Origin of the sequence: Rhizobium sophoriradicis (assembly GCF_025200795.1) — a bacterium.
Classification (GTDB): Bacteria; Pseudomonadota; Alphaproteobacteria; order Rhizobiales; family Rhizobiaceae; genus Rhizobium; species Rhizobium sophoriradicis.
Genome location: NZ_CP104156.1, coordinates 57,672 through 288,357 on the forward strand (window position 1 = coordinate 57,672; position 230,686 = coordinate 288,357).

A 230,686-nucleotide genomic window follows, 5' to 3' on the forward strand; every position below is an offset into this window, starting at 1 on the left:
GACGTAGGGAATGCCTGGCCAGTTCGACCGCGGACGGGACCAAAAAGGTAACGCACTCCTGGTCCCTGCCAGATCGGTGGATGATTTTCACTCGCCGCCCCGATCAATTTTGCTCATGTAACCAATCGGCTCCACGGGCATTTGGTCACCAGCGCCTCGAGACGATCGTGGTGCTGACCAAACCAAAGGAGTGAAATCATGACAGGGAATAAACCACTCGCAATGATCACGGGCGGCTCATCTGGAATAGGCTTCGAGCTTGCCAAACAATTCGCCAAGAATGGATTCGATGTCGCCATTTCAGGCTCAAGCGACAAGGTGAACGAGGCCGCCGATGCGCTACGAAGCCTTGATGCCGAAGCATATCCGTTCAAAGCGGATGCCTCGACGTACGATGGCGTCGAGAGGTTCTGGACCTTTACGCAGGGGCTGGGGCGCCCCTTGGAAGCCGCGGCTCTGAACGTCGGTATCGGTATTGGCGGCGCCTTTGTCGATAACGATCTCGAGGATGAGCTTCGCCTGCTTGCGATCAATGTAACCGGGACCGTCCATATGGCCAAACGCGTCGTCCAACATATGGTCAAGAACGGCCGCGGCAGGATTCTCATCACCTCCTCGGTTTCGGCGACCCTGCCCACGCCATACGAAACCGTTTACGGCCCGTCGAAGGCATTCGGTTACATGTTCGCGGAATCTCTGCGCGAGGAGTTGCGCTCGACCGGGGTCACGGTGACGGCACTCCTTCCGGGCGCCACCAACAGCGACTTCCACGCGAACGCTGGAATGGGCGGTACGAAGCTCGGTGGCCAACAAAAAAACGACAAGACGCTCGTCGCCAAGCAGGGCTTCGAGGCCCTCATGAACGGCATCGACCATATCGTCGGCGGAGATCAGAAAACCAAGCGGCAGGTGTTGGAAAACCGGACGACCCCCGAGCCCGTCAAAGCCGCGCGGCAAGCCGAATTGACCCAACCGCAGTGAAGGAGCACGTCATGTCACATCTGAAAAACAAGGTCGCCATCGTCACAGGGGCTTCCTCGGGCATTGGAGCGGCGACCGCCAGAGGATTGGCGGAAAAAGGTGCGCGCGTCGTCCTTGCCGGCCGCAATGAGGAACGCCTCAGTCAGATCGTCGAAGACATCACCGGTTCGGGAGGTATTGCCAGCTACAAGGTTGCTGATGCCACGGATTTTGAGAGTACCAAGGCCCTCGTCGCGTTCGCCACAACGACGTACGGCCCGGTCGATATAGTGGTCAACAATGCCGGCCTCATGCTCTTTTCCTATTGGAAGGATGCCGCCGTCGGCGATTGGAACAAGATGATCGATACCAACCTGCGTGGCTATCTGCATGCGATCGCCGCGGTGCTGCCGTCGATGTTGGAGCGCCGGTCCGGCCGCATCCTGAATATGAGCTCTATCGCCGGCGTTCATGTCGGCGAGGCGGCAGGGGTTTACGGAGCCACGAAGTTCTTCATACGCGGTATTACCGAAAGCCTCAGGAAGGAGGTGGGCGTGGGTAGCGGGATCCAAGTGTCTATGATCAGCCCTGGCGTGATCGATACCGGCTGGGCCGACAAGGTTCATGACGAGACGGGCAGAAAGATCGCCGGAGAGCTCAACAAGCAGGGTATTCCGCCGTCGTCGGTGGCTGAAGCCGTGGTCTATGCACTAGACCAGCCCCCGGAGATCACGATCAACGACATTTCGTCCATCCAACCCGGCAGGACTGGTAGCCCGCGTTTTCGAGAGCTCAGAACTAGAACCTCCGGGACTGTTAGACCGCCTCGCGGAACCAACCGGTGCCGTCTCTCGTGGCTGTGGACACGAAGATCTTCATTGCATGACGATCTAATCCCGGACGTTTTCGTTTTTCAGCGACCGGCCATCTCCGCCGTCCTTCGCAGGATCCAACATGGATCACTAGGTCAAATTTTTGACTGCTTCCTCGGCCATCACATACCAAATACAGGGCCAGTTAAATAAGGATTGAAGGTGCCGGCCGGCCTGAAGCAAGGTCGGCGCCGGCAAGGGCGATCTTTTTCAGTACAAGTGCGAGTATCCATAACTCATGGTATCAACGCGGGCCGATCTGGCCGACCTTGAAACTTTCGTCGCGATCGCGCGTGCGGGGGGGTTCCGAAAGGCCGCCGCGCTTCGCGGCGTTTCCGGGTCTGCCCTCAGCCACTCGATCAGGGGTTTGGAGGCCCGTCTGGGCGTCCGTCTGTTTCATCGGACAAGCAGGAGCATCAGTCTCACCGCCGCCGGCGAAGTGCTGCTTGCCGAACTGGAGCCCCGTTTCCTCGGCATTCAAGCTGCGATGGATCTCCTAGACAGTTTCAGGAGCGGGCCTACGGGCAGAGTGAGAGTGACCACCCTGCGTGACGCCGCCGAGCTGCTGATCGCTCCTCGACTGCACAGTTTTCGCAAGAGCTACCCAGATGTCGAGGTCGAAGTCAGCGTCGAGGATCGCTTCATCGATATGGTCGCCGAAGGTTTTGACGCGGGCATCCGTTATGGGGGAACGGTTCCCGAGGGGATGATCGCGTCGCGTCTGACATCCGAACTCGAATGGATCGTAGTCGGTTCTCCGGCCTATCTCAACGAACGAGGGCGGCCCGCGCGGCCGGAAGATCTCTTGACGCACGAGTGCATCCGGATCCGAACCGGTACGGATCACCTCTGCAAATGGGAACTTGGCGACGGCGATCGCATGGTTTCTCTCGACGTTCCGGGACTTCTCACGCTCGGAGATTCGGAACTATCTATCCGCATGGCGGAGGAGGGAGGCGGTCTCTTTTATTGCCTGCAGGCCCGGGTCGAGGACAAACTTGCGGCCGGTTCACTCGAAGTCGTGCTGCCGGACTGGACCTCTACCGGGCCGGGTTTTCATGCATACTACGTTTCGCATCGACAGGTGCCGTCCGCTCTCCGGACGTTTCTCGACTACCTTAAGGCGCCGGTTGCGGGCGATTGAAGTGACGGCCAGACGAGACAGCTTCACCAGGCAGGAGAATCGCATATGGATGGTAAGGAGTTGTTTTGTTGAGGCAAATCGACTCAAGAACTCTCCGATAATTTGGAGGTACGGATGAATCGATTTGCCACCTGTTTTAAAGATCTGCCCGACCCTCGGGGCGCAACACACGTCATCCGCTGATGTCGATCCTGTTCATTGCCATTGCCGCGATCGTTTGCGGCGCCGAAAGCTGCGCCGACATGGCCGATCCGGCGTTTCCAAAAAGAAGTGGCTCAAGACGATCGTGCCGCTGCCCTATGGCATCGCCGGCCATGGCACCTTCTCCACCGTTTTCCGCTGCCTCAATCAGGTTGCCTTCGAAGCCGCTTTACCGAAGCCTTTGCAAAGGGCATGGAAGGCGTGGTGGCGGTCGACGGCAAGGCGGTACGAGGCGACGCCGCTGCCCCTCGTCAAGGTCTGGGCTGCCGGTTGCGGCCTGGTCATCGGCCAACAGACCGCGCCGGGCCGCAACGAGGTCCAAGGGGCGCTCGATGCGCTTGCGCTTTTGTCGCTGGAAGGTGCCATCGTCACCGCCGATGCCCTGCATTGCCGCGCCGATACCGCTCATGCCATCCTTTCCGCCGGCGGCGACTATGCCCTGGCGTTGAAGGCCAATCAGCCCGGCCTCCTGGCACAGACGATTGCTCGTCTGGACGACGTCGAGCCACTCGGCGTCCAGACCGCCGCCGAGAATGACCATGACCGCTGCGAAAGACGCCGTGCCTGCATCGTCGCCGTCAATGACATCGACTTCCCCGGCCTGCAGGCCATCGGCTCCGTCGAGGCCACAAGCCGTCATGCCGATGGCCGTCTGACCAGCCATGTCCGCTACTTCCTGCTCTCCACCGTCATGTCGGCTGCCGCCCTGATCGAGGTAACCAGAACTCATTGGCAGATCGAAAACAAACTGCACTGGGTGCTCGACGTCCAGTTCCGCGAGGATGCCGCCAGAAACCGTAAGGATCACGGACCGGCAAACATTGCTCTGTTACGAAAGATTGCCCTCAACCTCATCCGGGCCCATCCAGATAAGGCCTCCATTCGTCGAAAGATCAAGAAGGCAGGGTGGGACGATCAGTTCCTCATCTCTATCATCGCTCATATGCGATAGCCCTGCTTCACCAGGGGAATTTGAGTGCCGGCAGAAAGCGGTCGCTCGCAGCCAGAAAAATAATTGGCAGCAAGATCGCCTGGCATCCTTTAACATGCCGAAAGCGGAAAAAAATACGTGACAGCCTCCGATCCCTCTCTGAGCCGAGGCCATCCATGATGGTAGAGAATCCGCAAGTCTTCGGCTGTCTGACACGACCAGCCGGTACGAATGCGGTACTGCCACGGCTCTCCTCCAGGCGCCCGTTTTTGATCTCTCGATATCTAAATTTGTGCAGACGAGCAGGCAAAGCTATAACGGCAGGATCAACGAATACTGGTAGCTCTCAGACAATCTGGATCGATATCAACCGGGAATGCCTGCATATGTAGGGAGGATTCAAGCACGGCGTGAGGGCGATGCAGACGGACGAGGCGGAGACGTCACGGAAACCCGAGAGCACCTGCATCACCTCGCTCGAGGTTTCCAGGCGGCCTTGTAGGAGACCCGCGGCGTAGTGCCCCGAAAACCCCACCGCGCAAATGCTGATTATGAAAGACAGTACGAAAATGATTACTCTGTAGCCGGAAACGGGACAACAGCCTGTCCATTGTGGTCGATCCTTGTCCATAGGCGGTGAAGAAACTTCATCAATCGGGATCCGCCTCCGAGGGAAGCATCGAATCATCAATGACGACACGAAAGCTGCGCGACCGAGGTTGTCTGTCAACAGATTGTCTGATAAAGCTTGCTAAGGTTCGAACTGTCTCACAAACTTGCGGAGGAATAACTCCGTAACAGAACCGGCGCTGCCGCAGCCGGCACAACTTTCACTGCTGAAATCGATTGCCGCGATGTTCCTTGTTTTCAATGGAAAGCGGTGACCGCATCTCGGCTATGTGAAGGCTTCGAACATGTCGTCGTCCTCGCGACGGCGGGACGCGACGCCTTGATGAACAAACGGGCGTCCTTTTTATGGATGGACGGCTCCATGGCGCCGAGATCACCAGCTTCCCCGATATGCATCTTGAGATGTTGATCTGGGACAGGTAAGTATTGAGATTCAAGAAGCAGAGAAGATGATTGATAAGAAAGCATTGCTCGATAATATGACCTTGGCGGAGCAGGTCTCGCTACTTTCCGGCGATACGTTCTGGTCTTTACCGCCCATCGACCGCCTAGGGATAGGGAGATTGCGCTTGACCGACGGCCCCAACGGCGCCCGCGGGGCGGGGTCTTTTGTCGGAGGTGTGACTGCAGCGGCTTTCCCGGTGGGCATCGCCATCGGAGCGAGTTGGAACCCGGATCTAGCCAAGGAAATCGGCAGTGCCCTAGGTGACGAGGTTCTTTCAAAAGGTGCCCACGTCTCGTTAGCCCCCACCGTTAACATCCAGCGTAGCGTCACAAACGGCCGCAACTTTGAGTGCTTCTCTGAGGATCCGATCCTGACGGCGGAACTTGCAGTCGGCTATATCGAAGGTCTGCAGTCCACGAAAGTCGGTGCCACGATAAAACATTTCGTCGGCAACGAGTCCGAGATTGAACGTACAACCATCTCTTCAGATATCGATGAACGCACGCTGCGCGAAGTCTACCTGATACCCTTTGAGACGGCGGTGAAGCGGGCAAAGGTCTGGGCCGTGATGTCTTCGTATAACAAGCTAAACGGTACTTACACGGCGGAAAGCCATTGGCTGTTGAACGAGGTTCTGCGCGGTGACTGGGGTTTTAACGGCGTGGTGATGTCGGACTGGTTCGGCTCGCGTTCGACCGCACCCACCGTGAATGCCGGGCTGGATCTGGAGATGCCGGGCCCGACTCGCGATCGCGGCTCCAAGCTACTGGCTGCGGTCGAAGGCGGCGAGGTTAGTGTCGAGACGATCCGCGCCTGTGTGCGCAATATCCTGACTTTGATGGAACGCACCGGCGCTATCAACGATCATCGCGAGTTTAAGGAGTACGCCATTGATCAACCGAAACATAGGGCATTGATCAGGCGCGCGGGAGCGGAAAGCGCAGTTCTGCTACAGAATGACGGGATCCTGCCATTGGCTCAGCAAGGTATGGTCGCCATCATTGGACCCAATGCCAAGGTCGCGCAGGTGATGGGAGGCGGCTCGGCGCAGTTGAACCCTCACTATGTCATCAGTCCGTGGCAGGGGCTGGTGGACGCGCTGGGTGAGGAGAATCTGTGCTACGCTCAGGGCTGCAACAATTATCGGTTTCAGCCGCTAATCGAAAACCCCACAACCTTCGAGTTTTTCCAAGGAAGGGAGCTAGCTGGCGAACCGGTGAAGGTCGTCGAGGAACCGTCGAGCCTTGGTGTATGGTTGCCCCCCGTGGCCGAGGGCTTTGTCGATCCCCTTCGCTTTTCGGCTAGAATGCGCACCATCTTCACAGCCTCGGAAGCCGGCGTCTATCGCGTCGGACTAACCTCGGCCGGGCTTGGCCGGGTCTATGTGGACGGCAGACTTGTGGTGGACGCTTGGGCTTCCTGGATACGTGGTACCACATTCTTTGAAGAAGGCTGCGAAGAGGTCGTGGGTGAAATCACGCTCGAAGCCGGCCGTACATACGAGGTCGTCGCCGAGTACGCCCGGCACGACCACGTCAACCTCTATATCGCCGCAATTCGGGTAGGAATAGGCAGATTTTCGGCCGAAGCGGAGATTGCCGAGGCAGCAGCCGTCGCGGCAAAGGCTGATCATGCGGTAGTCTTCGTGGGCAGAACGGGCGACTGGGATACCGAGGGCTCCGATCTTCGCGGTATTGCACTTCCCGGTCTGCAGAACCAGCTTGTTGAGGCGGTAATTGCGGCCAATCCGAACACGATCGTCGTACTACAAACCGGTGGACCGGTGGAAATGCCCTGGCTTTCCGGTGCTCGTGCAGTACTGCAATGCTGGTATCCCGGACAGGAGGCTGGCAACGCGATCGCCGATGTGCTCCTCGGCAAGGCCGAGCCCTCGGGCCGACTGGCACAGACCTTCCCCGTGCGCTGGGCTGACAACCCCACACATACTGAGGATGACGCGGTCTATCCAGGTAAGGACGGCCATGTGCGATATGACGAAGGTGTGTTCGTCGGTTATCGGCACTACGACCGCCACGGCATTAAGCCGCTGTTCCCGTTCGGTCATGGTCTCGGTTATTCAAGCTTTGCGATGTCGGACCTGACGGTAGGGCTACCAGACGCTGCCGGCGCGGTGACAGTGACACTGGAATTGACCAACATCAGCGAGCGGCCAGGTTCGGCAGTGGTGCAAATCTATGTCGGCGATGTTGAAGCATCTATACCCAGACCGGTTAAAGAGCTGAAAGCCTTCTCGAAAATTGCCCTGGAACCCGGTGAGAAACGAAGGTTGCGTTTCATACTTGACGCCCGAACATTTGCCTTCTTCGACACGACCGAGCGGCGTTGGCGGATAGAGGCGGGGGAATTTGCAGTGATGGCTGGGTTCTCGGCCACCGACATCCGTTTGAGTTTAACTGTCACGCAAAAGGGCGCTGTCTTGGCGCTCTGAATGGGCCGCAAATCAATGACCACATTGGGCAGTGGTCGAGTTCCAACGTATGCAGTTTTGGCGGTGAAGCTGGGTGAGTTGAGTGAGAGAATGCCTCAAAACCGGTACTTGGTTAATGGCATGGCGAAACACCGCCTGCGCCTCCAAAAACAGGCAATGTTTTCTGAACGATCGTAAGCGCGATTTTCCCCGCACCTTCTGCAATTGAGTGAGCTTTGGCATGAGGTGTCCACCAAAATAGGTGGACACCAAGGGATGGAAGAAGTGACCTGCCACTGAATTTTCATCCGGCGGCGATTAGATGTGGAGCCTCGGCCGGGGTCTGGTATCCGAGCGATGAGTGCGGCCGGAAATGGTTGTACAACACGACGACAGAACACCCACGGGACCGAGGTTCGCGAGCTTTTGTATCCGTGGCATCCCTGGTCCGGGCAACCCGTTCACGTGCATGAGGCGGTGTCCAAAGGGAAGCATATTTCCGCTGCAGCCTTTCTGGTTCTTCTTCTGGTCGACTTCTTGAGGTCCCATCGTGGATGTTCGACCGATCAATGAGTGGTTGTTGGCGCAGCCTGGCGGTTCCGCACGTCGATCTCGCAAGCCTGCATTCTTTGGCAAGATTGCTGAAGGACGCTGATGCCTCATCGCAATCTTCGGTAATGGGCGCAGCACTTTGGTCGACTCAGCCTATTCAACGCCATGGTGAGGCAGCTAAATGCTGACTTCCAAGAGAACCTTGAGCCTGCCCATCGATGCAAAATAGCTAATAGCGCGGCAATCAGGATGAGACGCTTGCGACAATCTGGATGAGATTCTTAGGTCGCGGTCGGGATCAAATTATCATGCTGATTGCCGCTGACAAGTTCTTCGTCGTTTTCTGATTGCCGCTCCGCGACAGACAGCGTTGATGTCCTGATTGTCGCAAACGAGGCCGGTCGGCCGCGCTGGCGTTTTTCCTCAAGCGCAGTTCTGCGGCGATAGCTTTCGACGTTCATCTCGAAGATCGTGGCATGGTGCACGAGCCGGTCGACTGCTGCGAGTGTCATGGCAGGGTCGGGAAAGACCCGGTTCCACTCTCCGAACGGCTGGTTGGCGGTGATCAGGATCGACCGGTGCTCGTATCGTGCCGAGATCAGCTCGAATAGCACGCTTGTTTCCGCCTGGTCCTTGGTGACGTAGGCGAGGTCATCGAGGATGAGCAAGTCGTACCTGTTGAGTTTGTCGATGGCAGACTCAAGCTGCAGTTCCCTTCGGGCGACCTGAAGCTTCTGCACAAGATCGGTGGTCCGGGTGAACAGGACCCGCCATCCGTTCTCGATCAGCGCAAGGCCGATGGCAGCAGCAAGATGGCTCTTTCCTCCGCCGGGCGGACCGAACATGAGGATGTTAGCTCCCTTGGCAAGCCAGCTGTCGCCGGCGGTGATTGCCATGACCTGCGCCTTCGAGATCATGGGTACAGCGTCAAAGGCGAAGCTGTCTAAGGTCTTTCCGGGCGGCAGGTGCGCTTCGGCGAGATGCCGTTCAATCCTGCGATTGGCACGCTCTGCCAGCTCGTGCTCGGCAATAGCCGACAGGAAGCGAGCTGCCGGCCATCCTTCCCGGTCCGCCTCTTCGGCAAATCGTGGCCACAGCATTTTGATCGTCGGCAGCCGGAGCTCGTTGAGCATGATGCCGAGGCGTGCTTCATCGATAACGTGGGCGTTCTTCATGCCGCTTCTCCCGTCCCGATCAGGGCCTCATAACCGTTGAGCGATGCGAGTTGCACATGAACGGTCGGCAGCTTGGCTGGATCCGGACCGAAGAGCGCTCGCATGGTAGCCAGATTGGGTAAGTCACCAGCATCGAGTATCCTGGCCAATTCTTCGGCAAGTTCGCGTTCGCAACCACGGTCATGCGCGAGCGCCAGGAGTTCGACGGTGATCTTGCAAGCCTGCTTGTCGGGAAGATGCTCGATGAGGGCTTCGAAGGCCTTGCGATATTCCTGACGCGGGAAGAGCTTGTCGCGATAAACGAGGCCGCGGAGCGCCATCGGCTTTTTGCGCAGGGAATGGATGACGTGGTGGTAGTTGACGACCTGGTCGTGTCGGCCGTCGGGATGGCCGCGTCCTCGGCGCAACGTCATCAGATGCGTACCGCCGACAAAGACATCCAGCCGATCGTCGAACAGGCGAACTCTTAACCTGTGGCCGATCAGGCGGGATGGCACGGTGTAGAAGACCTTGCGCAAGGTGAAGCCGCCCGTCCGGGACACCGTAACGACAATCTCTTCGAAGTCCGTGGTCCGGCGCTCGGGCAGCGCCTGCAGATGGGATCGCTCAGCATCAATGCGCTTGCCATGGGCAGCGTTGCGACGGCTGACGATGTCATCGACAAAGGCGCGGTAAGAACTGAGGTCGTCGAATTCCTTGGCCCCCCGCATCAGCAGGGCGTCATGAACAGAGTTCTTGAGATGGCCATGGGAGCTTTCGATAGAGCCGTTCTCATGCGCGACGCCTTTGTTGTTGCGCGTCGGCGTCATTCGATAATGGGAGCAAAGCTGATCGTATCGGTGGGTGAGATCGACCTTGGCATCGGCGTCGAGGTTGCGGAATGCCGCCGACAGGCTGTCGCTTCGATGATAAAGCGGCGTACCTCCCACGGACCACAGGGCATTTTGAAGCCCTTCAGCCAGCGCGACAAAGCTTTCGCCGCCGAGAATGACATGGGCATGTTCGAAGCCCGACCAGACAAGCCGGAGGTGATAGAACAGGTGATCAAGCGGCTGGCCGGCGATGGTCACACCAAGACCGCTGGCGTCGGTAAAATCCGAAAGGCCCAACCGGCCTGGCTCGTGCGTTTGGCGGAAGATGACCCCCTGCGCTTCGCCATGGACAGCACGCCACGACCGAATGCGTCGTTCAAGCGTGCGGCGGATACCTTCAGAGAGTTCTGGATGTCGGCGCAGCATCTCGTTGTAGACAGCGACGGCACGGATACCGGGTGCGGCCTTCAGGAGCGGGACGACTTCGGTCTCGAATATCAGCTCTAAGGGATCAGGGCGGCGGCGTCCGCGCGGCGCTTTGCTCTGAGAAGGCAGTTGTACCTCCTTGTCGAGGCGGTATGCCGTGGCTCGGCTGATCGACGCTTTTGACGCGGCGACCTCTACGGAATGCGTTTGTCGGTACTTCATGAAGAGTCTCATCTGATGATCGGTTAAATGGCGACCCGGCACAAACTGGTTCTCCAATCCAGAAAACCGCAAATGTACCGGACCGACCGCGATCATGAGACGCCGAAAATCTGCGCCACGCCGGGGTATGACTACGATCGGGCTACGCCCTCACTCCGTCACACCCCGGCGCGAGTCTCATCCTGATTGACGCTGAATCTCATCGAGATCGCCGCTACGCATAAAAGAGCCAGCCTGCCCGTCTAACCAATGCGAGCAGAACTCTCGGGACATTGTCACCCAACTTGTAGAGGGCCATCTTCGGCGTCAAGGCGCAGACCTCAACCGCTTCCGAGCAGAGAACTACGTCGGGTGCTGGACATATTTGTGAAGAACCCAACACGGCACAATACTTTTATCATCACGGAATGGGCGCGGCAGTCGGCCAGCAGCCAGGCGCCTGTAAAATCCAAGTGTCGAGCCGACAGGGCCTTGAAGGCATGCCTGAAACCAGGATGAGGGAACATATCGCCGGATTGGGCCGAGTTGAAGAACGTTGTGGGCAAGAATCTGTGCCCTCACCTCATCAGTCCAATTCCGCCGCCGCCGCCGACAGGTGATCTTTGAGCTCATTTGGGGATCGTTAGCGTTCAGCTTCGGTAGGCGGACGTGCATTTTTGCGATGGTGGAAGTTGTCGGCAGGTGGGCAACACGTGAAATATGGTTCTTCACTGAAATCGAGGGCATCAGACACGTCCCGCGCTCGCCGCGACAGAGCGTCCGACGAGACCTCGAACCATCTTCCGCGAACACTTCATAGCACTGCCTGCAACGTGCTTCGTGTAGACTGCAATCTTCAGTACATCGTTAAGCGAGGTCGTGTCTGAACAACACCGTAGGCATGCCGGATCCTCCGTATTCGAGATGGAATAGAGCGCCTCAGGAATGGTCCCATTTCATCCCGAGGAGGAGAAGTGAAATTGCCATAGTGGCGTGGCGGCGTTTGTTCGCGAGGCTCATGCTACGTGAGTGTCGAGAAGATTGCGACGGATTTAAGTTTCGATCGCCGTGGTTTACCGGAATGCACCTTCCGCTATTTCGCCGCCGAGACGTTGGTCGAGTTCCTCGTGCTGGCCGTTGCGGCAACTTGGCGATTCACGCCGCCACCGCGCGCCTATCGCTGCGGCAGCACAGCCGGCTTCGACGCATCTTCATTCAGACAAGGCGATGGCAAAAATCATCGTCACGCCCGCGCGCGCTGGCCCTGTCGAGATTGCGGCCTTCCTGATGAAAGGCGACGTCGATCCGCTGGACGCCAAGAAGTGACCTTCGTCTTGTCGACCCCCCCTGCGGGAATAGAGCCAATCAAGCGTGCGGCGCGCCAGTGGGAGGACGGCACTTGGCGCGAGAACGTGCCGTTGCGGCAAGTGGAACATCCGTGTCGATTCTCGCGTCAGCGATTTTGAGCTTGCTCGGGCTTCCGGCGAGATTGAAATTGGGAATTTGAATGCCTTCACTGCAAACACACCGGATCTTCATTTTACGTGGCGCAACTTTCCTCAAACGAACCCGCACCCGTGCGGTATTTGGCCACATCCTCGCCGAGGCCGGAGCCGGAATAACCGGGTCCGAGCTTCACTCTCATCACATCAAGGGTGCCTGCCACGAGCAAACGCCTTATAATTGGCGCGAAGCCAAACCGCGTCGGTGACAGGGCACTCACAGTAATGGGCAGGGTGCGGCTGTGGGCCGGCAATTGCTTATTTTGACGCGTCGCTTTTGTTGGCATGCGCCTGAATTTGCGTGCATCGCTCGATCAGGTGCTCGAACGGCTCGGAATCGCCGAGCAGCAGGCCGTCGTCGACCATGCGCGCGTAATCCTCGCCGAGCGCACGCAGACCTTCTCCGGATGGCGTCAGAACCAGATTGCCGTTGACGGCTGCGGCGTAGTCGATGGGCGAGCGGTCGGCCGCCTTTTCCGCAAAAAACATGGATTTGTGTTTCGCCACGGCATTGGCGAGTTGCCGATCCGCGGATGCTTTGTCGGCGAAACCAGCATCGTCCAGCCGGACGACATCATGCCAGTGGCGGGCAAAACGATCGCCGCGAAGGCGCTCCTGCAGGCAGAAGACATGGATGGCGGTCGCTTTCTCCCACAACGTCCGCTCCGCGTGCATGACGCGGGGACTCGCTTTCGGAAATTCGACACCATCAACCTGGCCCGACGCGTCACAGTCGACGGATACTGGCCGGCTCGCCGGTCGACCGCGCTCCGAATTCGAGCATGACGCTCGGGGCGACATAGCCGGATCCGCTGCTCACCGCTTCATAGTCGAGGTAGAGCGTATCGTCCTCGAGGCGGATTGCCGCCGGAAGAGATTGAACGCGCAACGCGCCATAACCGGCTCCACCGAGCCCGCCACCCAGACCGGAAGCCGCTTTCGCACCTCGCTGGTCCAGTGTTTCTCCTCGCTGCGGGTTTTCGGCAGTGCTTCGTCATTGTCGCCAACCAAGTCCGGCGCCAGGGCGCGGATATCGTAGGTCAGGTCGACATCCTCGGAGAACCTTTTGATGACACCGTAGGCTTTCGAAAGCGAGGTGCCGCCCTTGAAGACGAGATGCTCACCGAGCTTGGACGAAAAGAGCGTCTGCAGCGTCCAGACGACCCAGACATCCTTTTCGAGGAGATGAATGGGCCGTCCGGTGCGGTCGGCCGCCACCGCCAAGGCTTCGCGTCGGTTATCCTTTGACAAGGTCAGAAACAGATCAGCGATGCGCAGCCTTTCCTACGCTTCTTGCAAGCCAGGTCGGAAACTGCGGAGCCGCCGCCACCAGCTCGCCGAACGCGTCTGGCGGCAGCTTTCGCTTGATCCGCGACAGTGCTTCATCGGCCCTTTCCGGCCCAAGCCATGCAAGTGCGCGGACCGCCACGCCAGCAGGTCGATCGGCCAAGGCCAATTGCCAGCGCGGCACGTGCTTGAGCTCGACCGTCTGCTGTCCAAGGGTCATCGTCCGGCTACGGCCGGATGTCAGGTAGACGGAGCGGACCGGGACCTGGGAGGTCAGGCCCAGGGCATTTGCCGCGGCGGCGCCATCGAGACGATGACCTCACCGCGCTGCTGCGCCACCGCCTCTACGGCCTGTTCGACCGTCGGCGGCCGACTGCCAAAGCGACTTTTGACGGGCCGCATATAGATACCACGGCCCGCCCGGACGAGCTCGCCACGCTCGGCCAGGCGCGACAGAGCCTGATCCAGGGCGGCTCGATTTCCGAGATGCAAAAAACTCTTTGCCGAAAGCGCGGTCCTTCCGGCAGTCGTTCAGCATGTCCCATGATTTGCTATGTCAGCTTTTGCATGGCATTTCTCTTGTCAGAATTATATGCAAGTTTCTGACAGTTTGCAATGAGAGGGGAAGACGGCGAGCCCGGACGGTGCTGACCAATTTTTATCGGTCAGTGACCCGCTGTCTCTTCACAATCACGATTCATCTATCAGGCCGTCAAACACTTCCACCATCGCATCGCTGATGGCCTTGCCTAGCGCGGCTGCAGCGTTTGCAAGCGCCTCGTCGTCCATATCGCGAGCGGCCATCGCAAAAGCAGTTCCCTCGGACGTTACGATTTCCCGCGCCCGCTCAATTGCCCAAAGGCCGAAGTCGCTGCGGCTGCTGATTTCCACGGTTTCCATGTTGTCCCCTGATTTGTTCGAGAGGACGGCTTATACCGATTTGCCGGACAATGCAGTCTGAAAACCGAGCCCGAGGACCGACTTTGATCTGTCTCGTGAGCGCATTCCCTACGGTAGCGTGCTCTATTGCGCCGCACCTTGGCGACTGCGGTGTCACCAGCATTTGTACTGCGGTATAATTTGGAAGCGCTATGTGGGGGTCAATGGTTCAATTTTGCCGCTCCGATAGCACCCATTTGTCATATCACTGAAAAACTTCTGACCTAACGAGGCTTTCCGGGCCTCCGTTCAGGGTGCGGCCGTCGATCAGGAGTGACGAAATCATGTTGGAACGTGTTGGCAGCGGATCGAAAGAGGTCGAAACCCTGGTCGTGGACCTCGACCAGAAAGACGTGACTGGCCGTTCTGCATCGACAAAAACCATCGACGCCGGCGAAATACGCAAGATCGCGCCGAGCGGCAACGGGCAGGCACTCGACATCTCCGCTGCGCGGGGCTTCGTCGGGTTTACCCAGAGCAAAAGCGGCGCCACCGCGATCCTGGTCGATGCAAAGGTGAGCACGCCCGAAACCGACCCGGGCAACGATCTCAAGATCGACCTGGACGGTTTGAAAAAGGTTGCCGCTTCCGAATTCGGCAGCACCGTTCCCAACAACATCACCCACCTGTTCAACCCGACCATCCAGGCGATGGCCAAGCAGTTTTACGGGGGAGACAGCCCCGCGGTGCGCGATCAGTTCAAGGCCGACGTCAAGGCGCTTCTCGGTCCGCTGCTCGACAAGGTAGGCGCCGGAGAGGTCAGTCAGGCTGATCTTGGCGGCCTTCTGGAGCGCCTGACCTCGCGTCTGAGCGCTCCCGGCGGCAAGGAAGTCTGGGGTTACCGCCACGCGGTACAGACCGCGCTCGAAGGGCTCGTCATGGGCGCCAGCCTGGTCTCGAAGCTCCCGGCCAATGCCGAGTGGGACAAGAGCGTCTCGCCGCTACCCTCCAGCAATCTCGCCAGCTATTCGTTCAACGACGTCATGGCGGCAATCATGATCGGCACCGGGCTGGCCGGCAAGGGCATTGCGGCCAACGGCTCAGATCGCGGGCGCTTCTTCGCCGGCAGCGGCGGTGACGCCTGGATCGCCGAGCGTATGTTCGCCACCACGGACAATGGCTGGAGCAAGACCGTCCAAAATCTCGATCTGCCCTATATCGACAGCGACTATCTGACATCGAGCCTCAAGAAGATGGACCTTGTCATGTCGGGCTCGGATGCCATCGAGCCGGTCGTGGAGCGCCCGATCGACGAGAACGACATCCTGGAAAGCAAGGTGCTGCGCGGCTACGCTCCGTCGACCGCCTATGAGCCGACGCTGAAGAAGCTCGACGAACTCAAATACGGCATTCTCGGCGACGCCGTGAAGGACGTGAACCGGAATTTCGTCGCGCCCGACAACATGGACCACCTCGACCAGCTGACGCCGGAACAGAAGGCGACGGTGCTCTACGATCTCATCGAGATCAAACAGCAGTTCAATGGCTATATGAACCAGTATGGCGACAGCGTGCCCGATGGCGAGCGCGTCGGCAAGGACCTCGATGCGCGGATCGAAAAGCTGACGGCCGATCCGGCGACGCAGCAGCATCTCTCGGATATCTTCGCGAGCGGCATGAAGGAATATCTGCAAAGCCCGGAGAATTCCGATCTGCTCACCAACATCGAAGACGCCTATCTGATCGATATCGGCGGCGGCAAGGCGATCGACCGGGCGCTGAGCGCCGGCAAGAGCTTCGAAGATGCCCTGAAGGATTATTATTCCGAACTCAACACGCTCGTCGATCTCCTGCCCCAGGATTATATCGACGCGCATCTCGACGCCGCGAACGTCACCTTCTCGAACATCGTCAAGGAACATTATATCGGCGACGGCCAGGGTGTCGATCTCGAGCCGCTGCTGTCGGGTCCGGATGACACATTTGTGCCCGGCGCAACGAATGACGCCATCAGCCAGTTGGCAAACACCTTCGCCGAGGATTTCATCAGCAAAAACGGCCCGGCAGATGGCGGCGAGACGCTGAAGCAGAACCTGGCGCAGGATATAGCGCGCGACGTCGACGGCGTTCTGCGCATGGTGCGCGGCGGTATGAAGCTCGACGACGCGCTTGCCTCCTTCAAGGATTCGCTCGACCTGCCGCGCCAGACCCGTACACCTGCCGGCATCGATGCCGAAGTGTACAAGGCCGGTCTGATGCACGCCGTGCAGATGCTGACGATGTCGAGCGTGCTGGTGGCGCACGGCCTCGGTGTCGGCGGCAAGTGGACGCCGGCCGATATCGCCGCTGCGGTCGGCTCGGCGACACAGATCGTCGGCATGACGATGGAGGGGCTCGGCAAGAACCTCGACGTTGCCGGCAAACCGTTCAGCGCCTTCGGCAATCAGCCTGGCAGCTGGGGCAAGGGGATCTCGATGAACTTCTCGCCGAAGACGATGGAAGCGGCAGGCAAGATCCTCGGCGCGGCCGGCGGCCTCGCCATGGCCGGCCTCGGCTTCTATTCGGCGTCGCGGTCGATGAAGGCCGGCGACCGCGCCAAGGGCGCGCTCGAAATAATCGGCGGCATTGCCGGTACCGGCAACGCGCTGATCGGTTTCTCCGAGGCGATGCTTTATCTGACCAATGCCATGTCCCGTGCCTTTTCCGGACTCGGAACGGTGGCGCCGGAAGTCGTGACCATCTTCAGCAGCGCCGCCAAAACCGGCCTTGCCGCGGCCGGACTGGTCACCGGCCTCGTTGCCTCGGCCGTCGGGCTGGCGCTTGGTCTGTGGGATATGGCCAATGGCGTGAAGAAGCTCGACAAAATGGAAAAGCAGCTGAACGAGAAGCTTGAACGCTACACCGGCGAGTCCGTGCATCTCGAATTTGGGCCAGACCCGTCATTCATCTGGTAGAGGCAGAGGGGCGGCAACGATGACCGCCACAGCCTGGGAAATACCCTGCGACCCCTCGGTAAAAATGTGATTTTTGATCTCCAGGCGCGAGGCCGCTGCATTTTATGCAACCGCGATGTCCGATCGGGCTTGAATTATCACGCAAAGGTCGATCTTATGCCTAACGTAAGGTAAACGACGTCATCCGCGAAAAGCGGAAAAAGAAAATCAAAGGGAACGCATGTCATCGATCGCACCAGCATCTTCGGATATCGATACGGTTTCATTTCTCCGGCTAAACGCCAATTCCGATCCAAAGTCCGAAAATTCCACGAGCCAGGGCAAAACCACGAGCACCACGGTCAAGAAGGCATCGCCTTTTGCCTCTGACGGGACCACGACGGCAGCCCTGACGATTTTCTCCTCTATATCGGCGCAGACGAGCAGTCCGAAGTTCGTTTCGCTGGCCGCCACGTCGAATGGCACGTCCCGCCCTACCGCGCCGATCCAGCCGGTCATCGATCTCCTGTTCAATTCCGATTTCATGAGCGAGATCAATCAGGGCTTCATGGAAGGGCTGAAGGACAAGGACAAATCCTTCGAGAGCATCGACGTCGTCAAAAACCCTCACAATTACACTGCCGAGCAGAAACTGATCATGTATCTCGATCTGCTTCAGACCAAGGCGACCTTCGGCCAATACAAGGACAGCCTCGGCGACAACCAGCGCGGCATCTACAACGACCAGGAGATCCTGAAGGATCTCGACAAGTCGATCGCCATCCTGGGCTCGGACCCCGACGTCAACTCGCTGATGACGGAGAAGGCGCTGAAGGCCTTCAAGCTGATCTTCTCCGGTTATCGCGTGGCGCCGGCCGATACGAACAAGGACGCTTCCGAGATCATCAACGACACGATAACGCGTGACGAGAAGATGAAGGACCTGCGTACGAAGGTCGAGGATGCCTTTGAGCGCGACATCGTCAATGGCGGCCTGCTGAATGACGGTCTCAAATCCGGCAAGGACGTCACCACCATTCTCAAGGAATATAATGCCGCCCTCGGCTTCTATTCCATGGTGCTTCCCGACGATTTCGTAAAGCAGCGCTCGGCGATTGCCGACAAGACCTATGCCGAATTCTTCGACAAGAACGTGCTGCCGACGATCTCCGATCCGACGACGGCGCTCGATGGCCTGATCCGCATGGGACTGGCCGGCAACAAGACCGAGCGGGAACTGAAGGGGCTCGGCTCCATCCTGCCGGTTGTGGATTTCGACCAGTCGCTCGGGCTCGGCGGGAGCCTGTTCCCCGATCTCAAGATCGACCTCGACGGTTTGAAAAAGGTTGCCGCTTCCGAATTCGGCAGCACCGTTCCCAACAATATCACCCACCTGTTCAACCCGACCATCCAGGCGATGGCCAACCAGTTTTACGGGTCAGACAGCCCCGAGGTGCGCGATCAGTTCAAGGCCGACGTCAAGGCGCTTCTCGGTCCGCTGCTCGACAAGGTAGGCGCCGGAGAAATCGGCATCGGCGATCTCGCCGGCAATCTGGAGCGCCTGACGTCGCGCCTGAGCGCACCCGGCGGCAAGGAGGTCTTGGGCTACCGCCATGCGGTGCAGACCGCGCTGGAAGGGCTCGTCATGGGCGCCAGCCTGGTCTCGAAGTTGCCGGCCAATGCCGAGTGGGACAAGAGCGTCTCGCCGCTGCCCTCCAGCAATCTCGCCAGCTATTCGTTCAACGACGTCATGGCGGCAATCATGATCGGCACCGGGCTGGCCGGCAAGGGCATTGCCGCCAACGGCTCAGACGGCGGGCGCTTCTTCGCCGGCAGCGGGGGCGACGCCTGGATCGCCGAGCGCATGTTCGCCACCAAGGACAATGGCTGGAGCAAGACCATCCAAAGTCTCGATCTGCCCTATATCGACAGCGAATATCTGACATCGAGCCTCAAGGACATGGGACTTTCCATGTCAGGCCTGATGAAGACGCTGATGCCCGGCACGGATGTGATCGATCCAATCATCGTCGACGGCAAGACCGCCGAAGAGGCGATCAAGAGGATCATCGCCCCGAGCCTCGACGCGCTGGCGGAAACCCTGTTCAAGGGCAATGCCGATGCCATGGCGCAATACAAGACCAATTTCACGACGATCTTCACCGCGCTTTGGGCGACGATGCGACCGGGCGGCAGCGTCGAAACGATCAAGGCCGACCTTGCCAAGCTGATCGACAAGACCGCGACGGCGGCGCCGGCAGGGGTCGATCCTGTCAAATACAAGGCGGCGCTCTCTTCCGGCGTGATGTCGGTGCTTACCGCATCCCGCTCCATCTATGCCGGCCTCAACATGACGAGCCCGACCTGGGACAGCATCGGCATCGTGGTTCTGCACGCCCTTGGCGCTCTCGCGCACATGGGCAGTGCGCTCGGCTCGGCGATCAAAGCCTCGAATTTTTCGCTGCTGGATGGGATCAGTTCACTCGTCGGCGTTTCCGACGAGCTGGCGCGGGCGCAGCGCAGCGTGCTCTCCGCCTTTTTCAAGAATACCGGGACGACGGTTGGCGCCGTTGCCGGCGTCGCTTGGCTGCCGGTGGAATATTACCAGTTCCTGCAGGGGCTCACCAGTGGCAAGGGCGATCCGGTCGATCTCATCTTCATGGGTATCGGAACCGCGGCGGACACGGTCGGCGCGATCGAGGGCATCGCAGGCGTTGCCAATATGCTGGTGAATTCCACCTTCCTCGGGCGCACGGGCGCAACGGTAGCGCTCGTCTCCGGCGGCTTCTCGCTCGCCTTCGCGATCGCCGGCGCGGTGTCCTGGGCGGCCTGGGCGGGCTTTGCCATCTACCAGAGCATCAAGCAGGAAAAAGCCTTCCACAAGCAGACCGACATGATGAACGACATGCTTAAGCGCACTGTCAACGACACGGTCGGCATCTACGCCAAAACAGGTCAGCGCGTCGGCGCCAAGGGCGGCGTCGCCCCCGCGCCCCGCGACCCGGAACAGCGCGAGCTGACCCCTGAGAACTGGGACGCGATCATCGCCGATATCGAGAAGCGCCGCGGTACGGCGGTGGGCTGATCCGGGACGCTTTCGCAACACCAAATATCTGGGTACTCACAGGCCCGGTTGGCGTAGAGGCGGTCGGGCCTGTGAATATTTGATAGCAATAAATTTAAGTATGAATTTCATGCGCAATCTGGATATCTGCTGCGCTTTATGGATAAAAACGTTCAATTTTAATATAAAGGTCGAGAAAGTTGTCAAAGCGATTGTAATTTCCGAAAATTAACCATCGGTTAAGTTTAAACAATTGACCGGCCGTTTTTTTATCCATATCAAATCATGCATTCATTTTGATAACTCCTTGATGGAAGTGCTCATATGGCCGTAGATGCAGTGAATTCCGACCTGAACCTGGCGCCTGCAAACCCTGTCTCGGTGGAGCTGACGACTGATAAGACAGATTCCAAGGACACCACCGGCAGCACGACGAAAAAGGTCGATCCGAACAGCGAGAGCGAGATACTCTCCGCTGCCGTGGACGCGTTTCTGCCAGGCATGATTTCCAACACCCTGATGCTGAACAATTCGCTTTTCAATTTCGCCAAGGAGGCGATCGACGAAGGCAGCGACGAGTAGCGTTCCCGTTCATCGTTTGCAGTTGACGTGTACCGAGTTGAGGAATTGCAATGAGCGGAGAAGAACTTACCGGCCGCGCCTTTACGCCGCCCGTTGATGGCGTATCGACAGGCAATGTGCTGAAGACCTCGGAGATCGTGGCGGAGCGGATCGGGCTGCAGCCGGCGGATTTCGCCGGCCTTCGGCCAACCGAACTCACCTCCATTCCCAACATCCAGGGCCGCAAGATCGCGCCTGAGTCCGACGCCGTCCCGCCCTCCTATTCACCGGAAGGCAATACCAGGCCCTCCAGCATTCTCGACCGGCTGTCGGCATTCTTCATGCCGGTGGCCGGGAACGGCCAGCCGGAGACGCCGCTGGTGCGATTTGCCGCGGACAAGGATCACAGCGGCCCGAAGATCGAAGACATCACGACATCGATCGACCGGCTGGAGAAATCACAGCAATTCGCGACCGGCACGACGCTGCTGTCGTCACTCACCCAGTCGGTGATGTCGTCGTCCAAACGGCTGACGCAGGGCCAGTGAATATCATGATCACATCGGCCCTTGCGAGATCACCGATCACTTCGCCCGCGCGCAAAGTCCTTCCGAAGGCCGCCATGCTCGCCCTCTGCCTGTTCCTCGCCGCCTGCAGCCAGGACGTGCTGACGGGACTCGATCAGCGCGATGCGCTGGATGCTCAGGTCCTGCTCGAACGCGCCGGCATCTCCGTCACCATGAGGAGCGAAAAGGGCGGGACCTATGCGATCGCCGCTGAATCAGCCGATCATGCCCGGGCGATCGAGTTGCTGGCGGGCGCCGGTCTGCCGCGTCAGTCGTTCGGAAATGTCGCCGAACTCTTTCCCGGCAACGGCTTCCTTGTGACGCCTTACGAACAAAAAGCCCGGATGAGCTACGCCATCGAGCAGCAGCTTGCCGAAACGCTTTCGGGGCTTGACGGCGTGGCGACGGCGCGCGTCCATGTGGTGCTGCCGGAGGAAAACGGCCGCGGGCTCATCAAGGAAAAGGCGAGGGCGGCGGCCGTGTTGCAATATCGCCCCGGCGCCAATCTCAACGAGATCGACATGAAAAGCCGGTCCGTTCTGGTCAACAGCATCCGTGATCTCTCTTACGAAGATGTCTCGGTGGTGGTCAGCCCCTGGTCGGAGGTCGGCGCGCCGGCGGCCCCGCCGGCAACGGCAGCATCGGCCCCGGCGGCAACCGTGACGCCGGCACCCGCCGCAGCGCCATTCTCGATGGTGCAAAGCGCTCTCTCGGCTTTCAAGGCCCCCAATCTGGCCGTGATCGGCGCAATTATCCTCGCCATCGGGGCATGCCTGCTGCTGCTGTTGCCGCAGCGGAAGGAGCGCTGAGCATGCGCACGCCGCGTTCGGACGGCGAGGCGATCTCGGATGCGGCGAGGATCCGCAGGGCAGCGCTGCTTTCCGCGGATATGCTGACGGCCGCCCGATGGGATGGGACCGCGCCGCTCCTTGCCGATGGGTCTACCCTGTCGCGGCGGCTGCACCGGCGGCTTTTCACGGAGATCGCAGAAGCCCATGGCGACCCCGCCACATTTGCCGACGGCGCCCGCCGCCTGATTTCCATGGACGCGGACGGACTCGCAAAGGCCGCGTTCCGGGCGGGCTTCGCCTATCATCTCGCAGCCTTCTGCCCCGCGGTCGATCGCCCGACCCTTGCGAGGCTCAGGGCCGCCTACGGCGAGGAAGCGGTCGCATTCGCCCTCGGCCACATCAATCTTTCCACGGCAACGCCGCCGCTTGATCTGTTGAGCGAGCAGGCAAGGCATGTCGTCGAGGCCGATGGCTGGTCGATGCTGACGCTTCTGGCAGACGAATATCGGATCTCTGCGGCATGGCGGTGGGCGGGCTGGCGCGACATGGCCGAAAACGGCTCGGCTTCCCTGTTGAAGAGCCCGGCGCTCGTTCTGGCGACGGCCGCCGTCGACGAGGTCGCCTCCACACAGGAAGGCGCCGGACGATGAGCTCGGGATTTGCACGCCACGACCGCATCATTCCGGCGGAAAACTTCGGCCAGATCAGGGAGGCGGCGCAAATTCTGGCGGCTGCCCGCCAGGACGCCGCCCAATCCCAGGCCACACTTGCAGCCGCCAGCGAGCAGGCCGCCCAAAACGGCTATCGCGACGGGTTCGAACAGGGCGTTCGTGATGCCGCCGCACGGCTTGCCGCCTCGCTCGGAAAAGCCGAACAGGAGATTGCCAATCTCGACAGCTGGGTCGAGGCGGTGGTTCTGAAATCGGTCGGATTGATCCTCGGATCGATGGAGGCCGACGAACGCACCAGGCGATTGGTCCGCCACGCCATATCCCAGACCGCAGAGGCCCAGGAGATCGCCCTCCATGTCGCCCCCGAGGATGCCGCCATGATCGCCCAGGCAATTGCGGATATCGATCATCGCATCACTATCGAAACGGATCCGCTGATGTCTGCCGGCGAGATCGTCCTGGAGACATCGGCGGGACGAAGCCAGATCGGCTTGAAAGACCAGCTCGCCACCGTGATCGAGGCCCTCGTCCATGGCTGACGCATTGCTTCGCATGGAGCGGACGCTCGAACAGACGGACGTGCGACGGCAGAGCGGCCGCGTGACGAGTGTTTCGGGCCTGCTGGTGCGGGCGCTCATCCCCTCGGTTCGGATCGGCGAGCTCTGCGAACTGCATGAGCCGGGCAGGGGCCGCATCGGCCTCGCCGATGTCGTCGGTATCGACGGCGAGACGGCACTTCTCTCGCTTCACGGCGAAACCCGCGGCATCTCCCAGCGCACGGAAATCGTCCCGACCGGCCGGGAGCCGGCGATCTCTGTCGGCAACTTCCTGCTCGGCGCGATCGTCGATGCGCACGGCAACGTCCTGCGTCCCTCCGCCAATCCGGCCGGCGAGGACGCGCGTTTCCTGCAGCCGCTCTACGGCCAGCCGGTCAACCCCTTGTCGCGCCGTCCCATCCGCCAGCCGTTCACCTCGGGAATTGCCGCCCTGGACGGATTGCTGACCTGCGGGCAGGGCCAGCGCATCGGTATTTTCGGCGCGCCTGGCGCCGGCAAGTCGACGCTGGTGTCCCAGATCGTCGCCAACAACAAGGCCGATGTGATCGTCTGCGCCCTGGTGGGCGAACGCGGACGCGAGGTCGGCGAATTCGTTGCCGGCAACATGCCGGAAGGCGTCCCCTCGAATGTGACGCTGGTTGTCGCCACATCCGACCGCCCGGCGCTGGAGCGGTTCAAGGCGGTGATGACGGCAACGGCGATCGCCGAATATTTTCGCGAGCAGGGAAAACACGTGCTGCTCGTCATCGACAGCGTCACCCGCATGGCCCGCGCCTTGCGCGAAGTGGGGCTTGCCGCCGGCGAACCGCCGGTGCGGCGCGGCTTTCCGCCTTCCGTATTCGCCGTCCTGCCGCAAATCTTCGAGCGTGCCGGCAACAGCGCAAACGGCATGATGACGGCTTTCTATACGGTGCTCGTCGAAGGCGAAGAGCAAGACGATCCGATTGCCGAAGAAACCAGATCGCTGCTGGACGGCCATATCGTGCTCTCCGACAAGATTGCCAAGGCAGGCAATTTTCCGGCGATCGATGTGCTGGCCAGCCGAAGCCGGACGATGAGCGCAGTGGTGAGCGAGAGCCATCGCCAGGCAGCCGACAGGCTGCGCGCCCTGCTTGCCCTCTATGACGAGGTGGAACTGCTGATCCGCGTCGGCGAATATCGCCAGGGGCGCGACGCAGCCGTCGACGAGGCCGTCGCCAAACACGGGCTCATCCAGCGCTTCCTGTTTGACGGCCAGGGCAAGCCGCAGCCGTTCGGCGCGATCGTCGAAGCGCTCGAGGAGCTTGTCCGATGAATATCGCCGCGCCCGCATGGCCCCGCTCATCGATGGCCGGGAGCTTCTTTTCCCGTTCCGGCACGACGATGCGCGCCGCCTGGCAAATTCCGGTCCGGGAGCAGACGCTTTCCGTTCGCCCGCTGTCCCCCGATATCGCAGCCGCGCGGATTGCCGATCCAGTCGGCATTCTCTGCCGCGTCGGCGAACGGGAGCAGACGCTGATTGCGTCGGCCGGCGCATTGTGGTTGCTGGCCGAAAGGCTTGAACCGCTGCTCCTCTGGGAAAAACTGTCACCGCATGAAAAGGCGGCGGTGGTGGAACATCAGTTCGCCGAGGCCTTCGAGGCAATCGAGAACAAGATCGGCATCGGCCTTTCGCTGCTGGAGATCGGCGCGCAGCCGGAGCCGGATTTTAGCGGCAATTTCGGCTTCGAAATCGGCTGGAGCGGCATGAGCCTGCCCTTGAGCGGCCGTTTCGATGAAACCTTCCTTGCCGGCCTCGTCGGCTGGGCAAGCCGCCTACCGCGCCGCACGCTCAATGCCCTGACGACGGCGGTCAACATCCGGCGCGGTTATGCCGTGCTGTCGGTCGGTCAGATCAAATCCCTGCGATTGGGGGACGGCATCGTCATCGATGGGGGGGCACCGGAGACCGTGGTCGCGATCACGGGTGAACGTTACCTTGCAACCTGCATGCGCTCGGACAAAGGCGCGGTCCTCACCGAGCCGCTCCTGTCGACGCCAACCGGACCAATGAGGCATTTCATGACGAATGACACCGTCGATCAGGAATTGCAGGGCGAGCCGCGTCCGTCGCCTGTCGACAGCATCCCGATCAAGCTGGTCTTCGATGCCGGACGGCTGGAGTTGCCGCTGCGCACACTCGAGACGATCGGCGAGGGCTATGTGTTCAACCTCGACAGGCCATTGTCGGACGCCGTCGATATCATCGCCCAGGGCCGCATTATCGGACGGGGCGAAATCATTTCCGTGGATGGGTTGAGCGCCGTTCGCGTCACGGCGCTGCACGACTGATGGAACAGAGCTTTCCTCTTGCCCAGAGCCTCGCGGCAATGGCGGCGATCTCGATGCTGCCGGTCATTGCCGTGATCGCAACCTCCTTCACCAAGATTTCAGTCGTCCTGCTGATCGTGCGCAATGCGATCGGCATCCAGCAGACGCCGCCGAATCTCCTGGTCTTTGCGATTGCCATCGTGCTCTCGGCCTTCGTGATGAACCCGGTGCTGCAAAACAGCTGGCAATTGCTGCTCGCCCATAGCGGCGATTTCGGCACGGTCAGTGGCATGGCGGACGGCATGATCAAAGTGGCAGCGCCGCTGAAGGATTTCATGCTGAAATTTTCCGACGCCGAGGTGCGCGACTTTTTCGTGCAGGCGTCGCAGAAGATCTGGGCAAACGCGCCGGCAACCCCCATTGCCTCCGACGATATCACCGTGCTGACGCCGAGCTTCCTCGTTTCGGAACTGACGCGGGCCTTTGAAATCGGATTTCTGATCTATCTGCCCTTCCTGATGATCGACTTCGCCGTCTCCGCCATTCTGGTGGCGCTCGGCATGCAGATGATGTCCCCGACCGTGGTGTCGACACCGCTGAAGCTGCTGCTGTTCGTCTCGATCGACGGCTGGCGGCGATTGCTGGAAGGTCTGGTGCTGTCCTATGCGCAGTGAGCATCGCGCCTTGACGAAAGCCCCGGTTCGAGCGCCTGCCGCGCCCACGCGAAAGGCCTGCCGTCATGGGTGAAGACCAGGTCGCAGCCGAAATCGGCATGTCCGTCATGGCGACCTTCGCCTTGGCCGGCCCCATTCTAGGCCTGGCCGCGCTTCTCGGGCTGATCATCGCCATTTTCCAGGCGGCAACGCAAATCCAGGAGCAGACCATCGCGCAGATCGTCAAGATTTTCGTGATCTCCATCACCCTGCTGCTGTTCGGCCGGGTGCTGGCAACGCCGCTGATCGAACATTCCGTTCATATCCTGAACGACTTCCCGACCATGGTTCAGTGAGGCGGGGCGGATGGGGCCGGATCATCTTCCGATCGTCGGCATCGAGGTCGCGGCACCGGCCGCGGCGATGCTCGGCGCCGCCCGCGCGCTCGGGATCCTGCTGATCTTCCCGATCTTCTCGCTGTTCAGCATCGTCGGCATTCTGCGTTTCGGCCTGGCAATCGGCCTTTCGGCGCCCTCCGTCGCCTTCGCCTATTCGGTGCTGGCTCTCGGAGATACGTCCTGGTTCGATCTGGCCGCCCTTTCGATGAAGGAACTTTGCTTCGGGGCGCTTATCGGCATGGGGCTCGGCATTCCCTTTTGGGCGGCCCAGGCGGCGGGTGATATGACCGATGTCTATCGCGGCGCCAATGCCGCCAATCTCTTCGACCAGATCAACGCGCTGGAAACCGCGCCGCTCGGTTCGCTGATGATGTCGATCGCCCTGGTGCTTTTCGTCAGCGCCGGCGGCATCATCGATCTGGTCGCGATTTTCTACAAGTCGTTCGAGTTCTGGCCGCTCTTCAAGCTCATGCCCGCCATGCCCGACGATCCGCTCGACATGATCCTCGGTGTATTCGGCCGGCTGTTCAAAGCGGCCGGATTGCTTGCCGCCCCGTTCATGATCGTCACCTGCGCGCTCGAATTGTCGCTGGCCTTCGTTGGCCGCTCGTCGAAACAATTCCCGCTGAACGATAGCCTGCCGGCCATCAAGAACTTCGCGGTCGTGGTCATTCTCGTCATCTACACGGCCTTTATCTCCAGCTATTTCCACGATCTCTGGATCGACGGATTCAACGAGGTGAAAGCCATGCTGGAGGTGACCCATGGCCAAAAATGACGATACCGAGGAAAAACCCCTGCCGCCGAGCCGGGTGAAGCTCGATCGGCTCCGGCGCGAGGGCCAGGTTCCCCGCTCGAAGGAAATCCCGGTTGCGATCTCCGTCCTTGCCATCGCCGTCTACGTCACCTGGGGCTTGCCTGCTATCCTCGAGGATTTCACCCGCAGTTTCGATAGCGGCCTGCAGTCCGCCGGACGGGCCGACCTCTCCGACGCCGTCACTGTCGGCTTGAGCGAAACCGGCGTGGCGCTGCTCGATCTCATCTGGCTGCCGCTTGCCACGGGTCTTGCCGCGACCATCCTGGTGTCGATCCTCGACGGGCAGGGGTTTCCCGTATCGTTCAAACATATGAGCTTCGATTTCACCCGGCTCAATCCGTTCGAGGGCATCAAGAGGCTTTTTTCGCTCGCGAGCATCGCCGAGTTCGTCAAGGGGCTCGTCAAGTTTGTCCTGCTCGCCACCGCCGGCGGCGGTGCGATCCTCTATTTCCTCAACAGCATCTTCTGGTCGCCTCTTTGCGGAGAAGCATGCACGCTCTCCGCGACAGCCCATCTCCTCGGCTCGATCCTCGTCATTGCCGCCGGCATCATGGTGGCCGCGGCGTTTTTCGATATCCGCATTTCGCGCGCGTTGTTCAGGCACGAACACCGCATGACCAAGACCGAGGCGCGGCGCGAATACAAGGATACCCAGGGCGACCCGAAGCTGAAATCGGCGCGCCGGCAAATCGGCGCGGAAATGCGCAGCAGCCCGCCGCGCAGGCAAGGACCAGGCCGGCAATGAAAAGCGGGAGCCTAAGCCGCCCGCTTGATCTTCGCTTTGCGGTTCCGGTGGTCGGGCGTCTCAGACGCCCGATTGGTTGTCACCTACACGCGTCCAGTTCTTCACATCGTCCAGCGTGATATCGGAGAGGAACGTCACGCTGGCAAGTGAGCTGTCGGTGCGGAAGACGTTGCTGCCGTGGGAGAACGCCCCGCCGTCGATGGTGACGTCGGCGTCGATCTGCTTGCCGCCGTTGGTGCGCACGAGCGTGGTAAAGCCGTCAGCGACGAAATCCTTCAGATAGAACCTCGTGTCGGCATTGATCTGGAAGATCTTGTCGGTCGCGCCCTTGGCGGAGCCACCGACAATAGTGACGTCGCCGGCGCTTTTTACCGTCAGCGCATCCTCGCCGACATTCTGCCAATTGACGTTTTCGAGCGTCGCGCCGCCATAGACGTGGATTCCGTCGGCGCCATTCTCGCCGAGATTGACATTCTTGAGCGTCGCGCCGTTCTTGAGAATGAACAGCGGCGATTGGGTTTCGGACTGGCCGCCATCGCCGAGCTTGGACGAGGCCGTATAGGTCGCGCCCTTGCCGTCGAACACGCCGCCATCCACGACGATCGGCTCGTTGACGACGATGACGCTGCCCTCTTTCGAGAGGTCGGGTTTTTCCGTCGTGGTCTGCAAAGTCGTGGCCTGTTTCTCGTCGGATGGATCCACCTTCTTGGAGTGGGATTGCCAGTTGATGTGCTTGCGCAGCAGATCCTTGGGGTCGGAATCCATGCCGTTTTCCGACGTTTCCCGCGACTTCGGCACATAGGAGGTCAGCGTCGGCGGGTTGCCGGAGAAATCTTCGAAGGGCGAGACCTTGCGGGTTCGGATGGCGGTGAAATCCGTGTCGGCCCTATTGCTGCCGCCAAGGCAATCGGACTCAAGGTCGAAACGGGAGGTTCTGTCGAAGTCTATGGGCCTTTGTCCATCTACGCCACACATTGCATTCATCCCCAGTTGGTCTCGTCTACTTCACTTGCTCTATCAGCCCGGCCTTTGTTTGGAGCCGGCAGCGTTCCGGATTTGCCCGATCTCTCCGATGGTTTCGATCGTTATATCCCTGTCGATCTCCTCCGCCGCCAGCACCGGAATGCGGCAGTTGTGGTGGATCATCAGCGTCTGGGTGAGCAGGCGCCACTCGCCCGGCACGATGATGATGGGATCGTATCCCCGCTCGTTGGCGTCCTCGAGAGCCTGCCTGGCTTTCTCGGCCAGCAGGCGCAGCCTTTCGGCTATCTCGATCTTCTCGGTCGCTCCAGCGGCGTCATAGGAGCGGATGAAGTGGTCCCATTCGGCGGGAAGCACCAGCGCCGGCAGCAATCCGCGCCGGTCGAGAAGCCCGAAGGCGATCTGCTTGACCAGCGCGGCGCGCGCCATTTCGGCCAGGGCATCCGGCGCGTGATCGGTGCCGGCGTGCAGCATCACTTCCAGCAGTCCGCGCGGCTGGGAAAGCGTCACGCCGGAATCCAGCAGGCGTCTGACGACCGCGACCGTCAGCATCAGCGGCACCTGGGTGGCGACGTCGATCGCCAGTTTGCCGAGACGCGGTTCGAGGCTGCCCAGCCATTGTGCCGCGTCGTCGACGCTGAACAGGGCGCCGATATGGCGGCGGACGATGCGCACGATGTCGTCGGCAATCTGTTCGGCCGTCCGTTCGGGACCGCAGCTGACGAGACCGGCGGGCACGTTTTCGACCTGAAGGTGGATCAGATCCTCGGCCATGCGGGGATCGGCGTTGAACGTCGGCACCGTCACGGAGACGCCGACGGCGCGCGCCGCCATGCGGATCCGCCCGTCCAGCATTTCGCCGAGTCGCATCGCCTCAAGCCGCGCCAGCGTTTCCACCGCGACGGTGGCGATGACGGGATCGCCATATTTCGTCCTGTCGAGCGGATAGGAATTGGCGCTTTCCACGGCATTTGCCGATCCGGCCGCGGCTGGGCCGGCGCGCCGGCGATGCACCATGAAGGCAAGGCCCGCCAGACACAGGCCGATCGCGCCGAGCACGCCTGTGGGAAATCCCGGCACGAAGCCCGCGCAGATCGTCAGCGCCGCCGCAATCGCCAATGCACGGGGCTCCCGGAAGAGTTCGCGGCCGATATCGCTGCCGAGACTGCCGTTGCCGTCATCGGACACGCGGGTCACGACGATACCGGCCGAGACTGCCATCAGAATGGACGGAATCTGCGACACCAGACCGTCGCCGATCGACAGCAGCGTATAGAGATGGGCGGCCTCGGCGAAGCTCAGGCCCTTCTGGAAGATACCGATCGCCAGGCCGCCGATGAGATTGACGGCGACGATCACCAATCCTGCGACCGCATCGCCCTTGACGAAGCGCATCGCGCCGTCCATCGCCCCGAAGAACTGGCTCTCCTGTTCGAGGCGCGACCGGCGCTTCTGCGCGGCTTCCGTGGTGATATGGCCGTTACGCAGGTCGCTGTCGATGGCGAGCTGCTTGCCGGGCATGGCGTCGAGCGTGAAACGCGCGCCGACCTCGGCGATGCGCTCGGCGCCCTTCGTCACCACGATGAACTGCACCAGCGCCACGATCAGGAAAATGATCAGCCCGACGACGACATTTCCCGCAACGACGAAATCGCCGAAGGCCATGATGATCTCGCCGGCATCGGCGTCCGCCAGCACGAGCCGGGTCGAGGAAATCGTCAAGGCCAGGCGGAACAGCGTGCCGATCAGAATGACCGCGGGAAAGGTCGAGATTTCAAGCACGCTCTTCAGATAGGTCGTGGTGATCAGCACCACGAAAGCGAAGGAGAGATTGAAAGCGATCAGCACGTCCAGAACGATTGTCGGAAGCGGCAGCACCAGCATCGTCACGACGGAGGCGAAAAACACCGCAAGCAGCATATCGGTGCGTTGCGCAAGCATGGCGATGGCGGATGACCTTACCTTCATGATCCGGCTTCCGACGCCATCGCCTATTCTTGTTCGCTGCTGGAAATTTCGGCGAGCTTCGGCTCGGCACTGCCGGCGGGGGCGAAATTGACCGTATCGTCCTCACTGTCGCGGGAAACGGTCATCTGGTCTTTGCCGATCTCCTTGATCCGCCAGCCGCTCGAAACGACATCGCCTTCCTCGTAGCGGCGGCCGTCGGAGCCGATGATGAATCTGACGGGCGTATAGCCGGCGGCGGCGACGAAGCCGTCGAGACCGGAAGAGAGGGCGGTGAGATCGACGATGGAAACGGAACCGCGCCGGCTCATCGAGGCGATGATGCTGCGCAGCTTGGCCTTGTCGGGCAGGCAGAGAGGGCGCGATCCTTCGCCGATGCGAATCTCGTCGGCGGTGGCGACGATGCTCAGATCTTGGGGAAGCTGAGCCATACGAATGACCTGGCGGATTTCGGCAGCAATTGCCGCCGATGACGGCGCCGGTTCCGGCGCGGCGGAAACCCTGACGAGCGGGGCTTCGTGAGCCGGCGCATCGCTGTTGTAAAGCCCGGCCAGCAAAAGCAACGCCGCCAGCCCGAGAAGGCCGGCAGCCGCAATCCGGCGTGGCGCGAACCGCACGCGCCCGGCGCCGAGACCTTCGAGTTCGCAGGCCGTGCCGTCGAAGGAGATGGTCTGCCTCTTCGTAAGGGTCATCGTCCGATCGCGTGGGATGGAACGACCGTTGATCACGACGTCATCCCGCAGCGCGGTCAACGACACCGTGTCGGAGCCGCGGGAGCGCTGCAAACTGATGGTAAAGGCGGGTTCTGGTTTGGCGCCGAGGATGATCAGGTCGCAATCGGCGCTGCCGCCGACCACCTGCCGCTCCGCCGTCAGCGGCAGATTGGAGCTGCGCCCGGCACGCGTGATGCGCAAGACCGGTCCGCCGCTGCCTGACGCAGCGTTGCCGGCGTTACCTCTGAATGTCGGCGAAGAGGAATCTAGATCCATAACCATCTTGTTCCCGAACCGTCCGTCGAGCGGCTTTTATTGTCTTCGAGAGCGGGGAAGCGAGACGGGCGAACCCGTCTCGCCATTGTTTCAATCAGCCTGGGCCGATCTTCTTGATGGCGTTTGCGACGCCGTTGATCTTGGTGATTTCGGTTGCAACCTTCAGGCTCTGCTCGGTCGCTTCGTTCTGGGCCGACTTGAAGGCGGAAATCGCCGAGCCGATGCCCGCATCAAGTGTCGAAGTACTAGCCATGTCTTGAACTCCTTGCATGGTTTTGGCGGCCAGAGCCTTGCAGAATTCAAGATCGAATTCAATAGCTTATGTTAAAAAGTTATTAATTCGCGATATGTACAACAAATGCGCGAAATGGATATCCGTCCTGTTCCCAGCGGACCGATGATCTGCAACAGTAGATCAGATAATTATTAATAGATTGGATTTCGCAGCCCTGCCTTCATTCGTTCATTAGTTGTCGGGCGATATCCGGATCGTGAGGTAAACTCAGATGTTTGCGCGTTTTGTTTACATGGCCGCTATCGGACTGCTGGCCTCCTTTCCTCCACCGGCCGGCGCCAGCGAGCGGGAGGTGCGCCTGGATGTCGTCTCCCTGCCGCTTGGCGATGTCGTCCAGACGCTGTCCTTCATGTCCGGCATCCCGGTCACGACAGTCGGGACGCTGAGCGGCAAGGTCGAGCACTGGTCCGTCCGGGAAAGCGGAGCCAAGGCCTTTGTCAAGCTTGGCGATGCCAGCAATCTCTTCGTCGCCTATGACGGCAGCCGCATCATCATCGCGCCGAAGCAGGAGGTCTCCACCGTTGTCCTCGATCGCGGCGGCCGCAGCTGGAAGACCGAGCAAAACGCCATTCGCGCGCTGTTCCCGCTGCTGCCGGACGATGCGCTGCGTGAAGATCCCGCCAGCGGCTTGGTGCTGGTGCGCGGGCCCGCCGTCTTCACCAAGGCCGTCGAAGACGTGCTGAGCCGGCAGCAAGCCGACAGCATCAAGGTCATCAAGGGCGGCCAGCTGGAAATCCTGACGACGAACAACGGTGCCTGAGCGGCTGATATGAAGGCGTTGAAATCTCTCAGGCAGTTGCTGCAGATCCGCAGCCTGCGGGCGGACAATCTTTCCCGCAGCCTCTCCGAGGCGCGGGCGGATGCCGAAAGCGCGCGGGAGCGGGAAACGAAAGCCTCCGAAGCGCTCGACATCGCGGCAAGCCGGGCCGCCGGCAATCCTGTCGTCGACGTATTGCGCAAGAGTGGTGTCATCGCCGCCGCCGAGCTTCAGGACGCGCTGATGCGACAATCCGTATTGCGCAGCCATGAAGCCGATGCCGGCCTATCGCTTGCGCAACACAAAGCCGCCCGGCGCGCCGCGCAAGAGCGGGCAGAACACGTCGCCGCCGATTTTTCGCGAGCACAGAAGGCGGTATTGCGCGTCGAATTTTCGCTTGAAGCAGCGGAGAAAATCGACCGGTAGGGAGCTAAGAACCAGCAGATGAACCAACCGGCTTCTGTTCTTCCATCTCTTCATCGACAATCGAGCTGACGAGGGCAACGACCCGGCTGCGCACACGCGGAGAAAGGAGCAAAACGTCGTCTATCAGACGCCGTCCCTCCGCCGTGGAAATGTAGGCAATCTTCTCATCGATCTCTGTTATGATTTGCTGGCCCTGAGTGGTTTCGGGATCTGGAAGACCTTCGAAAAACCTCGAAACAGGGATCTTGAGGCAATTGGCAAGCTCGTAGAGCATCGAAGCGCTGACGCGGTTCTTACCGCTTTCATATTTTTGTACCTGCTGCAAACTGACCCCGATGCCGGCGCCGAGATCCCCTAGGGATACATTCGACTGCATTCGGCGGATACGGATTTGCTGTCCGACATGCCGATCAACTGGATGCACCAACTCGCGCGCTACATTCGACTGTTCGGCTTGCGCAGGCCTCGAAGTCCGGACCTGTGCTGCTGCATAGCGCTTCATGGTGGACACCCCGATGGAGAGTTTCACGCGGTGCGCCCCCGCTGAAAACTCGCTAAACCCACTGATCGGGGAGTTGGAAACCGTACACGACGGTCCTGTGGCCTTTAGTTCCGAGGAACCTGGACATACGCCACAGGCTCCTCGACCGAAGGTCAAGGAGTGTGATGCCGTTACGGCCGGCATCAACCACGTGTAGGGGTTTCCACACCCCAGGGCAGCGCGTACTGCCCTATCGAAAAAGATAGCGGGAATCCGCCCGCTGCGCAACCGAATTCTTTACAAGATTCAATAGCTTCGCTTTACGCTCGGACACTTGCCTCAAAAGCGAGAGGTCACGCTTCGGGCGGTAAAGTGGTCAGAAAACCAAAGGAGGTGCGATCAGCGGAACGCCCATTGCGAGGATTGTCTGCCCACTCTCCCGGAAGAGATGACGATGACACCTGGGAGAGCGCGGACGTCGTGGCGATCGAGGAGACGGACGATACCGTCACCGTACTTCTCTGGCATCTGAAATACTCGCAGGCAGTAATGGGGCGCCGGGCGGACGATCTTTACCTCGTTTGCGGTCAAGCACAGAAGGGGGTGAAGGGGACATGGAGCTTGAAGAACCTCATCAACCACCTGACCGTGAGAGAAACATCACATCTTAAGGGCCGGGCCCGTTTCATTCGAGGCAGCCTGAATGACTTGGCCACGCTTCGAAAGGCTGCCCGACGCAAGTTCATCGAGTACCGGATCGGGATTGTACAGCCGGGTCTTAACGGTGAAAACATACCCGCAGAACATCTTGCGCTTCTGGGAGCGACTGCCACTTCATACTGTCTGTCACCGGGTGTCCCCTAATGACTGTCGCGAACCGCACCGATCCAGCTTAGCTGCCGGCCACCGTCTCCAGCGGCGCTACTTTCCATGACGGCAGGGCCGCCGCGAACTGTCACGGCCTTCTTGGGGCTTTCGATATCGAAATTGACGTTGTAGCGGTTCCACTCTGTAACAGCGGCAGAGCCGCCGACAAAATCAGGGGTAGGAATGCTCGATGTCCTGCCGATTGTTGCGGCGGGTGCATAGCTGCAGTGCAACATAGACGCTGGCTTCATGGCGCTGGCCCGAGTATTGCTATTTTCATCGAAGCGATGCTTCCTCCCGCAACGCTTCGAAGTTTAGACGGCCCACTCCTCCTCCCAAAGGGACGTCTGTGGGAACAGCGGCACTCCTCCTCCCAGGTCGCCGTTCGGTTCTTTTAGGAAAGCCTGCCGCACCTCCTCCCGCGGCAGGCTTTTCTATTTCGGGGCGATGGGCCGTCAGAGCCCGAGATCAAGTTGGGACTGGGGTCGTGCATTGCCGATCGGAGGTCGTCAGCGTTGAAAGCGTGACGCCGAGCAGCCGCACTGGCCGCTTGAATGGATAGACAGTCGCCAATCGACGGGGCATCGTTCGATGGTGTGCTCGAAGATCTTGGCTGGTTCGGCAAACGGTTCACGCCGGACATGCGCGCCGATGTGCTGCTGTTTCGAGCGGGAGACCGGCGGCTGGTTGCCGTGGATCCCAAATGGATCCCGCTTCGGCTAACGTTGCGTTTTTATAAGATCGACAGGACGCGTGTGGCAAGCAACCAAGTTTTCCTATCTCCAGCGCCGGCTGCGGGCGAGGGCCCGGTCGCGTCTTTGAAGGCCATGATGTTCGGCTGCGTCAAGAGCGCGGCCATGGTCTATGACGATCAACCCATCGTCGACCATTTCCGGCGGATCGACGCCGAGAGGATCATGGGCGCGAAATTTCGCTCTGCGCAAGTAAGGCACGAACCGTCGAGACGGCAGTTCCTAATGAGCTCATCGAAAGGTCATATCATGCTGAAATACAAGCTCTACGTACTCGTGGTAAAAGCCGACGGGAATCTCGCGATCCTCGCCGCGCTTGCCATGGTTCTTACCGCGATATGGCGCGGCGTTTTACCCATAGGAAGTTTCTACTGAAAGACTGGAGGTGCAGGATCATTCCTGCACCCTCCTCACATATCACCACGTTCGCAGTACGCGTGTCACCTATCTCTCACGCGCAACAGCGGAAACGACAAGGTCTGTCATTTGAGAGTTACCCGGAGCGCCCCACCAGTCGCAGAGGGACAGGTAGGAGAAGTCGCTCACACTGTCACCGTAGCCGATCACTGGGCGACCTGGATGCTCCGTCCGAAGCTTTTTGAGCAGAAATTGTGAGGCCACCCGTTTTGAGATCGCAGGCGGAACTAGCGCAAGGTTATTGCCGTTGTGGTGTCGAACCCAACCCCGTTTTTCTCGAATGATCGGCACAATCTCTTCAAGGCGTGAGCCGTCTCCGTCAATCTCTTTGAAGACAACATATGTCGCGAGATCAGCTTCCATCACCGACCAGCACCGGATGTGGACGCCAAGTTCCCTCGCCTTGGTCCTGCCCTCATCGAGGAGCTTATCGAAAAAGCCGGCAAGCGGCCGGAGCTCCCTTGCGACGACCTCATGCCATTCGGCGTCAGGCTTGCCGTCCTTTTTGAGGATGACGGCACCGTTCGATACGATTGAGTAGCTTTCAAACGCGATCGTAACGCGCGAAAGAGCCTCAGAGCCGCGCGCCGTAACCGGGATGGCCTCCGTGGAGACGAGCAGCCACTCGACAAAGGCAGCTTGAATCTTCGTCATATAGGAGTTGCTTCCATTAATGGATTTGGACGCCAATACCAGATCGGCTTCCGCAATCTCCGGTATCTTTTTCTTGGTTTGAAACAAGGTGTCGTCGAGGTCCACCAGAGCAATGGGCTTCATATGCGTACTCCAAAATGCGACTGGTTAAATATCTGATCGATTGCCAGATGTGAGCTTTCGCGGATTCTCCATTGGCAATGAATTTTACGATACGGAATTTGTCACATCTCAGTTTCCTTGACCTGCGCGCCGAGCTCGTAAGTAGACATACGTGGAGATTAGGAGACGTGCCGGATCAGCGTGACGGCGCGGTAGGGGGCGATCTTTCTAGGGGAGACGACATACGGGACGCCTTTGTTGTCGATCAGGTACATGAGGGCCGCGAGTTCTGGATCGGTTGGCGACGAGACGTACACCTTTTCCGGCACACGTCGCAGGATGGCTCTGGTCGCCTCCGCAATGCCCGGCTTTACTCGGTTGATGTTCGTTACGGCGTCCTCCCCCATCACCCAGGCGACGGCAGCGGCGGCGGCATCGCGATGCGCCCGGCGGGTCTCGATACTCCAGACGCTCGGGATTTCGGTTGCAATCACAGTGGAGACATCATTCCACATACCATCCACGAATGATCGGGAAATATCGTGTTCCGCGAGATTATCCCACTGGACGCAGGCGTGGAAGTCACCGGGACCGACGAGGGCAGCGTTGAGGATCGAGCGGCTGATAAGCCCGGATACGGTGCATCCTAGCATTCCGGAGGGAATAAGCCAGTCGTCGCCCGATGCGGCGAGCCATGCGCAGCCGCAGGGGTCGGCCAATACAACTAGCCGCGCAGGCCGGTCTGAGTAGTCCTTGAAGCTCTTTTCGAGTTGGTTCGCAATTGCTCCTTTGCCCGTCCAGCTATCTACGAAGACGATGCTCTCGACAGGACGCCTGGCAAGAATGTGGCGCATAGCCTCGTCGTCAACGCCCTTGTCGCGAATGATCGACAACCCGTAGTGTCCGACGTCCCGGCCGAGTAAGGCGATGGCCCTCTTGAGAAGGATGCCGAAGGGCACGCCGGCGCGGACCAAACTGACAAGGGTAATAGGACCCTCGACCGACTGCACGATCGCGAGGGCGAGGCGTGCCGTCTCGGCGCCCATGCGCGGGCCACCAGTGGCCATGGCCTTAGCAAACAGCTCCATGTATTCGCGGGTCGGGGCCATCTCGGCGGAAATCATTTCCGAGTAATGCCGCCGCCCGGATTGGATGGCCTCTTCCCTCGTGGCCGTGTCAGTAGGCTGAATATCCACTCTCTTGAGAAGGAGCGTCACGTCGTATTCGGCGTAGGAGCCTAGTGTGGCAGGGGAGGCGATGCTGTCATAGGTATCCCCCATGGGAGTGATGTCCTTAGGTAACGCGACAGCAGTGTTGTGTCGCTGTGGACTGGCGGAAATGTCCGATCGAGTGAGCCGATTTCGAAGCGGCAGACCGCATGGCCTAAGGCGGCTTCATTCACCTTCTACGTCTGAAAGGACAATGGGATCGCCCAGTGCGGACATCAGGCTGGCACAGACATTTTCCGGGCCTGTCTCCGAGCAGAGTATAATTTTCGAGTACAGCGCTGGATCGACGTTGTAGAGGTAATGTGGAACCGTTCCGCCGTAGTTGTCGGAGAACGAAAGTACTGAACCGATCGCGTGGCCTTTCGACAGGGGAGAACGCGTCACGGATGAATAGAAAACCTCAGCGCCCTCCTTTTCCAAGCGCTCCGCAAGCAGGAAGGGCTGCCACACGTGTTCGCCCGTTCCGAGTACGAGGGTAATCCCGTCATCGGCAGCGTTTGCATTGAGACCCTGCAAGTGATCGACGACGCCGAGACGCGCCCAGTCTCGAGCGACGTCGGGACAGACCTCGGGCCGCTTAGGACGGTCACAGGAAGGGACCTGCGGAGTAGCTGCCGTGAAATCCCCACGCGGAGTCCAACTGTACCGTCCGGAAACGATAGTAGCCTCACTGACTGTTCCCGTGATCTCCGCGCGGGCAGCGCCTTCTGACCAGTCGGTAAGCGTAAGTAGGACTGTGTGCTTCAGCTTCAAACGAATTTTTGCAGGAAGGGCAGCGAAGATGTTGGCAAATGTCTTACCTGTCGAAGCCTCATCGTCAACGAGTACCAAGCCGGTCGCACCATGAACCAAGTCGCGGAGCCTTGCCTCGCATGGTTCGTGCAGGAGGTGCCGCGGGGCATGGCTATGCTCTTCCTCAAATTCGCACAGCAGCGGCAGTTTAAGATCATGGCGAGTGGAGCAGATATATATTGCATCGCCGCGACCAGTGAGTTCGCGGAACCGCCGATGGACACCCGCACCAAGGCCAATGCCCGCTTCGGCTATTCCGATGAACAAAACCGGACCAGGAATATCGGCAGGAATCTGACGTGCAAGGAGGTCGAATGCATTTCCCATGACCGAAGGGCGGATCGGCAGGAATCGACCAAGAACCTTGGAAACAAACAGAAACGAGCGGTTCGGGTTGATTCGCTGCCCGAAGCCGAACATCTCGATGGGGGGTACAAGGCTTCGATCCACGTGAACCGAGATAGTGCCGTCGGCGAGTTGCGCAGAGTATGTTGAAGGATTCACCATTGCCAGCTTTCGAAAGTACGGACGTTTACCGTGGAAAAAATCCGTGCCATATGTTTCCGTGACGCCGCACGCTCATTGGCGTCTCGTTGACGAGCAGGGTAGCACTTACCTCTCGAGGCTCAGAGTGCATCCGCGCCACGATATCGCAGGAGAATTCGCCGGCCCTTGGCGCGAAGGCCAGCACGGCCGAGCGCCTCCCTGGTTTCAGCTTCGTTGGGGCTAAATCCCGATCTGAGGCCTTCCTGCCCCGTCGATGCGGCTCGTGACCCATCTCCGACAAAGCGACTGGGGCGATAGAAATAGAGTTTACGTCAGTTCATCCTCGCTCTCTGCGGTGAATCAGTAGCATGAAGTGAAGCAAGGGACGTGCCACTCGGACATGCAGCACGAATGGGAGCTGAATAGGCACCAGAACTCGAATATTGCATTCCAGGTCTCACGCGGCAGATGTCCAGATTGCCGGGAAATTTCGTATTGCATCCATAACGGCTTTGGGCGACGGATTGCGGGACCTGCCATGGCAAGCGCGTGCGGTCGCGAAACCTCAGATGGCGGCGAAGCGCTGCAGTTAAGAGAGATGCTGGAGCGTATATTCGCCTAAACGCTGCTGACGTGGCGGTTGGGCCTTTGAACGGTGGACGAGATCAGCCGGGAAAAAAGGCGTAGCTTCATTGAAATCGGCAGGGTGTACCCCGCCCACTACCGGGGATCAGAGCAGGCCAGCCTTGGCCCCAACCTGCGATGATAGCAGGTGCCTGGGGCACCTCCAGCACGTCGAGGGTTCTGCATCTTCGTGTCAGCCAATAGCCGACAGTTCGCACCACGTTTGTATTCGCTTTGTCTGCTTTACGACAGACTTAAGTCTTGATGCCTGCACTCAGCCGTCGTTGTTCAGTCCCGGCATTTTCATGGAGCGGATCGAGGGTGAAACGTTCAGGCTGCGAAGTCTATGTCTTGCAGACGAACTCGTAGTGTGAGGCCCTTGAGGGTCTTGAGCCTGCGTGACCTGCCACTGAACTTTCATCCAGCGGCGATTAGAGCCTCGGCGGTTTTGAATACGCCAAGTGGCGCGGTGTGAGCAACCGGCAACGCGGATCGTGTCCCAGCACCTGGTGTAGCTGACGGTAGGGAGTAAAGCCGAGCGCCCGCGCGCTTCTCGTTGCGCTGTAGCGGGTGATCGGCTTTGCGGGCGGCCATCAGTGTTTTCCGCTAGGGTCGGGTTGTTCAAGACCAACCTGACGGAAAGATCACCGATGACCAATGACATGATGAACGTGCGTTCGCTTGTTGAGAAGAGTGCCGATGCAGATTTGTTGCGTGAGATGATTGGCTTTGCCGCCGAGCGGCTGATGGAGTTGGAGGTCGGCTCGGCCACGGGTGCTGACTTCGGTGTGAAGAACCCCATGCGGCTCACTCAACGCAATGGCTACCGTGACCGCGATTGGGAGACGCGGGCTGGCACCGTCGAGCTTCGCATTCCGAAGCTGCGCAAAGGCAGCTACTTTCCGAGCTTCCTTGAACCGCGCCGCATGGCAGAGAAAGCTCTGACGGCCGTTATCCAGGAAGCGTATATCCAGGGAATCTCGACTCGTTCTGTCGACGACCTGTGGTGGATGCGACCTATCTCAAGGTCCGGCGTGGCGGCCGCATCGTCTCAGTCGCCGTCATTATCGCGGTCGGCGTCAATAACGACGGTCGGCGCGAGGTCCTGGGTATGGAAGTTGGCACCTCGGAGGCCGAACCGATCTGGACGGAATTCCTGCGCAGGCTAACGCGCCGCGGTCTACGCGGGGTGAAGTTGGTTGTCTCTGATGCACATGAGGGCATCAAGGCCGCCGTTTCCAAGGTTCTCAATGCCACTTGGCAAAGGTGCCGGGTTCACTTCATGAGGAACGTGCTCGCGCATGCTGGAAAGAGCGGCAGGCGGGTCGTATCCGCCTTCATCGCGACGGCCTTTGCCCAGGAGACCCCGGAGGCAGCAAGCGCACAATGGCGCAGTGTCGCCGATCAAATCAGGCCGAAAGTGCCGAAGCTTGCCACCATCATGGACGACGCTGAAGAGGACGTGCTCGCCTACATGACCTTCCCCAAAGAGCACCGGGCAAAGCTGCACTCGACGAATCCAATTGAGCGTCTCAACGGCGAAATCAAGCGACGCACCGAGGTCGTCGGCATCTTTCCGAACGACGAAGCCATCGTCCGTCTCGTCGGTGCATTGCTGCTCGAACAGAATGATGAATGGGCCGTTCAACGCGCCAGGTATATGACGCTTGAGACCATGGCCCAAATGAGCGATGATCCCCAAATCAGCCTGCCCCGCTGTGATGTCGGGTCAGGAAACGAGCGGGACAGCAGGCTAATACACTGCCCGAATTGCCCCGTGTGGACGGCAAGCGTCAAGCCTTGATGCCAAATTCAAACGGATATGAGTGGGGCTTCGCAGCTGCGGCGAGGTCTCGATAGGGTCCGACAGTAAGCCCGAATGAGTGGGCACAATGGGACTGAAAGTGGGATCACTTGGTGAGCCCGTTGTTCCCGCGCGGAGTTCCCGCCGCTATTCTCGCAAATGTCGGACAGCCGCCGCCCTTTGTCGCATTTGTCGAGATCACGACAATCGGTTTGTCCCGCTCTGCTCTACGCACCCGTCAAGCCACGGAGTGGTGCCTGCTTCGCAGCTTTGAATTTGAGAGCGAGCGGGCTACGGCTCCGTCATTGCTGGGGGTCCGATAGGGAAAGCCTGTTCGAGATGCGTGCTTCTCTATCGTCGCACAGGGCGTTTTCAGCATCTTGGGCCCTCTCACCGGTCTGAACAACTGTTTCAGCTTGATCATTTGAGGTTTTCGCAACCGAACGTGCTTGCCGTGGCTGGTCGGCAAGCCGTCGCTCGAACGATCATGGAATGCGATACTAAGTTTTCCGGAATCTGGATTCCAACTGGAATGCAGGAATACGATCGGTAGTAGCGTTTTTAGCTCGCATTTTACGCTGCATTTTCGAGTGGCACGTCGCTTGCTTCATTTCTCGTGCCGCCGATTCACCGAAACTCAGAAAGAGCCAACGCAAGCTCTATGGTGGTGCGAATTGCCCACTGCTCCCGCGCCCAGACGGCGCGGAACCGGCCTAAAAGCGGCATTAATCTTGGCGAAGGACAATTCAAATCCAAGGGAGAGTAAGATGAGCATCACACGCAGACATGTCATCGTTCAGGGTGGCGTCATTGCAGCAGGCCTGCTCGCCAGCGGCCTACCGGGGACAAAAGCCTTCGCGCAGATACCGTCAATCCCTTGGCGGCGCTCACTGCAGGGCTTGGCCTGGAACGACCCGATCATCGAGACCTATCGCGACGCAGTGCGCCTTCTCAACGCCCTTCCCGCCAGCGACAAATTCAACTGGGTCAACCTCTCGAAAATTCACGGCAGCGGTGACGTCGTCAAATACTGCCCGCATGGCAACTGGTATTTCCTGCCGTGGCACAGGGCCTATACGGCTATGTACGAGCGCATCGTTCGGCACGTGACCAAGAACAACGATTTCGCTATGCCGTTCTGGGACTGGACCGACAATCCGTACCTGCCCGAAGTGTTCACAATGCAAAAGACGCCCGACGGCAAGGACAATCCACTTTATGTTTCGTCGCGCACCTGGCCAATCACGCAGCCGATGCCGGACAATATAGTTGGGCCACAGGTTCTCAACACCATCCTAACGGCGAAGCCATACGAGGTCTTCGGCACCACCCGCCCCGAGGGACAGAACTCACTCGATCCTTCCTGGGTCACCACCAGCAGCGGCACGCAGGGGGCGCTGGAATACACACCGCACAATCAGGTGCACAACAATATCGGTGGCTGGATGCCGGAAATGTCGTCGCCCCGCGATCCGATCTTCTTCATGCATCATTGCAACATCGACCGCATCTGGGCGACCTGGAATTTGCGCAACGCCAACAGCACGGATCGACTCTGGGCCGACATGCCGTTCACCGACAATTTCTACGATGTCGACGGCAACTTCTGGTCCCCGAAGGTCTCTGACCTTTATGTTCCAGAGGAACTCGGATACAATTATGGTTTCCGGACCTACTTCAAGGTCGCGGCGGCGAGCGCCAAAACGCTGGCCCTGAACGATAAACTCACGTCCGTGATCGCGGCGACGGCGACCGATGCTGCAATCGCCGGCGTGACGACCACCTCCACGGACAACAGCAAGGCGGCAACGGAAAACGTGCCGCTTTCGCTGCCGATCAAGATCCCGGCGGGCGCATTGCAGGAGATCGTCCGCCAACCGCCTCTGCCATCCGGCATGGATACAATGGATTTCGGCGCGGCACAGGAGCAGGCGGCCTCCGCTCCTCGTGTGCTGGCATTCCTGCGCGATGTCGAGATCACCAGTGCCAGCACGACCAGCGTTCGGGTGTTTCTCGGCAAGAACGACCTTAAGGCCGATACGCCCGTCACCGATCCCCATTACGTCGGTTCTTTCGCCGTTCTCGGTCATGACGGCGACCATCATCGCAAACCATCCTTCGTCCTCGATCTGACGGACGCGATCCAGCGGGTTTACGGCGGAAGGGGGCAGACGGATGGCGAGGCCATCGACCTGCAGCTCATTCCTGTCGGATCGGGAGCGGGCAAACCCGGCGCCGTAGAGCCCGCAAAGCTAGAAATAGCCATAGTGTCCGCCTAACATCCGGACTGGCTGGGTTGTGGAGACATCGATGCGCTATCATCGTTGGGTGCTTATCGCTATTCGTGCGGCGGCATTATCGATGCTGCGCATCGTCAGCCCGGTTCAAGCTAACGAGAGCGACATGCGGGCAACGACCAGTAAGCCCGCGACGATAACCATATCGAGCAGAGCAGTCCACTCATCGGTTGATACCAGTGCGCGGGTCGTCCTTACTGTCACTGGTTATGAACCGTCGACTTCAGGACCAGTGACGACGGTCGTTTCGCTTGACTGCGGCAGTAACGTTCGCGAAATTGGTAGGTTTGGTATTTTTCCGAACAAGGCGTTTTCGGTATTGGACGCGGCAAAGCCTCAACGATTTGGGTTTCCCTTGCCCGATGACCCGTCTTGCCGTCAGCCACAGACCGTCATTATCCGGCTGGAGCCTCAAACAGGCGGCGGTTCGGGCGCCAGCATCACTATCAGCGACGCTAGCATTGAATAGATTGGCAGTCGGGGCTGATTTGCCGCTAGCTCCAGAACCTTGGCGGCAATGAAAGTCCGCCGGATAAAATAGAGGGTTTTGATAGGTTGTTGTGACAAAGGTCCAACGCGCAGCGCCTATCGTGGTCAACAGTTTACAGTCTTGCCGCTGCATTCGGCGACTGATGGTCGTCTGCAAGCAGGCAAAGGTTTTTGGCCGACCCGAGACTAGGCTCAAGATAAAGTCGCTCTTAAAGGCATTGAACCAACGACGCGTTCCTAGATCAGTAAAGTGACTCTTCAACCACTTCAGATGCTTGCGCGGAGTCTGTCCGAAAGCTGCATTGACTTCGCACGCGGTCCAAAACCGATTCAGACTGCGCGTTCAATTCAAAACTGAAGATTAGACGTGTGCTTTTAATGGCACTGGATTTGCAAGGACACGGGCGGCGTGCGGCCATAGGTATCGCTTCCATTCGTGATAGAGAGGCGCGGAGGTTAGTCTTGAAACGAAGAGATTTTTCGACTGTTGGGCTCACTGCTCTTCTCGCCGGGATCGTATTCCCGGCTTTTCCCAGCACCGGATTCAGTGAGCAGCGAAAGCCGTCCATCCCCGCACTCCCTGATCAGCGGAAACTTTGGAGTTGGATCAAAAGGCTCAACAGTTTCGGCCCCCGATTGACCGGCAGCCCGGCGCAAGCACGGGCAATCGATTATCTTGCTGGTGAGTTGAGAGGGATGGGCCTTGAGGTGAAGCGCGATCAACTCACGATGCGCCGGTGGATGCCACGAACCACCGCGTTCAAACTGTCAAATGGTGAAGTAATTGAGGTAGCGGCGCCGTTCCCGTATTCCGGGCTTACACCTCCCGGCGGTATCTCGGGTAAGATGGTTCTTTTCAACGGTCGGGTTCAGGCGTTTGAGAAAGCCCGCGGCAAAATTGCGGTGGTGACGGTAAAGCGTCGGGATCTGGCGGCATTCCTCGAACTGGTGACCAATCGACGCGGCAGCCTGCCGGAAGGCATAGACTTTCCCAAAGCCGTAACCACGCCGCTTATCACCGGTTTGCTTGGCGTACCGATCGACAAGGCGCGTGAAGCAGGGGTTTTAGCCGTCGTTTGCATTTTCGAAGGCGTCTCGGAAGTGCAGTTGAAGGGGCAGGTGCTGCCATTCACCACACCGTATTGGGGCTTACCTGCAATATGGGTGGCGCAATCTGAAGGAGAGCGGATCAAAGCCGCGAGCAAGCACGGTTTGAGCGGTCGCCTGACCTTGGATGGCACGTTGGAAGACGTTGCGACCGATACGATTTATGCGGTTTTGCCGGGCTGCAACCTGCTTGAGACAATCATCATCAACACCCACACCGATGGACCTAATGCGTGCGAAGAGAACGGCGGTGCTGGGGTACTCGCTCTGGCGCATTATTTCTCCTCGCTACCGAAATCTGCCCGCAACCGGAGCCTCGTCTTCGTACTCGTCACGGGTCATTTCCAGCTTCCCCAGTTCGGCCGCCACGGGAATCAGGCGACGGCGACCTGGCTCGAAATGCATCCAGAATTGTGGGACGGCAAACCCGGCCATGCTAAAGCCGTTGCAGGAGCTACGATTGAGCATCTTGGATGTACCGAGTGGCGAGATGACTTTGCAAAAGGGCACCCCGCGCCCACCGGGAAGCCGGAACTCGATTTGATCTATACCAGTAATAAGTCGATGAGTGACGTGTACATCGCTGCCGCACGCGGGCGCAAAAAGGTACGCGCGCTGATAGTCGCCCCAGCGGCGGCGCAGGTGATGTTGGGCGAAGGACAGCCATTATACGCATCAGGAATTCCGACGATATCAAGCTGTCCGATACCGGACTATCTTTGCCAGGTCTTGCCGGGCGGAGGCTTGGACCGGCTCGACCCTGATTACGCCTTTCAGCAAGTCGAAACCTTTGCCCGCACGGTCGACTTGCTCGACAGGATGCCGCGTGGTGAGATCGGAATCGTTCCGTTTAACCTGTCCACTGTTATCGGTGATCTGCTGTAAACCTGACCAACACTAACGCCAGCGAAAATGGCGGTGTCACGCGGTCGGCACTTTAACTGGCGCCGAGGATCATCTGGCTGTTCACGATAGTGCCGGGTCATAGCCGTCCCATCTGGGCACGCTTCGTCATGCATCAGATGACCGGCCTGCGTTTCCACATCGCGGCCTTCGAGGCTCTCGGCGGCGCTCCGCGGGAGTGCTTTGCGACCGGATGAAGACTGCCGTCATCGGTGAGCGTCAGACAGAAGGCATCGTCTATAACCGTGCCACCACCAGCCTTAGCCCCAACCAAAGCCACGCGGACGGCCGCTGAAACATCCTAGTTGGTGGGATCCCACACCGCAGGCGAATCCATCACCTCCTGTCCTCCGATAGTCTCCAACGAGCTGGGAGAAACTGCTGATCCAGGCTGAATGAAGACTTTGTGTGGCTTTCCCTGGCGACGAGCTTGCTGCCCCCTCTCCCGGCGTAGCTGGCTGACCCAGTGCTTGGCATAGACATTGCAGGGGATGAATGCGGCGGTAACTCGTTGGGGTCGGAAGTCGTCAAACTGCTTTCCTAGGCGTCGGCATTGCCTACCGAGCACCTCGCCAGACGGAAGCACGATCGATCTGGCACGTATGTATGCGTACGGGATCATAACCATAGAGGAGTTGAAACGATGGCGGATATTCTTACATCTCTAAACCCGCTCCGGTGGATTGAAGCGCCATCCACGGAACTGGACAGCCAAGTGACCCAAAGTCTATTCCCGATGTTCCAACGCTTGGCGGCAGCGGGCGCTGAAACCGCTAAAATTCTGCAGGTTGCCTTATTGCGCCGCGTGCAAGTCATGTGCGACACCCACTCTACCCGCCAGGGAAAGCTCTTTACTGAGGCCGAACGTCTTGCCGAGAGTCTACGCGAGGTGCACGGCAATGGGAATTTGGGCCACGCTTGGGCGGAATACCTGCGCGACGCTAGTGAGCGCGCCATATTGTGCATGGATCTTCTCCGACAGCGCGGCGACATCTTCCTCGAACATGAAGCGGCAGGCTGTCCGCCGGTTTTCTTCTGCGACTACGAGACAGTTATGGATGGAAACGATCTGCCCTTGAAATCCAATTACGTGTTACTTCGAATGATCCCGCCCCAAGGTGTTAACGTCGATGACACGAAGCGCCCCTTCATAATCATTTGCCCGCGCGCCGGACATAGTCCCGGCGTCGGTGGCCACAAAGAAGACAGCCAGGTCGGCGTGGCGTTCCGGGAAGGTCACCCGGTTTATTTGGTGTCCTTCCGCCGAGAGCCAGAGGGGGGGCAGTATCTCTCTAATGTCACGTATGCGGAAGCGGCCTTTGTTCGTGAGGTCATGCGCCTGCATCCGCTTGCCCGCCTTCCAGTCGTAGTCGGCAACTGCCAAGCTGGCTGGGCTACCCTTCTGATGGTTGCGACAAATCTCGACTTAGCTGGCCCGATCATCCTCAACGGATCGCCGGTGACACCTACCTCGGGAAATATCGGCGAAAATACCCTCCGCTACATGGCGGGCCTCTTCGGGGGAGCTTGGATAACCATGTTTTTGTCAGATCTGGGCGGAGGCATCTTCGACGGCGCCCATCTCGAGCGGAGATGTCATCGAGTACTGTTGCCATGCTACAGCGCTTCGCGGACGTGCTTGGCCAGCCATCGATCGTCGATGTGATTGAGGATCCGCTGGCAGTGACATAGTTTGTTCGTAGAGTAGCGTCTCGATCTCACCGAATCACATAATTATTGGTTTTCGCTCGTTGGTCACGGAGGCGCTTGAAACAATTCCATCGCAAATCCAGCCAGGACCGCAGATCGGAAAATTGCCATTGGACATCCGTCCTTTACAACGCAACGATGCCGTAATCCGGTTCAGTGATCGGGCCGGCAGAGGGCGGATTGAAACTGTGGAGGAAGGCTCTCGTCATAGGGCTGGCGCTCGCTGCAAATCATCGTGATCGAACGCACTGGCCATACGGTTGATCTCGGCTGACCGCGCACCGACCGCCTTGGCGGTCTCGCGCCACCTTGCGGTGTCGCGACTTCCTTAATGATCGCGCGAGCCTCGGCGAGCGTTAGGGCGTAGAGCCCTGCAGGTTCTTCCAGCAGGTCAAGGGAGCAGGTGCCTTCATCAAGATCAATGTTTGTCGTCAGCGCGCGCGCCTTGACATCCGTAGGCACTGGATTGAGGTCATAGGCAGGGGACAACGACCAGCTGGCTTTATTGAGCCACAGAAAGCCGTGATTTTTCTCCCCAGCTCAGAGCTAGAGCGGGCTGCAGCGAGAAGCGGCCCGGGTCCTCGAGCCAGGCACGATCATACTCAAACACGATTGTTTCGGCACCACGGGCGCGATTGCTCCGGGCCAGATGGGACGTGTGCGGCCGTGAAGGTCGAGATGAACTTCGAAATCAGCCATCGCGTGACGATCCCGGTGATCGCCTTGGGTGAGCGTGCTTGGGCAACTCTGCATTGGCCAGAGACTGGCCGACGCTGTCGTCACCGATGTCGGCGACTTGGCTCAGCCCATCTAGCAGGCCGAGTGCCTGGAGGACGCCTGCATAGATGCCGATGCTGACATTGGTGTCGCCGGCCTCGATCTTTTGAAGCGTTGAGCGTGAGGTGAAGGCACGTTCGGCTACTACCGCCATAGGCAGGCGGCGACGTCGACGTGGATGTCTGCGCCCAGTTTGCGCAACGCGCGCCGCACCCGGAGGGTTGTGAGGTGTCGGAATTTGTCACCTTCGCACTACAGATTGCACTAGATATGTAGCACGAAGGTTACAATTTTTCAAGAGAGATGGTCAGAGAGAAAAGTGGTTAGAATGGGAATTGCGGATAGCGCAAGTACGAGCCAGGCTGGCAGGCGAAGAAAGATGGCGGATCTTGAGGCGCTCAAGATCGATGCCGCCTCCGGACCGGAGGCGCGATCGGAACCACTATCGTCTGCTGATGCGGCTTTTGCCGATTGCCAAGCTGCACCCGGCCGTTAGTCGAACGGGTGCTCCTGGAAGATGCGGTGGTGTCGGTGACCGTGGACACCTCGTCGATCAGGGTCGCAACGTGGCTGGTTTTGAGAAATCGGCGGGCGGACATTGTCGGCCATCAGGACACCAATTGAACTAGGCCATTTGGACTAGAATTTCCACTTATGGCGCGCCAACCGATCGGTTCCTCATGGATCGGGAAGCCGACCTCTACACAGCGGGCTCAATCCTCGAGAATAGTTGCTAATGACCGCTCATCAGACAATCTGATTGAAAGTTCCCCGCGAAGCAGCCATATATTTAGCTCAAATTCATTAGTGCTACGTAGGACATTGATCATGGTAGATGTGGAGCTGCAGGTCGCTCGGCAAAATGCCTCTCTTCGAGTGCAAGTCGAAGAAAGGCTCAGACAGGCTATTGCGACGGGCAAGTTCAAGCCGGGGCAAAGGCTCGTCGAGCGCGAGCTTTGCGAAATGATCGGCGTGGGTCGCACGTCCGTCCGTGAAGCGCTTCGGCAGCTTGAGGCAGAGGGATTGATCACAAGCTTCCCCCACAAGGGTCCAGTTGTCAGTATCATAACCTATGAGGAGGCCGCTCAGCTCTACACCGTCCGCGCGCTGCTCGAGGGGTTTGCTGGTCAGCAGTTCGCCGAAAATGGAACGGCGGAAGATATTGCCACTTTGCAAGATGCCGTTAGAGAATTCGAAGCGTCGGCGGAAAGCGGCGTGGGACACAGGCTCATCGCTGCCAAAAACGCCTTCTATGACTGCTTGATGGATGGCAGCAAAAACGTCTTCGTCAGGCAAATGCTAACATCGCTGCACAACCGGATCAATCTTCTGCGCATGACTTCGATGACACAACCGGGGCGCCTCAAACATAGCATTGCAGAAATCAAAGAGATTGCCGAAGCGATCCAAAATCGCAACGGACCCAGGGCTGCGGCCGCTTGTAAGCACCACATTGATATGGCTGCGAAAGTCGCACTCGAGTACCTGCGCAACAACACCTCAGGCTGATGCCATAAGATTTTCCGAAAATTGACAGATTGTCTGATGCTGGAGGTGGCCGGGTGTAATTAAATCCTTCAGGCACGGTGCTTTTGACAACGCAACAACCTCTCTGGTGTCCATCGGACGATAAGATGGGTGCTGCTTGCACGTCATTTTAAGTGAGGTGATTGAAGAAGCGACGGCAAAATTGGCGTCGTAGCGAGGGCGCGCCGGCCCAAGCATGAATTTTCCGATTGACAGATTGTCTGATAGGTCGTTAACTACTCCTCACTAACGGAGGTAGCTGATTGTGCTTGCCTCACATTCGGGAGCGGGACGTTGTCACCACGAAAAAATCTGCGCGTCGCCTTTATTGGTCTCGGCGCAATGGGCGGGCCGATGGCACAACATCTGTTGTCGGCTCAATTCGAAGTCACTGGCTTTGATCTATCGGCCGAGGCTAGGGAAAGGTTCGCGGCCGTCGGCGGCGTTCCGGCAGAGACGGTAGCGGAAGCATTCAATGGGGCCGATGTTGCGGTTACCATGCTTCCCAACGGCAAGGTTGTTCAAGACGCGCTCTTCAAGGATGGGGCCTGGCAATCCCTGAGTGCTGACGCGCTTGTCATCGACATGAGCTCATCGGCGCCCAATGATACTCGTGAGCTCGCAGAGCGCTTGCATCAGAAGGGCTTGCGGCTGGTCGATGCTCCCGTGTCAGGCGGAGTGAAGCGAGCCGTCGAAGGCTCTCTTACTATCATGGCAGGCGGTGCTTCTGACGATATCGATCAAGCTGATCCCATCCTGTGCGCCATGGGCGGCCAGATTTTTAGGACAGGCCCGATCGGCTCAGGGCACGCCATGAAAGCCATCAACAATTTCGTATCGGGAGCCGGGGTTCTGGCAGCTATCGAAGGCGTTCTTCTTGGCCGAACGTTTGGTCTCGATCCTAGAACGATCGTCGATATTCTCAACTCGTCGTCTGGCAAGAACAACGCAACAGAAGTGAAGATGAAGCAGTTCATCCTCTCGGAGACTTTTGGCTCTGGTTTTGCTTTGGGGCTTATGGCGAAAGACATTAGGATTGCAGCGGACTTGTCGAAGGCGCTCAATCTCCAGCTGCCGACATTGGCCGGTACCGCTGATGCCTGGGATGCTGCTCGGCATGCTTTAGGCCCCGATGTCGACCATACGAAAATTGCGCAGTTCGTGAAAGATCAGGCCTGACCGCGAAAAACTACGCCAAACTGACAGTTGAAAATTGTCTGATAATCTGTCAAATATGATGAAGGGAGCGAAACCCAATGGCCACTTTGGACAGGAAAGATAAGGGGTCTAAGGCCGGCGAGCGAACAGCTCCATCGGAGCAGTTCAAGCGCGGACTTGCTACTCGTCGGCAGGTGATGGGGGACGCTTACGTTGATGCGGCCCTCGGAAAGGCGACCGACTTCACCTGGCCGATGCAGGAACTCGTCACCGAGTATTGTTGGGACAATATCTGGAACCGACCTGGCCTCGACCGTCGCGCTCGATCGATCCTCAACCTTGGAATGATAGCGGTTTTAAACCGACCGCACGAGCTCAGAGGCCACATCCGCGGCGCCATCAACAACGGTGTTACGAAACAGGAGATCCAGGAGATCTTCCTTCAGGTGGCTATCTACGTTGGTGTGCCAGCAGGCATCGACAGTTTCAGGCATGCCCAGGAAGTATTCACCGAAATGGGCATTTGAGAATGTGCTGTCCCGTGAGGGGGCATGTACAACATGCGCGGAGTTCTCAGCGCTTATCAACAAGGGAGGAGCCTAAAATGGCGATAGATCTCAAGAAATTCATAGAATTCGTGCGGGAGGATTTCGAGTTCAAGCGCGAAACTCGTTATCTTAACGGTATATTAAAATGCGATTTCCCTACCCGCAGTGTAGCGCTTCATTTCGAGGACGGTACGTTGCTAAAGGTGGAAGAGGCCGAATACGACGACGACAAGTGCACTATCGTCATACGCGGGACCGGTTCACAGTGGGAGGCGCTGCTTCAGCACAAACCCTTGCCGTTTTATCAGTGCTTGCAGTCATCAAACATCAAGCATGGCCTCTACCTTAGCAGTAACAACGAAACCTTCGCGTATCTGCCTGCTCTCAACCGCATGACCACCCTGATGCGCAATGCCCGTTCTGAAGGAGCAGCAGCATGACCAAGTTTGACCCCATTATCGGCCGTTATCTCTATCTCACCGTAGAAGGTATCGAGTACCGCGTCTATTACGAAGAAGCGGGCCAGGGGATTCCGCTTCTCGTCGGTCATACGGCAGGGTCCGACGGTCGCCAATACCGTCATATGCTTTGCGATTCCGACGTGACGAAAAATTTTCGCGTCATCGCGTTCGATCTGCCGTATCACGGCAAGTCCCTTCCCCCCTACGGCGTTCGCTGGTGGGAGAAGGAATACAACATGACCAAGAAGTTCATGATGGACTTCCAGCTCGAACTCTCAAAAGCGCTCGACCTAGACCGCCCCGTTTATTTGGGCAGCTCCATGGGCGGCCATCTCGCGATCGACCTGGCATCGAACTATCCGGACAACTTCCGCGCCACGATCTCGGTCGAAGGTGCGTTGCGCTCGGCGGCGGAGTACGTCGACGTCGGTATGGCTGGCATCCGCAGGGAGTTCGACAATCCAAACGTCAATCGCACCTCCATCGGTGCGGCGATGATGCTGAATATCTCACCGTACTCGCCAGAAGCGAATGTCCGTGAAATCCAGTGGGAATACAGCTGCGGTGGACCGGGAATCTTCGCGGGTGATCTTTATTACTACTACTACGACCACGATGTGTCGCCAGAAGAAGCCAGCAAAATCGATACGTCGAAATGTATGCTATACTTCCTCACGGGCGAATACGATCCAAACACGTCCCCGGCCGATACCAAGATTGCTGCAGACCTGGTCAAAGGCTCCAAGTTTTGGACAATGGAAAAGCTCGGACATTTTCCCGTTACTGAGGACTATAGCGAGTTCCGGAAGTATCTGTTGCCGATTCTTGAGGAGATCCAACAGTCATCAGCAGCCCGGTCTAAGGTTGCCTGATCCTTTTCTCGGGAGGAGAACTTCAATGAGGTGCATTCTGAATGTCACACTTGGGGCGCTGATCTCGGTTAGCGCCCTGGCGACAACCGCTTACGCGGATGGTGTCGATCAGCTACCGGCTACAGAAAAGAAGATCTATGAAACTGTAGATCCGCAGATTCCATTGGGGGCGAGCGCCTACAAAGACTTCAAGCCCAAAAAGGGTCCTCCGTGGAAGATCGGCTATGCAAGCAGCTACGCTGGCAACACCTGGCGAGCCGCAGCTCTCGATGCGGTCATGAGCGATCTTTTACCGCGATCAAAGGCTGCGGGCCTGGTGTCTGATGTCGTGGTCACCCAGTCGGATCTTAAAGACGCCGTTCAGATCCAGCAGATGCGTCAAATGGTGGACGAAGGCGTCGATGCAATCATCATCTGCTGCTCGAACGTCACGGCTCTTAATCAGACGATCGAATATGCCTACAAAGCCGGTGTGCCGGTGTTCTCATTTTCGGGCTACGTGACGTCGCCATACGCCATCAATGGCGCGGCCAATCACGCGCAGGGCGGTGCCGAGATGGCGACGTGGCTGGCGGAAAAAATAGGAAAGAAGGGCAATATCCTTCTCGTTTCTGGTATTCCCGGTTTCGCTTCTTCGGACAGCTTTGACAAAGCGGCTAAGGAAGCACTTGCTAAGTACCCCGACATAAAGATCGTCGGTGAAGTTGCAGGGAAGTGGACCGACCAGGTGGCCCAGGTCGAAGTTCAGAAGTTTCTTGCGACGAACCCGACGAAGATTGATGGGATCCTCACGCAGGGGGCCCAAGAGAACGGCGTTCTCAACGCAATGCTGCAGTCAGGTCGAGACATGATCCCGATTACTCTCGGGGGGGAAGCTTCCGCCGCGTGCTACTGGCGCAAGAACCCCGAGTTTGTGGACAGGAGTTTCCATATTTGGCCGCCGCGTCGCGAGATGCAACAGATGTGGGAGATCATGCTCCGCACATTGGAGGGACAAGGCCCTAAGGTTCAGTCCTTCCTTCGACCCGTCTTGCCTTACACCATCGATGAAGTCCGCGCGGCGATACCAGAAGATTGCGACTTGAACTCGACAGACTTCGTGGAGCCCAAGGCGGACGGGTGGTTTCCTGCTGCGATTGCTGCAGACTACTTCGAACGCCCGGCTGATCCCTGGAAGCCTGTGTCGAAGTGAAACTGTTCTGCCCGGTGGGTCTTGCCACCGGACAGAAGTTTCTCTTGTGGGAGGACCGCCTCGCGCGGCCGTTGGGATTAGAGGATCTCCGATGCAAAACCAAACTACGATCAAGTTGATCAATGTTGCCAAGTCTTTCGGCGAGACTAAGGCCTTAAAGAAGTGTGATTTTGAAGCCCGGGCCGGAGAAGTGCACGCCATCGTCGGAGAGAATGGAAGTGGCAAAAGCACGATGGCGAAGATCATGTCTGGAGTGTTGCACCCAGATTCCGGGAGCGTTTCGGTCCTTGGAGAAGAGATTTCGACTCCGACTGACGCCAAGCGCATCGGGCTGACAACGATCTTCCAGGAAGTGCTGGTGGCCGACGAGGCCAGTGTATTGGAAAACCTGTATGTCGGGCGCGACGGCATCTTCCGCTCGCAGGGCGGCAGTGGTCGGCGTACCGAGGCTGAGGAGATCCTGAAACGCCTCGTCGGCAAGCCCGTGGATCTCGATCAGAACGTTGGGGCATTGCCTCTGAGCGTCAAGCAATGGATAGTTATTGCGCGAGCGGTCTTGCGCAGGCCGAAGGTCCTCATCCTCGATGAATCGTCTGCGGCATTAGACCTCGATTCCACGATCCGCCTCCACGAGGAAATTGATCGTCTCCGTAGGGAAGGTGCGACCGTGCTGATCGTAACGCATCGGATCGCTGAACTTGTCCGCATCGCCGATCGAGCCACGATCCTTCGCGACGGCGTCACCATTGGTACGCTCGAGAAGCATGAAATAACTGAAGAGAACCTGCTTTCAATGATGACGCCCGCGGACCGAAACGCAAGCGACGCGAAGGCGTACGAATCAAAGCAAGTAGGCGCCGCCGCGCCGGCCGTGGTAGCGGTAAGAGACCTCGTTACTCACAGCGCGGCAGCGCCCTTCGATTTCGATCTACCGAAAGGAGCGATCATCGGTGTTGCAGGACTCGACGGGCAGGGGCAGGACGCTTTCGTACGCGCCGTTGCGGGTATCATCCAGCCTTTTGGTGGTAATGTCCAAGTCTGGTCATCCAGCACCGAGAGAATGAAAAAGGTCGCATCGCTCGAAGACGCTACCAAAGCAGGAATCTCGTATATTTCCGGCGACCGCAAGCGTGAAGGTATCTTCCCTCAGCAGAGCATCTTCGAAAATCTTGCCATCGGCGTCTATCGCAAGAACCTCGGTCCTCTTGGTATAATCAATAAGGCCGGCCTCAAACCCATGTTCAAACGCGAGGTGGATCGGCTCCGGATTAAGATTGGAAGTCCGGCGAACAAGATCACCTCACTGTCGGGCGGAAATCAGCAAAAAGTTTTGATCGGCCGTGCCTTTGCAAACGAACCGTCCGTCATCGTCCTTAACGATCCCGCTCGCGGTGTCGACCTCGGAACGAAGCGCGATCTCTACCGCGAACTGCGCCTGTTCACGGAGAAGGGTGGCAGCGTGATTTATCTATCAAGCGAAATTGAAGAGTTCATCGGCTTTGCGGACCGCGTCGACGTCTTCTTTGCTGGAAGGCTTTTCCGGTCGCTAGCAGGCGAGGACATAGCGGAAGAGCCAATCTTGGCCGCAATGTTTGGAAAATCGCCAAACGCCTCCATCGAGTTCGATCTGGAAAGGACTGCATGATGTCTGGAATCGCATTCCGTCAAATCACCCAGGACCGTTCCCTCTTCGTGCCGGCCGGCCTATTCATTGTCCTTTTGGTCGCCGTTGCCCTACGCGGACACGGGCTATTCACGAACAACGGCCTCGCAGGTGCAATCCTTGTCGCCACGCCCTTGATTCTAACGGCGCTTGCCCTCACCCCCATTGTCATGGCGGGTCGTGGAGCAGTGGACCTTTCAGTTGGCCCCTTGATGGGGTTCATCAACGTTACCCTTATTACCTGGCTTGTGGGTAACGGAATTACCAACCCTATCGCAGTGATAGTATGGGCAGTCGGCCTGGGAGCGGCATTCCAGCTACTCCAGGCGCTGGTTATCATTTATGTGCGTGTCGCTCCGATAATCGTTACGCTGTCGGGTTTTCTTGTCCTCTCCGGGTTGAACCTGATGGTGATGTCCCGACCGGGTGGAGTCGCGCCCGACTGGATGCTTAGCTGGGGGGCGGGGACCGACATCATGTCACCTGTTTTGCTGTTGCTGGTTGCAGCGTATGCATTATGGCTCCTTCTCAGGGGGACTATGTTTTACCGCAACCTTCGCATGACGGGTGCGGATGAGCGCATGGCGTATACGAGCGGCGTTCGAGTGGACGCAGTCCGCATCATCGCCCACGTTGTTGGTGGAGCATTCGCTGGACTTGCCGCCCTCAGCTACACGGCGCTGATCTCCTCTGGTGATCCGACGCAGGGCAGCACCTACACCCTTCAGGCTGTTACGGCCCTGGTTCTCGGAGGTGCGAGCCTCTCCGGTGGTCGTGGTGGAGCACTTGGATCTACGCTTGGCGCGATCAACATGTTCCTCATCTCCTATCTCCTCTCCACCTTCAACTTCGGCACGGTTTCGGGGTTCGTTACCCAGATGGCATTCGGCTTAATCCTCGTCGGATCACTTCTCGTGAACGTCTTTGTCATCAGTCGCCGCGCGGTTGTGTAAGGAGCAAGATAATGGTCGCGACAGTTATGAATTCCGAAATCAAATCGGCTCAGAAGTCTAACCCGCTCAAGGCTCATCGGAGCATCGTCATTGGCTTTGTTCTTCTGGCCTCTCTCTTAGCACTCGGTGCATTGCTGGTCCCCGGCTTCGTATCATCCCAAAACGCGCGTTCAATCCTTCTTCTCGCAGCGTTTCTGGGGCTTGCCTCCATTGGCCAGACCCTGTGCGCTCTGGTCGGTGCGCTCGATCTTTCGATACCATATATTATTGGAGGCGCGAACATCCTCCTTCCCAGCCTTATGGTCGCAGGTATTCCCGCTCCCCTCGCGATGCTGGTTGTCATGCTCCTCGGTGCGCTTGTCGGGGCCGCCAATGGCGCCCTGAGCTTCCGTCTCCAAGGGCAAGCGCTGATCATGTCGCTCGGAGTTGGCTTCGCGGCCGTCGGTGCGGTCCAGATCTACACCTCACTCGGCTCGGCGTTTGGTGGTACAGTGTTTGCTCCGGTACCCGAATGGCTGAGGAACATTTCGGCGTTCAACGGAAAGTTTTTCGGCCTGTCGCTGCCTCCGGTCATCGTGATCTGGGCTATCGTCGCCATCGCGCTTGGATGGTTCATGTACAACACCTGGTTTGGCCGCAGCATTTACGCCGTCGGCGGAAGCCGGACGGCGGCCGCCCGCCTCGGAATCTCCGAATTCAAGGTCTGGACCGTCATCCATAGCGTCAGCGGTGCCATGTCTGCAATCACGGGCATGCTGCTACTAGGGTTTTCCGGTGGTGGCTTCGTCGGCGTGGGCGACCCTTATCTTTTCACCACCGTAGCAGCGGTGGTGATTGGAGGGACGTCGCTTCTTGGTGGGGCGGGCGGCTATGGCGCGACAGTGCTCGGTGTTCTTGTCCTGACTGTACTGACCTCGCTTCTAGTTGGCCTCGGACTGAACTTTCCGGCGCAGCAGGCTGTCGTCGGTCTGCTCATCGTTCCGATGGTCGCGATATACGCACGGTCACCACACATTCGAAATCAGATATGATCAATGCATAGAAAGGAAGATCCATGGCAATCTCCAGCACCCTGCTAGGCCGTTTAAAGGACCAGACTCTCGTTCGCGAGCAGATGCTGGTTGGAGGAAAGTGGTCGAGCGAAGGGGTAAACGGCACACGCATCAACGTGCTAAACCCCTCCACGATGGACGTCCTTGCCTCTTTGCCTAGCGCTGGCCTTGCTGAAGTGCGAGCCTCTATCGATGCTGCAAAGGCTGCACAGAAGAAGTGGGCTAAGGTTTCGGCGAAGGAACGCTCGCTGATCATGCGGAAGTTCTACGAAGAGGTGGTAGCTAACGCTGAAGACCTGGCCGTAATTCTGACATCGGAAATGGGCAAGCCACTGGCGGAAGCGCGTGGCGAGATTGCTTACGGCGCTTCCTACATCGAATGGTTCGGTGAGGAAGCCAAGCGTGTCTATGGTGACACCATTCCAGGTCACCAGGCCGACAAGCGACTGCTTGTCATCAAGCAGCCGGTTGGCGTTGTGGCCGCCATCGCTCCTTGGAACTTTCCGTCGGCGATGGTGTGCCGCAAGATCGCGCCGGCGCTCGCGTCCGGCTGCGCGATCGTATTCAAGCCTGCTGCCGAGACTCCGTTATCGGCGCTTGCATTGGCGATCCTCGCGGAGCGTGCCGGAATACCCGATGGCTTGTTCAGCGTCCTCCCGACGGATAATGCAAGAATGTTTGGCGAGGAGGTCTGCTCCAACCCGGTCGTCAAGAAACTGACCTTCACCGGTTCGACCGAAGTTGGCCGTATCTTGATGGCGCAAGGCGCCCAGAAGATCATGAAGCTGAGCCTGGAACTCGGCGGCAATGCGCCGTTTATCGTTTTCGACGATGCAGATCTCGACCAGGCGGTCGAGGGGGCTATGCTTTCTAAGTTTCGTAACGCGGGTCAAACCTGCGTGTGCGCGAACCGTATTTACGTACAGAGCGGGATCCATGACAGGTTCGTCGAGAAGCTGGCAATGCGCGTGAGTGCCTTGCAGGTTCTTGACGGGTTTGAGAGCGGGGCGACGATCGGCCCGTTGATCAACGATGAAGCGGTAGCAAAGCTCTATGGTCATATCGATGACGCTGTGACCAAGGGTGCGACTGTCGTGGTTGGTGGTGACCGCGATGCTCGCGGAGGCACGTTCGTCCAACCAACGCTTCTCTCGGGTGCCACAAAGGATATGAAGGTTGCGCGTGAGGAAACCTTCGCGCCTCTGGCTCCGGTGTTCAAGTTCGATACTGTCGAGGAAGTCATCGAACTCGCGAACGATACGGAATTCGGCTTGGCAGCCTACTTTTTCGCCAACGACCTCAGGAACGTTTGGAAGGTCACAGAGGCGCTGGAATACGGCATGGTTGGCGTGAACACGGGTCTGATTTCCACCGAATTAGCGCCATTCGGCGGCGTCAAGCAATCCGGCTTCGGCCGAGAGGGCTCAAAGTACGGAATGGATGACTTCTTATCCATGAAATACGTCTGCATGGGCGGGATCGGCGCATAGCGATCGCCCAAGGGTCGCTCGCCGACTGAACTTAAAGGGGGAGAGGTCTGTTGAATAGAGGCAGGACAGCAACATCCTCTCCGCCGGTTGCGAGGTCTCAAAAGGCTGGACTTTTCTAGAGGTTTCGCGGGAGCTGTCCTACGGATCTTCCCTTCCGACCCCTTCTGGGGCCGGCCTTGCAGACGAGATTTCTGCCTGTCTTTTCGATTGTCGATCCTTCCGCCAATGCCCTACAAGGTAAGTCTTTCCCAGATAGCTTGTAGCCTTCGAAGAGGTAACACGACATGAACGAGCTGTTGCTCCGTGGCGTTGTCGTTTCAACGTATCGGAGTCCTGAGCAGGAGCATGATCACCACCCGATCGATGCACGCGTTCGTCCTGAAATCGATCAGGCCGACGATGCTGCACGTGCCAGCGTGGAGGGTCAAGCGAAAGCCATTCGCGTCAACCAGCGACGCGTCAAGGTGTAGTTGTCGGCGGCCGCACCCTCAGTGTCGGTTTGACGTAGCCGCCGATCTTCGCCGGCGCCAGGCCTTTATGGTAGATCCGGATGCGTCCGGGTCATCCAGACGTCAAACGCGTAATGCAGGAAGAGATTCGATAGGATCGGGCTGACCACGCCCCCTTGCGGGGTACCACGCATCCGCTCAATGACTTCTCCGTTCTTTTCCATAGGCGCGGTCAACCATCTTTCGATGTAGAGCAGAGCCCAGTTGCATTTAACGTCTTTTCTGACCGTCTTCAGCAAGAGATCATGCGGAAGATTGTCGAACAGCTTTGATGTCGGATTCCGGATCAATCATCTGCTTGACCACCATCTGCGCGATCCGATCACTGACCGCCGGTTCCAGATCTTGTAGAGATTTCTCGCAAGGTCTTTGTCAAACATCTCCAGGGTCTCACCGTCCACCCGGCTGCACCACGGTTGGCTTTGACCGCTTTGTAAGCTTCGTACACTTGCCGCTTCTCAATCCGAAACGGCTTGTCTGTCGTACCTATCGAAGTCATCCTGTTTCCAGTTGTTCCAAACAATACGACCACCTGATCCGATCCCTTTGCTCCGGCCCCATTACAGGGCCCTCAACGCTCATACGGATCGGTCCGCCCCAGTCTCCTGCATCGGTACTCTCGCCTTACGGTTTCTCCGCTTGGGCTTCTCCCTTGGCATCAGGAGCCTGGTTCCTGCAGTTCCGGGTGAAAGCCTGTGTCCAACTCACGCCCCCTCTACGCCGGTCGCCGCCCGCCCAATCATCAGGCACCCGGCGGACTTGTCCCAGGATGACGAAACAGTCCTGGTTTCGACGACGCTTATATTCATAACGGCGCGTCTTCGGAGGGTTCACTTTCGTTCGTCTTCGGACACGCACCTGCTCGGATCTCGTCCGAACTTTTCATCCGGCGCTCACCACCACGGCTCTTTACCGCAGCAGCTCGGACTGGTTTGAGACCCGCTCCTGAAAGCCGATCCCGGAGGGCCATCCTCCATCATTCACGCAGCTTCACGTTACGGGGTTAGCTCACACTGAACTCCTTCCGTGCCTCTGCAGCACACTTTCGTCGATGAAGATCAGTTTCTCCGGATCGAGGTCCAATTGACCATCGAACCAGGCGCGCCGGCGCTTCAGGACGTCCGGTCGGTCCTGCTCCAGTGCGTGTGCGGTCTTTTTTAAAGGTCCACCCACGGCTTCGAAGCCAAGCGCCAAGTGCGCTGCGGCTGATCTTCACCTGCCGCTCGACGGACAAGCGCTCAACCATCTCATCGAGCGTCACATCCCTACGCTCGTTGATCAACGCGACAACGAATTCCTCGTGTGCATCCACTGCCGAAGGTCGTCTCCAGCCCTGTGGCCGAGCAGTCAGCTCACCCTCTTTCGCTCTTGCAATCCAGCGGATCGCCGTCGAAATCCCAACTCCGAAACGAGCCGCAGCCTGTCGAGCCGACATGCCCGCCGCAGACGCTTTCAAAACCCGTATTCGAAGATCATCGCTCAGGGCCTGTCCCATCATCCACCTCTTCTCTGTGGAGTTGAATCAGCTTCGATGGACGCCGTCACATCACAATCGATTCATCGATCGCAGGACTTGCTCTAGGTCGCTCGTGGCGGGGCGAAACTCGGTTGCTGAAAACGATGATGCTCTTCGAACGGCGCCAAATAAAATTTTGCCGGCTGCATCCTCCTTGTAAGCGCGGACGATCCATTGGACGCCTGACTATCCTTAAAACGTCGTCTTTTTGCATTCGAGACGGGCAGGAAAGGCTTCATTAACCAACGCAACCAATAGGTATTCTCAGCTATGTCACAGACCCACAAGATTGATCTGCCGTTCGAATGAATGAAACGGCAATTGGAAGATTTGAGTAGACAAGTCGATCGTCCACCTCACCTAAAAGGTTTGCCTTTATGCCCAAGTCCATTAGACTCGCTTTATCTTTGATATTTGTTCTGCTCTCTCTTCTCGCGGCGGGCCAGGGCATCGTGAGTATCGTCAAGCTGCTGTCCATTAGGAGCAATATATCCGAAGTTGCCAGCAACTGGCTGCCATCGATCGATGTGATAAATCGGATCAATACGATCACCGGGGACTACCGCATCCTGCAGTTCAGGCTGGTGACAAACTCATCAGATTCGACGAGCCTTGCGCATAATATCACCACCTTCCGCCAGAAGATGGAGGATCTCGCGAATGCCCGTGGTGAATATGAGCCGATGGTGACATCCGGCGAGGAGCGTCAGGCCTATGACGCGTTCTCCGCTTTGTGGACGCAATATCAGGAGGATGGCGAGCGGATTGTTAAACTAATGCAGGCAGGCAAGAAGGATGAAGCATTTGCTCTTCTAACGAGTGACGCCACGACGAAACTGTATAATGATAGCGGAGCGCTCCTTGACCAGGATGTCGCAGTTAACAAGCGTGGTGGAGTCGCGGCCGTCGGAAACACGATGGGCGCCGTTTCATCGACGGTTTTGGTCACCATTCTTGCCATGGCGCTGGCAACTACGACGGGCATTATAGCCCTGCTTTACTGCATCCGGAAGATTACCGATCCGATCTCGCGGTTGACTACCACGATGGGCGTACTGGCAGATGGTAATCTCGACACTGAGGTTCCTTTCGCAATGCGCGCCGACGAAATCGGCAAGATGTCGAGAGCCGTTGAGGTATTCAAGCAAAACAGCATCAAGGCCCGCGATCTGAACGCGCAGGAGGCCGCGTTGCAGGCCAAGAGCGCCGACTTGCAGTCGAGCATTGCCGAGGTGGTGTCAGCCGCCGTAGCCGGTGACTTCACCCATCGCATCACCAAGAAATACGGCGATGCGGCTCTCGACCGTTTTGCAGGAAGCGTCAACGAGCTGGTCACCTCTGTTGACCGGGGCATCGCCGAAACTCGCCGAGTTATCTCAGCGCTTGCCGATGGGGATCTGACGGAAAACATGTGCGGCGAGTTTCAGGGAGCCTTTGGTGAACTGAAGAGTAATGTCAACGCCACCATGGCAGCCCTTCGATCCGTATTAGGCGAGGTTCGCTCCGCCGTCGACACGATCAACGGCGGAGCCGGCGAGATGCGCATCGCCTCAGGCGACCTTTCAAAGCGCACGGAACAGCAAGCCGCGGCCCTGGAGGAGACCTCTTCGGCGCTTGAGGAAATCACGGTGGCGGTAAAAAGCTCGACAGAAAGAGCCACGGAAGCCAGCCATATGGTCGATGAGGCACGCAGAAGCACCGAGCAGTCGAGCGCGGTTGTCAAAGACGCGGTCGCCGCCATGGGCCGCATCGAGCAGGCCTCGGATGAAATCGGCCAGATCATTAACGTCATTGACGAGATCGCCTTCCAGACCAATCTTTTGGCCCTTAACGCCGGCGTCGAGGCGGCGCGTGCGGGTGACGCTGGAAAGGGTTTCGCCGTTGTGGCTCAGGAGGTGCGTGAACTGGCACAGCGCTCCGCCACTGCCGCCAAGGATATCAAGGCGCTGATCAACCGGTCCGGCGACGAGGTCAAAACTGGGGTCAGGCTGGTAACGGCCACAGGCGATGCCCTTGGTCTAATCCGAGGCCACGTGATCAAGGTGAACGAGCACGTTCATACGATCTCGACGGCGGCACGAGAGCAATCGACCGGGCTGGCGGAAGTCAGCACTGCGGTCAACCAGATGGATCAGACGACCCAGCAGAATGCGGCGATGGTGGAAGAATCGACGGCGGCCACCAACCGGTTGGCGGATGAGGCTTCCAATCTGGCGCGGCTTATTGCGCGCTTCAGGCTCGACGGTTCGACTGTTGTACGGCGTGTTGCCCACCAGAACGGTAAGCCGGCCGCCTCGCCAGCGCGTGCCCTCTCCCAGAAGCTTGCCGGCGCCTTCGGCGGACGTACTACAGCCGCTGTCGCGACTAAGGAATGGGAAGAGTTTTAATGAATCATGTCATAATTCACCGCAGGATATTATCGGTTTCCATCTGGCAGCCAGCAGTTCTGCATGAAGACGACGTTGATCCCGGAAATCCGGGGGTTAGCAGAGGCGACGCCGCTGCCCCTAACGCATGTTCTCGGTTCAGGGATCTGCCGGTTCTGTCATTCCGGTGATAGAGCTTGCTGCCGAGATAACCAATCCCATCGGTCTAGCCACAGCGCCATTGTCGTCGTTGAGGTAGCAGATGGTATCATCGGCCCGGTCGTCGATCAGGTCTCTGGCATTCTATCGATCAACGGCGATCGGATCCAACCGGTTCGGACTTAGGCGCGACTTCGACCCAACCTTCAGCTACGGAATCACTCCGCTTGAACAAGGGATGGAATGCTTCCTTAGTTTTGAGCAAAGGTTTGGCACCAATCAGGACGCATCGCAGCTGCCTAGCAGACTTTTGCTTTTTCACCTTCCGCGACTGTCTTCCTTCAAGACGCGGAGTATTAACGAAATTCAACGAGAGTTCGAAGATGTCCAAAGTTATCGCAATCAATTTCGGGCAACAGGCTAAGACAGATACCCACTTAGAAAGCCACGAAGATGCACAGTCGCAGCGCCTGGAGCAAGAGCGGCTGCAAATGATCCAAATCACCAATCACCTTGAAGCACTGTACGCTCGGCTGCTGACCGTCTGTGGCGACAGACCGAAAAATTAAGGGCGCAGCGATGGTATAGCCCGGTGGAGCGCTGCGAACCACAGCGCCATCGCGAAGGGCTATTTCCGGGTCAGCTTTCGGGCGGAGAGGCCTGCGAAGCACACATAGATCGCCTATGCGGCAGAACATCGCTCATATGCACTGTTTTAGATGGCAGTTCGCCGTAACGTCTCTTGTACTCTGCAGCAAAACGGCCGAGGTGTGTGAAGCCCCACTTAAGCGCTATTTCCGAAACGCTGATTTTAGCGCCGTTTTGCAGCAGTTCCTGTCGAGCTGCGCACATACGCAAGTCTCGGAGGTGCATTGTGGGGCTGGTATTACGAAATTGTCGGAAGCCGTGCTGCAAAGTCCGCACGCTGACCTTGGCCGCAGCGGCGATATCGTTAAGGGAAATGGGTTGAGCCATATGCTCTTCCATAAACTCCATTGCCCGTTTCACGTGGCGAGGCGTGGGAGACGGAGACGGACGACGAAGTTCATCGGTATAGCGATGCATACAGCTTTCGATCAAAAGGTACTCTATCGCGTCGAGGAGCGAGCTATAGGCCGACGGGCATTGTCGCAGAGCCCCCCCGGCACTGAGGCCGCGATGGGCAGACAGGGCTAGTTCTCGCATGAGCGTTCCCGCGCTCGATGCAAGATCAAGGGTCGGCTGAATTTGCAGATTTCCGCTGATCGTCCGATCGAGCATGCGAGAAAGCTTGTCACGCAAGGATTGCGTATCGATCGTCAATGACAGTTGAGATCTTATGCCATCTTGTCGGGCATTCAGCGGAGCATTTGCAACATGCGGCGACTCTACCTGTTGCCCAGACCAATGAAAGACTGCATTCCCGGACGCCGGCAGGAAGACCGTTACGACGTCAACTGGGGAATCTATCATGACCGAGAACGCCCCTTCATGATGGGCATCCGCAACGCCAAAACCATCAAGGGAAATTCGACTGCAGCGAGAGTTAAGCGATCTACTGTCGTGTTGAGCAAGGTCAGAGGACGCCAGGGGCGATGATATCAAAGGCAAAAGACGTTCGGGATCGGAGCCCTCGATAAAGTTGTCTTTCACTAAGGTCCCTTCATCGGGCTTGCTGAACAAACTTTCGGTCATCCAATATAAACCTATCTATGAACACCAACTCGCACATGCCGGGACTAGTTTTCCAAACCTTCAAAGCTCGAGACCGGATGGCGTGCGAGCGATTTTGATCGCGTACATGACCGATTCGGACCTTTGTGGAGGCCGGTTGAATCTCTCATTCCCTAGGCTTTCGTCATGGCGGATCATCACCAGCACCGACATCCACGTTCTCCCGCTCGAGATGGCCTCCTAGTTTTTCAGCGCTGCAGTTGGGAAGCCTCTAATGATGCGATGACTGGCTTCCACAAGCCTCGAACAGATTGACAGATTGTCTGATATACGTTAATGCTATTCCTGATCAAAGGCAAGGCAGCATCAGGGAAATCTGCCACGGTTCTAGTGGAGTTCCCGCACGGCAAATCAATCTAAAGATGCCTCCCAAGGCGAGGGGTGACGGGCTGCTTTCGATCGCAGCCCGTCACGGGAAGGGTGGGAGTGCTATGAGTGGGAGAGAACCTACGCCAACCGACCTTGGAGGCCGTTGAGTCGACACGGAGAAAAATGATTGTGCTGTAGGATGGCCCCACGATTTCGCCACACGCTGGTCCTCTTAACCTGCGCATCAGCATACTTCGGTTATGACGTATAAGAGAGGCACGCTCCAGGCTCAACACTCGGAGACGCAAAGACGTCGACGAGTTCTTTTGGCCTACTAAGCGAGGCGGTCGCGGCAAATATCAATGCGTAAGCCGCGCCTCGTCGCATTGAGTTGACTTTGCGCTCTTCTTAGCGGGTACGGACTCCGGGCGTCTGATTGGGCAAAAGAAGAGCTTAAGGACGAAACCTGATGATGGTCAAACAGCTTGTGCTGCCATAGGCGTGCTGTTGTCTGTGCCGCGCGAACGCGAAAAGCGCGATCAAATCGGAACGTGGCGGCGAGAGAAGACTAACAGGAAAGACCACATCAAACTCAACCGGGTGTCGGAATACCGATGCTTACGGCATTGCGTGCATGAGGCCTCAAAATGACGCCGGTCTCGACATGTGTCCGCCGAAAATCGCAAAAAAGGAATTGACAGATTGTCGGACAAAAATTTTACTATATCGCCCGCGCATTGCTTGTTCGCGGGAGACGCAGCGACGGACCGGGAGTTATAAGTGCTAAACTTGGCCAAAAATGCACAAATTGTCGACCTTCTTAATCTGCCGGAAGCGGCGACCGGCGCGTGATACAAGCGTCTCTGACTCACAAGGCGTGTCATACTCCATCGACCGAGGTACTGGTTGAACGTGACAGTGACGCCAACATTTCTCCTGGGGAAAAAGTCTGTGTCTTGATAGGCGCGTCAAATCCTGTTGGTCTTTGTTTGGCGCGCTCATTTATAGAAAAAGGCTATCGGGTCGCCGTAGGCGACGCCAATCCCGCCGACTTCGCCTCCCTGGCTGAAGGCCAGGGAAACAATTTTTTACCGGTCAAAGTCAACCCGAACAGAGACGTTTACGTCAACTCAATGGCTGACCAGGTGTATTTGCGCTGGAGACGGGTCGACGTTCTGGTGAACATAGTTTTCCGCAGAAATGAAACAACCCAAACTGTAACGGGATCGCTATCCAGCGCGAATCTGGGGCTTGATGCCGTATCCAATCTAATCAGAGTTACAGGTGCCTTTAGCTCTCGACTTCAGGGCGCGGAGCTTGCCGTAGTGGACGTCGCATGGTTCGAAGAGACGACCTCGCTGGAAGCAGAAGCCGTCCTTCAAGCGGCGTTGCGCACTACTACCTCCGCAATTGCTAGGCAATATTTCGGTTCCGGGCTGAGGATAAATGCTGTACACGCCAGCGATGTGAACTCTACGTCTTCAAGCGAAAATGACGTGCTTCGAACAGTGATCCACGCCGTGCAATTCCTGGCGAATTCGGAACTGTCCGGAAAGCTGACAGGGAACGTGCTGGAGATCGATCCTCGGTGCAGATAGATCCACTCCCACGTTCTGATCCGGCAAATCTGCAGGTATTAACCTTCCGTTAAGTTTCTCGAAAGACGCAATGGGTAAGAGGTCAAATCCTAACAACACGTAAAAAAGTTTCGATTGTTTTAGTGAAACTCTTATCCATGTTCGTTCAGGCTCAAACATTACTATTCCAAAAGCGAGGCCCCAGCACCGTTTGAGCCCTTTGGAGGTAAGTATGTTCGTCGATCGCCTGTTATCCACCTTTACCATAAGAGCAAAGGTGTTATTGGTACTTGTACCCTTGATCCTGATATTGGCGGCAGTTGGTGGGGTCGGCTTAAAAGCAACTGGCTTGCTTCAGTCTCGTCTTCGGCTTTCAAATGAGGTTCTTCAGACCTTGAGCGGGTTTCGAAGTGTCGCGGAAAGCATGAACCGCTTTTTGGCGCAAAGCTCAACGGAGTACCGAGATGAGGCGCTGACAAGTTTAAACGGGCAGAGCGCAACCATGCAGTCGCTCCAGGAAGCGGCGGCAGGTAGCGGGAGCGAAACTGGTGCGCTCGAAAACAGTGTATCGGCAATGTCCGTTATCTCGGGCAGCATCGGCCGCATGTGGTCTTTGCATAATGACGAGGAATCCGTTCGCAGCGACATTGTTTCCAACTTGTCGAAGATCAAGGAGGTCGGAGGCGCCCTTAAATTGGCTGCGGTTGATGTGCGCTCACAAGTACGCAATCAGGAGAACTCCGGGAAAACCATGCTCCGGGAGGCTACCCGCTCACTCGATACGGCATCAGTTATGCAACACATGGCGGAAGACTTGGTGAGCTTGCCGGACGGAGCGAAGCAGCCTCCGACTGTCGCCCAGCAAGGGCTTGTGATCAAAAAGTCGCTAAAAACAGTTAAGCGGGTAGTCTCGACTGCTGACGAGCAGGCCGTTACTAAAATTGAGAGGACTATCGCCAAGCTAATCGCCAACCCCGAATTTGTCGACCCTTCCACACGGCTTGCCGGCTCTGACCTACAGAGCTTTGCGACGAACCTGCGAGTGGATGCGATCCAGCACATGATTGAAGGAACAAATGCGATCCGGGCGTTGGATAAAGCGTTGACGGATTCCGAAATGCTTGTTGCGACGGCGACAACGATCGGCCAGGACGCCGATTCGATCGAAATCGAAATCAATAACCTGTTCCGTACAGCCAACGCAGAGAATCAGCAGCGCCTCGTTGAGCAACTTACAAAATTGGCGCGTGACACCGTGGCAGTTGGAGGCGTTGCCAGCTCGATATCTGGCTTCGATAAAATGCAGGAAGATCTATTCGCCCAGGTGGATTCTATCCAAGAGAACACAGAGAAGCTGGTCAAGATAGCGGAAGCCCGCCAAGCGCAATATTCTGAGGCGGACAAAACCGGTCAGGAGATCTGGAAAAACCTCGTAACTTTTGCAGCAACTCAGGAAAACGATGCTCGCAATGAAAGCAATCTTGCCCGCTTGCTGTCAACTATCGCCACAGTGTCCGGCGTCTTGGTAGCCTTGGCGGCTGGCGCCGGCCTGATGGCGACACTTCGCGCCCCGATCGAACGGATCGCGAAGCGCATGCAAGAGCTGGCAAAGGGCGATCTTCGATCGCAGATTGTCGGACGTGACCGGAGAGACGAAATAGGTGAAATGGCTCGCGCACTCGAGGTTTTCCGTGAAAATGCTGTCTCGAAGATGGACATCGAGACACGAACGGAAGCCGATAGGAAAACCGTTGAACAGGAGCGGATGGATCGTGAACGCGAACGCGCTCAGATGGAGGAGGAGGTCGCAACTGCCGTCACCATTCTAGGAGAGGCGTTATCTCGATTGGCGCGTGGCGACATCTCTCAAGAAATTGACCGCCAATTCCATCCCAATCTTGAGCCGCTGAGGCGCGATTTCAATCACTCGCTTTCGATCCTGAGAGAGACAGTGTCTCATATCGACGAGAATACCAATCAAATTCAATGGGGAACCAGCGAGCTTTTCAAAGCCTCAGATGATCTGTCGCGGCGAACTGAATTGCAAGCCGCCTCACTGGAGGAGGCTGCGGCCGCCGTCGAACAGGTGACGGTCACGGTCAGAAAATCATCCGAGAATGCCTATGAAACCCAGGCTTTCGTGTCCGTTGTTAAAGAACACGCCGAGGGTGCGGCAACCATTGTGACCGATGCGATCAACGCAATGGGCAGAATAGAAGACGCGTCCCACAAGATCGGCCAAATCATTGGTTTGATCGATACGATTGCGTTCCAGACAAATCTTTTGGCACTAAATGCTGGTGTCGAGGCGGCTCGTGCTGGAGATGCCGGAAAGGGTTTTGCAGTCGTAGCCCAGGAAGTGCGCGAACTTGCCCAGAAATCATCAGCTGCAGCCCGCGAGATTCGCCACCTGATTTCGGAATCCTCTTCGGAGGTGGCGATCGGCTCAGATTACGTGGGGAAAGCAGGTGAGGCGTTACACAACATAACGGCGTCGATCTTGAAGATTTCCGATCGGATTGATCAAATCGTCAATTCGAGCCGCGAGCAAGCGGCGTCCCTCGCCGAGATCAACAATAACGTCAATGTACTTGACCAGGGAACACAACAAAACGCTGCCATGGCCGAGCAGACAAATGCCGCGGCAAAGACTCTCTCGGATCAGACTAACGAACTCAGCGAGCGGCTCGCTTCATTCAAATTGACCGAAGATAAGTCGACGCGTCGGGTTAGGTTAGTGGCGTAAGCTACGCATCGAACGGGACTGCCACGCGTCGGATGGCCACTGTGATAGCGGCGTTCTACTGAAGGGAAATCCGCTTACGGAAGCGAAATCCGGCCTTAGGCTCTTGGTCTCCCTTTCGCCGCCCGTCTGACTGTAAAAAACCCACCTAGAGCCGATCAACCTTCAAGAGATCAACTGCTTTGCAATGCTCAGAGACACGAGAGGTATCAAATCCGTGCGCATACGTGAAATTACAAGAGCCATTATTCTAATCACCGGCTTGGTGATCCCTTCTGTAGCGGCCGCCGGTGGCCTTACGGAATTGCCGCGGGAGGAACGAAAAACCTACGAGTTGCTCGATCCAAAGTTGCCTACAGGTGAATCTGTCTTCCGCACGTTTAAGGCACAGCGAGCACCGCCGTGGAAAATTGGGTACGCATCGACATATGCTGACAATTCTTGGCGTGCGAGTATTCTTGATGAGTTCACAAACAAGATTGTTCCAGCTTTCAAGAAAGCGGGGCTGGTCTCCGAGTTCATCGTCACCCAGTCAAATCTTGAAGACGCTGTCCAGATCAGGCAGATGCGGCAGATGGTAGACGACGGCGTTGATGCAATTATTATCTGCTGTTCGAACCTCACGGCGCTTAATCCTACGATAGAGTATGCGTATTCAAAAGGAGTGCCTGTGTTCTCGTACTCTGGTTACGTAACATCGCCGTTCGCCGTCAACGCAACTGAGAACAACATGCAAGGCGGGTTTGAGGCGGCGAAGTGGCTCGCTGAAGAAATCGAAGGAAGTGGCAATGTGCTTCTCGTTTCGGGGATCTCCGGCTTTGCCTCCTCGGACAGCTTTGACGTCGGCGCAAAGAAGGCTCTGGAGTATTATCCCGAGATAAAGATCGTAGGTCATGTCGACGGGAAGTGGACAGACAAGGTCGCGCAGGCCGAGGTGCAAAAATTCCTTGCAGCGAATCCCGGTCGAATTGATGGTATTATCGTTCAGTCGGGAGCTGAGAATGGTGTTATCAACGCGGTGCGCCAGTCCGGGCGCGACATGATCCCAATCGTTCTAGGGGGCGAAGCTTCGGCAGCCTGTTACTGGCGACGGAACCCCGACTTCGTAAGCAAGAGTTTTCATTTCTGGCCGCCGCGCTCTGAGGCGGGTTTCGTATGGGACGTAATGATGCGAACTCTTGAGGGACAGGGCCCCAAAATTCAGACAATCCTGCGGCCAGCAATTCCCAGTACCATAGAGGATGTAATGGCGGATTTGCCAGCTGATTGCGATCCTAACTCTGAGGATTGGATCGAGCCGAAGAATACAGCTTGGTGGTCTGCCAGCGCTGCTGCTAAATATTTCGATAACCCAGCGGATCCGCTCTCCTGGAAGCCGGCCGATTGAAGATCGCATGCGGGGTCTGTGTGGAATGCGGTGCCTTCATGATCGGCTCTCGTGCAAGGTAGGCTGCGCTAAGGAATGACAGTTCAAATTGGGAAATGCCCGGGTCGCCTCAGGAGACATGAGACAAGCGATCCGGTTCCAACGAACATATTTGCTCCGCGGTAGCATTCTTCCTCCGGCCCTCCTCTCGCCAAACGGGACAACATACTCATTGCGCCTTTCAATCTACGTGCTGCCGCGAAGGTTGTTGCTTCGAATGTGAAAGCAAAGTTCATTTCCGACCGCACTATCCGGCTCAGGCCGACGCGCGGTTCGACGCCTTACTGACATATCTGCATCAATTTGTTGCTCGAATGATTTGGGTGGCGTTCCCGGAATTCCTGATCGGATGGATGATGCATCTGTCTTGGCCCTCGGTAAGGAGCTTCACGATGAATTCGACTTTACAACCGCTTTGGCAACGCTCCTTTTTTCAGAAAAGGCGCAATCGCCGGAGAGACGAAGCGCTGCATCATGATACCTCAGCCGACCGAGGAGCGCTGCTTGAAGCATTGATCGGCGTGTTGCCCCTCCCAATTTTCTTCAAAGATCTGCACGGTCGCTATGTCGGTTGCAACAAGGTTTTCGAAGATCTCCTCGGTCGCTCGCGCGACGAGATCATCGGGAATACAGATTTTGATCTCAGTTCAACGCAACTGGCGGAAATTTATTCTATTGAAGAGAAAGGCCTTCTTGAAAGGGGTGGAGCCCAAGTCTCCGAGCGTAAGATCGCTCTCGCAAACGGCGCCATCCTGGATGTTGTCTGCAACAAGGCAGTTTTCAGAGGTCACGACGACGAGCCCGCGGGTCTGATTGGCGTTATCATCGACATAACCGAACACAAGTTGGCGGAGCAGGAACTCAAAAACGCTCTCGAACTAGCCCAAGGGATCGTCACCGCTATTCCAGACGTTCTGTTTGAGGTCGACGAGGATGGGCGATATCTTCAGGTCTGGACCAGAAATCCCGAACTACTAGCCCAGCAGCGGGAAATGCTACTGGGTAGGACGGTCGACCAAGTTCTTGCGCCTGATCAAGCGGCTATTGCAATGGAGGCGCTTCGAACTGCAAGCAGTGAAGGAGTTGCCTACGGTCGATGCATTAGCGTATCCTTGCCAAACGGCGAGACCCGATGGTTCGAGTTGTCGGTGGCTAGACGACCAAGCGCCGATCCTGACGCCGCCACCACGCTCCTGGCATTTTCGCGTGATGTCACGGAACGAAGGCAGGCGGAAGACGCCATCAACTCCGTGCGGACGCAATTGCTAAGTGTGCTGCAAACCATTCCTGACATGGTTTGGGTAAAGAATGTCGATGGCGTACACCTGTTGTGCAATCATGCATTTGAGCGGCTGACCGGGAAATCGGAGGCGGAGGTCGTTGGAAAAACGGACCTTGAATTGTTCGGGGCTGAGAGAGCTCACATTTCCGGAAAATCTGATGAGGCCACGATCGAAGCCGGTGGCATACTTATCGACGAGAATTGGGTGGTTTCCCCGGAGAACGGTCAGTCCATTCTTCTCGAAACACGTAAACTTGCGGTCCTCGGCGCCGGGGGAGAGGTTACAGGAGTCCTCGGGGTCTCTCGCGATGTCACGGAACTGAACGCCTCGCGGGAAAAAATCAGGCAAATGGCCTTTTACGATCCGGTGACTTCTTTGCCGAACCGCTTGCTGTTTAACGAGCGATTGCAAAAGGTCGTCAGTGACGCGTCGTCTCAACGTCGGCGGACAGGGGTAATGCTGATTGACATCGACCATTTCAAAGTCGTGAACGATACGATGGGTCACCCTGTGGGTGATCAACTACTCTGCCAGGTCGCTACCCGGCTTAAGAAATCTGTCCGCGATCTCGACACGGTTGCGCGTCTCGGCGGCGACGAGTTCGCGATTCTGTTGCCGGAAATCCAGACAACCGACGATCTCGATTGGGTTGCGTGCTCGATCCTCGAGAGATTCAAGGAATCTTTCCTATTGGATGGCAAGGAAGTCTACGTGTCATGCAGTGTAGGCATCGCGATCTCGCCCGACGACAGCACAGATGTCAACGATCTGGTGAAATACGCCGACTCTGCGATGTATCTTGCCAAACGCTCGGGGAGAAACAGTTTTCGCTTTTATTCGAAGGATTTGACTGTGGGCGTGGAGGAGCGCATGCAGTTGGAATCTGAATTGCGCCGCGCTATCGAGCGCGAAGAATTGGAGCTGCACTACCAGCCCAAGGTGCTTCTGGACAGCGGCGTAATGATAGGATCGGAAGCGTTGTTGAGATGGCCTCATCCCGAGATGGGCATGATTCCGCCGGTTCGATTCATTCCGGTCGCTGAGGATACCGGGCTGATCGTTGAACTCGGGCGATGGGTGCTGCGTGAAGCGTGCAAGACGGCGAAGGAGCTGAACGCCGATTGCCACCACCTGCACAAGATTGCAGTCAACCTTTCGGGTAAGCAATTCCAATGCTCACGGTTGGTAAACGAGATCGCTGCAATCCTCGGTGAAACCGGTTGCCGCGCGGAATGGATCGAAATCGAAATCACGGAGAGTCTGCTTCTCGATCGGAAGGGCGAGACCCTGCAGACGCTTCTTAAGCTGCGTCAAATGGGATTTTCGATTGCTATCGATGATTTTGGCACCGGTTACTCGGCGCTCAACTATCTAGCCCGCTTCCCGATCGACACGCTGAAGATCGATCGGTCATTCATAAATAGCTCGGACAAAAGGAACGAAGAATTGGTCAAAGCGATTCTGTCCATTGCACAATGTCTTGGGCAGGACGTGGTGGCGGAAGGTGTTGAGACCGCCGAGCAGGCAGCATTTCTCGCAGCGAACGGATGCGGTTCGGCGCAAGGCTTCTTTTACAGCAAGGCCCTGCCGAAGATGGAATTGATCGCTCTTTGGGTGCGCGCGTCCGCCACCGGCTTCGTTTCAGATCGTTACGCCGCTTCGCGATGATGAGCGCGAATAAGGGAAAATGTCACCTGTCTGATGGACGGTGATGCGGTGCGCGCTGTGAGACAACTCAACTTGAGCCTCGTCAATCTCTGAATGTCTGCGGTTTTTCGCGGAACAGGGGGCAACGCTGGGTCAACGACCATGCGTTGTGCGGCCCCGCGAGCCGCATTCTCGAATGCTCTGCTCCTACTGCGCGGCATTCGGTAGGCCGGGGAAAACGCGGTACACCGGCTCCTAAAGCAAGGCAGTCGCTCTCGATATGGCTTTCTTCAAAAATATTTGACAGATTATCATACAATCTGCCAAAAATGTCGCCAAGCACCTGATGGGAGGAAAATCAGTGTCTCTTAGTATGCATCACCTGGCCAAGCTTCCGTATTTTTATCCGTTCGAATTTGGCGATGGAAAAATCACGGTACTGTCCGACGGGCCGTTAGAGCTAGGAGATCCTCGCCTGAACTTCTTGGGGGTAGAGCCACGCACGGTCAGCCTGATGCTAGAGGACAATTTCCTGCCAACGAACAAAGTTGTACTCGAGCAAAACGTGCCGCTTGTTGAGATAAATGGAAGAACAATTCTATTTGATACCGGGATGGGGTCTTCCAAAGCTTTCGGGCCCACCACAGGTCGACTCCTAGCCAGCCTGAGAGAGGCAGGTCGAGATCCGACGGAGATCGATGCGGTGGTTCTGTCGCACGCCCATATCGATCATATCGGCGGTCTGTGCGATGCCAATGGAAGGTTAAATTTCCCGAACGCCGACATCTTCATCAGTGAGCGAGACTTCACGGACTGGACGGACGGGTCGTCGATCGATTCTTCATTTCAATTTCAAATCGATAACGCTCGGCGAAACCTGCTTCCCCACAAGGATCGGACCTTCTTTTTCAAAGACGGCGAGGAGTTCTTGCCGGGCGTTCACGCGATTTCGGCCCCCGGCCACACGCTCGGTCATCATTGTTTTATGCTGCAGTCGGGAAACGATCGCCTCTGTTTTCTCGGCGACCTTACGCACCATCATATCCTGTTGATGGAGAGGCCGATGATGGAATTCCGATACGACACGGACCCGAAGCTGTCAGCTAGATCCCGCACGCGCGTGCTTGATATGCTGGCGACAGATCGCATTGCGGTAATGTCCTATCACTTCGCATGGCCAGGTGCCGGGCATGTGGTGCGAAACGGAGACGGATTCCGCTATATCCCCTCTCCAATGCAGTTGCTTGCACATCGATAAGGAATTTCAAAGATGCAGATGCGTTCGGTAATCCTCAGGGAGTCGGGTCTGCCGAAGCCCTATTCAAATTCGAAACCTCTTAAGATTGAGCTTGTGGAACTGACGCCGCCTGGCCCCATGGAGGTGTTGGTCAAGATCAAGGCTGCCGGTGTCTGCCACTCTGACCTGTCCGCAATCAATGGGGACAGACCGCGTCCGCTTCCAGTCGCTCTAGGCCATGAGGCATCTGGCGTCGTCGCAGCAATCGGACCGAGTGTCGAGAAGGTTGAGGTTGGTGACCATGTAGTCATGTCATTTCTGCCGGTTTGTGGCCATTGCTCATATTGCGCTGAAGGCCGCGCCAGCCTCTGCGAACCGGGCTACCAGGCCAATGCTGCAGGAACGCTTCTATCCGGCGGCAAGCACATCCGTTTGAGAGGATACGAAATTAACCACCATAGCGGCGTTTCTGCGTTTTCCGAATATGCTGTCGTGTCGGCGAGCTCGGTAGTCAAAGTGACCAAAGATATCGATTTGGCGACAGCTGCTCTCTTCGGCTGTGCCGTTATGACCGGCGTTGGAGCTGTGATGAACACGTGTGGGGTCCGCCCAGGCCGTAGTGTGGCGGTAATCGGGCTCGGCGGCGTAGGCCTTTCGGCGATACTTGGCGCTGTTGCGAGCGGTGCAAGCGATATCGTGGCGATCGACCTAATCCAAGCGAAGCTGGATCTTGCCAAGGAGCTGGGAGCGACGAAGACTTTTTTGGCCACCTCGCCGAATATTGTTGCCCAAGTAAAAGGCGCGACAAGCGGCGGGGTAGACTACGCGATAGAGATGGCTGGATCCAAAAAGGCATTCGAGCTTGCATATGAGATTACCCGGCGCGGAGGGATGACCGCTACGGCCGGACTGGCCAGCGCAAATTCCCGTTTCGAGGTTTCGCCCTTGCCGTTGGTCGGAGAGGAGAGAACGATCAAGGGCAGCTATATGGGTTCCTGCGTGCCATCGCGCGACATACCCCGCTATATCGACCTTTACCTCAAAGGTAAGCTGCCAGTGGACAAATTGCTGTCGAGCACTGGCCCCCTTGATGAGATCAATGAGGTTTTCGACCGTCTTGACAGGGCCGAGATCAATCGACACCTAGTCTTGATGGACTGATGGCGGGGAGAATTCTCTTGAACGAGTGGACAGTGCTCGCCATCCATTACGGCACCGCGCAAAGACCAGTAAGTGACCTGATACTAGAGACGAATGACATTCATGATCGTCCATCACAAATCGACTACTTCGTGTGGCTGATCCGTCTCGAGGACCGATTAATTCTTGTTGACACTGGTTTCGAAGCCGGAGAGGGCGCGGCCAGAGGGCGGACCCTCTTGATCCATCCGGTGGCAGCACTGAGCAGCCTTGGCATCAAATCCAGCGAAATTACTGATGTCGTTGTGACACACCTGCACTACGATCACGCCGGAAACCTCCCGGCCTTTCCTAACGCCACTTTTCACATTCAGGATCGGGAGATGGCGTATGGAACGGGGCGGTGTATGTGCCATGAGCGAATGCGTCGGCCTTTTGCTACAGAAGGTGTCGTCGACGCGGTCCGGCTCGTTTTTCAGTCACGGGTACGGTTCCATGATGGGGATGGGGAAATTGTTCCTGGATGCAGGGTGCATCTGGTTGGCGGTCACTCGAAAGGTTTGCAAGTTGTTACGGTGGCAACAGGCGGCGCTTTGCTGGTTATCGCTTCCGACGCGCTTCATTTCCAGCACTATCTTGAAAATGACGGCGCGTTTCCCCTGTTTGCAGATTACCTAGAGGTCATCGAGGGTTACAACAAGCTCCGCGTCCTTGCCGGAGCAAACGGACTCATCATTCCGGGTCATGACCCTGAGGTGCTACAGAAATTTTCTCCCCTTGCGCCAGACCTCCAGTTCGCTAGAGTTCTCCTGTGACCCACAATAAACCGATTGAAATTTTTTGCTGTTTGCAGACAATCGGGTTGTCCTACGAAACGCTCCGGCAGTATATTGATTCTGTGCGTCACTAGAAATTTCATCGAAGGTTTGTTGTGAATGGGAACGATCGACCTCCAGATTAGACGTCAAAACGCCTCTCTTCGAATCCTTGTTGAGGATAAGCTCCGGCAGGCTATTTCAAGTGGCCGTTTCAAGCCCGGGCAGCGGCTGGTGGAGCGCGAGTTGTGCGAACTTATCGGGGTTGGCCGAACTTCAGTTCGCGAGGCGCTACGCCAGTTAGAAGCTGAAGGGCTTATTACTAGCTATCCGCATCGGGGGCCGGTTGTCAGCACTATCAGCTACGAGGAGGCTAGGCAGCTTTATAGTGTACGCGCGCTGCTTGAAAGCTTTGCCGGCCAGGAGTTCGCCGAGAACGGTTCGAATGAAGAGATCGTTGCTCTCCTCGAGACCGTGGAAGCGTTCGAAGCCGCAGCCAAGAGCGGTTCCGGAACGCGGATCATCGAAGCCAAGACCGCTTTTTACGATTGTTTGATGACCGGCAGCAAGAACGTGTTTGTGAAGCAAATGCTCACGTCGTTGCACAACCGGGTCACATTGTTGCGGATGACATCGATGACCCAGCCAGGGCGGCTGCAGAACAGCGTTTTCGAAATAAGAGAGATTGCGGCCGCTATTGCGTTGCGTGATGGCGACAGGGCAGCCGCGCTTTGCAAGCGCCATATCGAAATCGCGGCTAAGGTGGCGTTGGACTACTTGAGCAAGAACCCCGTCGAAACCTCCGAGTAGTTCCACAAAACGAAGTTCAGGCGACGGCTAAGGTTGACAGATTGTCTGAAAATCTGCTTACCTCTCTTATGGGAGGTGAGACACAGGAAGTGCGGCTTCCCAACAACATCATTTTGTTAGGGAGGACGTATGGGCGCCCATGCCGAGCTGATTAAACGCGTAACCCTGGCGATCGAAGATCCGGAGCTACCGCGACTGACCCCAGGTCTTACAACACGGATCTCGTTGCAAGTTGGACCAGAAAAGTCATCACTTGCTGTGGGAGGCGGGATAGTCGCACTGGACGGCGCGGACGAAAATGCTGACGTCATACTGAGTGCCCCAGAAGGAGCTTGGGAAAAGGTTATGCAGGTGCCGCCGCCGGCAACCTACCATTCGTTCACCGCCTTTCAACTCGCTAACCCTGAGTTCACGTTATCTGGTTCGCCCGTAGCAATCGCTCAAGCGCGTCCCGCTCTGGAGCGACTGTTCGAAATCGTCGTAGCGTCTCCGCCCCTAGTTGCGCCGAAGGTCGATCGAAATATTGAACAGGTCACCGGACGCTATAAGCGGGTAGAGGTCGGCGGCGTAGAACACGATATCTTTTACGAGGAAGCCGGTGCAGGAACTCCTATCCTTTTCCTCCATACGGCTGGCGCAGACGGCCGTCAGTTTCTACCGCAACTCTCCGACACTGGGTTTGCGCGTACGAACCGATTGATCTCAGTTGATCTGCCGTTTCACGGACGTTCGATGCCTCCTTTAACTTGGGACGGCTCGCCCTATCAACTCACAACGGATCTCTACCTGACCTGGTGCACGGCGATACTCGACCAGCTCGTCGGAGACAGAGCTATCGTCGTTGGAGGATCTATGGGCGCGGCGATGTGCATGGTGCTGGCGGCGGAGCGACCGGAACGTCTAATGGGTGTAATTGCGGTCGAGCCGCCGTTGAAGTCAAAGGGCCGTCGCAACCCCTTTCAACACAACGTCAACGTTCATGGGTCGCTTCATAACTCAGCCTATGTCCGCGGAATCATGAGCCCGCTCAGCCCGCAAGAAGAGCGACGCCGCGCCAGTTGGATCTACTCGCAGGGTGCTCCTGGAGTTTATCCCGGCGATCTTTCGTTCTACAGCGACGAGTTCGACGGTGCCGTCGTCGGTCCGAAGATTGATGCCAAGCGAACACCGACCGTTCTTCTCTCCGGGACCTATGACTACTCTGCGACGCCTGCAGACGGAGCAGCGCTAGCGGCCCTCATTCCTGGCAGCCGTCATGTCGTTATGGAGGGGCTTGGGCACTTTCCGATGTGCGAAAATCCTGACTATTTCCGGAGCTTCTTGCAAGACGCTATTCGGTTCGTCGAAGATAACGGCTGATCACAAAGCAACCGCGTTGGCCATTTACCGATCGTGTCCCAGTACGTGGCGTAGGTGACGGTAGGGAGTAAAGCCGAGCGCCCGCGCGCTTCTCGTTGCGCTGTAGCGGGTGATCGGCTTTGCGGGCGGCCATCAGTGTTTTCCGCTAGGGTCGGGTTGTTCAAGACCAACCTGACGGAAAGATCACCGATGACCAATGACATGATGAACGTGCGTTCGCTTGTTGAGAAGAGTGCCGATGCAGATTTGTTGCGTGAGATGATCGGTCTTGCTGCCGAGCGGCTGATGGAGTTGGAGGTCGGCTCGGCCACGGGTGCTGACTTCGGTGTGAAGAACCCGATGCGGCTCACTCAACGCAATGGCTACCGTGACCGCGATTGGGAGACGCGGGCTGGCACCGTCGAGCTTCGCATTCCGAAGCTGCGCAAGGGCAGCTACTTTCCGAGCTTCCTTGAACCGCGCCGCATGGCAGAGAAAGCTCTGACGGCCGTTATCCAGGAAGCGTATATCCAGGGAATCTCGACTCGTTCTGTCGACGACCTGTGGTGGATGGTGAGCGTACGGTGAGCTGTTTTTGCTGATCGGCCAAATCAGGCGATGTTCTGGCATTAGAACCAGCATTAGTGCTGACATTAATACCAGAACGAAGAGGTTTCATGGCTCGCATAGAGATCATGTCCGGTACCGAGCGCAGACGGCGTTGGTCGGACGAGGCGAAGCTGAGGATACTTGCGGAAGCTGATGAGCCCGGTGCTCGCATTGGCGATGTGGCGCGCCGGCACGACATTCATCCGGGCCAGATCCGCTTGTGGCGGCAATCATTCAACTATGCCGATCGGCCGACGGTGTTCCTCCCGGTGGAAATCACGGAGGAGGTTGGCGTAAGCCAGCCGTCTACCGCATCAACAAGGCCGACGATCGTTGAGATCTTGCTTCGAAACGGTCGGAGCTTGAAGGTTGCGGTTGACGTTGAGTTGAAGCTGCTTGGCCCGCTCGTCGCTTGCGTGGAGGCGGTATGATCGGCCCATCGGGGAATGTGAGGGTCTATCTGGCCTGCGGAGTGACCGATATGCGGCGTGGCATTGATGGTCTGTCCGCGCTGGTCGAGACGGTCGTGAGGGAGGCACCGGGCTCGGGCGCAATCTTCGGCTTTCGCGGAAAACGCGCGGACCGGATCAAGCTTCTTTGGTGGGATGGCCAGGGGTTCTGTCTGTTCTACAAGATTTTGGAGCGCGGATACTTTCCCTGGCCGACGGCGAAAGAGGGTGTAGCGCACCTGACGCAGGCGCAGCTTTCGATGCTCGTTGAGGGGATCGATTGGCGACGCCCGGCGTGGACTTCCGCTCCCGGCCGAACGGGATAAAAGCTATATTTTGCAGGGGCATGGGAAGCTTAACGCTGGTGCGTCAGAGGCAAATCGGCTAGTTTCGCGGATATGGAAACAGCGCCGCTGGACAGTCAGGACGAGCTCAATACTTTGCGCGCACTCGTCGCGGAACAGGCGGCAAAACTTGAGAGCCAGGAAGCCGAGGTCATCAAGCGAGACTCCATAATCGGGCTTCTTCGCGCGCAACTGGAGCTTCTCCGACATCGGCAACATGGCGCGTCTTCGGAAAAGATCGACAGGAAGATCGAGCAATTCGAGCTGATGTTGGAGGAGATCGAGGCCTCCCGGGCCGAGGCTGAACAGCGCTCCGGGAAAGCTCCCTGCAATTGCCCGACCTGCGGTGGCACTTCGTTCCTGAAGGCGGCCGACAGAGTGGTCCAGGTGCTGGAGCACGTGCCGGCGTCGGTCAAGATTGTCCGGCATGTCGAGAAGCGCATGATCTGCAGGGAATGCGATACGACAGTGGCTGGCGAGATGCCGACCTTGCCGATCGAGCGCGGCAAACCCGGGCCGGGGCTGCTCGCCCACATCATGATCGCCAAATTCGACGATCACATTCCCCTCTACCGCCTGTCAGAGATGTACGACCGGTTGGGGATAGACATCTCCCGATCCGTAATGGCCGACTGGGTCGGCCGGGTATCTGCATTGCTGACACCACTTGTCCTGTTAATCAGGGCCCATATCGCCGCACTCGACCGAATACATACGGACGATACCCCGGTCGATGTTCTCGACCCCGGGCGGGGCAAGACAAAAACCGGCAGGGTCTGGGTCTACGTCTTTGACGGCAGTGGCTATCAATCCGCCACTCCCGCAGCCATTGCCTATTACTACAGCCCCGACCGCAGGGGCGCACATCCGGCTGATCACCTGGCAAGCTTCAGCGGCGTCATGCATGCCGACGGCTACGGGGGTTACAAGAAGCTCTATGGCAACCAGATCATTGAAGCCGCCTGCATGGCGCATGTGCGCCGCAAGTTCCATGATGTGATAAAGCTCAAGCCGTCTCCGATCGCTGAGGAAGCGCTGTCACGCATCGGCGCTCTCTACGATATCGAGAACCGTATCCGAGGCATGTCGGCTGACGAGCGGCGCACCCTGCGCCAACACCATGCCCGGCCTGTTCTGGACGAACTCAAGGCCTGGATCGAGGCGACACTCTCGACTTTGCCTCAGAAGCAGAGGCTGGCCGAGGCGATGCGATATGCCCTGTCGCGATGGGCAGCCTTGAGCGTCTACATCGACGATGGCCGTGTCGAAATCGACAACAACATCGCTGAACGAGCCATGCGTCCGCTTGGAATTGGAAGGAAGAACTGGCTGTTTGCCGGCTCGGACAAGGGCGGCGAGCGCATCGCCAACATCCTCACCATCATCGAGACGGTCAAACTGCAAGGCCATAATCCAGAGGTCTATCTGACGGATGTCCTGACCCGGATCCAGGATCACCCCGAAGACCGAATTGAAGACCTCCTGCCTTGGAACTGGACGCCGGCAAAAGCTCGATGCGAGGCCGCCTGATGGCGCGCTCGAGGTTCATCTACACACTCAGCCAAGTCGCCGGCATGATCGGCGAAAACCTCGAACTGATCGAAGAAGTGACCGCAAACTCGGACAACATCTCCGAAGGCGAACTGGTTTACGTCGGCGATGGCAGTGAAGACGGCACGAAGGGTCTGACCGAGAATGGCATCGAAGAACTTCAAAGCCTACTCGCCGACATCAGGACGTGGGACGGCGGTATCCGCGAGTTCCTCATCGACACACAGTGCGATCCTGAAATAATCGACCGCATCATGGCCGATGAGATGAAACGCGGCCTATAGATTCCATCTCTCGACACCCGAAAATGCGTTCGCCGGACGCTTACGGTGGATGCGACCTATCTCAAGGTCCGGCGTGGCGGCCGCATCGTCTCAGTCGCCGTCATTATCGCGGTCGGCGTCAATAACGACGGTCGGCGCGAGGTCCTGGGTATGGAAGTTGGCACCTCGGAGGCCGAACCGATCTGGACGGAATTCCTGCGCAGGCTAGAGCGTTTCAGGTTTTCACGGAAGCATATCCGGCATTGGCGAAGTAGTTGCTGCATTCGCTGGGCTCGATGGTTGTGACGAGGTGTCCGATGTGGCGCCAGGTGTCATCGATGGTTCGCTTCTGAGCCAGGCGCATCCAGTGCTTGATTTTGGCGAAAGCCTGTTCGATCGGGTTAAGGTCGGGGGAGTATGGCGGCAGGTACCAGAGCCGAGCACCAGCGTTGCGGATCATCTGACGGATGGCGACCGACTTGTGGGAGCCGAGATTATCCATCACGACGATATCGCCGGGTTTGAGCACCGGTACGAGTTGCTGTTCGACATAAGCACGAAAGCACTCACCGTTGATCGGTCCATCGAAGACACAAGGCGCGGTGAGCCGATCGCAGCGCAACGCGCCGAGGAAAGTCAGGGTGCGCCAATGTCCGTGCGGGGCGAAGCTGCGCAGCCGTTTGCCCTTCGGCCCCCAGCCTCGAAGCGGCGCCATGTTGGTCTTGATCCAGGTTTCATCGATGAAGACCAGCCGGCTTGGATCAAGGCCAGCCTGCCAGGATCGCCAGCGCTGTCGCCGTCGCGCGACGTCAGCGCGCGCCTGCTCAAGGGCGAACAGTGTTTTTTTTGAACCGTAGTCCCTCGCGCCGCAGAAACTGCCATACGGTGTCGTGGGATACCTTCACCCCTCGCGCGGCCAGTTCTTCCTTCAACCTGTTCAGTGACACATGCGGCGTCTGGTTGATCCGCTCGGCGATAAACGCTCGGTACGGCTCAAGAACCCGCTTGCGGTGGCCGCCCATCTTCCCAGGCGCGACAGATCCGCTCGAACGGTAGCGCTGAGACCACTTCACCGCTGAAGACACGGCAATACCGAACCGCACCGCCACCGACCGGCAGCTCTCGCCGGCTTCGATTGCATCAACAACACGCTTGCGAAGATCATTTGAAAGAGGTCGAGTCATCCGATGCTGGCCTCCACTCCAGCCAGCATCTTGAATCACAAAACAGCCAAAAACGGAATCCCTTCCGATTCAACTAAATCCAGATACGCTCTAACGCGCCGCGGTCTACGCGGGGTGAAGTTGGTTGTCTCTGATGCACATGAGGGCATCAAGGCTGCCGTTTCCAAGGTTCTCAATGCCACTTGGCAAAGGTGCCGGGTTCACTTCATGAGGAACGTGCTCGCGCATGCTGGAAAGAGCGGCAGGCGGGTCGTATCCGCCTTCATCGCGACGGCCTTTGCCCAGGAGACCCCGGAGGCAGCAAGCCGCACAATGGCGCAGTGTCGCCGATCAAATCAGGCCGAAAGTGCCGAAGCTTGCCACCATCATGGACGACGCTGAAGAGGACGTGCTCGCCTACATGACCTTCCCGAAAGAGCACCGGGCAAAGCTGCACTCGACGAATCCAATTGAGCGTCTCAACGGCGAAATCAAGCGACGCACCGAGGTCGTCGGCATCTTTCCGAACGACGAAGCCATCGTCCGTCTCGTCGGCGCACTGCTGCTCGAACAGAATGACGAATGGGCCGTTCAACGCGCCAAGTATATGACGCTTGAGACCATGGCCCAAATGAGATGAGCCCCAAATCAGCCTGCCCCGCTGTGGCACGCTGATATCCCCTTCCGACCCATGTCGGGAAAGCACGGCCATCAGCCGCGACCTACACCACCTCCCGGGACACGATCGTATCACCTTGTATTCCGGACTAAACTTATGCCGACAGCGTTGCGATAGAGGGCATTCGGAACCAGCATGCGGCTATTCCGGAAGGTCGGCACTCGCATGACGTCATCTGACCGACATCGTGGGGTTATTCGACAAAAATTGCGAAATGTCCTTGATCCAGTTTCCGCTGTTAGATCTAGTTGTCGCCGGCAGTCCTTCTCCTTCTCTATCATATTTGCTGGAGCGTGCCGCAAGTCCGACAAGAGCTGCGCCTAGGCCAACAGCTCTGTGCTGTCATTGACGGGTTAGGAACACGTCAATGATCAACGAGGCTGGAGCCTTATACCCGGTGTTCCTGCCTCAAATGTAAGGGCATGACGAGTGCCGCCCTTTCCTTCACTTGACCAGGTGGTTTCCGATCGAGGAGCCGCCATCGACCGTCAGAATGCTACCGGTCGCGAACCTCGAACGATCGGACGCAAGAAAAAGCATTGCTTCAGCAATCTCTTCAGCTGTCCCCATCCGATCCATGACGGCACGGGCGTTGAAATCGCTGCGAAGCTTCGCGGGGTCCTTCGCTTCGGCGAAGATTTTCGTGAAGTAAGGAGAGTCGATTGTCCCTGGAGCGACCGCGTTGACACGAATTCCCTCTTTCGCATGATCCATGGCCATCGCGCGCGTCAGCGAAGATATTGCTCCTTTCGATGCTACGTAGGCAGTCCTGTCCGCGATTGCTGAGGTTGCGGTGTAGGAAGTCGTATTGATGATCGAACCTCCGCCGTTCCGTCGCATAACAGGAATGACGTACTTTGAGCAAAGGAAGATCCCTTTGACGTTTACGGACATAATCCGGTCCCAAGTTTCTTCAGGAATGGTCACCACATTCCCCGTCGTTCCGAACCCGGCATTATTGACGAGCACGTCGACCCGGCCCCACTTTGCGGTCGTCTTCTCAACCATGCTTTCCGCGTCCTTGGCGGACGAGACGTCGACGCGAACACCGAAAGCCTTCGAGCCGATCTCGTTCGCCACACGAACCGCGGCGTCTTCATTGACATCAGCAACAACCACATAGGCGCCGTTCTTTGCGAAAAGCTCGGCTGTCGCACGACCAATGCCGCTGCCGCCCCCTGTGACGATACAAACTCTTTGATTCAAATCCATCGACCATCTCCTCATTTTTGGGTGCCTTAGAAGACATTTTAGCAGACAATCTGTCAATTGTGAAAATCCAGTTGACAGATTGTCTGCTGATCTGTTTATCTAGGCTCGATCGAATTTGGCCGTGGGAGGACAATATGGCCGATACCAGCACTGAGGCGCAGTTGGCTTTTAAGGCAGCTATGCGTCGGTTCACATCAACCATCTGCTTGATCACGACCGAACTCAACGGGGTCCGTCATGGCATGGCCGCCACCGCGGTCCAGTCGGTTACCGCGGACCCACCAACTGTTCTTGTCTGCATCAACCAATCGGCTTCGGTGAATCAGCCTTTGAAGATCTCCGGGAAGTTCGCCGTGAACATGCTGCATCTTTCACATGCCGATCTTGTGCCGCTGTTCAGTGGGCAATTGAAGGGTGAAGAGCGCTTTCATTACGGCGAGTGGCTGTCTCTCGACGGCATGCCGGTCCTGTCCGATGCGCAGGCGGCGTTTGTCTGCAAGCTAAAAGATGTCGTTCACGTTGGAACGCATGATGTTGTGCTCGGAGAAGTGCTCGAAGCACGGTTCATCGAGTCAATCGCGCCGCTTCTCTACGAAAACGGTCAACTCGTCAGGTCGTCGTCCATCAGTGGATCGGCCGCATAGTAGGTGGCTTTAACCACCAATCACATCACTCATCGAAAGCCCAAGGGCGGCAAGGAGAAAAGCGTGAGCAATATGGCACCCGCAAGAGAAATTCATGGACGTGAAGTCACAGAGCGCTTTGAGCGCGGACTAAAGACCCGGCGCGAAGTCTTGGGGGGGGGCTATGTTGATGCGTCGGTCAGCAAAGCCACCGACTTCAATTGGCCGATGCAAACCCTCGTCACAGAATACTGCTGGGACGCGATTTGGAATCGGCCGGGCCTGGAGCGCAAGCAGCGCAGCATCCTCAATCTCGGGATGATTTCGGCCCTCAATCGTCCGCATGAGCTGAAACTGCATGTTCGCGGAGCAATCAACAACGGTCTTACCAAAGAGGAAATTCGGGAGGTTTTCCTCCAGGTTTCGATTTACTGCGGTGTTCCTGCGGCCATCGACAGCTTCCGCGTGGCAGCGGAAGTTTTCGACGAGATGGGCATCTAGTTATTCAACGCATTTGAGTGGGCTGAGCATCATCCGTTGCCAGCCCGAGGAGGGACTACAGTGACCGCACAAGACGATTTCCGCGCTGCCGGAAACCCAATGTTCAATGATAACAAGCTCAAGCTCGGCGTATTTGGCACGAATTGCTCGAATGCATGCGCGATTACGCTCGCTGAGACAACGTTCGAACCTACCTTCGACCACAACGTCGAGATTGCAAAGAAGCTTGAGGCAGCCGGTTGGGAATGCATGGTGCCGATTGCACGCTGGCGTGGTTTTGGCGGTCCTTCAAACTTCAATGGCGTGAACATGGATACGTTCACCTGGGCGGCCGCTCTCGCGGCGGTCACCACGAAGCTCCAGTTCTTCTCAACGACTCACATTCCGACGCTAAACCCGATTGTTGCAACCAAGATGGCGACAACAATCGATCACATCTCGAAGGGTCGATACGGCCTCAATCTCGTTACCGGCTGGTTCACTCCCGAAATGGAAATGTTCGGAGTTCCTATGATGGAGCACGACACCCGCTATGAATACGCCACTGAATGGATGGATATCGTCGAGACGCTCTGGAAACGCAATGGCGTTACCTTCGAAGGCGAGTTCCTCAAAGTCAAAGACGCCTTCAGTGAACCCAAACCCTACAACAAGGCGGGTCGCCCGCTCCTGATCTGCGCCGGCGCCTCGGGCAAGGGACTGCATTTCACCGCCAAGTTCTGCGACTTCAACTTCGGCTTCATGCAAGACATGGAATCCGGCGCTGCCTGGGTCAAAAAGGTGAAGGACCTGGCGCGTACTGAATATAACCGTGATCTTGGCACATTCACAGCTTGCCCCGTTATCGTTCGCGAAACGGAGAAGGAAGCAAAGGAATACTACGACTACTACGTCAACCAGAAGGGTGACTGGGAGGCATGCGAGAACATCTGTGAAGTTCTGCAGGTGCAATCTCAAAACCATTCTGCCGAAATGTATCAAAAATTCAAGGAACGCTTCGTCGCTGGCTGGGGTGGATACCCGATCGTCGGCAATCCAGAACAAGTCGCCGACAAGCTCGTGGATCTCAGCAATACAGGCGTCAACGGCGCCTTGCTGACAATGGTCGATTACAACGAGGAACTTCCCTTCTTTAACGACCGTGTCATGCCGCTGCTCAAGCAAGCCGGTCTGCGCAACTGAACCAGTCCTCGGGACGGCGATTGCCGTCCCGACACGAACTCTGCCAGATTCTGGCAGGATTTTCGCGGCTGGCGGCCAAAGGGGCCGGCGGTTGAGCGGAACCACAAGGGGAGGAGGCCCTGAATGCTGAAGAAAATCGTTGCAGCGCTTTTTACGCTGTCGAGCCTTTATCACATGAACGGCGTGGCGAAGGCTGACGGCCTCGATTCGTTGCCGCCGGACCAAAAGGCGCTTTACGAGAATATCGATCCCGCCATTCCGCTCGGGGGGACGGTGTACAAAGATTTTGTTCCAAAACGTCCACCGCCGTGGAAAATTGGTTATGCATCCACATATGCCGGTAATACCTGGCGCGCGAACATCCTGGACGAATTCACCAACGTATTGCTTCCGAGATATAAGGAAGCAGGCCTAGTCTCCGATCTAATCGTCACGCAGTCTGACCTCAAAGACGCTGTCCAAATCCAGCAGATGCGGCAGATGGTTGACGACGGTGTTGATGCGATCGTCATTTGCTGCTCGAACATTACCGCACTTAACAAGACCATAGAGTATGCTCATTCGAAAGGCGTGCCAGTCTTCTCAGTCTCGGGCTATGTCACATCACCCTACGCAATCAATGCCACAGAGAATAACACCGACGGTGGCTACAAGGCTGCTGAATGGCTTGCCAAGGAAATCGGTGAAAAAGGCAACGTCCTGATGGTATCGGGCATCCCCGGTTTCGCATCATCGGACAGCTTCGACATCGGCGCGAAGAACGCGTTCGATAAATTCCCCGGTATCAAAATTGTAGGCACGATAGCTGGCAAATGGACCGACCAGGTCGCCCAGGTTGAGGTTCAGAAGTTTCTTGCCACCAATCTTGCTGAGGTTAATGGCATTCTCGTTCAGTCCGCTTCAGAAAACGGTGTCGTGAACGCAGTACAGCAATCCGGCCGCGACATGATGCCTATCGTGCTCGGGGGTGAGGCTTCGGCAGCCTGCTACTGGCGTAAGAACCCTGATTTCATAAGCAAGAGCTTCCATTTCTGGCCGCCGCGGTCTGATGCCCGCCTTGTGTGGGACGTCATGATGCGAACGCTCGAAGGCCAGGGACCAAAGATCCAGTCGATTCTTCGTCCTGCGCTTCCTTACACCATTGATGACGTGAAGGAAGTGCTGAAGGAAGATTGCGATCCCAATTCCACGGATTGGATCGAGCCGAAGAACAACGGCTGGTGGCCTGCAGACGTCGCTGCAAACTACTTCGAACGTCCTGAAGATCCGTTAGCTTGGCGGCCGAAGAAGTAATGAATGTTCTCCGGAAGGAGACCTCCCAGCCTCCCGCGTCGGTTTCTATAATCGGCGCGGGAGGTATCTGCGATTTGATTGGAAATAGTGTGCTGGACTTTCACAGAATTCAACGTTTGCCGCCTTATGTTTTCGAACAGGTCAACCGTTTGAAAGCAAGCGCGCGAGCGGGCGGCGCCGATATCATTGATCTCGGCATGGGAAACCCCGACCTTCCCACTCCTCAGTCGATCGTCGACAAGCTGTGCGAGGTCGTGCAGGATCCGCGCACCCACCGCTATTCCTCCTCCAAGGGCATTCCGGGGCTGCGCCGTGCCCAGGCCGCCTATTATGCCCGCCGTTTCGGTGTCAAGCTCAACCCGGATACCCAGGTGGTCGCCACCTTGGGCTCCAAGGAAGGCTTCGCCAACATGGCGCAGGCGATCACCGCGCCCGGCGACGTGATCCTCTGCCCGAACCCGACCTATCCGATCCACGCCTTCGGTTTCCTGATGGCGGGCGGCGTGATCCGCTCGATGTCGGTTGAGCCGGATGAGAGCTTTTTCCCGCCGCTGGAGCGGGCGGTCCGGCATTCGATCCCGAAGCCGTTGGCGCTGATCCTCAACTATCCGTCGAACCCGACGGCCCTCGTCGCGACGCTCGATTTCTATAAGGACGTCGTCGCCTTCGCCAAGAAGCATGACATCATCGTGCTTTCCGACCTTGCCTATTCCGAGATCTACTTCGACGGCGCTCCGCCGCCATCGGTTCTCGAAGTGCCGGGTGCAATGGATTTGACCGTCGAATTCACCTCGATGTCGAAGACCTTTTCCATGCCCGGCTGGCGCATGGGCTTTGCCGTCGGCAACGAGCGGCTGATCGCGGCGCTCACCCGCGTCAAGTCCTATCTCGACTACGGCGCCTTCACGCCGATCCAGGTGGCCGCGACCCATGCGCTGAACGGCGACGGTTCCGACATTGCGGAGGTTCGCAACGTCTACAAGCGTCGCCGCGACGTCATGGTCGAAAGCTTCGGGAAGGCCGGCTTCGACGTGCCGCCGCCGGCTGCCACCATGTTCGCCTGGGCAAAGATCCCGGAAAAGTTCCGTCATCTCGGTTCGCTGGAGTTTTCCAAGCTGCTGGTCGAGAAGGCCGACGTCGCCGTTGCACCGGGTATCGGCTTCGGCGAAATGGGCGACGACTACGTCCGTCTGGCGCTCGTCGAGAACGAACACCGCATCCGCCAGGCTGCGCGCAACATCAAACGCTGGCTTAGCGGCGACGAGAAATTTGAAATCAACATAATGAATCAGTGAAAGGATACCCGATGCCAATCTTCGGATCATGCCAATGCAAAGCGGTAACGTACCAGGTTCAGGAAATTGATGGACCCATGTGGAATTGCTTCTGTCAAACATGCCGGAAGTCACACGCCGCTGATCACAATACCGCTGCGAAGGTGAAAAGCGAGCACTTCAAGATCCTTACAGGCCAAGATACGCTTCATAGCTTCGAATCGACGCCTGGAAAGCTGCGGTGGTTTTGTTCGGTATGTGGCTCGCACGTTTATGCGGAGCGGCCGGCCAGCCCGGAGCTCAAAGTCGTTAGAGCCGGCACGTTCGATACCGATCCTGGAAGTGTGCCGATGTCAAACGTATGGGTATCGCATGCGGAACCTTGGCTCGCCCATGATCCATCGAAGGCAAGCTCACCAGAGTTCCCGTAAGTGACCGGGATACTACCTGTCGTAACTGAGGTGGAGCCACGGCGACCGTATATCAAGCGGCAACGCCTCATTCCGTGTCCAGGAGGTTCTAACGCAAACGTGCTGGGTCGGTAAAAGCGGCAGGGATTGCAGACAGTAGGTGCGCTTGCACGGCGAGCCCACCCATTGAGAGAATAAAGTCGTACGAGACAGAAGACTTCTGCGAAGCAATCCAGCCTTCGAGGTTGGGAAATTACGGGTTGTGAGGGCTCAGGACACCGCAGGACTATTTTTGCCCCCACGGGTCCTCAACGACCTCCATTGCGGTGTGAGTGAAAATTGTAAGATTGTCTTATGCGAGAATGTTGGGAGTCCTGTGACATGAAAGTTGTTGTAATAACGGGGAATTTATCGCGCCCCTCGAAAACCCGGGCCGTAGCAGACTTCATGGTGGATCGGGTGCGCGCGTCCGGCAACGAAGCAAGCTGCTGGGACCTTGTCGACCTTCATCCGCACCTTGGGGCAACAGTGTTGCCCTCCAGCGCCGCTGAGATTGTTAAAGCGGCACTCAACGATATTTTGGCTAGTGACGTGCTAGTTGTTGGTAGTCCGGTCTACAAAGCATCTTACACTGGGTTGCTGAAGCATTTATTCGACCTTGTCGACATGAAAGCGCTTAAGGGCCGCTATGTGATCCCTTTTGCAACCGGTAAAGCATCGAGTCACAAGCCGCTCGTCGAAGCCTCGATGGAAGCCTTATTCGACTTTTTCGAAGCGCAAATACATAGCCGTTTCATTTTCGCTCTCGATGAAGATTTTCAGAACGATGCTCTTTCTGAGAACCTGCGCGCGCTTGTCGACAGAGAGCTCGATGCCGCGCGTCGCGCCGTCAGCCCATAATAAGGAGGAGGATTCCATGTCTTTTTCGAGCATAGATGAGGCGATCGAGGCGATCGAAGCGGGCGAGATGGTTATCGTGGTCGACGACGAAAACCGGGAGAATGAAGGCGACCTAGTCGTTGCTGCCGAAAAAATAACAGCTGAGCACATCGCTTTCATGATGAAATATGCGAGAGGCCTTATCTGCGTGCCACTTCCAGCCGAACGTCTCGACAAACTCGAGATCCCCCTGATGGTCACACGTAATTCGGACTCACTGCAGACGGCATTTACCGTTTCCGTCGATTGCAAACACGGCACAACGACAGGGATTTCAGCCGAAGATCGAGCAGCAACCGTCAAGTCGCTCATCGATCCGCAGACGCGGCCGGAAGACCTATCGCGACCGGGTCACATTTTTCCTTTGCGTGCAAATCGTCTCGGTGTCCTGGGCCGTCCTGGCCACACCGAAGCTGCCGTGGATCTTGCACGACTTGCCGGCCTGGCGCCGGCTGGCGTAATCTGCGAGATCGCCAATGACGACGGAACCATGTCTCGACTGCCAGATCTCGAGAAGTTCGCAATCGAACATGGCCTGCACATAGTAACGATCGACGCTTTGATTGAGTACTGCAGGAGTCGTGATACGAGGGTAAAGCGTTACGCGCAGTCCTTTATGCCAACGCGGTTTGGGGATTTCAAGGCAATTGCTTATCGCGATAGTTTGACGGGAACTGAACACTTAGCTTTGACACTTGGCGAGTTGTGCGAGAAGGAAGACGTTCTGGTACGGGTGCATTCTGAATGTCTGACAGGTGAGGCGTTCCGGTCCATGCGATGCGACTGCGGTCAACAGCTCGAAATGGCTCTTCGGGCGGTCCAGTTAGCGGGCGCTGGTTGCGTGATCTACATGCGTGGGCAAGAGGGGCGTGGCATTGGCTTAGGAAACAAAATTGCGGCTTACAGCCTGCAGGATCATGGTCGTGATACTCTTGAGGCAAATCGGGAACTCGGCTTCGCATCTGATTCCCGCGAATATAACGCAGCGGCGGATATCATCCGCGACCTCGGTATCGGCAGCGTTCGGCTTCTGACCAACAATCCTACAAAAATAGAGGCGCTGCGAACGTCAGGCGTCATCGTGTCGTCTCGCCAGAGTCTGATCGCCGCATCTAGCGCGTCCAACATCACTTATTTTAAGACAAAGCGCGATCGGTTTGGCCACCTGTTGGACCAGGACACGTCAGCTGAACACGTCGGCCGGAGCAACGTCTTTTCAGTGTTTGGCGCGCAGGTGTTCTCTGGACCCCTTGGATAACGGAGCCGCCCTCGCCACTTACCTGCCGGTGATTGTAGGGGGCCGCCTTTGACCGGCAGAGTCCTAGAGCTTTTGCGTGGGCCCTGCCAGCACATCATTCGTGCAGGCCTATCGGAGTGATGTGGCCCGCGATTGCATCGAAAGCAGCGTTCGACCATATCTCGTCTTGAGCACGGCTGTTCCGACGGATCGCATTTAATCGCGGTCCGTCTTGTCTTTCGAAAAGTCTCGCAAAACTAATGCTTCATGCGAAGGATCGGCTTAATGACTTTGCCGCTCTCGGAATCAGCCATCGCCTCGTTGATCTGGTCGAGGTCATAGAACTGAACCAGTTTGTCGAACGGGAAAAGTCCCTGCTGCCAATACTCGATCAACTGCGGGACGAACTCGGACGGAACGCTTTGTCCTTCGACAACGCCGATCAATGTGCGGCCGAAAAGGAAGTTCCCGATATCGATCGTGCCTTCAGTGCCGAGAGCGGACGAGCCAACGAGACCGCATGTTCCCGGCGTACCAAGGCAGTCGACTGCCTGACGGAAAACTCGCGGCGAACTCGTGCATTCCAAGCTGAAATCAACGCCTGCGGGGACGATCTTCCTGATCGCGGCAACGCTGTCCAATTTGCGGGCATTTATCGTGTGCGTCGCCCCGAGTTCGCGCGAAAGTTCCAGCCGTTCATCGTTCAAGTCGATCACGATGATGGTCGCGCATCCGGCGATTTTCGCGGCCATCGTAGCCGCCATGCCAACCGCACCAGCACCGAACACTGCTATTGACGAGCCGGGCTTCGGCTTGAGGCAATTCAGTACCGCGCCAGCACCGGTCTGAAGCCCGCACCCGAGCGGTCCGATCAACTCGAGTGGAACATCCTTTGCAACCTTCACGGCGTTTCGTTCGCTGGCGATGGCGTAGGTTGCAAATGACGACTGCTCGAAGAAGCAGCCACTAATCTGTTTCCCGTGAGAATCATGGATCGGGCAGGTGCCATCCGGACGAGTGCCGCGGAAATTGCGACCGAAGAAGTCCTCGCAGTAGAAAGGTGTACCGGAAAGGCACTTTTCGCACTTGCCGCAATAGGCGTAGCTCAAAGCAACGTGATCACCGGGCACAAGATCTTTAACTGCGCTCCCGACGGCCTCGACGACGCCAGAGCCTTCGTGTCCCAACACAACAGGTTGAGGTACGTCATATCCCTGGTCCCTGACCACCAGGTCGGTATGACATACCCCCGATGCGACGATGCGGACCAAAATCTCGTCTGCACGAGGTTCCTCAATCCCTATGCACTCCAAGATCAAGGGCTTCGCCTTTTCGCGCGAGACCGCCGCATATGCCTGCTTCATGTAACTGTTCCTCCAAGGCTCACAACGCAATTCGCGCGAACGTACTCATCGTCAGACAATCAGTCAATAATTACTCTATTAAATTAGATCAGTTCAACCGGAGCAGGGCTGCATTTTTGCAAAGTCACGAGTGAACGCTGATTTGAAGTGATCAAAGGGTTCCGATGCATGTTCGAAAGGGAGCATGCGTCTTGTCCCGCTTTGGGCTGAAAGATCGGCAGACGAAAATTTAGTAGCAACGTGTGAGGCGAGCCGGATGGCGTCGCTTGCCGACGTCGAGCCGGTTCTGAAGGCTATCGACAGCTTCGAGACACCGGTATTGCCAAGTTCAACCGACTACAAACGATGCTACTGCCAGCCAGGCTTAACAGACAGTACCAACCAGGACGTTAGTCTTCTCGATGATCGAGAGGTCCGACGCAATCCGGTATACAGTTGGCGCGGCGGTCGGTGACTCAATAGCGAGCGTATCCTGGATCGTGAGGCGTTCGATGCCCTGCTTTAGTGACCTGATCGTATTCCCGTGGGCCACCACAAGAACCGATTTCCCTCTCAACAAGGGGGGGAACACTTCGCTTATCAAAAAGGGCAGAACCCTCGCGCTTATGTCCCGTATGCTTTCTCCCCCAGGTGGTGGAGTGCTGTACGAGCGGCGCCAAACCTGGACAACATCCTGGCCCCACCGCTCACGTGCCACGTTCTTGTTGATGCCGGTGAGCTGTCCGTAGTCGCGTTCGTTCAACTCGGTTCTCCTGATTGGCTCCAGCAGATCGCCGTTGGTTTCGTTCAAAATCGCTCTGCAAGTGTCGACTGTGCGCAAGAGGGCAGAGCTAAACGCAATATCGAACGAGATGCCGAGGTTCGCGAGCAGTGAGCCGGCTCGCCTGCTCTCAGACCAGCCCTCCTGTGTGAGCGGCACGTCGCTCGTACCCGTGAACTCCCCGCGCGCGTTCCCTTCGCTTTGGCCATGCCGGACAATCACCAGAGTGGACATTCATAACCCTCCCATCGATTTAGCGAACACGAATATTGTCGCACTATCGGACAATCCGTCAAGTGCGACTATGTGCAAGTGAAAACAAAACGATGTCGAAAAAACAAACGTCGAAGTTTATATTTATTGACAGATTGTCTGATAGCTCATACCAATGCACTCCGCCGTATTGAGGAGAGTCCGGCACGGCTTGGGAAGGCAAGGCTCTCGCCTTAACAGACAATGCCGCCCAGAGCGGCCGGAGGAGGAATTTTCATGAAGAGACGTACATTTCTACAAGCGAGCGGGGCAATTGCTGTAGCCGGCACGTTCGGAATGCCGGGGATTCTTCGCGCCGACGACGCGATCAGTCTCCTACCTGACACTTGGCCCTCCGAAGGCGCCAACCCAATTGTCGACGCGGGTAAGTTCAAGAAGTCAGGCCCGTGGAAGATCGGACACAGCCACTACGGCCTCGCTGGTTCAACGCATACCTACCAGACGGCGTTTGAAGCCGAATATGAAATAAAAAAGAACAAGGATCGGATCGCTGATTACCAGTTCCGGAGCGCTGATCTCAATGCCTCCAAACAAGTTGCCGATATCGAGGATCTGATCGCCCAGAAGGTCGATGCGATCATCATCGCACCGCTAACCACCGGTTCCGCCGTCGAGGGCATCAAGAAGGCAAAGGCTGCTGGCATTCCAACCGTAGTCTATCTCGGACGCGTCGACACCGAGGAGTTTACGGTTCAGGTCCAGGGCGACGACTTCTATTTCGGGCGCGTGATGGCTCAGTTCCTCGTCGACAAGCTTGGCAACAAGGGCAAGGTATGGGTTCTGCGTGGCGTCGCCGGGCATCCCATCGATGCAGATCGTTATGCAGGCGCCATGGAAGTCTTCAGCAAGTCTGGACTTCAGATCACGTCGACCCAGCACGGAAGCTGGTCTTATGAGGACTCAAAGAAGATCGCCGAAAGCTTGTATCTCTCCGACCCCGATGTCGCGGGCATCTGGACCGATGGAGCCAACATGTCTCTTGGCGTTTTGGATGCCTTGCAGGAGGCTGGCGCCTCAACGATCCCGCCAATCACGGGCGAAGCACTTAACGGCTGGATGCGTCGTTGGAATGACGAAAAACTTTCCTCGATCGGTCCGATTTGCCCACCCGCTCTGTCTACTGCCGCGCTACGGGCCGCCTTCGCCTTGCTGGATGGGAAGCCGATTCAGCGTAACTGGACGAACCGCCCCAAGCCGATCACCGACGAGACGCTCTCCCAGTTCTATCGCGCAGATCTCACTGATGCGTACTGGGCGCCGACCGAAATGCCGAACGAAAAGCTCCTTGATTATTTCAAGGCTTGATGAACTACGGGCACGATCACTCGTGCCCGTATCCCTGTCGAAGATGGAAATTCCCATGAGCACGCTTGTCGAGATGGTCGGCATCAACAAATCGTTTGGTTTCACGAAAGTCCTTTCGGACGTTCGCTTTTCCCTGGAACGTGGCTCCGTGCACGCTCTGATGGGGGAAAACGGCGCGGGGAAGTCCACCCTGATGCGTATTCTGGCGGGGGTATATCAGCCGGGCGCAGGAAGTGTTCGGCTCCGCGGGGAGGAAGTCAATTTCCGTTCCCCTAAGGAGGCACGGTTGGCGGGAGTGTCGACGGTGTTTCAGGAGTTTACCCTGATCCCCAATCTCACCGTTGCTGAGAACATGTTCCTGGGCCACGAACCTCGTCGCATTGACGGTTCGATCGATAGCGTCGAGGTAGTGAAACGCGCTCGCGCTTTGCTGGCTGACGTATTTCCACAGCTCGACGCAACCGCGATCGTCGAGACACTGACTGTCGCGCAGCAGCAGGCAGTTGAGATCGCGAAGGGACTTACGTCGAACGCGGACGTATTCATCTTCGACGAGCCAACGGCGGCGTTGAACTCGACCGATGTCGCGCATCTTTTCAAGGTTATCCGCGACCTTAAGGCTCAACATAAGGCTGTCGTCTACATCTCTCATCGCATGAATGAAGTCTTCGAACTATGCGACACCATCACCGTCATGAAAGATGGCGCTTGGGTAAGGACTGCAAGAGCGCAGGACTTCAACTTGCAAACGCTGGTAGCGACAATGGTTGGTCGCGAACTTCAGAACTTCTTTCCGCCGCGCTCGCAGGCCACCGGAGCGGCAATGCTGGAGGTTTCGGACTTGCGCCTCGACGACAGCAGCTCGACAGTCACTTTCGTTGTCAGAAAAGGTGAAATCATCGGGCTGGCAGGGCTCGAAGGACAGGGCCAGCGAGAGATAATGCGTGCCATTGTGGGCGTTGAATCGCCAAAGGCCATCGCCGTGTGGCGTGCCGGCCCCGACAACAGCATGCACGTGGTGAATGTAGGGTCAGGGTTCGCTCGCGCGGTCGCATCAGGAATCGGTTTTATCCCTGAGGACAGGAAGCAGGAAGGGCTGTTCCTGCGCCTGCCTATCTACGACAACATCGCGCTGGGAAAACAGCTCAATCGGAATATGGCAAGCGTTGCGTGGCGATCGGTGTCGAAGGTCCGCGAGGTGATCAAGTCGTTACGAGTTGCGGCCGCCGATCCCAATGCGCCCGTAGGTAAACTCTCGGGCGGGAATCAGCAGAAGGTGCTGCTGGGCCGCTGGTTGCTCTCCGGAGTGGACATCCTCGTTATTGAGGAGCCCACGCGCGGCGTCGACGTCGGTGCAAAGGCAGAGATTTACAGATTGCTGCGGGACTTCAGTGATCGTGGCGGTGCGGTCGTGGTTTCGTCGCGCGAGCACGCTGAGCTTATAGGGCTCTGCGACAGCATTTTGGTCGTTCATGACAGGAAGATCGTCGGGCAGATGTCCGCAGAGGGGGCGACCGAGGAAAGAATCCTCGAGACTGCGCTGGGGGCGAGTGCGTCACCGGATCCCCGTGCTGCGGTGCATTGAGGAGGATAACTTATGAATTCATTTGCCAGTCGCCTGAAGCTCCCTTATCGCGCGGGAGCGATCGGGCTTTCCATTGGAACGCTCCTGGTGATGGTTGTCGCCTCGGTAATATTATTGCCGGACTTCATGGATCCGGAGAATTTGTCTAATCTCCTGGCGCAATCGACGGTGCTCGTCATCTCGGCTCTCGGTCAGACGTTCGTCATTCTCACTGGCGGCCTCGACGTGTCGGTTGGGTCCGTCATCAGTCTAACGACGACGATCATGACGCTTGATCTTCCTGAGATAACCCGCGTGCTTATCTGCATCGCGGTGGCGATGGGGTTCGGAGTAGCGAACGGTTACGGTGTCGCGCGCCTCAATGTACATCCAATCATCATGACGCTGACAACAATGGGCATCGGCCAAGGTATCGCGTTGATCATTTTGCCAATCCCAGGTGGGCGCGTTCCGGAGTGGCTTTCCGGCTCGGTAGCCGGATCCATCGGCCCCGTACCTAACTCATTGTTTTGGTTGATCACGGCATCGCTCTTCGCATCCTGGATTCTCTATCGTCGTCCCTTCGGCCTCTACCTCTTCGCTTCCGGCGGCAATGACTTCAACGCACGGATGAACGGTGTTCCCGTCGAGCGCACCATCATCAAAGCGTATGTTCTTTCCGCTCTATTCGCATGCGCTGCGGGGATGTTTCTTGCAGGTCGCCTTGCATCGGGTGATCCTAAGGGCGGCGCTTCATTCGGGATTGAGTCTGTAACGGCTGCAGCATTGGGTGGGGTCCACCTCGCCGGGGGCATCGGAAGCATTGTGGGAACCGTCGTTGGCGCGGCGATCCTCGGGACAGTGAATAATGTGATGAATCTGGCCAACGTCTCTGCATTTCTTCAGTCGGTCGTCAAGGGTGTGTTGCTTCTCGTACTCGTCGTTTCGCAGCGACGCAAAACAATCGGACTTTGAAAGAGATGGACTTCTCGATGACCACATCAGACTCGAAAACTGAAGCACCATCTCGCTCATTGAGGGGTAAGAGCGCCATTTCGTGGATACTCGGGCTACCGCCCGCATACTATGTGCTCGCAATCCTGGTTGCGGTTGCTCCAGCAGTGAGCGCCACGCTCATAAATCCCAACTACTGGTTTGTAATCCTCAAGCAGTCAGCGCCGCTCGGGATCGCGGTGCTCGCCCAGTCGCTTGTCATGCGGGTGCGATCCATCGATCTCTCTGTCAGCGGTATTTTCGCGTTCGCGATTTATTTGGCCAGCTCGGGCCAGCTCAACAACTATCCACCGCTAATGACCGTCCTCATGCCTGTTGTGATTGGGCTAGCTGTGGGGGGTGTAAACGGAATACTCGTAGCATACGTGCGCGCTTCTGCCGTTATCTCCACACTAAGTGTTTCGGCCATTCTGATTGGGATCGTCCAATACATGAGCGCCGGCCGCGCGCCCGGTTCAACGCCAAGCTGGCTTCGAATACTTACGAGCGGCAATATCCACGGCCTTTCCTATTCCGTGGTCCTGTGGATCGTCATCGCCGCCCTGATTTCTATCGCATTTCGCTTTCTCATCGTCGGGCGTTACTTCAGGGCCGTCGGCGACAATCCGAGGGCGGCGGAAACTACAGGAATTCCGTTGGCACGTACGATTTTTGTCTCGCACACGCTCGCGGGCGCCCTGACAGGCATCGCGGCCCTGGTCCAGGTATCCGCGTTGGCGGTCGGCACCATCAAGCCAGGCTTCGACACCTTCATGAATGCGCTCGCCGCCACGATCCTCGGCGGTGTGACGTTCGGCGTCGACCGGGGCGGCGTCGCCGGGCCGTTCGTTGCCGTCGTTGCCTTCAGCTTCCTGTTCGCGATGCTGACCGTCTTCGGCATCCAGGAGCCGGGCAAGCTTATCGTCCAGGGCGTGATCATTGCATTTGCCGCAATCATCTACGGTGCGCGCGCGGGTCGCGTCTAGTCCGTCGGGCCGATCAAGTCATTCCCGTAGCAATTGCGGGAGAACGCAGGAGAATATAATGGTGAAAATCACTGCGGCTGTCGCCGTGAAGCCAAAGAGCCCGCTGGAATTCCGTGAACTCGAACTGGCTGACCCCGAAGGCAACGAGATCCTGGTTCGCACGGTTGCGAGCGGGATCTGCCACACGGACTTGCTGCTTCGCGACGGTATTTTTGGCCCGCCGGCACCGGTGATCCCGGGGCACGAAGGCGTCGGCGTCGTCGAGGCGGTCGGACCAGAAGTTCAGAGCCTCAAAGTGGGTGATCACGTCGCACTGAGCCAGAGCTCATGCGGATTCTGCGCCGACTGCCGCCGTTCTCACCCAATGAACTGCCAAAACTATACCCAGTACAATCTTACGGGGCTTCGTCCGAATGGTAAGAAGGCATTGCTCTGCGATGAAGTTGGCATTGGCAGCAATTTCGTGGGCCAGTCGTCCTTTGCGACGCATATCCTTGCGACTGAAAACAATGCAGCGCTTTTGCCGAAAACAGACCTCGACCTTACCGACGCTGCGCCACTCGGGTGCGGCATGGCAACGGGTGCAGGAACAGTGATAAACGCGATGAAGCCGGAAATAGGGTCGACGATAGCCGTTTTCGGCGCAGGTGCTGTCGGCATGGCCGCCGTGATGGCCGCCAAAGTTCGTCGGTGCAGCAAGATTATCATCATAGATCTGAATCAGCAGAGGCTAGACATGGCCATGGGGCTTGGTGCCACACATGCGATCAACGGCAAAGATCCCGACGTAGTCAACCAGATCCATGCGCTGACGGGCGGCGGTGCCGACTTCGCGATTGACGCAGTTGGCATCATTCCGGTTATTCTGAACTCGATCAAGTGCACCCGTGCCGGCGGGCACGTTGTCTTGCTCGGCCTCGACGCGCTCGGTAACGACATTCCCATCCCCCTCGATCTAATGGTGTTCAATCGCAAGATCCAGGGTGCGATCCTTGGTGATCAGATTCCACAGCTGTTCATTCCGCAGATGATGGATCTTAATCAGGCTGGGCTTTTCCCCTTCCAAAAATTGATCACCAAGTATCCCTTCGAGAAGATCAACGAAGCGATCGCGGACGCCGAAGCCGGGCGAGTGATCAAGCCGGTCGTCGTTTTCAATTAGGAGCCAGCGCAAATGACATCGAAGAAGTCAGAGGAACAGCACCTTGTCGTGGAATTCAAAACCACGTCCCAAAATCGAAATCGCGTAAAAGAACTCCTTCAGGAATTCATTGGACCCGCCCGCGAAGAGTCTGGTTGTCTCTACTACGACCTCTACCAGCGGTCGGACGATCCGAACACTTTCATCATCTTAGACGGCTGGCAGAATGAGGCGGCTGTCGTTGGCCATGGCGAACATCCTAATGTCAAGCGGGTGCTGGAGCCTCTTCTTCCACTGTTGGTGAGTCCACCGTCGATTAATGTAAATACCCGTATCAGCGACTGATCGGGCGCAATGGCCATTTCTACGAGGCGCGCGCCCCGAGCGCGCAGGTTTGAGGGAGACGAAATGGATACGCATCGAGTTGTCGTAGTCGGCGGTGGCTTTGCCGGACTCCAGTTAGCGAAGGACCTCAAGTGTCCCGACACTTCCATAACGATCGTCGACAGGCGCAACCATCACCTCTTTCAACCGCTCCTCTACCAAGTTGCCACGACTGTATTGGCAACCTCGGAGATAGCCTGGCCCATCAGAGCATTGTTCAGAGGACGAAAGGATGTATCGACGCTGCTGGGCGAGGTTGTTGGCGTTGATACCGAGGCACGCGTAGTATCGCTCAAGGATGGGAATGCTATTCCCTATGACACGCTCGTTCTCGCGACAGGTGCAAGGCACGCCTATTTTGGCCGGGACGAGTGGGAGCCGTTTGCGCCCGGGCTAAAGGCACTCGAAGACGCGACGACCATCCGGCGGCGGCTTCTTCTCGCGTTTGAGAAGGCCGAATTGGAGGCTGATCCCGAACGGCGGAAGGCAATGCTCACGTTCAGCATAATCGGAGCAGGCCCGACAGGCGTGGAGATGGCTGGGATTATAGCGCAACTGGCCCAACGAACCCTTGTTGAGGAGTTCCGTAGCATCGACACCAGATCGGCGCGCATCCTTCTCATCGAGGCAGGTCCACGTGTCCTACCCGTGTTCCCGGAGGCACTTTCGAGATATGCCGAGCAGTCGCTAATCAAGATGGGCGTCGAAGTGAGAACAGGCATTCCCGTGACGGCATGCAACGAGAACGGCATCGCGATCGGAGATGAGTTCGTTTCAAGCCGGACCGTCATCTGGGCTGCGGGGGTGCAAGCGTCGAACGCCGCCGCCTGGGTCGGTGCTGAAAAGGACAGGGCGGGTAGGGCGGTCGTGCAGCCAGATCTGACTGTTGGCGGTAAGCCCGAGATTTTTATTATTGGAGATACTGCCTCCGTGAAGGCCGCTGATGGAACACCCGTCCCCGGAGTGGCTCCCGCCGCCAAACAGCAAGGCAAATATGTCGCTTCGGTAATTGAAGCACGACGTCTGGGTATACCCACTCCAAGTGCGTTCAGATATAGGCATCTGGGAAACCTGGCTACCATCGGGCCGAATTCGGCTGTTATCGACTTTGGGAAGATCCGGCTCAAGGGCGGAATTGCATGGTGGATTTGGGGGCTTGCCCATATCTACTTCCTGATAGGTACGAGGAGCAGATTGGCAGTGGGACTAAGCTGGCTATGGATCTTTGTTTCCGGCCATCACTCCGCACGTTTGATCACGCAAAAAGAAACCTTAAAGGATGAGGTTTAGTCGCTAGCGCGAGCACGCCCGAGTCTGCTGGGCCGTGAATGGAGACCATCAAAGGCCAGACATTTGGGAATCGGTTGCGAAGCGATGGTTGGCAGCAGGTAACAATTCTGTCGGAGTTCCATATATAACAATGATTGATCTTCGCACTATCAACTTAGGCGACTTCGACTGCGTCGAATTCACGGCGAGGACTGGCCGCGACAAGTCAATTGCCCTGTCCGCCTGTCGTTAGCGATAGGCGGGCCTCATGCTTGAATACCGTTTCGGGAAGGAAGTGATGATGTGGAGAGTTGAGAGTGTCCCCCTCTAAGATTGACCATTTCTCGCTCAAAGGTACCTGCAGCGAGGAACTCGCGGCAGCGCTTTCGAGGCTTTCCCCGCAATCTGAAGCGCATGTACATGGCGATAAGACGATCGCCTACGATGTACATGCGATTACCAATGGTCCGATTGCAGTTATTGCCGCGCACTACGAGGGCGACCTAACCGTCCAGCACCGGGGACCGGCGGAGGCAAACATCATCATGCTTCCACTACATGGGCGATCGGTCGTTACCGTTGACGGCAGACAAATCCCGTCAGAGGGAACGCGGGGCGTTTTCGTGAACAGTATGTCGGCGAGTACGACCCAATTCATTGGGCCCAGGAAACATTTGGGGCTTAGGATCGCCCATGATGAGCTGACGCGCCGTTTGGGATGTCGGCTCAATACGCCAATAAGAGGCAGCCTCGATTTTTCGCCAGAAATCGACCTATCGGTCGGGTTCGGCTCCCTTTTGGTTCAACTGGTACCAGTGCTGTATGCTGGATTACGAGACGGAACCCTCCTTCAATCACCGATAGCACTTCATCACCTCACTGAAACGACGATGGAGCTTTTGATCGAAGCTGCGCAGCATCGCTACTCATCTGAGTTATGCCGCGTTGCTGAATCACCCTTACCCAAGGCCGTTAAGCGGGCGGTCGACTATATGCGTGCCAATATTACTCGGCCGCTATCTCTTGAGGAAATCGCAACGGCTTGTGGCGTAAGCCGACGCACTCTTCAAAGCGGTTTTCGCAACTTTCGGAATACGACCCCTCTGGCATTCCTGCAGCACCTACGGTTGGAATTAGTGCATCAGGAACTGATGACAGGCGAACCTGGCCTCTCGGTCACGCAGGTCGCTCTGAAATGGGGCTTCGTGCATAGAGGCAGATTTTCTGCGGACTATCGCAAGCGCTATGGGGTACTTCCCTCGGAAACATTGCGTATATCATAAGCAGATTGCGCCGACCGAGCTACGATCAGCCGGCACGCTCGACCGTCCTCAAGGCTTGCAGCAACAGCACTCTCCAGAAAAGCCGACTGCCTCGGCCCAAGATCTGTCTTGCAGATGATCCCCTGAACGCGACGATGTTCCGATCTGCGCAACGCAGTTCAAGACCACTACAGGGGTTAATCTTATAGTAATTATGCCGAGGTCATCTCACACATAGCGGTCAATGTCGCAATGTTCTGGACCGCGTCGCTAATGGAAGCCGGTGTAATTTATAGTCGTCTATGAGGAACATATGTCGAGACTGCCGCTATCTCTACTTTTAATGATTTTGGCAATTATCCCGTTGACGGCGTTCGTAATCATCGGAGTATCAACATCACTGGGATATTACCGAGAATACTCTACCTTCCGCAGCGCACAAACAACGCAGCGACTTGGGCGGGAAGGCGGATTCCTCGCCCAAGCTATAGCGGCGGAAGCGTTTGCAGGCGCCGACGTGCGTCGGGCAAAGCAAGCTGCATCGGACAGGGCTTTTACAGCGGTCTTTTCCGCTTACGACTCTTGGAAAAAGGCATTCGACGATCCGGCCATAGAACGGGCGGTACAGATCATTCGTGAAAGGCGGGACAATATCGATAGCTTCCGCCGGCGCGTCGATGACGGAACGGCTAGCGAGGCGGAGGGAGCTGTTGCTTTGCGCCCAGCTGCCCTTGCGGGCTTGGAGCTCGTCCGTCGCACTGGGGCGACTGTCAATGATTTGGATTTAGCACGCCAAATTACCGGTTTTCACGCGCTCATGCAGATCACGGAAGCTAGTTTGCTGGAGATCAGGCCCGGCCGAGCCTACGTCAAAAATTCAGCCATGTCCGTCGATCTATTTTCGTCCCTCTTACAGTCAAAAAATCTAAAGCAGCTTTATGTGCCTGCGATGCAGGAATTTCTCCCCGCCGATCTCGTCAAATCTTATGACGACTTCGAGGCCAGCGCCGCAGGCAAGTTCATCGCGGGCGTTCGCGATCAGATGTATGCAAACCAGCCGGGCGTTTCCTTCCCCCCCGAGACGTTGGATCGATGGAATGAAATCACCCAACAGCGGGCTGCTTTGTTGACCGCACTCATTATGCGCACCGGCGACGAGTTGGACGAGATGGCATTTCAGCGTTACGCCGATCTTCGCAATGCCTTTATCGGCTACTCCGGCGCCACGCTTCTGATCATGTCTACGGTACTCATTTTGTGCATTTCGGTCGTTCGGAGAATTTCAAGCTCCATTCGGACTCTGACAAGCCGAATGAAGGCACTCGCAGAAGGCGATACGTCGGCGCCGGTGCCCTTGACGATCCGACGCGACGAGATCGGGGACATGGCGCGTTGCCTTGAGTTTTTCCGCGGCGCGGCCATACAGAAAAGTAACCTGGAGACATCCGCGGAAGCTGAGCGCATTCGTTCTGACCAAGAGAAGCTGGATATTCAGGTAAGGGCGGAAAAAGAAGCAGAAGAGCGCCTCATCCGAGCGACGACGGCATTGGCAACCGGGTTGAAGCGGATGGCGGATGGAGACTTGATTTATGAAATTGAGGAGCCGTTAGCGCCACAGTTTGAAAGTTTGCGCAGGGATTTCAACGCTTCCATTCGTCAGCTCCGGGACGTGCTTGTTACCGTCGGCCATTCAGTCGAAACGGTCACGAATGGCAGCTCGGGCGTCTCGGCCGCATCTGAAAATCTTTCAAGACGCACGGAGCAGCAGGCGGCTTCGCTCGAGGAAACTGCAGCGGCGTTGGAGGAGATAACCGTCAACGTTGCATCGACCACGAAGAGGACGGCTGAGGCGCGCGGAGCCGTCCAACAGATGCGAGATCATGCGGAAATGTCCGGTCGGGTTGTACGCGATGCTATCGGCGCCATGAATCGCATTGAAAACTCCTCCAAGCAGATTTCCCAGATCATCAGCGTCATCGACGCGATCGCCTTCCAAACGAACCTCCTGGCGCTGAACGCCGGCGTCGAAGCAGCGCGTGCTGGCGACGCGGGAAAAGGCTTTGCGGTTGTTGCCCAGGAGGTCAGGGAGCTTGCACAGCGCTCAGCGACAGCGGCAAAAGAAATCAAGGATCTCATCGGCAATTCAGCTCTTGCCGTCGACGAAGGCGTAAGGCTCGTGAGTGAAACCGGATCGGGCCTGAGAACGATTGAAGAGCTTGTGCAGGATGTAAATCTTCATATGGACGCAATCGCAACGGCCTCCCAGGAACAATCGTCGGGCCTGCGCGAGATCAACGGCGCGGTTAACCATATGGACCATGCCACTCAAGAAAATGCGAGCATGGTCGCGGAGATGAATACTGCAGGATCGCACCTCGCTCAAGAGAGCCAAAGCCTAGCCGCACTGTTGAAACATTTCCACTTCAAAGACGAGAGCGGGAAGCCACAGAAGGTCACGGGCGAACTTGGGAAGAGCTTCCCGCCCGGTCAGACAATGGTTGACCGCGGAGACTATCCGATGCGCCGTGGTAACCTGGTGCTCGCGCCTTCGAATGATGATTGGCAAGCGTTCTAAATGATATGGGCGGCGTCGCCGACCACATGCAAATACACGTCTCTGATGATTCTGAATGAGAGCGATATCCCGGTGGGGTAGCGGCATGGTACTCCGCCAAATGACTTGTGCGGTCCTAACAAAATGCTGGCTTGACGCATGATTGCTCAGCCACGTGACAAAGCAGGACAGGCACATGAAACACGTACGTCAATCGGAACGCACATCCCGCCCCGAACAGCCTGTGGAAGTGCAGATGGCGACTGATGCTCAAATCGACCAGGGGCGTGGAGCCTTCCGCAACGCGGTCAATGCCAGCCCTCCGCTTGCCACGGGCACGGCCCCGCCATTTTCGGAAGCCTCCGTTGTCCGGCCATCGCACGGTCACGACGCAGATGTCGCAAGTCTGAAGCAACCGTTTGAGAAGGCTTTCCGGGCGAATCCCCGGCATCCTGCGACAAACGTCGACTTGCCATTCAACGCCGAAGAGATGTCCAGTGCCGTCGTACTCGACGCGATCCCGTTACCCGTCTTCTTCAAAAACAGAGATGGGATACACCTTGGTTGCAACAGGGCCTTCGAAAGCTTCTCCGGCCGCTCAAAGGGAGATATTATCGGAAAAACCGTTTTCGATTTGGTGCCCGCACCCATAGCCGAGACGTATGCCGCGTTGGACGAGGCGCTTTTTGCAAATGGCGGTGTTCAGCAATATGAAGCAAAGGCCACCACCGAGAATGGTGGTGTCGTTGATCTTTTACTCAGCAAGACCGCAATCACTGATATCGCTGGTAACAGGATCGGCTTGGTTGGCGCGATGTTGGACATCACAGAGCGAAAACGTGCGGAGCATGATCTCAAAGAGGCTCTTGAATTCGCAGAGGGAATTATTGCCGCCATTCCTGACGTTCTGTTCGAGGTAAATGCCGACGGTCGCTACCTGCAGGTCTGGGCAAGGAATCAGGAGATCCTGGCGCAGCGAAAAGAAGTGCTGCTCGGCAAGCTTGTCCGCGATGTGCTCCCTCCAGATCAGGCCGACATCGCTATGCTGGCTCTTGAAGAAGCCGATGAAACCGGCGCCTCCTACGGTCGTTGTGTCCGTATAGCCCTACCAAACGGCGAATCCCGTTGGTTTGAACTGTCGGTCGCAAGGCGACCAAGCAGCAATCACTCAACCGTCACTTTTCTGGTGTTATCTCGCGATATTACCGAACGAAAGCACGCCGAGGGCACGACTATTGAAGCTCGGGCTCGCCTCCTAAGTGTCCTGCAGACCATTCCGGATATGGTATGGCTGAAAGACGTAACAGGCAAATATCTGTTGTGCAATCATGCCTTCGAAGAATTGGTCGGCAAGGCAGAAGCGGAAATCGTCGGGAAAACGGATTATGACCTGTTTACTCCCGAACTCGCCCAGTTTTTTCGTGACAAGGATGAGGAGGCCATGCAAGCCGGCCGTATTCTCATCAATGAGGAACGGTTTACCGCTCACGAGGACGGTCGATCAACGCTTTTGGAGACTCGTAAGGTTCCGGTATTCACGGGGGGAAAGCTGATGGGGATCCTCGGCGTCGCCCGCGATATCACCGAACTGGACACGTCCCGTAAGAAAATCCATCAGATGGCATTCTACGATTCTCTGACCGGCCTGCCTAACCGGACACTTTTCAATGAACGGCTACGCGAGATGATCGGGGACGCGGCTTCGGCGGGCCAGCGAGCCGGGGTGATGCTGATCGACATGGACCATTTCAAAGCGATCAATGACACTATGGGACATCCCGTCGGTGACGAGTTGCTGCGGCAGGTGGCGACACGCATGAAAAAAGGCGTCCGTGCCAGCGACACCGTGGCGAGACTCGGTGGAGATGAATTTGCAGTCTTGCTGCCCAATGTTCAGGACAATGACGATTTGGCTCAAATTGCCAGCAGAATGCTTGCCGCATTCGGCGAACGCTTCATGCTTTCCGACAGGGAGATCTTTGTATCCTGCAGCATCGGGATATCGGTATTTCCAAATGACGGCGACGCTCCCGACGATTTGGTGAAATATGCGGATTCTGCGATGTATTTGGCGAAGCGCTCGGGGCGTAGCAACTTCCGCTTCTACTCAAAGGATCTCACGATTGGGGCTGAAAAGCGCCTAGCGCTAGAATCAGACCTACGCCTAGCTTTGAAACATGAGCAACTTGAACTCCATTATCAGCCAAAGGTCCTATTGGACAACGGAAAGGTGATCGGTTCAGAAGCACTGCTACGATGGCATCATCCGAAGATGGGAATGATCCCTCCGGGAGAATTCATAGGTGTCGCCGAGGAAACGGGATTGATCATCGATCTTGGACGATGGGTGCTGCATGAGGCGTGTTGCACGGCTGCCGTCATGAATGCAGATGGACTGCCCCCGCACAAGATTGCGATAAATTTGTCTCCTAAGCAGTTTCAATGCCCGCGTTTGTCGCAAACGGTGGCGGACGTATTGCAGGAAACCGGTTGTCGTGCGGAGTGGATCGAGGTTGAAATAACTGAGAGTCTCCTGCTCCATAACTGCGAGGGCGTTTCGACGACACTCTCTCAATTGCATGCGAGCGGAATTTCCATAGCGATCGATGATTTCGGCACCGGCTACTCATCTCTGAGCTATTTGGCTAACTTTCCCATTGATACCCTCAAAATTGACCGGTCATTCATCAATCGATCCGACAAGCGAAGTAGAGAACTGGTCAAGGCAATTCTCTCAATTGCGCGCTGCCTAGGGCAAAATGTAGTCGCTGAGGGCGTGGAGACGGTCGATCAAGAAAAATTCTTGGCTGAAAGCGGCTGCGCTGTGGCACAGGGGTTCTACTATAGCAAGCCCATCCCGAAGTCCGAACTTCTCGCTGCAAACGCAGTGCCCGAGTTCTCTCGCGCTGATTCCCATCTTACGCCGATGCCCGCAGAGGAAGGGGTGGCACTCATGCGCTTGCCTCCCGCATCTGTTGGGACCCGAACCGCGTGAAGCCTACGGCTAACAGCGCGCAGGAACCACGCCACCTGCGGCGCTGTTTATACCGCACTCATCCAACGGAAGCCCAAACTACTCTGGGCGATTGGATAAAACGCGGACCAATAGGAATTACTTAAAACTTCAGGTGCTTTGATGTTCCGAAATATGCAGGCCCTGTACCGAATTGCGCGACGAAACATACGTTGACGTGTTTTCGCTTTCGATTGCCATTGCAAAGACTTGCCCAGTACAATCTACTATTCTGAGTCAATATCGTCAAAAGCATAACCGTGCAAAAGCTCATCCCATTTCCCCATCCGAATAGAAATTCTGCGGATTTGAAAAGTTCAACTGCGAATTCGAATGGCTCCGGACATTTCGACATCATCCAATCGCTGAAATCGGAACTTCACGATTTGGCTAGTGCCGTAAATCAGTTGGAGGCGCTATGTGAGTCATACCGATCCCAAGCTGATACGTGCTCGCAACCTGACTGAACGACTGAGCGTCCGCGCTTGTCATCGTATTCCCTATGACCCTCTCTGGGCGTGGCGGCCAGTGGTTCGTTGAATCTTGCCAAACGTTCCCGGATCCCACCACTTCCCGAACACGGGAGCTTCAATTCGATCAACTCGAAACTTTCGGCCATTTGAACGGGTGGCGGAAAAAAAACGCCAGTGATTGCGCCGTGATTTCGTAATGGTTCTGCCTATTTGCTGAAGGCGGTCGGCCGATTGGAATGCTCCATCAGACCTCAACTTACCGGCAGCAAGGACTGCAGGTTCGATAGCTTCTTTTCGTGGATGAGGATATACGGATCCTCGAACTCTACCCGCATCTTGTCCTGGTTGGCGACGAAGTAGGGGCTGAGGTACGGGTCGAATTGCATGCGCGCGAAGACTACGAGTTTGGTCTCGGCGGTCTTGGCTTCCTCGACGAAATGGCACTCTCGTTGCTAACCTTCTCCATTGCGTCGACGAGGAACGGCCGCGCAAGGTCGATGCCACGCTTCGGGTCCATCGATTCATCCCGGACGCTCCCGCCTTGCGTAATAGACTGGATTTTTCATTTCTGCCTGGGTTTCAAACCTGTCTCGCCGTGGTGTTGCTGCATCCCGTCCTGCCCCGGCTTTTGGTCCTGCCAGGCTCGCGCTGCCCGCAACGGCTTTGCCGTCCTTCACTTCGTTGCGGCCCTGCGGGTGCTGGCCGCACTTGCAGCCTGGCTTTTGGACCGCCGTAGCAGGTCGCGATGGCCGCGACCTCGAACGGAGGTTCAGAGATGAACAGGCAGCAATCCAATCAACGATCCGATATCTACCGCCGCATCACCACCAAGATCATCGCCGATCTCAAACAGGGCGTCCGTCCATGGACCAAGCCATGGACGACGGGAGGCTGGACAGCCGAGGTCAGCCGGCCACTGCGCCACAATGGCCAACCCTACACCGGCATCAATGCTCTGCTCCTCTGGTCTGAAGCCATCGCCCGCGGCTTTGCATCACCAAGGTGGATGACGTTTCGCCAGGCAATCGAGCTCGGCGGCGCCGTCCGCAGGGGCGAAACCGGCACGACCGTCGTCTTCGCCAGCTCTTTCATCCGCGCCGAGACGACGGAGACAGGCGCCGAAATCGAACGCGACATCCCCTTCCTCAAAACCTACACCGTGTTCAACACCGACCAGATCACCGGCCTTGATGGCCTTGCCCATTCCATCGCGCCTGACCAGGATTGGATGAGCCGCATCGGTGCTGCCGGCCGCTTCTTTGCCAATACCGGCGCCCTGATCCGCCATGGAGGATCGGCGGCCTATTATGCTGCTGCCCGTGACTACATCCAGATGCCGTGCTTCGACGCTTTCCGGGACGATGCATCCTATGTCGCCGTTCTCAGTCACGAGATGACGCACTGGACCGCTGCACCGCGAAGGCTCGATCGGGATCTCAGCCGCTATGCGAAAGACAGGAGCGAACGCGCCCGCGAAGAGCTCATTGCCGAACTCGGCAGCTGCTTTCTCTGCGCCGATCTTGGTATCGTCCCCGAGCTCGAACCACGCCCCGACCATGCAAGCTATCTCGATGACTGGCTCAAGGTTCTCGGCAGCGACAAGCGTGCCATCTTTTCAGCGGCAGCTCATGCCCAGCGCGCGGTCGACTATCTGCATGACTTGCAGCCGGACCTCAACGAGGAGGAGGCGGCGTGAGCCGTCTCCTTCTTCGCCACCCGGACGCCGCCCACTGCCGCGACCCGACGGCCGGAAGCTCCTATCCCGCGAACCGGCGTCTAAAATCGTCAGGCATTGACCTCGCGCAGCTAGTGGGGCGTGTTCACCGGCATATTGAAGTGACGCGCGAAGTATTCCGACGGCGTCGTCATGCGGCCCGTGGTGAGAACCAGCGCATCCCCTCGACCGTCGATGCTGAAAATCACGCGACTGTGCAGGCTTACAACCTCCTCCGGCAGATCCTCCCTTAGCATCGCGATGGCGGAAGCCATCGTCCGCCGAGGGCGAACGAGAACGATGTCCCGCGCGAACGAGTCGTCGTGCGTAGCATCGAGAGAAGCGTTGATGACAGCGGGTCGTCGGATGATCTATTTGGAACTAGCAAAAAATATTGCTTTGATAAATTTGCGCTGACAGCTTTGGCCGCGGCCTCAACACGAGCGGGTGCCTGCAGCCGCTGGCGCGCATTGGAAAGATGGAGGCGGACGGTTTGAATGGATAAGTTTCAGTCTCCTATGGATAGCACCGTCACTATCGCCGTCGGATAAAAGCTGCAAACAACGTCTTTCCTGTTTCGTCAGATCCTGCCTGGGATTAGCGATCTCTCCGTCCAAACGCGTTGGACCCGTTCATGAAATCTGTTTTCGCTTGGCGCGTAATGCCGGATAGACACTGGAGAGCCAACCATCGGCGCCCTCACCGGTAGGTCATGTTCCAGCCGAGTTCGCCGGTGCGCAACGCGCTCCATATGCTGAGCGGCGACGGAGATAGGGAACGCACGGGCGGGGGCAGTCGGTCCCGCCTCCCTGACGGCCGCTATGCTGAGGCTCCTGCGGCTGCCCTTGTTCCGCCCTTAGCGTGTCGAGAATTCCCGAAATCCGCCTGACGGCGCCGCTATGCTGATTTCTCCGATACTCTTCATTGTTTGAGTGGAACCCGCCTGCGGGCGGGTTGCCCCCGGATCGCTGCCGGCAACCATACGATCGGGACTGCCAGATGATTCGCATCTCACTCCATTAAAGCCGAAAATCAGTCAGTTTAACCCCGCCTCCTGGCTGGTGCGGAAAGAGCTCAGCTTGCTCAGGAGGTCCTCAGAGATCTCGAATTGCCGCGCCGTCCCGCGGCCCATGGAGTTCTTCCCCATCGTCTCCACCAGCATTCCCCGCTTTACCAAAAGGTCGACCGTCTCCTTCACACCGCTGCGTGTTAGCTCGGTAATCTCAATGATATTAGAGAGTGTTAGCTTCTGGTGGGCCTGAGTCATGGTGTAGAGGATCGTCATCATGCCGATCTGCTTCAGCCTCGCCTGCGGGGTCTCGTCCTCCAGCGGATGGTCGAGGATCTCATGGAGAATAAGTCCCGAGAAGGCAAGGTTGTGCCATTGCGTTTTAATCGCGCTTGTCATGTCATTTAACTATGTTATATACGGCAGTATGAATGCGGGCAGGCGGATTGGGTCTCCCGAAACGCGATACGGCGCCATCGTCTCGAAGGATCCTGTTCATGAAAAGCCTTCTCCTGAATTCACTGCTTACGGTCTGCTTCGTTGCGCCACCCTATCTTATTTTCGGCAGTAAAGCGCGGGCCGAGGATTGGGGATGCCAGGTTATCCTATGCCTTTCCAATCCCGGCGGGCCGACGCAATATGCAGAATGCCGGCCGCCGATCCAGAAGCTGTGGCGGGAGCTTGCCGAGGGCCACTCATTCCCGACCTGAAGCGGCGTCGGTTTTCAGAGTTCGCGGCCGGTCTATGAACCCTATTATTGCGATGCGGGGTACAAGCTCACGACTGATAGCGGTCGCGGCGGTCGGCAAGCAAGCTGCGTGTCGACATCGCCGCAGCCGGTCAGCAACAGCCTCTGCTGGGATGGGAACGACTATGCTTCCCGGGACAATTCGGTCCTGTCGCCACATTGGCAGCGCGTGGACGGGCACCGCCAGTGCATGGGCTATCCGATAACGCGCCCGAATGTGCGATCGCAGCCGCACTATGTCGATGTCACCATCGACGGCGCCGGTAAACAGCGCGTTTGGTACTGACCGATGGGTGCTGCATTCGTCGAAATCGCGCAAACCTGTGCGCCGATGGTTCAGGTCGAGACGCTGGCCGGCATTGTCAGCCTTGAGAGCCGGTTTCAGCCCTTCGCCATCCGCATCAACAGCGCCCCGCCACTCGCCGCTCAACCCGCATCGAAGGCCGAAGCGATCGAGGTTGCCACGTCTCTGATTGCCGATCGCCAGGATATTCAGATCGGCCTTGGCGGTATTGGCATCGAGGCGCTCCAAAAACTGAAGCTATCCGTCGTCGACGCCTTCGATCCCTGCATGAACCTCAAGGCCACGGCTACGCTTCTCGACGGATACTACCGCGCCGCATTACGCGCGGGGGATCCGGCTCAGGCCGAAAGGGTGATGCTCCAGTCCTATTATGGCCGCGATGATCGATCCCTCGGCGCCATGGTCAAATATGACGAGCAGGTACGCCAGGAAGCAAAGCAGTTATTGCCGACGCTTGCCTCGCTCACGATTGGCGAACGCGCTGACCAGGCCGGGTCTGGCGTGCCGACGCAAGATGAGGCGCCGCCGGCGCTTGCGAAACAATCCTCCCAAACCGCTGAGGCCGCATCCTGGGATGTTTTCAGCTCAGGGCGGCGATCCACGGTTCTCGTTTTCCAGAATGATTGATCGGAGCAAAGTGAATGATCTCCAAAGCCAGTCTTCGCCCCCTTGCCGCATCCACGCTCATGGCGGCCGCCATTGTCATCTGCTTGGTCGAGCCAGCTTTCGCCCAGGCCGCCGGCATCGAAACCGTGCTGCAGAACATCGTCGACATGCTGACAGGCAATATCGCCCGTCTGCTGGCGGTCATCGCCGTCATCATCATCTGCATCGCCTGGATTCTTGGCAGAAACGGCTGCTACAGATTCCATCTTCAAAACGTCGACAGGCCCGGTGATGACTCGGAGGCAATTTCCTACTTGCGAGACCTTTTGCCTCTTGGCGAATTCCAGTCGGCGGCAGAGGCGATCAAAGCGGCAAATCTTTGCCTCTGGAAGCGGTATTCTGAGAGCCAGGTGGACTTTCTTCAGCTTGATGATAGCGACGTTGCCGATCTGGTCGCGGACCACCTTTCCGATGGCCGGTCCTGGCTGCGAGCCTCGTTGATCGAGGACCGAGCATTCGCGATGCGCCTCATCCATTTCATCGATCAACTCGCTGACACGGCTTGGCGAGGCTGGCTGAAAAACTCGACGCATTTTTTCTGGGGCTGCATTGAAGGGCGGCTTTTTCCACTTTGGCTGGATGGCAGGGTCCTCCGGTCGAAGGAGACAGATGATGTCTGTGTTGAATTCTCGCCGCCAAGTCTTGTGGAGGCCCTGAGAACTGGCCGGATCGTTCCGAACCTTCTGCTGATGTTCATCGTAACGTCGATCCTGCCTGGCGTGCGTGTCCTGGGTGGAAGTCGGCATACGATCTATTATCCGTTGATGCGCTGGGCATTCTGCGAGGCGTTGAGGAACAACCATCGTGACACACAGCTTCTCAACGCACTGTCAAAGGACGAACGGCCGGGGGTTTGGGGCCATCGCATCATCTCCTCGCCGTGCGAGCCATTTTCGCTGTTGAATGCTTTTAGCCGTGGGGGAATTGAAACGCTTCTCGGGCAGTTCGGCAAGATGAGCATTATCGACGCTTGCGGGCCCCTTTCCAGCTTCACCCAGGCCCCCCTATGGGCGGAGCTTGCGGTAGCCTATTCCTCCGGGAGAGTGGGCAGACAATCCTCGCAATGGGCGTTCCGCTGATCGCACCTCCTTTGGTTTTCTGACCACTTTACCGCCCGAAGCGTGACCTCTCGCTTTTGAGACAAGTGTCCGCGCGTAAAGCGAAGCTATTGAATCTTGTAAAGAATTCGGTTGCGCGGCGGGCGGATTTCAACTAACTTTGGCAGCGAGGCAGTACGCGCTGCCTTGGGGATTAGAACCCCCTGTTAGCGGTTGGTGTCGGCCGATTCGGCACCACACTCCTTGACCTTCGGTCGAGGAGCCTGTGGCGTATGTCCAGGTTCCTCGGAACTAAAGGCCACAGGGCCGTCTAGCACGGTGTTCTAACTCCCCGATCAGTGGGTTGAGCGAGTTATTCCGCGGGGGCGCACCGCGTGAAACTCTCCATCGGGGTGTCCACCATGAAGCGCTATGCAGCAGCACAGGTCCGGACTTCGAGGCCTGCGCAAGCCGAACAGTCGAATGTAGCGCGCGAGTTGGTGCATCCAGTTGATCGGCATGTCGGACAGCAAATCCGTATCCGCCGAATGCAGTCGAATGTATCCCTAGGGGATCTCGGCGCCGGCATCGGGGTCAGTTTGCAGCAGGTACAAAAATATGAAAGCGGTAAGAACCGCGTCAGCGCTTCGATGCTCTACGAGCTTGCCAATTGCCTCAAGATCCCTGTTTCGAGGTTTTTCGAAGGTCTTCCAGATCCCGAAACCACTCAGGGCCAGCAAATCATAACAGAGATCGATGAGAAGATTGCCTACATTTCCACGGCGGAGGGACGGCGTCTGATAGACGACGTTTTGCTCCTTTCTCCGCGTGTGCGCAGCCGGGTCGTTGCCCTCGTCAGCTCGATTGTCGATGAAGAGATGGAAGAACACAAGGACGTTTCCCCATGAAAAGACCAACAAGAGCGCGGCCGCAAATTGGTCAGCGGTTCGTAAAGTTCTCGTCGCGCACTGCAGGTTTATTCCGCATCTAAAAAACGATCTGGCCGACGTTCTTCTCTCGGTCAAGCACAGTGCCAAAACCGGTACTGCGGTGGGCAAGATCGTCAAGGATATCTGCCGCCGTTCTGCCATCGGCAAGCACAGGGAAGGGGAGGCGATCGCGTGCAGGATTGGATAATGCCTCGGTTCCCCCGATCACAATCGGGCGCAAGCGGATATTCTCCAGCCGTCCGCTAGATTCAAAATTGCAGGTCGCGATGACGCTTCTCCACACCTCCGGCGGGCTCCATTCCTGTTCGTCCTTTTCCGTATGGAAGAGGAAGTTGCCAAGGCCGTAGAAAATTGGCGTATTCCGATATATCTCGACCGCTTGAAGGACCGGAGCGCCATGGCTGACAAAGAGGCCTGCGCCCGCGTTCACGCAATCGTGCGCAAATTCTCGCACCCAGGCGGGGACTTGCTGCCAGTTCGGCTCCCAATGGTGATGATGCAAATACACGATGACGAGTGTGTCGCGGCCCGCTTCTTCCGCGATCGCCGAAAGGTGAGCCCAGGCGCTGTGCCGGTCCACGACGATGCGGCGAGCCGTCTCATCTGATCTGCGAAACACGGTTCCATAGAAATCAATTTCGTCTTGGCCATGAAGATCAGGCGGATTCTCCGGCTGGGCATAGTTCGCGCGCTCCAAGGGCGAACTTAGAAGACGCTCTTGAATGGAGCGAAGCAGGTTGAATGTTCCCGTTTCCAGGTCGAATACCCTGGAGACCTTCAGCCTATTGATGCCGGGCCTTGCTATCCTGCCCTCAGTTGCGTCCTCAGCGTACATGAAAGACGGGCCTGGCCCAGCGTCCATGGCAATCAGCGCAACATTTCGGGATCCGAACGTCATTTTCTGTGCCGTGGAAGCGTGATGCTTGTTGTGGCCGATGCCGGCATGCAGGAAATTGTGTGCCGCAACCTCCTCCAGCGTCGAGAGGATCCCCGGCGGTCCAAGATCGAAAGCATGGTTGTTCGCCAGAGCCAGGCTATTGAAACCGAGCTCCTTCAACGCGGCCAAGACATCCGGCGCTGCAGCGCCGAAATAGCTGCCTTTGAGCGGCCATCCACCATGACGACCATAGATAGTCGTCTCGAGATTGGTGAAGGCAACATCGCTTGCTTTGAGGATCTCGGCGATCTCAGCGAGCCGTGGATCGCCGATCGCTCGAAGATCATGACGGATGAGCGACTGGCCGGTGACAGCAATGGAAAAGGGTGCGGACATATGGTTTACCTTCGATCTTTGGGACTGCCGACTGCTCACGCGCTATGGCTTCGGGGGAAATGCGTGTCGTAGAGCCAGTGTCTAGTTCGATGTCTGCGGCGAAACATCGATCTTGAACCATTGCTCGCTCAGCCGCTTCAGGGTTCCGTCGCTCGTGGCGGCCTCGATGGCGCTATCGAATGCCGCAACCAGTTCGCCGTCGTCTTGCCGAAGCCCGACGCCGACACCCGGGCCCCACAGGCCACCGGAGAGCCGCGGGCCGTAGAGCGTTGCAATCCCGCCATCCGTGCTGTCGAGGAAGGCTTTCCAGGTGAAATAGTCGGCAAGGCCGCCATCGATGCGCTCAGCTACGAGATCGAGATGCATGTTGTCCTGGGAATCGTAGCTCCTGATCGTCGCGACCTTTCCGAACAGTTCATTGAGCACCGCTTCCGAATTCGATGATCGCAATACGCCTAGAGTTCTGCCGTTGAGAGCGGCTCGAAGCTCCTCAATCTTTGCCTGCTTTTCAGGGTCGATAGTTGTGAGGTCGAGCTCGGCCGACGTATCCGTGGGCGGAAGATCGAGATCTTTGCGTATGACGAGTTGGTTGAAACCTCCGGCGTAGGGCTTGGAAAAAGCGATCGATTTCTTCCGCTTCTCAGTTATCGCCATCCCCGACATGATGGCATCGAACTTTCCAACGGTGAGCGCCGGTATGATTCCGTCCCAGTCCTGAGGCACGAAAGTGCACTCGAACTTCATCCTCCGGCAAAGATCGCGGCCGACGTCGATGTCAAAGCCGGCGAGCTCCCCTTGGGGGGTGATGGCATTCCAGGGCGGCGAAGCACCTTCAGAGGCGATTGTCAGTGTCTTCCTGTCCATTGCTCCCGCGTTGTTGGCGCAGACGACAAGAGACAGGGCAAGCAGAAGTGTTCGTTTCACGACGATGTTCCTTTCATTGCTGAGTTTGATTGTTGGCGTCCGGGATGTGGGCTGGCGTCAAGTTTCAGCCGAGGCGAGAGGCGGCTTTCCGTTCGCTCTTCGAGGTACAGGTTGCGTCGGCGGTGGACGGTTTGCCGTCGGCGTCCAACGCGTCTCCAGCATCTGGAAACCTTGCGTGATCAAGAGGGTAAGCAGCAGATAGAAAGCCCCCGCGGCAATGAAGACCTCGTATGGGGCGAATGTCTCCGACACCAGCTGTCGGGCGAGCCCGGTCACCTCAAGCAGCGTGATGGTGCTTGCAAGGGAGCTTGCCTTCAGCATTCCAACCACCTCATTTGCATAGGCGGGAAGAGCGATCCTGAGGGTCAAAGGGAACACGATAAGACGGGCAGTGTGGAAACGGGAAAGGCCCAAGGCTTTGGCCGCTTCAATCTGCCCACGCGGGACCGCCTGGATCCCGCCGCGCAGAACTTCTGTCGTATGGGCGGCGCTGTTCAGGGTGAAAGCAATGAAGGCGCACCAGAACGGCTCTCGCATCACGGCCCATAGAAAGCTTTGGCGGACGAGGGGAAGCTGGCCAATCCCATAGTAAATCAGGAAAAGCTGAACCAGAAGTGGCGTGCCGCGGAACGCATAGGTATATGCCAGCACGGGCGCGGAAGCCCACGGATTTGATGATGCCCGTAGGAAGGCGAGCGGGACCGAGACGGCGAAGCCTGCGGCAAGCGATGCGAATGTCAGAACCAGAGTGAGAAGAAGGCCGCGGGGAAGGGTGAGAAACGCTTCAAGCGCGATGGTCATGCTCATTGCCTCAACCTTTCATCGCCGGGAGCGAATAGCGGCGCTCCAATAACCGGAACGAAAGAAGGGACAGGCTTGTGAGGGCGAGGTAGATTGCAGACGCTGCGAGATAGAAGGGGAGTGGAGCGCGCAGTGAGCCTGCGCCTATATAGGCGACGCGCATGACATCCGTCAGCCCGACGACGGAAATCAGCGATGTATCCTTTATCAAGGAGATGCAGAGGTTACAGAATGCCGGCAGAGCGATCGGGATCATCTGGGGAATGATGATCAGAAACCAAATCTGCGAGTTCGAAAGCCCGAGCGCTGCTGCAGCCTCTCGTTGGCCTGGTGCAACCGCGTTGATCGCACCACGGAATATTTCCGCGGCGTACCCACTGAACACGACGGTCAGTGCCGCGACACCGGCCGCAAATGCATTAATCTCGATGTAGCCACCGGCAATCGCGCTCAAAAGGGCGGTTCCGCCGAAATACGTTAGGAGGATGATCAGAAGTTCCGGAACACCCCGGATGATGCCCGTGTAGGCCCGCATGCACGATGAAACCGACTTGCGGGTCGAGTTGCGGAGAACGGCAATAAGCAAACCTAATAGGGTCCCGAAAGCGCAGCTCAAGGCAAACACTAAAAGTGTGTTCTTCAATCCAGATAAAAATTGATCTACAAATGCGTACAATGCAAGTCTCCAATATCTTGCGAGCGCACCGAAATCGGAAAGGTATTATCCCGACATATACTAAGAGCTTGCCGAGATTTAACCGAGGGTAGATTGGATTTATTAGCTTAACCAGCGCTCTAAGTTTGGCGTACGTCAAAAATATACTTTGACTTGCCGCCGTCAATTTATAAGATTCAGGAAGTTTTAATAAGCGCAACTTATGAGGCGCGTCGCTCGACCACGATTGAGATTCCCGGCCATGGAAATCACCGACTCCGGAGTGAAGATCCGCCACCTTCAAATATTGCGGGAGGTTATGCGCGCCGGCTCGGAAAGGCTCGCAGCGCAGATGTTGCGAATAACCCAGCCGGCGGTCAGCCAAAACATCAAGCAGCTAGAGGAGACTGTCGGCTTCGCGCTCTTCCGCCGGGAAAACAACAGGTTGATCCCCACCGTCAAGGCATGGGAATTTCTACGCACAATCGACGCGGCGTTTGCCGGACTTGATCGGATCGGACCGTCAATCGACTTCCTGCGGAACAACGATACGCGAATGATCGGCATCGCGGCGCCAAGCACTTTTTCCTTCGCGACCTTGCCGAAAGTGGTCAAAAGGATTCGGGAGAGAAGCCGCTCTTACGCCGTTCAGGTGAAAACAGGCACGTATGAGCAGATTGCAGATCATGTGTTAAACGGCCGCTCGGATCTTGGCATCTCCCGATTGCCTATTGATGAGCGCATTCTTGATTGGGTGCCGGTCGGCTCGGCCACCAACGTATGTCTTTTTCCGGTCAACCACCGATTTGCGGCACAGCAGCTTGTCACTGCCGAAGATCTTGCCGGTGAGGCGATCATTGATATCGACCCGCAATTTGCCTCTCACCAAATGAGCGTCAATGCCCTTCGATATATGGGAACCGCTCCTGACATCGCCGTGGAATATGACGCCAATGGCCACGACATTGGCTATGTTATGGCAGGGATCGGCGTTTCGATTACGAACGAGATCATCGCGAGAGAATATGCTGACTTCGGCGTCGCGTTCCGCCGATTTCATCCAGGGGCAATATATCACTACGTCGTCGTTTGGCAAAAAGATCGAAAGCTGAGTGATAGCCTAAGATTTGCATTGGAAGAGATAGTCGCGGCTTTGACAGATCGGGCTGCTTGACGATCGCATCGAGGTATGACCCTCGCACCGTAAAACAGATGTTGCGAGTTCATGCTGAACCGCGAGTTGTGCGCGTAAGCTTAGAGCGGGATGATTTTAGGTAGACCCGTGAGAAGGATTCCCTATGACGCAAATCAGATTCATCCTTCTGGCCGGTCAGGAGGCTGAGCTGGATGGCGAGACCTGTTTCGAATAACCGCGAGAAGTTGTAGAAGCGGTGATACAGGAGGGGTGTGGTGCCGGGCGGCGTCCAAGCGCTTCCGCATTGGCATCAGCATCGCGATCGATTGGGTGCGGCGCGTGACGCGACGGACAGCGCAGCCCGGCAGGATGAGTAGCCACAAGCCGCGAACGGCGGTGGCTTACCTAAGCCACCGAGCAGATAGTTGCGCCATATCGTAGAAGAACATCGCGACAATCGGAACTGCGTCGGTTGGCAGAAGCGGACCGGTTGTTTGTGCGATCATTGGTGCCATGTTCTCTTTAAGTGATTCTGCAGTTATCTTAAAATGGCGGATGACACTTCAATTGGACGCAATATCGACTAGAGCAAATCCTGTTCAATCCGGCTCATATCCAGCAGCCCTGAAGTAGTTTGCGCATTCTGTCGGCGTGAAGCGGAGCATCAATGCGCCTAGGACGTCCCATAGAGCATCGATCTTTCGTTCCGCGCCCTCCGTGGTTGACTGCGGCCCCTAAACCGGGACCGCGTGCCGGTGGCGACGGAAGCTATGAGATCACATGCTCAATGCGCTCGAGGTGGTGCTGAGGCACGATCTGAAGGGGTTCCTCGGCCGCTGCGATTTCCTCGACCGTAAGTCCGGTGGCGATGGCCAGGTCCTCAAGGCTGTAGCCCTTCGCAATCCTGGCTTCGCGGCGACGAGCGGCTGCGGAGGTGTTGTCGGCGGTAGCAAATTGATCCATTCCAAACTCCAAATCACGTTGATGTAGCGGCTGAGGGGGATCTGTCCCCGATGGGTTGGCTCCTTCGTGGTGCCGACTCGGTCAGAGGTTAGCCGCAACCTGCCGAGCCGCTTGGTTTCTCTTCGCAGACGACGCTCTTGCGTGGCTTCCGCCGCGATCTTGTTCTGCGTTCGGATGCCGAGCGCTCCTGCATTAGCGCTGTTGTTCTAGTCCTGCTTTCTATGACAATCAATCCATGGGTTTGCTCATAGGCACACGACGAGCCGTACCAACTGCCTGGGAAGAATTGTCCGCTACTGATTAACTGCGGTCGCAGATATGCCTTGCGCGATCTCATCGTCGAAGTGAACCATCTCGCCCGAGGCCATGTGCAGCGCGTCCGCGACATCGCCGAAGCGCGCCTCACCATAACGGAGGCCGGAACTTATTGAATCGGCGCCCGTTCGTAAGGACCGACATTAGGAGGATCTCACCATGGCAACCACATCCAAAGCCCGCAGCCAGGATCGTGCTCGCGTCGCAGGTGGTCAGGATCACGAGGTGAAGTACGAAGCCCGGAAGGAAGGCATTTCCAAGGAAGCGGTGAAGAAGACCGTGAAGAACGTAGGCAACAGTCGCAAGAAGGTCGAAGCCGAACTCGACCGGCACTAATCCGGGTTGGAGAGTTCAACCGTGAGGGTCCGCAGCCATAAAGTCAGCGGCGGAAACAGCCGCTGAAAGTCTGGCTCCGACGGATCATAACGCAGCGGCGGAAGGCGCCTGACTGCAGGAGTTGACGACCCCGCAGGAAGCGTTTCGGAGCAAGGCTATCGAAGCTGCGGGATACAGCGCCGTCGAGCAAAGCCAAAAGTATTGGGACGCCGGAGCGTTTCTTGCAAGGGGCGGAGCCGCATCGCATGAGGAAGGGGCTGGCGAGCGAACCCAACGAGCTCCAAAGTCGCGATACGCGACGGCGTCGGCTGACTTTACCTGCAGAACAGAATTCAGAGGCCCACAGACCGTGGGGCACCGCGTGCGGACGCCGGTCCCGACCGGTCCGTTCAATCGACTTCTAGAAGCTGCCATCCCGTTTTTGGGACCGGCCAGCATCGTCGATCTTCTCGTGCTCACTGCGCTGAATAGGAAGCGCGGTCGGTATTAGCCATTCTCCCGTAACGCCAAAGGCGAGCGGCGGAGCGCCGATCAATCGCCCGAGTCGGGTCTCCAGTGTTTGAAACGATGCTCAGGGAAGCGGTCGACCTGAACCTCGCTTAAATCCTGCGGAGTATTCCATTGCCGACATGCCAGTCGATCAGATCCCGAAACAGGCTTAGCGAGTGCCACGTGCATCGTCGTCCCGATGTGGACTGTAGACTAGCTTCCTGCATAGGGCGATGCGATCCTGAGTTGCGTTCATGTGTCCTCTCCTTGGCGACGGAGAGACCCTAAGCTATGCCGACTAGGCGGCTGCTATGGTGCCGGAAACGTTGGCAAAGTCGGTTAATCGGCATAGTTTGCTGGTCAGTATAAACGTGCTTTTGCCGCGCGCGGCAAAATGCAGTTTGAAGCAGCGTCGCGATCGTCGCCCAAGTCCTGCCGCCGCCTTCCGAGCCGGGTTCATAATGCCGGATTTCCGACGTTTGAAGCAAGGGTCACCTATCCCTTCCATCCACTGGTTGACCAAACCGTCTTGGTAACCGGCAGCCATGAGCACGAAGGCGTTCACTATCTGCTCATTCTGGCACACGGTGGTTCATTTCAAATTCCGGCATGGATGTTTGATCCTGCGGCAAGTTCGATCGAGATCGTAGCTGCGCCGCGCCTTTCGGCAACCAAACTCGTTGAACTGCGCGCCAAGCTTTGTTGCCTGACTATTCCGTTGCGGTCGCTGCGGTCGCCGATTGCACATTCAATACTCCGGGAAAGGCGGCAATACGCAGCGATATGTTTGTCGCGGCACGTTCGGCGCCATGGCGGTCGGCAACTGTATCGGGTTCGGCGGCATGCGGGTCGATCGGGCCGTGGCGCAGGAGGTGCTCGAGCGATTGCAACCTCTGGGAATCGAGGCGGCCTTGCGGGCAATGGAGGCGCACACGCAGCGTCATAGCGACAATCAACAGCAACTCGAGAACTTAATCAAGCAAGCACAATACGAGGCTGCCAGGGCGCCCCGCCAGTATGATGCTGTCGATCCGGGCAATCGGTTGGTCGCCGGCGAACTGGAGCGGCGCTGGAATGAGAAGCTGATCCTATTGCGTGATCTCGAGGTCCAGTTCGAGATGCTCTCGACCGACCGTAACACGCCTGCTTTATCGGCCGACGACCGTACAAGATTGATGATGCTCGGTAGCGATCTATAGTAAGGCATGGGACAGGTCCCGACGCGTCTATCGAGACACGCGAAAAGATCATTCGGCTGCTGATCAAAGAAATCATTGTCGATACCGTTGACGACACATTGGCGCTCGTCATTCATTGGCAGGGTGGCGATCACACCCGGATGACGGGGAAGAAAAACAAGATCGGCCAGACCCGCTGGGCAGTTAAGGCTGATGTTGTCGATCTCGTTCGCAACTTGGCGAGGCAGTTGCCCGATTTGTCGATCGCAGCGATCTTGAATCGATCCGGCAAGCGGACAGGGCATGGCGCCAGCTGGACGCGAAGCCACGTCTGCAGTCTTCGCAACATCCACGGCATCTCCGTCTATCGAGAAGGTGAACGGGCCGAACGCGGTGAGAGAACCCTCGACGAGGCCGCCGACATTCTAAAGGTGAGTCGAGCTACCGCCTACCGGATGGTCAGCAGCGGTGTCCTTCCCGCTCGCCAGTTATGCACCGGAGCGCCGTGGATCATCCAGCTTTCCGACCTTCAACACGAAACCGTGCGCCGCGAAGCCGATGCCAGGCGATCCCGGCGTCCGATATCTCAGGATCCGGTTCAAAATCCTCTTTTATAGACATCATCAGATGAGGAGTATGTCGCGCCCTCGTCACCTTCAGCAAACAGGCTATTTTTTCTTAACGCCTGGGGCTTGATTGCCCGCTCAACATGTGGAGTCCACTTCGACGCGGCCGTCTTTCAGGAAGCGCTCGAAGATATCGCGGCGCGATATGGAATAGCGGAGAGCTCCGCGAGTTTTGATTTTCCGGGTAACGCCCCTTAGCCACGAACAGGCACATGATCCTTGGCGCGATTTGAAGTCCACGTGAATTCCCTTGTCCCCAGCGCAACCGTCGACATTTCTCGCAAATGTCGGGCATCCGCCACTTTTGTCAGGTTTGTCGTGATTGGAACGTTTTGTTCGCCGGTCTCTCCGTCAAATACACATCAACCTGCCCTCAACCCGCCCATTGATAAAAGAAAATGATCTTCTTGGCGCGTCGGAGCAGTTGGCATGGTGTTTGCTGATCCCTGGTTACAAGCGGCAGAAAGCAGTCTGCATTATGCCGGTTCATGAAACGAACGGAACGGAGGCCACCTGACCGTTCGTCATCGGATCCGCGTTCTACCAAGCGGCCATGCATCCGCCGGCGGAAGGGTCAATCCCGATGTCACAGCTTGCAACCAACTCAAAGAGAAGGAAAATGCAATGACCAAGATTTCCGAAAGATCCTTTGAAACGATCGAAAACCCGGGGTCATCGTCGCTCAAGGTGCCAGATCAGTTCGGCGCATCTGTTGAAAAGGGGAACAAGAAGGTGACAGAGGCTTTTTTGAAATTTGCGTCCGGCGCTGAAGCGACACAGAAAATGCTGCCTCCGATCCTCGAAACGACAAGTCTATTCGGCAACGAATTGTGGTGGAAGACGATCGCTGCACTGCAGGCCGACGCCGAGGCCAGCTTCTCACATTTGCAAGCTTTGCTGGGCGCGAATTCGCCGTCGCAGATCCTCGAACAGCAGTCGACCTTTTTCCGCAAGCGCGTTGAGACAAGTTTGCAGCACGCCAAGGAAGTCCGGGTGCTCTCAAGCAGGGCGGTGGAGGAAATCTCAAAGCCGGTCAAGGATGCTTTTGACAAGGTGCTGACGGACCTCAAGGCGACGTAAAAGCGGACTCGCACTTAAATCGCCTGGACTGATCGGGGGCGGCCTACCTTATTCATGGACGGAAAAGATGGTGACGGGGACCATCAGGTCGGGAGAGAGCTGGAAAGTGTGTCCTGCGATCTCGATAGCTCCAGCTAACAAGCTCCTGAAAACGGATCGCGGGCGGCCGGCGTGACATATTGGACGGTTTGAACTGGCGAAGAACCCACCATCTTGGTATCTAACCGCGTAGGCGGCAGGGGGCAGGGGGCAGGGAAGTGGTAATGGATTCACGCAGGGACATAGCCGAGCGGGTCATCGCGCGTTGGAAGGCGCGAGGAATCCGGATCGATGAAGACCCGGGTTTCATGGAACTGGTCGCTCTTTGGACGGCAGGGTCGATTGCGTCCGGTGAAATGCGCCGCCGGTATTCGGCGCTCCAGCGCGAGCGGTCGCTGTCCAGGTCAATGCCACTTGATGTGTATCCCTGCGACGAAGGGGCGGAGGTCGATCATCGATCGATTGCGATTCCAGACGACGAACCAGATGAACGGGGAGGTCTCGGACTGCCGGCGCAAGGGTGACTCTTACAAAGGGCTCATCACGCACCATTTCCTGGCGAGCGCGAACTTCACGAAACAGCGGGTCGACAAGCGCTGCGTCGCGTTGTGCATATTCTCGGGAAGAGTCCGAAAAATCCTTGCCACGAGCCGCAATGGCTGGCGGCTCAGCAAGGTAGAAGGTGAGGAGCGGCCGGCGGTACTGAGTCGACATCTTTATCAACTGTGGGCGTGTCGGCTCAGGGCATCTTCAAGCATGGCAAGGCGGTCGCTGCCCGCTATACAGGGTGCATCGCTAATGCCGAGCTTGTCGGCACATCTTCAACGCTGTGTCCCTCAGTCTCGTGCGCCCAGCGTCCGACAAGTTATTGTCTTCCATGGGAGTCCGGCTTGCGCAAATTGCCCCCGATGAAGGTTGGTCCGCCCGGGTCTTCCGCATGGAAAACGCGCGTTGCCTCAAAAACGCCGGTGCGCCATGCATAGGTCGTATCGTCGATCATCTGCGGCAAGACCTCCTGGTTTGTCGGACGACCGTACCATTTGGTGACGATGCGGGCGACTTTGGCGACGAGCGCGGTACTCATGCGAAGGTTCGAGTGTGCATCGAACATCTCCGGCGCCAAATAGCATCGAGACCTCGTTTGGGCGAAAGGTTATTCCTTTGCTGCAAAGCCTAGCTCAACGCGGCTGACATCTAAGATCGCCCGAAGGACGTCGATGCCGAATTTGAGGCTTTCCACCTCGACATCCAGCGAGATGCCCTCGGTGACTGTGCCTTTTGCGTTAGCGATTACCACCTCCTCCAGGTCTTCGAACCACTGAGGACTGTTCCCTTTGTGAAGCTTCGATAGTTCCGCAATCGCGACACTAAATGCCGATTGGACCGCGATTAGAGCGGCGCCGAGCTTTCGTTCGTCTACACCCGAGATGCAAACAATGGGGCTGTTTTTCTCATCCATGGGCTGTTCCTCTGCTGGCTCGCCACGAAACCCTATTTCAACTAATAGGCGACAGAGTCGTCGATCGCCGACGAATGCAAATAGGCCCGTAGGCTGGAGTCTCGGGTAGTTAGATCAACGAATACGCGATGCTGGGGGTGGACCATGTGGAAATGGTGGATGCGCTTGAGGCCTGTTGAAATCTGGGTCCAGCTTCCGAACGTTCCAACCGGCGGCAATGCCTCTAGGCCGTAAGCGTCGCACCTCCTGGTACGCGATAGCGGGTAATCCTTTGTACGAACTGGCTCGCATGCAAGGTCGCCCGAAGGACACAAGTGCCGAGCCTGGGCTTTCCGGCCATAGTCTTCAGTGAGACGTCTGTTGCTTCCACAACTCAACACATTCCGGCGAGCGGCATAAACCTGCAAACTCATTGTTTTTGATCCGCACGCGTCATACCTGGCCTGCACCCCACCGCCATGGCTTCGGCAAAAGGCCTTTTACTCAAAACGCAGGGACCTAGTTTGGCCCGTTTGTCAGGCAGCATCACAAAAAGATCTGCGGAAGGCTCGTCCCGCTTTGCGCGCTCAGGTGCGCCCGCAGTCGATCTGGCAGCGGATTGTTATTCAGGTACACTTTGCAATGAGGCGGAAGCTGCGACAGAATGTACGGCAGTGCAGTTCGCCCGTCGCCAAGTCCTCTCAGGTTGTTTCCACGAACGCTAAGCTCCTCCAGCCCCCTCGGCAGGTTAGGGGGCAGGTGGGTCAGTTCATTACTGTCGGTGCTGAGCCACTTTAGGGTGGCCGGGAGGTCCTCGGGTAGGCTAGTCAGTTCATTGTGAGGGACTTCGAGCCTCGTGAGCTTTGCAGGAAGGCGCTCGGGCAGGCGAATTATATTATTGAGTTCGGCGCGGAGATCCGTCAATTCGAGGGGGAGATTCTCCGGCAGGTGCGCGATTTCGTTGCGGGTGACATGAAGCTCCCTGAGCTCAGGCGGCAGGTTATCGGGCAAACTGGTCAGCCGGTTGTGGTTGACGTAGAGATACTTTAGTCCGGAAGGAAGCTCGTTCGGCAATCTGGTCAGCCGGTTGCCGTCGACGTAGAGCGTCTCGAGCATGTCCGGAAGAACCTCAGGCAGCGTGGTCAGCTGGTTGTCGCAGGCAGAGAGCTTTCGCAGACCGGGCGGGAGGTTGTTGGGCAGCCTGCCCAACCGGTTGTCATTGGCGTTGAGCCGCTGGAGGCCGGCCGGTAAGGTGGGGGGCAGTGCCGTTAGGGACAGCGATGTTAAGTTCAGGGGGGCACGAAAATTGCGGGTTTCCGTCCAGGCCTCGATCCGTGCCATTGCCTCGTGCCGGTCCTCGTCCTGCTCCTGCTGCCCGTCTTCCGCCCAGGCCAGTAAAATTTCTTTCAGTGCCGCTTCGCCGGACGAGGAGCCAGTCAAGCCTTCAACCCAGTTAAAGGTGTCTTCACCGCCTTGTTCGGAACTATTGCCAACACCCCCCTGCCTTCTGCCGTACATTGCGTCGTTCCTTAGGTCATTGCGTCACTGCTGATGTTACTTCCGTCGCGACCTTTCCTTCCAATACCAAATTCGTATCCCGTTATACTTCGGGGGCATGGCCAGCGTCCTCCCTCGAGCTGGACAGCGCATGATTTTTATCGCGACGTTGAACAATCCCACCATTGACATGCTGCGCAAACTCGGCCTGACAGGCATGGCCAGCGCCTATCAGGAACTCGAAACGCAAATAGAAGCGAGACACCTTCGAGCATGGTGAAAGGCTTCGACTGCTGCTCGAGGCGGCCACGCTCCGCCAGAAGCGCTTCGAGGCGAGAGCCCGCCCTGCAAAGCAGCGCTGTAACGCCCAGATCGAGAACGCTGATTTTTGCGCCGCCCGCGCCCTGATCGCAATTTCGTGACGCCGAGTGATAAAGGTATTTCATCCACCAGTTCCAGCTTGGTGGAGACCTAAACCAGACGCATTTGGAGCCGCTTGCGGCCGATTTCGCGTGGCAACTCCATCTAACTGAGGCGCAAGTTCCCGGAACAAACGCTCACGCGCGATAACCTTTCCTCATTTTCGGGCAATCTCGCAGTGTCACGTTGATTTGGTAGGTCAGCTTACGACGCCGAAGCCGTTACGCTTTTTCTCTACGCCTGCAGGGCCCTGCCGACTTAAAGGCAACGACTTCCGGACAGCCGAGGCCCAGAACCAGTTCACCTTGACATCGTGTCACTCGGGCGTAACAGGCGGCAGCCCGAGTGTCGCAATAAGCTTCATTATCGACGGCGTGGGTGGACCCGGTGTCGGCGGCGGCATGGAGACGATGGACCCGAGCCGCGGAGGTGTTGCCATAACGCCAATCATCGTGCCGATAATGGCGATCCCATCGCCGCTGATTTCGATGGCCTGCGGGCCGGTTCTGCCCGATACTACAAGGCGGATCTTGTCGGGTGTTACCTCGACGCGGCTACCTAAGGCCGCTGCGGCAGGGGAGTCGGGCGCGGCGCCGCCCGAGGTCAGGAGGAAGTGTCTCTTGACGTCGATGCTGTAGATATTCCCGACCTCGACGGTATGATTCTTCTGGGCCTTCAAATAGACCTCCTCACGGCCCTGCTTGTCCTCAAAGCGCAGTTCATTGTAGGCATTAGCGGCGCCGCCATCGGTATGCGTCCGGAAGGTCGACCGCGTTTTGTCGGTCGGCAGGGTTTCAGGCGGCAGATTTGAGCCATTGTATACGACGCCGGTCACCAGGGGCGTGTCGGGATTGCCGTGGATGAAATCAACCACGACCTCATGGCCGATCCGTGGGACGACCAGGTTGCCAAAACCCTTACCAGCGAAGTTCTGGGCCACCCGAATCCAGCAGGAGCTGTTCTCGTTCTTTCCGCCTTCTCGGTCCCAGAAGAACTGAACCTTCACACGGCCGTACTTATCCGTCGCGATCGACTCGCCCTCGGGGCCCACGACGACGGCCGTCTGCGGTCCGTGAATCAACCGCGCCGGTGTGCGGCGCCTCGGTCGGTACTGGGTTGTCGCGGGGATAATCTCTACGTTGCTGTGATAGAGGAACCGCTCGCCCTTCCCCCCCACGGTGTCCGCAGTGAGATCGTCCCCCACCTCACCGATGACAGTGAAGTCCTGTCCGACTGCCAGAAAGCGATCGGTGGGTTTCGGGCGGGAACCGACCTGGCCGTAGTAGAAGGGATTTGCCGCCTTGAATAATGACCCGGTCGTTATCTGGCGCGCAGTGCTTTCGATCCGCGCGCGATAAGCGTTGCAGGCGAGTTCCTCGGCACGGATGGTGGCGTAGAAATCGCCATCGCTTTTTTTTGTATACTGGCCTGGATACTCGAAGACCTCCCGCATTGCCGTGCAGCCGCTGCTTGCCGACGAGGTCTCGCCCGTTCTGACCGCCACGCTCTCCCGCGGTCGGGTGATGGCGCTTCCCGTGAGCTTGCATGGCGGAATGCCGCCTGTCCTCACGGGAGGAACACGCGCGACAGACGTCAGTTCTGCCATCGGCTTCTCATGGTCATAGTCCCTGAGAACGACCTTGTTCGGCTGTAGCGATACGACCTCGTCCCAATGCAGGATGACATCTTCTTGGTAAAGACTTCGGGCAGGCCTGAGATTGTGGTGGGTCTCTACGATCTCAGGCGTGCAGGCCATGTGACTCGCGGCGTTGTCGACCAGCACCAGGTCATGTTGGTCCTCAGCATGTTCAAAATAGTAGTAGATGCCGTCCTGCTCCATGAGGCGGCTGACGAAGGCCAGATCCGTTTCATCGTACTGGACGCAATATGGGCGCTGTGGGAACCGTCGGGCGGTCTGATTCTTGAAATTGCCTTTATGTTCTCGAAAAATCGTGGTGATGATCTCGATGCTCGTCTTGTTCTGAAAGACCCGACTGTTAGAGCGATGCTCGAGCAATGAAATCCACGGCCGCACCTGCGCCACGTAGTTGAGGTGCTCGGTATCGTCGAGGCCGAGATATTGGAAGCGCGTAACAACACCGTTGAAGAAGCGCGTTTGCGAGTCCTTGAGCTTAAGGCCGATTGTCAGGTTTTGACCGGGGATCGTAGCAAAGTTCTGAACTGGATTGCGGCTGGCGAGCTTCACCTCGTAGAGGAAAGGTTCCCCCAGCCGCTCGGTGCCACTGAGCCGCCGGAGAGAGATTTCATTCAACTCGGACGCGGCCGAAGTGACCGCAACAAAACGATTGTGCCTTAAGAGACTCTCGATTCTTGACTCGACCATGGTGGTGTGTGTTCCGCAGATTTGATGAGAAGGCGCGGTTGCGCCCGATGGCGTGAGTAGGATGCTGCCGAAGCCATCGGCGAAGATGCCGAAAAGCGTTTATTTCGTGCATCGAAATCGCCGACCGTTGCTCAGCCAAGATGTCTTGCTGGCCCGCATCGTCAGAGCCAAGCGGGGGAGGGCGGGGTGAAGAAAGCGTGTGGGTCTCTTGGAACTCACCCACGCTAAGTCCCACCCAAATCTCGCCATGCGGCCTTGTAACATCGATGAGTTGGCGGATTCCGGCGGTGCTAGCGACGACGTGTCTCCTGGAAGATTCAACCAGGCCCAGGGCGCAGCGCCCGAGCGGACAACCACGGTGGTCGAGTTTCGCCGCGATCGTCGGCTCGATAGGCCTCTCCGCTGCTGAAGCCTCAAGGGCGTCAAAATGGCGATAACGTTCCAAAGAGGCGTCACGGCGAATTTTGCAAAGGGCCTTGGCGGTCCCATTGCAGTTTGCGTTGAGCTTACTGAAGAGAGTCGAGCTTCCGATGCTTGTCATAACGGGCCTTCCAAGCCGCCGCCCGCCGTGCCGCCGCACTTGGTATCGAGGTTACGTGGGCCATTCACCCGTTCCAGATCGATCTCGCCAAGGAGATCTTCTCCCCGCCCGAAAAGAAGGTCGAGCGGGCCCGCCGCATCATGGATGTCCGTTTCAGGAGAGCGCCATGCGGCAGCCGGTGGGTCCCGGTCAGTCGGGGTAGTTGTCAAGTCATCGGCGTGCTGGCGCGTTTTCCTCTTGCCCATCCAACTGGACCATCCGAGTCTGCCGCAGCGACCCAACTGCACTTCCGGGACCTGCTCCTGACGGAGAACGAGGTTAATCTCCCAGTCAAGTTCATCTCCAAGGTAGTTGCAGATGATCTCCGCTATCGACTTAAGGCCGGGAGCTGCGGGCAGAAGCGATTCGTAATGAGCCAGGCTGAGGGGACCCACAATGAGTCGGAACCGATGGTGCCACACTCTGACCCTCGCACCTGCAATAGCGTTGCTGTTCAGCGTGCCCGTGGCCGGGTCGCGGCCCAGGAGGCAGAGCGATATGCGGGGCAGATCCACCCACTTTGGGACAAATTCACGGATATCAACCGGCGCCTCGACGAAGCTGGCGAGGATGGCAGCGAGCCCCTCGGCGTTGCGGGTGTGTGAGGCGAGACGGCCGGTGAAGTGGAGTTTGGCCAGATCAGGCATAGCATCCCGCGCGCGCAGGGAGGTCATCCCGAAGCCGGCTAGCGCGCCGAGCTGAAGGGCAAATCGATCTTCTTGTGGCCTGTCATAGCTCACGGTCGGTTCGCCCTCCGCCCATGCGCGGAAGAAGAACGAGGCCATTCGATGATGAAAGGTATCAGCAAATCGGATCAGCGTCTCATCCGCGGCGTTGTGCTGCCGGAGAAGGGCGTACTCCGTCAGATGCAATGGGAGGGGACCGTGGGGTCCAAACAAGCCGAAGGCGTAGGTGGAGATTACGGGGTCGTTCTCCTCGTGCGCAGTCACGCCCGCGATCGATCGAGTCGGAAATGCAAGGGAGGGCTGCTGGGCGATCCGCACGCGATCCAGGCTGGGACCGCTCGATTCTCCCAGCCGAGGCCGATCTGAGCAGATTGCATCGATCCGCCGCAGAGCCTGGAAGAAGTCGCAGGCATGCGGTTCGGCCCTGAGCGAGCTTAGGAAGTCGCCGAGTGCCCCCGAAATCAAAGGATCGCCCGGCGGCCGGCCATCGTCGGCCATCGCATTACCTCCCCGCGCTGTAGCGTCGAGACGACCATCTCGGTGAAGCTGTTGATGGATACGTATTTCGCGAAGAACTGGTTGAGCACGGAGGCGAGCGGAAAGATGCCAACGCCTTCGAAGGCCGCTTCGTCCAGGATGATACCAACCTCAATCCCACGTGCTACGGCGGCTTGTCCACCGCTGGACAATCGCCTGACCGCAGGCCTGGACCGAATCTCCCGGATCCCGTCGATCTGCCGTGAGGCGAAGGCATTGACTGGATCGACGTAGAGGCGGAGGAGTTCACGTAGCGCTTCTGCGCCCCGGTGGTCGTTCCTATCGGAATTGCTGATCGAGAGGTAGTTCAGTGAAAGATGGCTAATTAATCGCCAAGTGATATCGCCATTGGCGAAGGAGTGGCGCGGTCGGCTCGGGGGCGATACGCACCGGGTGGCGGTAACTGGAGCGCCGATTTCCAGGGTGAAGTCTGTCTCGTCCCGGCCGATCGGCAGCAGCAGCGCCAGATCCCGGTTCGAGCACAGGCAGTTTACAGACAAATGCCGGAGTTCCGCCGAATAGGGAGCCGCCTGGCGATCAACTAGAGAAACGAACGTTTCGCTGCCGATGTAGCCAGTCCGCGCGCCATTTAGACGCTGGTGCTCCGACATGAGGCGCTGCTCCCGGCGGATCGCGTAGTATCTGGAATGCTGCTCCTCCTGACCGTGCGCGCTGATGCTATAGAACGGGTAGAACCTCACGGGAGCCGCTTCGTTTTTCGCCCCGTCTCCGCTCATCTCGAGGATCGAGTGGACCTCAAAGTCGAGCGGCCTCATCCTGTCAACAATCACATGATGCTCGGTGTTCTTGTCGCTCACGTGGACGAGATCTGCCTGGCGTTCGAAGAGATTAATCGCGGGCGTTGCGAAGAGAACGATATTTTGGGGCCCGAGCTGTCGTTCCAGCCGTGGCTCGACACGTCTGAGTGCGAAGACGATCTCAAGGGTCTCGGCAGTTGACAGGGCTACTGCGTCTGCCAGCCCGCTAACCTCGACGAACAACGTCCGCTCCGCGAGGGCGAAATACTCCTGTAGGAGACGGTACCCGTCGAAAGAGCGTGGCACCTCGGGCAGGAGAGCACAGCTCGGCTCCAAACCGCGTTGCTGCAGCGCATGAACCGGAATCTTTTCCTGCCAAGGGATAGGCCGGCCGACCGGACGGGCTATGATATTGCATGCGTCACCGAGAAGCTGTTCGGCGAGTGCGGCGCCGATGCCACCGGGGCCTGTTAGGTGCAGTGTGAGAGCCTCTAGTCCGAGTTTATTGAACGGCATGCCATTGGTGGTGCGAAGGCGTAGTCGCAAAGCAGCCTTCGCATCTTGCCGGGCCGGAAGATCCAGTGCGGCGATCTGCCCCGGCGTCGAAAAATAATCGGCAGCGCTCACCACAATTGGCCAGAGATGCACATCATGGGCCGTGCGGAACTCGCAATGTGTGACGGCGCCCGGAGCAAGACGGCCCAAAAGCTTGGTTCCCCGCGGCACGAGGTATCCATTTTCAAGTCGTCCGGCATCCTGGTCGGGCTCGAAACGGACGATCGTCATCGAGGGGAGCGGCGGTAGAAAATGCGGATAGACCATCTCCAGGAGGTGCTGGGTGAATTCCGGAAAGCGAGACTGAAGCTTCAATTGCACCCGCGCCGCCATGAAAGCGAAGCCTTCCAGAAGCCGCTCGACGTAGGGGTCGGCGACCTCCGCTGATTCCATCCCGAGCCGGGCGGCGACCTTCGGGAATGCACGGGCGAACTCGGCCCCCATCTCGCGCATATAAGCAAGTTCGTCGTTGTACAGTCGCAGGAGCCGGGGATCCATCAGCTTATCTCTGTACCGAGATGAACGCGGGCGGATTCGAGCTCGGAATCTACCTCCGTACGCATCACCATTCGCACCGGCAATGGCTGCGCCCACAGATCGGCTTCGATCCTAAAGCGAAAAGTGCCGCAACCCTGACCATCGTCCAGGACCGTGACCTTCAGGGTGTCCGGTAAGAGACGCGGCTCAAAGCGCTGAAGGCTCTCGATTATCGCTTCGCGCAATGCGCTCTTATCCATGCCTTCGCGAATTTGTCCGCTGAGAGGCCAGGCACCATAATTAAGTGCACTGGCCGCTACGTGAGGGTACGCTTGTAGATCTACGGTTGCACCCAATTGATTGGTGTTCAACAACCAGGAAACATCGCGTAGAATCACCTCTTCCAGTTGGCGAACAGAGAAGCTGCGCTTGTCCTGCGCTTCACACGAGCTGCGCGGCTCATCGTCCGTAAGCCGGTCCAGGAGGGATGGTTGCACGAGATCCCGCTTAACATCTCTGCCCATGTTACAATCTCCAGGTGCAATGGCGACGAGTCGATCTGTCGTTTTCGCGCGCAGCCCCGAATATTCCCGGGTTGCCGATGGCCCCATCAGCCGACGAGCCTATTGAAGTCGGTGCTGTTCGCGATTTGGTTCCAGATGCCCTCGCCAGCTTTGGTAAGAGCGCCTTTTTCATCCTGCCTGTAATAAATGACCTTGCAGGCGCCGAACCGGAATGTGATCGTCTCCTCGGGGGCCTCTTCCGCATAGGACCACTCGACCTTCTCGACTACCAGCATGTTGAAACTCCAGTGCAAGAACAGGTTCGATTCTGATGTAGCTTGTCCGCTCCCCGTCGCTTTGAAAAGTTTCAGTTCGACGCTATTGAAGTGGGCGCCGCGACCACAGGCAACGTACAGAGAGGGCGATGACGTATCCACCTGCTTCTTGATAGTGAAGACCTCGAATTCGGCCTTGCCCGCGCCCGCCCCGGCGGTATGAGGCCCAATGTTCAGCTTGTTTTCGAGTGAAAAGCTCCATTCGTCCGCTAGGGTGATACCGTCCTTTAGAATGATAGATTCGCCCTTGGGCAAAATGCCGTCCTTGGACGCTTGCGTGAATTTTATAACCGCGTCGAACGCCATGATGGACTTTCCTTTTCTCGTTGATCTGATTGGGCCTGGATTGCATCGGCCAGCCCGGGGCAGCTATTCCGGAGTTTTGGCGCCGAGAACGGAGCACAATCATCTGCGGGTTTTCTCAGTCCTTGCGGGCGGATGGCAGGCGCGAGACAAGTCTCAAAGAGATGGTTAGGCCTTCGAGCTGGTAGTGTGGCCGCATGTAAAATCTCGCAACGTAATATCCGGGATTATCTTCGACCTCTTCCACCTTGACCTCGGCTGAGGAGAGCGGCTGCTGTGCCTTACTCTCTTCGCTCCCAAGCTCGGGCGAGGGGTGGACATAGCCCTGAATCCATTGGTTGAGCCACTCCTCGACCTCGTGGCGCTCCTTGAACGTGCCAATCTTGTCCCGGACCATACACTTCAAATAATGTGCGAAGCGGCAGGTTGCGAAGATGTAGGGTAGCCGGGCACTGAGTTCGGCGTTCGCTGACGCGTCGGGGTCTTCGTATTTGACCGGCTTGTTAATAGTTTGAGCGCCAATAAATACGCCGAGGTCCGTGTTTTTGCGGTGCAACAGCGGTAGAAGACCGTTTTTGGACAGTTCGGCCTCACGGCGGTCGCTGATCGCGATCTCAGTGGGGCATTTTAGGTCGACGCCACCGTCGTCGCTGCGGAAGGTATGTACCGGCAGACCCTCGACCAGGCCGCCGGATTCGACGCCACGAATTCTGGAGAGCCAGCCATAGAGCTTGAACGAGCGCGTGATATTTACGCCCATGGCGTAGGCTGCGTTCGTCCAAAGGTATTTCTCGCTGTCGCCGCCGTCTGTGTCCTCCTCGAAGGCGAATTCATCGACCGGGTTGGTTTTGGCCCCGTAGGGCAGCCGGCCAAGGGTGCGTGGTAAGGTCAGGGCCACGTACCGAGAGTTCTCGCTCTCGCGGAACGCCCGCCAAGGGGCATGTTCGGGCGTGAGGAAGATTTTTGTGATGTCACGCGGGTTCGCAAGCTCACGCCAAGAATCCATCTGCAGCAGATGTGGTGAGACGGCAGATATAAGCGGTGAGTGGCTCGCCGCCGCGATCTGCGCCAGTCCCGAAAGCAACTCTACGTCCGGTGGGGTATGGTCGAAATAGTAGTCGGCAATCAGGCAGCCATAGGGTTCACCGCCGATTTGGCCGTATTCGTCTTCGTAAATTTTTTTGAATAGCGGACTCTGATCCCAGGTGACACCCTTATATTTCCGCAGAGTTCGGGACATCTCCACCTTTGAAACTGGGAGAACGCGAATCTTCAACGTTTCATCGGTTTCGGTGTTGATGGCAAGGTGATGCAAGCCCCGCCAAGCTGATTCCACGCGCTGGAAATTTTCGTGATGGAGGATCTCGTTGAGTTGTGCAGAAAGCTTCTGGTCGATCGAAGCAATCATTGCTTGGATAGTCGTGACGACATCGTCGCTGATCAGCGACGTGTTTTGAAGTGCCTGCTCGGCCAGTGTTCGGACGGCACTCTCCACCAAGTCACGGGAGTGGTCCGAGCGGATCTTGAACTCGAATCGAAGCATGCGGGTGAAATCGCCGAGATCAACGGTGGCGACCTGTACATCTGTGGCATCTGCAGGCATCATGATCAGTTCTCCTCTGTGTCTGGGGATGCCAATGGCGGAGCGGCAACCACTGCATCAGGCTTCTCAGTCTCGATGCCATTGCCGAGGGCGCTTAGCAGTGCCGAATCCGCGAGGAAGTGGGTGAGCAACTCTTCGGCACCGTTCTTCCCGTCCATATAGGCCAGCAGATTGGAGAGCTCCGTTCGCGCCTCGAGCAGCCTGCTAAGGCTGTCGACCTTGCGCGCCACGGCCGCCGGCGAGAAATCTTCGAGCCGCTCGAACGTCAAGTCGACAGCGAGTTGGCCTTCTCCGGTCAATAGGTTCGGCACCCGCATCACCACCCTGGGCCTCAGCGATCTGAGCCGATCATCGAAATTGTCGATATCGATCTCCATCATCTTGCGCTCCGCGACAGGGGCAAGCGGCTCGGCAGCATTGCCGGCGAGGTCGGACATCACGCCGACCACGAAGGGAAGCTGAACCTTCTTCTGAGAGCCATAGGTCTCGACGTCGTATTCGATCTGTACGCGAGGCGGACGAACCCGCGCGATGAACTTTTGACTACTCGCCTTTGTCATGTGTTCCACTCTCCTGATAGGGAAGATTGCGCACGTCACGTGCCCTCGCCGACCGCCAGACCGGCAATCGAACGGTATTGGGCAACCCCTTCTGGCGCCAACTCTTTGATAAGAGCCATGAAGTCCTTCGAGACAAGTCGCTGCGCGCGCTCCAGGAGGGCTGGCAGTGGGCTCGCGGGCTCATTCACCTGGTACCAGTGGCAAATGCGGCCAAGAATTTCGACAACGTCATCGCGGTTGCGGATCACTTCGGGGTAAGAGGCCTTGCTAGAGTCTGGCAATGGAGATGCCGGGGCTGCAGGCTGGGCCCTTTTCCGATGGGCGTCGACCAGATCCTTGGCCTGGGTGAGTAGCACTATCAGAGGGTCGAATCGAACGGCCTCGTCACTCGCGACGTGCTGCCGAACACTCGCGTCTAGATGGGTGGCGGCTGCCAGGCTGGCGTGGAGACCAGTGCTGATCTGCTCGAGCTGCAGTGGGTCGGTGTCGATGAAGGCGTGCTCGATGGTCGAACGATCAATTTCCGTAGATTGGGACCGTAGCGCACCAGCCCAATCGCGGAGCGTAAAAGTCCCGAATTGCCTGGAGGAGGTGAGTGGGACTTGGCGTATTTCTGCCAAGAGCCCGGAGAGATCGCAGAGGCTCGCTAGAGCGTTGAGGCGAACGGTCTGATCTTCGTCATCTTCTGGATCCGGTCGCGGATGTAGCTCTGACCAGTAGAGCTCGACATAGGCCGCGAGCAGCTCAAGCCCCCGACTTAGACCAGAGAAGCCGAACTGACTGAGGGCGGATCGTGTGAGCAAGATGCCGACTCTTAGATCCTTAGTGCGGGCAGAAAGGTCGAGGCCAAGCCGCCACACCTCTGTCCAATCGGGAGCCTCCTCGGTGGCGATGGAGTCGCCTATCTGCTGGTGCGGCTTGCCATGCGACGCTATCTCCAGCTCCAGGAAGCTCAAATCGTAATCGAGAGCATCCCCGCATGCGTTGCCGTCGCTGATCGGTTTTAATAGATGATCTGCATCGAGCATGACCCAAATCCCAGTTTTCCCGACATAAAAGATCGTCGCGCCTCTGTTTCTCAATGTTTAGCAATGAGCAGACGCGATTGCTCATGCACAATCGACATTCGTATATGTCGTGAATGCTTGGGGCGTGAATGCCGCCGCTTCGGATCTTGACGCAGCTATGTGCTGCTCAGGCGCGAGGGACACCCTTGTGAACAACAAGAAGCTCTTCCGGGTCCATCGGGAGGAGAAGCTCACGATGCGCAAGCGCCGTGGCCGGAAACGAGCGAAAGGCAAGCGTTGGTGTTGATCCCGCTGGCTGCCAATGATCGTTGGCGCGGGTTCAGGCTTCTGATGGTCGTGAGGAAAGCCGGACTCTCGTCGCCGATACTTCGCTCTCCGGCCTGCGGTCGCCTGTGGACTGGATCGGGTTATCGAGGAGCGTGGCAAGCCAAGCACTCTGGCCTCGGCTGACTAACCCTGCAGAGTTCGCCCAGATCGGCAACCCGCGACGTGATGCAGTGCTGCGCAGCCGGAATGGTCTCCGCACCTAAACCCGCCGATGCCGCCGCGGATGCGCAACCCACCGCTGGAGCGAACCCCAAACTGGATAAACTTGACGGTACAAGCTCAGCCAGATTGAATTGACATCGTCGGGCAGTCGTTGCAAAGGGCAACCTGCGGAGTACCGTTGCAAACGTGAGCCTGAAGGCCTCCAACTACGAAGTCTTCGCGCGGCCGCCTCCGCGCCAGTTGCTGCATAAGGTGGATGGCGTCCTCGGCGATCGCTCTTGGGGGTGTCGGCGCGCGGACCCTCATCGAACGAGCGGCCAGCCGGCGGGTCCATCGCGCGTGCAGCGACCCGGCGTCAGTGGTAGAACGGCTCGAGCACTTCAACGGCATTATATCTCCTGCGCTCCGCCGGACCGCCGCACGAGGCATATAGGGCGACAATCTGGATGAGATCCGTATTGACCGCATGTAACGATGCTCCCCGAGATTCGCACGTTGCCTCATTCATTTTGCTCCCAGTTGGAGCGAAGGAGTGGGGTGCGGAGATGGCGGGGTTTCGCAGCGGCCGGCCTCCTTCGTGAGCGCCATTGCCGTTTTCGACGGAAGTCGAAGTTTAATAACCATCGTCGCGGTATTTACTTTTGACAATGGGTGTGATGCGGCTTTGCGTGATCTTCTAAAAAGAATCGAGTCCCGCCGCCAATCCCCCGTTCTATCGCGCACCTACCGCATCCCAACGTGACTGTCGACCCTGCTTCCATTAGTCGTGCAGGGCAACCACGCGGTCTCTCGTGCAGATCCCTGCGATTTCGAATTGACGGACACCGACCCCGTTTGACGGTCGTGGAGTGCACGCACTTAGTCACCCTAGCCGCCCGCGCACTGCAACCCCGCTGTAGCGATCCTTCTACCTCTATGCTAAAGAAAGTTTTGGAAAAACTTGCCTCGTCGCCATCGTTCGACGGCGGCCTTGGCGCCAATCTTGCGAGGAGCGGGCTGATGGTCGCAGCGGCATGCGAGCCGACATTCTGCGCTCCCGACCGTCGAAGACGAGGTCGCTCTCGGCGTGTTAGTCAGCCGGAATGCGCCGGCCGTCGTGCCCCTAAATATCGATCTCGAGCCAGGTATTGGCCTCCAGACTGAAGAAAAATTCGGCGCTCTCACATGCTCATGCAATCCCGTGGTGGACAACCAACGCACATGATGGTGCAGTTCCTAGGGAATGTGGTGATGAGTCATGAGCCGTCCTATATCACCTTGAACGCTGCCCTCCTGGCTATCCCTTTCTTCGAGGCACCCACGATTATGGCGGCATCGGCGGCGCTGAGATCGGGATGGGCCGCCTTCAGTGCGTCTGCCCACGCCCCCTTACTCTGCCCCGGCAGCTGCGGTGTCTGCCTAGCGATTTCGTCCAGCCTCGCCTGGTCCTGGGCCGACACCGTCTGGAACGCCGTCCTCACGGCGATATCGCGCCTTACGGCACCCACGACTATGGCGGCATCGGCGGCGCTGAGATCGGGATGGGCCGCCTTCAGCGCGTCCGCCCACGCCCCCTTGCTCTGCCCCGGCAGCTGCGGTGTCGCCGCCTTGATCTCGTCCAGCCTCGCCTGATCCTGGGCCGACACCGTCCGGAACGCCGCCCTCCTGGCGATATCGTCCCTAAAGGTGCCCAGGATGGTGGCGGCATCGGCGGCGCTGAGATCGGGATGGGCCGCCTTCAGCGCATCGGCCCAGGCCGCATTGCTCCCCCCCTGCCGCGGTGTTGCCGCCGCGATTTCGTCCAGCCTCGCCTGGTCCTGGGCCGACACCGTCCGGAACGCCGCCCTTTTAGCAATATCCTGCTTTATGGCACCCACGATTACGGCGGCATCGGCGGCGCTGAGATCGGGATGGGCCGCCTTCAGCGCGTCCGCCCAGGCCGCATTGCTCTGCCCCGGCAGCTGCGGTGTCTGCCTAGCGAGTTCGTCCAGCCTCGCCTGGTCCTGGGCCGACACCGTCCGGAACGCCGCCCTCCTGGCGATTTCGTCCTTTGCGGCGCCCACGATGGTGGCGGCATCGGCGGCGCTGAGATCGGGATGGGCCGCCTTCAGCGCGTCCGCCCAGGCCGCATTGCTCCGCCCCTGCCGCGGTGTCACCGCCGCGATTTCGTCCAGCCTCGCCTGGTCCTGGGCCGACACCGTCCGGAACGCTGCCCTCACGGCGATATCGTCCTTTAAGGCGCCCACGATTGTGGCGGCATCGGCGGCGCTGAGATCGGGATGGGCCGCCTTCAGCGCGTCCGCCCACGCCCCCTTGCTCTGCCTCGACTGTCGCGGTGTTTGCCTGGCGATTTCGTCCAGCCTCGCCTGGTCCTGAGCCGACACCGTCCGGAACGCCGCCCTTTTTACAATATTATGCTTTACGGAACCCACAATTATGGCGGCATCGGAGGCGCTGAGATCGGGATGGGCCGCCTTCAGCGCGTCCGCCCACGCCCCCTTGCTCTGCCCCGGCAGCCGCGGTGTCTGCCTAGCGATTTCGTCCAGCCTCGCCTGATCCTGGGCCGACACCGTCTGAAAAGCCGCCCTCCTGGCGATAACTCGCTTTACGGCGCCCACGATGGCGGCGGCATCGGCGGCGCTGAGATCGGGATGGGCCGCCTTCAGTGCGTCCGCCCACGCCCCCTTGCTCTGCCCCTGTAGCTGCGGTGTCTGCCTGGCGATTTCGTCCAGCCTCGCGTGGTCCTGGGCCGACACCGTCTGGAACGCTGTCCTTTTAGCAATATCCTGCTTTACGGCATTCACGATTATGGCGGCATCGGCGGCGCTGAGATCGGGATGGGCCGCCTTCAGCGCGTCCGCCCACGCCCCCTTGCTCTGCCCCGGCAGCCGCGGTGTCACCGCCGCGATTTCGTCCAGTCTCGCCTGGTCCTGGGCCGACACCGTCTGGAACGCGGCCCTTTTAGCAATATCCTGCTTTACGGCACCCACGATTATGGCGGCATCGGCGGCGCTGAGATCGGGATGGGCCGCCTTCAGCGCGTCCGCCCACGCCCCCTTGCTCTGCCCCGGTAGCTGCGGTGTCTGCCTGGCGATTTCGTCCAGCCTCGCCTGGTCCTGGGCCGACACCGTCCGGAACGCCGTCCTCCTTGCAATATCGTCCTTAAAAGAGCCCACGGTTATGGCGGCATCGGCGGCGCTGAGATCGGGATGGGCCGCCTTCAGCGCGTCCGCCCACGCCCCCTTGCTCTGCCCCGACAGCTGCGGTGTCGCCGCCTTGATCTCGTCAAGCCTCGCCCGGTCCTGGGCCGACACCGTTCGATACGCCGCCCTCCTGGCGATAACCCGCTTTACGACGCCCACGATTACGGCGGCATCGGCGGCGCTGAGATTGGGATGGGCCGCCTTCAGCGCGTCCGCCCACGCCCCCTTGCTCTGCCTCGACTGCCGCGGTGTCTGCCTGGCGATTTCGTCCAGCCTCGCCTGGTCCTGGGCCGACACCGTCCGGAACGCCGCTCGATTGACGAGATCGCCCGTTGAGGCCCCCACGATTATGCCGGCATTCGCGGCGCTGAGATCAGGCGCCAACGCCAGCGGCCTTTGAGCATATAACGTCTGCCTGCGGCTGGGCCTGGGATCTGCGTCCTTCTCAGTAGTCCGCCTCTTGCGCCCGCCACCGGTCGGATCGCTGGGCTCCGCGGGCACCTCGGACATGGCCGAATGCTCCTCTCTTCCACCCGGCACCTCGGTGGGCCCGGCAACCGCTGAGGCTTCTAAATTCCCAAGGCCATGCAGCCCCCCGCGCTGAGGGCCAGTCTCCAGCGGCTGGCCCTCGACGAGGTGAATAGTGCGATCGGCATTATTGTATTCATCTGTTGTCCTCGTGAGGTTGAACGCGGTCTCTGCCGGGACGACCGGAACTCTCGTCAGTTCCGTCATGTCAGCCATCATTTGCGGGGTTTGTTCTTCAGGGCTTTGAAGCTCGGTCGGCGGGCTTGGCTGGTCGACGCTTAGCCTTTCCACGTAACGCAATACCGAATTCTCTTGCCAGATGTCGTCCGAATTGAAGTTGTCGGCCACTTGATCGACACGCGCCACTGAAGACTGCGCTCTTTGATCCGCTGGGTGCCGGCCCTCATCCGGCCGCGAAGAGCCCTGCCCCTTAGTCCGAGGGTCCCTGTCAACCATGCTCACCCCCCTGGGATATGGCCTTCAGGAAACAAGGGGTCAGCTGTCGGGCACCGACTGCTGACGGAAGGTCAGAATTTATCAGGGGCTCAAGCGACTTAACCAGAGTGCAAGGGGCGCGACTGCGACCATCGACCGCTCCAGCTTGCCGAGCCTCGTTCGGACGCCGCTCAATCACCGTGGGTCCCGTTTTTTGCTGTTGTGGCATGGGGCGGCTCTGCGGAATCGAGCTCAGGTGACGGGAGGCCGGCAGATCCCGAAGACATGGCCAGGCCGTTGATAACTGGTAGCGTAAACGCATCATTGCAGCAGAACCTCAAAAACCACGGAGAAGAGCCCGCGATTCAAACTAGCGCAGTCCCGGTATTGGATTGCATGCACAGGTGATATGCTCGCATCCGGTTAGTGAGCGGCTATGGCGCAGCTCCTGCGTGAACCCATAACGACAGCGGCGATCCTTCGAGAGATGCAGCGACGACCCGTTCTCCAGACCGGAGGTCCGTGCTTGATGTGGCGATCGGCACGGATTGCTATCAACGCTGACGGCCGCCGGTGCCGCGCAAGCCGGTTACGACGAAACATCGACATGATCTCTTCTATGGTGGGATTGGCCCAACGATACCAGGGTAGTGGCAACTGTCGCCAATTGCGGCGCCAGTGAGGTCGGCCTTCGTCTTCGAACTCCTTGCTGGCTTCCGCTAAACAACGCGGCCTTATCACAAAAGGCTGGGAGATTTAACGATGATCCCGGCATCCGGACTTCTGCGCATTGCCGGCCGGTAATAGCGCGAAAGACTTGCAGCAATCGCAGCGCCGGCGGCACCCGTGACTAGTATCCGCACTGCCTGGCCCGTAACAATGCGCTGTGACCAGCGGAAGCCGATCTCGTGGAAAGACAAGGCATGCTGCGGGCTGATATGATGAAAGACGCCGGCAATGGTGCGGCGGACCCGGGACTTGAAACCTCCCACCGAGTGGACGGCGACTTGGACGAATTCGCGGCTCGAATGCTTTACGTTCTCATGCGTAGCAAAGCTCTTGCCAATCGCCATGAACGCCTCACCGCCCATCAGGCAGGTTGCGGTTCGATCCCTTTCGCCGTCGCGCGCCCTGCATGTATCGAAAGGCCTTTTCGGCCCCGTCCAGGCGGTAGACCGTCCGGATCCATTCTCGGTCGCTCACCGAGATGAAAACGGTCGATCTCCACCGTGCCATCTTGCATGTGCTCGCGCGCCAACATGAGGCGCAGCGCATATCCCATTCGCTAGCTATTGGGCATCACCAAATGTGGAAATGCCTATCTTCGCCGCATGAATGATCCATGCCGCCAGGGCTGCTATCCCGCACCTGGCGCGAACCGGGACTGCAACCGGTTCGTGGATCGTGTCCAGGAGGTGGTTCTCTAATCGCTAAACTGGTCGTCAAGGTGCTTTAGGGGCGGCGGCGCGTGAAGACGATGTTGGCGGCGGCACTGCCTCAGCGTATTCAGGAACATTTTCGACGAGGCAATGCGCATCACGTGTCACCTTGCCTGTTGCGCTGCTCTTTTGGCCCCGTACTTGCGGCGCCGGGTCTCAAGGCTTCCGGGCGGTCATTTGCGAGATTCATCCCGTACGAGTGACAGGACAGGCGAATTGGCGCGTTGTAGGTCAGTGTGAACATGAACGACCAATAAGGCTCTGAGGGCAACGGGCTACTGAGCGACAGTCTAGATGAGACCCCTTGCTTGTCGCGCTGCAAGGGGGCTCATGACCAATCCTGATGAGCTTCGGCGCTTGCATATCTGAGCTGTCCCGACACGCGATGCCCTTCTACCAGCGCATTGTTGGATATCAGATGTGCATGCAAGGGGGCAGTGAAGCTCTGCTACTTTTACGGAGAAAGCCGTTCTGTCAGGTGGACGCGAGGCGAGTCTTGAATGTCGTGGAATAATAGGGTCGTCTGGTCGGAGGGCTTGTTCCTCCGCCCGCAGCATTTTCAGCAGGCCGATCGTCACGTCGAACAGCTGGTGCGCAGCAGGACGGCGGTTTTGCATGGGTACGGGTGGGGTATCAGCGAGCTGCGGCTCAATCGAGAGCTGCTTGGTCTCGGTAAGATCGCCATCGAAGCGGCTCGCGGCGTCTTGGAGGACGGGATGCCCTTCAGTATTCCTGACGAAGCCAACCAGCCAACTCCCTACGACGTTCCGCCGGATTTTCGAGATTCGCTTATTCACTTGGCGGTACCGTTTTATCAACCCGGCGCTCTTGAAACCGACGCGCAAGCGGGAATTGACGTACCTATCCGCTTCGCAGTCTCCACTGAGGATGTTGTCGACACCAACGCTGGCGAGCGAGGCAGCGCCTCCATCGACGTAGCGAGGCTGGATTTTCGACTGCTGCCGGACGCGGCAGACCGGTCTGGCTACACTTGCATCCCAATCGCCCGTATCATAGAGGTCCGGGCCGACCGACAGATCATTCTGGACGAAACGCACGTGCCGCCAACCCCCGACTGCGCCAGCTCCCGGGTCCTCTCGAACTACATCACTGAGATCACCGGCCTGCTTCACCATCGTGGTGAAGCTCTGGCCACTCGGGTCTCCCAGTCGGGAACGAACCGGGTTGCAGAGCTCGCGGACTTCCTTCTGCTGCAGGCGATCAATCGGTACGAGCCGTACTTCTGCCACCTATCCAAGGCCGCCGTTGTAAATCCGGAATCGCTGTATGTTCTCATGCTCCAGTTGGCGGGTGAACTAGCCACGTTCGCCCGCGTCGATAAACGTGCCCCGACCCTTGGTGTTTACAAGCACGACTCTCTCGCGGAGGCGTTTTTGCCAGTGATGCAGTCGATCCGGGCTTCGCTGGGTGCAGTGATTGAGCAGACTGCGGTCCCCGTACCGCTGCAGCGGCAAAAATACGGTGTCCATGTGGCCGAGGTGGCCGACCGCTCTCTCTTTACGACCTCGAGCTTCGTGCTGGCTGCTCGGGCTGATATTGAGGTCGAGCGCCTCCGGCGCGAGTTCCCGTCTCAGATTAAGATCGGCCCGGCGGAGAAAATCACGGAACTCGTCAATGTCGCACTGCCCGGCATTATCATCAATCCCCTACCGGTCGCGCCGCGTCAGATCCCGTTCCATGTTGGATTCAGCTATTTCGAGATCGATCAAAATAGCCGCTTCTGGAAGGATATGCCCCAATCCGCCGGCTTGGCGCTGCACGTTGCTGGCGACTTCCCAAATCTCGAAATGGCTCTCTGGGCCATCCGAGCCGGACAGAACCCACATTTGAGTTAGCCCACCAATGCCCCTCACGCTACGTGTACACAGCAATAGATGTAGTTTTCCGGAATATCTCGTGCCGGGCGACGCGGCTGGTGGACTGACTACCAGCCGAGCAGGCAACAGCCTGGTTCTGCCGGATGATCAGCAGATGGTCTCGAAATCCCACTGCTCAATCGAGTGCATGGCACGGCGATACGTACTGATCGACCGAGGCCGCGACGACACATGTCAAAATGACGAGGCGATGCCGCTTCCGTCAGAGGCGCCGGTCGCCCGGAAAACCAGCGATGTTATTCAGATCGGCGCCTATATGACCGATGTCGTCGCGGTGTCGCCTTCGATATCCATTGCGGAGAGTGCCGCCGAACCGGAGGGACAACTTGCAGCGACAAGTGAGGAGTTGAGTCTTCTTGGCCCCCTCGAAACGGCCTCGTCGCTCCTGGCGGGCAATTGCACCCGGGGTGAAGAAGCGCTGCTGGACCTGAGGGACGGCGAGTTCCTACCATTGCCGTTCTTAGGCACTCGTTTAGACGCGCTGGCGGGCATGATGAGAAGTCCGTGGGATATCTACGCAGACAGTGTGCCAGATCGGGCCCCCATCTTGACGCAACCCAAGGTGGAGCAATCATCTCGCCAAGAATCATCGAGCGGCGGTCACGGCTTTCCTTGCCGCCTGCGGCTTATCATTGGCAGATGTCCGGAATGCCGGCATCGTAAGCGTGCTGGATCGTGCAGGGAAAATGCTTCTGTATTCCGCCGCGCTGCACAGCATACTCTCCGAGCGAGAGCTGGCGAACAATTATTCAGAAATAAGAGTTCCGACGAAAAAACCCTGAGTCTCGTTCCCGATGTCGGTGAGGCGTTGCGCGCAGTTCTGTGCAATGACTCCAGCGGGTCCCTCCGCGGAGACCCGGCCGTTGAGCAAGCCTTCACCGACCGTGGGACGCATGACGTGTCATTCGCGGCTGTGCAGAAGGCTCTGTCCAGCGTCCGTGCACGCTTGTCCCTAGCAGGGATCGAGAAGGCGATGGGGCGGCCCCGTTCCCTTTTGCACCGCAACCATAAGGCGCGAAACCGGAGTGCGTACGTGCGCGTCTTCAATGACGTCGTATCGAGCATCGAAACCGATTTGCTCCGGAGCTTCGGCGCCGACTTCGCGCGCCCAGTGCGAGAGCGTAGTCGACCCGCCCGCCGATCCCACGATGAGAGCGTCCGCTCCGAAGGGAAGTGGGCGGGTTGATGATGGTGATTGAGGAAACGATGCCAAAATCCCAGCCACTCGTCCTCCTTCACGCCGAGGAGCAGTTGGCTGTCCCTTCGCCGTCATCGCCAGTGGCGGACGAACTTACCTGGGAGATGCTTGCGCTCGACCGACTTAATCCACTGGTCGCGGCCGCGGCGGCGCTGCTGGGTCTCAGCGCTCAGCTCAAGAGCAGTGCTAGCCATATCGACGTTGAAGCACTGCGCCTTAGGGTGCTGCGGGAGATCGATGCTTTTGAGCGTCGGATCACGCCGCTCGGATTGCCCTCGCGAGCGATCAAGGTCTGCAAATACGCCCTCTGCGCGACCATCGATGACATCGTTCTGAACACAGCCTGGGGCAGCAACAGCGTCTGGACGACGCGCAGCTTGGTGGGATCGCTGTTCAGCGATACCTGGGGCGGCGAGCGCTTCTTCGATCTGCTGACGCAATTGAAAAATGAACCGGCCATCAATATAGAACTGCTGGAGCTGCTCTACTACTGCATGAGGTTGGGCTTCGAAGGCCGCTACCGCGTCACTGCGGGAGGAGCCGCAGAGCTCAGTGTGCTGTGCGAAGACGTCTACCGCCTGATCCGAGCAGCCCGTGGTGACTTCGAGCGCGAACTATCCCCGCACTGGCGGAGGAACTCAAATAATCCGAAGCCACGCCGCACAATCGTTCCAATCTGGGCCGTCGTAGCGTTTGGGGCAGGATTACTCCTCTCGATCTATACCGGACTCCTGCATGCATTAAATGCCCGCGCCGACGCTGTCTTCAACGATATCGCGACATTGCCGCCGAACGGCGTTGTCAGATCGGCGAGAATCGCATTGCCACCAAAGGTTGTTATGAGCAGCGACCGACTGCGTAACTTCCTCGAGCCCGAAATCCGCGAAGGGCTTGTCACTGTGTCCGAGGACCCACAGCAGATCGTCGTTATCATTCGCGCCTCCGGGATGTTCGATTCTGCTAGTCCGGAAGTGAAGAAAATGTTCCTGCCGCTTCTTTTACGAATTGGTCGTTCTCTGAACGGTGAGTCGGGATCGGTCCTCCTGACCGGGCACACCGACGCCATTCCGGTGCAATCACTCGCCTTCCCTTCAAACGATTCCCTTTCGCTCGCGCGTGCGAGCGCAGCTGCCGAGATTATCAAATCCATGATGGATGACCCAGGCCGCGTGCGAGAAGAGGGCAGAGGGAGCGGAGAACCGGTCGCTTCGAACCACACGCCCGAGGGCCGCGCGCGGAACCGTCGGATTCAAATCATCATCACAAAGACACAATGAAGACAAGCCATGCAGTCAATCAAGAAAGCGCTTAGGTGGCAATGGCTCCGTGTCGGCGGGGCGGCGATCGTATGTGCCTTAATCTTCACGCTCGGACCGCATATCTCGGTCGGAGGATTTGCGCCGCTTGACAGCCTTCGCAGCCAGATCGCGGCATCGATGCTGATTCCGGTCGGATACACCGTGATCTACTTGATCCAGTCCCAGCTTTACAAGGTTCAGGCCTATTTTGAAGACCTCGTCCAATCACGAGTGTCGGGAGCGCTGGACGCGGGTGGGGCCGAGCAGAAGAAGGGAGACCCAAGGCCTTCCGACCGAAGTGTGGGGCAAGCCAGCACGCTTGCTGAAAGAGAGCTGGAGGCGATTCGTCATCGTTTCCGCGAGACCCTTACCACACTCAAGGGGCGCCGCTACGCAGGAGGTATCAGCAGGCGGTGGCTCTATCAGCGGCCCTGGTATGTGATGATCGGTCCGCCCAACTCGGGGAAGACCACAGCAATAGTCAATTCCGGGCTCAGCTTTCCGATGGCGGCGAGGTCCGGTCTGAGAGCCGCCGGTGGGTTAGCGGGTACGGAAAACTGCGACTGGTGGATCACCGATGACGCGGTGTTCGTCGACACTGCTGGGCGCTACACGATACAGGAGGGTGATGCAGACCGGGACAAAGCGGTTTGGCGTGGCTTGCTTCGTATGCTCAGACGCTCCCGGCCACGGCAGCCGCTGAACGGTGCCTTAGTCACGATCGCAATCAGCGAGCTGAATTCTACATCCGAGGAAGTGCTCGCCGATCGCGCGCGCTGTATCCGTGAGCGGCTCCTCGAAGTGTACAGGGAGCTTCGCCTGCAACTGCCGATTTATGTGCTTTTCACTAAGAGCGATCTGCTGGCGGGATTTGTTGAATTCTTCGACGATCTGGGTCGCGAGGGGCGGGAGGCGGTGTGGGGGTTCACCTTTGCGCAAGAGGCGTCGGAGGACGAAGGCGATCCGATGGCGTTTGCCGCAGCATACGATGCGCTTGTTGGCCGCCTAAACGAAAGGCTGCTTGAACGAATGCAGCACGAAAGCAACCTCCAGCGTCGTGCGCTCATGTTCGGCTTCCCACAGCAGGTCGCTAGCCTCAAGCACCTGACGCAACAGTTCTTGAAGGAAGCCTTTGGCGGGAATTCGTTCCAGGAACCGCTTATGCTCCGCGGCGTCTACTTCTTAAGCGGCACGCAAATTGGCATGCCCTTCGATCGAGTTGCGAACGCCAGATCTCAGACCTTCGAGATCGCTCAGCCGCCCTGTACAGCGCTTCGTGGCCCGGGCCGTAATTATTTCATCAGCCGGCTGCTGCGCGAAGTCGTTTTCGCCGAAGCTGGGCTCGTCGATGCCAATCACCGCTTCGATCGGCGCCAGCGGCGGATCCGGTATGGCGCCTACACGACGATAGCGGCGGTCATTGTTACCGCCAGCGTCTTATGGACGTTCAGCTATATTCGGAATGTTCAGCTGATCGAGAGCGTTCGCCTAATGGCTGGCAGCTATGCCAGAGGGGCTGAAAAGCTGAAGCTCGACCGGGTTGAGAGTGGCGATCTTCGACCCATCCTGCCACTGCTTCAGCGGCTGCGTGATGCCAACGGCGACAGCGCGGGCGGCCGCCTATCAAGTTCGGGTCTCGACCAGAGTAAGAAAATCAAGGTTCAGACGCTCGCGGCGTACCGCCGCGCCGTGAACACCATCCTGCTGCCGCGGCTGATGTTCCGGTTGGAAACCTTATTGGTCGAGCGGCACGACGATGATCAGTTCGTCTACCAGGCGTTAAAGGTTTACCTGATGCTGGGTCAGCAGGGTCCGCTCCAGCGCGCGGTCGTCAAAAACTGGATGGCTGCCGACTGGCGAGTGATGTTTCCGGCCGAAGCCGATGCCGGCCTGCGCAGCGCGCTCGCTGATCACCTGGATGCACTCATGGAAGGGCCGCTGCCCCATAGTGAGCTTAATGGCGAACTGATCGAGAGGAGCCGCGCGAAGCTCCAGACCGTCTCGATGGCGCGCCGCGTCCTCGACATCATCGCGACCAGTCCCGAAGCCTCGCGGGCGCCAACCTGGCGTCTGGCCGACCATGCCGGGCCGCTGGCGCAGGGCGTCCTGGCTCGCAAATCGGGACAGCCGCTCAGCGAGGGGGTTCCTGGCATCTACACGAGGGCGGGGTTTTACGGAACCTTCCTGCGATTGCTGCCGCAAGTGGCTGACGCTGTCGCTGCAGAAGGCTGGGTTCTCGACTCACAGGTAGTCGCGCCGATTGCAGCCGGTGATGTGAGCCAGAAGCTGCGGCGTTCGGCGGCGGATCTCTACGCTCAGGAGTTCGCGTTGCGCTGGGACCAGCTCATTGGCGATATGTCCATCCGCCCGTCTGGGGGTATCGATGACGCGCTGCGCACCTTGAACACGCTGTCCGCGCCGACGTCACCAATGCGCCTGTTCCTTTTCGCGGCGGCGCAGGAGCTAAAGCTCAAGCAACCACCGGCTCCCGAGGACGGCTTGACGAAAGGTGACAGTGTCCCCCAGGGCGAGGTGTTGCCAAGCGAGCTCGAGGCACTGTTCCGGTCTCAACCGGCCGCGGACACGCCTGAAGCTCACGTCCAGCTCTATATGGGCGATCATTTCCGGTGGCTGCACCAGCTGGTCGAAGTGCCGTCGAACAGCCAAGCGGGCGCGCAGGCGCCGATCGACAGTGCTCTCCGGGATCTCGGCGAACTGTATCGCTCCCTCAGCCAGGCGCAGGGGCTGGCGGGTTCGAACATCTTGGAACACAACGGGCAGGCGGGCGTCGCCATCCAACAGATCGAGGCGGGGGCGGCCGATCTGCCCGAACCCATCCGGCAATGGATCCTCGGCCTCAGCCGCCACAGCTCGGACCTAACCGTCAGCGGCATGAGGCGCGGGTTGGCGAGCGGTTGGGCGGGCGGCCCCGGCGATTTGTGCCGACGGGCTACCGAAGGACGGTATCCCTTCGCGAGCGGATCCCGCCGGGATATCCCTTTGAGCGATTTCGCCCGGCTGTTCGGCCGCAAGGCGGAGATCGACACTTTCTTCGCCGAGAACCTTTCCCCATTCGTCGACAAATCCAAAGGTTCGTGGCAGTTTCGGCCAACGAGCGGTGTCGATTTCCCTATCGGCCGCAATACCTTGGCCCAGTTCCAACGGGCAGCCACGATCCGCGACACCATGTTCGATGATGCCGGCCAGGTGTCAGTTGGATTCCTGCTCACCGTCGCCGAGACCGATCCGTTGACAGACCAGGTGGTGGTAGACATCGACGGCCAGCGCCTCGAACATCGACGAGGAACGGCCGCCGCGGCCATGCATTTCCATTGGCCTACGGCCGGCGGCGTCGGCGGCGCTTCCGTCGCTTTCATCGGTTTTCAAGGCGCCACCCTCTCCAGGAGCGGCCATTGGGCGCTGTTTCGCCTCTTAAATGAGGCGGATAAGCAGCCATTGGGAGGAGGGGACCTTATTCAGGTACGACTGGTGTCCGGTCGCCATTGGGCGGTTTTTAACCTCCAGCCTGACAGCGTGATGAGCCCGTTGTCCCGCAATCTGCTGTCAGAATTCCGATGTCCAGATTTCTTATGAACGCCGGGATAGCATCCGACTGGCGCTGGGAAAGCCCTATGGGGTCACGAGACGCCCACGCAGGTCTGCGGCGGGAGAGGTCGGCATGTCGGTTGCCGGCCGGATCGGAGGCGGTCACGGCTGCGACTGGCGGCGATCGTCGCTTGATCTCGGCGCGCCGCTTTCCCGCTCGACTAGACCGCTGGAGAGCGCGGTCACCTCCATCAGGCAGATCTTCGGGAAGTTGGGTGATCAGATCCTGTCCCACCCTATCAACCGACGTACACTGATCTAGAACAGGAAACTGGAGAGATATAATGGCCGGAATGAAGCACAATAGGACAAGAGCGAAGAAATTTCTGCAGTTGATCGACCAGACGAAGAACAGAGCGGATTTGGAGTTCTGCTTTGCGGTCGGCACGGTTGGCGATCTGCGGAAGCCTGCTGTCCTGGTGAGTAAGAAAAAGCTCAATGGATTGGCACAAACTTTGAAAAACATGCCTTTTGAAGATGATGAGGATAGTAGTAAGGAGAACTTTTCGCTTCTGCGGAGAGGCACGGGCAGGATGAACGAAAACGGCGTTATCCTCGTCAAGTTGGCTGATGGTGGAAAGGCCGGGTTCCCGCAGGTCCAAAAGGTGATGAAGAAGTATTTCGTGAACTTCCGCATGAGGTTGCCTGACATGCAGGAAGCAGGAATCTTAACTGAAGAAGACATTCAGCAGTTTGAGATGAACGCCGAGGAGAACTCCCAATTTCTTCCACCCGACGACTCTGAAGAATTCAATCGGCCGATGACGGCGCTCGATAGCGCGGAAGGGAACTCTGCAGGGAGTGTTGAAGAAACTGAAGAGAGAAGCAAGCGTGAAGGCGGGGCTGAGCTCCTGGAGCAGCTTCTCCCGGAAGTGAAGGAGGGCATTGCCGCCGCGGCCGCGACCATTTCCAATCACGCAGTAAGTCTCAGCGCGCAAATTGGCGCGGGACAGACCGCAGAGTTGTCCCATCTGACCACGAAGATCGCGGATTGGCTGCAACGTGTGCTGGCTGCGACGCCTCCGGAAGAGCAGGAGGCAACGCTGCACAACTTCGCCGGCCGACTTCTGTTGATGCTGGCCTATCCTGAGAATCTGCGAAATCTTCAATATGTGGATGACATGCCCGATGGGGCGGGGCAGGGCGAGACAAACGGCGACCGCCGCGAAGAGGTCGTGGTGAATGGGATCGATCTGAACAGAGTTCCAACGGGCGCTCTCGATCAAGACGAGGTAGTAGAGTCCTTGTTCCGTCTGATCAAGGCAAAGGCTCAGGAGCGACAGCTTTCTTATCCGCTAGAGAACGCGAATTCTGAGAGGATTGCGAAGATAGTGTCGTCGCAATGGCCGAAGGAACTAGGCGATGCAGCCCGTAGGCGCGCGGTTGTGGAGCGTCTGATCGCAGCGGTGGTCCCGCGGCTCGGTAACGATGATCAACTTCTGGTCCTTCTTGGCATCGCAGACCAGCCCGAAAGGACCAAATCCATCGAGAACTCGGTCGAAAGTATCATAGCTATATGGCAGGCTCATCTCGACACTGCCTTGACGCTGCGGGATGAGGTAAAGAGCAAGATCAACCAGATGGTCGATGTGGAAGCCCGCGGCGGAACGTGGAGGTATGTCGACGACATCTTCCTGCAGTTCGGAGGAGAGCTTTCAGATCAGCTCTCCGCCATCACCGAACGCAACGGTGAGGCACTGTCGAGCGCGACCGAGCGTGTCCGAACCACAGTCCAGAAGAAGCTCGATTATCTCAACGGCAGCGACATTGTAGCCATGCTTGACAATCCTCCAATCGACATCGGTCCGGGCACTATAGGGCAGACGCTGCGGGAAGGGCTCGCGGCCATCACCGATGGACTGAAGCGCATCGAAACCTCGCGCGCCGCGCCCGCCGCGTAATAATCGCCTGTCTCGATGCCGGCCGACCCACCGGAAGGCCGGGCGAGCAGGCCATCAACGGCCTCATCAGCGACGGAAGGAGTTCCGCCGCTCAGGTGGGTCAGCGAAGCGGTGAAGGAGCGGCGCACCAACAGAGGCTCTTCTTCATCGGCTGCCGCTTCAACGACCAGATGCTGCGCACCTACGCCCGACGGATCATGACGCGATCCAACGCACCACGTTTTGCGGTGCTGGATGCGGCAGCGCCGACCAACAACCAACGCCGTTTCCTTGCAGCAAGCCCGATCACGCTTATCGACGTGCCGACTGGCGAAGCTGCGGCTAGGTTTATCGGCTGAAAACCAGAGTAGAGAAGGAGTGTTGCGGGTACGACGATACACGAGGATTTCGGAGGTCGGTCGTCGGCACCGACGTCGGAGGCGGATTTGCCGTAAACGTTGATCATCACGGCCGCTGTTTGAAAGTGCCGCTCGCCTTGCTATGAATCCACCCATTCCTTTTTGCACGCATTCCATCCACAAAAACGATTTTACTGCTCAAAACGATTGCCCTTAGAAAACGCTGAAGAGCGCTGTGTAGATTATGTGGAGTTCTAAAAAAATGGGTCCTCAGGTGCGGAGACGATGCTGGAAATTCGACCTGGAGCCCTCTGTCAGTTGCCTGGCCTCGATTGTTATCTTACGCTGGTCGTGATCGGGCAGAATCTTCACCGTTGCTTCTCCCGTTTCAGTGCTGATAGGGCTCTCACAAGAAGCACTGTTCCCTGGTCGACTAACCTGTGAGTGCATCTCCCACAATCACTAGAAGCCAGAGCAGGCGCGCTCGCAGCCGCGAGGACTTGGTCTGCGCCTTTTGCAGGGCCACCAAACCTCGTGATGTTTTCTTGCGGCTGTCGGGCCGAAATATGAAGGATTGAGTGATGTGGATAGGTTAGGCAGTTCTGCTGCAAGCGCTTCGGCCCGGGTTTCTGTGCGGCGTCGCAACAATGATCAAGAAGGTTGCGCAGGATCGGTTGTCGGCAATGTCGCCGCGCCGGTCACTAATGGTATCGGCTTCGACCCCGTGAGCTCTAGCTGCACTGTCAAGCGCCACCCTATGAAACTACGAAGGCCGGTGGCCAGGCCAGAGCGACCTACCTTCCGAAACGAACTGGAGAGCAACATGCTGTGTCTAGGGCTCAGTGGCGGTCTAAGCAAAGATTACGAAAATTCGTCCGATCTACCGAGCACCTTTATGCACGATGGGGCTGCGGTTCCCGTTCGCGACGGGCGAGTGATAGCGGCGGTCGAGGAGGAGCGCCTTAACCGGATCAAGCACTCCAACAAGTTACCAACGCGTTCGATTCAATATTGCCTCGCATCTGCAGGTGTTCACCTGAGCGACATCGACCGCATCGCGTATTATGCGACCGAGGCCTATTGCAACGCTGTGCTCGAGCGCGTGCGCCTCTTTCACCCAAGCACCCCAGCATCGGATCCGAGACTGTTGCAACGGGCTCGGGGAAGTCGACACGGGCGCTATATTCCTGTGGGACACCCCGATGTTCCATGTGATCGCCATCGTCACACAGATCTGGCCGCCCCTTGGACGCGTGATGGCACAATGCCATGAGGTTGTCACCCGCGCTCCACCGCCGAGATGAACTCGAAAACGTTGGACCCGGAATTGATTGTTGAGGAATGAACGTCATGAAACGCTATGTAGAAAAAGAGGTGACGGATCAACTCGCTTATAGGCGAAAGATGTTGCAAGATTGGAGAGGAGAGCGCCTCACTGGACACCAGCTAAACCTAGCATCAATAGACCTCAACCTCCTGGTGGCGCTCGAGGCTCTGCTCGAATACCGGAACGTGACGCACGCGGGCCAGCACATCGGGCGGAGTCAACCGGCGATGAGCCGGGCACTGGGAAGGCTGCGCGGCTTGTTCAATGATGATCTCCTGGTGCGGTCTTCAACGGGTTTGATCCCAACGCCGCAAGGCGAACACCTGGCTCAAAGGCTGCCGTCGGCACTGCGTACGATCCGAGAGATGGTGACAAGCCGCAGCCTAATCTCAAAAGAATGGGGGAGGGGGGCAACGCTGGCGATCCCCGATCATCAAGCTTTGGCTGTACTACCGCGCCTCCTGCCGTGGTTACGCGAGCGTGCCCCTCATCTCGACACACTCGCCTGTTTGCCGTTTGATCGTGCCGTGCGGGGGCTTGAGCAAGGTGATATTGATTTGGCCGTTGGGCATATTGACGTGCAACTGCCTGGCTATTTTCGGCGCAGTCTCTATACAGACCGCTTCGCGTGTTTGTTGCGCCACGATCATCCCGCGCTGGCGCAGGAATGGACGATCGACAACTTCGCGACCTTGCGTCACGCTGCCATCAGTACGGACTCCCCCGACCATTTCGGCCCGATCTACGACCACTTGCCCAACCTGCGAGCGGATCGTAGTCCCATACTTTTTTCCAGCGTTCTCACGGCAGCGGTGGTAGCTTCGGCAACGGATTTGGTATTGCTCGTCCCGCGCCGCGTTGCGACCCAAGTTTCCGCGATGCTGCCGCTTAGGGTTGTTGATCCACCCCTCGAGCCGGCACCGTACAAGGTCATGCTCATCTGGCACGAGCGGTGCCATCACGACCCGCAGCATAAATGGCTGCGCAAGGAGGTCGCCGCAGCGTTGGAGACGGGAGCAGACTGACACAAGAAGCGGTGATCGGGATGCTCCCGAAGCATCAAAGAGAGCAAACGGGGATTTTGCGCGGGGAGATGACCAAGGGCTCAGCGCTGCTGCGCCCGAGAGTGCCAGGCATGTTGGACGAATATCGAGACTTGGATGCCTATGTGCTCGCGGGGTCTGCTTGTATCCGGGCTTCTGCTGAGCTGCGGCTCGGCCCTGCAGTGGCGCGGATATCTTCGCGCCGGCTCTCGGATCGACCATTTTGATGGTGATCGTCAAGTGATCAACATTTATGTCAGCAGGCTCGCCGACACGGTCTGGCACTGCCGGACCGTTGGTTGAAAGACACAGCTTGATATCGGGGACCTCTGTGGCTCCGCGTGCAAATGTCGCCTTTGTCTTCTTCCGGTCATAACAGGCATCGCTTGGTCCGGCGATAAAGAGCACGGAAAGCTGAGGGACTTCATTGGCGACCGCAACGACCTTTCGCAGCGCCTGGTCAGGCGTAGGCCGGCTTTCGTTGGCGCAGTATTTACGATTGCAGTAGTTGCACTGGATATTGCAAGCTGGTGCGGCTACGACGTGCATGCGCGCGAAATAGTAGTGCGCTTTTTCTAAATAGCAGGAAAGGTCCGTGATTTTCTCCCAGACAGCCGGCTCGACGTGGTGCGGCTTTGCGGACGAACCGCACAATGACGCGGCGCAAGCAGTGGACTTCGCTGTGGCCAGCAGTTGGTTCATAGTTGTCGTGCTGGTCAGGTTCTTGAGCGAAATCATTGGTGGGGGCATTAAAGGCTCCGTTGCTGCTTAACGTCGCGGTTCAAGAAGCAAGGGCCATGCCAATGAAAATTGCTTAGGTTTTCAAGTGGTTAGCGTTTTTTGTCCGGTTCCCTCCATTTGCGACCCGACATAGGGTTGTCAGGCATTCGACAATAGACCTACACCGGTAAAATGGCGGCTCGCCTCGAGTGCTTGAGTTGAGGAGGGCAGGTCGGGCCGCTCGACCACACCAGGCTTAGAACTTTCTTTCACCCCGATTTGATGCCCGCGGATGGCATAACCAGCCTAACGTGGGGTGACGCCGAGAGGCGAGCCGCCTGGCCCCAGATTTCTCCCTCGCGTCGATCAGCCGCTCCCGCTCGGTCAGACGAGCCCGATTGGGAGCCAGGCAGGATCGTTCGGATCACAGGCTTTGGAGGAGACTTCGCCGAGACAGGCACCGGCAGCCCCGGCGGCCGCAAACGGGGATCCAGTCGACATTGGGCTCTTTCTGGCGAACTCGTCGACCGCATTGTCGCCGAATGGACCGTTAGCTACCTTCCACACAAGCGCAGAGAGGCCCTGGCTGTTCTTGCAGACAAAATCCAACGCACCAATGGTCCTTGATTGCGCGGGAGTTGCTGTCCTACGCACGCTGTTTGAGTTCACAGACGTTCCCTGGGAAGTGGCATTGCGAGACCAAGTCAAGCGCCGACGGCGCGAATGTCCGTTCGCAGATGCATAGAACGCCATTTTCAACTCAAGACCAGACTTGCGACGGGCCATGGACCACGAAAATGGGTCGAATTGCATGATCGCGAAACGATCCGCGACTGTCCTATCGGTATTGCCGCGGGATAGACGGGCGGACGAGGCGGGGCTGCGCAGCTCCTTCTGGCCTGATGCGCAGGACGTTCACGGAGCGTATACGGGCTCCGCCGAGGGATTCATTGAGTTCACGCTTGGTGTCTTCAAGACCGAACCGCGCAACATCCACCAGATCACCAACGTTCTGATTGAGTTTATCAGCCCGACTGAAGCAGCTGTCGAGAGCTACTTCACTGCGCTCCAACGAGGGCCGGACTGCGGCCGGATCATACGTTGCCAGGTTTCTCCTATGTGGTCGATATTGCGACCATTTTCAGAAAAGGGAAGGGGAGTGGAGAATTGCCGACCGCACAGTGGTCTATGATTGGCTCGAGGAGCAGACACAGCAGGCGGCGTCGCCAGAGATTGAGCGGTTCGGTTTCAGGCAGCCGATCGGAACATCGCATTCTAACGACCCGGTCTATACGCTCGGAAGCGGCAAAGAGCATGAAAGCCGAGGCGGAATAGCGGCGCGTTCAGCTGGTGCCGAACTCTTCTTTTCCGGGACGTGGTGCTAACTTGCTGTCATCTGGCTCCTTTAGCGTTAGATCGCATACGCCGGAGCAGGAGAAGCTAATCCATGAAGCAAGCAGACACCCGCCGTCATTACACGCGCTGCAGGCGGGATTGGCCGCGCTCTGGTCGCTGCCTTTGCGAACGGCGACATTGTCGTTGCCGTGGATCTTCCTGGAAGCGGAACGGTGCGGTGCGGCGTTGCCGCGCGGCCCTGTGATCTTCAATGTGGCCTCGCTGGGCGGGTTGCTGGGCGATCCCAGACGCAACGGCTACGCTGCCTGGAAGGGGCCTGATCTTGATCACGAAAAGTTTGGCATGCGAGTTGGCGTCGCGTCGAGTGGGCCTGACGGCCATAAGAGCTCGGCTATGTGCGCACGCCGATGGTCGAGAACTGGAACGCGCCGACGAGACGGATCTCGCCGCTATTCGCCGACGCGTGCCGATGGGGCCCATGGGCGCGTCCCGATGATGTCGACCGGACCGTGCGGTTTCCGGTCAGCTCGCACGTCGATCATTCATCGACATCGTGTCGGACGGTCGCCTTGGGCTTGGCGACGGGTCCGGATACGAGCGATTCGAGTTCAAGCGCTTCGGTGTCGTTATTCATGAGGCGCCTGGGGAGTACCTGGGTGATCTTTTAGGGGCTCAACCAGAAGGTTTTCGAACCCGACGGCCATTATCAGAAGATACCCCCAACGGCGATATCGTTGCGGACCACCCAGAAGCCAGCCCCGCCAATCTGCATCGCGGCAGGATCGGAGTGCAGCATGAGGCGGGCCGTCGCAGAGAGTCGCAGCAATTATTGCAGTCTCTAATCTTCGCCTGCGTCCTCCCGTAATACAAGGGCGTATCAACTCAGCCGGCGGCGCAAAAAGTCCTCACGATGAGGCAAGCTTTTAGCCGCGGTTCAAATTGAGGTGTTCGAAGTACCAAGACGGGTCATCATCGGATGAATCTGTCTCGACACTGGCGTCACTCGAATGCTCCTCGACACCTGCTTCATCGTCGCTAAGATACTCCACGGTTTTAGAGAGATAACTCCAAGGTTTGTCGGCGCGCTGCCATCCACCCTTGCTATTCTTTGTCCACTTGTCGGGATGTTGCGTAGGGTCGAGCACCCAGCGATTTTCACCCACATCAACGAAACCCATCTGCTCTAGACGGGTTCCCATCTCCGGCGTAGCGGGACGTGACATGATCAACGGCTGTTCGCCGTCGAGTTGAAGTTGATGTTCGAGCAGAATATCGCCTGCGTTCTCGACAAGCGGATGAGTAACGCGAAGGTCTACAATCGACGTGATTCTTTTTCGACCGGGAAATAGTTCCCGCCACGGCTCGTTTTCGATGCTAAATCCATCCTCTGTTCTTAAAAGCCCAACGCTTCGTTCTCCCAGATCATAGCTGAAATATCGCGCGCTGGGCGTATCATTGTCGGTGCCGCCGTAGAGTCGAGCGATGGTAGCCGTACGCAGGGCTTTAGAGGACACGAAGGGCGAGTACTCTTGTGGATTGACGGAAATGTGCTTGATTTCATCACCGTAAAATTCCCTTACTTTTCTGGCAAATGTCGATCTGTCGAGCACCTTAATTGGAGGTTCGGAAGAGAGCGAGTATGGTCGCGTTGGCGACGAAGGCGAAAGAGCATGGGGATCTGGCGTTGATCGGGACGGCATGCCCGTAAGCGTTTGTGCCCCGGTCATATTCTCGATCCACCCCGCCATGGCCCGGGTGCGATCATCTTCCTCGGAAATGTTGTAGCGCAGCGATCGTTCTGAGTTATCCATGGCGGTCTCTCCTGAGAGTGAAAGGTGTGATGAAGCGCATTCTTTTCAGTCGCTTCACATGGGAACGGTGCGCTCACATGTCCGGCCTATAAAGCGGATACGTGACTGCTAGACTCGATGAAGCGGGCGGTGCGCGTTGCATGCGCCGCTCCTGATCCCTTTACCTCAGCCCAAGCCTCGAGGATCCGCGAAAGCGTGGCTCCCTTCGCCAGACCATCGTCGAATCGGCTGACAGTCCGTCGGAGGTGTCTGCGCCGCGGCAGGGCTAAGATTAGCTTGAATGTTAGAGGCGTCTCGGAAAATTTACCGCCCCGCGGGCCTGTTCTGTTTTCACCGTTGTTGGTCTCCAATTGCAGATTACGCATATGCTAGTGCAACCGGACTGGTCGCCATCATGCAAAATCGATATTCTAAAATGCTTTGGAAAAGCGGAGCCACGTAGACCCCTTAGGTGGTGAAGGTGACCTGCCACTGCGAATTTCCTCCAGATTTGATTAGAGTCCGGCCCATCAAAGGACGGACGAATGAAGAAGCAGAGATTTACCGAAGAGCAGATAATTGCGGTACTGAAGGAGCAGGAGGCAGGCGCGAAGGCGGCCGACCTCTGCCGTAAGCACGGGATTTCGGAAGCGACGTTTTACAACTGGAAAGCCAAATACGGTGGTATGGAAGTGTCCGAGGCCAAGCGGCTGAAGGCGCTTGAGGACGAGAACGCCAGGCTGAAAAAGCTGCTGGCCGAACAGATGCTGGATGCGGCGGCGCTCCGCGAGCTTCTTGCAAAAAAATGGTAGGGCCTGCCGCCAAGCGTGAAGCCGTCACGCATCTGAAGGCCGTGATGGGTCTTTCGGAGCGGCGGGCCTGCCAGATCATATCCGCCGACCGCAAGACGGTGCGTTATCGGTCCTGCCGACCGCCGGAGGTGGCGCTGCGGGCAAAGCTGCGTGACCTTGCAAACGAGCGTCGGCGTTTCGGCTATCGGCGACTGTTCGTCCTGCTTCGACGGGAAGGAGAGCCGTCCGGCGTCAATAGGATCGAGGTTCCAAATTTGATTTCCGGAGGACCGGCATCGATGTACCCAAGACGGAACCAGCCGCGCGATGACGATTCTCGCGAAGTAAGTGAGTGGATCGAAGGCGTGACCGGAGCTTTCGATACGGACGCCTGGATCCGGGAGTACAATTCACAGAGACGAGATGTGGAACAGGATCTGAGCGACTTGCGCCTCGGTTCGCACGACAGTGACGCCGGCGACCGTGTGCCGCGTCGCAGATCCGTGGGCGGTTCGATGCGAGTGACGCCGCAGTCGTTGGCGCCGGAGAACTCGTTGAGCGGCGCCCGCCACAGCATAGACGTCTCTCGGGCGGGCTCCAGCAGCTTGCGATTCGGCGGCTCGGGGAGCAAGACATCGAGCAATATGGCGGAGGCGGGCGAAGTCGCCGCGGCGCCGCAGGGCAAACGCCGCGGATTTACGTCGCGCATGGCGTCAGGGTTCAAGAAGGCGTTCGGATTGAGCAGCGGCAAGACGTCGTCGCGGAGTTCGGGGCAGCAAGACGTCGATGCCGCAACGGAGACTCACGTGGTCTCAACCAAGGTTCGCGTCGGCGCCAAGCGTGGTCGCCCCGCCGACCGGGACATGCATCCCGATGACGAGACCCGCATCAACCAGTTCGCGGAAGCAGTCCGAAACTACGAAATTCTACCCGACGGTAGCGTCGGCCGAGGGGACGGAAGGGTTCCCGAGGCTACCGTCGAGAACAATTTAGGGATTCTTAGGAGGTTCGCTCGTTGGCTCCGAGCAGAAAACAGAGATTCGATGGCTTCTCGGCTTTTAAACGATCCAGATTCACTAGCCGTTGATATCGCGGATTATTGGGCAAGCGGTGGGGATGGTCAGGACCGTCTTAAGTCAGCACTGTCTCATTTCAGGAGGCTCGCGCCTGAGGGGCAAGAACTCCAAGCCGTTGGACCTGGGCCGCGCCTGATGGGGCGCCAGATACATGATCCTTATCCCGACGACGCCCGCGTCATTGATAGCTTGGCCAAGGAAGAGCTGAGTAAGTTCGGACCGGTCCCGACTTCTCGGAATAATACCAGTCACCAACGAAAGTTTAGCGCTTGGCTCCAAAGGGAGGGCAGGGAGAGCATAGCGAGCCGGCTCAACGGCAGTGATCAGCAGCAATGGTCGTTGAAAAAAGATTACCAAGACTTCACCGAAGACATGGGAAAACACACTATCTCTTTCAAGCGGCTTCGGCAGTACCAGCAAGTCGTTGAGGCGAACGCAGCGTCGGGGTTGTCCCCTGAGCAGGCAAGTGGCCGGGAACCGGCCGGTCTGGACGGCCGTTCGGATCCACGTGCCGAGTTCAGATCAACTTCGCCGCTGCAGCAGGTTGATCCATCGATCGAAGGCCGCAGCGGATTGTCGCTCGACCATATCGAATGGCTGGGCGACCAGCATATCCAGACGGATTATGAGCTGCTAATGCAGGACTTGCAGCGAAACGATCCGGATCTCGCCGCCAGGACGCGGCTTATCGATCCCCTGATAGCCCATTATCATCTGCGCCTGGGCGATGAGAGCACCGCGCTGAGCGCTTTCCAGCGCATCGTTAATGATCAGAATGGAAGAGATACAGCCGACTTCCTGTTCCTTCCAGTGAGCGATGCCAGTGCTTCGGATCCTGATCACCGCGGCACCCATTGGTCGCTGCTACTCGTTGACCGTCGCAACCGCGAGGGGCCGGCTGCCTATCACTATGACTCCTTCCGGGGCCAGAACAACGAGTTTGCAGCAATGCTCGCACAAAGGTTGGGTACCCGTCTGGAGCCCGTCCGCATGACCCAACAGCGCAACGACTATGATTGCGGAGTCTTCGTGGTTGACGGCACGCGGGCGCTCGTTAGACGACTGGCACGAAGAGGCCGGCCAGCCGTGCTGCACCTCGACAACCTCGTCGCCGATCGGGAGCAACTCCAACGACGTCTGAGCACCGCGCCCAACAGTGCTCGAGCGGGGGCTGCGGCGGCTGAACCGGAGTCCTCCACACAGATCGCCGATCCCGCAGAGTTTTGGCATGGAGTGGGTCAACCCGGCCAGCTTCCCGCCGATAGCTGGAATACAGCGACCTTCCGGCAGGATTTGCCGTCAGCTGCCTATTCACCGGTGCAAAGCGTCAATCCGCCAGACGCACCATGGGAGCAAAGCTTGGGGGCATCGATCTTCGGCACCCCACAGTACACGCTGCCTGTGGACGACTTGGGAGGAGCTGTCCCTCCGAGCTGGCAACACCGCAATCAACCGGCACCGGCTGGCCTTCGGCTTGCAATGTCCTGGCTTGAGTTGCTGCCGAGCGCGGACAACCCCCAGACCAGCATCACTATCCATGGTGTGCCCTACACGGCCACTCTGGGGCCATCAGGCATGGAGAACGACATTTACCTTTTCCTGCAATAGGGTGGAGATGGATCGAGCAATAGATGCCAGTGGTTCTTGAAAAAGCACCAAACCGTTGAGAGAGAATCCGTTTTTACGCGGCCACGTGCAGCGCGCCAACCCAGATGAGACGATCCCCAGTGCCGGGGGCGACATCGAATGTGCACGTCGCCAGTCTTCCTTCAAAACGTGACGTTTGGCCAGCATCCCAAGAGGCGACGGCTGTCGCATCTGAGGTGTAGACAGATACGGATGCGGGAAGAGCCTCGGGTGCGAAGGATGCTGGCGCGGTCGCTGAAGTGCTTAGTGCCGTCTATGACGGCCTATCCTTTGCGGGTTCTACTATGGCTTCAGGCCAGGACGAAACCCGCCCATGGCGCCGGATGCATTTCATACAGCGATCATGAGCCAACGTGTGAGTTTGGTACTCGATGCCGACCACGTATCCTGCAACTATCAAACTATGCCTGCTGTCAAGCGAAGTGAAGATTTGACCCCGTAGGCGAAACGAAGAACTGACCCCTTCATTGATTTGCTGTTTCGTTTGTCTCAAGCGCTGTTCCGGCCTTCTGCAGAAGGCCGGAACGGCGCTTTTCGCGAAGCCTGTAGCTATCACCTCGGATGGTGATCACCGTCGAATGGTGCAGCAGGCGGTCCAATATCGCGGTGGCGACGACAGGGTCTCCAAAGACGCTCCCCCACTCTCCGACCGATCGATTGGAGGTAATCAGGATCGATCCCCTTTCATAGCGGCGAGAGACCAGTTGGAAGAACAGGTGGGCGGCGTTAGCTTCGAAGGGCAGATATCCCAGCTCGTCGATGATCAGCAGTTTCGGCCGCGATAGGATTGTCAACTGCTTGTCCAATGAGCCATCGTTATGGGCCTTGGCGAGCATCGCAACCAGAGTGGCCGCCGTGGCGAATTGAACGTTGTAGTTCTGGCGGATTGCTTCTCGGCCAAGACTGACAGCAAGGTGCGTCTTACCGGTGCCCGGAGGTCCGAGGAATAGGACGGTGTCGCCGTGAGCAATCCAGCGGCAGGTTGACAGCTCCCTGATCTGTCCTCGATCCAGCGAGGGCTGTGCCTCGAAGTCGAAGCCATCGAGTTCGCGTACGAAGGGGAACTGCGCCAACTTGCTCGACATCGAGATGCGCCGTTCATCGCGCCGGGCAATCTCTCGTGAGACCAGGAACGCCAGAGCTTCGCGCAACGTCATCTTCGAGCGGGCCGCCTCGTCCAGCAACGTGTCGAGTTGATCGCGGATCGCCGTCAGCTTTAGCCGATCGAGTGTCGCGATGAGTAAATCGTGATCGACGGTCGTCATCACCAGCCACCTCCAACAACGGCCTCGTATTCCGCAAGAGGTCGCAGCAAGGCGGCTGGTGCCAGCTCGACTGGAGCGGTGCGAACCAGTCCTTCGCTACCCGCGAAGCCAACAAAGTGATCCCGGTCGACGATCCGTTGTCGCCGTCCCTGGCAGAGAGGATGATCGGCCACAACCTGGCCAGCGTGACGGATAATTACACGGCCAGCCAATACAACGACTTGGACGCTCTCGCCGATGAGACGCCAGGGTACGGAATAGCTGTTTGTGTCGAGATCGATGGCGCAGTCCGCCTGCACTTTGCGCACGAGGTCGCGTAGTTGTCCAAACGGTGCGCGGCCGGATAGCGGCCGAAGGGCTTCGGCCTCCGCAGCAAAGCGTTCAATTGGTGCTTCACCAGTCGTGCCGTGTTCTCGTCGGTCTGCGATCTCTCGTATCCATCGGTCAAGGTGCGCCTCGAACGAAGCCCAGTTCTCAAACCGGCGACCAGCGATAGCATTCTTCTTGACGTACCCGACCCCGCGCTCGTCCTTCCCCTTTGTTCGCGCCCGGTAGGGAGCGCAAGCGCGTGGCGCGAAGCCCCAGTAACGGGCAAACGCCCAGAGTCGCGCATTGAAGCGAACCTCCCGGCTAACCGCGTCGTGATGTTCGACAAGTGCCTTCGCATTATCCAGCAAAACCTCAACGGGAACGCCGCCAAACCGAAGAAACGCGCCTTCCATCCCCTCGAACCAATCTGTCTGCCCTTCTCTCAATGAGGCACGGATATGAATGCGTCTGGAATAGCTTAGCGTGGCGACAAAGACGTTTACCCGAAGCCGCTCGTCACCGATCCAGACACGCGTCTGCCCGAAGTCGATCTGCAACTGACGACCAGGCGGCGTTTCAAACCGCACTGTCGCACGCTTTTGCGCCTTGAGTTCCCGCCGCCATTCCCGGACTCGAAGCTCTACCGAACGCAAACCGATGATAATTCCATGCTCGCTCGCCAGCTCCTGCCGGATCACATCGGCATTGCCATCATGGCGAAAGAAGCGTTCACGAAGCCAATCATCAAGGCCATCAAAAGCACTCCTCCGAACCGGCTTCTTGAAGGGTACCGCTCCACCCTCACGAAGATATCGACGGACAGTGTTGCGAGCACATCCAAATTCCTTCGATAGACGCTTGGCACCCCAACCAAGCTCGTGCAGCCGCAACATTGCCACCACCTCATCTGCCTCAAGCATATCTTCGCCCTGCATCGTTCCCCACGATGCAGGATGCGCTGAAATCGCACTTGTCATCCATCTCTCCTCGTTGTCACACGAGGGGGCAGTTCTTCATTTCGTTAGGGGGTCAGTTTCTCATTTCGCCTGACACCTGCGGGCGGGTGCCGCGGTGGACCGACTTGTTCATCACGCAACGATCTTCGAAATGAACGTCGAAAGCTGTCGACGACGTTCCACCCATGGGGGTCAAACGCCGGCGCGGCAGGCCAGCCTCATTCGCGACAATCAAAGGCACCGCACGGTTAGTCGCGGAGCGGCAATCAGACCACGATGAAGCTCTTGCCAGCGACAATCAACATGATAACTTCATCCCGACCGCGACATAAGAATCTCATCCAGATTGTCGCGCGCGTCTCATCCTGATCGCCGCCCCATAGGTCGCATAACTATCAGGCGCGCAACGGGTTCTGTCAGCAGCTACACCGCAATGGTTCCGTTGCCTGAGGCGGCGAAATCAGAAAGGCCGGCGGAAAGATTGGTTGGAATCGGAAATTCTGACGGCACCCTTCGCGCTGCATGTTCCACACATCACCCGAAACTGCTTAAATGAAGGCCAATTTTAGCGGGCTCCGCATGGCAAGCGGCAAGCTGGCGAGCCTCTCAAGCCATGTGCCGGCCTGATGGTCGAGTGCAGACGATTGTCGGCAAGCCGTCGCCATATGGTGTTCGGCCATGCCTTGAGGGCATGATTGGATCTGGCTTTAGCATGCTGGGCGGCGGTCGGCAGGCATTAGGATCGAGGTTCCAAATTTGATTTCCGGAGGACCGGCATCGATGTACCCAAGACGGAACCAGCCGCGCGATGACGATTCTCGCGAAGTAAGTGGGTGGATCGAAGGCGTGACCGGAGCTTTCGATACGGACGCCTGGATCGAGGACTACTATTCAGAGAGCCGAGACATGGAACAGGATCCGAGCGACTTACGCCTCGGTTCGCACGATAGTGACGCCGGCGACCGTGTGCCGCGTCGCAGATCCGTGGGCGGTTCGATGCGAGTGACGCCGCAGTCGCTGGCGCCGGAGAGGGGTTCGGGGCAGCAAGACGTCGATGCCGCAACGGAGACTCACGTGGTCTCAACCAAGGTTCGCGTCGGCGCCAAGCGTGGTCGCGCCGCCGACTGGGACATGCATCCCGATGACGAGTCCCGCATCAACCAGTTCGCGGAAGCAGTCCGAAACTACGAAATTCTACCCGACGGTAGCGTCGGCCGAGGGGACGGAAGGGTTCCCGAGGCTACCGTCGAGAACAATTTATGGGTTCTTAGGGGGTTCGCTCGTTGGCTCCGAGCAGAGAACAGAGATTCGATGGCTTCTCGGCTTTTAAACGATCCAGATTCACTAGCCGTTGATATCGCGGATTATTATTTTGCAAGCGGTGGGGATGGTCGGAACCGTCTTAAGTCAGCACTGTCTCATTTCAGGAGGCTCGCGCCTGAGGGGCAAGAACTCCAAGCCGTTGGACCTGGGCCGCGCCTGATGGGGCGCCAGATACATGATCCTTATCCCGACGACGCCCGCGTCATTGATAGCTTGGCCAAGGAAGAGCTGAGTAAGTTCGGACCGGTCTCGACTTCCCGGAATAATACCAGTCACCAACGAAAGTTTAGCGCTTGGCTCAAAAGGGAGGGCAGGGAGAGCATAGTCAGCCGGCTCACCGGCAGTGATGAGCAGCAACAGTCGTTGAAGGAGGATTTTAGGGCCTTTACCAAGGAGGAAGGAAAAAAAGTGGTCGTGAGTTTCGATCGGCTGCGGCAGTATCTAGGCGCCGAGTCCCAGTTGAAACAGCATAATCCTTATCCCGACGACGCCCGCATCATTGATGACCTAGCCAAGGAAGCGCTGAGCAAGCTCGGATCGAACTCGACTTCCAAGAGGAATGTTGTCTGGAATATGGCCAGCAATCAACGAAAGTTTAGCGCTTGGCTCCAAAGGGAGGGCAGGGAGAGCATAGTCAGCCGACTCACCGGTACTGATCAGCAGCAACAGTCGTTGCAAAAAGATTACCAAGACTTCACCGAAGACATGGGAAAACACACTATCTCTTTCAAGCGGCTTCGGCAGTACCAGCAAGTCGTTGAGGCGAACGCAGCGTCGGGGTTGTCCCCTGAGCAGGCAAGTGGCCGGGAACCGGCCGGTCTGGACGGCCGTTCGGATCCACGTGCCGAGTTCAGATCAATTTCGCCGCTGCAGCAGGTTGATCCATCGATCGAAGGCCGCAGCGGATTGTCGCTCGACCATATCGAATGGCTGGGCGACCAGCATATCCAGACGGATTATGAGCTGCTAATGCAGGACTTGCAGCGAAACGATCCGGATCTCGCCGCCAGGACGCGGCTTATCGATCCCCTGATAGCCCATTATCATCTGCGCCTGGGCGATGAGAGCACCGCGCTGAGCGCTTTCCAGCGCATCGTTAATGATCAGAATGGAAGAGATACAGCCGACTTCCTGTTCCTTCCAGTGAGCGATGCCAGTGCTTCGGATCCTGATCACCGCGGCACCCATTGGTCGCTGCTACTCGTTGACCGTCGCAACCGCGAGGGGCCGGCTGCCTATCACTATGACTCCTTCCGGGGCCAGAACAACGAGTTTGCAGCAATGCTCGCACAAAGGTTGGGTACCCGTCTGGAGCCCGTCCGCATGACCCAACAGCGCAACGACTATGATTGCGGAGTCTTCGTGGTTGACGGCACGCGGGCGCTCGTTAGACGACTGGCACGAAGAGGCCGGCCAGCCGTGCTGCACCTCGACAACCTCGTCGCCGATCGGGAGCAACTCCAACGACGTCTGAGCACCGCGCCCAACAGTGCTCGAGCGGGGGCTGCGGCGGCTGGACCGGAGTCCTCCACACAGATCGCCGATCCCGCAGAGTTTTGGCATGGAGTGGCTCAACCCGGCCAGCTTCCCGATAGCTGGAATACAGCGACCTTCCGGCAGGATTTGCCGTCAGCTGCCTATTCACCGGTGCAAAGCGTCAATCCGCCAGACGCACCATGGGAGCAAAGCTTGGGGGCATCGATCTTCGGCACCCCACAGTACACGCTGCCTGTGGACGACTTGGGAGGATTTGTCCCTCCGAGCTGGCAACACGGCAATCAACCGGTACCAGATGACCTTCTGCCTGCAATGTACTTATTTGACTTGCTGCCGAGCGCGGACAAACCCACCAACTTCAGTATCCATGGTGTGCCCTACACGGCCACTCTGGGGCCATCAGGCATGCAGAGCGACATTTACCTTTTCCTGCAATAGGGTGGAGATGGATCGAGCAATAGATGCCAGTGGTTCTTGAAAAAGCACCAAACCGTTGAGAGAGAATCCGTTTTTACGCGGCCACGTGCAGCGCGCCAACCCAGATGAGACGATCCCCAGTGCCGGGGGCGACATCGAATGTGCACGTCGCCAGTCTTCCTTCAAAACGTGACGTTTGGCCAGCATCCCAAGAGGCGACGGCTGTCGCATCTGAGGTGTAGACAGATACGGATGCGGGAAGAGCCTCGGGTGCGAAGGATGCTGGCGCGGTCGCTGAAGTGCTTAGTGCCGTCTATGACGGCCTACCCTTTGCGGGTTCTACTATGGCTTCAGGCCAGGACGAAACCCGCCCATGGCGCCGGATGCATTTCATACAGCGATCATGAGCCAACGTGTGAGTTGGGTGCTCGATGCCGACCCGTATCCTGCAACTAATGCCTGCGGGCGGGTGCCGCGGTGGACCGACTTGTTCATCACGCAACGATCATTCGAAATGAACGTTGAAAGCTATCGACGACGTTCCACCCATGGGGGTCAAACGCCGGCGCGGCAGGCCAGCCTCATTCGCGACAATCAAAGGCACCGCCAGTTTGTCGCGCGCATTGCCTCGCCTGAACTGCTCCCTGAGAATGGGTTATTGCCTCATCTAAATTGCTCCCGCCGAATCAACCTCGGGAGCTGTGATGAGGAAGGTCAGCATGGCGACACGTGCGGAATTGGTGGCAGCGATCAGTTGTCGCTATGTGTTAGGCGGGCGGGCCGAGAAGGCGAGGATGTTAGACGAGTTCGTGGCGCTCACGGGCTTTCATCGCAAGCATGCGATGCGACTGCTGCGAGGAGAACGCAAACCGGCGAAGGGTGGTCCTCGGCCAGGGCGCCGGGTTTACGGCGACGACGTGCGGGCAGCGCTCGTCGTTGTTTGGGAGGCGTCGGATCGAATTTGCGGCAAGCGACTACACCCCCTGTTGCCAACACTAATCGAAGCGATGGAACGTCATGGACACGGCGATATGAATAGCGAGACGCGCCGGCGACTCTTGACGATGAGCCCAGCGACGATTGATCGGGTCCTCAAGGATGGTTCGCGAGCAAACGGTACTGATCACTGCGTTGGCCGAACTGCGCAAGTTGCTGCCGTTCCCGCTGCTGGGCTTCGACACCGATAACGACAGTGTGTTCATGAACGAGAGTGTTCATGAGTATTGCTTGCGCGATAATATCGAACTTACCCGTTGCCGCCCTTACCGAAAGAATGATCAGGCATTTGTCGAGCAGAAGAATGGCGCAATCGTGCGCAAGATCGTTGGATACCGACGCTTCGAGGGGCTGCGAGCCACTCGGGAGCTGGCCAAGCTTTATTCGTCAATGCGGTTGTTCGTGAATTTCTTTCAGCCATCATTCAAGCTGAAAGAAAAGCACCGTGACGGAGCCAAGGTGATCAAGCGCTATCATCGTCCTGCCACACTCTTCCAGCGGCTGCTTGACGACCCACGCACGCCGGAGGATACATGCCTTTGGCTCAAGGCGATGTACCTGACGCTCGAAGACTTTCTTTCTGGCTTACGGATTGCTTGGCGTGGTGGTGAAGTGAAACCGACTGCCCGCTCCAAGCCAGCGGCCAAGCGAGAGCGGCGGAGGCCCGATCCTCTACTCGCCGTCACTGCCGAACTCGAGGAATGGTTCGAGGCGGAGCCTTGGCGAACTTCGCGAGAGTTGCTTGAACGCTTGCAGGTCAAATGCCCCGGCGTGTATCCCGACGGCCTCATTCGGACCGTGCAGCGCCGAATGAAAATCTGGCGCAGTACACAGGCCAATGCGCTGGTGTTCGGGCCATTCGCCGATGCCGCGCGGCAGACGGAAAGTATAGAGGTCGGGCAGTGAGATCATTACCGAACAATACAGGATCGTCATCCGCGCTCTTACCGCCAGGTTGGCCTTCGACAACCGACCCCACCGGAAAACATGATGACCGCCCGCGAAGCCGCCCGCTCGCTACAGCGCTATTGAGAGGCGCGCTCGCGAGCGGCTTCGCTACCTCCGTCACCTGCACCAGGTGCGGGGATACGATCGGAACAACCCGTGAGGCATTCGAAAACATCGAGTGAGGCAACGACATTATTCTCCGGGAACACTCTTGGGTGAGGCAATACGGCGTCTCATCCTGATCGCCGCCCCATAGGTCGCATAACTATCAGGCGTGCAACGGGTTCTGCAAGCAGCTACGCCGCAATGGTTCCGTTGCCTGAGGCGGCGAAATCAGAAAGGCCGGCGGAAAGATTGGTTGGAATCGGAAATTCTGACGGCACCCTTCACGCTGCATGTCCAACACATCACTCGAACTGCTTAAATGAAGGCCAATTTTAGCGGGCTCCGCATGGCAAGCGGCAAGCTGGCGAGCCTCTCAAGCCATGTGCCGGCCTGATGGTCGAGTGCAGACGATTGTCGGCAAGCCGTCGCCATATGGTGTTCGGCCATGCCTTGAGGGCATGATTGGATCTGGCTTTAGCATGCTGGGCGGCGGTCGGCAGGCATTAGGATCGAGGTTCCAAATTTGATTTCCGGAGGACCGGCATCGATGTACCCAAGACGGAACCAGCCGCGCGATGACGATTCTCGCGAAGTAAGTGGGTGGATCGAAGGCGTGACCGGAGCTTTCGATACGGACGCCTGGATCGAGGACTACTATTCAGAGAGCCGAGACCTGGAACAGGATCCGAGCGACTTGCGCGGGCAGCAAGACGTCGATGCCGCAACGGAGACTCACGTGGTCTCAACCAAGGTTCGCAAGCGTGGTCGCCCCGCCGACCGAGACATGCATCCTGATGACGAGACCCGCATCAACCAGTTCGCGGAAGCAGTCCGAAACTACGAAATTCTACCCGACGGTAGCGTCGGCCGAGGGGACGGAAGGGTTCCCGAGGCTACCGTCGAGAACAATTTAGGGATTCTTAGGAGGTTCGCTCGTTGGCTCCGAGCAGAAAACAGAGATTCGATGGCTTCTCGGTTTTTAAACGATCCAGATTCGCTAGCCGGTGATATCGCGGATTACTGGGCAAACGGTGGGGACGATCGTAAGCGTCTTAACTCAGCACTGTCTCATTTCAGGAGGCTCTCGCCTGAGGGGCAAGAACTCCAAGCCGTTGGACCTGGGCCGCGCCTGATGGGGCGCCGAATTCATGTTCCCTATCCCGACGACGCCCTCATTATTGATGCCTTGGCCAACGAAGAGCGGAGTAAGCTCCGACCGGTCTCGACTTCCCGGAAAAATGCCAGTAACCAACGAAAATTTAGCGCTTGGCTCAAAAGGGAGGGCAGGGAGAGCATAGTCAGCCGACTCACGGGTACTGATGAGCAGCAACGGTCGTTGCAGGAGGATTTTAGGAAATTTACCGAGGCCGAGGGAAAAGTGGTCGTGAGTTTAGATCGGCTGCGGCAGTATCTAGGCGCCGAGTCCCAGTTGAAACAGCATAATCCTTATCCCGACGACGCCCTCATGATTGATGGCTGCGCCAACGAAGAGCTGAGCAAGCTCGGATCGGACTCGACTTCCAAGAGGAATGTTGTCCGGATTACGGCCATAAATCAACGGAGGTTTAGTAATTGGCTCCAAAAGAATGGTAGGGGGAGCATAGCCAGTCGCCTGACTGGCAGTGATCAGCAGCAAGGGTCGTTGAAGGACGATTTTAGGGGCTTTACCAAGGCTGAAGGAAGAATAAACGTGGGTTTTGATCGGCTGCGGCAGTATCTAGGCGCCGAGTCCCAGTTGAAGCAGCATGATCCTTATCCCGACGACGCCCTCATTATTGAGGCCTTGGCCAACGAAGAGCAGAGTAAGCTCGGACCGGTCTCGACTTCCCGGAAAAATGCCAGTAACCAACGAAAATTTAGCGATTGGCTCAAAAGGGAGGGCAGGGAGAGCATGGTCAGCCGACTCACCGGTACTGATGAGCAGCAACGGTCGTTGCAGGAGGATTTTAGGGCCTTTACCAAGGAGGAAGGAAAAAAAGTGGTCGTGAGTTTCAATCGGCTGCGGCAGTATCTAGGCGCCGAGTCGCAGTTGAAACAGCATGATCCTTATCCCGATGACGCCCGCATCATTGATGACCTAGCCAAGGAAGCGCTGAGCAAGCTCGGATCGAACTCGACTTCGCAGAGGAAAGTAGTCTTGAATCTGGCCAGCAATCAACGGAGGTTTAGTGATTGGCTCCGAAAGAAGGGTCGGGGGAGCATAGGCAGTCGCTTGACTGGCAGTGATCAGCAGCAACAGTCGTTAAAGGACGATTACAGTAACTTTACCAACGCTGAAGGAAAAAGAATAAGCGTGAGTTTCGATCGGCTGCGGCAGTATCTAGGCGCTGAGTCGCAGTTGAAACAGCATGATCCTTATCCCGACGACGCCCTCATGATTGATAGCTTCGCCAACGAAGAGCTGAGTAAGCTCGGACCGGACTCGACTTCGCAGAGGAGAGTCGTCTGGAGACTGGCCAGCAATCAACGAAAGTTTAGTGATTGGCTGCAAACCAGGGGTAGGGAGAGCATAGCGAGCCGGCTCAACGGCAGTGATCAGCAGCAATGGTCGTTGAAAAAAGATTACCAAGACTTCACCGAAGACATGGGAAAACACACTATCTCTTTCAAGCGGCTTCGGCAGTACCAGCAAGTCGTTGAGGCGAACGCAGCGTCGGGGTTGTCCCCTGAGCAGGCAAGTGGCCGGGAACCGGCCGGTCTGGACGGCCGTTCGGATCCACGTGCCGAGTTCAGATCAACTTCGCCGCTGCAGCAGGTTGATCCATCGATCGAAGGCCGCAGCGGATTGTCGCTCGACCATATCGAATGGCTGGGCGACCAGCATATCCAGACGGATTATGAGCTGCTAATGCAGGACTTGCAGCGAAACGATCCGGATCTCGCCGCCAGGACGCGGCTTATCGATCCCCTGATAGCCCATTATCATCTGCGCCTGGGCGATGAGAGCACCGCGCTGAGCGCTTTCCAGCGCATCGTTAATGATCAGAATGGAAGAGATACAGCCGACTTCCTGTTCCTTCCAGTGAGCGATGCCAGTGCTTCGGATCCTGATCACCGCGGCACCCATTGGTCGCTGCTACTCGTTGACCGTCGCAACCGCGAGGGGCCGGCTGCCTATCACTATGACTCCTTCCGGGGCCAGAACAACGAGTTTGCAGCAATGCTCGCACAAAGGTTGGGTACCCGTCTGGAGCCCGTCCGCATGACCCAACAGCGCAACGACTATGATTGCGGAGTCTTCGTGGTTGACGGCACGCGGGCGCTCGTTAGACGACTGGCACGAAGAGGCCGGCCAGCCGTGCTGCACCTCGACAACCTCGTCGCCGATCGGGAGCAACTCCAACGACGTCTGAGCCCCGCGCCCAACAGTGCTCGAGCGGGGGCTGCGGCGGCTGGACCGGAGTCCTCCACACAGATCGCCGATCCCGCAGAGTTTTGGCATGGAGTGGCTCAACCCGGCCAGCTTCCCGATAGCTGGAATACAGCGACCTTCCGGCAGGATTTGCCGTCAGCTGCCTATTCACCGGTGCAAAGCGTCAATCCGCCAGACGCACCATGGGAGCAAAGCTTGGGGGCATCGATCTTCGGCACCCCACAGTACACGCTGCCTGTGGACGACTTGGGAGGAGCTGTCCCTCCGAGCTGGCAACACCGCAATCAACCGGCACCGGCTGGCCTTCGGCTTGCGATGTCCTGGCTTGAGTTGCTGCCGAGCGCGGACAACCCCCAGACCAGCATCACTATCCATGGTGTGCCCTACACGGCCACTCTGGGGCCATCAGGCATGGAGAACGACATTTACCTTTTCCTGCAATAGGGTGGAGATGGATCGAGCAATAGATGCCAGTGGTTCTTGAAAAAGCACCAAACCGTTGAGAGAGAATCCGTTTTTACGCGGCCACGTGCAGCGCGCCAACCCAGATGAGACGATCCCCAGTGCCGGGGCAACATCGAATGGCGGGCTCCGCATGGCAAGCGGCAAGCTGGCGAGCCTCTGTGTCGGCTTGATGGTCGAGTGCAGACGATTGTCGGCAAGCCGTCGCCATATGGTGTTCGGCCATGCCTTGAGGGCATGATTGGATCTGGCTTTAGCATGCTGGGCGGCGGTCGGCAGGCATTAGGATCGAGGTTCCAAATTTGAATTTCCGGAGGACCGGCATCGATGTACCCAAGACGGAACCAGCCGCGCGATGACGATTCTCGCGAAGTTAGTGGGTGGATCGAAGGCGTGACCGGAGCTTTCGATACGGACGCCTGGATTGAGGATTGCTATCCAGAGAGCCGAGAGATGGAACAGGATCCGACCGACTTGCGCCTCGGTTCGCACGATAGTGACGCCGGCGACCGTGTGCCGCGTCGCAGTTCCGTGGGCGGTTCGATGCGAGTGACGCCGCAGTCGCTGGCGCCGGAGAGGGGTTCGGGGCAGCAAGACGTCGATGCCGCAACGGAGACTCACGTGGTCTCAACCAAGGTTCGCGTCGGCGCCAAGCGTGGTCGCCCCGCCGACCGGGACATGCATCCCGATGACGAGACCCGCATCAACCAGTTCGCGGAAGCAGTCCGAAACTACGAAATTCTACCCGACGGTAGCGTCGGCCGAGGGGACGGAAGGGTTCCCGAGGCTACCGTCGAGAACAATTTAGGGATTCTTAGGAGGTTCGCTCGTTGGCTCCGAGCAGAAAACAGAGATTCGATGGCTTCTCGGTTTTTAAACGATCCAGATTCGCTAGCCGGTGATATCGCGGATTACTGGGCAAACGGTGGGGACGATCGTAAGCGTCTTAACTCAGCACTGTCTCATTTCAGGAGGCTCTCGCCTGAGGGGCAAGAACTCCAAGCCGTTGGACCTGGGCCGCGCCTGATGGGGCGCCGAATTCATGTTCCCTATCCCGACGACGCCCTCATTATTGATGCCTTGGCCAACGAAGAGCGGAGTAAGCTCCGACCGGTCTCGACTTCCAAGAGGAATGTTGTCTGGAATATGGCCAGCAATCAACGGAGGTTTAGCGATTGGCTCCAAAGGGAGGGCAGGGAGAGCATCGCCAGTCGCCTGACTGGCAGTGATCAGCAGCAACAGTCGTTAAAGGACGATTACAGTAACTTTACCAACGCTGAAGGAAAAAAAATAAGCGTGAGTTTCGATCGGCTGCGGCAGTATCTAGGCGCTGAGTCGCAGTTGAAACAGCATGATCCCCATCCCGACGACGCCCTCATTATTGATGCCTTGGCCAACGAAGAGCGGAGTAAGCTCCGACCGGCCGCGACTTCCCGGAAAAATGCCAGTAACCAACGAAAATTTAGCGCTTGGCTCAAAAGGGAGGGCAGGGAGAGCATAGTCAGCCGACTCACGGGTACTGATGAGCAGCAACGGTCGTTGCAGGAGGATTTTAGGGCCTTTACCAAGGAGGAAGGAAAAAAAGTGGTCGTGAGTTTAGATCGGCTGCGGCAGTATCTAGGCGCCGAGTCCCAGTTGAAACAGCATAATCCTTATCCCGACGACGCCCTCATGATTGATAGCTTCACCAAGGAAGAGCTGAGCAAGCTCGGATCGGACTCGAGTTCCAAGCGGAAAAGCGTTTTGAATCTGGCCAGCAATAAACGGAGGTTTAGTGATTGGCTCCGAAAGAAGGGTCGGGGGAGCATAGCCAGTCGCCTGACTGGCAGTGATCAGCAGCAACGGTCGTTAAAGGACGATTTGAGGGCCTTTACCAAGGCTGAAGGAAAAAGAATAAACGTGAGTCTCGATCGGCTGCGGCAGTATCTAGGCGCTGAGTCGCAGTTGAAACAGCATAATCCTTATCCCGACGACGCCCTCATGATTGATAGCTTCGCCAACGAAGAGCTGAGCAAGCTCGGATCGGACTCGACTTCGCAGAGGATAGTCGTCTCGAAGCTGGTCAGCAATCAGCGAAAGTTTGGTGATTGGCTGCAAACCAGGGGTAGGGAGAGCATAGCGAGCCGGCTCAACGGCAGTGATCAGCAGCAATGGTCGTTGAAAAAAGATTACCAAGACTTCACCGAAGACATGGGAAAACACACTATCTCTTTCAAGCGGCTTCGGCAGTACCAGCAAGTCGTTGAGGCGAACGCAGCGTCGGGGTTGTCCCCTGAGCCGGCAAGTGGCCGCGAACCGGCCGGTCTGGACGGCCGTTCGGATTCACGTGCCGAGTTCAGATCAACTTCGCCGCTGCAGCAGGTTGATCCATCGATCGAAGGCCGCAGCGGATTGTCGCTCGACCATATCGAATGGCTGGGCGACCAGCATATCCAGACGGATTATGAGCTGCTAATGCAGGACTTGCAGCGAAACGATCCGGATCTCGCAGCCAGGACGCGGCTTATCGATCCCCTGATAGCCCATTATCATCTGCGCCTGGGCGATGAGAGCACCGCGCTGAGCGCTTTCCAGCGCATCGTTAATGATCAGAATGGAAGAGATACAGCCGACTTCCTGTTCCTTCCAGTGAGCGATGCCAGTGCTTCGGATCCTGATCACCGCGGCACCCATTGGTCGCTGCTACTCGTTGACCGTCGCAACCGCGAGGGGCCGGCTGCCTATCACTATGACTCCTTCCGGGGCCAGAACGACGAGTTTGCAGCAATGCTCGCACAAAGGTTGGGTACCCGTCTGGAGCCCGTCCGCATGACCCAACAGCGGAACGGCTATGATTGCGGAGTCTTCGTGGTTGACGGCACGCGGGCGCTCGTTAGACGTCTGGCGCGAAGAGACCGGCCAGCCGTGCTGCACCTCGACAACCTCGTCGCCGATCGGGAGCAACTCCAACGACGTCTGAGCACCGCGCCCAACAGTGCTCGAGCGGGGGCTGCGGCGGCTGAACCGGAGTCCTCCACACAGATCGCCGATCCCGCAGAGTTTTGGCATGGAGTGGGTCAACCCGGCCAGCTTCCCGATAGCTGGAATACAGCGACCTTCCGGCAGGATTTGCCGTCAGCCGCCTATTCACCGGTGCAAAGCGTCAATCCGCCAGACGCACCATGGGAGCAAAGCTTGGGGGCATCGATCTTCGGCACCCCACAGTACACGCTGCCTGTGGACGACTTGGGAGGAGCTGTCCCTCCGAGCTGGCAACACCGCAATCAACCGGCACAGGCTGGCCTTCGGCTTGCGATGTCCTGGCTTGAGTTGCTGCCGAGCGCGGACAAACCCCAGACCAGCATCACTATCCATGGTGTGCCCTACACGGCCACTCTGGGGCCATCAGGCATGGAGAACGACATTTACCTTTTCCTGCAATAGGGTGGAGATGGATCGAGCAATAGATGCCAGTGGTTCTTGAAAAAGCACCAAACCGTTGAGAGAGAATCCGTTTTTACGCGGCCACGTGCAGCGCGCCAACCCAGATGAGACGATCCCCAGTGCCGGGGCAACATCGAATGTGCACGTCGTCCGTCTTCCTTCAAAACGTGACGTTTGGCCAGCATCCCAAGAGGCGACGGCTGTCGCATCTGAAGTGTAGACAGATACGGATGCGGGAAGAGCCTCGGGTGCGAAGGATGCTGGCGCGGTCGCTGAAGTGCTTAGTGCCGTCGATGACGGCCTATCCTTTGCGGGTTCTACTATGGCTTCAGGCCCGGACGACCCCCCCATGGCGCCGGATGCATTTCATGCGGCGATCATGAGCCAACGTGTGAGTTGGGTACTCGATGCCGACCCCGTATCCTGCAACTAATGCCTGCGGGCGGGTGCCGCGGTGGACCGACTTGTTCATCACGCAACGATCATTCGAAATGAACGTTGAAAGCTATCGACGACGTTCCACCCATGGGGGTCAAACGCCGGCGCGGCAGGCCAGCCTCATTCGCGACAATCAAAGGCACCGCACAGTTTGTCGCGGAGCGGCAATCAGACCACGATGAAGCTCTTGCCAGCGACAATCAACATGATAACTTCATCCCGACCGCGACATAAGAATCTCATCCAGATTGTCGCGCGCGTCTCATCCTGATCGCCGCCCCATAGGTCGCATAACTATCAGGCGCGCAACGGGTTCTGTCAGCAGCTACACCGCAATGGTTCCGTTGCCTGAGGCGGCGAAATCAGAAAGGCCGGCGGAAAGATTGGTTGGAATCGGAAATTCTGACGGCACCCTTCGCGCTGCATGTTCCACACATCACCCGAAACTGCTGGCGAGCCTCTCAAGCCATGTGCCGGCCTGATGGTCGAGTGCAGACGATTGTCGGCAAGCCGTCGCCATATGGTGTTCGGCCATGCCTTGAGGGCATGATTGGATCTGGCTTTAGCATGCTGGGCGGCGGTCGGCGGGCATTAGGATCGAGGTTCCAAATTTGAATTTCCGGAGGACCGGCATCGATGTACCCAAGACGGAACCAGCCGCGCGATGACGATTCTCGCGAAGTAAGTGGGTGGATCGAAGGCGTGACCGGAGCTTTCGATACGGACGCCTGGATCGAGGACTACTATTCAGAGAGCCGAGACATGGAACAGGATCCGAGCGACTTACGCCTCGGTTCGCACGATAGTGACGCCGGCGACCGTGTGCCGCGTCGCAGATCCGTGGGCGGTTCGATGCGAGTGACGCCGCAGTCGCTGGCGCCGGAGAGGGGTTCGGGGCAGCAAGACGTCGATGCCGCAACGGAGACTCACGTGGCCTCAACCAAGGTTCGCGTCGGCGCCAAGCGTGGTCGCCCCGCCGACCGGGACATGCATCCCGATGACGAGACCCGCATCAACCAGTTCGCGGAAGCAGTCCGAGGCTATGAAATTCTACCCGACGGTAGCATCGGCCGAGGGGACGGAAGGGTTCCCGAGGCTACCGTCGAGAACAATTTAGGGATTCTTAGGAGGTTCGCTCGTTGGCTCCGAGCAGCAAACAGAGATTCGATGGCTTCTCGGTTTTTAAACGATCCAGATTCACTAGCCGTTGATATCGCGGATTATTGGGCAAGCGGTGAGGACGATCAGAACCGTCTTAACTCAGCGCTGTCTCATTTCAGGAGGCTCGGACCTGAGGGGCAAGAACTCCAAGCCGTTGGAGCTGGGCCGCGCCTGATGGGCCGCCGAATTCATGATCCCTATCCCGATGACGCCCGCGTCATTGATAGCTTGGCCAAGGAAGAGCTGAGTAAGTTCGGACCGGTCTCGATTTCTCAGAAAAATGCCAGCAATCAACGGAGGTTTAGCGATTGGCTCAAAAGGGAGGGTAGGGGGAGCATAGTCAGCCGACTCACGGGTACTGATCAGCAGCAACGGTCGTTGCAGGAGGATTTTAGGAAATTTACCGAGGCCGAGGGAAAAGTGGTCGTGAGTTTAGATCGGCTGCGGCAGTATCTAGGCGCCGAGTCCCAGTTGAAACAGCATAATCCTTATCCCGACGACGCCCTCATGATTGATGGCTTGGCCAACGAAGAGCTGAGCAAGCTCGGACCGGACTCGACTTCCAAGAGGAAAGTTGTCCAGAATATGGCGATAAATCAACGGAGGTTTAGTGATTGGCTCCAAAAGAATGGTCGGGGGAGCATAAGCAGTCGCCTGACTGGCAGTGATGAGCAGCAACGGTCGTTGAAGGACGATTTTAGGGAATTTACTACTAACGTTGAAGTAAAAATAAGCGTGGGTTTCGATCGGCTGCGACAGTATCTAGGCGCCGAGTCGCAGTTGAAACAGCATGATCCTTATCCCGACGACACCCGCATGATTGATGGCTTCGCCAATGAAGAGCTGAGCAAGCTCGGACCGGACTCGACTTCCAAGAGGAAAGGCGTCTTGAATCTGGCCAGCAATCAACGGAGGTTTAGTAATTGGCTCCGAAAGAATGGTCGGGGGAGCATAAGCAGTCGCCTGACTGGCAGTGATGAGCAGCAACGGTCGTTGAAGGACGATTTTAGGGAATTTACTACTAACGTTGAAGTAAAAATAAACGTGAGTCTCGATCGGCTGCGGCAGTATCTAGGCGCTGAGTCGCAGTTGAAACAGCATCATCCTTATCCCGACGACGCCCTCATGATTGATGCCTTGGCCAACGAAGAGCTGAGCAAGCTCGGATCGGCCTCGACTTCCAAGAGGAGAGTCGTCTGGAGACTGGCCAGCAATCAACGAAAGTTTAGTGATTGGCTGCAAACCAGGGGTAGGGAGAGCATAGCGAGCCGGCTCAACGGCAGTGATCAGCAGCAATGGTCGTTGAAAAAAGATTACCAAGACTTCACCGAAGACATGGGAAAACACACTATCTCTTTCAAGCGGCTTCGGCAGTACCAGCAAGTCGTTGAGGCGAACGCAGCGTCGGGGTTGTCCCCTGAGCCGGCAAGTGGCCGCGAACCGGCCGGTCTGGACGGCCGTTCGGATTCACGTGCCGAGTTCAGATCAACTTCGCCGCTGCAGCAGGTTGATCCATCGATCGAAAGCCGCAGCGGATTGTCGCTCGACCATATCGAATGGCTGGGCGACCAGCATATCCAGACGGATTATGAGCTGCTAATGCAGGACTTGCAGCGAAACGATCCGGATCTCGCAGCCAGGACGCGGCTTATCGATCCCCTGATAGCCCATTATCATCTGCGCCTGGGCGATGAGAGCACCGCGCTGAGCGCTTTCCAGCGCATCGTTAATGATCAGAATGGAAGAGATACAGCCGACTTCCTGTTCCTTCCAGTGAGCGATGCCAGTGCTTCGGATCCTGATCACCGCGGCACCCATTGGTCGCTGCTACTCGTTGACCGTCGCAACCGCGAGGGGCCGGCTGCCTATCACTATGACTCCTTCCGGGGCCAGAACGACGAGTTTGCAGCAATGCTCGCACAAAGGTTGGGTACCCGTCTGGAGCCCGTCCGCATGACCCAACAGCGGAACGGCTATGATTGCGGAGTCTTCGTGGTTGACGGCACGCGGGCGCTCGTTAGACGTCTGGCGCGAAGAGACCGGCCAGCCGTGCTGCACCTCGACAACCTCGTCGCCGATCGGGAGCAACTCCAACGACGTCTGAGCACCGCGACCAACAGTGCTCGAGCGGGGGCTGCGGCGGCTGAACCGGAGTCCTCCACACAGATCGCCGATCCCGCAGAGTTTTGGCATGGAGTGGGTCAACCCGGCCAGCTTCCCGATAGCTGGAATACAGCGACCTTCCGGCAGGATTTGCCGTCAGCTGCCTATTCACCGGTGCAAAGCGTCAATCCGCCAGACGCACCATGGGAGCAAAGCTTGGGGGCATCGATCTTCGGCACCCCACAGTACACGCTGCCTGTGGACGACTTGGGAGGATTTGTCCCTCCGAGCTGGCAACACGGCAATCAACCGGTACCAGATGACCTTCTGCCTGCAATGTACTTGTTTGACTTGCTGCCGAGCGCGGACAAACCCACCAACTTCAGTATCCATGGTGTGCCCTACACGGCCACTCTGGGGCCATCAGGCATGCAGAGCGACATTTACCTTTTCCTGCAATAGGGTGGAGATGGATCGAGCAATAGATGCCAGTCGTTCTTACATTCTAACTTTGCGGTTACAATTGCTGTCAAAGCTGATTAGAGGGGCGACATTGTCAGCCAGTTAGAAACGCGACGCTGGCTCTGATGATCAGCCCCGATCCGACCGGCTGGGCCGGGTTGAAAGGGCGGAGCGGGGGCGGGTGAGGGGCGCCCATCGGCTTTAGCTTTAAGACGATGCGATCGACGCCTCACTCGGCAGCATCGCGCTTTGCCAGCGCAGCTTTATGGCGTTCGATGACGGCCGGATCGTTCGTAAAATCCTTCCGCCGTCCCGGACCGTGAGCACGTCGCACATAGCCGTTCATCTCGCTGTTGGTCATCACCACCGGCTTCGACGGCTGCTCCTGACGCTCCTTGATATAAGACAGAACGTCGCCGAGCCGTTTGTTCTCGGTGATCGCCGCATGCGTCACCCGCTGGTCCTTGTCGAAGGTTTTGTAGGGCAGGGAATGTCCCTTCCATCGTACATCGAGGCGGCCGTCGGCATAGGCATAGGTCTCGACATAGCGGCCGGCCAATCCGCGCGTCACGTCGCTCTCCTCCAGCATGATCCGCTTACGCTCGAACGAAAACGTCAGCTGCGATCCGACATAGCGCTGCTCGCGTTTGCACAGGATCTCTTTCAACCGATCCGGTGCAAGATTTACCGGCCGGTGCAGGTCATCGGATCGGGCAGGGACAATCGCAAACCGCCCATTGTAGTCCACCATGAAGCCCGGCAGAAATGCATTGCCTGCCTCCATGCTGTCGATGCCTGCCAGTCGCAATTCCTTGACCAGACGATCCTGCAGCGTCCGGTTCATCCGCTCGACACGGCCTTTGGCCTGGCTGGAGTTTGCACAGAGAATCTCGATATTTAGCTCCGAGAGTGCCCGAACTGGGTCATGCCCTGACCACCCTTGGCCTCCTTCTTCGTCACCCGGAAGACCGAGTGCTTGTCGGAATAAAAGGCAGAGCGCACGAACCGCAACTGCATCAACCGGCCCGTCGCATCGTCGACAAACACCAGGAGCGAGCACGGATCTCCACGATCCTCGAACCAGCGATGCTCGGACCCGTCGATCTGCACCAGCCCGCCATAGGCTTCGCGCCGCAAGCGCGGCTGATGAAACGTCCGCCGCTGCTTGCGTGACAGCCACAATCCGGCCTGCGTCATCCAGCCGCGCAACGTCTCGCGCGACACACGCAATCCATCGCGCTCGGCAAGCTTCTCGGCCGCCAGCGTCGGACCGAAATCCGCATAACGTTCACGAACCAGCGTCACCGCATAATCGCGAACACCATCGCTGATCCGGTTGTTCGACGGCCGGCCGATCGCCTTGTGCCGGATCGATGCCGCACCGGTCGTTCTGATGCGATCCAACAGCCGCCGCACCTGGCGCTCGCTGAGAGCAAGCACATGCGACGCCGACACCATCGTCATGCGGCCGTCGGCAACCTTCGACAAAACCGCGATCCGCTGCAGATCACGCTCGCTCATCGCTATCAATCCCATCTGCAATCTCCGCCGTCATCAAAACGGGGAGAGTGTGACATTCCAACTTTGCAGAATCAGGACACTTCAACTTTGCGGCTACAACACCTGTCAAAGCCGAATAGGGCTGCGACGCTGTCGGCCAGTTAGAAACGCGACACTGGCACCGATGATCAGCCCCCGATCCGACCGGCTGGGCCGGGTTGAAAGGGCGGAGCGGGGGCGGGTGAAAGAACACCTCTTCGGCTTTAGCTTTCTCAATAGCAATTGTTCAGTCGCCGGCTGATACTCGCTTTTATCTGAATTGAGCGGGTAGGGATCAAAGCTGCACGATGCTTCCGGAAATCAAGCTGCAGGGTGACGTCGATGTCGCCGCGCTGTCACCTCTTCCGCGGCATGCTTCTGTCCGTTGCCTATGCTGACGGTGAGGGTGGCATAGGATTGACCGCGACCGGTGCTATGAACCGCAAATTCGTACATTGGGCCGCTGTGAACTTCCTGTGGCCCGACTTCACAGCTGAAGACCTTTACAGCATGAACAAAGTGCTGAACGAAAGCGACATGCCGCCGCTCTGGGTCGTGCGGGACACGACCCGCCATCTGAAGCTTCTTCGCCGGAAAAAGGATGTGCTGCTGCCAACCAGACGCGGCCGGGAGTTTCTGGTGAACCCGCAAGCCTTCTTCGATCTCGTGGCCACAGACTATCTCTACTCGTATGTCCATGCCACCGAGCGGGAAGCTGAGGTGCAAGCGCGCCTACGCTGGTGGCGCATGTTCCTCAATCTTCTCAATATCAAGGCGAGAGAAGGCTGTACGCCTTTGGACGTCGTGAAGATCCTCTATCCAGACACGGCACCTCTGTCCGCCACCGAAATGACCCTGGAAGCCTGGGAGCTCAAATCCGATCTCCAATATGGCGTCCTGCGGCGCCTGTGCTGGCTGGGCCTGCTTTATGAGGCACGAGAAGGGCACGCTTCTTCAAGACGGAGCATGACTTGGAGCAGGTGCCATTTCTCCGCAGCCATCCCGGATATTGCAAAAGGACCGATACCATGTGCTTTGAATGCAATTCCTCCCCACTCAGCCGTCGCTCCCTGCTGAAATTTGCCGGCATCGGAGGCGTGGCCGTCATGACTGCAGGCTTTGACATGACCATGCCGGCATTCGCCTCGAACGCTCCCGCCCTCCTGCCGGATGAAGCACTGGCAAAACTCCAGGAAGGCAACAAGAAATTCGTCGCCGACACGGAAGCCTGCGCCGCCAATATTTCCAAGCGCCGGCAGGACGTCGCCAAGAGCCAGGCACCTTGGGCGATCGTGCTGACCTGTTCCGACAGCCGTGTCGTGCCGGAACTTGTATTCGGCGGCGTGACGCTCGGCGAACTCTTCGTCGCCCGCAATGCCGGAAACGTGGTCGACACCGATGTGCTCGGCACGATCGAATATGGCGCCGAACATCTGCATGCGCCGCTGATCGTCGTCATGGGCCACAAGCGTTGCGGGGCGGTCTCTGCCGCCTGCGAGGTCGTGTCCAAGGGCACCAAGCTCGATGGCTCAATCGGCAAGATGACCCAGCCGATCCTGCCCGTGGCTTTGGCGGAGACCGATCGCGGCGACAATTTTGTCGACAAGACCGTCCATGCCAATGCCTTCAACGGCGCCGAGCGCATCCTCACCGAAAGTGCGATTGTTTCTCGCCTGGTCGAGGAAGGCAAGGTGAAGATCGTGCCCGCCTATTATGATCTCGATACCGGCGTGGTCGATTTTCTGCACAAGGTCTGACCTACGAGGCGACTTCATGTTGCCGACGGCTATCCGCGGGCGCCTCGTCGCGTTCGCGGAACCATAGTCGCTGATGACCCTTGCCGCCCGCAGCATCACCCGGCGGGTTACGCGGGCCGGAGCTGAGGTCGCGAGCTGGCTGCCTGGGCGACGCTCTTCTGGAAATTTCCGACCATACGCCTGCGCAACTTGGTGAGCTCAATCGACAGGTCCGACAGCTGCGCGATGACATCTATCGGAACCTGGGCAGCTGGGCCGCGCCCTCCTGAGCCAGTACAAGGACATAGGCGTCGCTCGTTTCAAAGAACGCGAGACAATCGGCCTCCGGCAGGATCTCAACAAGATCAAGACGGCGAAACCGCCTGTGGAGCTTGAACGCAAAGGCGCGATCTGGGTTCAGCCAACCCTATTCGCTGAATCGAGTATCGCGCCTGGAGGCATAACGGAAAACTACGGCATCGAAACTGGCCGCATTGATCGAAGATTGGTACGAACCGTGAAATTGACGCATGGTGGCTGGAAAAAACGCCGAGCTATGCATCCGGTTCGAGGATCACGCCCGTTATGGAATGCCTGCGATACAGGGCTCCAAATTCGGTTCAAAATCCTAATCCGCCCACTCAGGATCGGTTGTAAAGGCGATGGTGAGCCGACGACTCGGACCCTCGTTACCAATCGCGAGCCCGATTTCGTCACGGATCTTATCCCATTCCTGCAATTTCCTCGCCGGGAGGTCCTCTGAGACAACGAAATGTAGCTCGATTTGCCGGCCTCGGCCGACCCGGGCCACATAAGCCCGGTGGGATATGAATCCATGTCGTTCGATGATTGTTTTGGCGACCGCGTCAACTTGTTGTTTGAGATCTAATGGCGTAACAAGCAGTATGTCGGCGAGCGCTCGCCGAACCGTGCCCGCCGGAATGGGAATGATCACAATGCAGATTAATGCCAGCGCGACCGGGTCAATAAACGGCGAGATCCATTCGTAAGAAGACCCCTGAATGAAATATCCGATGGCAAACGCGACGAGTAACCCGATCGTTAGCCCGGCGGACATCAGCCAAGCTTTCGTATCCAGGGCAACGAAATCAGATTTGATCTTACGATTAGCTCGATCACCAATAACCCCCATGGTGGCTGTCACACCGAGTGTTACGACGGCGTAGACGATCGCTTGACTAAAGTTGAGCGGACGTCCCCCATGCAAAATGCTGCCGATTGCGTTGACAAGTGCGTAAACAGCCGACCCGGTTATGAGAATGCCGTTGAGAGCCAAGACTATGGGCTCAAGATGCCAGAACCCCATCGTGAAATGCTCGATAAGTTTTCCTTTGCTGGAGGGCGCTTCGGATGACGCGATGAGCTTTGTAACAAGCAGAGCTACGACAGTCATAGCAGCGTCCGTCAATGCGTAGACACCATCGAATATGATTGCGAACGAACCTGAAATGATCCCGAACAAAATGCCGATGCAGGCAAGGAGGATGGTAACGGCAATTGAAACGCAGAGAAGCCCCTGCTCCGTTCTCATGAAATTCATAGGCTCAGCCTTATAACTTACGTTTCTTTATGGTCCTCTGGACGCGGTACAGACCATCCAATTCAGCTACTGAAGCGAGCACATCCACTTTTGGATCAAGGTACCTTTTTAAATTCAAATGCTGACCTCTCCTGTCCAGTGGGCTCGCATGAGCGTCTTTCACATACCTGGCCACAAGACAAAATCGCCTCGCTGTGTTCTGGCAGTGCGGCCTCGACTATCTAAACAAGGGCCAACTTTGCTTTGCAGGTAAAGCGGGGCTGGACATGATGCACGACACGGAAGGACGCATGAACATAGTCCAGCACTTCGCTGACGGTCTCGCCGCCGCGAATGAAGTCGGAGCCACCACAGATAGGGCATGAGCAGGCCACCTGTTACACGTCATCATGGCACGGCCGAGGTTGCAGAGCTTGCGCGGCGATAGGGCTCTCGACGCATCCACGTCATCCGGCAGGTTCGAATTCCGTTGACTCATGGTTGGATCTGATTGGATGAGAGGCGTTCCAAAGAACGCCGAGGTTTTCGCCCTCATGATAGGCTGTGGCTGACACCACGTTCTAGTCTAGCGATGATCGGATCGTCTAGCCCTTTGGCGACTCCTGTAATTACGGCTGGATTGCCAGATGGAAAAGAGCAGGCTTGCGATATACGCCCACTGAAGAAGCAACAAACTAGCCACCATTGCAACGATGACTTCGTGGATGGAATGCCAGACGAAGTAACTCGTTAGTGCCTTCGCCCAGACGACGAGCAGCAGGAGGCCGCAAAAGATTGTGAAACGCAACACCGTTCTCCTGATTTGTTCGCGAGATTGCGCAGCAATGTCGTCTGCGGCAACGAGAGTCTGGCAGTTCTTCAGGCGGCAACCGCCGCGTGGTTGAGAGCCATGATCATGCCAGTGAGCTCACCATCGAACTCTCGTTCTGGCCATTGCAAATGCTGAGATTTTGGCAGCGGCGGCGGGACTGCAGCTTGCGGACCTTCTTCAGCTGCTCCACAATGTCTGACATGATCTCTTTCCTCGAAAATTGATTTCATGATGCCCGCGCCACGTCGGGATAGGTTTCGATAACTTCAATAGCGTCATCGACCATTTTCGTGCCGGTCTCGGCGAGCTTGCCTAGCGTCTCAAAGCCGAACCGGTGGACATCGCGCAGGGTCTTCGACAGAACGACCAACCGTCCAGTCGTCAAAAGCAAGCGGCCGAAGCCCTCATGGCCGATCGTCATGATCGGCGATGCCAACAGGCCTGTGCACTCTTCGATCACAAGCCCCACGCAACTGTAAAAGTTCTGTAGCCTCCACAGCACATACGGATCCGGATCGCCTATGATCGGGATCTTACGGCGCTGCTCCTTGGTGAGGATGAAGTCGGCCAGCAGGTCAGTGTCCGATTTGCCTTCCCACGCCCCATGGGCATCCTGAGCGCGAATGAGCCTTATCAGGCATCTGAGAAAAGGGGTGGCGAGATCCCCATCCTCGTTGACAGCAGGGCCATCCGTACTTCCTGTCAATGTACCCATTTCTTAGTCCTCCTCATCGAAAGGCTTCTTTTCAATGGCGCCTGCTTCGGTTAGCACCTTGCGTAACCAGGGTGGCGGAGTAGTCCTGAGCATCGCCCGAGTTCGCGACAAAACATCTTCGATCAGTTGAGGATCGGATACTTTAATTGGGTGGATTTTGGCCGAAACAACTCGGGCTGCCGATGGCCCACCGATCGCCAGACAGAACAATAAGTGACAACCTTCCAACGCCTTCACCTTCGGGTTAATACGATCGACGTCCTCGTTCCGATGCTTTCCGCTCTGGTCGGAAACGTCTTCGAAGTCCAGGACTTCCACCAGTTTCCAGTCGTCGGGACTCACATCATAGACGACGAAACGTTTTGCCGATCCGAAATGGGCGTCGAGAGATTTCATATCTTGAGTGGCGATTGCGACGCGCAACGCGCCAGCCTTCCGTTTTGGAGCTGACGAGAGAACCCCGTCAGGGACGAGGGAAAGGCGACGAGCGGCGATCATCTAGGCAGTTCTCCTTTGCGGGAGGGATCAAGCGATCCAGGACACGGCGCGCGCTGATTGGCCTGGAAGATGTTGGAAACATCGAAGATCAGGTCGCGCGTTCCCTGATAGAGACTTGTGAGCTTATGCTGGCTGCCGAGTCGGTCGAATATCGGGAAGCCCACCCGCATGAGCGGAATCCCAAGGCGCTCCGCCGCTTGTCGTCCATGCGAATGCGTGACGAGAAGATCAGCGCCGACGGCAAGTTCTTCGAGATCGCCAAGATCACCGACCTGGAGCGATTCGGCCGGCATTTCCGCGAGTATTTTTGAGGTGCCGGTCGTGGTGACCGCTGCCGCGATTTCGGCGCCCATGCCGGTGAAGAAGGTAGCGAATTGGTAGAGCTGGTCCGGCTCCACAGCAATTGCGATCTTCTTGCCTCCGAAATGGAAATGTCCGTCGAGCAGGGCGTCCTGCAGCTGTGCTCGGCGACGGCGGATGTTTGCTGGCACCGGCGCACCAGAAATCTCAGAAAGAAACGAGACGAACCGGTCGGCTCGTTTCAATCCTGTCAGCGACTGGAACAATGCGTAAGGGACTCCCGTCCGGGTCCGCAGTAGCTCTGCGGGGCGGCGCATATGCTCGCCGATCGCGATACATTGCGCCGCCGTGCCAAGCTCTTGTATCTCGTCGACGGGAGTACCGCCATAGGTGGTCGGAACCCAACGATCGCCGGGCACCGTGCCGTCGAGAGAGCCGGAAATGTCCGGCAGGATCACCGGCTTCAGACCGAAGCTTTCGACCGTTTCGCGCAGAAGCTCGATGTCAGCGACTGTCAGATGCCATCCTGGTAGGATCGCAATCTTCTTTTGGTGGCGGCTCTGCTCGCCTGGAGTGGTGATGCGCTCGACCATAGAGATGACGGCCTTCGCCCATCCCTCTTCGATCGCTCCCTCGAAATCCGGGGTATTCGCCAGCACAACCTCCGTACCCGCGAGCTCATCGGCACGATCCCGCTTGATGTTGGCGAGATCGCCTGCGAAATCTTCGCCGCGGGTTTCCACCAGGGCTGTCGTGCAAATTCCGATCAGCTTGGGTTTTGCGCGCCTCTTGAGATTTAGGATCGCCTCTTCCAGATTGCCTGCGCCGCCAAGAATGGTCGCCACTGCGTCCAATGCCGTTGTCTGCAAGGGAATGGCTTCCTTAAAGTGCCGGACTAAAAGTACCAGCGCCAAGCTGGTGCAGCCCTGGCTGCCGTGGAACAGCGGCACGGCACGCTCGACGCCAAGAAAGGCGAGCGCGGCGCCGAGCGGCTGCGACGATTTCAGCGGATTGACCGCAGCTGATTTGGTCTGGGGAAAGACTTGAACCATCGGCTTTCCTCAACGCTTGCAGAAGCTGCCGGCGACCGCGCCGACAAAGTTTTGCAAGACGTACCCAGTCTCGTTCTCGCTCTTGGTATTCGTCAGTTCTTCTTCCACCGCATGCTGGCATTCCCACGGTGCCGGCTCCCGCACCTCCATCCAGATCGGATTGTGAATAGCAAGATCGATCTGGCGAACGAGCTCCACCATGCCGTCATAGCCGGCATAGGGGTGGTGGCGTTCCTGGTTGATATCGAGCCAAGGTGTCTTGGCCTTCAGCGCGATGAATTGCGTGCGCCCGCCAGACAACATGATGTCGGCTTTACCGTCGGCGAGCATGTTATAAAGCTCGCGCGGCGCCATTGACTCGAACAGGTGGTTTTCGTCTTTCAGGAGTTGCTTGATACGTTCCTTGTCTTCAGGCGTGGATTTCTTGACCGAGGTGCCCACGATCTCGATGCCCACCTCCATCAGCGCATGGACAACCGACCAGGACTTGACGCCGCCGGTGTTGAGCAACACGCGCTTGCCTTCAAGCCTTGGTCGATATGCTGCGAGTTTCATCCAGGCAATCGCCTCCTCCTCCGCGATCAATGCCTCGGTGCGCTCGAGGATTTCGGGATCCGCCCCCTGCATCACGAGCAGCTTGGCGATCTGTCTGAGTGCTTCCGAGGTGTCGGTAATTCCGTAAAAGGAGCCTTCGAAGAACGGGATATCCCACAGCTCCTCCATTTTGCGGGCGAGGTTGATGAGTGCTGTCGAGCACACCAACATGGACGCCTTGGCGCGATGCGCAGAAGCAATGTCAAGATATCGGGCGTCTCCTGGAATGCAGGCCCTTACTCTGATCCCCAGCCGGTCAAGAAGCGGCTTTACCAGCCAAAACTCGCCGGATAGGTTGAACTCACCAATGATATTGATGTCGTAGGCGGTCACGTCGTTCGGCTCTACGCTGCCGATCACATGATCGAGCAACGCTTCACCGGCGAGCTTATTGCCAAGGTTCTTGGAGCCGGCAAAGCCCGGTGCGTTGACCGGCACCACCGGAAGGCCGAATTTTTCCGCGGCCCGCTTGCAGACGACCTCGATGTCGTCGCCGATCAATGCTGTCACACAGGTCGAATAGACGAAAATCGCCGGTGGAGCATGGGCCTCCTTGATCTCGCGGATTGCTTTAAAAAGTTTCCGCTCGCCGTGCCCCATCACCACTTCGGTTTCAGTGAGGTCGGTCGTGAAACTGGTGCGCCAGAGCGTTGGACCTGAAGAAGCCGATCCTCGGTTGTCCCAGGAATTGCCCTCACAGCCGAGAGGCCCATGGATCAGGTGCGCGACGTCGGTGATCGGCTGCAGCACGATCTTGGCGCCATCGAAAGCGCATCCGCCGGCTGCCGCCCCGGGGATCAGCGGCTTCGAACAGCCGTTTTTGCGCGCCTTGGAATCCTTGCTGCGGTTCTTCTCGCAGGCAGGCTCGTCGAAGACATCCTGGACTTTAGCATTGAGCAAGGGCATTGCGGTCTCCAAGTTCAGATGAAGGCGGCCGGCCTCACAAGGCCGACCGCCGCCGCTCCTAGCGGGTCAGGTCGTAAGAATAGTCCGTCACACCCGGCTCGCTCGTCTCGCGATCGAGCTTGTCGAAGATCTTGTCGAGGATCGTCGTCAGGACGCGCAGGCCGCCCTGGTAGCCCATGAGCGGGAAACGGTGGTGATGGTGCCGGTCGAATATCGGAAAGGTCAGCCGGATCAATGGGGTGCCGGTGTCGCGCTCGAGATACTTGCCATAGGAATTGCCGATCATAAGATCAACCGGCTCGGTAAAGAGCAGCGAGCGCAACGCCCACAGGTCCTTGCCCGCCCAGACCTGGGCATCCTTGCCGAAGGGCGAGGATGCGAGCAACGCCTTCATCTCGGCTTCCCAGGCCGACGTGCCGTTGGTAGCAAGGCAGTGGGTCGGCTCACCGCCGGTTTCCAAGACGAACCGGGCAACGGCGTAGACGAAGTCAGGATCGCCGTAGATCGCGTATTTCTTCCCGTGCAGCCAGGCTTGGCTATCTGCCATAGCGTCGACGAGACGGCCGCGTTCCAGGCCGATTGCCGGAGGAATTTCCTTGCCGGTAATCTCCGAGACCTTCATCAGGAATTCGTCGGTCGCCTGAACACCCAGCGGATAATGGAACGAAGCCGTAACCTGACCGACCTCCTTGCAATATTCCAGCGTTTTGCGCGTGTTATAGTGCTGCAGCGACAGGGTCGCTTCGGCATTCAACGCCGTTTTCAAGTCCTCGATCTTCGTGCCGCCGTCATACATGCGGTACGTACCGTCAGACGGCGTGTCGAACTGGTCGGAGGCATCCTGGATGAAGATGTAGGATACGCCCATCATGTCGAGCAGGCGCTTCAGTTCGCGGTTGTTGCCGACGCAGAAGCCGTCGAAGCCGGGAATGATGTTGATGGCTTGAGCAACCTCCTTCCGCTCGTTGCCTTTCCAGAAGTTCTCCAGAATGCCCTTGATCATGCCGTCATAGCCATCGACGTGGCTGCCGACGAAGGCAGGCGTGTGGGCGAAAGGAACATCGAAGTCGTGCGGGACCGACCCTTCGTTCTTTGCGTTTTCGATGAAGCCGTGGAGGTCGTCTCCAATGACTTCGGCCATGCAGGTGGTCGAGACGGCGATCATCTTCGGATCGTAGAGCTTGTATGTATTGGCGAGCCCGTCGACCATGTTCTTCAACCCGCCGAACACTGCCGCGTCCTCCGTCATCGAGGACGAGACCGCCGATGAAGGCTCCTTGAAGTGACGCGACAGATGCGAACGGTAATAAGCGACGCAGCCCTGGCTGCCATGGACGAAGGACATCGTTTGCTCAAAGCCTGCGGCTGCGAAGACGGCACCGAGCGGCTGGCAGGCTTTGGCCGGGTTCACGACCAGGGCTTCGCGGCCCAGGTTCTTTTCGCGATACTCCCAGGTCTTCGTGAAGTCGTTTTGATCGGCAACGACCTGATCCGGGTGGGGGCATTCGAAATTGGCTTTCTTCTCGGCGAGCATCTGCCTGTATTCCGGCTCGCGGAACAGGGGAGCATGGTCGAGAACTTTTTCCGCCGACTGCGGCATAGTAAGCACCTTTCTTTTCATCGCGCCGCACCGGTGGCGGCAATGGGATGTCATCTGTCACGAGTGCGGATCAAGTCCGATGGGAAGAGCCTGGCCTGCCCCTTCCCAAGACAGGCCAGGCTCTCATTCGGCCGCAACCGCCTCAGCTGGCGCGGCCTCTTTTTTCCAGGGGACGTCGTAGAGATCCCACACCGGATTATTGATGGCCAGATCCATGTCGCGGGCGAATATGGCGAAGCCGTCATAGCCGTGATACGGGCCGGAATAATCCCAGGAGTGCATCTGGCGGAAGGGGATGCCCATCTTCTGCACCGGATACTTCTCTTTAATGCCGGACCCAACAAGGTCGGGGCGGATGCCTTCGATGAACTTTTCCAGCTCGTAACCGGTCACGTCGTCATAGATCAGCGTACCCTTGTTCACATAATGGCCGGTGCGCTGATAGTCGTCGTTGTGGGCGAACTCGTAGCCGGTGCCGACGATCCGCATGCCGAGGTCCTCATAGGCCGTGATGACGTGGCGAGGACGCAGGCCGCCGACATAGAGCATCACCGTCTTGCCTTCGAGGCGCGGCCGGTACTTGTCGACGACAGCATCGACCAGGGGCCGGTACTTGGTGATGACAGCCTCGGTCTTGTCGACGATTTCCGGACCGAAGTGCTTGGCTATTTCGCGCAGGGAGGTTTCGATCTGGGACGGACCAAAGAAATTGTATTCCATCCACGGGATGCCGTATTTTTCCTCCATGTGCCGACAGATGTAGTTCATCGAGCGGTAGCAGTGGATGAGGTTCAGCTTGGCCTTTGGCGCGCGCTCGACCTCAGCGAGCGTGGCATCACCCGACCAGTTGCCGACCACGCGCAGCCCCACCTCCTCCAATAGAATGCGCGTAGCCCACGCGTCGCCACCGATATTGTAGTCGCCGACGACGTTGACATCGTAAGGGCCGGTCTCAAACTCGACTTCGTTCTTGTCGAAAACCCAGTCACGGATGGCGTCGTTGGCGATGTGGTGGCCGAGCGATTGCGAGACGCCGCGGAAGCCCTCGCAGCGCACCGGCACGATCGTCTTTTCGTGCTCCTTGGCCTTCTTGCGCGACACCGCCTCAATGTCGTCGCCAATCAGCCCGATCGGGCATTCCGACTGCACGCTGATGCCGTTGTTGAGGGGGAAAAGCTCCTCGATCTCGTCGATGACCTGTTCAAGCTTCTTGTCGCCGCCGAACACGATGTCCTTTTCCTGGAAGTCTGAGGTGAACTGCAGCGTCACGAACGTGTCGATGCCCGTCAGGCCGACGTAGTAGTTGCGGCGTTGCGACCAGGAATAATGACCGCAACCGACCGGCCCGTGCGAGATGTGGACCATGTCCTTGACCGGCCCCCATACCACGCCTTTGGAACCGGCATAGGCGCAGCCGCGGATCGTCATCACGCCCGGAATGGACTTGATGTTCGATTTGACGTCGCATTCGGAAAGGGCCTTCGGCTCATCGCCAGGCTCGTCGCCGCTCGTTGCGACGCTGAGGTGCTTCTTGCGGCGCTTCGCCGCCTTGTCTGGATATTGCGCTAATACTTCCGCAATGAGCTGTTCATGCAAAACGCTGTCATTCTCGTAATCAAGGCTCATGGGCCCCTGCCCCCTTTCAAGGTTCGGGTTAGGTCGTCGTCGCCGAAGCGGCTTTCTTGGAAGGACGCGCTGGCGCAAGGGCCAGCGCGTCCTGTCGACAGCGGCAGTTATTGAGCCGCAACCACCGCTGACTCCTTGGCCTGTAGTTCGGCCAGCATCTGCTCGTCGCTCTTCATGATGCCGAAGTCGAGCAGCATGTCTTCGAGCTCTTCCATGGTAATCGGGGTCGGAATGGTCCCTTGGCCCGAATTGGCATGGATCTTCTCGGCTAGCGCCCGATATTCCCCGGCCTGCTTGGAGTCCGGCGCGTACTGGATCACCGTCATCTTCCTGAGCTCGGCGTGCTGGACGATGTTGTCACGCGGCACAAAGTGGATGAGCTTGGAATTGAGCCTGGCAGCCAGCGCCTCGGAGAGGTCGAGCTCGCGGTCCGTCTGGCGCTCGTTACAGATCAGGCCGCCGAGCCGCACGCCGCCGGAATGGGCATATTTCAGGATGCCCTTGGCGATGTTGTTGGCGGCATAGAGCGCCATCATCTCGCCGGACATCACGATGTAGATCTCCTGGGCCTTGTTCTCACGGATCGGCATCGCAAAGCCACCGCACACCACATCGCCGAGCACGTCATAGGAGACGTAGTCGACATCGTCATATGCACCGTTCTCTTCAAGGAAATTGATCGAGGTGATGACGCCGCGCCCGGCGCAGCCGACGCCCGGTTCCGGACCGCCGGACTCCACGCACTTGATGCCTTTGTAGCCGGCCTTGAGCACGTCCTCGAGCTCAAGGTCTTCCACCGAACCTTCCTGCGCTGCCAGATGCAGAACCGTGTCCTGTGCTTTGGCGTTCAGGATCAGCCGGGTGGAGTCGGCTTTCGGGTCGCATCCGACGATCAGGATCTTCTGCCCGAGGTCGACAAGCGCTGCGAGCGTATTTTGGGAGGTGGTGGACTTGCCGATCCCCCCTTTGCCGTAAAATGCGATTTGACGCAAATCTGACATATCGCCTTCCTTCTTTCGTTCCATCCATCGCTGAGTAAAAGGCAGGCAGCTCGCGCCGCCTCGCATGGCAATCTTCAAAACCCGTGCCATGTGGGCCGATCGAGCCAAAGGAAAGATCTTTTTGTTGGGTTTCAGAAAGTTACTCCGAACCACCACAGGAAACTGCCAAACAAACCTAATGTCGCCGATCAGACAAAGCCGACAGACGGTGTCGTGATGGCATCACTTGCACCGCTAGGTCGACCGCGACTATCAGCAGGACAACGGATCCGAAAACTGGAGACAATCGCACCCAGCTCCCAATCGAAAAATGTTGAAGCTTTCGATCCTGACCTGCCGCTGACGGCGATTAGAGCCTCGGCGGTCTTGAACCGCTCCCAAACGTTGGACCACCGGATGCTAGAGTTTTCCGGCTTCATTCAGGGAGGCGGGCTGGTTGCGCCTCCCGAATTCACCAACGAGATCGGCGCCTTGTTGCCGATCGCACCATGAGGTCTTTCCTCATTGTAGTATCTACGCCAATCCTCCATCTTTTCGCGGGCATCCGCAAGGGTCAGGAACCAATGCTGGTTCAGGCATTCTGCACGGAAGCGGCCATTGAACGCTTCGATGAAAGCATTATCAGTCGGCTTTGAACTCAATCAGAATGTTCGTGATTTGATGGATGTTGCGCGGTCCCGTCTTGAAGACACCAAGGGCGAACTCGATGAAGCCCTCGGCCGAACCGGAATAGGTCCCGTGATTGTCACGTGCATCGGGCCAGTAGGAACTGCGCAGCGCCCTTTCATCGGCGCGGTCTATCCCGCGGCAATACCGATAGAGGCAGTCGCGGAGCGCCTCGCGGTCGAGCAATTCGGTAATTTTTTTGTGTTTCATCGCTTGTCGCACATCTGATATCGGGGCGCTTACCCATCCAGTGACGCAGCCAGCTTTCAACTGCTCGGCTGACGTAAGGAAAAACCCTCCCTCTGCTTAGGCATGCATGTAAACAACTGCCCCTAGAAGTAGACATCAATGGGAGAGCTGCGGGTAAGGTGTTTGGACAGCGACGGCGCCGTCATGCACCAGTTGCGTTGCGTTTCAACCCCCACAATGTTGGTTGAACAAAAGGCGATCGAGCAACGCATCCGAAACGCAATCTATCTCCAGCGCACGTTCAGGGCAGGATCGAGCGCCTCGCGACGCGAACAGTTCGTCCCTCTCCTCGACATCGATTGCACCGGGCAGTATGTATCCCTCGTCGTCAAGATTGAATATTTCGGGCGCTTGGGCCCAGCATCTTGCATGACCTTGGCATTTGGAAGTGTGCACTATGACGCGCATACGGTACTCCATGTCTTTCCTCCTCTCAATTATCAGGACCAGTCCAGGATCAGATTCTCCATTCCAAACACGTGGCCCCCATAGGTGATGGGCGCCGTACCATCCTTGATACGGAAGTCAGGGATGCGCGACAGCCACTCCTCCAGGCCGATGACGATCTCTCGCCGGGCAAGGTGTGATCCAAGACAGCGATGGGGACCGTACGCAAAAGCGGTGTGGCGATTGTCTTCTCGTGCCAAATCGATCGTGTTCGGATTTTCGAATTCCACCGGATCACGATTGGCAATCATCGTGGCGCAGGAAATGTAGTCCCCCTTACGGATCGGCGCGCCTTCGAAATTGATATCTTTCGTCGCCACACGGATCATCTGCACGGTCGAATAGGCGCGAAGCAGTTCTTCGGCTGCGAGCACAATTCGATCCGGTTTGCTCCGCAGCAATTCCTGTTCTGTCGGATTGCGCGCGAGATAGGCCAGGTCAAAGCCGATCGCCGTTGCCACGGTGTCCAGTCCCGCGACGAATAGAAGCACGCCTATTCCATGGATTTCCTGGTCTCTCAACAGGCGGCCGTCGACCTTTGCCTGCACGACGAAGGTCATGAAATCGTCGGCCGGTTCTTTGCGGCGCATCGCTGCAAGTTCATCGATGAACGCCAAAATTGTTCGGGCGGCTGCGGTTCGTCTGATGCCGTCGCCGTGGAGCAGGTCCTTCCCCCAGCCCACGAATGTATTGAGGCGCTCATCGGATAAGCCGAGCAAACGGAGGAAGATACTAACCGCAAAAGGAAAGGCGAAGTCCGTCAAGATGTCGCAGCTTGTGCTCGACGCGGAAATCTTGGAAATCAACGCAATCGCCCGATCACGGACCGCCGGTTCAAGCTCCATTATCCGCCTGGGCGAAAGCAGCGGATTGAGAAGTGAGCGAAACACGCTGTGAGCCGGGGGGTCGAGTTCAAGCGGGATCAGCGGCCAGTTTTCGCCAAGCGCCGAGGCGAAAAGGCTCCGATGGCTGGAAAAGGTTCCGGTGTCCTGCAGCAATTTGCGTTGGTCCTGAGCGCGAACGATGACCCAGGTACCTCGGCCATCGCGCGTATTGCAGGGAGAATAAAAGATTCTCGGTCCATTATGGAGGCAAGCGACAGCTGCGTGCGGATCCCCATTTGGCATGCGCTCCATGCCGGGCGACGTGAACAGGCTGAAGTCCTTCACCATTTCGGGAGGGACATGTTCTGGAACCCTAATGGTAGCCACTGCTTTTCTCCTGTCATCAAAGCCCCTTCGCCGAGAACGAATTCTCCTCGGAGAGGGAGCGAGCAAAATCGTTGAGCGCCAGATTTCCAATCTCAGCAGCGCGAGGCGCCAATGACATGCGATGCAGCGATCAGATCGCCGTGCGGCTCGAAATCCACGCTGCTTTGTTGGCCGAAGTCGAAATTTCTTGGATGCCTCGCCCGCCCTTCCGGTCGACATCGGATTTTCACGGGTACCTCTCTTCCGGTAAATGCGTTCTGAGCACAGATGCATTTTGATTTCCTCCGCTCCATGGCGGTCACCAAAGAAACCGGCCGACAGTCCTTGCCGCCCCGCAAGAAGAACTTCAAAGTTCATGCCAATTTGATTGATTTGGCCGGAAAGAAATTTTTCAATTGCCTTTCAGCGCTTTGGCTCAAGGCAGAACTAAAGATTGGCTGATCAAGGCCGTGTCGCGTATCTAACAAAACCCGACATCAGGTGCCGGATGCCATCTATTCAGGTGCGACTTTTTTCCAGCCACCACAGCCGGGGGCCAGAGACAGCGCGACGAGTAACGAATGTCCTGATGTACTGCGATGCAGTGGGATAGCTTGAGGGTGGGTAGCTTTGAATTGTGGCATCGAGCTAGCGGCGGAATTCCGGGAACAGCTCGAAGCGTGCTACTCCTTTGTCCTGAATGTCAGTTCTACCAGCCCGACGACACCACCCTAAGAGTCGGCGGCAATCTGCCGATTGGGTGTTGCCTGACAGCAATGGGTATGGTGGCCTACCGTCCGCCGAGACGGAAGGCGATGGCCGCAGAAAGCCCGCTCAAGCGGCGGGCCGAAAATGCCGTCCGAAACAAATCCACAAACTACCCTGCCTGGCACGGCAAGAGCGTGGGTACGGAGATTTGATCTGGATCAAATCGCAATCCCGATGAAATTGATAGCCATCAAAGACGCGCTGGAAGAAATAGGGATAGCCGAAGTCGCAACGGCCGCGTGGTCGTCTCGGGCATGTCCGGCATAGGCGGTTTTCGAAGGGATCAGGACATGGACGTCGCACGCAGTGAGGTTCTCGTGATTGGCACTTCCGTCGCTTGCCGTTCCTGCCAGGCGCGGCACGGCGTCGTTTGCGGCGCCTTGTCGGCTGGCCAGCTTAGCGAACTTGGCCGCCACTCGCTGCGCCGCAAGGTCGACGCAGGCTGCGAGATCATTGCACAAGGATCGGAAAACTCTTTCTATTCGAACATCACGCGCGGCGTGGTGAAGCTCTGCAAGGTGATGTCGGACGGGCGCCAGCAGATCGTTGGCCTGCAATTCGCCCCCGATTTCGTCGGCCGCCCCTTCGTGCGCGAAAGCACGCTGTCGGCCGAGGCCGCGACCGATGCGGAGATCTGCGTGTTCCCCCGCAATTTGCTCGAACGCATGATATTGGAGACTAGGGAATTGCAGCGTAGCCTGCACGCTCAGGCGCTGAACGAGCTGGATGCCGCGCGCGAATGGATGCTGACGCTCGGCCGGCGGACCGCCGAGGAGAAGGTCGCAAGCCTGCTCCACCTCATTGCCGCCCACGCCGAGACGGCGACGAGCACTGCCTTCGATCTGCCGCTATCGCGTGCCGAGATTGCCGACTTTCTCGGGCTGACGATCGAAACCGTCAGCCGCCAGTTGACCCGGCTTCGCAAAGAGGGCGTCATCCGCATCGAGAACATCCGGCATATCACCGTGCCCGACATGGATGCGCTCGCAAAGAAAATCAGCGGGTAATTACCACCCGCGTATTGGAAAGGCCAGCCTGGCGCGCCAGCGTAAAGAACTAGGCGGCATTGTCGGGATGCAGACGGACGTGCCGGGCGCTACCACATCGAGCATTCCGGGCGAGAAAACTTCTAGTCCCGGAGCCGCCGGCTTGCAGCTCGGGATAGCCGCCGGGCAGGTGGGTGGCGTCGCCATCGGCGCCGGGCGCCCAGCAGGTCGCCAGCGAGCTGAGCGGTGAGCGGTGAGAGGAACAAAATATCAGCTCCGCGGCGACGTCAGCCGAGCAACAAATGCTCGTAGGCCAAAGGCTACATAGCGCGACCCGGGTGCCGGTCGGCATCAGCCGATCGATATTGGCGGCTGCGAGCTCTTCACGCCCCCAACCTGCGGATATCCGCCATCGTCGTCTTCTGTGACGAAATTATCGGAGCCGTTTGCGTTTCACCATTTTTCGATGCGCGGTCCGAGCCTGGCGCCCCCTTTTTGTCGGACCTCAAACTTTCTTGTGCAGTTTCAAACAAGAAAACGTGCGCGGGTAGACATACGCACGAGCAGAACCTCAAACCTCGTGACCCGCGCCTTCCCGCCGCGACCGGACTGGCGGGCAGTATGCTAAGGTTCTAAAAGGCGGCAGAGAAACCTTGATCGAGATGCGGTCGGAAGTAGCCGAAACAGCGCCCGGCCGTCAGCGCGGCACAACGGCTTCACAATTCGCTCGCCCGCACGAGCAGCGCACGAGTGCGGCGACGAAGGCCCTGTGCTGACCGCAAGTCCATCTCCTTCAGGCCAAATGGCATGACGCTTGCTTGCCCTGGCGTGTGGGCCGAGGTCGGATTCGTGTTAGCCGTGACTGAGAGGCCGCAAATAAATTTTCCTAGAGGAGCTTCATTGATGACCATGGAAAAGCAGGTCCCTATTGTCACCTTTCGCACGCGGGTTCGCGACGAGTCTATATCCGGTCCCAACCCCTACCGCTGGGAAGACAAGACGACCGACGACTATTTCAGCGGTAAGCGGGTAATCCTTTTTTCGCTGCCGGGCGCCTTCACGCCAATCTGCTCCACCTTCCAACTGCCTGATTTCGAAAGTCTTTATGTCGAGTTTAAGAAGAATGGCATTGACGACATCTACTGTCTCTCCGTCAACGATGCCTTCGTCATGAATGCTTGGGGCAAGTCTCAGGGGTTGAAAAATGTCAAGCTTATCCCGGACGGTTCGGGAGAATTCACTCGGAAAATGGGTATGCTCGTCGCCAAGGACAATCTCGGTTTCGGTCTGCGCTCCTGGCGCTACGCTGCCGTGATCAATAATGGCGTCGTGGAGGGGTGGTTCGAGGAAGAAGGCTTTGGCGACAACTGCGCGACCGATCCGTATGGCGTTTCTTCGCCGCAAAACATTTTGAAATGCCTTAAGGCCCCAGCCTTCGTATGAGCATTGAAGCCAACGACCAGCAGCTACGACTTGTCGTGCACACCTGCGCCGAATGATAGGAGTTTTGCTCGAACCATGAAGTCCTTTACAAGCCTTCATCAGCGTCAGCAGCAATCGCTGGTTATTACGCCCCAGCTCATCGCGTCTATTCGCTTGCTGCAGCTGGCGCACACCGAACTGAATCAGTTCGTGGAACAGGAAATCGAGAAGAACCCATTTCTCGACCTGGCGTCGAATGACGGCGGGGCTTCTGGCGTATCGCCAACTGCGGCGGATGATCCAAATATCAGCGCACGCGAAGACCACGTTGATGGACCGGCCAGGACGGACATGCCTGAGCTGTCTAGTCCCTGGAAATCAATCCGTGACACAGGCAACCTTTCGCCGGGGGAAAGGCCTTCCCTGGATGAGTTCGCCGCCTCAACTGAGACATTGCACGAACATGTCGCCCATCAGATCGCCCTCACTGCCTTCACACCCCAGGAGCGGCTGATTGCTGGCGCGCTTGCCGACCATCTGGATGACACTGGGTATCTGCAAGTGAACCTTCTGGAGCTAGCAGAGAGGCTAAATAGCCCTGAGGCTGGAGTGAAGCGGGTTCTTGAGGCTTTGCAGCTATTTGACCCGCCGGGCATATTTGCGCGAAGTCTGGGCGAATGCCTCGAGATTCAGTTGCGCCAACGAGACCGGTTCGACCCGGCCATGGCAGCTCTGGTCGCAAATCTCGAGTTGCTTGCGCGACGCGATTTTCGAGCACTGAAGCGACGTTGCCGGGTCGATGAAGACGACCTTCTCGATATGTTGAACGAAATTCGTGCACTTGACCCAAAGCCTGGAAACCAGTTCCAGTCCGCAAGGTCGGAATCCATCATACCCGACGTCTTCGTCCTACCCTCGCCGGGAGGCGGATGGCACGTCGAGCTTAATCGGGAGATTTTGCCCAAGGTACTGATCAACCAAACCTATTTTGCGCAAGTTACTCGCCTAACCGCCCAAAGCTCGAAAGATCAGTCATTCCTGAACGAATGCTTCCAGAGCGCGAGCTGGTTGGTTCGGAGTCTCGATCAGCGCGCCACGACGATCCTTAAGGTGGCGACCGAAATCGTGCGCCACCAGGATGTCTTTTTGGAAGATGGCATTGCTCATCTTCGCCCTCTCAATCTTAAGACCATCGCTGACGCGATCGACATGCACGAGTCCACTGTAAGTCGGGTAACGTCGAACAAATACATTCTCACGCCCCGCGGCGTGTTCGAGCTCAAGTATTTTTTCACCGTCGCGATCCCGTCCTCACAAGGCGGTGACGCGCACTCGGCCGAAGCTGTGCGCCATCAGATAAGGGCACTTATTGCCGCAGAGACGCTCCATGATGTGCTGTCCGACGATGGCATCGTTGCCAAGCTCAAGGAAACAGGCGTCGACATTGCTCGCCGCACAGTCGCCAAATATCGCGAGGCGATGAACATCCCCTCGTCCGCGCAACGCCGGCGGGAGAAACGGTTTGTACTGGCGGCCGCGGAGGGATAAGTCCTTTGTACCGTAGGTGATGCCCTTTTCCCAAAAACCGCGGAACTGAGGCACATGTGACATTGTGCTTAGTCCTCTCCATGGAGGATCGACTTCATATGGGCTGGCGACCGCAGCCTCGTCACGGGAGCTTCAAAAGTTGTTCCGGCCGCTTAAGCTGACGTTCCAGAAAAGATTAGATGTCTGTTCCATAGCCCAAGCGCTTAGGGGCTAAGCGGTTAATCACGAAAACTCGTGCAGAATTTTTATGTCGCGCAAGCGACAAATCTAGAAGCAGTTGTCGCCTCCCATTCATTTTCGCCGAACCGCTGGGATTTCGGTGCGGCGGCAACGAGAGCCTCAACCGAAAATGATAGACGGAGATACGCGGGCAGACGTTCTGGAGTTGGCGCGCTTTCGAGATCTCCGATGTTCGACGACGCAGGAATACAACACGCGGGCTGATCGAACTCTTGGCCTTCCTCACCGCTTGGCACGACGCATGCACGGTAATCCGAAAATGCGCCATCGAACAAAAAGGAATCATCCCATGATCAAGCTCACAGAGAATGCCGCCGCCATCATGAACGTAACGCTTTCCCGAGCCGAGCAGGCGGAAGGCTTTCGCATCGCGGTCGAGGCAGGTGGATGCGCCGGCTACAAATACCTGGTGGGGCTAGAAAGCGTCCAGGGCCAGGGCGACGCGGTGATCGAAACAAATGGGGTCAAGGTGTTCGTTGACGCAGACTCGCAAGCACACATCAACGGCATGACGATCGACTTCGTGACGGGACCAGAAACCTCCGGTTTTGTCTTCGACAATCCCAATGCGCACCAGAACTGCACTTGCGGCAAATCCTTCGGCTGATCACCGAGAAAGCGAGAGAGCCATGCGGAATTATTGCGAAAAGGTCATGGTTTCCTTTTTCAATCCGAAGAACGACGGCGTGCAGGAAAATCCCCTCAGCGAGACCGGGGCAGTTTCCTACGGTAGAGGGCCTGAATTGATAATTGGAGTCGATCCAACGGTGGAAGCGTTTCTGGTGACGCCGTCGTCCTTGCGTTCCAACCCAGCGACCGCCTTCTCGCCAGCGCTGGCCGAACTCATAACCCTAAAGCCCGCCGAAGCGCCTCAAACCGTCCGTCAGGAGACAGCAGGCTTTTTAAGCGGTTTGCTGCCGGAGAGAAAGGTCTGCTCATCAACGGATTATCCTGAGGCAGCAAAATTTTTTGGCGGGCATCCGGGCCAGGATTCCAAAGGAGACGCCCCCTCTGCAAGCAGTTCCGCGCCGAGGAAAGGTGAGCGAAGACGCGTGCGTGTCAAGAGGCTTGATTTCATGACCAAGTCGCTCACTTCGCTAGATCTGGCAGTAGACGGACGACACTCGTTCAAGCCGTCGAAGACGTGTCAGCGGTTTATACAATACTGGTCGTCGAAAGCCTCGTTCCGGCAGAGGAGGACGATCAGACCGTCACAACAGAAATCTGAGGCCTGGAGAAATTGGCAGGGTCGAAATGGATGTTGTAGCCGGCAATCGCGTAGGACAGGGTCTAAAAATCGCCGCAGCCTGCAACAGTTCAGTTCTCAGCGACAAGCTAAGCTGGCGACCCATCTAGTTAAGCAGCCGCGGCGAATCCAACCGTTGGAAAAGGCGCGAGCGCACAACGTTCTTCCCTTCCTACTGATGGCGGCTATGCGACGTTATCGATGCCAACAAGATCGCGTGACGCGCCATCGCACGACTCCACCCCGCGCTGCTTGCCCGAGGCTATCAAACAACAGCATGTGCAAGACGCCGCAGCATTGTCACCGCTTCCCCTCAGTCGAGATCCACCCATGAGAGCGATCTATCTCGACAATAATGCAACGACCAGAGTCGATCCTGAAGTGGTTGAAGCCATGCTGCCGTTCTTTGCGGATCAGTTTGGAAACCCTTCGTCGACGCACGCTTTTGGCTCCTCCATCCGCGAGGCGGTGAGGAAGGCGCGCCGGCAATTGCAAGCGCTGATCGGCGCCGAGTTCGATCATGAGATCGTGTTCACCTCGGGGGGGACGGAAAGCGACAATGCGGCGATCCTTTCGGCGCTGGAGGTGATGCCTGAGCGCACAGAGATCGTGACTTCCGCAGTCGAGCATTCAGCGGTGCTGACACTCTGCGGCCATCTGGAGAAGACGCGCGGCATTAAGGTACACAGGATCCCAGTGGATCGACATGGACGTCTCGATCTTGACGCCTATGAGACCGCCCTCACTCATCGTGTAGCGATTGCTTCGATCATGTGGGCGAACAACGAGACGGGAACCATTTTCCCGGTCGCTAAGCTTGCCGAGATGGCCAAGAGAATCGGTGCACTTTTCCACACCGACGCGGTCCAGGCGGTCGGCAAGGTTCCAATGGACCTCCAACCTACTGCAATCGACATGCTTTCGTTGTCCGGACACAAATTCCATGGACCAAAAGGCATTGGTGCACTCTATCTCAGGCGGGGCTTATCTTTCTCCTCACTGATCAAGGGAGGTCATCAGGAGCGCGACCGACGCGCAGGGACAGAAAATACGGCCGGGATTGTCGGTTTAGGCAAGGCTGCCGAACTCGCCCTGAAATCAATAGACGACGAGAGCACCCGATTAAAGTCGCTCCGAGATCGATTGGAGAACGGCATTGTCCAGCGTGTTCCAGGCGCCTTCGTAACCGGCGATAGGCTTAAGAGGTTGCCGAACACGGCGAACATCGCCTTTCAACGTGTCGAAGGAGACAGTATGCTCCTTCTTCTCAACCGCTATGGCATCGCCTGCTCTTCCGGCTCTGCTTGCTCCTCCGGTTCGCTGGAGCCGAGCCATGTCTTGAGGGCAATGGATATCCCTCATGCTATGGCGCACGGAACAATCCGCTTCTCGTTCTCGCGCGATAACTGTGACGAGGATGTCGACCGGGTGCTCGAAGTTTTACCGGGCATCGTTGAAAGGCTCCGGAGCCAATGCCGTTCCGGCCACGTGGCCGACACGAGCAGCCGGGTTCGTTCAGGGGAGTAGGAGCAGGCACGCTCATGAAACGGCAATTCCTTTTCACCGATACGACCTGCATGACGGCACCGGCATCGTATGAACGATCAGGTAAAAGCCGGGGCTCTCAGTCACATAGATCGCCGGTTCACCGCCCATGCGTGTTCGTGGAGGGGGCCCAGCGCCATATCATCTTAATCAATCTCTCGACACCATCGGTGGATCGCATCCGACCACCAGCCTATGCCGACTCCAGTTGCAACGCGACTGCCTTGCGCCTAGCCGCGTCGAACCACGCATTCCGTACGTTGCAGCTTAAGCTACGGGAGAACGATCTCGCGATCACCGCTCACGACCAGGGGGAATCTTATGTGCCGTTGCTCCGCTGACAGCAGTCCCGTCGATGTCAAAGACATCCTCAATCGGCTGAAATCTCTCTCGGCTGCGGAGGAGTTCTTCGCAGCCCTAGGGGTCCCCTATGACCCTAAGGTTCTCGATGTCTCACGACTCCATATCATGAAGCGTATGGGCCAATACCTCGCGGCAGAGGACTTCTCCCATCTCCCAGACCGGGTAATCGCTGCTCGTGCCCGTGCCATACTGGAAAGGGCCTACTGTGATTTCGCGACCTCCGCGCCGCTCTCGCACCGGGTCTTCAAGGTGCTCAAGGACCACAATCCGAACAGACCTGTCACACCCGGCCGCACCGTTGTCCCGTTAGACTCTTTCCTGAAGCCGTTCGAAAAGAAGTGAGCACGGTTGCGACACGACAATGTCGGGAAGCTTACAATTCAGTCATATGCTAGCAACGTCGGAATCGAAGCCATTTCAATGTGATAGAGAACGCCAAACGGTTGGCACGAATGATGCACGCAAGCATGTGTACTGACAAGCCCGCCACCCATAGAGGGAGGGAGTAAGAAACCGCCATGCACATAGTTATCTGTATCAAACAGGTACCGGACTCCGCACAAATACGAGTGCATCCGGTGACGAACACAATCATGCGTCAGGGAGTGCCAACCATCATCAACCCCTATGATCTGTTCGCCCTTGAAGAGGCGCTCCAGTTGCGCGACCGCCATGGCGGCGAGGTGACCGTGCTCACCATGGGGCCGCCCATGGCAGAGGACGCGTTGCGCAAGGCGCTCACCTACGGCGCCGACCGCGCCGTACTCTTGACCGACCGTCATTTTGCCGGCTCCGACACTCTGGCGACCTCGTTTGCTCTTTCGCGAGCCATCGCGAAGATCGGAGAGGCCTTCGGTACGCCCGATATCGTCTTTACGGGCAAACAGACCATCGACGGCGATACCGCCCAGGTTGGGCCTGGCATCGCCAAGCGCCTCGACCTCCTGCAGCTCACCTACGTTGCCAAAATCGTCTCTGTCGACATCAATGGGCGCGAGATTACGGTGGAGCGCCGCTCGGAAGGGGGCACGCAGACGCTGATGAGCAAGCTCCCTTGCCTAATTACAATGCTCGAAGGCACAAACGAAATCCGCCGCGGCTCGCTCGATGACGCGCTACGGGCCGCGCGCAGCCAGATCGTGAAGTGGAATGCGGCCGACGCTGGCATAGAGGACCTCACCAAGTGCGGCCTGCGTGGCTCGCCAACCGTCGTTAAGAGGGTCTTTGCCCCTCCTGAGCGGGCGGAAAAGGCGGAGCAGATCGACACCGCGGAAAAAACACCGCGCGATCTCGCGGAGGAGTTGATCGCTGGGATCTTTTTGCGCCAGCCGGCGCTCGAAAGCGAACTCGCCTTTGACGGCGAATGAAGGCAAGGAGCGACGATGTTGAGCACGAATCGAGAGAGCCCTCCTCCAGCCGCTGGCCGTGCCGCCATGAAGAAAGAGCTGCCCGATCAGTTTAAGGACCATCGGCACGTTTGGGTCTTCATGGAGCTGGAGCGCGATCAGGTGCATCCCGTCTCCTTCGAGCTGCTCGGCGAAGGCCGCAAGCTCGCCGACAAGCTGGGCGTCCAGCTTGCCGGCGTCGTTCTCGGACCACCGGGAGAGGCCACGTGGTTTGCCATCGCCGAGGCTTTTGCTTATGGCGCCGACCTGGCCTACCTCGTCGAGGCCCCACTGCTCGCCGACTACCGAAATGAGCCTTTCACCAAAGCATTGACGGATCTGGTTACTAACTACAAACCGGAAATCCTTCTTTTAGGGGCAACGACGCTCGGGCGCGACCTTGCCGGTTCCGTGGCGACGACCTTGTTGACAGGGCTCACGGCGGATTGCACCGAACTTGATATGGATGCGGACGGCTCGCTTGCGGCGACCCGGCCGACTTTCGGCGGCTCCTTGCTTTGCACGATCTACACGCTCAACTGCCGGCCGCAGATGGCAACGGTCCGGCCGAGGGTCATGGCCATGCCTCCGCGCGGGAATAATAAGATCGGACGCGTCATTCAACACAAAGTGTCGATGATCGAGGAAGAGATCGTCACTAAGGTCCTCGGTTTCTTGTCCGATGGCCAGTCGGCGACGGCGAATCTCGCCTATGCGGACGTCGTGGTTGCTGGAGGCCTCGGTCTCGGCGCGGTGGAGAACGTGAAGCTTATGAAGAAACTCGCGCGGACGATCGGGGCCGATTATGGCTGTTCGCGCCCCCTCGTCCAAAAGGGCTGGATGCCTGCTGATCGGCAGATCGGCCAAACTGGCAAAACTATCCGGCCGAAGCTTTACATAGCAGCCGGCATTTCCGGCGCCATCCAGCATCGCGTTGGCGTCGAGGGAGCTGATCTTATTTTAGCCATTAACACCGATCCTAACGCGCCGATTTTTGATTTCGCCCACCTCGGCGTCGTCACCGATGCGATCCGTTTACTGCCGTCATTAACGGAACTCTTCACCCATCGACTGTCGCCGCACAGTCGCGATAAGCTTGCAAACTGAGGGCGCCCCATGACTGAGGAAAACTTCGACGCCATAGTTATCGGGGCCGGCATGGCCGGAAACGCAGCTGCTTACACGATGTCGAACCGCGGCATGAAGGTGCTGCAGTTGGAGCGTGGCGAGTATCCGGGCTCCAAGAATGTGCAGGGCGCCATCATGTACGCGGACATGCTGGAGAAAATCCTGCCGGATTTCCGGGATGATGCGCCTCTGGAGCGGCACTTAGTCGAGCAGCGCTTCTGGATGATGGACGACTCGTCCCACATCGGTATGCAATACCGGTCGGACGACTTCAACGAGTCGAGACACAATCGCTACACGGTCATTCGCGCCCAATTCGACAAATGGTTTTCACGCAAGGTGCGCGAGGCCGGAGCGACGCTTCTATGCGAGACGACCGTGACGGAACTCGTTCGTGATCCAAAGGGCAAGGTGATTGGCGTTCGCACCGACCGCGCCGGCGACGTGATTCTTGCTGACGTGGTCGTTCTCGCAGAGGGCGTCAATGGGCTGCTCGGCACGCGTGCTGGATTGCGTGACACGCCAAAACCGGAAACTGTCGCGCTCGCCGTCAAGGAAATGCATTTCCTGGCCGAAGAGGTAATTGACCAGCGGTTCGGCCTCCAGGCCAATGAAGGCTGCGTCATCGAGGCAGTTGGCACGATCTCTCGCAACATGGCCGGGCTTGCCTTCCTCTACACCAACAAAGAATCGATCTCGATCGGCATTGGCTGCCTTGTCTCCGAATTCGCGGCAACAATGGAAAGTCCTTATGATCTGCTCGAAAAATTCAAAAGCCATCCGTCGGTAAAGCCGCTGATCGCAGGAGCGGAAGTCAAGGAATATGCGGCGCATCTCATTCCAGAAGGTGGTTACAAGGCAATTCCGCAGCTTTTTGGTGACGGCTGGGTCGTCGTCGGCGACGCGGCACAACTTAATAATGCGGTGCACCGCGAGGGGTCCAACCTCGCCATGACGTCGGGGCGCATCGCCGGCGAAGCAATCGTCCAGATCAAGAATCGCAAAAAGCCGATGGTCAAGGAGAACCTCTCCCTTTACAAGTCGATGCTTGAAAAGTCGTTCGTTATCAAAGACTTGCGGAAATACAAGGACATGCCTGCCCTGCTGCACACCAATTCCCGCAATTTCTTCACGACTTATCCAAGGTTGCTGTCGCAGGCCGCACAGAACTTTGTGCGAGTCGATGGCACCCCGAAGATCGACAAGGAACGGGCGACCACGGGCACCTTCATCAAGGCACGCTCCCGCTGGGGGCTGTTTGGTGACGCGGTTCGCTTGGCGCGCGCGTGGCGATAAAGGAGAGATGAGATGACGGTTGCAGTGACGAACATACGCGTAGAGGACAAGCTTTACCAAAATCGATACGTGGTCGATGCCGGACGCCCGCATATTAGGGTGCGTCCACACGATTGGCCAAGCGTAAATCTGTATGCCCTCACAAGTGTCTGTCCGGCCAAGTGCTACGAATTGAATGACCAGGGCCAAGTGGAGGTTATCGCCGACGGGTGCATGGAGTGCGGCACGTGCCGCGTACTCTGCGAGGCAAGTGGAGATATCGAGTGGAACTATCCGAGAGGCGGTTTCGGCGTTCTCTTCAAGTTCGGATAAAGGTTTGCAACTCCACGATTCAGAACCAACTTGGGTTTGCAGACGGGCGCATCGGAAACTTGCAGAGGTGCGCGTTGCAGATTGGTATTAGAAATTACTATATATACATGCAAGCAAGGGTGATAAGAAACGTTAGACAACCCAAGGCCATATAATGACCCACATGCCCGCCCGACCGGTCGATGGAGCGGAACCCCTATCTGCGCTACCTGCTGGACCTATGCGCCAAGCGGGCACGCAGCGCAGCGGAATCTACGAGATATCAAAGGTACTGACTGCCCCCGCCCGGCTAGAGATTACGCTTGCCAACGTCGTGAACGTCCTCTCTTCCTTTCTGCAGATTCGATGCGGAGCAATCGTTGTTCTAGACGCTGAAGGTCAGCCCGAGATTGCCGCAACTGGCGACATCCCCCCATCCTCTCAATCAGCCGCTCGAGGCGTTATACCTAAGGCCGTAATCGACCATATCGCGACGACCGGTATGCCCTTAATCGTAAAGGATGTCAGCAAGTCCGAATTATTTCAGGCTGAGCCGCAACCGCCTTGGAGCAGCGGCACCGTCCCAATTTCTTTTATTGGCGTTCCGGTAAAAGCCGATAATAAAATACTTGGCACAATATCGATCGATCGCGTCAGGAACGACGCCGCCCCCTTCCCCGCCGACGAGGACGTTCGCTTTCTGACCATGGTCGCCAATCTGGTCAGTCGGACGATCAGGCTTCATCGTTTCCTGAACCTGGAGGGTCGGCGACCTATCGGCGAACAAGAGAGACCGGAGAAGCCGATCATCGCGCAAAGGGGCGCGCCGGGCCGACATCCACCCGTCAAAATCGACGGGATTATCGGGGATAGCCCGGCTCTCCAGCAGGTGGTTGAAACCGTCTCGGTGGTGGCGAGGACGAATTCCACCGTGCTTCTGCGGGGCGAAAGCGGCACCGGCAAGGAATTTTTTGCACAGGCGATCCATGAACTTTCCCCTCGTAAAAACAAGCCGTTCGTCAAATTGAACTGCGCCGCGCTGCCCGAAGGCGTCCTGGAATCGGAGCTGTTTGGGCATGAAAAAGGGGCTTTCACCGGGGCCATCGCGCAGCGCGCCGGACGCTTCGAACTGGCAAATGGCGGAACGCTTCTACTTGACGAGATTGGCGAGATTTCGCCCGCCTTTCAAGCCAAACTGCTGCGCGTCCTGCAGGAAGGCGAACTGGAGAGGGTGGGCGGAACCAAGACGCTTGCGGTCGACGTCCGGCTCATATGCGCCACGAATAAGAACCTCGAGATGGCTGTTGCAAACGCCGAATTCAGGGCCGACCTGTATTACCGCATCAGCGTAGTTCCAATTGTCCTGCCGCCGCTTCGAGAGCGACCCGGCGATATTCCACGCCTTGCGAACGCTCTTCTTGACCGATTCAACAAGGAGAACCAACGCGAGCTGACGTTTTCGTCGTCGGCGATCGAGGTGATGTCGCAATGCTATTTCCCAGGTAACGTCCGGGAACTCGAAAACTGCGTGCGAAGGACTGCCACCCTTGCGCGTTCAAGCTCGATCGTTTCGTCTGATTTTGCCTGCAAGAACAGCCAGTGCCTTTCGTCGCTCCTCTGGAAAACCGACGGGTCGCCCGGCGGCATCACCGTCGATGGGCATGCCCGGAGCAATGTGATGCCGACTTCATCGCCGCGCTCGGGCGGGAGCATCGGTGCGTCGGACGAGGTATCTTCCGTCAAGGCTTGTGATCCGCACGGTTCCGGTTGTCCCGCAATGGAGTCGCGCCTCACGCAACGGGACCGGTTGATCGAGGCGATGGAAAAGGCCGGATGGGTTCAGGCCAAAGCGGCTCGTATTCTCGGCCTTACGCCTCGTCAGGTCGGCTATGCTCTACGCCAGCATCGCATCGAGGTGAAAAAGCTTTAAGCGCCTGGGTGATGTTGGACCTTCTCGATCTCCAATGCCTGGTTTGGTGGCTTACGGACAACTCTTTTGTCGACTGTCGGAAGCTTGACAAGTCTGTGTCCGAACACGGTCGGAATCGGGCAATAAATGCAAATTCTTAAAGCAAATCCCGTCCTTGGGATGGCATGGCTTTTGCGTTTTGAAAGGCGACGTCAACTAGCAACGGAGCACTCAATGTCCGCACCGATGATTTCGCTTGAAAGTGCGACCAGCACGACATCCTTGTATCAATTGCTGGCGACCGCGAAACCGAGTGGCTGCACATCCTCGTCATGTGGCGTGTCCACAAAACCGGCCGACGTGGACCAGGCTATCTGGGCGAAGATCAAAAACCACCCCTGCTATTCAGAAGAGGCTCACCATTATTTCGCGCGCATGCATGTCGCGGTCGCACCAGCCTGCAATATCCAGTGCAACTATTGCAATCGTAAATATGACTGCGCCAACGAAAGCCGCCCTGGGGTCGTCTCGGAAAAGTTGACGCCAGACCAGGCGCTGCGCAAGGTCATTGCCGTCGCCAACGAAGTGCCGCAGCTTTCCGTGCTGGGTGTCGCCGGACCGGGCGATGCCTGTTACGACTGGAAGAAGACAAAGGAAACGTTCGAACGAGTTGCGGGGGAGATCCACGACATCAAGCTGTGCATCTCCACCAACGGGCTTGCGCTGCCGGATCACGTCGCCGAACTTGTCGACATGAATGTCGATCACGTGACAATTACGATCAACATGGTTGACCCTGAAATCGGCGCAAAGATCTATCCCTGGATCTTTTACCGCAACCGTCGTTACACCGGCATCGAAGCTGCGAGAATTCTGCACGAGCGGCAAATGGTGGGCCTGGAGATGCTGACCGCGTGCGGCATCATCACCAAAGTCAATTCGGTGATGATTCCTGGTGTCAACGACGAACACCTGGTCGAGGTAAATAAATGGGTCAAGGAGCGGGGGGCGTTCCTGCACAACGTCATGCCGCTTATTTCCGATCCGGCCCATGGCACCTACTACGGCTTGACCGGACAGCGCGGCCCGCGGGCGCTCGAATTGAAGGCGCTCCAGGATCGTCTCGAAGGCGGCGCAAAGCTAATGCGCCATTGCCGGCAGTGTAGGGCCGATGCCGTCGGCCTGCTTGGGGATGATCGGGGCCAGGAGTTCGCACTCGACCAGCTTCCCGGAGAGATCACCTATGACGCCCGTAAGCGCGAGGCCTATCGGGAAGTGATCGCCCGCGAACGCGGCGATCACGCGACCGCCAAGAGCGAGGCAATCGAGACAGTCAAAGCAGCCGGCGATGGGTCCCTCCACGTCGCGGTCGCGACAAAGGGTGGCGGTCGCATCAACGAGCACTTCGGCCATGCGAAGGAGTTCCAAGTATACGAAGCTTCGTCGAGAGGCATCACCTACGTCGGGCATCGCAAGATCGAACAGTATTGCCTCGGAGGCAGGGGCGAGGAAGCCACCCTCGACGGCATCATAACTGCGCTGGTCGGTATTGACGTCGTGCTATGCGCCAAGATCGGGGAGTGCCCTAAGACTAAGCTCATGGAGGCCGGGGTTCGGGCAACGGATGCTTATTGCTATGACTACATCGAGACCGCCATCGGCACCCTCTACGCCGCCAAGTTTGGCGTCGAACCACAAGCGGCGACGGCGTGAGCGCTCTTAATCCAACATCTTCAGGAGTTTAAAAATGGCCTTCAGGATCATAGCGTCCCAATGCACCCAGTGCGGTGCCTGCGAGTTCGAATGCCCCTCCGGTGCGATCAGGTTCAAAGGTGAGATCTACGTTATCGACCCGGAAAAATGCACCGAATGCAAGGGTACCTTCGAAACGCAGCAATGCGCGGAGGTTTGCCCCGTGCCGAAGACCTGCGTCCTCGCCGCACCTGCGATTTGACCTTCAGCATGGTCGGGGCTCCTGCGGAGAAGCCTTCAATGATATCCTGCAAGGAGGAATGCCCATGGGCCTTGGACGTGAACAGGAGGTCGAAATCCACAGGCCTCCACGATTTACACCCGGCGAGCGGGTGCGGGCCAGACTTCACGTAAAGAATGACGGCACCTATGCTGGCAAAAAAATTGGGGAAAGTTTGGTGCGGAAGGGCGACGAAGGCTATGTGCGCGACATCGGCACCTTTCTCCAGCAGTTTTACATCTATGCCGTCGAATGGGTCGAACGTGGCACTATCGTCGGCATGCGTGCCCGTGAACTGACGAGTCTAGACAACGCCGCTGCTTGCGGCGCTGCTGAAATCGCGGGGCCCCCAACGAAGGAATAGCGACATGAAGATAATGATTCGCAGAACGAGCGCCGGCTTGTCGGCTTACGTACCAAAGAAAGATCTCGAAGAGCCGATCGTAGATGTCGAGGCTGATGACATGTGGGGCGGCACGATCACTCTCAGGAACGGCTGGAGACTCGTCTTGCCCAAGCTATCGCGGGATACGCCTCTGCCGATCACCGTCCACGCAAGGAAGATTCCTGACGAGGACTGATGCTGCAAACGAGAGGTAAGAGAAAACAGCATGAATAAAATTTTGACCTCGGACCGTCTCCTGATCATTCGCAACGGTGACGCCGAAGAAAGACTTAGGCTGCTTCAGGAAGCGCTCGCTGCGGATCGGATCGTTCCCTATCTCGGTCCGGATCTCCTTCGGCTGCAATCCACGGAACCACCTGTACCGGACACCCCGGAAGCCGTCTCCGCGGCACTCAACGAACGCACACCTGCCCCTTCCAGGATACGCAGCAATATGTGGTCAGTCGCGCAGTTTATTGAACAGCGACGGCATCGCCGGACGCTTCAGGCCTGGATGGCAGAAATATTTGGAGCACCCGTGGCGCCGACCGCCCTCCACGACTGGCTCGCAACGCTGCCGCTCTCCCTTATCGTCGACGGTTGGTACGACGGGACAATGCGTGCGGCTTTCGCGAAGACCGGTCGAACGGATGTCGTCGAGATTCAGGGCGTCACGCGTGCAAACGGCGGCGGCGACATTTGGACAAAAACTTACGATCTGTCCGGGAGAGACGTCGAATGCGTCGCAGCGCCAAAGACGGTCCTCTATGCGCCGTACGGCAGTGTTATACCAGCTTCGAACTTTCTGGTGTCCGATTCCGATTACGTGGAAGTCCTAACCGAAATCGATATCCAGACGCCAATACCTGGAATGGTGAAAGAACGGCGTATAGATCGCGGTTTTCTTTTCATTGGCTGCCGCTTCAACGATCAGATGCTCCGGATCTACGCTCGACAGATCATCAAGCGCTCTCACGGCCCCCACTTTGCAGTACTTGATGCGGAAGGCCTTACCAAAAACGAGCGCCGTTTCCTTGCAGCAAGCGGAATCACGGTGGTCGACCTGCCGATCGGCGAAGCCGCGGCTCTGCTTGTACCATTTGGTAGCAAGGCGGATGGTGACCATGGCCGCACGGCTCCCGCTTCGAATCTCTGTAGCGGCTAGAGTGCCGCAGATTGAAAAAGTTCTGTTTCTGCCAAGTTCGAATGCCATACTGCCCACGTTTGCTGGCGTAGGGGATTGCGGGTGGGATCAATGGCGATGAGCGAGCGTGATCTTTAGCGGATCGAGGTTCTGTCGCAGGTGATCGACGGAAGATCGGCGACGACCGCAGATTACTGTTCGCTCAATGTCAATGCGAAGGACCGATTATGAAGAAACCTAAACCATTCCCAATACAGCGGCAGAGCCGCGGCCGAATCGCCAGAAATAAGCCTCGCATCGGCCACCGGGTGCTCCACTCGTGCGCCAATAACACGCGTAATCAACGGGATCGAGACGGCACACGCTTTACGGTCTTGCGCTTATTTGTGATCTTTATCCCACAATATGGACTTCGATACTTGGTGTTTCCAAGTGACAAGCAGTGTGGCCAATAATTCTAACCGCCTAGCTCTGCGTCTTCATACTTCCAGAAATGATGTCCCTGGCGGCTGAAAGGAACGCGTCCATTTGGGTTCTGGTGCCGATGCTGACGCGGATAAAATTTTCCAAACCGGCATCGGGAAAGACGGCTACAAGTATGTTCTGCCTATCCAAAGACGCTTGCCACCATTTGCCATCTCGTCCGGGTGGCACCCGAGCTAGCAAAAAGTTTGTGTGGGAGGGAATGACAGAAAAGCCCAATTGAGACAAGGCAGTGGTCGTTCTGTGTCTTTCATGTTTAATATATCTGTGGTTCTCGTCGTAGTCGGCGCGGTGCGAAAGGATACTAATGCCCACCGCATGGCCGATCACGTTCATGTTAAAGACATTTTGCAGGTTGCGTAGCCTCCCAATAAGTTCGGGATGACCAAAGCCGAAACCGACGCGAATTCCCGCGGCTGCAAAGCCTTTCGAAAGTGTTCTCAATACTAGAAGGTTTGGATGACGATCGACTAGGCGCAGGGCATCATCGGGTGCAAAGTCGACATACGCTTCATCCACCACTATCAACTGGTCCGATTGCGCGACGAGGCGGTCGATTTCAGCCACCGGAACGAATGTTCCCGTTGGATTGTTCGGATTGGCCAGCAGTATGAATTTTGCATCTTTTGCTGGACCAAGAAGCAGCTGCTCGATTGGCAGAGAATAAGACTCGCCCCATTCGATTTCGAGAAATCTGGCACCCTGCAACTTGGCCAGTTTGCGGTTAAAGGAAAAACCTGGCGATATCATCGCAACGCTATCTCCCGGGTCGAGGAATGCTCTGTAGATGAGCCCAAGCAGCTCCGACGAGCCGTTCCCGGCGACCACCTGATCCTGGGAGAGGCCATACGCGCTGGCGGCTGCGTCGCGCAAGCTCAGATTGTCATCTTCGGGATACAGATAATGCCGTTCGAGGGCCGCCAGCGCACTTTGCAACACCATCATCGGCAACGGAAACGGATTCTCATTCGTGTTTAGTTTAACGCAGTTCGCATCTCGCCCCGGTTGATTGGAGGGTAGCGCATTTAGCTGTCTCGCCATCGGCGAAAGAGCCGAAAGCACGGCTTGCAGCTTTGCATCAGCCATATCTTTTCTCCGTTTCAGTAAGCCGAGTCGTGAGCGCGTGATCGGCCGTCTCCTGTTGAAGCCACATCGGACGTTGGCGCGGGCCGCCTGCGGGCTGCTACGGTCGCCGCGTAGTTAATAGGCCAAGGACCGCCGCGGCCGCTTCAAGCCGCCAATGGTCAAGCCTCCCCACTCTCACACTCATGCGTCACTTGCTCCATTCGCCTTTCGAGGAACTGTTCGATCTCAAACGCCAACGCCGCAGGGTCGTGGCCAACCGTTTCGAGATGTAATTCAGCGCCCTCAGGGATTTCGTACGGCGAGGAAACGCCGGTGAAATTGGCGATCTTGCCGGCGAGCGCCTTCCGATAAAGCCCCTTCGGATCGCGTCGCGCGCATTCCTCAAGCGGCGTGTCGACGAGGATTTCAATAAGCTCCCCTCCTCCATCAGCTCGGCGACCTCGGCAACGCGGCGGATGTTCTCGACGCGATCGGGTTGATTGAAGCCAGGTCGCGATTGAGCCCGTGGCGCACGTTGTCGCCGTCGAGGATGTAGGTGTGCTTCCCGTGGGCATGCAGCAGCCGGTCGAGCGCATTGGCGATTGTCGACTTGCCGGAGCCGGAAAGTCCAGTGAACAAAAGGACGGCTGGCTGCTGACTCTTCATCGCCGCGCGCGCCCTTGTCAGCGTCGGTCGCCTGCCAATGCAGGTTGTCGGCGCGCCTTGCCCAGCTTTGGCTGCCACTGAAATTGAAGACCCCGGTCGGCCCTTGGGCTTTGCGAAAGAGCTCGGGAGGATCGACGTGGTCGATGAGTTCCAGCTCGTTTTCCCAGCACAGCTTCCACCGCACCTCAGAACGCATGCAAAGACCTCCTTTGGTATTTCCTGCTGCTGTTTTTGAAGCCCGCACTGTGCGATCGAAGCAGTGGCCGCCCCGATGCATGTCGGCGCCGTTGCTCGGGTTCGCGCTATAGCCAGTCCGGATCGTCAAATGTTTCGCCGTCACTCGCGTCTGAGATCATTCCTAGTGCATCATCACGGGAGATTGGTAAAATGGATTGTATGAATGGAATTATCGATGCTTTGTATGTCGAATATACGGGTTTCTTAGACTTTGACGTGACCTCCCTGGCACTCGCGGCGTAAAGACGACCGCGCGTCCCCTCCAGCGGCCGAAAGCAGGGATGCGTTGGACCAGTTGACCCAACTGCGCCCTCCCCGGTTTACCCACCTATGTCCCGGAGTGGCGATGAACGGTCGCCAGCTAGTCCTTCGCGGTTTCTGATGGAACTTCATCAGGGACGCACGTTCTGTTTATTGAAGCTAGCGATCTACGTCCTATTCGCGATCGTCTGCAGTGGCGCTGGTAGACGCGACTTTCATGGCACGATCGCCGCTATCGCTACCGGTCTCGTCTATGCGGCTTAGTAAGCTGAAAATATCTTGCAAGATCTCTTCATCGAAAGTCCGCAACTTCACGATAGTAGCCAGCAGCAGAACCGCTTTGGTTTCAGTTTCGCCCCAAAGATAAGGTGCCGCCGGGGCGATAATCTCTTCCGGAGTGGCATCCAAAACCTCACACAGATGAATCAGTCGGCTCACGGTCAAGCGGGATACTCCATTTTCGTACCGGCCGTAGACCTGCTTAGTGATGCCAAGCAAGGGCGCCAGTTTCGAGCGCGGGAGTTTTCGCTTATCGCGGGCTTCGCGAAGGCTGATGCTGATCAAGTTTTCGAGTTCGGCGCTAAGTGCAATCCGTCCGTCAAAAGGTTTTCGATAGACCGGCTTGTCTATGCCTGGATCATCGACTTGTTGCAAACCGAGTTCATTAATCCATTGCTTCAATGGTGGTCCTGACATTGCTCCGACTGAGGTAAATGCGCCAAAGCTCTTTATACGGAAAGTGATGTGCTTGGAACCACCAATGTTTCGTTTCGATCTAATTTGGCGCATTTTGGGCCACGCGGACCTCACCCGATAGCTATCGTTCACCAAAATATATAAGTGATCGCAAGTACATAGACATAGATCATACCGAAATCGCTTCACGCAAGGATTATCCACTTGCGCCAAATTGGCTATGACCCTCAGTGATTTTGGTGATAACGGTCGCTTCATTTCCTCGTCTAGCTCCCGGGACGTCGTGTGCGGGCATGGTGGCCTTTTGTCCTGCACGTGGAGCTCTCGGTTCACGGCAGACCAATCACGGCTCCGCGCGCTGGCTGCTCTGGTGTTTGGTTCCGGCATTTGATGGTGCAATATTTTCCTTGGCATGGAGGGAAGCACTATGGGCCAGGTTCTACACGGGAGCGCCACGACGACAGAGGCAATCCGTCGAGCAATAGTGAAGAGAGCCTGAAAACGCTTTCGAAGCGATACGGGATCAACCAGAAAACCGTGGCGAAATGGAAGAAGCGGACATCGTTGGTCGACCTTCCTACAGGCCCAAAGGACCCGCACTCGACGACCCTTTCCCTCGAAGAAGAGGCCGCTATCGTCGCCTTCCGCCGGCACACGTTGCTGCCGCTCGATGATTGCCTCTACGCTCTTCAGCCGACCATTTCACATCTGACGCGTTCGTCGTTGCACAGGTGTTTGCAGCGCCACGGCATTTCACGTCTGCCGGAGGTCAGAGGCGACAAGGAGCCGAAGAAGAAGTTCAAAAGCTATCCGATCGCTTACTTCCACATCGATATTGACGAGGTGCAGACGGCTGAGGGCAAGCTCTATCTCTTTGTCGCAATTGACCGAACATCCAAGTTCGCGTTCGCGGAACTCTACACCAAAGCCGGCAAGATGAATGCCGCTCAGTTCTTGCGCAATCTGATCGCGGCAGTGCCCTACACCATTCACACCGTTTTGACCGACAATGGCATTCAGTTCACCAACCGAGCTTGTGATCGAAATGCCTTCCAGCACATCTTCGATTGGGTCTGCGACGATCACAGCATCGAGCATCGCCTGACCAAGGTGAAGCATCCCTGGACCAACGGACAGGTCGAACGGATGAACCGAACGATCAAGGAGGCGACCGTCAAGCGCTTCCACTACGACGATCATGCGCAGTTGAAAAAACATCTGGCCGACTTTATCGACGCCTACAATTTCGGGCGCCGGCTCAAGACGTTAAAGGGCCTTACGCCTTACGAGTTCATCTGTAGACGATGGACTTTGGAGCCGGATCGATTCATCATCGACCCCATCCATCAAATGCCGGGACTAAACACCTAGGGTGAGCGTACGGTGAGCTGTTTTTGCTGATCGGCCAAATCAGGCGATGTTCTGGCATTAGAACCAGCATTAGTGCTGACATTAATACCAGAACGAAGAGGTTTCATGGCTCGCATAGAGATCATGTCCGGTACCGAGCGCAGACGGCGTTGGTCGGACGAGGCGAAGCTGAGGATACTTGCGGAAGCTGATGAGCCCGGTGCTCGCATTGGCGATGTGGCGCGCCGGCACGACATTCATCCGGGCCAGATCCGCTTGTGGCGGCAATCATTCAACTATGCCGATCGGCCGACGGTGTTCCTCCCGGTGGAAATCACGGAGGAGGTTGGCGTAAGCCAGCCGTCTACCGCAGCAACAAGGCCGACGATCGTTGAGATCTTGCTTCGAAACGGTCGGAGCTTGAAGGTTGCGGTTGACGTTGAGTTGAAGCTGCTTGGCCCGCTCGTCGCTTGCGTGGAGGCGGTATGATCGGCCCATCGGGGAATGTGAGGGTCTATCTGGCCTGCGGAGTGACCGATATGCGGCGTGGCATTGATGGTCTGTCCGCGCTGGTCGAGACGGTCGTGAGGGAGGCACCGGGCTCGGGCGCAATCTTCGGCTTTCGCGGAAAACGCGCGGACCGGATCAAGCTTCTTTGGTGGGATGGCCAGGGGTTCTGTCTGTTCTACAAGATTTTGGAGCGCGGATACTTTCCCTGGCCGACGGCGAAAGAGGGTGTAGCGCACCTGACGCAGGCGCAGCTTTCGATGCTCGTTGAGGGGATCGATTGGCGACGCCCGGCGTGGACTTCCGCTCCCGGCCGAACGGGATAAAAGCTATATTTTGCAGGGGCATGGGAAGCTTAACGCTGGTGCGTCAGAGGCAAATCGGCTAGTTTCGCGGATATGGAAACAGCGCCGCTGGACAGTCAGGACGAGCTCAATACTTTGCGCGCACTCGTCGCGGGACAGGCGGCAAAACTTGAGAGCCAGGAAGCCGAGGTCATCAAGCGAGACTCCATAATCGGGCTTCTTCGCGCGCAACTAGAGCTTCTCCGACATCGGCAACATGGCGCGTCTTCGGAAAAGATCGACAGGAAGATCGAGCAATTCGAGCTGATGTTGGAGGAGATCGAGGCCTCCCGGGCCGAGGCTGAACAGCGCTCCGGGAAACCGCCTCTGCCGGAGTTGGACGACGCATCCGAGAAGCCGAAGCGCAAGCCTCTACCCGATGATCTCACCACCGAAGAACTGGTCTATGCAGCTCCCTGCAATTGCCCGACCTGCGGTGGCACTTCGTTCCTGAAGGCGGCCGACAGAGTGGTCCAGGTGCTGGAGCACGTGCCGGCGTCGGTCAAGATTGTCCGGCATGTCGAGAAGCGCATGATCTGCAGGGAATGCGATACGACAGTGGCTGGCGAGATGCCGACCTTGCCGATCGAGCGCGGCAAACCCGGGCCGGGGCTGCTCGCCCACATCATGATCGCCAAATTCGACGATCACATTCCCCTCTACCGCCTGTCAGAGATGTACGACCGGTTGGGGATAGACATCTCCCGATCCGTAATGGCCGACTGGGTCGGCCGGGTATCTGCATTGCTGACACCACTTGTCCTGTTAATCAGGGCCCATATCGCCGCACTCGACCGAATACATACGGACGATACCCCGGTCGATGTTCTCGACCCCGGGCGGGGCAAGACAAAAACCGGCAGGGTCTGGGTCTACGTCTTTGACGGCAGTGGCTATCAATCCGCCACTCCCGCAGCCATTGCCTATTACTACAGCCCCGACCGCAGGGGCGCACATCCGGCTGATCACCTGGCAAGCTTCAGCGGCGTCATGCATGCCGACGGCTACGGGGGTTACAAGAAGCTCTATGGCAACCAGATCATTGAAGCCGCCTGCATGGCGCATGTGCGCCGCAAGTTCCATGATGTGATAAAGCTCAAGCCGTCTCCGATCGCTGAGGAAGCGCTGTCACGCATCGGCGCTCTCTACGATATCGAGAACCGTATCCGAGGCATGTCGGCTGACGAGCGGCGCACCCTGCGCCAACACCATGCCGGCCTGTTCTGGACGAACTCAAGGCCTGGATCGAGGCGACACTCTCGACTTTGCCTCAGAAGCAGAGGCTGGCCGAGGCGATGCGATATGCCCTGTCGCGATGGGCAGCCTTGAGCGTCTACATCGACGATGGCCGTGTCGAAATCGACAACAACATCGCTGAACGAGCCATGCGTCCGCTTGGAATTGGAAGGAAGAACTGGCTGTTTGCCGGCTCGGACAAGGGCGGCGAGCGCATCGCCAACATCCTCACCATCATCGAGACGGTCAAACTGCAAGGCCATAATCCAGAGGTCTATCTGACGGATGTCCTGACCCGGATCCAGGATCACCCCGAAGACCGAATTGAAGACCTCCTGCCTTGGAACTGGACGCCGGCAAAAGCTCGATGCGAGGCCGCCTGATGGCGCGCTCGAGGTTCATCTACACACTCAGCCAAGTCGCCGGCATGATCGGCGAAAACCTCGAACTGATCGAAGAAGTGACCGCAAACTCGGACAACATCTCCGAAGGCGAACTGGTTTACGTCGGCGATGGCAGTGAAGACGGCACGAAGGGTCTGACCGAGAATGGCATCGAAGAACTTCAAAGCCTACTCGCCGACATCAGGACGTGGGACGGCGGTATCCGCGAGTTCCTCATCGACACACAGTGCGATCCTGAAATAATCGACCGCATCATGGCCGATGAGATGAAACGCGGCCTATAGATTCCATCTCTCGACACCCACCTAGGCGATGCCCTTACCTCTGAACGGCGACAGCCATGAACAGCGTTTCCAGTCTCAGCGACTCGACCCCGTTTTCGCGGAACCTGATCGTGATGTCAAAAGACTGTTTCCGAGCCGAATGGCAAAAAGGATCGGCGCGATGGAACGGAGGCGCGGAGAGGACGGGCTTAGATTCAGCAATCGAAATCAAAGCATGCGCGCCGGCAGCTCGAATACCCACATGGCATTGAGCGGGAAAACCCAACGAGGGAGTTTAACACAGACCCTACTGTCGAAGCAAAGCGCATGCAAATAGACTTGGCGTCGCTCGCCGACGAATCGCTCGAGCATCGAGCGAGATCAACGCCAACCAAACATCGAAAAATTGCGCAATCGGCGCGTATTGTTGATCAGACGGAAATTCGAGTGAAAAACTAAGTTGTGAGATTGCGGGTGTCTGCACACCGACGACAGCGCGTCGGCTGCGACAGCTATCACCAATACTGCTAACTACTGGTCGGGGCGTCATAGACAAACCCAGCTCACTTCACGGGCTCCGCTACATCACTGATACCTCTGTCGCTCTCGTCGTCATCGGGGATCATTCGCTGCAGGAGCCGAATAAGATCGCGCGTCGTGCCGTTCGGAAGTCTCCTAAGAATCCTCGCCAGTGTGAGACAATCCTCGGCCTCCTCCGATGTGCGGCCCCAAAGATGTGGCGCAGCTTCAAAGATCATATCGATAGGCATGAAGCCAAGAATCTCACACAGATGGATCATCCGAGTAACAGTCATTTTGGAAAATGCCCGCTCGTAGCGTCCGTATACAGGGATGGACAGACCAAGCATTGGAGCAACGTCTGCGCGAGACAGGCCCTGCGCTTCGCGTGTCTTTTTCAGGAACGCGCTGATCAATTCCTCCATGTGACCCAACGATGTAATTTCGCCGCCGAAACCTGGCTTTCGATAGATCGCCTTGTCAACCTCCGGATCGGCGGTGCTGACGAGGCCTCTCGAACTTCTGTAGCTTGCTAGATCTTCCGTCACCGCACGTCCCTGTTTTCCTGCCACTCGTTGTAGGCTTGAGCCAACCTGAACCGATTTGAACCACTTGTCATCGCCACACTACAACCGTTTTAAATACCCATTTTGGGCATTTTTTGCGTTATAGCAAATATTTGAGAGTTTAGCCAAATTGCTTCATGAATGCATTCAAAACAGTCTCGCTAGACCGGTGGCCCAGTTCCATGAAAGATGAGTCGGCTATGGCCGCACCCGCGACTGAAACATCTAGGTTGCGTCGAATTTGAGCGAAAATTCACATTCAATGCTCAACATCTTCTAAGCGGTCTTCGTTGAGGACGATAAGACATAATCCTCGAAAACCGATCCATTTCCCCGTCCCACGATATCCCATTTGGCTAGCTGGGAAAGCTCCGCCGTGCTGGAAATCACTCAGCCAAGAACCCATATCGGTTACCGCTCCCGCTAGCGTGTAGGTTCGATGCTCTCTGAAAATTCCGGCATCATGGAGCAAGTGCCACAAACGTGAACTTTGCTAAACGAAGCCGCCACCTTATCGCATCCACACAAAGGGCTTGAAATAGTCGACCGTGAGGGTTATATCTTTGTGAGCAGCAGACAACGAGGCTTCCGAAAGGTCGCTGTTGCAGGTGCACCCTTAGAGGTCGGTACACCACGGTAGGGCACACGCGTTCGGCGGAAACGCCATGGGAAGGCTCCTTTAGGGGGCCTTTTTTGTTTCTAGGGCACCCTTATTTGCTGGAAATGAGCCTTTTTTACGAGTTGGCAGACGTTACACCTTCGCTTGATGCGGCTGAAATTAATTTCTTTCTGATCAGCGCTTTTTACCACCAGTTCTACGTTGTGTTCGTCTGATC

At 57.6% G+C, this 230,686-nt stretch carries 165 protein-coding genes and 42 pseudogenes; 133 read left to right on the top strand and 74 right to left on the bottom strand.

What is annotated here, in order from left to right; genetic code table 11:
- Positions 1-198: 198 nt before the first annotated feature.
- The 4 genes and pseudogenes from N2597_RS31100 to N2597_RS31115 all read left to right on the top strand — a co-directional run bounded on the left by N2597_RS31100 (position 199) and on the right by N2597_RS31115 (position 4,129).
- Positions 199-981 carry an SDR family NAD(P)-dependent oxidoreductase gene (locus N2597_RS31100; RefSeq protein WP_011053310.1) on the top strand — a complete coding sequence of 261 codons (783 nt, stop codon included), beginning with the start codon at positions 199-201 and terminating at the stop codon, positions 979-981.
- Between the two features lie 11 nt (positions 982-992).
- Positions 993-1,735, top strand: a pseudogene (locus N2597_RS31105) (SDR family oxidoreductase).
- Positions 1,736-2,070: 335 nt separating this feature from the next.
- Complete coding sequence (locus tag N2597_RS31110; protein ID WP_004674388.1) at positions 2,071-2,976, top strand: LysR family transcriptional regulator; 906 nt, start codon at positions 2,071-2,073, stop codon at positions 2,974-2,976.
- A gap of 286 nt (positions 2,977-3,262) precedes the next feature.
- On the top strand, positions 3,263-4,129 hold the full coding sequence (locus tag N2597_RS31115; RefSeq protein ID WP_237353332.1) for an ISAs1 family transposase: 867 nt from the start codon (positions 3,263-3,265) through the stop codon (positions 4,127-4,129).
- A 409-nt stretch (positions 4,130-4,538) separates the two neighbouring features.
- Here N2597_RS31115 and N2597_RS33770 read toward each other — a convergent pair.
- Positions 4,539-4,719 (bottom strand): annotated as a pseudogene (locus tag N2597_RS33770) (hypothetical protein); the annotation flags it as partial.
- Positions 4,720-5,187: 468 nt separating this feature from the next.
- On the opposite strand from N2597_RS33770, the gene N2597_RS31120 reads away from it, so the two are divergent.
- The gene (locus N2597_RS31120; RefSeq protein WP_004674391.1) at positions 5,188-7,632 is read left to right on the top strand and encodes a beta-glucosidase; all 2,445 of its coding nucleotides are present in this window, start codon (positions 5,188-5,190) and stop codon (positions 7,630-7,632) included.
- A gap of 812 nt (positions 7,633-8,444) precedes the next feature.
- On the opposite strand, the gene istB (N2597_RS31125) is transcribed toward N2597_RS31120, so the two are convergent.
- The 6 genes and pseudogenes from istB (N2597_RS31125) to N2597_RS31150 all read right to left on the bottom strand — a co-directional run bounded on the left by istB (N2597_RS31125) (position 8,445) and on the right by N2597_RS31150 (position 14,466).
- A complete protein-coding gene (istB, locus tag N2597_RS31125) occupies positions 8,445-9,338 on the bottom strand; it encodes an IS21-like element ISRel5 family helper ATPase IstB (RefSeq protein WP_004672573.1) in 894 nt (297 codons plus the stop codon).
- A complete protein-coding gene (gene istA / locus N2597_RS31130; RefSeq protein WP_423228317.1) occupies positions 9,335-10,840 on the bottom strand; it encodes an IS21-like element ISRel5 family transposase in 1,506 nt (501 codons plus the stop codon). The genes istB (N2597_RS31125) and istA (N2597_RS31130) overlap by 4 nt, the downstream gene beginning before the upstream one ends.
- Positions 10,841-12,317: 1,477 nt before the next feature.
- Entirely contained in the window at positions 12,318-12,443 is a 126-nt protein-coding gene (locus N2597_RS31135) for a hypothetical protein (protein WP_257784634.1), read from the bottom strand.
- A gap of 94 nt (positions 12,444-12,537) precedes the next feature.
- Positions 12,538-13,551, bottom strand: a pseudogene (locus N2597_RS31140) (nucleotidyl transferase AbiEii/AbiGii toxin family protein).
- Positions 13,544-14,111 (bottom strand): annotated as a pseudogene (locus N2597_RS31145) (DUF6088 family protein). Before N2597_RS31145 ends, N2597_RS31140 begins: the two co-directional pseudogenes overlap by 8 nt.
- 145 nt (positions 14,112-14,256) lie before the next feature.
- On the bottom strand, positions 14,257-14,466 hold the full coding sequence (locus N2597_RS31150) for a hypothetical protein (RefSeq protein ID WP_004672578.1): 210 nt from the start codon (positions 14,464-14,466) through the stop codon (positions 14,257-14,259).
- A gap of 323 nt (positions 14,467-14,789) precedes the next feature.
- On the opposite strand from N2597_RS31150, the gene N2597_RS31155 reads away from it, so the two are divergent.
- Positions 14,790-17,399: a hypothetical protein gene (locus N2597_RS31155; protein ID WP_011053319.1), complete on the top strand. Its 2,610-nt coding sequence runs from the start codon at positions 14,790-14,792 to the stop codon at positions 17,397-17,399.
- Positions 17,400-17,606: 207 nt separating this feature from the next.
- On the opposite strand, the gene N2597_RS31160 is transcribed toward N2597_RS31155, so the two are convergent.
- Positions 17,607-17,897 carry a hypothetical protein gene (locus N2597_RS31160; protein WP_004672580.1) on the bottom strand — a complete coding sequence of 97 codons (291 nt, stop codon included), beginning with the start codon at positions 17,895-17,897 and terminating at the stop codon, positions 17,607-17,609.
- Positions 17,898-17,922: 25 nt separating this feature from the next.
- Between N2597_RS31160 and N2597_RS31165 the strand changes: the two genes are divergently transcribed.
- The 12 genes from N2597_RS31165 to N2597_RS31220 all read left to right on the top strand — a co-directional run bounded on the left by N2597_RS31165 (position 17,923) and on the right by N2597_RS31220 (position 28,490).
- The gene (locus N2597_RS31165; RefSeq protein WP_004672581.1) at positions 17,923-20,463 is read left to right on the top strand and encodes a hypothetical protein; all 2,541 of its coding nucleotides are present in this window, start codon (positions 17,923-17,925) and stop codon (positions 20,461-20,463) included.
- Positions 20,464-20,766: 303 nt separating this feature from the next.
- Positions 20,767-21,024 (top strand): hypothetical protein, encoded by a 258-nt coding sequence (locus N2597_RS31170; protein ID WP_004672582.1) that lies wholly within the window; start codon positions 20,767-20,769, stop codon positions 21,022-21,024.
- 50 nt (positions 21,025-21,074) lie between these two features.
- Entirely contained in the window at positions 21,075-21,551 is a 477-nt protein-coding gene (locus N2597_RS31175) for a hypothetical protein (RefSeq protein WP_004672583.1), read from the top strand.
- Positions 21,548-22,378 (top strand): type III secretion system inner membrane ring lipoprotein SctJ, encoded by an 831-nt coding sequence (gene sctJ / locus N2597_RS31180; RefSeq protein WP_032984874.1) that lies wholly within the window; start codon positions 21,548-21,550, stop codon positions 22,376-22,378. The genes N2597_RS31175 and sctJ overlap by 4 nt, the downstream gene beginning before the upstream one ends.
- 2 nt (positions 22,379-22,380) lie before the next feature.
- Positions 22,381-23,010, top strand: coding sequence for a hypothetical protein (locus N2597_RS31185; protein WP_008534242.1), 630 nt, complete (start codon positions 22,381-22,383; stop codon positions 23,008-23,010).
- Positions 23,007-23,570 carry a type III secretion system stator protein SctL gene (sctL, locus tag N2597_RS31190; RefSeq protein ID WP_004672586.1) on the top strand — a complete coding sequence of 188 codons (564 nt, stop codon included), beginning with the start codon at positions 23,007-23,009 and terminating at the stop codon, positions 23,568-23,570. The genes N2597_RS31185 and sctL overlap by 4 nt, the downstream gene beginning before the upstream one ends.
- Entirely contained in the window at positions 23,563-24,882 is a 1,320-nt protein-coding gene (locus tag N2597_RS31195; RefSeq protein ID WP_029875511.1) for a FliI/YscN family ATPase, read from the top strand. Before sctL ends, N2597_RS31195 begins: the two co-directional genes overlap by 8 nt.
- The gene (locus tag N2597_RS31200) at positions 24,879-25,898 is read left to right on the top strand and encodes a FliM/FliN family flagellar motor switch protein (RefSeq protein ID WP_029875510.1); all 1,020 of its coding nucleotides are present in this window, start codon (positions 24,879-24,881) and stop codon (positions 25,896-25,898) included. The genes N2597_RS31195 and N2597_RS31200 overlap by 4 nt, the downstream gene beginning before the upstream one ends.
- Positions 25,898-26,551, top strand: a complete 654-nt coding sequence (gene sctR, locus N2597_RS31205; RefSeq protein ID WP_008534263.1) for a type III secretion system export apparatus subunit SctR — start codon at positions 25,898-25,900, stop codon at positions 26,549-26,551. The genes N2597_RS31200 and sctR overlap by 1 nt, the downstream gene beginning before the upstream one ends.
- A gap of 65 nt (positions 26,552-26,616) precedes the next feature.
- On the top strand, positions 26,617-26,886 hold the full coding sequence (locus N2597_RS31210) for a flagellar biosynthetic protein FliQ (protein ID WP_004672590.1): 270 nt from the start codon (positions 26,617-26,619) through the stop codon (positions 26,884-26,886).
- Between the two features lie 10 nt (positions 26,887-26,896).
- Positions 26,897-27,706: an EscT/YscT/HrcT family type III secretion system export apparatus protein gene (locus tag N2597_RS31215; RefSeq protein WP_029875509.1), complete on the top strand. Its 810-nt coding sequence runs from the start codon at positions 26,897-26,899 to the stop codon at positions 27,704-27,706.
- Positions 27,693-28,490 carry an EscU/YscU/HrcU family type III secretion system export apparatus switch protein gene (locus N2597_RS31220; protein WP_029875508.1) on the top strand — a complete coding sequence of 266 codons (798 nt, stop codon included), beginning with the start codon at positions 27,693-27,695 and terminating at the stop codon, positions 28,488-28,490. Before N2597_RS31215 ends, N2597_RS31220 begins: the two co-directional genes overlap by 14 nt.
- A 60-nt stretch (positions 28,491-28,550) precedes the next feature.
- Here the strand turns inward: N2597_RS31220 and N2597_RS31225 are convergent, their stop codons facing one another.
- From N2597_RS31225 to N2597_RS31240, 4 genes are all read right to left on the bottom strand, one after another.
- Positions 28,551-29,465 carry a pectate lyase gene (locus N2597_RS31225; protein ID WP_008534276.1) on the bottom strand — a complete coding sequence of 305 codons (915 nt, stop codon included), beginning with the start codon at positions 29,463-29,465 and terminating at the stop codon, positions 28,551-28,553.
- Positions 29,466-29,507: 42 nt separating this feature from the next.
- Positions 29,508-31,439, bottom strand: coding sequence for a flagellar biosynthesis protein FlhA (locus tag N2597_RS31230; RefSeq protein ID WP_008534277.1), 1,932 nt, complete (start codon positions 31,437-31,439; stop codon positions 29,508-29,510).
- Positions 31,440-31,462: 23 nt separating this feature from the next.
- Positions 31,463-32,350 (bottom strand): SctD/MshK family protein, encoded by an 888-nt coding sequence (locus tag N2597_RS31235; protein ID WP_225881490.1) that lies wholly within the window; start codon positions 32,348-32,350, stop codon positions 31,463-31,465.
- Between the two features lie 169 nt (positions 32,351-32,519).
- Positions 32,520-32,678 (bottom strand): hypothetical protein, encoded by a 159-nt coding sequence (locus N2597_RS31240; RefSeq protein WP_004672595.1) that lies wholly within the window; start codon positions 32,676-32,678, stop codon positions 32,520-32,522.
- Positions 32,679-32,931: 253 nt separating this feature from the next.
- Between N2597_RS31240 and N2597_RS31245 the strand changes: the two genes are divergently transcribed.
- Together N2597_RS31245 and N2597_RS31250 are read left to right on the top strand one after the other, a co-directional pair.
- Positions 32,932-33,480, top strand: coding sequence for a hypothetical protein (locus N2597_RS31245; RefSeq protein ID WP_008534289.1), 549 nt, complete (start codon positions 32,932-32,934; stop codon positions 33,478-33,480).
- Between the two features lie 9 nt (positions 33,481-33,489).
- A complete protein-coding gene (locus tag N2597_RS31250) occupies positions 33,490-33,903 on the top strand; it encodes a hypothetical protein (protein ID WP_008534291.1) in 414 nt (137 codons plus the stop codon).
- 4 nt (positions 33,904-33,907) lie between these two features.
- Here the strand turns inward: N2597_RS31250 and N2597_RS31255 are convergent, their stop codons facing one another.
- On the bottom strand, positions 33,908-34,405 hold the full coding sequence (locus N2597_RS31255; RefSeq protein ID WP_029875506.1) for a helix-turn-helix domain-containing protein: 498 nt from the start codon (positions 34,403-34,405) through the stop codon (positions 33,908-33,910).
- Positions 34,406-34,864: 459 nt separating this feature from the next.
- Here N2597_RS31255 and N2597_RS31260 point away from each other — a divergent pair, with 459 nt between their 5' ends.
- The gene (locus N2597_RS31260) at positions 34,865-35,248 is read left to right on the top strand and encodes a hypothetical protein (protein ID WP_008534295.1); all 384 of its coding nucleotides are present in this window, start codon (positions 34,865-34,867) and stop codon (positions 35,246-35,248) included.
- Here N2597_RS31260 and N2597_RS31265 read toward each other — a convergent pair.
- Entirely contained in the window at positions 35,245-35,502 is a 258-nt protein-coding gene (locus N2597_RS31265) for a hypothetical protein (RefSeq protein WP_018447059.1), read from the bottom strand. The two genes, N2597_RS31260 and N2597_RS31265, sit on opposite strands and share 4 nt — an antisense overlap.
- A 327-nt stretch (positions 35,503-35,829) precedes the next feature.
- Here N2597_RS31265 and N2597_RS31275 point away from each other — a divergent pair.
- Positions 35,830-36,177 (top strand): annotated as a pseudogene (locus N2597_RS31275) (DUF4334 domain-containing protein); the annotation flags it as partial.
- Positions 36,178-36,447: 270 nt separating this feature from the next.
- Here the strand turns inward: N2597_RS31275 and N2597_RS31280 are convergent.
- The 4 genes and pseudogenes from N2597_RS31280 to N2597_RS31295 all read right to left on the bottom strand — a co-directional run.
- Positions 36,448-37,197: an HAD family hydrolase gene (locus tag N2597_RS31280; RefSeq protein WP_004675991.1), complete on the bottom strand. Its 750-nt coding sequence runs from the start codon at positions 37,195-37,197 to the stop codon at positions 36,448-36,450.
- Positions 37,198-37,355: 158 nt separating this feature from the next.
- Positions 37,356-38,456: a cysteine protease StiP domain-containing protein gene (locus N2597_RS31285; RefSeq protein WP_004675992.1), complete on the bottom strand. Its 1,101-nt coding sequence runs from the start codon at positions 38,454-38,456 to the stop codon at positions 37,356-37,358.
- Between the two features lie 114 nt (positions 38,457-38,570).
- On the bottom strand, positions 38,571-39,704 hold the full coding sequence (locus tag N2597_RS31290; protein ID WP_011053330.1) for a phosphoribosyltransferase domain-containing protein: 1,134 nt from the start codon (positions 39,702-39,704) through the stop codon (positions 38,571-38,573).
- An 877-nt stretch (positions 39,705-40,581) separates the two neighbouring features.
- Positions 40,582-40,706: pseudogene (locus N2597_RS31295) on the bottom strand (IS481 family transposase); the annotation flags it as partial.
- A gap of 251 nt (positions 40,707-40,957) precedes the next feature.
- Between N2597_RS31295 and N2597_RS31300 the strand changes: the two are divergent.
- The 6 genes and pseudogenes from N2597_RS31300 to N2597_RS31325 all read left to right on the top strand — a co-directional run bounded on the left by N2597_RS31300 (position 40,958) and on the right by N2597_RS31325 (position 48,573).
- Positions 40,958-42,111: pseudogene (locus N2597_RS31300) on the top strand (IS256 family transposase).
- Between the two features lie 767 nt (positions 42,112-42,878).
- Complete coding sequence (locus N2597_RS31305) at positions 42,879-44,390, top strand: tyrosinase family protein (RefSeq protein WP_029875549.1); 1,512 nt, start codon at positions 42,879-42,881, stop codon at positions 44,388-44,390.
- Positions 44,391-44,421: 31 nt separating this feature from the next.
- Positions 44,422-44,877 carry a hypothetical protein gene (locus tag N2597_RS31310; RefSeq protein WP_183599876.1) on the top strand — a complete coding sequence of 152 codons (456 nt, stop codon included), beginning with the start codon at positions 44,422-44,424 and terminating at the stop codon, positions 44,875-44,877.
- Positions 44,878-45,359: 482 nt separating this feature from the next.
- Positions 45,360-46,889, top strand: coding sequence for a zinc-binding metallopeptidase family protein (locus N2597_RS31315; RefSeq protein WP_064812014.1), 1,530 nt, complete (start codon positions 45,360-45,362; stop codon positions 46,887-46,889).
- A 65-nt stretch (positions 46,890-46,954) separates the two neighbouring features.
- Positions 46,955-47,172: pseudogene (locus N2597_RS31320) on the top strand (IS21 family transposase); the annotation flags it as partial.
- A 378-nt stretch (positions 47,173-47,550) separates the two neighbouring features.
- The gene (locus N2597_RS31325; RefSeq protein WP_225881494.1) at positions 47,551-48,573 is read left to right on the top strand and encodes a DUF3141 domain-containing protein; all 1,023 of its coding nucleotides are present in this window, start codon (positions 47,551-47,553) and stop codon (positions 48,571-48,573) included.
- Positions 48,574-48,822: 249 nt separating this feature from the next.
- Here the strand turns inward: N2597_RS31325 and N2597_RS31330 are convergent.
- A pseudogene (locus N2597_RS31330) lies at positions 48,823-49,148 on the bottom strand (type II toxin-antitoxin system HipA family toxin); the annotation flags it as partial.
- Between the two features lie 160 nt (positions 49,149-49,308).
- Positions 49,309-49,632, bottom strand: a pseudogene (locus tag N2597_RS31335) (hypothetical protein).
- A gap of 590 nt (positions 49,633-50,222) precedes the next feature.
- Between N2597_RS31335 and N2597_RS31340 the strand changes: the two are divergent.
- The 11 genes from N2597_RS31340 (at position 50,223) to N2597_RS31390 (ending at position 60,780) form a co-directional block, all read left to right on the top strand.
- Positions 50,223-50,903, top strand: a complete 681-nt coding sequence (locus N2597_RS31340) for a GntR family transcriptional regulator (RefSeq protein WP_004668612.1) — start codon at positions 50,223-50,225, stop codon at positions 50,901-50,903.
- 312 nt (positions 50,904-51,215) lie between these two features.
- Entirely contained in the window at positions 51,216-52,100 is an 885-nt protein-coding gene (locus N2597_RS31345) for an NAD(P)-dependent oxidoreductase (RefSeq protein WP_004668614.1), read from the top strand.
- 77 nt (positions 52,101-52,177) lie between these two features.
- The gene (locus N2597_RS31350) at positions 52,178-52,606 is read left to right on the top strand and encodes a carboxymuconolactone decarboxylase family protein (protein ID WP_004668619.1); all 429 of its coding nucleotides are present in this window, start codon (positions 52,178-52,180) and stop codon (positions 52,604-52,606) included.
- Positions 52,607-52,683: 77 nt separating this feature from the next.
- Positions 52,684-53,067: a hypothetical protein gene (locus N2597_RS31355; protein WP_004668622.1), complete on the top strand. Its 384-nt coding sequence runs from the start codon at positions 52,684-52,686 to the stop codon at positions 53,065-53,067.
- Positions 53,064-53,960 carry an alpha/beta fold hydrolase gene (locus N2597_RS31360; RefSeq protein WP_004668623.1) on the top strand — a complete coding sequence of 299 codons (897 nt, stop codon included), beginning with the start codon at positions 53,064-53,066 and terminating at the stop codon, positions 53,958-53,960. The genes N2597_RS31355 and N2597_RS31360 overlap by 4 nt, the downstream gene beginning before the upstream one ends.
- A gap of 25 nt (positions 53,961-53,985) precedes the next feature.
- Positions 53,986-55,152, top strand: coding sequence for an ABC transporter substrate-binding protein (locus N2597_RS31365; RefSeq protein WP_008534334.1), 1,167 nt, complete (start codon positions 53,986-53,988; stop codon positions 55,150-55,152).
- A gap of 91 nt (positions 55,153-55,243) precedes the next feature.
- Positions 55,244-56,797 carry a sugar ABC transporter ATP-binding protein gene (locus tag N2597_RS31370; protein WP_004668627.1) on the top strand — a complete coding sequence of 518 codons (1,554 nt, stop codon included), beginning with the start codon at positions 55,244-55,246 and terminating at the stop codon, positions 56,795-56,797.
- Positions 56,794-57,768 (top strand): ABC transporter permease, encoded by a 975-nt coding sequence (locus N2597_RS31375; RefSeq protein WP_008534336.1) that lies wholly within the window; start codon positions 56,794-56,796, stop codon positions 57,766-57,768. Before N2597_RS31370 ends, N2597_RS31375 begins: the two co-directional genes overlap by 4 nt.
- Positions 57,769-57,779: 11 nt before the next feature.
- Positions 57,780-58,799 carry an ABC transporter permease gene (locus tag N2597_RS31380; protein ID WP_004668632.1) on the top strand — a complete coding sequence of 340 codons (1,020 nt, stop codon included), beginning with the start codon at positions 57,780-57,782 and terminating at the stop codon, positions 58,797-58,799.
- 23 nt (positions 58,800-58,822) lie between these two features.
- On the top strand, positions 58,823-60,310 hold the full coding sequence (locus tag N2597_RS31385; protein WP_008534338.1) for an NAD-dependent succinate-semialdehyde dehydrogenase: 1,488 nt from the start codon (positions 58,823-58,825) through the stop codon (positions 60,308-60,310).
- 284 nt (positions 60,311-60,594) lie between these two features.
- On the top strand, positions 60,595-60,780 hold the full coding sequence (locus N2597_RS31390) for a hypothetical protein (RefSeq protein ID WP_183599878.1): 186 nt from the start codon (positions 60,595-60,597) through the stop codon (positions 60,778-60,780).
- A 68-nt stretch (positions 60,781-60,848) separates the two neighbouring features.
- Here the strand turns inward: N2597_RS31390 and N2597_RS31395 are convergent.
- Positions 60,849-61,318: pseudogene (locus N2597_RS31395) on the bottom strand (reverse transcriptase domain-containing protein); the annotation flags it as partial.
- Positions 61,319-61,854: 536 nt separating this feature from the next.
- Positions 61,855-62,314 (bottom strand): annotated as a pseudogene (locus N2597_RS31400) (helix-turn-helix domain-containing protein); the annotation flags it as partial.
- 398 nt (positions 62,315-62,712) lie between these two features.
- Here N2597_RS31400 and N2597_RS31405 point away from each other — a divergent pair.
- Positions 62,713-64,722 (top strand): HAMP domain-containing methyl-accepting chemotaxis protein, encoded by a 2,010-nt coding sequence (locus N2597_RS31405; protein ID WP_012489469.1) that lies wholly within the window; start codon positions 62,713-62,715, stop codon positions 64,720-64,722.
- Between the two features lie 521 nt (positions 64,723-65,243).
- Positions 65,244-65,429 carry a hypothetical protein gene (locus tag N2597_RS31410; RefSeq protein ID WP_004673279.1) on the top strand — a complete coding sequence of 62 codons (186 nt, stop codon included), beginning with the start codon at positions 65,244-65,246 and terminating at the stop codon, positions 65,427-65,429.
- 70 nt (positions 65,430-65,499) lie between these two features.
- Here the strand turns inward: N2597_RS31410 and N2597_RS31415 are convergent, their stop codons facing one another.
- The gene (locus tag N2597_RS31415; protein ID WP_008534360.1) at positions 65,500-66,534 is read right to left on the bottom strand and encodes an AraC family transcriptional regulator; all 1,035 of its coding nucleotides are present in this window, start codon (positions 66,532-66,534) and stop codon (positions 65,500-65,502) included.
- A 1,196-nt stretch (positions 66,535-67,730) separates the two neighbouring features.
- On the opposite strand from N2597_RS31415, the gene N2597_RS31420 reads away from it, so the two are divergent.
- From N2597_RS31420 to N2597_RS31490, 15 genes and pseudogenes are all read left to right on the top strand, one after another.
- Entirely contained in the window at positions 67,731-68,480 is a 750-nt protein-coding gene (locus tag N2597_RS31420) for an SDR family oxidoreductase (RefSeq protein ID WP_011053351.1), read from the top strand.
- A gap of 211 nt (positions 68,481-68,691) precedes the next feature.
- Positions 68,692-71,205: a methyl-accepting chemotaxis protein gene (locus tag N2597_RS31425; protein ID WP_008534365.1), complete on the top strand. Its 2,514-nt coding sequence runs from the start codon at positions 68,692-68,694 to the stop codon at positions 71,203-71,205.
- 184 nt (positions 71,206-71,389) lie between these two features.
- Positions 71,390-72,589, top strand: coding sequence for an ABC transporter substrate-binding protein (locus N2597_RS31430; RefSeq protein WP_008534366.1), 1,200 nt, complete (start codon positions 71,390-71,392; stop codon positions 72,587-72,589).
- Between the two features lie 431 nt (positions 72,590-73,020).
- A complete protein-coding gene (locus N2597_RS31435) occupies positions 73,021-75,579 on the top strand; it encodes a sensor domain-containing protein (protein ID WP_004673285.1) in 2,559 nt (852 codons plus the stop codon).
- A 352-nt stretch (positions 75,580-75,931) separates the two neighbouring features.
- A complete protein-coding gene (locus N2597_RS31440) occupies positions 75,932-76,816 on the top strand; it encodes an MBL fold metallo-hydrolase (protein WP_011053353.1) in 885 nt (294 codons plus the stop codon).
- A gap of 12 nt (positions 76,817-76,828) precedes the next feature.
- A complete protein-coding gene (locus tag N2597_RS31445; RefSeq protein ID WP_004673287.1) occupies positions 76,829-77,956 on the top strand; it encodes a zinc-dependent alcohol dehydrogenase family protein in 1,128 nt (375 codons plus the stop codon).
- Positions 77,956-78,750, top strand: coding sequence for an N-acyl homoserine lactonase family protein (locus N2597_RS31450; RefSeq protein WP_018247149.1), 795 nt, complete (start codon positions 77,956-77,958; stop codon positions 78,748-78,750). Before N2597_RS31445 ends, N2597_RS31450 begins: the two co-directional genes overlap by 1 nt.
- A 120-nt stretch (positions 78,751-78,870) precedes the next feature.
- Positions 78,871-79,560: a GntR family transcriptional regulator gene (locus N2597_RS31455; RefSeq protein ID WP_004673291.1), complete on the top strand. Its 690-nt coding sequence runs from the start codon at positions 78,871-78,873 to the stop codon at positions 79,558-79,560.
- Positions 79,561-79,689: 129 nt separating this feature from the next.
- Positions 79,690-80,919, top strand: coding sequence for an alpha/beta fold hydrolase (locus tag N2597_RS31460; protein WP_008534369.1), 1,230 nt, complete (start codon positions 79,690-79,692; stop codon positions 80,917-80,919).
- A 189-nt stretch (positions 80,920-81,108) separates the two neighbouring features.
- A pseudogene (locus tag N2597_RS31465) lies at positions 81,109-81,462 on the top strand (transposase); the annotation flags it as partial.
- A gap of 113 nt (positions 81,463-81,575) precedes the next feature.
- Positions 81,576-81,938, top strand: a complete 363-nt coding sequence (gene tnpA, locus N2597_RS31470; RefSeq protein WP_009996987.1) for an IS66-like element accessory protein TnpA — start codon at positions 81,576-81,578, stop codon at positions 81,936-81,938.
- Positions 81,935-82,282 carry an IS66 family insertion sequence element accessory protein TnpB gene (gene tnpB, locus N2597_RS31475; protein ID WP_009996986.1) on the top strand — a complete coding sequence of 116 codons (348 nt, stop codon included), beginning with the start codon at positions 81,935-81,937 and terminating at the stop codon, positions 82,280-82,282. The genes tnpA (N2597_RS31470) and tnpB (N2597_RS31475) overlap by 4 nt, the downstream gene beginning before the upstream one ends.
- A gap of 72 nt (positions 82,283-82,354) precedes the next feature.
- On the top strand, positions 82,355-83,830 hold the full coding sequence (gene tnpC / locus N2597_RS31480) for an IS66 family transposase (protein WP_029875541.1): 1,476 nt from the start codon (positions 82,355-82,357) through the stop codon (positions 83,828-83,830).
- On the top strand, positions 83,830-84,135 hold the full coding sequence (locus tag N2597_RS31485; RefSeq protein WP_009996984.1) for a hypothetical protein: 306 nt from the start codon (positions 83,830-83,832) through the stop codon (positions 84,133-84,135). The genes tnpC and N2597_RS31485 overlap by 1 nt, the downstream gene beginning before the upstream one ends.
- A gap of 39 nt (positions 84,136-84,174) precedes the next feature.
- Positions 84,175-84,348: pseudogene (locus N2597_RS31490) on the top strand (transposase); the annotation flags it as partial.
- 1 nt (position 84,349) lies between these two features.
- Here the strand turns inward: N2597_RS31490 and N2597_RS31495 are convergent.
- Positions 84,350-85,298, bottom strand: a protein-coding gene (locus N2597_RS31495; RefSeq protein WP_097622115.1) for an IS630 family transposase whose coding sequence is annotated in 2 segments (ribosomal slippage) — positions 84,350-84,961 and positions 84,963-85,298 — 948 coding nt in all. Because the reading frame shifts where the segments join, the coding sequence is not laid out codon by codon here.
- A gap of 90 nt (positions 85,299-85,388) precedes the next feature.
- Here N2597_RS31495 and N2597_RS31500 point away from each other — a divergent pair.
- Positions 85,389-85,911: pseudogene (locus N2597_RS31500) on the top strand (IS256 family transposase); the annotation flags it as partial.
- A 489-nt stretch (positions 85,912-86,400) separates the two neighbouring features.
- Here N2597_RS31500 and N2597_RS31505 read toward each other — a convergent pair.
- On the bottom strand, positions 86,401-87,168 hold the full coding sequence (locus N2597_RS31505; RefSeq protein ID WP_004671535.1) for an SDR family oxidoreductase: 768 nt from the start codon (positions 87,166-87,168) through the stop codon (positions 86,401-86,403).
- Positions 87,169-87,302: 134 nt separating this feature from the next.
- Here N2597_RS31505 and N2597_RS31510 point away from each other — a divergent pair, with 134 nt between their 5' ends.
- From N2597_RS31510 to N2597_RS31545, 8 genes are all read left to right on the top strand, one after another.
- Positions 87,303-87,812, top strand: coding sequence for a flavin reductase family protein (locus tag N2597_RS31510; protein WP_008534378.1), 510 nt, complete (start codon positions 87,303-87,305; stop codon positions 87,810-87,812).
- Positions 87,813-87,884: 72 nt separating this feature from the next.
- Positions 87,885-88,292 carry a carboxymuconolactone decarboxylase family protein gene (locus N2597_RS31515; RefSeq protein ID WP_004671531.1) on the top strand — a complete coding sequence of 136 codons (408 nt, stop codon included), beginning with the start codon at positions 87,885-87,887 and terminating at the stop codon, positions 88,290-88,292.
- Positions 88,293-88,352: 60 nt separating this feature from the next.
- On the top strand, positions 88,353-89,474 hold the full coding sequence (locus tag N2597_RS31520; protein ID WP_011053356.1) for an LLM class flavin-dependent oxidoreductase: 1,122 nt from the start codon (positions 88,353-88,355) through the stop codon (positions 89,472-89,474).
- Positions 89,475-89,597: 123 nt separating this feature from the next.
- Complete coding sequence (locus tag N2597_RS31525) at positions 89,598-90,767, top strand: ABC transporter substrate-binding protein (protein WP_004671529.1); 1,170 nt, start codon at positions 89,598-89,600, stop codon at positions 90,765-90,767.
- A complete protein-coding gene (locus N2597_RS31530) occupies positions 90,767-92,062 on the top strand; it encodes an LL-diaminopimelate aminotransferase (RefSeq protein WP_423228316.1) in 1,296 nt (431 codons plus the stop codon). The genes N2597_RS31525 and N2597_RS31530 overlap by 1 nt, the downstream gene beginning before the upstream one ends.
- A gap of 11 nt (positions 92,063-92,073) precedes the next feature.
- The gene (locus N2597_RS31535) at positions 92,074-92,472 is read left to right on the top strand and encodes a GFA family protein (RefSeq protein WP_010029274.1); all 399 of its coding nucleotides are present in this window, start codon (positions 92,074-92,076) and stop codon (positions 92,470-92,472) included.
- Between the two features lie 360 nt (positions 92,473-92,832).
- Positions 92,833-93,351, top strand: coding sequence for an NAD(P)H-dependent oxidoreductase (locus tag N2597_RS31540; protein ID WP_004671524.1), 519 nt, complete (start codon positions 92,833-92,835; stop codon positions 93,349-93,351).
- Positions 93,352-93,367: 16 nt separating this feature from the next.
- Positions 93,368-94,648: a bifunctional 3,4-dihydroxy-2-butanone-4-phosphate synthase/GTP cyclohydrolase II gene (locus N2597_RS31545; RefSeq protein WP_004671523.1), complete on the top strand. Its 1,281-nt coding sequence runs from the start codon at positions 93,368-93,370 to the stop codon at positions 94,646-94,648.
- 236 nt (positions 94,649-94,884) lie between these two features.
- On the opposite strand, the gene N2597_RS31550 is transcribed toward N2597_RS31545, so the two are convergent.
- Complete coding sequence (locus N2597_RS31550; protein WP_004671520.1) at positions 94,885-95,991, bottom strand: NAD(P)-dependent alcohol dehydrogenase; 1,107 nt, start codon at positions 95,989-95,991, stop codon at positions 94,885-94,887.
- Between the two features lie 364 nt (positions 95,992-96,355).
- On the bottom strand, positions 96,356-96,985 hold the full coding sequence (locus N2597_RS31555) for a 2,3-bisphosphoglycerate-dependent phosphoglycerate mutase (protein ID WP_008534389.1): 630 nt from the start codon (positions 96,983-96,985) through the stop codon (positions 96,356-96,358).
- A gap of 255 nt (positions 96,986-97,240) precedes the next feature.
- Between N2597_RS31555 and N2597_RS31560 the strand changes: the two genes are divergently transcribed.
- The 10 genes from N2597_RS31560 (at position 97,241) to N2597_RS31605 (ending at position 111,477) form a co-directional block, all read left to right on the top strand.
- Positions 97,241-98,329 (top strand): substrate-binding domain-containing protein, encoded by a 1,089-nt coding sequence (locus N2597_RS31560; protein WP_004671515.1) that lies wholly within the window; start codon positions 97,241-97,243, stop codon positions 98,327-98,329.
- A gap of 55 nt (positions 98,330-98,384) precedes the next feature.
- Positions 98,385-99,914, top strand: coding sequence for a sugar ABC transporter ATP-binding protein (locus N2597_RS31565; protein WP_012489476.1), 1,530 nt, complete (start codon positions 98,385-98,387; stop codon positions 99,912-99,914).
- A 12-nt stretch (positions 99,915-99,926) separates the two neighbouring features.
- Entirely contained in the window at positions 99,927-100,868 is a 942-nt protein-coding gene (locus tag N2597_RS31570) for an ABC transporter permease (protein WP_004671512.1), read from the top strand.
- 5 nt (positions 100,869-100,873) lie between these two features.
- Positions 100,874-101,872: an ABC transporter permease gene (locus N2597_RS31575; RefSeq protein ID WP_026188838.1), complete on the top strand. Its 999-nt coding sequence runs from the start codon at positions 100,874-100,876 to the stop codon at positions 101,870-101,872.
- Positions 101,873-101,930: 58 nt separating this feature from the next.
- Positions 101,931-103,034 (top strand): NAD(P)-dependent alcohol dehydrogenase, encoded by a 1,104-nt coding sequence (locus N2597_RS31580; RefSeq protein WP_004671507.1) that lies wholly within the window; start codon positions 101,931-101,933, stop codon positions 103,032-103,034.
- A 12-nt stretch (positions 103,035-103,046) separates the two neighbouring features.
- A complete protein-coding gene (locus tag N2597_RS31585) occupies positions 103,047-103,358 on the top strand; it encodes a putative quinol monooxygenase (RefSeq protein WP_004671505.1) in 312 nt (103 codons plus the stop codon).
- Positions 103,359-103,421: 63 nt separating this feature from the next.
- Positions 103,422-104,687 (top strand): NAD(P)/FAD-dependent oxidoreductase, encoded by a 1,266-nt coding sequence (locus tag N2597_RS31590; RefSeq protein WP_012489478.1) that lies wholly within the window; start codon positions 103,422-103,424, stop codon positions 104,685-104,687.
- Positions 104,688-104,983: 296 nt separating this feature from the next.
- Positions 104,984-105,949, top strand: coding sequence for a helix-turn-helix transcriptional regulator (locus tag N2597_RS31595; RefSeq protein WP_008534397.1), 966 nt, complete (start codon positions 104,984-104,986; stop codon positions 105,947-105,949).
- A gap of 292 nt (positions 105,950-106,241) precedes the next feature.
- On the top strand, positions 106,242-108,503 hold the full coding sequence (locus N2597_RS31600) for a methyl-accepting chemotaxis protein (protein ID WP_008534399.1): 2,262 nt from the start codon (positions 106,242-106,244) through the stop codon (positions 108,501-108,503).
- A 175-nt stretch (positions 108,504-108,678) separates the two neighbouring features.
- A complete protein-coding gene (locus N2597_RS31605) occupies positions 108,679-111,477 on the top strand; it encodes a sensor domain-containing protein (protein ID WP_012489479.1) in 2,799 nt (932 codons plus the stop codon).
- Positions 111,478-112,225: 748 nt separating this feature from the next.
- Here N2597_RS31605 and groEL read toward each other — a convergent pair.
- Positions 112,226-112,449 (bottom strand): annotated as a pseudogene (gene groEL / locus N2597_RS31610) (chaperonin GroEL); the annotation flags it as partial.
- Between the two features lie 294 nt (positions 112,450-112,743).
- Here groEL and N2597_RS31615 point away from each other — a divergent pair.
- Complete coding sequence (locus tag N2597_RS31615; RefSeq protein WP_029875459.1) at positions 112,744-113,664, top strand: ArdC family protein; 921 nt, start codon at positions 112,744-112,746, stop codon at positions 113,662-113,664.
- A 110-nt stretch (positions 113,665-113,774) separates the two neighbouring features.
- On the opposite strand, the gene N2597_RS31620 is transcribed toward N2597_RS31615, so the two are convergent.
- Entirely contained in the window at positions 113,775-113,957 is a 183-nt protein-coding gene (locus N2597_RS31620) for a hypothetical protein (protein ID WP_009993909.1), read from the bottom strand.
- 761 nt (positions 113,958-114,718) lie between these two features.
- Positions 114,719-115,090 carry a hypothetical protein gene (locus N2597_RS31625; RefSeq protein WP_012489483.1) on the bottom strand — a complete coding sequence of 124 codons (372 nt, stop codon included), beginning with the start codon at positions 115,088-115,090 and terminating at the stop codon, positions 114,719-114,721.
- 98 nt (positions 115,091-115,188) lie between these two features.
- Between N2597_RS31625 and N2597_RS31630 the strand changes: the two are divergent.
- From N2597_RS31630 to N2597_RS31645, 4 genes and pseudogenes are all read left to right on the top strand, one after another.
- A pseudogene (locus tag N2597_RS31630) lies at positions 115,189-115,725 on the top strand (hypothetical protein).
- A 3-nt stretch (positions 115,726-115,728) separates the two neighbouring features.
- Positions 115,729-116,370 carry a lysozyme family protein gene (locus tag N2597_RS31635; protein WP_009991940.1) on the top strand — a complete coding sequence of 214 codons (642 nt, stop codon included), beginning with the start codon at positions 115,729-115,731 and terminating at the stop codon, positions 116,368-116,370.
- Positions 116,371-116,384: 14 nt separating this feature from the next.
- A pseudogene (locus N2597_RS31640) lies at positions 116,385-116,591 on the top strand (TrbC/VirB2 family protein); the annotation flags it as partial.
- A gap of 1,277 nt (positions 116,592-117,868) precedes the next feature.
- Positions 117,869-118,354, top strand: a complete 486-nt coding sequence (locus tag N2597_RS31645) for a helix-turn-helix domain-containing protein (protein ID WP_029875812.1) — start codon at positions 117,869-117,871, stop codon at positions 118,352-118,354.
- Between the two features lie 79 nt (positions 118,355-118,433).
- Here the strand turns inward: N2597_RS31645 and N2597_RS31650 are convergent, their stop codons facing one another.
- The 4 genes from N2597_RS31650 to N2597_RS31665 all read right to left on the bottom strand — a co-directional run bounded on the left by N2597_RS31650 (position 118,434) and on the right by N2597_RS31665 (position 122,070).
- Positions 118,434-119,669 carry a CapA family protein gene (locus N2597_RS31650; RefSeq protein ID WP_183599850.1) on the bottom strand — a complete coding sequence of 412 codons (1,236 nt, stop codon included), beginning with the start codon at positions 119,667-119,669 and terminating at the stop codon, positions 118,434-118,436.
- Between the two features lie 81 nt (positions 119,670-119,750).
- Positions 119,751-120,593 carry a transporter substrate-binding domain-containing protein gene (locus N2597_RS31655; protein WP_012489510.1) on the bottom strand — a complete coding sequence of 281 codons (843 nt, stop codon included), beginning with the start codon at positions 120,591-120,593 and terminating at the stop codon, positions 119,751-119,753.
- Between the two features lie 57 nt (positions 120,594-120,650).
- On the bottom strand, positions 120,651-121,400 hold the full coding sequence (locus N2597_RS31660) for an ABC transporter permease (protein ID WP_012489511.1): 750 nt from the start codon (positions 121,398-121,400) through the stop codon (positions 120,651-120,653).
- Between the two features lie 4 nt (positions 121,401-121,404).
- On the bottom strand, positions 121,405-122,070 hold the full coding sequence (locus tag N2597_RS31665) for an ABC transporter permease subunit (protein WP_029875813.1): 666 nt from the start codon (positions 122,068-122,070) through the stop codon (positions 121,405-121,407).
- A gap of 241 nt (positions 122,071-122,311) precedes the next feature.
- Here N2597_RS31665 and N2597_RS31670 point away from each other — a divergent pair, with 241 nt between their 5' ends.
- Together N2597_RS31670 and N2597_RS31675 are read left to right on the top strand one after the other, a co-directional pair.
- Positions 122,312-123,223 carry a LysR family transcriptional regulator gene (locus N2597_RS31670; RefSeq protein ID WP_029875814.1) on the top strand — a complete coding sequence of 304 codons (912 nt, stop codon included), beginning with the start codon at positions 122,312-122,314 and terminating at the stop codon, positions 123,221-123,223.
- 173 nt (positions 123,224-123,396) lie between these two features.
- A pseudogene (locus N2597_RS31675) lies at positions 123,397-123,574 on the top strand (IS630 family transposase); the annotation flags it as partial.
- Positions 123,575-123,783: 209 nt separating this feature from the next.
- Here the strand turns inward: N2597_RS31675 and N2597_RS31680 are convergent.
- Positions 123,784-123,894: pseudogene (locus tag N2597_RS31680) on the bottom strand (IS630 family transposase); the annotation flags it as partial.
- Positions 123,895-123,952: 58 nt separating this feature from the next.
- A complete protein-coding gene (locus N2597_RS31685) occupies positions 123,953-124,147 on the bottom strand; it encodes a hypothetical protein (RefSeq protein WP_010068053.1) in 195 nt (64 codons plus the stop codon).
- A 474-nt stretch (positions 124,148-124,621) separates the two neighbouring features.
- Here N2597_RS31685 and N2597_RS31690 point away from each other — a divergent pair, with 474 nt between their 5' ends.
- The 4 genes and pseudogenes from N2597_RS31690 to N2597_RS31705 all read left to right on the top strand — a co-directional run bounded on the left by N2597_RS31690 (position 124,622) and on the right by N2597_RS31705 (position 127,082).
- Positions 124,622-124,798 (top strand): DUF3606 domain-containing protein, encoded by a 177-nt coding sequence (locus N2597_RS31690; protein WP_004668584.1) that lies wholly within the window; start codon positions 124,622-124,624, stop codon positions 124,796-124,798.
- Between the two features lie 883 nt (positions 124,799-125,681).
- Positions 125,682-125,891 (top strand): annotated as a pseudogene (locus N2597_RS31695) (DUF5372 family protein); the annotation flags it as partial.
- A 136-nt stretch (positions 125,892-126,027) separates the two neighbouring features.
- Positions 126,028-126,486 (top strand): hypothetical protein, encoded by a 459-nt coding sequence (locus N2597_RS31700; protein WP_032984995.1) that lies wholly within the window; start codon positions 126,028-126,030, stop codon positions 126,484-126,486.
- Positions 126,487-126,584: 98 nt separating this feature from the next.
- Positions 126,585-127,082 (top strand): helix-turn-helix domain-containing protein, encoded by a 498-nt coding sequence (locus tag N2597_RS31705; protein ID WP_225880307.1) that lies wholly within the window; start codon positions 126,585-126,587, stop codon positions 127,080-127,082.
- 26 nt (positions 127,083-127,108) lie between these two features.
- Here N2597_RS31705 and N2597_RS31710 read toward each other — a convergent pair.
- A pseudogene (locus N2597_RS31710) lies at positions 127,109-127,279 on the bottom strand (IS66 family transposase); the annotation flags it as partial.
- A gap of 436 nt (positions 127,280-127,715) precedes the next feature.
- On the opposite strand from N2597_RS31710, the gene N2597_RS31715 reads away from it, so the two are divergent.
- The gene (locus N2597_RS31715) at positions 127,716-128,171 is read left to right on the top strand and encodes a phasin (RefSeq protein ID WP_010024976.1); all 456 of its coding nucleotides are present in this window, start codon (positions 127,716-127,718) and stop codon (positions 128,169-128,171) included.
- 263 nt (positions 128,172-128,434) lie between these two features.
- Positions 128,435-128,734, top strand: coding sequence for a hypothetical protein (locus N2597_RS31720; protein WP_004680434.1), 300 nt, complete (start codon positions 128,435-128,437; stop codon positions 128,732-128,734).
- A gap of 341 nt (positions 128,735-129,075) precedes the next feature.
- Here the strand turns inward: N2597_RS31720 and N2597_RS31725 are convergent, their stop codons facing one another.
- The 3 genes from N2597_RS31725 to N2597_RS31735 form a co-directional block, all read right to left on the bottom strand.
- The gene (locus N2597_RS31725) at positions 129,076-129,321 is read right to left on the bottom strand and encodes a lysozyme family protein (protein WP_008536036.1); all 246 of its coding nucleotides are present in this window, start codon (positions 129,319-129,321) and stop codon (positions 129,076-129,078) included.
- A 42-nt stretch (positions 129,322-129,363) separates the two neighbouring features.
- Positions 129,364-129,669: a hypothetical protein gene (locus N2597_RS31730; protein WP_004680432.1), complete on the bottom strand. Its 306-nt coding sequence runs from the start codon at positions 129,667-129,669 to the stop codon at positions 129,364-129,366.
- A gap of 525 nt (positions 129,670-130,194) precedes the next feature.
- Positions 130,195-131,166, bottom strand: a complete 972-nt coding sequence (locus tag N2597_RS31735; RefSeq protein ID WP_004680431.1) for a leucine-rich repeat domain-containing protein — start codon at positions 131,164-131,166, stop codon at positions 130,195-130,197.
- 130 nt (positions 131,167-131,296) lie between these two features.
- Here N2597_RS31735 and N2597_RS31740 point away from each other — a divergent pair, with 130 nt between their 5' ends.
- Positions 131,297-131,425, top strand: coding sequence for a hypothetical protein (locus N2597_RS31740; RefSeq protein ID WP_010068000.1), 129 nt, complete (start codon positions 131,297-131,299; stop codon positions 131,423-131,425).
- A 456-nt stretch (positions 131,426-131,881) separates the two neighbouring features.
- Here the strand turns inward: N2597_RS31740 and N2597_RS31745 are convergent, their stop codons facing one another.
- Positions 131,882-133,909 carry a type VI secretion system Vgr family protein gene (locus N2597_RS31745; RefSeq protein ID WP_004680430.1) on the bottom strand — a complete coding sequence of 676 codons (2,028 nt, stop codon included), beginning with the start codon at positions 133,907-133,909 and terminating at the stop codon, positions 131,882-131,884.
- A 549-nt stretch (positions 133,910-134,458) separates the two neighbouring features.
- Between N2597_RS31745 and N2597_RS31750 the strand changes: the two are divergent.
- Positions 134,459-134,596, top strand: a pseudogene (locus tag N2597_RS31750) (CoA ester lyase); the annotation flags it as partial.
- 153 nt (positions 134,597-134,749) lie between these two features.
- Here N2597_RS31750 and tssG read toward each other — a convergent pair.
- The 7 genes and pseudogenes from tssG to tssA form a co-directional block, all read right to left on the bottom strand.
- A pseudogene (gene tssG / locus N2597_RS31755) lies at positions 134,750-135,673 on the bottom strand (type VI secretion system baseplate subunit TssG); the annotation flags it as partial.
- On the bottom strand, positions 135,637-137,523 hold the full coding sequence (gene tssF / locus N2597_RS31760) for a type VI secretion system baseplate subunit TssF (protein ID WP_008536039.1): 1,887 nt from the start codon (positions 137,521-137,523) through the stop codon (positions 135,637-135,639). The pseudogene tssG and the gene tssF, both read right to left, overlap by 37 nt.
- Positions 137,523-138,026, bottom strand: coding sequence for a type VI secretion system baseplate subunit TssE (tssE, locus tag N2597_RS31765; RefSeq protein ID WP_004680427.1), 504 nt, complete (start codon positions 138,024-138,026; stop codon positions 137,523-137,525). Before tssE ends, tssF begins: the two co-directional genes overlap by 1 nt.
- 86 nt (positions 138,027-138,112) lie before the next feature.
- The gene (locus N2597_RS31770) at positions 138,113-138,646 is read right to left on the bottom strand and encodes an Hcp family type VI secretion system effector (RefSeq protein ID WP_004680426.1); all 534 of its coding nucleotides are present in this window, start codon (positions 138,644-138,646) and stop codon (positions 138,113-138,115) included.
- A 115-nt stretch (positions 138,647-138,761) separates the two neighbouring features.
- The gene (tssC, locus tag N2597_RS31775; protein WP_004680425.1) at positions 138,762-140,249 is read right to left on the bottom strand and encodes a type VI secretion system contractile sheath large subunit; all 1,488 of its coding nucleotides are present in this window, start codon (positions 140,247-140,249) and stop codon (positions 138,762-138,764) included.
- Between the two features lie 2 nt (positions 140,250-140,251).
- The gene (tssB, locus tag N2597_RS31780) at positions 140,252-140,806 is read right to left on the bottom strand and encodes a type VI secretion system contractile sheath small subunit (protein WP_004680424.1); all 555 of its coding nucleotides are present in this window, start codon (positions 140,804-140,806) and stop codon (positions 140,252-140,254) included.
- A gap of 35 nt (positions 140,807-140,841) precedes the next feature.
- Entirely contained in the window at positions 140,842-141,834 is a 993-nt protein-coding gene (gene tssA, locus N2597_RS31785) for a type VI secretion system protein TssA (protein WP_004680423.1), read from the bottom strand.
- A gap of 93 nt (positions 141,835-141,927) precedes the next feature.
- Here tssA and N2597_RS31790 point away from each other — a divergent pair.
- A pseudogene (locus N2597_RS31790) lies at positions 141,928-142,279 on the top strand (IS3 family transposase); the annotation flags it as partial.
- A 1,291-nt stretch (positions 142,280-143,570) separates the two neighbouring features.
- On the opposite strand, the gene N2597_RS31795 reads toward N2597_RS31790, so the two are convergent.
- Both N2597_RS31795 and N2597_RS31800 read right to left on the bottom strand, forming a co-directional pair.
- A complete protein-coding gene (locus N2597_RS31795; protein ID WP_183599852.1) occupies positions 143,571-145,850 on the bottom strand; it encodes a hypothetical protein in 2,280 nt (759 codons plus the stop codon).
- Between the two features lie 1,355 nt (positions 145,851-147,205).
- Positions 147,206-147,753 (bottom strand): annotated as a pseudogene (locus tag N2597_RS31800) (transposase); the annotation flags it as partial.
- Between the two features lie 654 nt (positions 147,754-148,407).
- Between N2597_RS31800 and tssK the strand changes: the two are divergent.
- The 8 genes and pseudogenes from tssK to N2597_RS31835 all read left to right on the top strand — a co-directional run bounded on the left by tssK (position 148,408) and on the right by N2597_RS31835 (position 160,498).
- Positions 148,408-149,763 (top strand): type VI secretion system baseplate subunit TssK, encoded by a 1,356-nt coding sequence (tssK, locus tag N2597_RS31805; RefSeq protein ID WP_010069402.1) that lies wholly within the window; start codon positions 148,408-148,410, stop codon positions 149,761-149,763.
- A gap of 7 nt (positions 149,764-149,770) precedes the next feature.
- On the top strand, positions 149,771-150,991 hold the full coding sequence (locus tag N2597_RS33775) for a type VI secretion system-associated FHA domain protein (protein ID WP_012489523.1): 1,221 nt from the start codon (positions 149,771-149,773) through the stop codon (positions 150,989-150,991).
- Positions 150,991-152,280: a type IVB secretion system protein IcmH/DotU gene (gene icmH / locus N2597_RS31810; protein WP_012489524.1), complete on the top strand. Its 1,290-nt coding sequence runs from the start codon at positions 150,991-150,993 to the stop codon at positions 152,278-152,280. The genes N2597_RS33775 and icmH overlap by 1 nt, the downstream gene beginning before the upstream one ends.
- Positions 152,281-152,289: 9 nt before the next feature.
- On the top strand, positions 152,290-155,895 hold the full coding sequence (gene tssM / locus N2597_RS31815) for a type VI secretion system membrane subunit TssM (protein WP_029875555.1): 3,606 nt from the start codon (positions 152,290-152,292) through the stop codon (positions 155,893-155,895).
- Positions 155,896-156,191: 296 nt separating this feature from the next.
- On the top strand, positions 156,192-157,808 hold the full coding sequence (locus N2597_RS31820) for a hypothetical protein (RefSeq protein ID WP_012489526.1): 1,617 nt from the start codon (positions 156,192-156,194) through the stop codon (positions 157,806-157,808).
- 99 nt (positions 157,809-157,907) lie between these two features.
- Positions 157,908-158,146 (top strand): annotated as a pseudogene (locus N2597_RS31825) (SIR2 family protein); the annotation flags it as partial.
- 823 nt (positions 158,147-158,969) lie between these two features.
- A pseudogene (locus tag N2597_RS31830) lies at positions 158,970-159,296 on the top strand (carbamoyltransferase N-terminal domain-containing protein); the annotation flags it as partial.
- Positions 159,297-159,487: 191 nt separating this feature from the next.
- A complete protein-coding gene (locus N2597_RS31835) occupies positions 159,488-160,498 on the top strand; it encodes a LysR family transcriptional regulator (RefSeq protein ID WP_029875556.1) in 1,011 nt (336 codons plus the stop codon).
- Between the two features lie 210 nt (positions 160,499-160,708).
- Here N2597_RS31835 and N2597_RS31840 read toward each other — a convergent pair.
- Positions 160,709-161,266: pseudogene (locus N2597_RS31840) on the bottom strand (radical SAM protein); the annotation flags it as partial.
- Between the two features lie 781 nt (positions 161,267-162,047).
- On the opposite strand from N2597_RS31840, the gene N2597_RS33870 reads away from it, so the two are divergent.
- Positions 162,048-162,428: a nuclear transport factor 2 family protein gene (locus N2597_RS33870; protein WP_335723779.1), complete on the top strand. Its 381-nt coding sequence runs from the start codon at positions 162,048-162,050 to the stop codon at positions 162,426-162,428.
- Positions 162,429-163,515: 1,087 nt separating this feature from the next.
- Here N2597_RS33870 and N2597_RS31855 read toward each other — a convergent pair.
- Positions 163,516-164,403, bottom strand: coding sequence for a hypothetical protein (locus N2597_RS31855; RefSeq protein ID WP_029875558.1), 888 nt, complete (start codon positions 164,401-164,403; stop codon positions 163,516-163,518).
- A gap of 524 nt (positions 164,404-164,927) precedes the next feature.
- Between N2597_RS31855 and N2597_RS31860 the strand changes: the two are divergent.
- Positions 164,928-165,436 (top strand): annotated as a pseudogene (locus N2597_RS31860) (transposase); the annotation flags it as partial.
- Positions 165,437-165,472: 36 nt separating this feature from the next.
- On the top strand, positions 165,473-167,857 hold the full coding sequence (locus N2597_RS31865; protein ID WP_245368566.1) for a Ulp1 family isopeptidase: 2,385 nt from the start codon (positions 165,473-165,475) through the stop codon (positions 167,855-167,857).
- A gap of 503 nt (positions 167,858-168,360) precedes the next feature.
- On the opposite strand, the gene istB (N2597_RS31870) is transcribed toward N2597_RS31865, so the two are convergent.
- Both istB (N2597_RS31870) and istA (N2597_RS31875) read right to left on the bottom strand, forming a co-directional pair.
- Positions 168,361-169,161, bottom strand: coding sequence for an IS21-like element ISSme2 family helper ATPase IstB (gene istB / locus N2597_RS31870; protein WP_009997167.1), 801 nt, complete (start codon positions 169,159-169,161; stop codon positions 168,361-168,363).
- Positions 169,161-170,447: an IS21 family transposase gene (gene istA, locus N2597_RS31875; RefSeq protein WP_029875831.1), complete on the bottom strand. Its 1,287-nt coding sequence runs from the start codon at positions 170,445-170,447 to the stop codon at positions 169,161-169,163. The genes istB (N2597_RS31870) and istA (N2597_RS31875) overlap by 1 nt, the downstream gene beginning before the upstream one ends.
- Positions 170,448-170,535: 88 nt before the next feature.
- Here istA (N2597_RS31875) and N2597_RS33875 point away from each other — a divergent pair.
- The 7 genes and pseudogenes from N2597_RS33875 to N2597_RS31910 form a co-directional block, all read left to right on the top strand.
- A pseudogene (locus N2597_RS33875) lies at positions 170,536-170,758 on the top strand (hypothetical protein); the annotation flags it as partial.
- A 448-nt stretch (positions 170,759-171,206) separates the two neighbouring features.
- A complete protein-coding gene (locus N2597_RS31885) occupies positions 171,207-173,684 on the top strand; it encodes a Ulp1 family isopeptidase (protein ID WP_210066520.1) in 2,478 nt (825 codons plus the stop codon).
- A gap of 683 nt (positions 173,685-174,367) precedes the next feature.
- Positions 174,368-175,565, top strand: a pseudogene (locus N2597_RS31895) (transposase).
- A gap of 694 nt (positions 175,566-176,259) precedes the next feature.
- Complete coding sequence (locus N2597_RS31900; RefSeq protein WP_210066519.1) at positions 176,260-179,529, top strand: Ulp1 family isopeptidase; 3,270 nt, start codon at positions 176,260-176,262, stop codon at positions 179,527-179,529.
- 345 nt (positions 179,530-179,874) lie between these two features.
- On the top strand, positions 179,875-182,970 hold the full coding sequence (locus N2597_RS31905; RefSeq protein WP_341356280.1) for a Ulp1 family isopeptidase: 3,096 nt from the start codon (positions 179,875-179,877) through the stop codon (positions 182,968-182,970).
- 448 nt (positions 182,971-183,418) lie between these two features.
- A pseudogene (locus N2597_RS33780) lies at positions 183,419-183,642 on the top strand (hypothetical protein); the annotation flags it as partial.
- Between the two features lie 402 nt (positions 183,643-184,044).
- Positions 184,045-187,134 (top strand): Ulp1 family isopeptidase, encoded by a 3,090-nt coding sequence (locus N2597_RS31910; protein ID WP_423228315.1) that lies wholly within the window; start codon positions 184,045-184,047, stop codon positions 187,132-187,134.
- A 229-nt stretch (positions 187,135-187,363) separates the two neighbouring features.
- Here the strand turns inward: N2597_RS31910 and N2597_RS31915 are convergent.
- A pseudogene (locus N2597_RS31915) lies at positions 187,364-188,670 on the bottom strand (helix-turn-helix domain-containing protein).
- 311 nt (positions 188,671-188,981) lie between these two features.
- On the opposite strand from N2597_RS31915, the pseudogene N2597_RS31920 reads away from it, so the two are divergent.
- Positions 188,982-189,750 (top strand): annotated as a pseudogene (locus N2597_RS31920) (hypothetical protein).
- Complete coding sequence (locus N2597_RS31925; protein ID WP_042120140.1) at positions 189,702-190,430, top strand: carbonic anhydrase; 729 nt, start codon at positions 189,702-189,704, stop codon at positions 190,428-190,430. The pseudogene N2597_RS31920 and the gene N2597_RS31925 overlap by 49 nt, the downstream one beginning before the upstream one ends.
- 607 nt (positions 190,431-191,037) lie before the next feature.
- Here the strand turns inward: N2597_RS31925 and N2597_RS31930 are convergent.
- The 13 genes and pseudogenes from N2597_RS31930 to N2597_RS31990 form a co-directional block, all read right to left on the bottom strand.
- Positions 191,038-191,970 carry a cation diffusion facilitator family transporter gene (locus tag N2597_RS31930; RefSeq protein WP_004675922.1) on the bottom strand — a complete coding sequence of 311 codons (933 nt, stop codon included), beginning with the start codon at positions 191,968-191,970 and terminating at the stop codon, positions 191,038-191,040.
- A 221-nt stretch (positions 191,971-192,191) separates the two neighbouring features.
- Complete coding sequence (locus N2597_RS31935) at positions 192,192-192,344, bottom strand: IS66 family transposase zinc-finger binding domain-containing protein (protein ID WP_196411598.1); 153 nt, start codon at positions 192,342-192,344, stop codon at positions 192,192-192,194.
- Between the two features lie 663 nt (positions 192,345-193,007).
- Positions 193,008-193,496 carry a NifX-associated nitrogen fixation protein gene (locus N2597_RS31940; RefSeq protein ID WP_037145513.1) on the bottom strand — a complete coding sequence of 163 codons (489 nt, stop codon included), beginning with the start codon at positions 193,494-193,496 and terminating at the stop codon, positions 193,008-193,010.
- 3 nt (positions 193,497-193,499) lie between these two features.
- Positions 193,500-193,994: a nitrogen fixation protein NifX gene (gene nifX / locus N2597_RS31945; protein ID WP_183600121.1), complete on the bottom strand. Its 495-nt coding sequence runs from the start codon at positions 193,992-193,994 to the stop codon at positions 193,500-193,502.
- Positions 193,991-195,346, bottom strand: coding sequence for a nitrogenase iron-molybdenum cofactor biosynthesis protein NifN (nifN, locus tag N2597_RS31950; protein ID WP_004672660.1), 1,356 nt, complete (start codon positions 195,344-195,346; stop codon positions 193,991-193,993). The genes nifX and nifN overlap by 4 nt, the downstream gene beginning before the upstream one ends.
- 9 nt (positions 195,347-195,355) lie before the next feature.
- Positions 195,356-196,846: a nitrogenase iron-molybdenum cofactor biosynthesis protein NifE gene (nifE, locus tag N2597_RS31955; protein ID WP_011053415.1), complete on the bottom strand. Its 1,491-nt coding sequence runs from the start codon at positions 196,844-196,846 to the stop codon at positions 195,356-195,358.
- Between the two features lie 58 nt (positions 196,847-196,904).
- Entirely contained in the window at positions 196,905-198,446 is a 1,542-nt protein-coding gene (gene nifK, locus N2597_RS31960) for a nitrogenase molybdenum-iron protein subunit beta (protein WP_004677342.1), read from the bottom strand.
- Positions 198,447-198,569: 123 nt separating this feature from the next.
- Complete coding sequence (gene nifD, locus N2597_RS31965) at positions 198,570-200,072, bottom strand: nitrogenase molybdenum-iron protein alpha chain (protein WP_010023084.1); 1,503 nt, start codon at positions 200,070-200,072, stop codon at positions 198,570-198,572.
- A gap of 107 nt (positions 200,073-200,179) precedes the next feature.
- A complete protein-coding gene (nifH, locus tag N2597_RS31970; protein WP_004675840.1) occupies positions 200,180-201,073 on the bottom strand; it encodes a nitrogenase iron protein in 894 nt (297 codons plus the stop codon).
- 419 nt (positions 201,074-201,492) lie between these two features.
- A pseudogene (locus N2597_RS31975) lies at positions 201,493-201,705 on the bottom strand (integrase core domain-containing protein); the annotation flags it as partial.
- 1 nt (position 201,706) lies between these two features.
- Positions 201,707-201,949: pseudogene (locus N2597_RS31980) on the bottom strand (nuclear transport factor 2 family protein); the annotation flags it as partial.
- Between the two features lie 204 nt (positions 201,950-202,153).
- Positions 202,154-202,408, bottom strand: a complete 255-nt coding sequence (locus N2597_RS31985; protein ID WP_004678571.1) for a ferredoxin — start codon at positions 202,406-202,408, stop codon at positions 202,154-202,156.
- A gap of 20 nt (positions 202,409-202,428) precedes the next feature.
- Complete coding sequence (locus tag N2597_RS31990) at positions 202,429-203,607, bottom strand: cytochrome P450 (RefSeq protein WP_010009913.1); 1,179 nt, start codon at positions 203,605-203,607, stop codon at positions 202,429-202,431.
- A gap of 306 nt (positions 203,608-203,913) precedes the next feature.
- Here N2597_RS31990 and N2597_RS31995 point away from each other — a divergent pair, with 306 nt between their 5' ends.
- Together N2597_RS31995 and N2597_RS32000 are read left to right on the top strand one after the other, a co-directional pair.
- On the top strand, positions 203,914-204,087 hold the full coding sequence (locus N2597_RS31995; RefSeq protein WP_010009909.1) for a hypothetical protein: 174 nt from the start codon (positions 203,914-203,916) through the stop codon (positions 204,085-204,087).
- A 596-nt stretch (positions 204,088-204,683) separates the two neighbouring features.
- Positions 204,684-205,400 (top strand): Crp/Fnr family transcriptional regulator, encoded by a 717-nt coding sequence (locus tag N2597_RS32000; RefSeq protein ID WP_010009905.1) that lies wholly within the window; start codon positions 204,684-204,686, stop codon positions 205,398-205,400.
- On the opposite strand, the pseudogene N2597_RS32005 reads toward N2597_RS32000, so the two are convergent.
- Positions 205,390-205,479 (bottom strand): annotated as a pseudogene (locus N2597_RS32005) (L,D-transpeptidase); the annotation flags it as partial. The gene N2597_RS32000 and the pseudogene N2597_RS32005 overlap by 11 nt on opposite strands.
- Before the next feature lie 803 nt (positions 205,480-206,282).
- Here N2597_RS32005 and N2597_RS32015 point away from each other — a divergent pair.
- From N2597_RS32015 to N2597_RS32085, 15 genes are all read left to right on the top strand, one after another.
- Positions 206,283-206,822, top strand: a complete 540-nt coding sequence (locus tag N2597_RS32015) for a peroxiredoxin (protein ID WP_004678566.1) — start codon at positions 206,283-206,285, stop codon at positions 206,820-206,822.
- Positions 206,823-206,897: 75 nt separating this feature from the next.
- The gene (gene rpoN / locus N2597_RS32020) at positions 206,898-208,349 is read left to right on the top strand and encodes an RNA polymerase factor sigma-54 (protein ID WP_011053429.1); all 1,452 of its coding nucleotides are present in this window, start codon (positions 206,898-206,900) and stop codon (positions 208,347-208,349) included.
- A gap of 529 nt (positions 208,350-208,878) precedes the next feature.
- Positions 208,879-209,196, top strand: a complete 318-nt coding sequence (locus N2597_RS32025; RefSeq protein WP_009995752.1) for a HesB/IscA family protein — start codon at positions 208,879-208,881, stop codon at positions 209,194-209,196.
- A gap of 969 nt (positions 209,197-210,165) precedes the next feature.
- On the top strand, positions 210,166-211,362 hold the full coding sequence (gene nifS, locus N2597_RS32030) for a cysteine desulfurase NifS (RefSeq protein WP_012489549.1): 1,197 nt from the start codon (positions 210,166-210,168) through the stop codon (positions 211,360-211,362).
- Between the two features lie 339 nt (positions 211,363-211,701).
- Positions 211,702-212,085: a nitrogenase stabilizing/protective protein NifW gene (gene nifW / locus N2597_RS32035; RefSeq protein ID WP_008536550.1), complete on the top strand. Its 384-nt coding sequence runs from the start codon at positions 211,702-211,704 to the stop codon at positions 212,083-212,085.
- Positions 212,086-212,261: 176 nt separating this feature from the next.
- Positions 212,262-213,110, top strand: a complete 849-nt coding sequence (locus tag N2597_RS32040; protein ID WP_004678528.1) for an electron transfer flavoprotein subunit beta/FixA family protein — start codon at positions 212,262-212,264, stop codon at positions 213,108-213,110.
- A gap of 15 nt (positions 213,111-213,125) precedes the next feature.
- Positions 213,126-214,235 carry an electron transfer flavoprotein subunit alpha/FixB family protein gene (locus N2597_RS32045; protein WP_183736570.1) on the top strand — a complete coding sequence of 370 codons (1,110 nt, stop codon included), beginning with the start codon at positions 213,126-213,128 and terminating at the stop codon, positions 214,233-214,235.
- Positions 214,236-214,244: 9 nt separating this feature from the next.
- A complete protein-coding gene (locus N2597_RS32050) occupies positions 214,245-215,552 on the top strand; it encodes an FAD-binding protein (protein ID WP_008536548.1) in 1,308 nt (435 codons plus the stop codon).
- A 12-nt stretch (positions 215,553-215,564) separates the two neighbouring features.
- Positions 215,565-215,864: a ferredoxin family protein gene (locus tag N2597_RS32055; RefSeq protein ID WP_004678523.1), complete on the top strand. Its 300-nt coding sequence runs from the start codon at positions 215,565-215,567 to the stop codon at positions 215,862-215,864.
- Between the two features lie 220 nt (positions 215,865-216,084).
- Positions 216,085-217,773 carry a nif-specific transcriptional activator NifA gene (gene nifA / locus N2597_RS32060; RefSeq protein ID WP_011053431.1) on the top strand — a complete coding sequence of 563 codons (1,689 nt, stop codon included), beginning with the start codon at positions 216,085-216,087 and terminating at the stop codon, positions 217,771-217,773.
- A gap of 213 nt (positions 217,774-217,986) precedes the next feature.
- Positions 217,987-219,465 (top strand): nitrogenase cofactor biosynthesis protein NifB, encoded by a 1,479-nt coding sequence (gene nifB / locus N2597_RS32065; protein WP_012489550.1) that lies wholly within the window; start codon positions 217,987-217,989, stop codon positions 219,463-219,465.
- 34 nt (positions 219,466-219,499) lie between these two features.
- Entirely contained in the window at positions 219,500-219,706 is a 207-nt protein-coding gene (locus N2597_RS32070; RefSeq protein WP_012489551.1) for a 4Fe-4S binding protein, read from the top strand.
- A gap of 64 nt (positions 219,707-219,770) precedes the next feature.
- Positions 219,771-220,088, top strand: a complete 318-nt coding sequence (locus N2597_RS32075; RefSeq protein WP_012489552.1) for a nitrogen fixation protein NifZ — start codon at positions 219,771-219,773, stop codon at positions 220,086-220,088.
- Positions 220,089-220,092: 4 nt separating this feature from the next.
- Positions 220,093-220,305, top strand: coding sequence for a putative nitrogen fixation protein NifT (nifT, locus tag N2597_RS32080; protein ID WP_004678514.1), 213 nt, complete (start codon positions 220,093-220,095; stop codon positions 220,303-220,305).
- 30 nt (positions 220,306-220,335) lie between these two features.
- The gene (locus N2597_RS32085) at positions 220,336-221,274 is read left to right on the top strand and encodes an SIR2 family NAD-dependent protein deacylase (RefSeq protein ID WP_012489553.1); all 939 of its coding nucleotides are present in this window, start codon (positions 220,336-220,338) and stop codon (positions 221,272-221,274) included.
- Positions 221,275-221,718: 444 nt separating this feature from the next.
- Here the strand turns inward: N2597_RS32085 and hisC are convergent, their stop codons facing one another.
- The 4 genes and pseudogenes from hisC to N2597_RS32105 all read right to left on the bottom strand — a co-directional run bounded on the left by hisC (position 221,719) and on the right by N2597_RS32105 (position 224,646).
- The gene (hisC, locus tag N2597_RS32090) at positions 221,719-222,822 is read right to left on the bottom strand and encodes a histidinol-phosphate transaminase (RefSeq protein ID WP_008536542.1); all 1,104 of its coding nucleotides are present in this window, start codon (positions 222,820-222,822) and stop codon (positions 221,719-221,721) included.
- 158 nt (positions 222,823-222,980) lie between these two features.
- Positions 222,981-223,525: pseudogene (locus N2597_RS32095) on the bottom strand (adenylyl-sulfate kinase); the annotation flags it as partial.
- 39 nt (positions 223,526-223,564) lie between these two features.
- A pseudogene (locus tag N2597_RS33785) lies at positions 223,565-223,744 on the bottom strand (hypothetical protein); the annotation flags it as partial.
- A 395-nt stretch (positions 223,745-224,139) separates the two neighbouring features.
- Complete coding sequence (locus N2597_RS32105) at positions 224,140-224,646, bottom strand: helix-turn-helix domain-containing protein (RefSeq protein WP_004671987.1); 507 nt, start codon at positions 224,644-224,646, stop codon at positions 224,140-224,142.
- Between the two features lie 442 nt (positions 224,647-225,088).
- On the opposite strand from N2597_RS32105, the pseudogene N2597_RS32110 reads away from it, so the two are divergent.
- The 5 genes and pseudogenes from N2597_RS32110 to N2597_RS32130 all read left to right on the top strand — a co-directional run bounded on the left by N2597_RS32110 (position 225,089) and on the right by N2597_RS32130 (position 228,786).
- Positions 225,089-226,032, top strand: a pseudogene (locus tag N2597_RS32110) (IS481 family transposase).
- A 105-nt stretch (positions 226,033-226,137) separates the two neighbouring features.
- Entirely contained in the window at positions 226,138-226,500 is a 363-nt protein-coding gene (gene tnpA / locus N2597_RS32115) for an IS66-like element accessory protein TnpA (protein ID WP_029875542.1), read from the top strand.
- Entirely contained in the window at positions 226,497-226,844 is a 348-nt protein-coding gene (tnpB, locus tag N2597_RS32120; protein ID WP_009996986.1) for an IS66 family insertion sequence element accessory protein TnpB, read from the top strand. The genes tnpA (N2597_RS32115) and tnpB (N2597_RS32120) overlap by 4 nt, the downstream gene beginning before the upstream one ends.
- 72 nt (positions 226,845-226,916) lie before the next feature.
- Positions 226,917-228,481: pseudogene (locus N2597_RS32125) on the top strand (IS66-like element ISRel19 family transposase).
- Positions 228,481-228,786 carry a hypothetical protein gene (locus tag N2597_RS32130; RefSeq protein ID WP_009996984.1) on the top strand — a complete coding sequence of 102 codons (306 nt, stop codon included), beginning with the start codon at positions 228,481-228,483 and terminating at the stop codon, positions 228,784-228,786. The pseudogene N2597_RS32125 and the gene N2597_RS32130 overlap by 1 nt, the downstream one beginning before the upstream one ends.
- Before the next feature lie 542 nt (positions 228,787-229,328).
- Here the strand turns inward: N2597_RS32130 and N2597_RS32135 are convergent.
- The gene (locus N2597_RS32135; protein WP_010069248.1) at positions 229,329-229,832 is read right to left on the bottom strand and encodes a helix-turn-helix transcriptional regulator; all 504 of its coding nucleotides are present in this window, start codon (positions 229,830-229,832) and stop codon (positions 229,329-229,331) included.
- Between the last annotated feature and the right edge of the window lie 854 nt (positions 229,833-230,686).

Excerpts from the sequence above, each read along its gene's own strand:
- N2597_RS31590 (WP_012489478.1), top strand. The coding sequence starts at position 103,422 with ATGGATACGCATCGAGTTGTCGTAGTCGGCGGTGGCTTTGCCGGACTC.
- nifE (WP_011053415.1), bottom strand. The coding sequence starts at position 196,846 with ATGCCCTTGCTCAATGCTAAAGTCCAGGATGTCTTCGACGAGCCTGCC.
- N2597_RS31885 (WP_210066520.1), top strand. The coding sequence starts at position 171,207 with ATGTACCCAAGACGGAACCAGCCGCGCGATGACGATTCTCGCGAAGTA.
- N2597_RS31380 (WP_004668632.1), top strand. The coding sequence starts at position 57,780 with ATGGTCGCGACAGTTATGAATTCCGAAATCAAATCGGCTCAGAAGTCT.
- N2597_RS31215 (WP_029875509.1), top strand. The coding sequence starts at position 26,897 with ATGGGGCCGGATCATCTTCCGATCGTCGGCATCGAGGTCGCGGCACCG.
- N2597_RS31460 (WP_008534369.1), top strand. The coding sequence starts at position 79,690 with ATGGGCGCCCATGCCGAGCTGATTAAACGCGTAACCCTGGCGATCGAA.
- N2597_RS31600 (WP_008534399.1), top strand. The coding sequence starts at position 106,242 with ATGTCGAGACTGCCGCTATCTCTACTTTTAATGATTTTGGCAATTATC.
- nifW (WP_008536550.1), top strand. The coding sequence starts at position 211,702 with ATGTGCCGTTGCTCCGCTGACAGCAGTCCCGTCGATGTCAAAGACATC.
- N2597_RS31255 (WP_029875506.1), bottom strand. The coding sequence starts at position 34,405 with ATGAAGCGCTATGCAGCAGCACAGGTCCGGACTTCGAGGCCTGCGCAA.
- istB (WP_004672573.1), bottom strand. The coding sequence starts at position 9,338 with ATGAAGAACGCCCACGTTATCGATGAAGCACGCCTCGGCATCATGCTC.
- N2597_RS31650 (WP_183599850.1), bottom strand. The coding sequence starts at position 119,669 with ATGTCCGCACCCTTTTCCATTGCTGTCACCGGCCAGTCGCTCATCCGT.
- N2597_RS32015 (WP_004678566.1), top strand. The coding sequence starts at position 206,283 with ATGACCATGGAAAAGCAGGTCCCTATTGTCACCTTTCGCACGCGGGTT.
- N2597_RS31615 (WP_029875459.1), top strand. The coding sequence starts at position 112,744 with ATGAACAGGCAGCAATCCAATCAACGATCCGATATCTACCGCCGCATC.
- N2597_RS31510 (WP_008534378.1), top strand. The coding sequence starts at position 87,303 with ATGGCCGATACCAGCACTGAGGCGCAGTTGGCTTTTAAGGCAGCTATG.
- N2597_RS31855 (WP_029875558.1), bottom strand. The coding sequence starts at position 164,403 with ATGGATAACTCAGAACGATCGCTGCGCTACAACATTTCCGAGGAAGAT.
- N2597_RS31985 (WP_004678571.1), bottom strand. The coding sequence starts at position 202,408 with ATGGAGTACCGTATGCGCGTCATAGTGCACACTTCCAAATGCCAAGGT.
- N2597_RS31730 (WP_004680432.1), bottom strand. The coding sequence starts at position 129,669 with ATGGATGAGAAAAACAGCCCCATTGTTTGCATCTCGGGTGTAGACGAA.
- N2597_RS32025 (WP_009995752.1), top strand. The coding sequence starts at position 208,879 with ATGATCAAGCTCACAGAGAATGCCGCCGCCATCATGAACGTAACGCTT.
- N2597_RS31690 (WP_004668584.1), top strand. The coding sequence starts at position 124,622 with ATGGCAACCACATCCAAAGCCCGCAGCCAGGATCGTGCTCGCGTCGCA.
- nifX (WP_183600121.1), bottom strand. The coding sequence starts at position 193,994 with ATGATCGCCGCTCGTCGCCTTTCCCTCGTCCCTGACGGGGTTCTCTCG.
- N2597_RS31605 (WP_012489479.1), top strand. The coding sequence starts at position 108,679 with ATGAAACACGTACGTCAATCGGAACGCACATCCCGCCCCGAACAGCCT.
- istA (WP_029875831.1), bottom strand. The coding sequence starts at position 170,447 with ATGACAAGTGCGATTTCAGCGCATCCTGCATCGTGGGGAACGATGCAG.
- N2597_RS31435 (WP_004673285.1), top strand. The coding sequence starts at position 73,021 with ATGAATTCGACTTTACAACCGCTTTGGCAACGCTCCTTTTTTCAGAAA.
- N2597_RS31175 (WP_004672583.1), top strand. The coding sequence starts at position 21,075 with ATGAGCGGAGAAGAACTTACCGGCCGCGCCTTTACGCCGCCCGTTGAT.
- N2597_RS31570 (WP_004671512.1), top strand. The coding sequence starts at position 99,927 with ATGAATTCATTTGCCAGTCGCCTGAAGCTCCCTTATCGCGCGGGAGCG.
- N2597_RS32075 (WP_012489552.1), top strand. The coding sequence starts at position 219,771 with ATGGGCCTTGGACGTGAACAGGAGGTCGAAATCCACAGGCCTCCACGA.
- N2597_RS31325 (WP_225881494.1), top strand. The coding sequence starts at position 47,551 with ATGGCGGATATTCTTACATCTCTAAACCCGCTCCGGTGGATTGAAGCG.
- N2597_RS31575 (WP_026188838.1), top strand. The coding sequence starts at position 100,874 with ATGGACTTCTCGATGACCACATCAGACTCGAAAACTGAAGCACCATCT.
- N2597_RS31445 (WP_004673287.1), top strand. The coding sequence starts at position 76,829 with ATGCAGATGCGTTCGGTAATCCTCAGGGAGTCGGGTCTGCCGAAGCCC.
- tnpA (WP_009996987.1), top strand. The coding sequence starts at position 81,576 with ATGGCTCGCATAGAGATCATGTCCGGTACCGAGCGCAGACGGCGTTGG.
- N2597_RS31100 (WP_011053310.1), top strand. The coding sequence starts at position 199 with ATGACAGGGAATAAACCACTCGCAATGATCACGGGCGGCTCATCTGGA.
- tssA (WP_004680423.1), bottom strand. The coding sequence starts at position 141,834 with ATGCTCGATGCAGATCATCTATTAAAACCGATCAGCGACGGCAACGCA.
- N2597_RS31355 (WP_004668622.1), top strand. The coding sequence starts at position 52,684 with ATGGCGATAGATCTCAAGAAATTCATAGAATTCGTGCGGGAGGATTTC.
- N2597_RS31360 (WP_004668623.1), top strand. The coding sequence starts at position 53,064 with ATGACCAAGTTTGACCCCATTATCGGCCGTTATCTCTATCTCACCGTA.
- N2597_RS31865 (WP_245368566.1), top strand. The coding sequence starts at position 165,473 with ATGTACCCAAGACGGAACCAGCCGCGCGATGACGATTCTCGCGAAGTA.
- N2597_RS31900 (WP_210066519.1), top strand. The coding sequence starts at position 176,260 with ATGTACCCAAGACGGAACCAGCCGCGCGATGACGATTCTCGCGAAGTA.
- N2597_RS31440 (WP_011053353.1), top strand. The coding sequence starts at position 75,932 with ATGCATCACCTGGCCAAGCTTCCGTATTTTTATCCGTTCGAATTTGGC.
- N2597_RS31430 (WP_008534366.1), top strand. The coding sequence starts at position 71,390 with ATGCTCAGAGACACGAGAGGTATCAAATCCGTGCGCATACGTGAAATT.
- nifH (WP_004675840.1), bottom strand. The coding sequence starts at position 201,073 with ATGTCAGATTTGCGTCAAATCGCATTTTACGGCAAAGGGGGGATCGGC.
- istB (WP_009997167.1), bottom strand. The coding sequence starts at position 169,161 with ATGACGACCGTCGATCACGATTTACTCATCGCGACACTCGATCGGCTA.
- nifS (WP_012489549.1), top strand. The coding sequence starts at position 210,166 with ATGAGAGCGATCTATCTCGACAATAATGCAACGACCAGAGTCGATCCT.
- N2597_RS31350 (WP_004668619.1), top strand. The coding sequence starts at position 52,178 with ATGGCCACTTTGGACAGGAAAGATAAGGGGTCTAAGGCCGGCGAGCGA.
- N2597_RS32085 (WP_012489553.1), top strand. The coding sequence starts at position 220,336 with ATGAATAAAATTTTGACCTCGGACCGTCTCCTGATCATTCGCAACGGT.
- N2597_RS31170 (WP_004672582.1), top strand. The coding sequence starts at position 20,767 with ATGGCCGTAGATGCAGTGAATTCCGACCTGAACCTGGCGCCTGCAAAC.
- N2597_RS31375 (WP_008534336.1), top strand. The coding sequence starts at position 56,794 with ATGATGTCTGGAATCGCATTCCGTCAAATCACCCAGGACCGTTCCCTC.
- icmH (WP_012489524.1), top strand. The coding sequence starts at position 150,991 with ATGATGGTGATTGAGGAAACGATGCCAAAATCCCAGCCACTCGTCCTC.
- N2597_RS31740 (WP_010068000.1), top strand. The coding sequence starts at position 131,297 with ATGATTTTTATCGCGACGTTGAACAATCCCACCATTGACATGCTGCGC.
- N2597_RS31415 (WP_008534360.1), bottom strand. The coding sequence starts at position 66,534 with ATGACCGAAAGTTTGTTCAGCAAGCCCGATGAAGGGACCTTAGTGAAA.
- tssF (WP_008536039.1), bottom strand. The coding sequence starts at position 137,523 with ATGGATCCCCGGCTCCTGCGACTGTACAACGACGAACTTGCTTATATG.
- N2597_RS31770 (WP_004680426.1), bottom strand. The coding sequence starts at position 138,646 with ATGGCGTTCGACGCGGTTATAAAATTCACGCAAGCGTCCAAGGACGGC.
- nifB (WP_012489550.1), top strand. The coding sequence starts at position 217,987 with ATGTCCGCACCGATGATTTCGCTTGAAAGTGCGACCAGCACGACATCC.
- N2597_RS32130 (WP_009996984.1), top strand. The coding sequence starts at position 228,481 with ATGGCGCGCTCGAGGTTCATCTACACACTCAGCCAAGTCGCCGGCATG.
- N2597_RS31120 (WP_004674391.1), top strand. The coding sequence starts at position 5,188 with ATGATTGATAAGAAAGCATTGCTCGATAATATGACCTTGGCGGAGCAG.
- N2597_RS31455 (WP_004673291.1), top strand. The coding sequence starts at position 78,871 with ATGGGAACGATCGACCTCCAGATTAGACGTCAAAACGCCTCTCTTCGA.
- rpoN (WP_011053429.1), top strand. The coding sequence starts at position 206,898 with ATGAAGTCCTTTACAAGCCTTCATCAGCGTCAGCAGCAATCGCTGGTT.
- tssM (WP_029875555.1), top strand. The coding sequence starts at position 152,290 with ATGCAGTCAATCAAGAAAGCGCTTAGGTGGCAATGGCTCCGTGTCGGC.
- N2597_RS31185 (WP_008534242.1), top strand. The coding sequence starts at position 22,381 with ATGCGCACGCCGCGTTCGGACGGCGAGGCGATCTCGGATGCGGCGAGG.
- tnpB (WP_009996986.1), top strand. The coding sequence starts at position 81,935 with ATGATCGGCCCATCGGGGAATGTGAGGGTCTATCTGGCCTGCGGAGTG.
- N2597_RS31110 (WP_004674388.1), top strand. The coding sequence starts at position 2,071 with ATGGTATCAACGCGGGCCGATCTGGCCGACCTTGAAACTTTCGTCGCG.
- N2597_RS31165 (WP_004672581.1), top strand. The coding sequence starts at position 17,923 with ATGAGCGAGATCAATCAGGGCTTCATGGAAGGGCTGAAGGACAAGGAC.
- N2597_RS31535 (WP_010029274.1), top strand. The coding sequence starts at position 92,074 with ATGCCAATCTTCGGATCATGCCAATGCAAAGCGGTAACGTACCAGGTT.
- nifT (WP_004678514.1), top strand. The coding sequence starts at position 220,093 with ATGAAGATAATGATTCGCAGAACGAGCGCCGGCTTGTCGGCTTACGTA.
- N2597_RS31720 (WP_004680434.1), top strand. The coding sequence starts at position 128,435 with ATGGATTCACGCAGGGACATAGCCGAGCGGGTCATCGCGCGTTGGAAG.
- N2597_RS31250 (WP_008534291.1), top strand. The coding sequence starts at position 33,490 with ATGAAGGCGTTGAAATCTCTCAGGCAGTTGCTGCAGATCCGCAGCCTG.
- N2597_RS31390 (WP_183599878.1), top strand. The coding sequence starts at position 60,595 with ATGAACGAGCTGTTGCTCCGTGGCGTTGTCGTTTCAACGTATCGGAGT.
- N2597_RS31370 (WP_004668627.1), top strand. The coding sequence starts at position 55,244 with ATGCAAAACCAAACTACGATCAAGTTGATCAATGTTGCCAAGTCTTTC.
- N2597_RS33775 (WP_012489523.1), top strand. The coding sequence starts at position 149,771 with ATGCCCCTCACGCTACGTGTACACAGCAATAGATGTAGTTTTCCGGAA.
- N2597_RS31340 (WP_004668612.1), top strand. The coding sequence starts at position 50,223 with ATGGTAGATGTGGAGCTGCAGGTCGCTCGGCAAAATGCCTCTCTTCGA.
- N2597_RS31150 (WP_004672578.1), bottom strand. The coding sequence starts at position 14,466 with ATGGAAACCGTGGAAATCAGCAGCCGCAGCGACTTCGGCCTTTGGGCA.
- N2597_RS32055 (WP_004678523.1), top strand. The coding sequence starts at position 215,565 with ATGACGGTTGCAGTGACGAACATACGCGTAGAGGACAAGCTTTACCAA.
- N2597_RS31365 (WP_008534334.1), top strand. The coding sequence starts at position 53,986 with ATGAGGTGCATTCTGAATGTCACACTTGGGGCGCTGATCTCGGTTAGC.
- N2597_RS31820 (WP_012489526.1), top strand. The coding sequence starts at position 156,192 with ATGGCCGGAATGAAGCACAATAGGACAAGAGCGAAGAAATTTCTGCAG.
- N2597_RS31995 (WP_010009909.1), top strand. The coding sequence starts at position 203,914 with ATGCATTTTGATTTCCTCCGCTCCATGGCGGTCACCAAAGAAACCGGC.
- N2597_RS32045 (WP_183736570.1), top strand. The coding sequence starts at position 213,126 with ATGTTGAGCACGAATCGAGAGAGCCCTCCTCCAGCCGCTGGCCGTGCC.
- N2597_RS31285 (WP_004675992.1), bottom strand. The coding sequence starts at position 38,456 with ATGGGGGATACCTATGACAGCATCGCCTCCCCTGCCACACTAGGCTCC.
- N2597_RS31580 (WP_004671507.1), top strand. The coding sequence starts at position 101,931 with ATGGTGAAAATCACTGCGGCTGTCGCCGTGAAGCCAAAGAGCCCGCTG.
- N2597_RS31515 (WP_004671531.1), top strand. The coding sequence starts at position 87,885 with ATGGCACCCGCAAGAGAAATTCATGGACGTGAAGTCACAGAGCGCTTT.
- N2597_RS31505 (WP_004671535.1), bottom strand. The coding sequence starts at position 87,168 with ATGGATTTGAATCAAAGAGTTTGTATCGTCACAGGGGGCGGCAGCGGC.
- N2597_RS31910 (WP_423228315.1), top strand. The coding sequence starts at position 184,045 with ATGTACCCAAGACGGAACCAGCCGCGCGATGACGATTCTCGCGAAGTA.
- N2597_RS32040 (WP_004678528.1), top strand. The coding sequence starts at position 212,262 with ATGCACATAGTTATCTGTATCAAACAGGTACCGGACTCCGCACAAATA.
- N2597_RS31405 (WP_012489469.1), top strand. The coding sequence starts at position 62,713 with ATGCCCAAGTCCATTAGACTCGCTTTATCTTTGATATTTGTTCTGCTC.
- N2597_RS31280 (WP_004675991.1), bottom strand. The coding sequence starts at position 37,197 with ATGAAGCCCATTGCTCTGGTGGACCTCGACGACACCTTGTTTCAAACC.
- N2597_RS31725 (WP_008536036.1), bottom strand. The coding sequence starts at position 129,321 with ATGTTCGATGCACACTCGAACCTTCGCATGAGTACCGCGCTCGTCGCC.
- nifN (WP_004672660.1), bottom strand. The coding sequence starts at position 195,346 with ATGGTTCAAGTCTTTCCCCAGACCAAATCAGCTGCGGTCAATCCGCTG.
- N2597_RS31450 (WP_018247149.1), top strand. The coding sequence starts at position 77,956 with ATGGCGGGGAGAATTCTCTTGAACGAGTGGACAGTGCTCGCCATCCAT.
- N2597_RS31685 (WP_010068053.1), bottom strand. The coding sequence starts at position 124,147 with ATGGATCAATTTGCTACCGCCGACAACACCTCCGCAGCCGCTCGTCGC.
- hisC (WP_008536542.1), bottom strand. The coding sequence starts at position 222,822 with ATGGCTGATGCAAAGCTGCAAGCCGTGCTTTCGGCTCTTTCGCCGATG.
- tssE (WP_004680427.1), bottom strand. The coding sequence starts at position 138,026 with ATGGGCAGAGATGTTAAGCGGGATCTCGTGCAACCATCCCTCCTGGAC.
- N2597_RS31660 (WP_012489511.1), bottom strand. The coding sequence starts at position 121,400 with ATGAGCATGACCATCGCGCTTGAAGCGTTTCTCACCCTTCCCCGCGGC.
- nifK (WP_004677342.1), bottom strand. The coding sequence starts at position 198,446 with ATGCCGCAGTCGGCGGAAAAAGTTCTCGACCATGCTCCCCTGTTCCGC.
- N2597_RS32000 (WP_010009905.1), top strand. The coding sequence starts at position 204,684 with ATGGACGTCGCACGCAGTGAGGTTCTCGTGATTGGCACTTCCGTCGCT.
- N2597_RS31550 (WP_004671520.1), bottom strand. The coding sequence starts at position 95,991 with ATGAAGCAGGCATATGCGGCGGTCTCGCGCGAAAAGGCGAAGCCCTTG.
- N2597_RS31670 (WP_029875814.1), top strand. The coding sequence starts at position 122,312 with ATGGAAATCACCGACTCCGGAGTGAAGATCCGCCACCTTCAAATATTG.
- N2597_RS31305 (WP_029875549.1), top strand. The coding sequence starts at position 42,879 with ATGAGCATCACACGCAGACATGTCATCGTTCAGGGTGGCGTCATTGCA.
- N2597_RS32050 (WP_008536548.1), top strand. The coding sequence starts at position 214,245 with ATGACTGAGGAAAACTTCGACGCCATAGTTATCGGGGCCGGCATGGCC.
- N2597_RS31245 (WP_008534289.1), top strand. The coding sequence starts at position 32,932 with ATGTTTGCGCGTTTTGTTTACATGGCCGCTATCGGACTGCTGGCCTCC.
- N2597_RS31625 (WP_012489483.1), bottom strand. The coding sequence starts at position 115,090 with ATGACAAGCGCGATTAAAACGCAATGGCACAACCTTGCCTTCTCGGGA.
- N2597_RS31525 (WP_004671529.1), top strand. The coding sequence starts at position 89,598 with ATGCTGAAGAAAATCGTTGCAGCGCTTTTTACGCTGTCGAGCCTTTAT.
- tssB (WP_004680424.1), bottom strand. The coding sequence starts at position 140,806 with ATGACAAAGGCGAGTAGTCAAAAGTTCATCGCGCGGGTTCGTCCGCCT.
- tnpB (WP_009996986.1), top strand. The coding sequence starts at position 226,497 with ATGATCGGCCCATCGGGGAATGTGAGGGTCTATCTGGCCTGCGGAGTG.
- N2597_RS31540 (WP_004671524.1), top strand. The coding sequence starts at position 92,833 with ATGAAAGTTGTTGTAATAACGGGGAATTTATCGCGCCCCTCGAAAACC.
- N2597_RS31620 (WP_009993909.1), bottom strand. The coding sequence starts at position 113,957 with ATGGCTTCCGCCATCGCGATGCTAAGGGAGGATCTGCCGGAGGAGGTT.
- N2597_RS31905 (WP_341356280.1), top strand. The coding sequence starts at position 179,875 with ATGTACCCAAGACGGAACCAGCCGCGCGATGACGATTCTCGCGAAGTT.
- tnpC (WP_029875541.1), top strand. The coding sequence starts at position 82,355 with ATGGAAACAGCGCCGCTGGACAGTCAGGACGAGCTCAATACTTTGCGC.
- sctR (WP_008534263.1), top strand. The coding sequence starts at position 25,898 with ATGGAACAGAGCTTTCCTCTTGCCCAGAGCCTCGCGGCAATGGCGGCG.
- N2597_RS31735 (WP_004680431.1), bottom strand. The coding sequence starts at position 131,166 with ATGTACGGCAGAAGGCAGGGGGGTGTTGGCAATAGTTCCGAACAAGGC.
- N2597_RS31290 (WP_011053330.1), bottom strand. The coding sequence starts at position 39,704 with ATGGTGAATCCTTCAACATACTCTGCGCAACTCGCCGACGGCACTATC.
- N2597_RS31220 (WP_029875508.1), top strand. The coding sequence starts at position 27,693 with ATGGCCAAAAATGACGATACCGAGGAAAAACCCCTGCCGCCGAGCCGG.
- N2597_RS31265 (WP_018447059.1), bottom strand. The coding sequence starts at position 35,502 with ATGAAGCCAGCGTCTATGTTGCACTGCAGCTATGCACCCGCCGCAACA.
- N2597_RS31555 (WP_008534389.1), bottom strand. The coding sequence starts at position 96,985 with ATGTCCACTCTGGTGATTGTCCGGCATGGCCAAAGCGAAGGGAACGCG.
- N2597_RS31925 (WP_042120140.1), top strand. The coding sequence starts at position 189,702 with ATGTGCTTTGAATGCAATTCCTCCCCACTCAGCCGTCGCTCCCTGCTG.
- N2597_RS31210 (WP_004672590.1), top strand. The coding sequence starts at position 26,617 with ATGGGTGAAGACCAGGTCGCAGCCGAAATCGGCATGTCCGTCATGGCG.
- N2597_RS31835 (WP_029875556.1), top strand. The coding sequence starts at position 159,488 with ATGAACGTCATGAAACGCTATGTAGAAAAAGAGGTGACGGATCAACTC.
- N2597_RS31425 (WP_008534365.1), top strand. The coding sequence starts at position 68,692 with ATGTTCGTCGATCGCCTGTTATCCACCTTTACCATAAGAGCAAAGGTG.
- N2597_RS31530 (WP_423228316.1), top strand. The coding sequence starts at position 90,767 with ATGAATGTTCTCCGGAAGGAGACCTCCCAGCCTCCCGCGTCGGTTTCT.
- N2597_RS31990 (WP_010009913.1), bottom strand. The coding sequence starts at position 203,607 with ATGGTGAAGGACTTCAGCCTGTTCACGTCGCCCGGCATGGAGCGCATG.
- nifD (WP_010023084.1), bottom strand. The coding sequence starts at position 200,072 with ATGAGCCTTGATTACGAGAATGACAGCGTTTTGCATGAACAGCTCATT.
- N2597_RS31645 (WP_029875812.1), top strand. The coding sequence starts at position 117,869 with ATGAAGCGCTATGCAGCAGCACAGGTCCGGACTTCGAGGCCTGCGCAA.
- tssK (WP_010069402.1), top strand. The coding sequence starts at position 148,408 with ATGTCGTGGAATAATAGGGTCGTCTGGTCGGAGGGCTTGTTCCTCCGC.
- N2597_RS33870 (WP_335723779.1), top strand. The coding sequence starts at position 162,048 with ATGATCGCGAAACGATCCGCGACTGTCCTATCGGTATTGCCGCGGGAT.
- N2597_RS31715 (WP_010024976.1), top strand. The coding sequence starts at position 127,716 with ATGACCAAGATTTCCGAAAGATCCTTTGAAACGATCGAAAACCCGGGG.
- tssC (WP_004680425.1), bottom strand. The coding sequence starts at position 140,249 with ATGATGCCTGCAGATGCCACAGATGTACAGGTCGCCACCGTTGATCTC.
- N2597_RS31545 (WP_004671523.1), top strand. The coding sequence starts at position 93,368 with ATGTCTTTTTCGAGCATAGATGAGGCGATCGAGGCGATCGAAGCGGGC.
- N2597_RS31225 (WP_008534276.1), bottom strand. The coding sequence starts at position 29,465 with ATGTGTGGCGTAGATGGACAAAGGCCCATAGACTTCGACAGAACCTCC.
- N2597_RS31930 (WP_004675922.1), bottom strand. The coding sequence starts at position 191,970 with ATGAATTTCATGAGAACGGAGCAGGGGCTTCTCTGCGTTTCAATTGCC.
- N2597_RS31195 (WP_029875511.1), top strand. The coding sequence starts at position 23,563 with ATGGCTGACGCATTGCTTCGCATGGAGCGGACGCTCGAACAGACGGAC.
- N2597_RS31155 (WP_011053319.1), top strand. The coding sequence starts at position 14,790 with ATGTTGGAACGTGTTGGCAGCGGATCGAAAGAGGTCGAAACCCTGGTC.
- N2597_RS31160 (WP_004672580.1), bottom strand. The coding sequence starts at position 17,897 with ATGACCGGCTGGATCGGCGCGGTAGGGCGGGACGTGCCATTCGACGTG.
- N2597_RS31940 (WP_037145513.1), bottom strand. The coding sequence starts at position 193,496 with ATGGGTACATTGACAGGAAGTACGGATGGCCCTGCTGTCAACGAGGAT.
- N2597_RS31585 (WP_004671505.1), top strand. The coding sequence starts at position 103,047 with ATGACATCGAAGAAGTCAGAGGAACAGCACCTTGTCGTGGAATTCAAA.
- N2597_RS31240 (WP_004672595.1), bottom strand. The coding sequence starts at position 32,678 with ATGGCTAGTACTTCGACACTTGATGCGGGCATCGGCTCGGCGATTTCC.
- N2597_RS31565 (WP_012489476.1), top strand. The coding sequence starts at position 98,385 with ATGAGCACGCTTGTCGAGATGGTCGGCATCAACAAATCGTTTGGTTTC.
- sctL (WP_004672586.1), top strand. The coding sequence starts at position 23,007 with ATGAGCTCGGGATTTGCACGCCACGACCGCATCATTCCGGCGGAAAAC.
- N2597_RS31485 (WP_009996984.1), top strand. The coding sequence starts at position 83,830 with ATGGCGCGCTCGAGGTTCATCTACACACTCAGCCAAGTCGCCGGCATG.
- N2597_RS32070 (WP_012489551.1), top strand. The coding sequence starts at position 219,500 with ATGGCCTTCAGGATCATAGCGTCCCAATGCACCCAGTGCGGTGCCTGC.
- N2597_RS31385 (WP_008534338.1), top strand. The coding sequence starts at position 58,823 with ATGGCAATCTCCAGCACCCTGCTAGGCCGTTTAAAGGACCAGACTCTC.
- N2597_RS31410 (WP_004673279.1), top strand. The coding sequence starts at position 65,244 with ATGTCCAAAGTTATCGCAATCAATTTCGGGCAACAGGCTAAGACAGAT.
- N2597_RS31635 (WP_009991940.1), top strand. The coding sequence starts at position 115,729 with ATGGGTGCTGCATTCGTCGAAATCGCGCAAACCTGTGCGCCGATGGTT.
- N2597_RS31230 (WP_008534277.1), bottom strand. The coding sequence starts at position 31,439 with ATGAAGGTAAGGTCATCCGCCATCGCCATGCTTGCGCAACGCACCGAT.
- N2597_RS31200 (WP_029875510.1), top strand. The coding sequence starts at position 24,879 with ATGAATATCGCCGCGCCCGCATGGCCCCGCTCATCGATGGCCGGGAGC.
- nifA (WP_011053431.1), top strand. The coding sequence starts at position 216,085 with ATGCGCCAAGCGGGCACGCAGCGCAGCGGAATCTACGAGATATCAAAG.
- N2597_RS31310 (WP_183599876.1), top strand. The coding sequence starts at position 44,422 with ATGCGCTATCATCGTTGGGTGCTTATCGCTATTCGTGCGGCGGCATTA.
- N2597_RS31745 (WP_004680430.1), bottom strand. The coding sequence starts at position 133,909 with ATGGTCGAGTCAAGAATCGAGAGTCTCTTAAGGCACAATCGTTTTGTT.
- N2597_RS31560 (WP_004671515.1), top strand. The coding sequence starts at position 97,241 with ATGAAGAGACGTACATTTCTACAAGCGAGCGGGGCAATTGCTGTAGCC.
- tnpA (WP_029875542.1), top strand. The coding sequence starts at position 226,138 with ATGGCTCGCATAGAGATCATGTCCGGTACCGAGCGCAGACGGCGTTGG.